This window comes from Stenotrophomonas sp. YJH_SMC_12-1, assembly GCF_059370935.1.
The window spans coordinates 390,760-619,791 of sequence record NZ_JCAFUD010000001.1 but is presented as its reverse complement, the minus strand read 5'-3'; the positions used below and the strand labels follow the sequence as shown (position 1 = coordinate 619,791).

General features: G+C 66.9%; 194 protein-coding genes, 1 tRNA gene, 1 pseudogene and 2 riboswitches (2 of these 198 cut by a window edge). Of the genes and pseudogenes, 102 read left to right on the top strand and 94 right to left on the bottom strand.

Features of this window, described 5'->3' with window-relative positions; translation table 11 throughout:
* Positions 1–1,896: the 3' portion of a TonB-dependent receptor domain-containing protein gene (locus tag AC5P8Y_RS02860; protein WP_033834033.1), read on the top strand. Its footprint begins 1,062 nt before the window's first position; only the last 1,896 of its 2,958 coding nucleotides appear in the window; its start codon lies beyond the left edge, outside the window; it ends in the stop codon at positions 1,894–1,896.
* Between the two features lie 219 nt (positions 1,897–2,115).
* On the opposite strand, the gene AC5P8Y_RS02855 is transcribed toward AC5P8Y_RS02860, so the two are convergent.
* Positions 2,116–2,928: an XOO1806 family protein gene (locus tag AC5P8Y_RS02855; RefSeq protein WP_024956328.1), complete on the bottom strand. Its 813-nt coding sequence runs from the start codon at positions 2,926–2,928 to the stop codon at positions 2,116–2,118.
* 149 nt (positions 2,929–3,077) lie between these two features.
* Complete coding sequence (hslO, locus tag AC5P8Y_RS02850; RefSeq protein WP_005410687.1) at positions 3,078–3,971, bottom strand: Hsp33 family molecular chaperone HslO; 894 nt, start codon at positions 3,969–3,971, stop codon at positions 3,078–3,080.
* Positions 3,972–4,048: 77 nt separating this feature from the next.
* On the opposite strand from hslO, the gene mtgA reads away from it, so the two are divergent.
* Genes mtgA through AC5P8Y_RS02835 form a run of 3 tightly spaced genes read left to right on the top strand, consistent with a single transcriptional unit; the run spans position 4,049 to position 6,255 of the window.
* Complete coding sequence (mtgA, locus tag AC5P8Y_RS02845) at positions 4,049–4,798, top strand: monofunctional biosynthetic peptidoglycan transglycosylase (protein ID WP_005410686.1); 750 nt, start codon at positions 4,049–4,051, stop codon at positions 4,796–4,798.
* Between the two features lie 46 nt (positions 4,799–4,844).
* Positions 4,845–5,864 (top strand): glycosyltransferase family 2 protein, encoded by a 1,020-nt coding sequence (locus tag AC5P8Y_RS02840; protein WP_049404525.1) that lies wholly within the window; start codon positions 4,845–4,847, stop codon positions 5,862–5,864.
* Positions 5,824–6,255: a CBS domain-containing protein gene (locus AC5P8Y_RS02835; RefSeq protein ID WP_033834030.1), complete on the top strand. Its 432-nt coding sequence runs from the start codon at positions 5,824–5,826 to the stop codon at positions 6,253–6,255. The genes AC5P8Y_RS02840 and AC5P8Y_RS02835 overlap by 41 nt, the downstream gene beginning before the upstream one ends.
* A gap of 410 nt (positions 6,256–6,665) precedes the next feature.
* Here the strand turns inward: AC5P8Y_RS02835 and AC5P8Y_RS02830 are convergent, their stop codons facing one another.
* From AC5P8Y_RS02830 to AC5P8Y_RS02815, 4 genes are all read right to left on the bottom strand, one after another.
* Positions 6,666–8,639 (bottom strand): AsmA family protein, encoded by a 1,974-nt coding sequence (locus AC5P8Y_RS02830; RefSeq protein WP_049404527.1) that lies wholly within the window; start codon positions 8,637–8,639, stop codon positions 6,666–6,668.
* 73 nt (positions 8,640–8,712) lie between these two features.
* Positions 8,713–9,351 (bottom strand): PAQR family membrane homeostasis protein TrhA, encoded by a 639-nt coding sequence (trhA, locus tag AC5P8Y_RS02825; RefSeq protein ID WP_010482744.1) that lies wholly within the window; start codon positions 9,349–9,351, stop codon positions 8,713–8,715.
* 204 nt (positions 9,352–9,555) lie between these two features.
* Positions 9,556–11,160, bottom strand: a complete 1,605-nt coding sequence (locus AC5P8Y_RS02820) for a peptide chain release factor 3 (RefSeq protein WP_049404528.1) — start codon at positions 11,158–11,160, stop codon at positions 9,556–9,558.
* 66 nt (positions 11,161–11,226) lie between these two features.
* On the bottom strand, positions 11,227–12,108 hold the full coding sequence (locus AC5P8Y_RS02815) for a M23 family metallopeptidase (RefSeq protein ID WP_033834028.1): 882 nt from the start codon (positions 12,106–12,108) through the stop codon (positions 11,227–11,229).
* A gap of 148 nt (positions 12,109–12,256) precedes the next feature.
* Positions 12,257–12,375, top strand: a riboswitch (SAM riboswitch).
* 77 nt (positions 12,376–12,452) lie between these two features.
* Here AC5P8Y_RS02815 and metX point away from each other — a divergent pair.
* Genes metX through AC5P8Y_RS02800 form a run of 3 tightly spaced genes read left to right on the top strand, consistent with a single transcriptional unit; the run spans position 12,453 to position 15,780 of the window.
* A complete protein-coding gene (metX, locus tag AC5P8Y_RS02810) occupies positions 12,453–13,484 on the top strand; it encodes a homoserine O-succinyltransferase MetX (protein WP_005410679.1) in 1,032 nt (343 codons plus the stop codon).
* Complete coding sequence (locus AC5P8Y_RS02805; protein WP_049404531.1) at positions 13,481–14,716, top strand: O-succinylhomoserine (thiol)-lyase; 1,236 nt, start codon at positions 13,481–13,483, stop codon at positions 14,714–14,716. Before metX ends, AC5P8Y_RS02805 begins: the two co-directional genes overlap by 4 nt.
* Entirely contained in the window at positions 14,713–15,780 is a 1,068-nt protein-coding gene (locus AC5P8Y_RS02800) for a homoserine dehydrogenase family protein (RefSeq protein WP_049404532.1), read from the top strand. Before AC5P8Y_RS02805 ends, AC5P8Y_RS02800 begins: the two co-directional genes overlap by 4 nt.
* A 105-nt stretch (positions 15,781–15,885) precedes the next feature.
* Here AC5P8Y_RS02800 and AC5P8Y_RS02795 read toward each other — a convergent pair whose 3' ends face one another.
* Positions 15,886–16,881 carry an alpha/beta fold hydrolase gene (locus AC5P8Y_RS02795; RefSeq protein ID WP_049404533.1) on the bottom strand — a complete coding sequence of 332 codons (996 nt, stop codon included), beginning with the start codon at positions 16,879–16,881 and terminating at the stop codon, positions 15,886–15,888.
* 217 nt (positions 16,882–17,098) lie between these two features.
* Positions 17,099–18,481 carry an L-serine ammonia-lyase gene (locus AC5P8Y_RS02790; protein WP_005410675.1) on the bottom strand — a complete coding sequence of 461 codons (1,383 nt, stop codon included), beginning with the start codon at positions 18,479–18,481 and terminating at the stop codon, positions 17,099–17,101.
* A 100-nt stretch (positions 18,482–18,581) separates the two neighbouring features.
* On the opposite strand from AC5P8Y_RS02790, the gene AC5P8Y_RS02785 reads away from it, so the two are divergent.
* Positions 18,582–18,812 carry a glutaredoxin family protein gene (locus AC5P8Y_RS02785; RefSeq protein WP_032966073.1) on the top strand — a complete coding sequence of 77 codons (231 nt, stop codon included), beginning with the start codon at positions 18,582–18,584 and terminating at the stop codon, positions 18,810–18,812.
* 71 nt (positions 18,813–18,883) lie between these two features.
* Here the strand turns inward: AC5P8Y_RS02785 and AC5P8Y_RS02780 are convergent, their stop codons facing one another.
* From AC5P8Y_RS02780 to AC5P8Y_RS02770, 3 genes are read right to left on the bottom strand one after another with little or no spacing between them, the layout of a single operon-like run.
* Positions 18,884–19,456 (bottom strand): YceI family protein, encoded by a 573-nt coding sequence (locus tag AC5P8Y_RS02780; RefSeq protein ID WP_005414145.1) that lies wholly within the window; start codon positions 19,454–19,456, stop codon positions 18,884–18,886.
* Between the two features lie 3 nt (positions 19,457–19,459).
* Positions 19,460–20,032 carry a cytochrome b gene (locus AC5P8Y_RS02775; protein ID WP_005410672.1) on the bottom strand — a complete coding sequence of 191 codons (573 nt, stop codon included), beginning with the start codon at positions 20,030–20,032 and terminating at the stop codon, positions 19,460–19,462.
* Between the two features lie 10 nt (positions 20,033–20,042).
* The gene (locus AC5P8Y_RS02770) at positions 20,043–20,675 is read right to left on the bottom strand and encodes a YceI family protein (protein WP_005414146.1); all 633 of its coding nucleotides are present in this window, start codon (positions 20,673–20,675) and stop codon (positions 20,043–20,045) included.
* A gap of 164 nt (positions 20,676–20,839) precedes the next feature.
* On the opposite strand from AC5P8Y_RS02770, the gene AC5P8Y_RS02765 reads away from it, so the two are divergent.
* Together AC5P8Y_RS02765 and AC5P8Y_RS02760 are read left to right on the top strand one after the other, a co-directional pair.
* A complete protein-coding gene (locus AC5P8Y_RS02765; RefSeq protein WP_033835393.1) occupies positions 20,840–24,382 on the top strand; it encodes a sensor histidine kinase in 3,543 nt (1,180 codons plus the stop codon).
* 94 nt (positions 24,383–24,476) lie between these two features.
* Positions 24,477–28,004, top strand: a complete 3,528-nt coding sequence (locus AC5P8Y_RS02760; protein WP_495201835.1) for a hybrid sensor histidine kinase/response regulator — start codon at positions 24,477–24,479, stop codon at positions 28,002–28,004.
* A 543-nt stretch (positions 28,005–28,547) separates the two neighbouring features.
* Here the strand turns inward: AC5P8Y_RS02760 and mdtD are convergent.
* From mdtD to AC5P8Y_RS02735, 5 genes are all read right to left on the bottom strand, one after another.
* Positions 28,548–29,957, bottom strand: a complete 1,410-nt coding sequence (gene mdtD, locus AC5P8Y_RS02755) for a multidrug transporter subunit MdtD (RefSeq protein ID WP_010482759.1) — start codon at positions 29,955–29,957, stop codon at positions 28,548–28,550.
* A 92-nt stretch (positions 29,958–30,049) separates the two neighbouring features.
* A complete protein-coding gene (gene hemE, locus AC5P8Y_RS02750; RefSeq protein WP_012481016.1) occupies positions 30,050–31,132 on the bottom strand; it encodes a uroporphyrinogen decarboxylase in 1,083 nt (360 codons plus the stop codon).
* Positions 31,133–31,158: 26 nt separating this feature from the next.
* Positions 31,159–31,398, bottom strand: a complete 240-nt coding sequence (locus AC5P8Y_RS02745; RefSeq protein WP_005410666.1) for a WGR domain-containing protein — start codon at positions 31,396–31,398, stop codon at positions 31,159–31,161.
* A 101-nt stretch (positions 31,399–31,499) separates the two neighbouring features.
* Positions 31,500–32,612 carry a 3-dehydroquinate synthase gene (gene aroB, locus AC5P8Y_RS02740; RefSeq protein ID WP_049431686.1) on the bottom strand — a complete coding sequence of 371 codons (1,113 nt, stop codon included), beginning with the start codon at positions 32,610–32,612 and terminating at the stop codon, positions 31,500–31,502.
* Positions 32,609–33,151 (bottom strand): shikimate kinase, encoded by a 543-nt coding sequence (locus AC5P8Y_RS02735; RefSeq protein ID WP_049431684.1) that lies wholly within the window; start codon positions 33,149–33,151, stop codon positions 32,609–32,611. Before AC5P8Y_RS02735 ends, aroB begins: the two co-directional genes overlap by 4 nt.
* A gap of 98 nt (positions 33,152–33,249) precedes the next feature.
* On the opposite strand from AC5P8Y_RS02735, the gene AC5P8Y_RS02730 reads away from it, so the two are divergent.
* Positions 33,250–33,453 (top strand): dodecin family protein, encoded by a 204-nt coding sequence (locus AC5P8Y_RS02730; protein WP_005410663.1) that lies wholly within the window; start codon positions 33,250–33,252, stop codon positions 33,451–33,453.
* Between the two features lie 6 nt (positions 33,454–33,459).
* On the opposite strand, the gene AC5P8Y_RS02725 is transcribed toward AC5P8Y_RS02730, so the two are convergent.
* Positions 33,460–34,287, bottom strand: a complete 828-nt coding sequence (locus AC5P8Y_RS02725) for a kinase (RefSeq protein WP_049431680.1) — start codon at positions 34,285–34,287, stop codon at positions 33,460–33,462.
* A 40-nt stretch (positions 34,288–34,327) separates the two neighbouring features.
* Here AC5P8Y_RS02725 and pdxH point away from each other — a divergent pair, with 40 nt between their 5' ends.
* The 4 genes from pdxH (at position 34,328) to AC5P8Y_RS02705 (ending at position 36,361) form a co-directional block, all read left to right on the top strand.
* Positions 34,328–34,927 (top strand): pyridoxamine 5'-phosphate oxidase, encoded by a 600-nt coding sequence (gene pdxH, locus AC5P8Y_RS02720; RefSeq protein WP_033835389.1) that lies wholly within the window; start codon positions 34,328–34,330, stop codon positions 34,925–34,927.
* Positions 34,924–35,385 (top strand): aminoglycoside N-acetyltransferase AAC(6')-Iz, encoded by a 462-nt coding sequence (aac(6')-Iz, locus tag AC5P8Y_RS02715; protein ID WP_071846310.1) that lies wholly within the window; start codon positions 34,924–34,926, stop codon positions 35,383–35,385. The genes pdxH and aac(6')-Iz overlap by 4 nt, the downstream gene beginning before the upstream one ends.
* Complete coding sequence (locus tag AC5P8Y_RS02710) at positions 35,382–35,741, top strand: YqfO family protein (protein ID WP_049431676.1); 360 nt, start codon at positions 35,382–35,384, stop codon at positions 35,739–35,741. Before aac(6')-Iz ends, AC5P8Y_RS02710 begins: the two co-directional genes overlap by 4 nt.
* 158 nt (positions 35,742–35,899) lie before the next feature.
* Positions 35,900–36,361: a DoxX family protein gene (locus tag AC5P8Y_RS02705; RefSeq protein WP_049450979.1), complete on the top strand. Its 462-nt coding sequence runs from the start codon at positions 35,900–35,902 to the stop codon at positions 36,359–36,361.
* A 227-nt stretch (positions 36,362–36,588) separates the two neighbouring features.
* Here AC5P8Y_RS02705 and prpR read toward each other — a convergent pair whose 3' ends face one another.
* Entirely contained in the window at positions 36,589–38,172 is a 1,584-nt protein-coding gene (gene prpR, locus AC5P8Y_RS02700) for a propionate catabolism operon regulatory protein PrpR (protein WP_049431674.1), read from the bottom strand.
* A gap of 154 nt (positions 38,173–38,326) precedes the next feature.
* Between prpR and prpB the strand changes: the two genes are divergently transcribed.
* From prpB to pbpC, 9 genes are all read left to right on the top strand, one after another.
* Positions 38,327–39,220: a methylisocitrate lyase gene (gene prpB / locus AC5P8Y_RS02695; RefSeq protein WP_010482769.1), complete on the top strand. Its 894-nt coding sequence runs from the start codon at positions 38,327–38,329 to the stop codon at positions 39,218–39,220.
* A gap of 36 nt (positions 39,221–39,256) precedes the next feature.
* Entirely contained in the window at positions 39,257–40,414 is a 1,158-nt protein-coding gene (gene prpC / locus AC5P8Y_RS02690; RefSeq protein ID WP_111188339.1) for a bifunctional 2-methylcitrate synthase/citrate synthase, read from the top strand.
* A gap of 97 nt (positions 40,415–40,511) precedes the next feature.
* Entirely contained in the window at positions 40,512–43,130 is a 2,619-nt protein-coding gene (gene acnD, locus AC5P8Y_RS02685; RefSeq protein WP_111188340.1) for a Fe/S-dependent 2-methylisocitrate dehydratase AcnD, read from the top strand.
* 94 nt (positions 43,131–43,224) lie between these two features.
* On the top strand, positions 43,225–43,929 hold the full coding sequence (locus AC5P8Y_RS02680) for a hypothetical protein (RefSeq protein ID WP_033835384.1): 705 nt from the start codon (positions 43,225–43,227) through the stop codon (positions 43,927–43,929).
* The gene (locus tag AC5P8Y_RS02675) at positions 43,929–44,297 is read left to right on the top strand and encodes a type II toxin-antitoxin system ParD family antitoxin (RefSeq protein ID WP_231522733.1); all 369 of its coding nucleotides are present in this window, start codon (positions 43,929–43,931) and stop codon (positions 44,295–44,297) included. Before AC5P8Y_RS02680 ends, AC5P8Y_RS02675 begins: the two co-directional genes overlap by 1 nt.
* A gap of 52 nt (positions 44,298–44,349) precedes the next feature.
* Positions 44,350–45,528 (top strand): 2-methylaconitate cis-trans isomerase PrpF, encoded by a 1,179-nt coding sequence (prpF, locus tag AC5P8Y_RS02670; RefSeq protein WP_049431667.1) that lies wholly within the window; start codon positions 44,350–44,352, stop codon positions 45,526–45,528.
* 150 nt (positions 45,529–45,678) lie between these two features.
* A complete protein-coding gene (locus tag AC5P8Y_RS02665) occupies positions 45,679–47,139 on the top strand; it encodes a bifunctional 2-methylcitrate dehydratase/aconitate hydratase (protein ID WP_049431665.1) in 1,461 nt (486 codons plus the stop codon).
* 163 nt (positions 47,140–47,302) lie between these two features.
* The gene (locus tag AC5P8Y_RS02660) at positions 47,303–52,210 is read left to right on the top strand and encodes an alpha-2-macroglobulin family protein (RefSeq protein WP_049404546.1); all 4,908 of its coding nucleotides are present in this window, start codon (positions 47,303–47,305) and stop codon (positions 52,208–52,210) included.
* Positions 52,211–52,274: 64 nt separating this feature from the next.
* The gene (gene pbpC, locus AC5P8Y_RS02655; RefSeq protein WP_111188341.1) at positions 52,275–54,656 is read left to right on the top strand and encodes a penicillin-binding protein 1C; all 2,382 of its coding nucleotides are present in this window, start codon (positions 52,275–52,277) and stop codon (positions 54,654–54,656) included.
* 72 nt (positions 54,657–54,728) lie between these two features.
* Here pbpC and AC5P8Y_RS02650 read toward each other — a convergent pair whose 3' ends face one another.
* Together AC5P8Y_RS02650 and AC5P8Y_RS02645 are read right to left on the bottom strand one after the other, a co-directional pair.
* Entirely contained in the window at positions 54,729–55,304 is a 576-nt protein-coding gene (locus AC5P8Y_RS02650; protein ID WP_005410647.1) for a ferritin-like domain-containing protein, read from the bottom strand.
* A 29-nt stretch (positions 55,305–55,333) separates the two neighbouring features.
* A complete protein-coding gene (locus tag AC5P8Y_RS02645; protein WP_005410646.1) occupies positions 55,334–55,816 on the bottom strand; it encodes a peroxiredoxin in 483 nt (160 codons plus the stop codon).
* A gap of 260 nt (positions 55,817–56,076) precedes the next feature.
* Here AC5P8Y_RS02645 and AC5P8Y_RS02640 point away from each other — a divergent pair, with 260 nt between their 5' ends.
* Positions 56,077–56,970, top strand: a complete 894-nt coding sequence (locus AC5P8Y_RS02640; protein ID WP_005410645.1) for a DnaJ C-terminal domain-containing protein — start codon at positions 56,077–56,079, stop codon at positions 56,968–56,970.
* An 88-nt stretch (positions 56,971–57,058) separates the two neighbouring features.
* On the opposite strand, the gene pilH is transcribed toward AC5P8Y_RS02640, so the two are convergent.
* Together pilH and AC5P8Y_RS02630 are read right to left on the bottom strand one after the other, a co-directional pair.
* Positions 57,059–57,430, bottom strand: coding sequence for a twitching motility response regulator PilH (gene pilH / locus AC5P8Y_RS02635; protein WP_005410644.1), 372 nt, complete (start codon positions 57,428–57,430; stop codon positions 57,059–57,061).
* A gap of 88 nt (positions 57,431–57,518) precedes the next feature.
* Complete coding sequence (locus AC5P8Y_RS02630; RefSeq protein WP_005410643.1) at positions 57,519–58,514, bottom strand: YhdH/YhfP family quinone oxidoreductase; 996 nt, start codon at positions 58,512–58,514, stop codon at positions 57,519–57,521.
* Between the two features lie 153 nt (positions 58,515–58,667).
* Here AC5P8Y_RS02630 and hflK point away from each other — a divergent pair, with 153 nt between their 5' ends.
* The 5 genes from hflK to AC5P8Y_RS02605 all read left to right on the top strand — a co-directional run bounded on the left by hflK (position 58,668) and on the right by AC5P8Y_RS02605 (position 63,450).
* Positions 58,668–59,801, top strand: a complete 1,134-nt coding sequence (hflK, locus tag AC5P8Y_RS02625; protein WP_005414168.1) for an FtsH protease activity modulator HflK — start codon at positions 58,668–58,670, stop codon at positions 59,799–59,801.
* The gene (gene hflC / locus AC5P8Y_RS02620) at positions 59,798–60,661 is read left to right on the top strand and encodes a protease modulator HflC (RefSeq protein WP_005414169.1); all 864 of its coding nucleotides are present in this window, start codon (positions 59,798–59,800) and stop codon (positions 60,659–60,661) included. The genes hflK and hflC overlap by 4 nt, the downstream gene beginning before the upstream one ends.
* 68 nt (positions 60,662–60,729) lie before the next feature.
* A complete protein-coding gene (locus AC5P8Y_RS02615; protein ID WP_005410640.1) occupies positions 60,730–60,915 on the top strand; it encodes a DUF2065 domain-containing protein in 186 nt (61 codons plus the stop codon).
* Positions 60,916–61,377: 462 nt separating this feature from the next.
* Positions 61,378–62,670 (top strand): adenylosuccinate synthase, encoded by a 1,293-nt coding sequence (locus tag AC5P8Y_RS02610; protein WP_005410639.1) that lies wholly within the window; start codon positions 61,378–61,380, stop codon positions 62,668–62,670.
* 117 nt (positions 62,671–62,787) lie between these two features.
* Entirely contained in the window at positions 62,788–63,450 is a 663-nt protein-coding gene (locus tag AC5P8Y_RS02605; RefSeq protein WP_049430613.1) for a hypothetical protein, read from the top strand.
* Here AC5P8Y_RS02605 and AC5P8Y_RS02600 read toward each other — a convergent pair.
* Positions 63,386–64,042 (bottom strand): M23 family metallopeptidase, encoded by a 657-nt coding sequence (locus tag AC5P8Y_RS02600; RefSeq protein ID WP_111109190.1) that lies wholly within the window; start codon positions 64,040–64,042, stop codon positions 63,386–63,388. The genes AC5P8Y_RS02605 and AC5P8Y_RS02600 overlap by 65 nt on opposite strands.
* A 4-nt stretch (positions 64,043–64,046) precedes the next feature.
* Entirely contained in the window at positions 64,047–65,009 is a 963-nt protein-coding gene (locus tag AC5P8Y_RS02595) for a L,D-transpeptidase family protein (protein ID WP_049430609.1), read from the bottom strand.
* 233 nt (positions 65,010–65,242) lie between these two features.
* Between AC5P8Y_RS02595 and AC5P8Y_RS02590 the strand changes: the two genes are divergently transcribed.
* Positions 65,243–67,369 carry a methyl-accepting chemotaxis protein gene (locus tag AC5P8Y_RS02590; protein ID WP_005410635.1) on the top strand — a complete coding sequence of 709 codons (2,127 nt, stop codon included), beginning with the start codon at positions 65,243–65,245 and terminating at the stop codon, positions 67,367–67,369.
* Positions 67,370–67,458: 89 nt separating this feature from the next.
* Here the strand turns inward: AC5P8Y_RS02590 and AC5P8Y_RS02585 are convergent, their stop codons facing one another.
* A complete protein-coding gene (locus AC5P8Y_RS02585) occupies positions 67,459–67,749 on the bottom strand; it encodes a hypothetical protein (RefSeq protein ID WP_005410634.1) in 291 nt (96 codons plus the stop codon).
* Positions 67,750–67,763: 14 nt separating this feature from the next.
* A complete protein-coding gene (locus AC5P8Y_RS02580; RefSeq protein WP_049430607.1) occupies positions 67,764–68,303 on the bottom strand; it encodes a hypothetical protein in 540 nt (179 codons plus the stop codon).
* A gap of 140 nt (positions 68,304–68,443) precedes the next feature.
* Here AC5P8Y_RS02580 and AC5P8Y_RS02575 point away from each other — a divergent pair.
* A pseudogene (locus AC5P8Y_RS02575) lies at positions 68,444–69,183 on the top strand (alpha/beta fold hydrolase).
* A 9-nt stretch (positions 69,184–69,192) separates the two neighbouring features.
* On the opposite strand, the gene AC5P8Y_RS02570 reads toward AC5P8Y_RS02575, so the two are convergent.
* A complete protein-coding gene (locus AC5P8Y_RS02570; RefSeq protein ID WP_049404556.1) occupies positions 69,193–69,684 on the bottom strand; it encodes a hypothetical protein in 492 nt (163 codons plus the stop codon).
* A gap of 22 nt (positions 69,685–69,706) precedes the next feature.
* Complete coding sequence (locus tag AC5P8Y_RS02565; protein WP_111188343.1) at positions 69,707–71,797, bottom strand: catalase; 2,091 nt, start codon at positions 71,795–71,797, stop codon at positions 69,707–69,709.
* Between the two features lie 114 nt (positions 71,798–71,911).
* On the opposite strand from AC5P8Y_RS02565, the gene AC5P8Y_RS02560 reads away from it, so the two are divergent.
* The 3 genes from AC5P8Y_RS02560 to AC5P8Y_RS02550 all read left to right on the top strand — a co-directional run bounded on the left by AC5P8Y_RS02560 (position 71,912) and on the right by AC5P8Y_RS02550 (position 74,598).
* Entirely contained in the window at positions 71,912–72,634 is a 723-nt protein-coding gene (locus AC5P8Y_RS02560; protein ID WP_005410629.1) for a helix-turn-helix transcriptional regulator, read from the top strand.
* Positions 72,635–72,716: 82 nt separating this feature from the next.
* The gene (locus AC5P8Y_RS02555) at positions 72,717–74,084 is read left to right on the top strand and encodes an amino acid permease (RefSeq protein WP_005410628.1); all 1,368 of its coding nucleotides are present in this window, start codon (positions 72,717–72,719) and stop codon (positions 74,082–74,084) included.
* Positions 74,085–74,187: 103 nt separating this feature from the next.
* The gene (locus AC5P8Y_RS02550; protein ID WP_005410627.1) at positions 74,188–74,598 is read left to right on the top strand and encodes a VOC family protein; all 411 of its coding nucleotides are present in this window, start codon (positions 74,188–74,190) and stop codon (positions 74,596–74,598) included.
* A gap of 93 nt (positions 74,599–74,691) precedes the next feature.
* Here the strand turns inward: AC5P8Y_RS02550 and gcvP are convergent, their stop codons facing one another.
* Positions 74,692–77,559 carry an aminomethyl-transferring glycine dehydrogenase gene (gene gcvP / locus AC5P8Y_RS02545; RefSeq protein WP_111188344.1) on the bottom strand — a complete coding sequence of 956 codons (2,868 nt, stop codon included), beginning with the start codon at positions 77,557–77,559 and terminating at the stop codon, positions 74,692–74,694.
* Between the two features lie 62 nt (positions 77,560–77,621).
* Positions 77,622–77,724: riboswitch (glycine riboswitch) on the bottom strand.
* A 299-nt stretch (positions 77,725–78,023) separates the two neighbouring features.
* On the opposite strand from gcvP, the gene AC5P8Y_RS02540 reads away from it, so the two are divergent.
* The 3 genes from AC5P8Y_RS02540 (at position 78,024) to AC5P8Y_RS02530 (ending at position 80,748) form a co-directional block, all read left to right on the top strand.
* On the top strand, positions 78,024–79,250 hold the full coding sequence (locus tag AC5P8Y_RS02540; RefSeq protein WP_032966071.1) for a multidrug effflux MFS transporter: 1,227 nt from the start codon (positions 78,024–78,026) through the stop codon (positions 79,248–79,250).
* Positions 79,251–79,390: 140 nt separating this feature from the next.
* Positions 79,391–80,287, top strand: a complete 897-nt coding sequence (locus AC5P8Y_RS02535; RefSeq protein ID WP_049459388.1) for a siderophore-interacting protein — start codon at positions 79,391–79,393, stop codon at positions 80,285–80,287.
* Between the two features lie 68 nt (positions 80,288–80,355).
* Positions 80,356–80,748 (top strand): hypothetical protein, encoded by a 393-nt coding sequence (locus AC5P8Y_RS02530; protein WP_005410623.1) that lies wholly within the window; start codon positions 80,356–80,358, stop codon positions 80,746–80,748.
* A gap of 119 nt (positions 80,749–80,867) precedes the next feature.
* Here the strand turns inward: AC5P8Y_RS02530 and AC5P8Y_RS02525 are convergent, their stop codons facing one another.
* The 4 genes from AC5P8Y_RS02525 to AC5P8Y_RS02510 form a co-directional block, all read right to left on the bottom strand.
* The gene (locus tag AC5P8Y_RS02525; RefSeq protein WP_033835369.1) at positions 80,868–82,832 is read right to left on the bottom strand and encodes a M2 family metallopeptidase; all 1,965 of its coding nucleotides are present in this window, start codon (positions 82,830–82,832) and stop codon (positions 80,868–80,870) included.
* 656 nt (positions 82,833–83,488) lie between these two features.
* Positions 83,489–85,138 (bottom strand): phosphoethanolamine transferase, encoded by a 1,650-nt coding sequence (locus tag AC5P8Y_RS02520; protein ID WP_111188437.1) that lies wholly within the window; start codon positions 85,136–85,138, stop codon positions 83,489–83,491.
* Positions 85,135–85,887 carry a phosphatase PAP2 family protein gene (locus tag AC5P8Y_RS02515; RefSeq protein ID WP_012480985.1) on the bottom strand — a complete coding sequence of 251 codons (753 nt, stop codon included), beginning with the start codon at positions 85,885–85,887 and terminating at the stop codon, positions 85,135–85,137. Before AC5P8Y_RS02515 ends, AC5P8Y_RS02520 begins: the two co-directional genes overlap by 4 nt.
* Positions 85,888–85,998: 111 nt before the next feature.
* The gene (locus AC5P8Y_RS02510) at positions 85,999–87,702 is read right to left on the bottom strand and encodes an ArnT family glycosyltransferase (RefSeq protein ID WP_049431415.1); all 1,704 of its coding nucleotides are present in this window, start codon (positions 87,700–87,702) and stop codon (positions 85,999–86,001) included.
* 131 nt (positions 87,703–87,833) lie between these two features.
* Between AC5P8Y_RS02510 and AC5P8Y_RS02505 the strand changes: the two genes are divergently transcribed.
* Together AC5P8Y_RS02505 and AC5P8Y_RS02500 are read left to right on the top strand one after the other, a co-directional pair.
* Entirely contained in the window at positions 87,834–88,547 is a 714-nt protein-coding gene (locus AC5P8Y_RS02505) for a response regulator transcription factor (protein WP_005410617.1), read from the top strand.
* Entirely contained in the window at positions 88,534–89,820 is a 1,287-nt protein-coding gene (locus AC5P8Y_RS02500) for a sensor histidine kinase (RefSeq protein WP_033834363.1), read from the top strand. The genes AC5P8Y_RS02505 and AC5P8Y_RS02500 overlap by 14 nt, the downstream gene beginning before the upstream one ends.
* An 86-nt stretch (positions 89,821–89,906) precedes the next feature.
* Here AC5P8Y_RS02500 and AC5P8Y_RS02495 read toward each other — a convergent pair whose 3' ends face one another.
* Positions 89,907–90,296, bottom strand: coding sequence for a VOC family protein (locus AC5P8Y_RS02495; protein ID WP_049431409.1), 390 nt, complete (start codon positions 90,294–90,296; stop codon positions 89,907–89,909).
* Positions 90,297–90,423: 127 nt separating this feature from the next.
* On the opposite strand from AC5P8Y_RS02495, the gene AC5P8Y_RS02490 reads away from it, so the two are divergent.
* The gene (locus tag AC5P8Y_RS02490) at positions 90,424–91,674 is read left to right on the top strand and encodes a DUF819 family protein (RefSeq protein ID WP_005410614.1); all 1,251 of its coding nucleotides are present in this window, start codon (positions 90,424–90,426) and stop codon (positions 91,672–91,674) included.
* Positions 91,675–92,025: 351 nt separating this feature from the next.
* Here AC5P8Y_RS02490 and AC5P8Y_RS02485 read toward each other — a convergent pair whose 3' ends face one another.
* Positions 92,026–92,250 carry a YbdD/YjiX family protein gene (locus AC5P8Y_RS02485; protein ID WP_005410613.1) on the bottom strand — a complete coding sequence of 75 codons (225 nt, stop codon included), beginning with the start codon at positions 92,248–92,250 and terminating at the stop codon, positions 92,026–92,028.
* Positions 92,250–94,331, bottom strand: a complete 2,082-nt coding sequence (locus AC5P8Y_RS02480) for a carbon starvation CstA family protein (RefSeq protein ID WP_005410612.1) — start codon at positions 94,329–94,331, stop codon at positions 92,250–92,252. Before AC5P8Y_RS02480 ends, AC5P8Y_RS02485 begins: the two co-directional genes overlap by 1 nt.
* Positions 94,332–94,546: 215 nt before the next feature.
* Between AC5P8Y_RS02480 and AC5P8Y_RS02475 the strand changes: the two genes are divergently transcribed.
* The gene (locus tag AC5P8Y_RS02475) at positions 94,547–95,398 is read left to right on the top strand and encodes a pirin family protein (protein WP_111188439.1); all 852 of its coding nucleotides are present in this window, start codon (positions 94,547–94,549) and stop codon (positions 95,396–95,398) included.
* Between the two features lie 128 nt (positions 95,399–95,526).
* Here AC5P8Y_RS02475 and AC5P8Y_RS02470 read toward each other — a convergent pair whose 3' ends face one another.
* The 4 genes from AC5P8Y_RS02470 to AC5P8Y_RS02455 all read right to left on the bottom strand — a co-directional run bounded on the left by AC5P8Y_RS02470 (position 95,527) and on the right by AC5P8Y_RS02455 (position 100,573).
* Positions 95,527–95,985 (bottom strand): hypothetical protein, encoded by a 459-nt coding sequence (locus AC5P8Y_RS02470; RefSeq protein ID WP_005410610.1) that lies wholly within the window; start codon positions 95,983–95,985, stop codon positions 95,527–95,529.
* Positions 95,986–96,180: 195 nt separating this feature from the next.
* On the bottom strand, positions 96,181–96,900 hold the full coding sequence (aqpZ, locus tag AC5P8Y_RS02465) for an aquaporin Z (protein WP_005414195.1): 720 nt from the start codon (positions 96,898–96,900) through the stop codon (positions 96,181–96,183).
* 121 nt (positions 96,901–97,021) lie between these two features.
* The gene (locus tag AC5P8Y_RS02460) at positions 97,022–97,885 is read right to left on the bottom strand and encodes a pirin family protein (RefSeq protein WP_005410608.1); all 864 of its coding nucleotides are present in this window, start codon (positions 97,883–97,885) and stop codon (positions 97,022–97,024) included.
* A gap of 624 nt (positions 97,886–98,509) precedes the next feature.
* Complete coding sequence (locus AC5P8Y_RS02455) at positions 98,510–100,573, bottom strand: 3-hydroxyacyl-CoA dehydrogenase NAD-binding domain-containing protein (RefSeq protein ID WP_033834357.1); 2,064 nt, start codon at positions 100,571–100,573, stop codon at positions 98,510–98,512.
* Positions 100,574–100,808: 235 nt separating this feature from the next.
* Here AC5P8Y_RS02455 and rpoE point away from each other — a divergent pair, with 235 nt between their 5' ends.
* The 9 genes from rpoE (at position 100,809) to recO (ending at position 109,477) form a co-directional block, all read left to right on the top strand.
* Positions 100,809–101,429 carry an RNA polymerase sigma factor RpoE gene (gene rpoE / locus AC5P8Y_RS02450; protein ID WP_005414197.1) on the top strand — a complete coding sequence of 207 codons (621 nt, stop codon included), beginning with the start codon at positions 100,809–100,811 and terminating at the stop codon, positions 101,427–101,429.
* Positions 101,426–102,307 (top strand): sigma-E factor negative regulatory protein, encoded by an 882-nt coding sequence (locus AC5P8Y_RS02445; RefSeq protein WP_049402273.1) that lies wholly within the window; start codon positions 101,426–101,428, stop codon positions 102,305–102,307. The genes rpoE and AC5P8Y_RS02445 overlap by 4 nt, the downstream gene beginning before the upstream one ends.
* 74 nt (positions 102,308–102,381) lie before the next feature.
* Complete coding sequence (locus AC5P8Y_RS02440) at positions 102,382–103,917, top strand: DegQ family serine endoprotease (RefSeq protein ID WP_033834355.1); 1,536 nt, start codon at positions 102,382–102,384, stop codon at positions 103,915–103,917.
* A gap of 180 nt (positions 103,918–104,097) precedes the next feature.
* Entirely contained in the window at positions 104,098–105,891 is a 1,794-nt protein-coding gene (gene lepA, locus AC5P8Y_RS02435) for a translation elongation factor 4 (protein ID WP_005410603.1), read from the top strand.
* Between the two features lie 54 nt (positions 105,892–105,945).
* Positions 105,946–106,740, top strand: a complete 795-nt coding sequence (lepB, locus tag AC5P8Y_RS02430) for a signal peptidase I (RefSeq protein ID WP_005410602.1) — start codon at positions 105,946–105,948, stop codon at positions 106,738–106,740.
* A gap of 52 nt (positions 106,741–106,792) precedes the next feature.
* Positions 106,793–107,176: a DUF4845 domain-containing protein gene (locus AC5P8Y_RS02425; protein WP_005410601.1), complete on the top strand. Its 384-nt coding sequence runs from the start codon at positions 106,793–106,795 to the stop codon at positions 107,174–107,176.
* Positions 107,166–107,846, top strand: a complete 681-nt coding sequence (gene rnc, locus AC5P8Y_RS02420) for a ribonuclease III (protein WP_033834352.1) — start codon at positions 107,166–107,168, stop codon at positions 107,844–107,846. The genes AC5P8Y_RS02425 and rnc overlap by 11 nt, the downstream gene beginning before the upstream one ends.
* Positions 107,843–108,739, top strand: a complete 897-nt coding sequence (gene era / locus AC5P8Y_RS02415; protein ID WP_005410599.1) for a GTPase Era — start codon at positions 107,843–107,845, stop codon at positions 108,737–108,739. Before rnc ends, era begins: the two co-directional genes overlap by 4 nt.
* A gap of 18 nt (positions 108,740–108,757) precedes the next feature.
* Positions 108,758–109,477, top strand: coding sequence for a DNA repair protein RecO (recO, locus tag AC5P8Y_RS02410; protein ID WP_033834350.1), 720 nt, complete (start codon positions 108,758–108,760; stop codon positions 109,475–109,477).
* A gap of 530 nt (positions 109,478–110,007) precedes the next feature.
* Here the strand turns inward: recO and AC5P8Y_RS02405 are convergent.
* Entirely contained in the window at positions 110,008–110,736 is a 729-nt protein-coding gene (locus AC5P8Y_RS02405) for a response regulator (RefSeq protein ID WP_164135212.1), read from the bottom strand.
* Between the two features lie 127 nt (positions 110,737–110,863).
* Between AC5P8Y_RS02405 and rlmD the strand changes: the two genes are divergently transcribed.
* The 9 genes from rlmD (at position 110,864) to AC5P8Y_RS02360 (ending at position 118,195) form a co-directional block, all read left to right on the top strand.
* Positions 110,864–112,198 carry a 23S rRNA (uracil(1939)-C(5))-methyltransferase RlmD gene (gene rlmD, locus AC5P8Y_RS02400; protein ID WP_005414201.1) on the top strand — a complete coding sequence of 445 codons (1,335 nt, stop codon included), beginning with the start codon at positions 110,864–110,866 and terminating at the stop codon, positions 112,196–112,198.
* Between the two features lie 34 nt (positions 112,199–112,232).
* Positions 112,233–112,718, top strand: a complete 486-nt coding sequence (locus AC5P8Y_RS02395; RefSeq protein ID WP_033834349.1) for a CYTH domain-containing protein — start codon at positions 112,233–112,235, stop codon at positions 112,716–112,718.
* Positions 112,719–112,831: 113 nt separating this feature from the next.
* Positions 112,832–113,527 carry a DsbA family oxidoreductase gene (locus AC5P8Y_RS02390; RefSeq protein ID WP_033834348.1) on the top strand — a complete coding sequence of 232 codons (696 nt, stop codon included), beginning with the start codon at positions 112,832–112,834 and terminating at the stop codon, positions 113,525–113,527.
* Positions 113,528–113,687: 160 nt separating this feature from the next.
* Positions 113,688–114,695 (top strand): beta-N-acetylhexosaminidase, encoded by a 1,008-nt coding sequence (gene nagZ / locus AC5P8Y_RS02385; protein ID WP_005414204.1) that lies wholly within the window; start codon positions 113,688–113,690, stop codon positions 114,693–114,695.
* The gene (locus tag AC5P8Y_RS02380) at positions 114,695–115,249 is read left to right on the top strand and encodes a hypoxanthine-guanine phosphoribosyltransferase (RefSeq protein WP_005410592.1); all 555 of its coding nucleotides are present in this window, start codon (positions 114,695–114,697) and stop codon (positions 115,247–115,249) included. Before nagZ ends, AC5P8Y_RS02380 begins: the two co-directional genes overlap by 1 nt.
* Positions 115,250–115,331: 82 nt before the next feature.
* Positions 115,332–116,078 (top strand): S-methyl-5'-thioinosine phosphorylase, encoded by a 747-nt coding sequence (locus AC5P8Y_RS02375; RefSeq protein WP_005410591.1) that lies wholly within the window; start codon positions 115,332–115,334, stop codon positions 116,076–116,078.
* Between the two features lie 88 nt (positions 116,079–116,166).
* The gene (locus AC5P8Y_RS02370) at positions 116,167–116,373 is read left to right on the top strand and encodes a cold-shock protein (RefSeq protein ID WP_005410590.1); all 207 of its coding nucleotides are present in this window, start codon (positions 116,167–116,169) and stop codon (positions 116,371–116,373) included.
* A 103-nt stretch (positions 116,374–116,476) separates the two neighbouring features.
* Entirely contained in the window at positions 116,477–117,745 is a 1,269-nt protein-coding gene (locus AC5P8Y_RS02365) for an FAD-dependent oxidoreductase (RefSeq protein ID WP_049431289.1), read from the top strand.
* 180 nt (positions 117,746–117,925) lie between these two features.
* Complete coding sequence (locus AC5P8Y_RS02360) at positions 117,926–118,195, top strand: hypothetical protein (protein ID WP_024958257.1); 270 nt, start codon at positions 117,926–117,928, stop codon at positions 118,193–118,195.
* A 1-nt stretch (position 118,196) separates the two neighbouring features.
* Here the strand turns inward: AC5P8Y_RS02360 and pdeM are convergent, their stop codons facing one another.
* From pdeM to AC5P8Y_RS02340, 4 genes are read right to left on the bottom strand one after another with little or no spacing between them, the layout of a single operon-like run.
* The gene (gene pdeM / locus AC5P8Y_RS02355; protein ID WP_049402339.1) at positions 118,197–118,838 is read right to left on the bottom strand and encodes a ligase-associated DNA damage response endonuclease PdeM; all 642 of its coding nucleotides are present in this window, start codon (positions 118,836–118,838) and stop codon (positions 118,197–118,199) included.
* Complete coding sequence (locus AC5P8Y_RS02350; RefSeq protein WP_111173271.1) at positions 118,828–121,287, bottom strand: ligase-associated DNA damage response DEXH box helicase; 2,460 nt, start codon at positions 121,285–121,287, stop codon at positions 118,828–118,830. The genes pdeM and AC5P8Y_RS02350 overlap by 11 nt, the downstream gene beginning before the upstream one ends.
* Positions 121,284–122,891 carry an ATP-dependent DNA ligase gene (locus AC5P8Y_RS02345; protein WP_033834341.1) on the bottom strand — a complete coding sequence of 536 codons (1,608 nt, stop codon included), beginning with the start codon at positions 122,889–122,891 and terminating at the stop codon, positions 121,284–121,286. The genes AC5P8Y_RS02350 and AC5P8Y_RS02345 overlap by 4 nt, the downstream gene beginning before the upstream one ends.
* A complete protein-coding gene (locus AC5P8Y_RS02340) occupies positions 122,888–123,886 on the bottom strand; it encodes a ligase-associated DNA damage response exonuclease (protein ID WP_005414211.1) in 999 nt (332 codons plus the stop codon). Before AC5P8Y_RS02340 ends, AC5P8Y_RS02345 begins: the two co-directional genes overlap by 4 nt.
* Before the next feature lie 113 nt (positions 123,887–123,999).
* Here AC5P8Y_RS02340 and AC5P8Y_RS02335 point away from each other — a divergent pair, with 113 nt between their 5' ends.
* Positions 124,000–125,637, top strand: a complete 1,638-nt coding sequence (locus tag AC5P8Y_RS02335) for an acyl-CoA dehydrogenase family protein (RefSeq protein ID WP_033834340.1) — start codon at positions 124,000–124,002, stop codon at positions 125,635–125,637.
* 236 nt (positions 125,638–125,873) lie between these two features.
* Here AC5P8Y_RS02335 and AC5P8Y_RS02330 read toward each other — a convergent pair whose 3' ends face one another.
* The 3 genes from AC5P8Y_RS02330 to AC5P8Y_RS02320 form a co-directional block, all read right to left on the bottom strand.
* Entirely contained in the window at positions 125,874–126,284 is a 411-nt protein-coding gene (locus AC5P8Y_RS02330) for a hypothetical protein (RefSeq protein ID WP_005410582.1), read from the bottom strand.
* 157 nt (positions 126,285–126,441) lie between these two features.
* Positions 126,442–126,783, bottom strand: coding sequence for a hypothetical protein (locus AC5P8Y_RS02325; protein WP_005410581.1), 342 nt, complete (start codon positions 126,781–126,783; stop codon positions 126,442–126,444).
* 124 nt (positions 126,784–126,907) lie between these two features.
* Complete coding sequence (locus AC5P8Y_RS02320; protein WP_033834339.1) at positions 126,908–128,083, bottom strand: thiolase family protein; 1,176 nt, start codon at positions 128,081–128,083, stop codon at positions 126,908–126,910.
* Positions 128,084–128,266: 183 nt separating this feature from the next.
* Between AC5P8Y_RS02320 and AC5P8Y_RS02315 the strand changes: the two genes are divergently transcribed.
* Positions 128,267–131,113: an autotransporter serine protease gene (locus AC5P8Y_RS02315; protein WP_111188690.1), complete on the top strand. Its 2,847-nt coding sequence runs from the start codon at positions 128,267–128,269 to the stop codon at positions 131,111–131,113.
* Between the two features lie 44 nt (positions 131,114–131,157).
* On the opposite strand, the gene AC5P8Y_RS02310 is transcribed toward AC5P8Y_RS02315, so the two are convergent.
* A complete protein-coding gene (locus AC5P8Y_RS02310) occupies positions 131,158–132,255 on the bottom strand; it encodes a Glu/Leu/Phe/Val dehydrogenase dimerization domain-containing protein (RefSeq protein WP_005410578.1) in 1,098 nt (365 codons plus the stop codon).
* A gap of 278 nt (positions 132,256–132,533) precedes the next feature.
* On the opposite strand from AC5P8Y_RS02310, the gene AC5P8Y_RS02305 reads away from it, so the two are divergent.
* A complete protein-coding gene (locus tag AC5P8Y_RS02305) occupies positions 132,534–133,610 on the top strand; it encodes an HDOD domain-containing protein (protein ID WP_005410577.1) in 1,077 nt (358 codons plus the stop codon).
* Between the two features lie 3 nt (positions 133,611–133,613).
* On the opposite strand, the gene AC5P8Y_RS02300 is transcribed toward AC5P8Y_RS02305, so the two are convergent.
* From AC5P8Y_RS02300 to AC5P8Y_RS02290, 3 genes are all read right to left on the bottom strand, one after another.
* Positions 133,614–135,206, bottom strand: coding sequence for a phospholipase D family protein (locus AC5P8Y_RS02300; RefSeq protein WP_495201834.1), 1,593 nt, complete (start codon positions 135,204–135,206; stop codon positions 133,614–133,616).
* A 130-nt stretch (positions 135,207–135,336) separates the two neighbouring features.
* Positions 135,337–136,035, bottom strand: a complete 699-nt coding sequence (locus AC5P8Y_RS02295) for an RNA pseudouridine synthase (protein ID WP_033834386.1) — start codon at positions 136,033–136,035, stop codon at positions 135,337–135,339.
* A 47-nt stretch (positions 136,036–136,082) separates the two neighbouring features.
* Entirely contained in the window at positions 136,083–136,583 is a 501-nt protein-coding gene (locus tag AC5P8Y_RS02290) for a M48 metallopeptidase family protein (protein WP_049431303.1), read from the bottom strand.
* Between the two features lie 62 nt (positions 136,584–136,645).
* On the opposite strand from AC5P8Y_RS02290, the gene AC5P8Y_RS02285 reads away from it, so the two are divergent.
* A complete protein-coding gene (locus tag AC5P8Y_RS02285) occupies positions 136,646–137,203 on the top strand; it encodes a DUF2058 domain-containing protein (protein WP_033834333.1) in 558 nt (185 codons plus the stop codon).
* Between the two features lie 170 nt (positions 137,204–137,373).
* The gene (locus tag AC5P8Y_RS02280) at positions 137,374–137,640 is read left to right on the top strand and encodes a DksA/TraR family C4-type zinc finger protein (RefSeq protein ID WP_005414219.1); all 267 of its coding nucleotides are present in this window, start codon (positions 137,374–137,376) and stop codon (positions 137,638–137,640) included.
* A 510-nt stretch (positions 137,641–138,150) separates the two neighbouring features.
* Here the strand turns inward: AC5P8Y_RS02280 and AC5P8Y_RS02275 are convergent.
* Positions 138,151–138,744, bottom strand: a complete 594-nt coding sequence (locus tag AC5P8Y_RS02275; protein ID WP_080353465.1) for a mechanosensitive ion channel family protein — start codon at positions 138,742–138,744, stop codon at positions 138,151–138,153.
* 36 nt (positions 138,745–138,780) lie between these two features.
* Complete coding sequence (locus AC5P8Y_RS02270) at positions 138,781–138,960, bottom strand: hypothetical protein (protein ID WP_005410570.1); 180 nt, start codon at positions 138,958–138,960, stop codon at positions 138,781–138,783.
* 126 nt (positions 138,961–139,086) lie between these two features.
* Here AC5P8Y_RS02270 and AC5P8Y_RS02265 point away from each other — a divergent pair, with 126 nt between their 5' ends.
* From AC5P8Y_RS02265 to AC5P8Y_RS02255, 3 genes are read left to right on the top strand one after another with little or no spacing between them, the layout of a single operon-like run.
* Complete coding sequence (locus AC5P8Y_RS02265) at positions 139,087–139,665, top strand: RNA polymerase sigma factor (protein WP_033834331.1); 579 nt, start codon at positions 139,087–139,089, stop codon at positions 139,663–139,665.
* Positions 139,662–140,195 carry a hypothetical protein gene (locus AC5P8Y_RS02260; protein ID WP_005410568.1) on the top strand — a complete coding sequence of 178 codons (534 nt, stop codon included), beginning with the start codon at positions 139,662–139,664 and terminating at the stop codon, positions 140,193–140,195. Before AC5P8Y_RS02265 ends, AC5P8Y_RS02260 begins: the two co-directional genes overlap by 4 nt.
* Positions 140,196–140,205: 10 nt before the next feature.
* Positions 140,206–141,087 (top strand): DUF4097 family beta strand repeat-containing protein, encoded by an 882-nt coding sequence (locus AC5P8Y_RS02255; protein ID WP_033834330.1) that lies wholly within the window; start codon positions 140,206–140,208, stop codon positions 141,085–141,087.
* A 49-nt stretch (positions 141,088–141,136) separates the two neighbouring features.
* Here the strand turns inward: AC5P8Y_RS02255 and AC5P8Y_RS02250 are convergent, their stop codons facing one another.
* The 3 genes from AC5P8Y_RS02250 to AC5P8Y_RS02240 all read right to left on the bottom strand — a co-directional run bounded on the left by AC5P8Y_RS02250 (position 141,137) and on the right by AC5P8Y_RS02240 (position 143,215).
* A complete protein-coding gene (locus tag AC5P8Y_RS02250; RefSeq protein ID WP_005410566.1) occupies positions 141,137–141,319 on the bottom strand; it encodes a hypothetical protein in 183 nt (60 codons plus the stop codon).
* 11 nt (positions 141,320–141,330) lie between these two features.
* The gene (locus AC5P8Y_RS02245) at positions 141,331–141,624 is read right to left on the bottom strand and encodes a YkgJ family cysteine cluster protein (protein WP_053462562.1); all 294 of its coding nucleotides are present in this window, start codon (positions 141,622–141,624) and stop codon (positions 141,331–141,333) included.
* Positions 141,625–141,853: 229 nt separating this feature from the next.
* The gene (locus AC5P8Y_RS02240; RefSeq protein WP_164133618.1) at positions 141,854–143,215 is read right to left on the bottom strand and encodes an Hsp70 family protein; all 1,362 of its coding nucleotides are present in this window, start codon (positions 143,213–143,215) and stop codon (positions 141,854–141,856) included.
* Positions 143,216–143,397: 182 nt separating this feature from the next.
* On the opposite strand from AC5P8Y_RS02240, the gene AC5P8Y_RS02235 reads away from it, so the two are divergent.
* The gene (locus tag AC5P8Y_RS02235) at positions 143,398–143,733 is read left to right on the top strand and encodes a zinc ribbon domain-containing protein YjdM (RefSeq protein ID WP_005414225.1); all 336 of its coding nucleotides are present in this window, start codon (positions 143,398–143,400) and stop codon (positions 143,731–143,733) included.
* Positions 143,734–143,739: 6 nt separating this feature from the next.
* On the opposite strand, the gene AC5P8Y_RS02230 is transcribed toward AC5P8Y_RS02235, so the two are convergent.
* On the bottom strand, positions 143,740–144,891 hold the full coding sequence (locus AC5P8Y_RS02230) for a transglutaminase-like domain-containing protein (protein ID WP_033834326.1): 1,152 nt from the start codon (positions 144,889–144,891) through the stop codon (positions 143,740–143,742).
* 240 nt (positions 144,892–145,131) lie between these two features.
* Between AC5P8Y_RS02230 and AC5P8Y_RS02225 the strand changes: the two genes are divergently transcribed.
* The 4 genes from AC5P8Y_RS02225 (at position 145,132) to AC5P8Y_RS02210 (ending at position 147,996) form a co-directional block, all read left to right on the top strand.
* A complete protein-coding gene (locus AC5P8Y_RS02225) occupies positions 145,132–145,734 on the top strand; it encodes an HD domain-containing protein (protein WP_049430886.1) in 603 nt (200 codons plus the stop codon).
* Positions 145,735–145,783: 49 nt separating this feature from the next.
* Positions 145,784–145,957 carry an oxidoreductase-like domain-containing protein gene (locus AC5P8Y_RS02220; RefSeq protein WP_049402330.1) on the top strand — a complete coding sequence of 58 codons (174 nt, stop codon included), beginning with the start codon at positions 145,784–145,786 and terminating at the stop codon, positions 145,955–145,957.
* Entirely contained in the window at positions 145,954–146,571 is a 618-nt protein-coding gene (locus tag AC5P8Y_RS02215) for a DUF998 domain-containing protein (RefSeq protein ID WP_495201833.1), read from the top strand. The genes AC5P8Y_RS02220 and AC5P8Y_RS02215 overlap by 4 nt, the downstream gene beginning before the upstream one ends.
* Positions 146,572–146,649: 78 nt before the next feature.
* Complete coding sequence (locus AC5P8Y_RS02210; RefSeq protein WP_204273457.1) at positions 146,650–147,996, top strand: virulence factor family protein; 1,347 nt, start codon at positions 146,650–146,652, stop codon at positions 147,994–147,996.
* 98 nt (positions 147,997–148,094) lie between these two features.
* On the opposite strand, the gene mprF is transcribed toward AC5P8Y_RS02210, so the two are convergent.
* Complete coding sequence (mprF, locus tag AC5P8Y_RS02205; protein WP_005414230.1) at positions 148,095–150,659, bottom strand: bifunctional lysylphosphatidylglycerol flippase/synthetase MprF; 2,565 nt, start codon at positions 150,657–150,659, stop codon at positions 148,095–148,097.
* A 192-nt stretch (positions 150,660–150,851) separates the two neighbouring features.
* Between mprF and AC5P8Y_RS02200 the strand changes: the two genes are divergently transcribed.
* Entirely contained in the window at positions 150,852–151,199 is a 348-nt protein-coding gene (locus AC5P8Y_RS02200) for a RidA family protein (RefSeq protein WP_005410556.1), read from the top strand.
* 151 nt (positions 151,200–151,350) lie between these two features.
* On the opposite strand, the gene rnfB is transcribed toward AC5P8Y_RS02200, so the two are convergent.
* The 9 genes from rnfB to AC5P8Y_RS02155 all read right to left on the bottom strand — a co-directional run bounded on the left by rnfB (position 151,351) and on the right by AC5P8Y_RS02155 (position 160,488).
* Positions 151,351–151,764, bottom strand: a complete 414-nt coding sequence (rnfB, locus tag AC5P8Y_RS02195) for an Rnf electron transport complex subunit RnfB (protein ID WP_012480943.1) — start codon at positions 151,762–151,764, stop codon at positions 151,351–151,353.
* A 24-nt stretch (positions 151,765–151,788) separates the two neighbouring features.
* Positions 151,789–152,379: an HAD family hydrolase gene (locus AC5P8Y_RS02190; RefSeq protein ID WP_005414141.1), complete on the bottom strand. Its 591-nt coding sequence runs from the start codon at positions 152,377–152,379 to the stop codon at positions 151,789–151,791.
* Between the two features lie 78 nt (positions 152,380–152,457).
* Entirely contained in the window at positions 152,458–154,530 is a 2,073-nt protein-coding gene (gene metG, locus AC5P8Y_RS02185) for a methionine--tRNA ligase (protein ID WP_164135213.1), read from the bottom strand.
* Positions 154,531–154,632: 102 nt separating this feature from the next.
* Positions 154,633–155,076, bottom strand: coding sequence for a DUF2147 domain-containing protein (locus AC5P8Y_RS02180; protein WP_005410552.1), 444 nt, complete (start codon positions 155,074–155,076; stop codon positions 154,633–154,635).
* 410 nt (positions 155,077–155,486) lie between these two features.
* Positions 155,487–155,891, bottom strand: a complete 405-nt coding sequence (gene gloA2, locus AC5P8Y_RS02175) for an SMU1112c/YaeR family gloxylase I-like metalloprotein (RefSeq protein ID WP_049403491.1) — start codon at positions 155,889–155,891, stop codon at positions 155,487–155,489.
* Entirely contained in the window at positions 155,888–156,958 is a 1,071-nt protein-coding gene (locus AC5P8Y_RS02170) for a serine hydrolase domain-containing protein (protein WP_049403490.1), read from the bottom strand. Before AC5P8Y_RS02170 ends, gloA2 begins: the two co-directional genes overlap by 4 nt.
* A gap of 16 nt (positions 156,959–156,974) precedes the next feature.
* Positions 156,975–158,915 (bottom strand): DUF885 domain-containing protein, encoded by a 1,941-nt coding sequence (locus tag AC5P8Y_RS02165; protein WP_049403489.1) that lies wholly within the window; start codon positions 158,913–158,915, stop codon positions 156,975–156,977.
* Between the two features lie 95 nt (positions 158,916–159,010).
* Positions 159,011–159,796 (bottom strand): queuosine precursor transporter, encoded by a 786-nt coding sequence (locus AC5P8Y_RS02160; protein ID WP_012480937.1) that lies wholly within the window; start codon positions 159,794–159,796, stop codon positions 159,011–159,013.
* A complete protein-coding gene (locus AC5P8Y_RS02155) occupies positions 159,793–160,488 on the bottom strand; it encodes a DUF502 domain-containing protein (RefSeq protein WP_005414135.1) in 696 nt (231 codons plus the stop codon). Before AC5P8Y_RS02155 ends, AC5P8Y_RS02160 begins: the two co-directional genes overlap by 4 nt.
* A 76-nt stretch (positions 160,489–160,564) precedes the next feature.
* Between AC5P8Y_RS02155 and AC5P8Y_RS02150 the strand changes: the two genes are divergently transcribed.
* A complete protein-coding gene (locus AC5P8Y_RS02150; protein WP_049403488.1) occupies positions 160,565–161,881 on the top strand; it encodes a hypothetical protein in 1,317 nt (438 codons plus the stop codon).
* 7 nt (positions 161,882–161,888) lie between these two features.
* On the opposite strand, the gene AC5P8Y_RS02145 is transcribed toward AC5P8Y_RS02150, so the two are convergent.
* The 4 genes from AC5P8Y_RS02145 to trxA all read right to left on the bottom strand — a co-directional run bounded on the left by AC5P8Y_RS02145 (position 161,889) and on the right by trxA (position 166,703).
* A complete protein-coding gene (locus AC5P8Y_RS02145; protein ID WP_010482929.1) occupies positions 161,889–162,341 on the bottom strand; it encodes a DUF4442 domain-containing protein in 453 nt (150 codons plus the stop codon).
* Between the two features lie 73 nt (positions 162,342–162,414).
* Positions 162,415–164,040, bottom strand: coding sequence for a CHASE2 domain-containing protein (locus AC5P8Y_RS02140; protein WP_049403487.1), 1,626 nt, complete (start codon positions 164,038–164,040; stop codon positions 162,415–162,417).
* On the bottom strand, positions 164,037–165,692 hold the full coding sequence (locus AC5P8Y_RS02135) for a FecR family protein (RefSeq protein WP_495201832.1): 1,656 nt from the start codon (positions 165,690–165,692) through the stop codon (positions 164,037–164,039). Before AC5P8Y_RS02135 ends, AC5P8Y_RS02140 begins: the two co-directional genes overlap by 4 nt.
* 153 nt (positions 165,693–165,845) lie before the next feature.
* Positions 165,846–166,703 (bottom strand): thioredoxin, encoded by an 858-nt coding sequence (gene trxA, locus AC5P8Y_RS02130; RefSeq protein ID WP_005410542.1) that lies wholly within the window; start codon positions 166,701–166,703, stop codon positions 165,846–165,848.
* Between the two features lie 124 nt (positions 166,704–166,827).
* Between trxA and AC5P8Y_RS02125 the strand changes: the two genes are divergently transcribed.
* The 8 genes from AC5P8Y_RS02125 (at position 166,828) to AC5P8Y_RS02090 (ending at position 173,718) form a co-directional block, all read left to right on the top strand.
* Positions 166,828–167,430 carry a DUF998 domain-containing protein gene (locus AC5P8Y_RS02125; RefSeq protein ID WP_033835326.1) on the top strand — a complete coding sequence of 201 codons (603 nt, stop codon included), beginning with the start codon at positions 166,828–166,830 and terminating at the stop codon, positions 167,428–167,430.
* 105 nt (positions 167,431–167,535) lie between these two features.
* Complete coding sequence (gene leuS / locus AC5P8Y_RS02120; RefSeq protein ID WP_005410540.1) at positions 167,536–170,178, top strand: leucine--tRNA ligase; 2,643 nt, start codon at positions 167,536–167,538, stop codon at positions 170,176–170,178.
* Positions 170,179–170,314: 136 nt separating this feature from the next.
* Positions 170,315–170,899 carry an LPS-assembly lipoprotein LptE gene (locus AC5P8Y_RS02115; protein ID WP_005410539.1) on the top strand — a complete coding sequence of 195 codons (585 nt, stop codon included), beginning with the start codon at positions 170,315–170,317 and terminating at the stop codon, positions 170,897–170,899.
* A gap of 9 nt (positions 170,900–170,908) precedes the next feature.
* Positions 170,909–171,946, top strand: a complete 1,038-nt coding sequence (holA, locus tag AC5P8Y_RS02110) for a DNA polymerase III subunit delta (RefSeq protein WP_033835324.1) — start codon at positions 170,909–170,911, stop codon at positions 171,944–171,946.
* Positions 171,947–172,615 carry a nicotinate-nucleotide adenylyltransferase gene (gene nadD, locus AC5P8Y_RS02105; protein WP_005410537.1) on the top strand — a complete coding sequence of 223 codons (669 nt, stop codon included), beginning with the start codon at positions 171,947–171,949 and terminating at the stop codon, positions 172,613–172,615. It abuts the gene before it with no gap.
* 58 nt (positions 172,616–172,673) lie between these two features.
* Positions 172,674–173,084: a ribosome silencing factor gene (gene rsfS, locus AC5P8Y_RS02100; protein WP_005410536.1), complete on the top strand. Its 411-nt coding sequence runs from the start codon at positions 172,674–172,676 to the stop codon at positions 173,082–173,084.
* A 64-nt stretch (positions 173,085–173,148) separates the two neighbouring features.
* Positions 173,149–173,619 carry a 23S rRNA (pseudouridine(1915)-N(3))-methyltransferase RlmH gene (gene rlmH, locus AC5P8Y_RS02095; RefSeq protein ID WP_049453118.1) on the top strand — a complete coding sequence of 157 codons (471 nt, stop codon included), beginning with the start codon at positions 173,149–173,151 and terminating at the stop codon, positions 173,617–173,619.
* Between the two features lie 22 nt (positions 173,620–173,641).
* Positions 173,642–173,718 (top strand) — tRNA-Asn (locus AC5P8Y_RS02090).
* Positions 173,719–173,791: 73 nt separating this feature from the next.
* On the opposite strand, the gene AC5P8Y_RS02085 is transcribed toward AC5P8Y_RS02090, so the two are convergent.
* The 4 genes from AC5P8Y_RS02085 to AC5P8Y_RS02070 all read right to left on the bottom strand — a co-directional run bounded on the left by AC5P8Y_RS02085 (position 173,792) and on the right by AC5P8Y_RS02070 (position 179,977).
* Positions 173,792–175,213 carry a basic amino acid/polyamine antiporter gene (locus AC5P8Y_RS02085; RefSeq protein ID WP_033835339.1) on the bottom strand — a complete coding sequence of 474 codons (1,422 nt, stop codon included), beginning with the start codon at positions 175,211–175,213 and terminating at the stop codon, positions 173,792–173,794.
* Positions 175,214–175,341: 128 nt separating this feature from the next.
* Entirely contained in the window at positions 175,342–178,179 is a 2,838-nt protein-coding gene (locus AC5P8Y_RS02080; protein ID WP_005410533.1) for a TonB-dependent receptor, read from the bottom strand.
* A gap of 196 nt (positions 178,180–178,375) precedes the next feature.
* Positions 178,376–179,026 carry an energy transducer TonB gene (locus tag AC5P8Y_RS02075; RefSeq protein ID WP_033835323.1) on the bottom strand — a complete coding sequence of 217 codons (651 nt, stop codon included), beginning with the start codon at positions 179,024–179,026 and terminating at the stop codon, positions 178,376–178,378.
* Between the two features lie 213 nt (positions 179,027–179,239).
* On the bottom strand, positions 179,240–179,977 hold the full coding sequence (locus AC5P8Y_RS02070; RefSeq protein WP_005410531.1) for an SIMPL domain-containing protein: 738 nt from the start codon (positions 179,975–179,977) through the stop codon (positions 179,240–179,242).
* Between the two features lie 131 nt (positions 179,978–180,108).
* Between AC5P8Y_RS02070 and AC5P8Y_RS02065 the strand changes: the two genes are divergently transcribed.
* From AC5P8Y_RS02065 to tldD, 4 genes are read left to right on the top strand one after another with little or no spacing between them, the layout of a single operon-like run.
* Positions 180,109–180,717 (top strand): Maf family nucleotide pyrophosphatase, encoded by a 609-nt coding sequence (locus AC5P8Y_RS02065; protein ID WP_032966937.1) that lies wholly within the window; start codon positions 180,109–180,111, stop codon positions 180,715–180,717.
* Positions 180,710–182,197 (top strand): ribonuclease G, encoded by a 1,488-nt coding sequence (gene rng / locus AC5P8Y_RS02060; RefSeq protein WP_005410529.1) that lies wholly within the window; start codon positions 180,710–180,712, stop codon positions 182,195–182,197. The genes AC5P8Y_RS02065 and rng overlap by 8 nt, the downstream gene beginning before the upstream one ends.
* A gap of 30 nt (positions 182,198–182,227) precedes the next feature.
* Positions 182,228–186,082: a YhdP family protein gene (locus AC5P8Y_RS02055; protein WP_033835322.1), complete on the top strand. Its 3,855-nt coding sequence runs from the start codon at positions 182,228–182,230 to the stop codon at positions 186,080–186,082.
* Positions 186,083–186,142: 60 nt separating this feature from the next.
* Positions 186,143–187,588: a metalloprotease TldD gene (gene tldD, locus AC5P8Y_RS02050; protein ID WP_005410527.1), complete on the top strand. Its 1,446-nt coding sequence runs from the start codon at positions 186,143–186,145 to the stop codon at positions 187,586–187,588.
* Positions 187,589–187,629: 41 nt separating this feature from the next.
* Here the strand turns inward: tldD and yjgA are convergent, their stop codons facing one another.
* Positions 187,630–188,217, bottom strand: coding sequence for a ribosome biogenesis factor YjgA (gene yjgA, locus AC5P8Y_RS02045; protein WP_033835321.1), 588 nt, complete (start codon positions 188,215–188,217; stop codon positions 187,630–187,632).
* A gap of 68 nt (positions 188,218–188,285) precedes the next feature.
* Between yjgA and pmbA the strand changes: the two genes are divergently transcribed.
* Together pmbA and AC5P8Y_RS02035 are read left to right on the top strand one after the other, a co-directional pair.
* Positions 188,286–189,653, top strand: coding sequence for a metalloprotease PmbA (pmbA, locus tag AC5P8Y_RS02040; protein WP_033835320.1), 1,368 nt, complete (start codon positions 188,286–188,288; stop codon positions 189,651–189,653).
* Between the two features lie 87 nt (positions 189,654–189,740).
* Positions 189,741–190,115: a DUF4870 domain-containing protein gene (locus tag AC5P8Y_RS02035; RefSeq protein ID WP_005410524.1), complete on the top strand. Its 375-nt coding sequence runs from the start codon at positions 189,741–189,743 to the stop codon at positions 190,113–190,115.
* An 81-nt stretch (positions 190,116–190,196) separates the two neighbouring features.
* Here AC5P8Y_RS02035 and AC5P8Y_RS02030 read toward each other — a convergent pair whose 3' ends face one another.
* The 5 genes from AC5P8Y_RS02030 to AC5P8Y_RS02010 all read right to left on the bottom strand — a co-directional run bounded on the left by AC5P8Y_RS02030 (position 190,197) and on the right by AC5P8Y_RS02010 (position 195,431).
* Positions 190,197–191,075 carry a polyprenyl synthetase family protein gene (locus AC5P8Y_RS02030; RefSeq protein ID WP_033835318.1) on the bottom strand — a complete coding sequence of 293 codons (879 nt, stop codon included), beginning with the start codon at positions 191,073–191,075 and terminating at the stop codon, positions 190,197–190,199.
* Positions 191,065–191,325, bottom strand: a complete 261-nt coding sequence (locus AC5P8Y_RS02025; RefSeq protein WP_005410522.1) for an exodeoxyribonuclease VII small subunit — start codon at positions 191,323–191,325, stop codon at positions 191,065–191,067. The genes AC5P8Y_RS02030 and AC5P8Y_RS02025 overlap by 11 nt, the downstream gene beginning before the upstream one ends.
* Positions 191,326–191,361: 36 nt before the next feature.
* Entirely contained in the window at positions 191,362–192,648 is a 1,287-nt protein-coding gene (gene tilS / locus AC5P8Y_RS02020) for a tRNA lysidine(34) synthetase TilS (RefSeq protein ID WP_181453297.1), read from the bottom strand.
* A gap of 534 nt (positions 192,649–193,182) precedes the next feature.
* On the bottom strand, positions 193,183–193,728 hold the full coding sequence (locus AC5P8Y_RS02015; protein WP_033835317.1) for a WG repeat-containing protein: 546 nt from the start codon (positions 193,726–193,728) through the stop codon (positions 193,183–193,185).
* Positions 193,725–195,431, bottom strand: a complete 1,707-nt coding sequence (locus AC5P8Y_RS02010; RefSeq protein WP_111188173.1) for an alkaline phosphatase — start codon at positions 195,429–195,431, stop codon at positions 193,725–193,727. Before AC5P8Y_RS02010 ends, AC5P8Y_RS02015 begins: the two co-directional genes overlap by 4 nt.
* Before the next feature lie 153 nt (positions 195,432–195,584).
* On the opposite strand from AC5P8Y_RS02010, the gene AC5P8Y_RS02005 reads away from it, so the two are divergent.
* Positions 195,585–196,919 (top strand): dicarboxylate/amino acid:cation symporter, encoded by a 1,335-nt coding sequence (locus tag AC5P8Y_RS02005; RefSeq protein ID WP_005410518.1) that lies wholly within the window; start codon positions 195,585–195,587, stop codon positions 196,917–196,919.
* 327 nt (positions 196,920–197,246) lie between these two features.
* On the opposite strand, the gene AC5P8Y_RS02000 is transcribed toward AC5P8Y_RS02005, so the two are convergent.
* Both AC5P8Y_RS02000 and AC5P8Y_RS01995 read right to left on the bottom strand, forming a co-directional pair.
* Positions 197,247–198,020: a C40 family peptidase gene (locus AC5P8Y_RS02000; protein ID WP_033835315.1), complete on the bottom strand. Its 774-nt coding sequence runs from the start codon at positions 198,018–198,020 to the stop codon at positions 197,247–197,249.
* Positions 198,021–198,151: 131 nt separating this feature from the next.
* Positions 198,152–198,730 (bottom strand): C40 family peptidase, encoded by a 579-nt coding sequence (locus AC5P8Y_RS01995; protein WP_181453284.1) that lies wholly within the window; start codon positions 198,728–198,730, stop codon positions 198,152–198,154.
* 73 nt (positions 198,731–198,803) lie between these two features.
* Here AC5P8Y_RS01995 and AC5P8Y_RS01990 point away from each other — a divergent pair, with 73 nt between their 5' ends.
* The 7 genes from AC5P8Y_RS01990 (at position 198,804) to AC5P8Y_RS01960 (ending at position 205,422) form a co-directional block, all read left to right on the top strand.
* Positions 198,804–199,286, top strand: coding sequence for an FKBP-type peptidyl-prolyl cis-trans isomerase (locus AC5P8Y_RS01990; RefSeq protein WP_012480915.1), 483 nt, complete (start codon positions 198,804–198,806; stop codon positions 199,284–199,286).
* A gap of 99 nt (positions 199,287–199,385) precedes the next feature.
* A complete protein-coding gene (locus AC5P8Y_RS01985; RefSeq protein ID WP_111108556.1) occupies positions 199,386–200,630 on the top strand; it encodes a DUF418 domain-containing protein in 1,245 nt (414 codons plus the stop codon).
* Positions 200,631–200,633: 3 nt separating this feature from the next.
* Positions 200,634–201,884 carry an NAD(P)/FAD-dependent oxidoreductase gene (locus AC5P8Y_RS01980; protein WP_012480913.1) on the top strand — a complete coding sequence of 417 codons (1,251 nt, stop codon included), beginning with the start codon at positions 200,634–200,636 and terminating at the stop codon, positions 201,882–201,884.
* Entirely contained in the window at positions 201,881–203,239 is a 1,359-nt protein-coding gene (gene gorA / locus AC5P8Y_RS01975) for a glutathione-disulfide reductase (RefSeq protein ID WP_076739740.1), read from the top strand. The genes AC5P8Y_RS01980 and gorA overlap by 4 nt, the downstream gene beginning before the upstream one ends.
* A 159-nt stretch (positions 203,240–203,398) precedes the next feature.
* Positions 203,399–204,319, top strand: coding sequence for a DMT family transporter (locus AC5P8Y_RS01970; protein ID WP_111188172.1), 921 nt, complete (start codon positions 203,399–203,401; stop codon positions 204,317–204,319).
* Positions 204,226–204,654 (top strand): MGMT family protein, encoded by a 429-nt coding sequence (locus tag AC5P8Y_RS01965; protein ID WP_395760173.1) that lies wholly within the window; start codon positions 204,226–204,228, stop codon positions 204,652–204,654. The genes AC5P8Y_RS01970 and AC5P8Y_RS01965 overlap by 94 nt, the downstream gene beginning before the upstream one ends.
* A 93-nt stretch (positions 204,655–204,747) precedes the next feature.
* Positions 204,748–205,422 (top strand): rhomboid family intramembrane serine protease, encoded by a 675-nt coding sequence (locus AC5P8Y_RS01960; RefSeq protein WP_111188171.1) that lies wholly within the window; start codon positions 204,748–204,750, stop codon positions 205,420–205,422.
* 50 nt (positions 205,423–205,472) lie between these two features.
* Here AC5P8Y_RS01960 and AC5P8Y_RS01955 read toward each other — a convergent pair whose 3' ends face one another.
* Positions 205,473–207,056, bottom strand: a complete 1,584-nt coding sequence (locus AC5P8Y_RS01955) for a phytoene desaturase family protein (protein WP_111188170.1) — start codon at positions 207,054–207,056, stop codon at positions 205,473–205,475.
* 76 nt (positions 207,057–207,132) lie between these two features.
* A complete protein-coding gene (locus AC5P8Y_RS01950; protein ID WP_049403590.1) occupies positions 207,133–207,627 on the bottom strand; it encodes a VOC family protein in 495 nt (164 codons plus the stop codon).
* Between the two features lie 318 nt (positions 207,628–207,945).
* Here AC5P8Y_RS01950 and AC5P8Y_RS01945 point away from each other — a divergent pair, with 318 nt between their 5' ends.
* A complete protein-coding gene (locus tag AC5P8Y_RS01945; RefSeq protein WP_111188169.1) occupies positions 207,946–210,969 on the top strand; it encodes a TonB-dependent receptor in 3,024 nt (1,007 codons plus the stop codon).
* A 130-nt stretch (positions 210,970–211,099) separates the two neighbouring features.
* Here AC5P8Y_RS01945 and AC5P8Y_RS01940 read toward each other — a convergent pair whose 3' ends face one another.
* The 5 genes from AC5P8Y_RS01940 to AC5P8Y_RS01920 all read right to left on the bottom strand — a co-directional run bounded on the left by AC5P8Y_RS01940 (position 211,100) and on the right by AC5P8Y_RS01920 (position 223,889).
* Positions 211,100–213,109, bottom strand: coding sequence for a M13 family metallopeptidase (locus tag AC5P8Y_RS01940; protein WP_033835305.1), 2,010 nt, complete (start codon positions 213,107–213,109; stop codon positions 211,100–211,102).
* Positions 213,110–213,331: 222 nt separating this feature from the next.
* A complete protein-coding gene (locus AC5P8Y_RS01935; RefSeq protein WP_111188174.1) occupies positions 213,332–215,434 on the bottom strand; it encodes a M13 family metallopeptidase in 2,103 nt (700 codons plus the stop codon).
* 170 nt (positions 215,435–215,604) lie between these two features.
* The gene (locus tag AC5P8Y_RS01930) at positions 215,605–217,632 is read right to left on the bottom strand and encodes an alpha/beta hydrolase family protein (protein WP_164133458.1); all 2,028 of its coding nucleotides are present in this window, start codon (positions 217,630–217,632) and stop codon (positions 215,605–215,607) included.
* A 91-nt stretch (positions 217,633–217,723) separates the two neighbouring features.
* Positions 217,724–220,696, bottom strand: a complete 2,973-nt coding sequence (locus tag AC5P8Y_RS01925; RefSeq protein WP_049451979.1) for a TonB-dependent receptor plug domain-containing protein — start codon at positions 220,694–220,696, stop codon at positions 217,724–217,726.
* Between the two features lie 385 nt (positions 220,697–221,081).
* Positions 221,082–223,889, bottom strand: a complete 2,808-nt coding sequence (locus AC5P8Y_RS01920; RefSeq protein ID WP_288416475.1) for a TonB-dependent receptor plug domain-containing protein — start codon at positions 223,887–223,889, stop codon at positions 221,082–221,084.
* A 214-nt stretch (positions 223,890–224,103) separates the two neighbouring features.
* Here AC5P8Y_RS01920 and apbC point away from each other — a divergent pair, with 214 nt between their 5' ends.
* Together apbC and dcd are read left to right on the top strand one after the other, a co-directional pair.
* A complete protein-coding gene (gene apbC, locus AC5P8Y_RS01915) occupies positions 224,104–224,958 on the top strand; it encodes an iron-sulfur cluster carrier protein ApbC (protein WP_164133457.1) in 855 nt (284 codons plus the stop codon).
* An 82-nt stretch (positions 224,959–225,040) separates the two neighbouring features.
* Complete coding sequence (gene dcd, locus AC5P8Y_RS01910) at positions 225,041–225,613, top strand: dCTP deaminase (protein WP_010483020.1); 573 nt, start codon at positions 225,041–225,043, stop codon at positions 225,611–225,613.
* A 106-nt stretch (positions 225,614–225,719) separates the two neighbouring features.
* On the opposite strand, the gene AC5P8Y_RS01905 is transcribed toward dcd, so the two are convergent.
* From AC5P8Y_RS01905 to AC5P8Y_RS01895, 3 genes are read right to left on the bottom strand one after another with little or no spacing between them, the layout of a single operon-like run.
* Entirely contained in the window at positions 225,720–225,887 is a 168-nt protein-coding gene (locus AC5P8Y_RS01905; RefSeq protein WP_005410498.1) for a LiaI-LiaF-like domain-containing protein, read from the bottom strand.
* A 15-nt stretch (positions 225,888–225,902) separates the two neighbouring features.
* Entirely contained in the window at positions 225,903–226,325 is a 423-nt protein-coding gene (locus AC5P8Y_RS01900; RefSeq protein WP_005410497.1) for an HIT domain-containing protein, read from the bottom strand.
* Complete coding sequence (locus tag AC5P8Y_RS01895) at positions 226,322–226,993, bottom strand: dienelactone hydrolase family protein (protein ID WP_495201839.1); 672 nt, start codon at positions 226,991–226,993, stop codon at positions 226,322–226,324. The genes AC5P8Y_RS01900 and AC5P8Y_RS01895 overlap by 4 nt, the downstream gene beginning before the upstream one ends.
* A 204-nt stretch (positions 226,994–227,197) precedes the next feature.
* Between AC5P8Y_RS01895 and rimO the strand changes: the two genes are divergently transcribed.
* Both rimO and AC5P8Y_RS01885 read left to right on the top strand, forming a co-directional pair.
* Positions 227,198–228,559, top strand: a complete 1,362-nt coding sequence (gene rimO, locus AC5P8Y_RS01890) for a 30S ribosomal protein S12 methylthiotransferase RimO (protein WP_033834538.1) — start codon at positions 227,198–227,200, stop codon at positions 228,557–228,559.
* Positions 228,556–229,032 carry the 5' portion of a DUF3025 domain-containing protein gene (locus AC5P8Y_RS01885; RefSeq protein ID WP_049403598.1) on the top strand. 360 nt of this gene lie beyond the right edge of the window, so only the first 477 of its 837 coding nucleotides appear in the window; the start codon lies at positions 228,556–228,558; its stop codon lies beyond the right edge, outside the window. Before rimO ends, AC5P8Y_RS01885 begins: the two co-directional genes overlap by 4 nt.

The window sequence follows — 229,032 nt, the reverse complement described above, 5'->3', positions numbered from 1 at the left end:
TACCCGTACGGCGCACTGGCCTTCGGTTCGCCGATTTCGGCCAGCAGTGTGTTCAATCCGCTGGGTGCTGACATCGCCAACTGGTGGCGTCGTACTTCGGAAGTGCCGCGCAACACCCGCGCCGAGCTGACCACCTTCCGCTTCAGCGGCGGCCTGGAAGGCAGCTTCGAGTTCTCCGACCGCCTGTTCGACTGGGATGTCGGCTACCTGTACAACAACAACAAGCTGGTCCAGACCAGCACCGGCGACCTCAACCTGACCGCGCTGCGTGCGGCGGTGGGTCCGTCCTTCATCAACAGCAGCGGCGTGGCGCAGTGCGGTACCGTGGCCAACCCGATCGGGCTGAACCAGTGCGTGCCGTACAACCCGTTCCTGCATGCCGGCATCCAGAGCAACGGTGCCAACGGCGCATTGACCGGCAACACCGCCCTGCAGAACCTGCTGTTCCCGTCCGCGCACTCCACCGCCGAGACCACCACCAAGGTCATCACCGCCAACCTGGCCGGCAGCCTGTTCACCCTGCCTGCCGGCGACCTGGGCTTCGCCGTGGGTGTCGAGCACCGCAAGGAAACCGGCAGCTTCAGCCCGGACGCGCTGGTGCAGTCGGGCAACACCTCCGGCCTGGCCAACTTCCCCACCGGTGGTGGCTACAAGGTTGACGAAGTCTATGCCGAGTTCAACGTGCCGATCCTGGCCGACCTGCCGGGCGCCCGCGAGCTGAGCCTCAACGCGGCCACCCGCCATTCGGACTACGACACCTTCGGCACCACGCTGAACAGCAAGTTCGGCTTCAAGTGGAAGCCGATCGACTCGCTGCTCATCCGCGGTACCTGGGCGGAAGGCTTCCGTGCCCCGACCATCGCCGACCTGTACAGCGGCGGTTCGCAGTCGTTCGACTTCTTCACCGATCCGTGCGATTCGGTCTACGGTGCGGCGCGCACCAATCCTGCGGTGCGTGCCCGTTGCGCCGCCGCACTGCCGGCCGGCGTAAATGCAGCCAACTTCCGCCAGCAGCAGCAGGGCTTCACCCCGACCACCGCTGCATCGTCGCAGACCCCGCTGGCCTTCGTCTCCGGCTCCAACGACCAGCTGACCCCGGAAACCTCGACGTCCAAGACCCTGGGCTTCGTCTGGAGCCCGGGTTTCATCCAGAACTTCAACATGTCGCTGGACTGGTGGGAAATCCGCGTCGAGAACACCATCATCTCGGACACGGCCAACCTGATCCTCAACGACTGCTACATCAACGACATCGCGGCACGCTGCTCGGCGTTCACGCGTGACCCGGTGACCGGCATCGTCAACAACCTCAAGCGCACCGGCATCAACGCCGGTTACCGCGAGGTGGAAGGCTTCGACCTGGATGTCAGCTACCGCCTGCCGACCGATCGTTTCGGCAACTTCAGCGCGCAGTGGACCAGCACCTACACCTCGCGTGATGACCTGGTCACCACCAAGAACGCGGTCACCCACCCGAACCCCCGCACCGGCGTGGGCTGGGCTGGCTACGCCTTCCGCGTGCGTTCGAACCTGAACCTGGGTTGGGAAATGGGTGACTTCGGCGCCAGCTGGACCGTCCGTTACTTCTCCGGCATGAAGGAAGCGTGCCTGAGTGCCGTGACGTTCCCGGAAGAGTGCAACCTGCCGAACTACGCTTCGCCGAACAACCAGGGCGTGGCGGTGGGCAGCGCGACCAACCAGCGTGGCGCGACCGTATTCAACGACGTCCAGCTGCGCTGGAACGCACCGTGGAATGCGACCGTGGCCGTGGGTGCCAACAACGTGTTCGGCCGCGTGGGCCCGACCATGTACAGCCAGCCGAGCGCGAACGTCTCCTACTACGGTGGCTTCGACATCGGTCGCTTCCTGTACATGAAGTACACCCAGCGCTTCTGATCGCGGCGTAATATGTATGTGTGACATGGCCACGCCCCGAAAGGGGCGTGGCTTTTTTCATGGGGCAGCCAGGCTTGATGGCGCAGGCCTTTGCGCAGCCGTGCTGGACCAGGCCGCGCACAGGCGCTTGCGCATCGCCGCGTGGTGGCGGCGAGGTGTCATTACGGGGATGGGCGAAGGGAGCGCGCGCGGAAACGTCGCGGTGAGGCAGCAGGGAGCTTACAGGTCCTGCTCGTAGCGCACGTACGGCACGGTGCCGTCGTCGTTGCTTTCGTTGCGTGGCGAGAACGGATTCTTGCCGCGGCTGATCACGTTCTCGGCGCCCACGGTGAGCTGGCCGGACCATGGCGTGCGCCAGGTCAGGCCGATACCCAGGCCTTCCCACTTGCCGGGCTTGCCGGGCACGTCGATGACGCGGCCGATGATGCTGCCGGTGAAATTGCCGTAGCCGGCGCCGATGCTCAGGCTCTTGCTGTCCCAGCGGTCGGCAATGGCCGGCGAGGCGTCGGCCAGCGGTACCAGGCGGGCCTTGGCGTAGGTGCCGGCAATGGACACGAAGCCTTCGCGGCCGATGTTCTTCTGTGCGAACACGGTCAGGTCATTCTGCTCGGCGCGCAGCGAAGGGGTCTTGTTCGGGCCTGCCAGCCATGCCGGCAGGGTTTCACGGCCGGTGCCGGCGGTGATGCCGAGGCGGCTGCTGCCACGGTTCAATGCGGCGGTGCCGGTGAAACGCCGGCTGTTGAGGTCGTCCTCGTCGCCGAGGCTGGCCAGCATGCAGTGGCTGGCCAGACCGCTCATGCTGGTCCCGCTGCTGCTGCAGAGCAGGCCCAGCGAATCGCCGGAGGACAGGCCAAAGGCCGCATCCAGCGAGTTGCGGCCGAAATGCCAACGCGCCCCGGCCGCCTGCTCACCGGTCGGCTCCAGGTACAGCAGAGCCTCGACCTTGCCGCTGCCCTTGTTCCATACCGGCAGCACGGTGCGGGTGTCCTTGCTCTGCGCATGCACGCCCGTGATCGCGCCAAGGGCGATCATCATGGCCAGCGGTAGACGCAGGAAGGTACGCATCGGACCAGTTCAGACAGGGACGGACAACGGAAGTTCCCGTGGGGACGGGAACTTGATCGTAGGGTGTTTATGAATTCTTAACAAGCCTTGATCCTCCCCAGGTACAAGACTGCCGTTCATTGAAGCCGTTCAGGCGCCGGTACAGCCCCCTGGGCGCCGTGGAACAGTATGCCGAACTCCGTCAATGGAAAGTGATACTCACGCCCGCAGAATTCGCAACGGACCTCGACGGCGCCGGTGTCTGCAGCCGCTGCACGGGCCTCCTCCTCACCCAGCGACTGCAGCATCGCCGCCACCCGCTCGCGGGAACAGGAGCAGGCAAAGGACAGCGGCTTTTCGCCCATCAGCGCCGGCTTCTCCTCGTGGAACAGGCGGTGCAGCAGCTGCTCGGCCGGGGTGGCCAGCAGTTCAGCCTTGCCCAGGGTCTCGAACAGGGCGCTGGCGCGCGCCCAGCCGTCCTCGTCGCCCTCGTCGCCCGGCAGCTTCTGCAGCAGCAGGCCGGCGGCACCATTGCGGTCGGCCGCCAGCAGCAGGCGGGTCGGCAGCTGCTCGGACTGGCGGAAGTAGTCCTCGAAGGCCTCGTCCAGTTCCGGCGCGGTCAGTCCGACCAGGCTCTGGTAGCGCTGTGGTTCACGCGGGTCCAGGCCGGGGTTCTCGATGGTGATGGCGAGGATCGCGTCATCGCCCAGGCTGGACAGGTCGCGCGGCGCGTCGCCGCCTTCGCTGAGCTGGGCGATGCCGCGCAGGGTGCCGGCGGCGGTGCATTCGGCGAACAGGGTGCGCAGGGCAGTGCTGCTGCGCAGCTGGATCGACAGGCGTCCATCGATCTTGGTATGGCCGGTGAACAGCGCCGAGGCCACGCAGGCCTCGCCGAGCAGTTCGGCGGCGGTATCCGGGTACTCGGCGTGGGACAGGATTTCCTGCCAGGTGGCCTGCAGGTGCACGTGGACGCCGCGGACGCCGGCGTCGGGGAGCAGGAAGCGGATCAGGGAATCGGAGTTGGCGGTCATCGGCTCACATCGCGCGTAAACGGGGGCAGTTGCCGGATAATGCGCCGACAACCAGATAGAAGAAGGATGCACCAGTAATGGGGGCAGGGGGAGAGCAGCACAAGGTGGAAGCTGTCGTAGAAGGCCCGCGCCGCAGGCGCTGGCGCTGGAAACGGCTGCTGTGGCTGCCGGTGCTGCTGGCTGCTTTCAGCTGCCTGCAGGTCCTGGTGCTGCGGTTCATCGACCCGCCCGTGTCCATGGTGATGCTGTGGCGCTATGGCGAGGCGCTGGGCGAGGCCGATTGGTCCTATCGCCTGCATTACCAGTGGCGCGACCTTGACCAGATGGCGCCGAGCCTGCCGATTTCGCTGGTGGCCGCCGAGGACCAGCGTTTCCCCGACCACAACGGCTTCGACCTGCAGGCCATCGAGAAGGCCCGCGACCACAATGCCAAGGGCGGGCGACTGCGTGGCGCCAGCACGATCAGCCAGCAGGTGGCCAAGAACCTGTTCCTCTGGCAGGGCCGCAGCTGGATCCGCAAGGGGCTGGAGGTCTGGTACACCGTGCTGATCGAAGCGCTGTGGCCAAAGGAGCGCATCCTGGAGATGTACGCCAACATCGCCGAGTTCGGTGATGGCGTGTACGGAGCTCAGGCGGCGGCGCAGAAGTTCTGGGGCAAGGACGCGGCCAGGTTGAGCCCGGCCGATAGCGCGCGGTTGGCGGCGGTGCTGCCGGCACCGCGGCGCTACAACGCCGCAAAGCCAGGGCCGTACGTGCAGCGGCGCGCCGCCTGGATCCAGCGGCAGGCACGGCAGCTGGGCGGGGCCGCGTACCTTTCGGAAGAGTGAGCGCGCGCCGCCTGATCTACGGCCGGCGGCAACGTACAATCCGGGCATGACCCGCGAACGGCTCACTTTCGTCATCGCCGCCTACAACGAGGCCCTGGCACTGCCGTTGCTGCATCCGCGGTTGTGCGCGGTGCTCGACGCGCTGCCCGACATCGACGGCCACATTCTGTACGTGGACGACGGCAGCCATGACGGGACCTGGGAGGTGATCGCCCGCCTGGCCCAATCCGACGCGCGGGTCTCCGCGCTGAAGCTGTCGCGCAATTTCGGCAAGGAAGCCGCACTGACCGCTGGCCTGGACCTGGTGCGCGAAGGGGCGGCGATGATACTGGATGCCGATGGCCAGGACCCGCCGGAGATTGTGCCGCAGTTCGTCGCGCGCTGGCGCGAGGGCCATGACAACGTCTATGGCACGCGCCTGGCGCGCGATGGCGAGGCCTGGATCAAGCGTGCCACGGCGGCGATCTTCTACCGCGTGATGGGGCGCCTTTCGCGTACGCCGATCCCGGCCGATACCGGGGATTTCCGCCTGCTGTCACCACGCGCGCTGAGGGCGCTGCGCGAGATGCGTGAGCGCCATCGTTTCATGAAGGGGCTTTTCAGCTGGGTGGGTTTCAAGCGCGTGGCGGTGCCCTATCACCGCCACGCACGCGTGGCCGGCACCAGCAAGTTCAGCCTGTGGCGGCTGTGGAACTTCGCCCTGGAAGGCATTACCGGGTTCTCGACCGTGCCTCTGCGCGCGGCGACCTACCTGGGGCTGGCAACCGCGGCGGTGGCCTTCGTGTTCGGCATGTGGGTGATCGTCAAGGCCGCGCTGTACGGCGACCGGGTGGCGGGCTGGCCGACGATGATGGCGGTGATCCTGTTCCTGGGCGGGGTGCAGTTGATCGCGCTGGGCCTGATCGGTGAGTACCTGGGGCGCCTGTACGAAGAGTCCAAGCAGCGGCCGTTGTACCTGGTTGACGCGTGGCTAGCATCCGCCGTGGCAGACTCGGCCCTGCAACCCACCCTCGGAGGGCAGGCAGATGACCACGGTACGGCAACTGTTGGACGGCAAGTCTCCTGAAGTACATGCGGTCGCGCCGGATGCGGCGGTGATCGATGCGATCCGGTTGATGGCGGAAAAGGGCATTGGCGCGGTCCTGGTGATGGACGGGCCGCGGTTGGTCGGGATCCTTTCGGAGCGCGATTACGCGCGCAAGATCGTGTTGCGTGATCGTTCTTCGCGCGATACGGCGGTGGCCGAGATCATGACGACGCAGGTGGTGACGGTGTCGCCGGGCGAACAGGTGGAGCATTGCCTGCAGCTGGTGACCGACTACCGCATCCGCCACCTGCCGGTGGTGGAGGGCGTGCAGGTGCTGGGGGTGATTTCCATTGGCGACCTGGTGAAGTCGGTGATCGATGCGCAGCGCAGGGAGCTGGATCAGCTGCAGCAGTACATCGTGGCGGGATGAGTTTTTCGCTGGCGGGCCTGCGGCCCGCCGGCCCGCTTTTCGAAGCTCAAAGCCAAAGCAGCGCCTTCCTGATACGTTGGGAGGCGGAGGGTGCGGCTGGGCAGGACCCTCCGCCTCTGGACACGTTCCCGCGAGCGCGGTGCGTTTCAGTGCCGGTCCCCCGCTCCTGGTAGATGCCAACCTTGGTTGGCATTGGCTTTTGATTCTGCTCTTTCTTTTGACTTTGAACTTCGCTCTCGTTCCGCGCGCGCAGGAAACTGTCCGGAGCCGGAGCAAGGCGGCAGGCAGGACCGTGAGGCGCATGGATGCGCCGACCGAGCCTACAGGGACGTATTTACGGCGTGTCCTGCCTGTCGCCTTGCTCCGGCTCTACGCGCGGGAAGGGAGGCGCCGCGAACAACGCTGTAACCCTACTTCGCATACTGCCCACCGCAGTTGGCATCCTTGCCCGGCCCCGGTTCAATCGTAGCCAGCAATGCCGCCGGCGGCGCGATGCTGCCCAGTGCCAGGGCCACCGCGCCGCGAATACCCAACGCCTTGAAGTCAGGGCGGAACGACGGGTCCTTGAACGTGCCGCTGATATGCAACGGTGACCGCAGTACCAGGATGCTCTTGTCCTTCGGGCGCGGTTTCAGCAGCAGGTCCAGGGTCTCGTCGCGCAGGCTGACCGTGCCTTCGCCGATGAGGATGGTATCGGTGGTGTCCACCGCCAGTGCCTGGCTGGTCATCAGGCCGTCCTGCACACCGAAGTCGGCGAAGGCGCAGCGCAGCGGAATCTGCTTGTCACCGGTCACCAGGAACTTCAGTGATTCGGTGATATCCAGCCCGGCCAGTTCCATCACCAGGTTGCCGACATGGCCACGGCCCATCGCCAGCCCGACCTTGCCGCTGCTGCTGCCGAGCATGGCGGCGATCGAGTTGCCGTGCCCGCTCAGGTCCACTTCGCCGCCGATGCCGCCCTTGGCCTGCTCGGCCAGCTTCGCATCCGGGAAAAGCTGGCCCAGCTGCACGCCGCGTACGCTGGCCCTCAACGCGGTGCGAATCTGCGCCTGGCGTGCATCCATGCGGATCGTGCTGCGGATATCGCCGCCGGCCACGCCGAAGTTCAGCGGGTCCAGCCGCAGCACGCCGTCATCCAGCAGCAGGTGCGCGTCCATGTCGTCCAGTGGCAACGAGGGCGCGTTGATGCGGTGGGCCTTCCAGCGCACGTCGGCATCCATCGCACGCAGTTTGCCCAGATTGTAGGGCGTGTCGGGCAATACCCGGCTGCTGGCGGCGATGCGGGCGGCCTGTGCCTTTTGTTCCGCGTTCGCGGTTTCGCCGCCGCCGGTCTTCGGTGGCGCTCCCACGAAGCCGGCCAGGTCATCGAAGTCCAGGCGCCTGGATTCCAGTGTCGCGGTCAGCCGTGGACGGTCGCGTCCCACCTCGAACTGCAGGTTGCCAGCGAGGTCGCTGTCACCGACCTTGCCGGTGAAGCTGTCGTAGCGCCAGACGTTGTGGTCGCGCTTCAGGCGTCCGTCCAACGCATAGGGCGGTGAGGGCGGGATGGCGATGCCGAGCAGCGGGTAGAGATCGGCCAGATCCTGGCCACTGAGCGCGAACTGCAGGTCGAACACGCGCAGCTGGAAGGGGTTGGTGAGCGTGCCGCGGGCCACTGCGTGGGTGGCACCGGCGCGGCCGTCGAGGTGGATGCGGAACGGGTGGTCGCTGTCGGTCAGTTCCAGCGGTGATTCGGTACCGCCCTGGAGGGTGAACGGGTTGCCCTGCCAGCGGCCCTTGCCCCGCACCAGCAGCGGCGGCGAGGCATCGGCCTGTTTCGGTTGGCCGCTGCGCACGCCCACGCGGATGTCGGTGCGGCCCAGTGCGTCGAGGAACTGCAGCCGGCCGTCGTCGATGCGCAGGCGCTTGAGTTGCGGGCTGGTGCCGCCAGCGCTGTCACCGAGGAAATCCCAGTTGCCCGGCTCGCCCTTGCGCGGGGCGGTTTCCAGCAGCACGTCCGGTCGGGTCAGGCGCACTTCCGGCAGCTGCACGCTGCCGCGCAGCAGGGGCCATACCCGCACGTCGATCTCGACGCGGTCGGCCGTGGCCATGTTCGGCTGCTTCGCCCAGGCGGCATTGGCGAAAGTGATCGCATCGGCACGGATGGTGCTGGTGCGGCCGAGGTCGACATCCAGGTGGCCGATGTGCAGTGCACGACCGGTGCGTGCATGCACCGCGCGCTCGACCGGACCCTTGAACCAGTTCCAGTCCCACAGCGCGATCACCACCAGGATCACTGCCAGCAGGAAGACCAGGACCGTGAGCCAGCGCCGGCCGCGCGGGCCAGGTCTGCGGAGGCGCCAGCGGCAAGCGCGCGTTGCGGCAGGGGAGGCGGCAGCATTCACGCTGCCATGGTTGCCCCTTCATCGTGGACGGGGCGCGAAGCGTCCATGTGCGTGGTGTGCACAACCCGCGCCGTTACAGCACCTGCATGGTCACCGCGACGAAGTGGCAGACGCTGCCGCCGATCACGAACAGGTGCCAGATCGCGTGCGAATAGGGGATCGATTCGCGGTGATAGAAATAGGTGCCCAGCGTGTACGACAGGCCGCCGGCCAGCAGCCAGCCCAGCGTCCAGCCGTCGATCGAGGCCAGCATCGGCTTGATGGCCACGATCACCAGCCAGCCCATGGCGATGTAGATGCCGGTGGAAAGCGCCTTGAAGCGGCCGGTGTAGAACAGCTTGAACACCACCCCGGCCAGGGCCAGGGTCCAGATCGCGGCGAACAGGCCCCAGCCCCACGGGCCACGCAGGCCGATCAGGGTGAACGGGGTATAGGTGCCGGCGATCAATACGTAGATTGCGCAGTGGTCGAACACCTTCAGGCGGCCCTTGGCGACCGGGTGCTGGATGGCGTGGTACAGCGTGGAGGCGGTGTACAGCAGCAGAAGCGCAATGCCGAATACGATCGCGCCGGCCAGCTGCCAGCCATCGCTGTAGATGGCGGCCAGGGTGATCAGTACCGCACCGGCGCCCAGGGCGAGCACGGCACCGAGGCCGTGGGTCAGGGCGCTGGCGATTTCTTCGCGGATCGAAGCAACGGAAGTCGTGGACATGGCGTAGGCATCGTTCGCGGGGAGGGGGACCCGCACCCCCCTATCATCGCCGCGATGGGCGGCGTCTGCACGCCCGTCACCGTATGGTCGATGAATTGCCGGCCTGCGCCGGGTCCATGGTAGATCCACGCCATGCGTGGATGAACGCCCGGCACTGCAGGAGTCAGAGCCCTTTCCTGCGGAAAGGGATCCGACCGCGTGGCATCAGCCCGCCGAAACCGTATGCGCCGCTTCGCGGGTGGCCGAGAAGCGCACGTCCGGCGAGCGTTCCTGCGCCAGCTGAAGGTTGACCCGGGTCGGTGCCAGGTAGACCAGGTGGCCGGCCGCATCCAGTGCCAGGTTCAGTGCGTTCTTCTCGCGGAACTCTTCCAGCTTCTTTTCGTTGCTGCAGTGGACCCAACGCGCAGTAGTCACGCTGACCGGCTCGAAGGTGGCTTCCACGCCGTACTCGTCCTTCAGGCGGTACGCGGCCACGTCGAACTGCAGCACACCGACCGCACCCAGGATCAGGTCGTTGCTGGTCAGCGGGCGGAAGAACTGGGTCGCACCTTCCTCGGACAGCTGGGCCAGGCCCTTCTGCAGCTGCTTGAGCTTGAGCGGATCACGCAGGCGTGCGCGACGGAACAGCTCCGGGGCGAAGTTCGGAATACCGGTGAAGGTGACCGCTTCGCCTTCGGTGAAGGTATCGCCGATGGAAATGGTGCCGTGGTTGTGGATGCCGATCACATCGCCCGGCCACGCTTCGGCGGCGATTTCACGATCGCTGGCCATGAAGGTCAGCGCGTTGGCCAGCTTCATTTCCTTGCCGGTGCGCACGTGGAAGGTCTTCATGCCGGCGCTGAAACGGCCCGAGCAGACGCGCATGAACGCCACGCGGTCACGGTGCTGCGGGTCCATGTTGGCCTGGATCTTGAACACGAAGCCGGTCAGCTTGTTCTCTTCCGGGGCAATCTCGCGGCCGGTGGTGGAGCGTGCCTGCGGCGACGGCGCATGCTCGACGAAGAAGTCCAGCAGCGGCTGCACGCCGAAGTTGTTCACGCCCGAGCCGAAGAACACCGGGGTCTGCTTGCCGGCGCGGTAGGCCTCCAGGTCGAACGGGTGGCTGGCGCCCTGCACCAGTTCCAGTTCGTCGCGCAGGTCGGCCAGCATCTGTGCACCGATCTTCTCGGCCAGGCCGGGGGCATCGATGGACGGGAAGATGGTCGAGTCCTGGCGGGTGAAGTTGCGGCCCGGTTCGTACAGGTGCACTTCGCCGGTGAGCAGATGCACCACGCCCTTCAGGCGCTGGCCCATGCCGATCGGCCAGGTGACCGGGGCGCACTGGATGCCCAGCACGGTTTCCACTTCATCCAGCAGCTCGATCGGGTCCTTGCCCTCGCGGTCGAGCTTGTTGATGAAGGTCATGATCGGGGTATCGCGCAGGCGGCACACTTCCATCAGCTTGATGGTGCGCTCTTCCACGCCCTTGGCCACGTCGATCACCATCAGCGCCGAGTCCACCGCAGTCAGCACGCGGTAGGTGTCCTCGCCGAAGTCGGCGTGGCCGGGGGTGTCGAGCAGGTTGACGATCTTGTCTTCGTACGGGAACTGCATCACCGAAGAGGTGACGGAGATGCCGCGTTCCTTTTCCAATGCCATCCAGTCGGAGGTGGCGTGGCGGGCGGCCTTGCGGCCCTTGACCGAACCGGCCATCTGGATCGCGCCTCCGAACAGCAGCAGCTTTTCGGTCAGCGTGGTCTTGCCGGCGTCAGGATGGGAAATGATGGCGAAGGTGCGGCGACGCGACGCTTCGTTGGCGACTTCGGACATGGCAGTGGCGCCCGCCCGGGGCGCTTTTCAAAGAGATAAGCGCCCGATTATACCGGCCGGGGCCGTTCAGCGCCCGATGCCGCCCTCGGCCTCGCCCTGGCGGGCGAACTGCAGCTGGCCCTGCTCGGCGAAGATGCGTGCCGGCACCGAACGCAGGCCCATGCCGCGGTTGACCTGCACCACGAAGTGCAGGTGCGGTGCGCTGCTGAAGCCGCTGTTGCCGGACAGGCCGATCGGCTGCCCGGCGCCCACCGCCTGGCCGCGACGCACGCGCATGCCGCCGGCCTGCAGGTGGCCGTACAGGGCCATGCTGCCGTCGCTGTGCAGCACGCGGATGAAGTTGGCGCGGGCACCATCACGTTCGCGGTCCTGGCCGTTGCCTCGGAAGCCATCCTGGATCTGCATCACCGTGCCCTCGCGCGCGGCCAGCACCAGTGTGCCCTCCGGCAGTGCGAAGTCGACCGCGTCGCGGTTTTCCTCGTCGTCGTGGCTGAACCGGCCCTGCGGCGCCTGGTCCACGCGCGGGCGTGCATCATCGAAGGGCAGGCGGTAGGCCACATCCTCGGCCTGTGCGGCGGGGTTGCCTGGTACCGACTGCAGGCGCAGGTCCAGCATCGGGCCGTTGACCGGCGCGGGGAGGTGGCCGACGACCAGGCTGCTGTCGCCCTGTATCAGTGACTGCACCGGCAAGCCGTCGACCGGGTGCCCAGGGGCGGCGCGCAGTTCGATCTGCAACGGCCCGGCCAGGGTGTTGTCGATCCGGGCCTGCCACTGTTCGCCGATCGACTGCAGGCGCAGCTGGGCCATCGGAAGGGGGGCCTTCGCCTCCGCGCTGGCGGGGGCAGGCGCCTTCGGCAGCATCCCCCAGCCCTGGCGCCAGTCGCTGGCGCCGGCAGAGGCGCTGGCCAGCAGCGGCAGGAGCAGGCAGGTCAAGGGCAGGCGTGGCATCAGCGGATTCAGGAAAACGGACCGTCCGGACTGTACCCGATCCTGAACGGAGCGACCGCGACGCCTCTCGCATACCTGTTGCGAAAATATTCATCGCTTTATCCGCATGAAGGGATTGACAGCGCCCGGAAGCGCTGGCATCGTGGCCTCACCATCGAGACCGGCAGAGGGACAGGCCCTTTGAAGCCGGGGCAGCCCGCGGATGCGAAAGCGTTCGCGTAGGTGCCAAATCCTGCGGGGACCGTGGCGTCCACCGAAAGATGGTTCGATCCATGCACCGCACGTGCATCTCGAACGCGAGCCCCGCGAAGGCTCGATGGCCGATTCCCCAACCGGATCCCGCCATGAGCTTCGCTGCCAGTACCGCCGTTCGCCCCGAACCCTTTGTCCCCGTCAGCGTGCCGGTCGAAGACCGCGTGCATGCCGAGCGCGGTGAGTTCGCCGCGGTGCTGTCGATGCGTCACGCTGGCCCCAGCCCGGTGCGCCTGCGCTATGAGTGGGTCGGCCCGGCCAATGCGCCGGTGGTGGTGCTGGCCGGCGGCATCTCCGCCCATCGCCATGTGGCGTCCAACGCACAGTTCAGCGAGAAGGGCTGGGCCGAAGACCTGGTCGGCAGTGGTCGCACGCTGGATCCGCAGCAGTTGCGCGTACTGGCGTTCGACTTCATCGGGGCCGACGGTGCGTTGGACGTGCCGATCGATACCGCTGACCAGGCCGATGCGCTGGCACTGCTGCTGGATCATCTGGGTATCCGCACGCTGAAGGCCTTCGTCGGCTACTCGTATGGCGCGCTGGTCGGCCAGCAGTTCGCGATCCGTCATCGAGCCCGGGTGCGCCAGCTGGTGCTGGCCAGCGGCGCGCATCGTCCGCACCCGTATGCCGCGGCCTGGCGCGCACTGCAGCGCCGCGCCGTCGCCCTCGGCCAACTGCAGTGCGGCGAAGACCACGGCCTGGCGCTGGCCCGGCAGTTCGCCATGCTCAGCTACCGCACCCCGGAAGAGTTCGGCGAGCGCTTCGACGCCGCGCCGGAAGTGATCAACGGCCGCGTGCGGGTCGCCGCCGAGGACTATCTGGACGCCGCCGGCGCGCAGTACGTCGCGCGCACGCCGGTGACCGCCTACCTGCGCCTGTCCGAATCGATCGACCTGCACCGCGTGGACCCCGCCGCCATCCTGCCGCCGACCGTGGTGGTCGCGGTGGAGGGTGACCGCCTGGTGCCGCTGGCCGACCTGGTCGGCCTGGTCGAGGGGCTGGGGCCGCGCGGAAGCCTGCGCGTGCTGCGCTCGCCCTATGGCCACGACGCCTTCCTCAAAGAAACCGATCGCATCGACGCGATCCTCGCCACCGCCTTCCGCACCTCTGGAGAGTCCGCATGAGCCTGCACGCCAACGAGCCGTCCTGTAGCCGCACCACTGCCGCCGTCCGTGCCGGCATCGATCGGGACACCGCGCATGGCGCGGTCACGCCGCCGATCGTGCTGTCGTCGAACTTCAGCTTTGAAGGCTTCGGCAACAAGCGCCAGTACGACTACACGCGCAGTGGCAACCCGACCCGCGACCTGTTGGGTGAAGCGCTGGCCGAGCTGGAAGGCGGTGCGGGCGGCGTGATCACCGCCACCGGCATGGGCGCGATCAACCTGGTGCTGAACGCGCTGCTTCAGCCGGGCGATACCCTGGTCGTGCCGCACGACGCGTACGGTGGCAGCTGGCGGCTGTTCAATGCGCTGGCGAAGAAGGGCCATTTCGAGCTGGTCACCGCCGACCTGACCGATCCGCGCGCGCTGTCGCAGTCGCTGGCCACCCAGCCGAAGCTGGTGCTGGTGGAAACGCCGTCCAATCCGCTGCTGCGCATCACCGACCTGCGCTTCGTCATCGATGCCGCGCACAAGGCAGGTGCTCTGGTTGTGGTCGACAACACCTTCCTGTCGCCGGCCCTGCAGCAACCACTGTCGTTCGGTGCGGATCTGGTGCTGCATTCCACCACCAAGTACATCAACGGCCACAGCGACGTGGTGGGTGGTGCGGTCGTCGCGCGCGATCCGGCACTGCATGAGCAGCTGGTGTGGTGGGGCAACGCGCTGGGCCTGACGGGTTCGCCGTTTGATGCCTTCCTGACCCTGCGTGGCCTGCGCACGCTGGATGCGCGCCTGCGCGTGCATCAGGAGAACACCACGTCGATCGTTGCGCTGCTGGACCAGCATCCGGCGGTCGGCCGCGTCTATTATCCGGGTCTGGCCGATCACCCGGGCCACTCCATCGCTGCTCGCCAGCAGAGTGGCTTCGGCGCGATGCTGTCGTTCGAACTGGCGCACTGCGCGGGTGATGATCCGCACGCGGCGGTGCGCGCGCTCGTCGATGGCCTGCGCTGTTTCACCCTGGCCGAATCGCTGGGCGGCGTCGAAAGCCTGATCGCGCATCCCGCCACCATGACCCATGCGGCGATGACCGCCGAAGCGCGTGCCGCGGCCGGCATCAGCGAAGGCCTGCTGCGCCTGTCGGTTGGCATCGAGGCCGAGCGTGACCTGTTGGCCGATCTCGGCGCCGCGCTGCAGCGTGCCGAAGCGGTGATTGATGCGGCTGCGCGCCGCAAACAGGTGGTGGATGCATGAGCGCGCTCGCCGCAGAAATTCCTGCTCTGGGCGTTGGACGCCTGGCGCTGCTGGGCACCGGCACGGTCGGCTCGGCCTTCGTACAGCGTTACCAGGCATTGCGGGCGCGTGGGCTGGAACTGCCCAGCGTGCAGTGGCTGGCCAATTCACGCACTGCGCTGGAGATCGATCGTGACCTGGCCTTGCCGCTGGAACTGGCACGGCGTGCACCGCGCGATGGCCAGAGTTCGCCACCGTGGGCGAGTGCCGAAGGACTAGAGCGTGGCGACGTGGTGGTCGACGCCACCGCCAGCGAAGACGTGGCCGCGCGCCACGTGCAGTGGCTGGCGCGGGGCGTGCATGTGGTGACCGCCAACAAGCTGGGGCGTGGTGCGCAGCTGGCCCGCGCGCAGGCCATTGCGGAAAGCTGTGCCGACAGTGGCGCACGCTATGGCGACAGCGCGACGGTGGGCGCGGGCCTGCCGCTGTTGAGCAGCCTGCGTGCACTGGTGGCCGGTGGCGATCACATCCATGCCATCGAAGGCGTGCTGTCCGGTTCGCTGGCGTGGCTGTTCCATCGTTATGACGGCCAGTCGCCGTTCTCGGCGGCGGTGCGCGAGGCGCTGGCTGCCGGCTACACCGAGCCCGATCCGCGCCTGGACCTTTCCGGTGAAGACGTGCGTCGCAAGCTGCTGATCCTGGCCCGCAGCAGCGGGTTGGCGCTGGATGCGTCGCAGGTAGAGGTGGATTCACTGGTGCCTGAAGCGCTGGCAGCGCTGCCGCTGGAGGATGCGGTGGCGGCGCTCGAGCAGCTGGATGCGCCGTTGCAGGCGCGCTGGCAGCAGGCGCATGACAATGGCCGCGTGCTGCGTTTCGTTGGCCGTGTCGATGGCGAGGGTGCGCAGGTGGGCCTGCGTGAGTTGCCTGCCGATCACCCGTTGGCGCAGGGCGCGGGCACCGACAACCGCGTGGCCATCCACAGCGATCGCTATCACCGCCAGCCGTTGTTGATCCAGGGCCCGGGCGCGGGCGCGGAAGTCACCGCCGCCGCGCTGCTGGATGACGTGTTGCGGATCGTCGGCTGATCGCATTGCTTCTGTAGAGCCGAGCCCATGCTCGGCTGCTACTGGCCAGATCCCTCTTGCTGGATAAGCCGAGCATGGCTCGACTCTACAGGGGAGGGCTGCCGTTCAATGCGCCTTCAATGCCTTCAGCAACGCCGCGTTGAACTGCTTCGGGTCCTGCACCTGTGGCGAATGGCCCAGTTCGGCGAACTCGATCAGCGTCGCGCCGGGAATCGCCGCGGCTGCCGCCTTCCCGAGCACCGGATAGTTGCCCAGCGTCGCCTTCACCGCTGGTGGCGCCAGGTCGCGACCGATCGCGGTGCGGTCCTTCTGGCCAATGAACAGCGTGGTCGGCACCTGAACATTCTTGAGTTCGTAGACCACCGGCTGGTTGAACACCATGTCCGAGGCCAGCGCCTGGCTCCATGCAACGGCCTGCTTGCCCTGGCCTTCGTACATGCCCGACTGCATCCGCGCCCACGGTTCATATGCCGGCTTCCATTTGCCGTCGTAGTACACATCCAGCTGGTAGCGGCGGATGCTGTCATAGCTGATGTTCATCTCGCCGGCGTACCACGCGTCCACGCTGCGCCAGGGAACACCCAGCGCCTTCCAGTCTTCCAGCCCGATCGGGTTGACCAGTGACAGGCTGCGCAGGTCCTGCGGGAACATCAGCGCGTAGCGCACCGCCAGCATGCCGCCCATCGAATGACCGACCAGGTGCACCGGGACATCACCCAGTTGCAGCTGTTGCAGCAGGGCATGGGTGTTGGCGGCCAACTGCGCGAACGAATACTGGTAACGCTCGGGCTTGCTGGATTTGCAGAAGCCCACCTGGTCCGGGGCGATCACCCGATAGCCGGCGGCAACCAGTGGCTTGATCGATTCCTTCCAGGTGGCGGCACAGAAGTTCTTGCCGTGCAGCAGCACCACCACGCCGATGGGTGCCTTCTTCGGCGCGATGTCGAGGTAGGCCATTTCCAGCGGCTGCCGCTGCGATTCCAGCGCGAAGGTCTTCACCGGATAGCCGTAGTCGAAACCCTCCAGCCGCGGCCCGTAAGTGGGCGCGGCCAGCGCAGGCAGTGGAAGGCAGGCAAGCAGGGCGGCAGCGATCACGCGCATGGGGCGGTCCTGGATAGGGGAGCCCCGAGCCTAGCCGGAACGCAGTGACGGTGTCGTCCGACCGGGCAAGGGCGACGAGGTAGAGTCGACTGGGTAGAGTCGACTGTTAGTCGACTACCTTCCCCACAACGAGCGAAAATCCCGCGCTGCGCGCGATAGTCGACCAACGGTCGACTCTACCTGTGGCTCGGCGCCATCGCGCCGGGACCGGTCGGCCTCAACACTCGATGACGTTCACCGCCAGGCCGCCACGGCTGGTTTCCTTGTACTTGTCCTGCATGTCACGGCCGGTATCGCGCATGGTCTTGATCACCTTGTCCAGCGACACCTTGTGCTTGCCGTCGCCACGCATCGCCATGCGTGAGGCGTTGATCGCCTTCACCGCGCCCATCGCATTGCGTTCGATGCAGGGGATCTGCACCAGCCCGCCGATCGGGTCACAGGTCAGGCCGAGGTTGTGTTCCATGCCGATTTCCGCGGCATTCTCGATCTGGCTCGGGTTGCCACCCAGCGCCGCGACCAGGCCACCGGCCGCCATCGAGCAGGCCACGCCCACTTCGCCCTGGCAGCCCACTTCGGCGCCGGAGATCGAGGCGTTTTCCTTGTACAGGATGCCGATCGCTGCCGAGGTCAGCAGGAAGTCGAATACGCGCTGTTCGTTGGCGCCGGGGCAGAAACGGTCGAAGTAATGCAGCACCGCCGGCAGCACGCCGGCAGCGCCGTTGGTCGGCGCCGTCACCACACGACCACCGGCGGCGTTTTCTTCGTTCACCGCCAGCGCATAGAGATTGACCCAGTCCAGCGTGGTCAGCGGATCGCGCATCGCTGCTTCCGGCTTCGACGACAGCTCGCGGTACAGCGCCGGCGCACGACGGCCCACCTTCAGGCCACCCGGCAGCACGCCTTCCTCGCGGATGCCGCGCGCCACGCACGACTGCATCGCACTCCAGATCTCGCGCAGATTGGCGCGGATCTCGTCTTCGCTGCGCCAGCACTTCTCGTTCTCGAACATCAGCTGGGCAATGCTCAGGCCGCTGCGCGCGGTCTGCGCCAGCAGCTCGTCGCCGCTCTTGAACGGGTAGGGCAGCGGGGTCTCGTCGGGCACGATGCGGTCATCGGCCGCATCATCCTGGTTGACCACGAAGCCGCCACCGACCGAGTAGTAATCGCGGGTGGCGATTACTTCATCCTCGGCGTTGTACGCGGTGAAGCGCATGCCGTTGGTGTGGTACGGCAGCTTCTGGCGCTTGTTCATGCCGAGGTCGCGCTTCTCGTCGAAGGCGATCTCGTGCTGGCCCATCAGCTGGATGCGCTTGCTGCTGCGGATACGCTCCAGGGTGGCCGGGATGATGTCCGGGTCGATCAGGTTCGGCCGCTGGCCTTCCAGGCCCAGCAGGATCGCCTTGTCGGTGCCATGGCCGCGGCCGGTCAGCGCCAGCGAGCCATAGACATCGGCGCGGATGCGCGCGACTTCGTTCAGGCGACCCGGGTCGAGCAGCCAGCGATGGATGAATCGCTCGGCGGCCTTCATCGGCCCGACGGTGTGCGAGGAGCTCGGGCCAATGCCGATCTTGAAAACGTCGAACGTGCTGACAGCCATGGTTGCCGTACTGCGGGTACCGGAGGAGACCGCTATTCTAGCGGTTCATGCCGAACTTCCATGGCTGCGGCGCAGCATTTCGGCAGAGGGAGCAAAACCGGTGTTGACCCTGTTCCAGCGCGATGACTGCCACCTGTGCGACATGGCCCTGGCCGAGCTGGCCAAGGCGCGGGCACCGGAGTTCGAATCGGTGTTCCTGGATGACCAGCCTGCGCTGGAAGCGCGCTACGGCGCGCGGGTGCCGGTGCTGCGCGACGAGACCGGTGGTCGTGAGCTGGACTGGCCGTTCGACGCCGCCACGGTCCAGGCCTGGCTGGCCGACGTTCGGTAGTGCCGGCCGTTGGCCGGCAACCCCGCGATGCCCGGTGATGCCGGCCAGCGGCCGGCACTACCAGGCGCGGTTTATTTCGCGTCGAACTTCACGATCGTGCTGATCGCGGTTTCGTCCGGGATGGTCTTGGTGTCGGCCCAGTCGCCGCCGCCGACGCCGAAGTCCAGGCGCTTGACCGTGGCCTTGCCGGTCAGCACCGGCTGGGTGCCCGGCTTCCAGGTGAAGGTGAGGGTGACCGGCTTGCTGACGCCTCGCAGTTCCAGTGTGCCATCGGCGGCGAACTGGTCATTGCCCACCGCGCGGAAGCCCTTGGCGGTGTAGCGTGCGGTGGCGAACTTGCCAACATTGAAGAAGTCGGCGGTCTGCAGGGTCGAGTCACGGTCGCTGTTGCCGCTCTTGGCGCCGGCCAGCGGGATCACCACGTCCAGCGAACCGGCGGCAGGATTGGCCGGGTCGAAGCTGAGCTTGGTGGCAAAGCCCGGGAAGCTGCCGGTAAACACTTCGCCGTCGTACTTGGTGGCGAACACCAGGATCGAGCCGGCGCCGGGCGCCTGTGCGTAGTCGGCGGCGAACACCGGGGTGGTGGCCAGCATGCCGGCCAGGGCGGCGGCCACGGCGGCCGGAGTGGTCAGTTTCAGGTTCATCGGTCAGTCCTTCTGAGGGGAGGCAAGCCAGCCGCGCGGCAACATGCGGGACAAGGTCGCATCGCGCTGGAACAGGTGGTGGTAGAAGGCAGCGCCGGCATGGGCCAGCACCACCGCGATCAAAAGCCAGAAGCCGTACTCGTGGATGGCATGCGATACCGCGACCACCTGCGGATCGGGACCGCTCAGCTTGGGCACGTCGACCAGGCCGAACCAGCGGAACGGGCGCAGGCCGCTGGCCGAGTCGTACAGCCAGCCCGACAGCGGGATGGCGAACATCAGCACGTAGAGCAGCACATGGGTGGCACTGGCGATGCGTTCCTGCCAGCTGGGCACGCCCGGCACCGGCTTGGGGGCACCGGCATACAGGCGCCAGCCGAGGCGGAAGAGCACGAGCGCCAGCACGGTGATGCCGATCGACTTGTGCGCGGTATAGACCCAGAAATACTTGGGGGTCTTGGGCAGTTCGCCCATGGTCAGGCCGACCACGCCCAGGGCGAGGATCAGCAATGCGATCAACCAATGCAGGATCTGGCTGACACTCCCCCAGGCGGCGGGGGTGTTCTTGGCGGTCATGAAGGGTCCTCTAGGGGGCCGTCTTGGGGTCGGAGTGTGGAACGGGAGCGGGAGTTCCCGGGGCGTCGCTGCGGTCGAGGGTGGCTTCAGCCTCGATCCTCAGCTGTACTGCATCACCGATGACGCCCGGCCAGGCGGTGATGCCGAACGCGCGCCGGCTCAGCGTGGTGCTGGCGGAAAAACCGGCGGTGCGTCGGAACGGGGGGAGGGGGTAGCGCTTGACGGCGTTGAGGGTCACGTCCAGCGTGATCTCCTGGCTGACCCCGCGCAGGGTCAGGGTGCCGATCACGCGGGCGCGCTTGGCATCGATCGGTTCGACCCGGCTGGAGACGAAATGTGCCTTCGGGAAACGCTCGCCATCCAGAAGGCTGCGGGCCAGCGTGGCCTGGTTCCATTTGGCGTCACCAAGGTCCAATCGCGACACGGGGACTTCGACGTCCAACGTGGCTTCGCGCCAGTTGTCGGGATCGAACTGCAGCCGGCCCTCACTGCCGGAGACCGTGCCCATCGCCTGCGAGTAGCCCGCGTGGTCGATGCTGAACAGCACACGCGTGTGCACCGGATCGAGGCGATAGGTATCTGCATCCGCCCAGGCGGGAGCGGTGGCGAGCAGCATCGGCAGCAGGGCCAGGCAGGGACGCATCGATGGCGGGCTCCGGAAGGGGGACGCTGTGATCATACGCACAGGCCCCTGCCAAGGATGCGTGCATGGCTGCAACAGTTCGTGGTGGTCCTGCCCCGGCAACAGGCTGTTGCAGCCATGACCCCGGCCCTGTGTGACAATCGGGACAGGACAGGGGGTTCAGGATGACGAGCAGCTGGCGCCTGTGGTGCCTGGGCATCGCGGCAACGGGGCTGCTGCTGTTGGCGTCTGCCACGGCGGCTGCAGCCCTGGACATGGCAGAAACACCACGCCTGCGGCGCTTCGGTGCCGCCGAAGGCATGCCTTCGCGCATGGTGCTGGCGCTGGCCGAGGACCGCCAGGGCCATGTCTGGGCCGCAACCGATGGCGGTCTGGTGCGCTACGACGGCAGCTCGCTGCGGGTCTGGGAACATGACCCGGAACAGCCCGGTTCGTTGCCCGGCAACGAGATCGAGACCCTGCTGGTCGATCCGCTGGACCGTGTGTGGGTGGGCATCAATGGCAAGGGCGTGGCCCGCCTGGATGCCGACCGCGAGCGGTTCAAGACCTTCGATGCGGTCAATGGTCCGTGCCTGGGCCAGTTCTGGACGCTGGCCTACGCCGGGGATGCGTTGTGGATCGGCACCAGCAGCCAGGGTATCTGCCGGTTCGGGGAGGACGGCAGCCTGCGCTTCTTCAAGCACGACCCGGCCCGTGCCGACGGCCTGCCCAGCAACACCATCTACAGCAGCCTGGTCGATGCGCGGGGGCGCCTGTGGATCGGTACCGAGGCCGGCGTCGCACGCTGGAATGGCCGTGACTTCGAGCCCGTGGCACCGCACGCGCTGGGCGCATTGAGCGTGCTGCGGATGAGCCGCGATCCGGATGGCTCGATCTGGGTCGGCAGCCAGAACGATGGCCTGTACCGCATCGATGCGCAGGACCGGGTCAGTCGTCCGCGCTGGAGCGACAGCGCCGGCCTGCGCTCGGCGCTGGTGCTGGCCGATCGCCAGGGCGGCTACTGGGCGGGCACGTCCGATGGCCTGCTGCGTGGCGACGCAAGTGCGCTATGGCGGCTCGACGGCGACCGCGGCAGTGGTTTCCTCACTGCACAGAGCGGTGTGCTCGATCTGCTGCAGGACCATGAAGGCGGATTGTGGGTCGCCCTGCTGACCCAGGGACTGGCCTACCTCCCGCCGGACTGGCGCCGCTTCTCGATCTGGAACCAGCTCGATGGCAAGCCGCTGGACAGCCAGTACCTGCTGGGCGCGGCCAGTGATGGCCAGAACTACTACGTGGGTTCGGCGCACGGCGTGTATCAGCTGGACGCGCACGGCACGTTGCGCCTGCTGGCCAGCGACCGCGAGATCGGCAGCGGTGCGGTGTGGTCGGTACTGCCGCGGTCGGACGGGCGCCTGTGGCTGGGGCGTGCCGGCCGCATCAGCGTGTATGACCCGGCCACCCGCGCGCTGCACGACTGGCACATCGGTGGAGGCGCCGATCTGCGCCAGCGCATCGACCTGATGCGGCAGGCACCCGATGGCACGGTCTGGCTTTCGGTGATGAACCTGGGCCTGCAGCAGCGCAGTGCGGAGGGCCGGGTGCTGCGCAGCTATCCTCTCGACGATTTCCGCAAGGCGGCCGACTCACCCATCGAGCAGATCCGCTTCGATGCCCATGGCAAGGCGTGGGTGATGGGCGACATGGGCATCTGGCGTGAGCAGGCCGGTCGCTTCGAAGCGGTGCCGGGGGTCTCGCGCGGGCTGATCTACGACCTGGTGTGGGTAGATCCGCAGCAGTTGTGGCTGGCCCGCCAGGGCGCGCTGGAGCGCTACCAGTGGGATGGCATGAGCCTGCGCCTGATCCAGCGCATTGATGGAAGCGCCGGTGTGCCGCCGGTCAGCATGGGCGGCCTGGCATTGGCCGACAATGGCCGGGTGTGGGCGACCACGCCGCGCGGCCTGCTGCGCTGGGACCCGAAAGTCCGGCGCCTGCAGTTGTTCAATGAACGCGATGGCCTGTCCGATGCCGAGTTCACCAGCCGGCCGCCAGCGGTGAATGCCGATGGTCGCGTGCTGGCCGTTGCCCAGACCGGCCTGGTTGCATTCGACGTGAATGCCGACGACGTGGTGCTGCCCGGGTCGTCGCTGGTGATTGCCGAGGTGCGCGTGCGCCGCGACGATGCACGCGGCTGGCAGCCGCTGCCGAACACCGGCACCCTGCTGCTGGGACCGGATGATCGCGACCTGCAGATCGATGCACGGTTGTTGTCGTATGCCAATCCCCAGGGCAACCGCTACCGCTTCCGGGTACGCGGGTATGACCAGAACTGGGTGGAGCAGGGCGGCGACGGCCAGCGCACGCTGTCGCGACTGCCGACCGGCAGCTACGTCATCGAAGTGCAGGCGGCCACCGCCAATGGTGCATGGACGCCTTCGCAGCAGCTGCAGGTGAAGGTGCTGCCACCCTGGTGGCGCAGCGGCATGGCGATCTTCGGCTACATCCTGATCGGTTCGCTGCTGCTGCTCGTCCTGGTCTGGTCGATCCGTGCGCGCCTGCGCCGTCGCCAGCAATGGCAACTGACCGTGCACAAGCAGGAGCTGGCCGAACAGGCCTCGCAGGCCAAGAGCCGGTTCCTGGCCACGCTGGGGCATGAAGTGCGCACGCCGATGACCGGCGTGCTTGGCATGAGCGAGTTGCTGCTGGCCACACCGCTGGACCCGGTGCAGCGTAGCTATGCCGGCTCCATCCAGCAGGCCGGCAGCCATCTGCTGCGGTTGGTCAACGATGCGCTGGACCTCGCGCGCATCGAAGCCGGTCGACTGGAGCTGGATCTGCGTCCGTTCGACCTGGCCGGACTGCTCGACCAGGTGCAGGCGCTGATGCAGCCCATGGCGAAACAGCGCAAGCTGGATTTCCAGCGTGGCGACGATCCGCCCGGCCCGATCAGCGTCAGTGGCGACGAGATGCGCGTGCGGCAGATCCTGCTCAACCTGCTGGGCAATGCCATCAAGTTCACCGAGCGCGGTCATGTCGGCCTGGCCGTGCACCTGGAAGAGAACGGCGGCGGTCTCTGCTTCGAAGTGCACGACAGTGGTCCGGGTATCAATGCCGAGCAGCAGGAGCGGCTGTTCCACCGATTCGAACAGGCGGAGGGGCCGCGCACGGCCTCGCGCTATGGTGGAAGCGGGCTGGGCCTGGCGATCTGCCAGGAGCTGGCCGTGGCGATGGGCGGGCGCATCGAAGTGGACAGCCAGCCAGGCAAGGGCGCGCGTTTCCGGGTGCGGTTGCCGCTGCCCTGGACCCGGCAGGCAGCCGCCACGGGCGAAGCGCCGGCACTGCCGATGCTGCCGCCACTGCGCATCCTGCTGGTGGAGGACGATGCCACCGTGGCCGAGGTCATCGCCGGCCTGCTGCGCAGCCGCGGCCATGAGGTGGTGCATGTGCTGCATGGCCTGGGGGCTTTGTCGGAGATCGCTACCGACGGCTTCGATGTCGGCCTGCTCGATCTCGACCTGCCTGCGCTGGACGGCACTGCGATCGCCCGCCAGCTGCGCACCCTGGGCTACGAACTGCCACTGGTGGCGGTGACCGCCCGCTCCGATGCGTATGCCGAATCGCAGGTGCTCGCTGCCGGTTTCGATGGTTTCCTGCGCAAGCCGGTGACCGGCGACATGCTGGTGGCAGCGATCATCCAGGCTCGCGCCAAACGACAGACCACACCTTGAAAACGTCGACGCCGGGCGTGAACGGCGCGACTTTCGGTTTACCATGCCGACGCCCGCGGCGCGGGAATCATCAGGCAGCGTGAGGAGGCAATCGGTGGTGTATCTGCGGGCGGCAATGCTGCTGCTGATCCTCCTGTGCGGCCTGTCACCCGCTGCCGCGCAGCCGGTGCCACCGAGCCCGCGCCAGGTGACGGTATTCGACGGCCTGCCGTCCAATACCGTCAACCGCATGGCCGAAGACCGCTATGGCTACCTGTGGATCGCCACCAACGACGGCCTGGCCCGTTACGACGGGCGCAACTACCGGATCTGGCGTTCTGAGGATGGCCTGCGCGACAACCGCATCTGGACGGTCCTGGTCGATGCGCGCAACCAGCTCTGGATCGGGACCGAGAACGCGGGCCTGGTACGGATGTCGGCCGACCGCCGCCAGCTGCATTTCTACGACCGCAGCAGCCAGCCGTTGATGGGGACCAACACGGTCTGGAGCCTGGCGACCACGCCGGACGGTGCGATCTGGTTCGGGACCCACGAAGGTGGGCTGTACCGGCTGGACAGCCAGGACCGCCTGCAGCGTTTCCTGCCCGAGGCCAACAATCCCCGCAGCCTGCCTGCCGCCTCGGTGCCGTACCTGGCTACGCTGGCCGATGGCAGCCTGTGGGTCGGCACCAAGCATGGCGTGGCGCGCTGGACCGGCACCGACTTCGAGCGGGTCGGCACCGACGTCATTCCCAGCCTGCTGATCAATGGGTTGACCAGCGAACCCGATGGCAGCCTGTGGATCAGCACGATGGCCGGCGCCACGGTGCGTCGCCCCGACGGGCGTTTTGAATCGCCGCCCTGGAAACTGCCGCCGGGCGAGCAGGTGCTCGGCATGATGCTGCGCGATGAACAGGGCGGGCATTGGTTGGATACCCGTACCGGGCTTGGTCGGGCCGTGGATGGGCAGTACCAGACCGTTCCGCTGTACAGCGCCGTTGCGCGCGGGCCGGTGCGGCCGAACTGGACGGGCGCCTACGAGGACCGCGAAGGCGGCATCTGGTTGGCCAGTACCAATGCCGGCCTGTGGCACCTGCTGCCGCGCTGGTGGCAGTTCTCGGTGCTGTCGCGATTGGAGGACGACACCGGTTCGCTGCGCAATGCCTTCGTGCTCGGCACCAGCCCTTCCAGCAATGGCGGCATCTGGACGGTCGGCAGCCACGGCGCGCTGGACCGGTTCGATCCCAGGACCGGCAAGATCGAGCAGCACCGCACCTGGGTCAATGGCATGTACTGGCTGTCCTCGGTACGCGAGGATCGCCGTGGCCAGGTCTGGATCGGCTCGACCGATGCGTTGCTGCGCTATGACCCGAAGCGACGTGAGCTACGTCGCTGGGGCCGTGATGCCGGGGCCGACGCGACCATGGAAGGGGTCATCGAGTCGATGATGACCTGTGACGGCGACAGTCTATGGTTGATGTTGCCTGCAGGCCTGCAGCAGCGTGACCTCGACGGTCGCCTGCGCCGCCAGCTGGAAAACGGCCAGCGCGGCCTGCAGCAGGGCCAGCTCAACCTGGATGTGGAATGCGGGCCGCAGGACCACATCTGGCTGGCCAGTAGCCGTGGCCTGCTGCAGTGGCTGCCGGAAAGCGAGCGCTTCCAGCCGGTGCCGGGCGCGCCGGCGACCGCGATCCATGCGTTGCACGTGGGCCGCGATGGCCAGGTCTGGCTGTCGGAGGATGGCTGCCTGTCGCGCTACCGCTGGAGCCAGGGGCGGCTTGAACGGCAGGCCGTGGTCGGCGCGGAGCAGGGTTACCCGGCGATCTCCGCTTCCGGGCTGGTGGTCGACGCACAGGGGGTGGCCTGGGCCACCAGCGCGCGCGGCCTGGTCCGGGTTGGCGCCGACGGCCAGAGCGTGCGCCTGTACGGCGTCCACGACGGCCTGCCCAGCCAGGAGTTCCGCGAGCACACGTTGACGATGTCCGGCGATGGCCATCTGGTGGCCGGTACCCCGGCCGGCGTGGTGGTGTTCGACCCGGAACAGGTGCGGCCGTCGGTGCGGCGGGCGCCGTTGGTGATCGAACGGGTCGAAGTCCGCCGCAACGAGCAGGTACTCGACCTGACCCACGACACGCCCTTGCAGATTGCCGATGGTGACCGTGACCTGCGCATCGTCGCGCGACTGTTGTCATTCGCCGATTCGGCCTCCAACAGCTACCGCTACCGCCTGGCCGGCTACGACCCCGATTGGGTGGAAGTGGGGCCGGCCGGTGAGCGCCTGTTTTCGCGCCTGCCGCCGGGCAGCTACCGCCTGGAGGTACAGGCGCGCTCGGCCGACCATGTCTGGTCGCGGGTGCAGAGCCTGGAATTCCGTGTACAGCCACCGTGGTGGCGCAGCCTGTCCGGGCTGCTGGTGCTGGCCTCGATCGCGCTTCTGCTGACCAGTTGGTTTGCCTGGTTGTATCGCCGTCGCCTGCAGCGGCGCCATGCCTATCAGCTGGCACTGCATAAACAGGAACTGGCCGAACAGGCCTCGGCGGCCAAGACCCGCTTCCTGGCCAATCTCGGCCACGAAATCCGCACGCCGATGACCGGTGTGCTCGGCATGAGCGAACTGCTGCTGGCCTCGCCGCTGGACCCGCAGCAGCGCGGCTACACGCAGTCGATCCGGCACGCCGGCGAACACCTGCTTCACCTGGTCAACGATGCACTGGACCTGGCACGGATCGAATCCGGACGGCTGGAACTGCAGTCCAAGCCGTTCGCGCTGAGCTGCCTGCTGCAGGACCTGGCCGCGCTGATGGGACCGCTGGCAGCGCAGAAGGGCCTGCGCTTCACCCTCGACAACCAGTTGCCGCCGGGCCTGCAGGCGACCGGCGATGCGATGCGGGTAAGGCAGATCCTGCTCAACCTGCTCTCCAACGCGGTCAAGTTCACCAGCCGCGGAACCATCACCCTGCATGCGCGCAGCGACGGCGAGCTGCGCGCGTTGCATTTCGAAGTGCGCGACACCGGGCCGGGCATCAGCCAGGAACAGCAGCAGCGCCTGTTCCGCCGCTTCGAGCAGGCCGATGGCGCCCGCACCGCGGCGCAGTACGGCGGCAGCGGCCTGGGCCTGGCGATCTGCCGCGAACTGGCGCAGGCGATGCAGGGGCGTATCCAGGTGGAGAGCCAGCTCGGCCGCGGCACGTGTTTTGGCGTGACCCTGCCGTTGCCGCTGGTGGTCGATGCCAATGCAGAGTCCGAGGGCGAAGTGCACCGCGAGGATGCGGCCAACATGCCGCCATTGCGCGTGCTGCTGGTCGAGGATGATGCAACCGTGGCTGATGTGGTGCGCGGGCTGTTGAGTGCGCGCGGCCATGAAGTGGTGCATGCGGGCCATGCGCTGGCGGCACTGCGCGAGATCAGCGCAGGGGATTTCGACGTCGGCCTGCTGGATCTGGACCTGCCGGGCCTGAGCGGCTTCGAGCTGGCCCAGCACCTGCGCAACCAGGGCTACATGCTGCCACTGCTCGCCGTGACGGCACGGACCGATCCGGACCTTCAGCAGCAGGTGGAAGCGGCCGGCATCGGTGGTTTCCTGCGCAAGCCGGTGACCGGTGAACTGCTGGTGGAAGCGATCGCCAGGGCGATGGGCAGGTAGGGTTTATTGCAGGGCTTGCAGCCCTGCACCTGCTGCAAGCCGGAGCAACAGCAACAGCCGAAGCAAAAGCTGGCGTCCTGTGGGATGGCGGGGTGGATCCGGTTGCGGGAGACGCCGTGAACCCATCCATGGGGGCTTGGCCGCGGCATCCATGCCGCGGACACTCCCGCAACCGGACCCACCCCGCCTTCGACAGTTTTCCGCGATCTGTCGGAGCACAGGGTCGGATCCCGTTGCTGCGCAACGGGCTCTGACCCCAATCTGGAATTCGAGATCTGACAGATGTGTCGACCAAGGTCGACACCTACCAACAACCGCGCGTTCCAACAGTCGCTGTTACCCACAGCCGCGTGAACCTGTCAGAGGTGGGGCGGTGTGGGCTTGCAGGACCGTTGGCGCCATGGATGGCGCCATCGAGCCCCCAGGGATGGGTTTACGGCGTGTGCTGCAAGCCCACACCGCCCCGCCAACCCACGGAATGCTCGCTGTTGCTGTTGCTTCGGCTTCTGCGGGTACAGGGCCGCAGGCCCTGCCGAAGCACCCTCACTCCGCAACGTGTTCGACCTGCCGTGGCTCCGGCTTGGTATCGGGCAGCTGCCAGAAGATCATCGTCGAGGTCAGGGTGATCGCGCCCACGCACAGGAACGTGGCATGCAGCGCGGCGGTGGCGCTGTTGCTGTCCAGGTGGTTGCCGAACGCGGCCAGCAGGCTGCCGGCCGCAGCAGCACCAAAGCCGGCGGCGAGCATCATCACCATCGACAGCAGGCTGTTGCCGGAACTGGCGAACTCACGGTCCAGATCGCGCAGGGTCACGGTGTTCATCACGGTGAACTGCAGCGAATTGACCGCGCCGAAGAACGCAAGCTGCAACAGGCGCCAGGCCAGGTGCTGGCCGGGTGTCATCAGGATGAAGCTGGCCATCGCCAGGCCCACCAGCACGGTGTTGACCATCAGCACGCGGCGGTAGCCGTAGCGCTCCACCAGCTTCACCGCCAGTTTCTTTGAGACCATGCCGGCGGCTGCCACCGGCACCATCATCAGGCCGGCGTTCATCGGGCCCAGGCCCAGGCCGACCTGCAGCAGCAACGGGATCAGCATCGGCATGGCGCTGCTGCCGATGCGCGAGAAAAGATTGCCGAGAATGCCGATGCGGTAGCTGGGTACGCGGAACAGCGCCAGCGAGAACAACGGCGCCGTCGAATTGGCAGCGTGCAGCCAGTAACCCACCAGCGCCGCCAGCCCTGCAACGGTCATCAGCATCACCAACGCGTGTGGCGTGCCCAGTCCGGAGATGCCGTCCAGTGCCAGTGACAGCACCACCATCGCGAAGGCCAGCATGATGTAGCCACGCAGGTCGAAACGGGTGCGATGGCTGGCGTAGTGGTCGGGCATGATCTTCATCGCGGCGATGAATCCGATCACGCCGATCGGCAGGTTGATCAGGAACACCCAGTGCCACGAGGCGATCTCCACCAGCCAGCCGCCCAGCGTGGGGCCGATCAGCGGGCCGACCAGGGCCGGGATGGCGATGAAGCTCATCGCGCGCAGGAAATCCTCGCGCGGCACTGATCGCATCACTGCCAGCCGGCCGACCGGCAGCAGCATTGCGCCGCCGATGCCCTGCAGCACGCGCGCACCGACCAGCTGGTGCAGGTGCTGGGCCAGCGCGCAGGCCAGCGAGCCGAGGGTGAACAGAATGATCGCCACCAGGAAGGTGCGACGGGTGCCGTAGCGGTCAGCGATCCAGCCCGAGGCGGGAATGAAGGTGGCCACCGCCAGCGCGTAGCTGAACACCACCGACTGCATCTGCAGCGGGCTTTCGCCCAGGCTGGCCGCCATCGCCGGCAATGCCGTGTTGACGATGGTCGAGTCCAGCATCTGCATGAAGATCGCCAAGGACACCAGCCACAGCAGGGGGCGCTGGCGGTTGTAGGTCGATGGCGATGTGGACATGGGGTGCGGCCGGTGCAGCGTGGGGGATGCCATGATCGCGCACTGTGGGTCACGGCGCGATCAACATCGCGCCGCAACCGTATGCCGAATGCTCAGCGCTGGCTGTGCGCGTGCACCGCGTCGACCAGCACCTGCACGTGGGCCGGGTCCATGTCCGGCGACATGCCGTGGCCGAGGTTGAACACATGGCCCTCGCGCGAACCGCCGTTGCCGGCGGCGTAGGTGTCGAGCACCCGCGCTGCGGCTGCGGCGATCGCATCCGGCGAGGCGTACAGCGTGGTCGGGTCGAGGTTGCCCTGCAGCGCGACGCGGCCACCGGTGCGGCGCATCGCCTCGTCCAGGTCCAGCGTCCAGTCCAGGCCCAGTGCATCGGCGCCGGTCTGCGACAGCGCTTCCAGGTGCAGGCCGGTACCCTTGCCGAACAGGATCAGCGGCGTGCGCTCGCTGCCTTCGCCGCGCTCCAGGCCCTCGGCGATGCGCTGCAGGTAGCGCAGCGAGAACTCGCGGTACATGGCCGGCGACAGCACGCCGCCCCAGGTGTCGAACACCTGCAGCGCCTGCGCACCGGCCGCGCGCTGCGCGCCCAGGTACGCAATCACCGCGTCGGTGGTGACCTCCAGCAGGCGGTGCAGGGCCTGCGGATGGTTCAGCGCCATTGCCTTGATGCGCGCGAAATCCTTGCTGCCGCCGCCTTCCACCATGTAGCAGGCCAGTGTCCAGGGGCTGCCGGAGAAGCCGATCAACGGTACCTGGCCGTCCAGCTCCCGACGGATCAGGCGCACTGCGTCCATCACATAGCCCAGGTCCTGCTCCATGTCCGGTACCGCCAGCCGGGCGATGGCCGCTTCGTCACGCACCGGATGGCGGAACTTCGGGCCTTCGCCTTCAACGAAGTACAGCTCCAGGCCCATCGCATCGGGAATGGTGAGGATGTCCGAGAACAGGATGGCTGCGTCCAACGGGAATCGGCGCAGCGGCTGCAGCGTGACTTCGCAGGCGATCTCCGGGTTCTTGGCCATGGCCAGGAAGCTGCCGGCCTTGGCCCGGGTTGCGCGGTACTCCGGCAGGTAGCGGCCGGCCTGGCGCATCAGCCAGACGGGGGTGCAGTCCACCGGTTCGCGGCGCAGGGCGCGCAGCAGGCGATCGTTGCGGAGAGGGCTGGTCACGATGGGCATTCCTTGGACGAAAGTTGGCAGCGGCGTCAGTCGCCGTGCGAGAGGATCTGGAAGCCGCGATGCAGTTCGGCATCGCGGGCCTTCTCGAAGGCATGACGGGCTTCGTCAGCCTGCAGGAACAGCTCGCGCCGCAGCTGCGAGCGGTTGCCGACGCGGCCGCTCTCGCGCAGCAGCTCCCAGCCGCCGAACAGGTCCGGCTGCAGGCTCAGGCGCAGGAAGCGCGGTGCCTGCGCACCGGCATCGGGATGTTGCAGGTAGACGTGCATGGGCCGATTGTAGCGGGGCCAGGGTGACCCCGGCCGCAACGCGGTCGTGCCGGCGGCTGGCGGGCTTCCTCGTTGCTGACGTTGCCGGCCAGCGGCCGGCACTACCGGGCCGACAGCACCTTCAGCACCGCCGCCTCACCTACGTCCGGCACCACTTCGGCGCGGCCCATGCCGCGCCACAGCACCAGGCGCAGACGGCCGGCCACATTCTTCTTGTCCAGCCGCATGCGGCCGAGCAGGGCCTGCGGGTCCAGCCCGGCCGGGATCGACACCGGCAGGCCGAGCCGTTCCAGCAGCGCCTGCAGGCGTGCGCGATCGGCATCGTCGGCCAGGCCCAGATCGGTGGACAGCTTCGCGGCCAGCACCATGCCCACCGCCACCGCCTCGCCGTGGTTCAGTGCATCGCGGCCCGGGGCCGAGTAGCCCTGCTCGGTCTCGATGGCATGGCCGAAGGTATGGCCGAGGTTGAGCAGGGCGCGCTCGCCCTTCTCGAACGGATCACGCTCGACGATGGCGGCCTTGTGCCGGCAGCTTCGCGCGATGGCTTCGGCCAGTACCGCATCGTCGCCGGCCAGCAGCGCATCGGCATGCTGCTGCAGCCATTCGAAGAACACGGCATCACCCAGCGCGCCGTACTTCACCACTTCGGCCAGGCCGGCACGCAGCTCGCGCGGCGGCAGGGTGGCCAGCACACGGGTATCGGCGATCACCGCGCGCGGCGGATGGAACGCGCCGACCAGGTTCTTGCCGGCCGGGATGTCGACCGCAGTCTTGCCGCCCACCGACGAATCGACCATCGCCAACAGGGTGGTCGGCAGCTGCACGCAGTCCACGCCGCGCATCCAGCAGGCCGCGGCGAAGCCGGCGAGATCACCGACCACGCCGCCGCCGAGGGCGAACACGCAGGCGTCGCGGGTGGCGCCAAGCGCGGCCAGCGCTTCGATCGCACGGCCGAATTCAGCCAGCGTCTTGGAGGCTTCGCCCGCGGCCAGCACATGCTCGCCGACGATCAGGTCGGGGCGTGCGGTCAGAAGGGTCTGCTTCACGGCATCCAGATAGCGCGGGGCCACTTCGCTGTCGCTGAGCAAAAGCACGTGGCGGCCACGCACATGCGAGGCCAGCGCGGTGCCGTCGGCCTGCGCACCGGCGCCGATGGTGATGGAGTAAGGGCGGTCGCCGCCGACGGCGACCTGCAGCAGGGCGGGGGAAGTCATGGGGTCAGGTCCTGGCGCTGCCATTGCGTGGCCAGCTTGACCACCAGGTGGGCGGTTGCGTCGGCAGCGGTGTACGGGTCGGTATCAAGGGTGATGTCGGCCAGTTCGCGGTACAGCGGGTCGCGGTGCGCGGCCAGATCGTGCAGCACCTGCTCACGATCCGGGCGCTGCAGCAGCGGCCTGCCTTTGTCGCGGGCCAGGCGTTCCAGCTGCGCGGTCACGCTGACCCGCAGGTAGACCACGAAGCCGCGCTGGGCGATCAACGCGCGGTTGCCAGGTTCCAGCACCGCGCCGCCACCGGTGGAGACCAGCTGGCCGCGACCTTCCAGCACGCGGGCAAGCGCCTCGCGTTCATGGCTGCGGAAGCCGGCTTCGCCGGAGTGCTCGAAAATGGTCGGGATGCTGGCGCCGGCGGCATCGACGATGGCCTGGTCGACATCGACGAAGTCCAGCGTGAAGCGCTCGGCCAGGCGGCGGCCGATGCAGGTTTTGCCGGCGCCCATCGGGCCGATCAGGATCAGGTTCGGAGCAGGATTCATGCCCTGTGATGCTAACACCTCCGTGCCCTGGCCTTTACGTTCTTCACGTCAGGGTAGGCGTTCCTGCGGGGTCTCCCGCGCCAGCCGGAGTACAGGCCATGACGGTCGCCAAGGTCATCGAAATCACCGCCTCCTCGCCGAAAAGCGTGGAGGACGCCGTGCGCAGCGGTCTGAAGAAGGTCTCCGAGACGGTCAAGGGCATCCAGGGCGCCTGGGTGAACGAGACCAAGGTGGTGACCAATGGCAGCGGCGAAATAACCGAATGGCGGGTCAACCTGCGGGTGACCTTCCTGGTGGAATAGGCGCGCTCAGCGCACGTCCTGCACCTGTCGCTGGCCGTCCAGCACCACCACGTGGTCGGCCAGGGCGGGCAGGGCATGCAGCGCCTGGCGGCTGACCCGCTCGTAGTACTGCACGAAGCGCTCCAGCTGTGGCCGGCTCATGCCGTGCCGGCCCGGCTGCGCGGCCTGCAGGTTCTGCTCCTGCTGCCAGCGCCAGCGCGGTACCACCGAGAAATCCGGCGGCTGCAGGAACCACAGGCGGTCGCAGCGCTGCCACAGCACCGGGTAGTCGCGGGCCAGCGCCTGGTTGCACCAGCGCCGCCAGCGACCATCGGCGTCGGCTTCGCGCTCCAGTGCGTTCAACGGGCTGTCCAGCGCGTCGTCATCCTGCGCGGGGGTGCCCAGGAACCAGCCTTCGAAGACCAGCAGGTCAAGCGGTCGTTGCAGCTGCGGCCAGTGCGCTTCGGGCAGGCGTTCATCGGCCAGCTTGTCGAAGCGAGGCATCGCGAAGGGCTGGCGTGTGGCCACGGCGTCCAGCACTGCATGGGCCAACGGCAGGTCATGGGTGCCCGGCGGGCCTCGGGTGATCAGCAGCGGGTGCACTTGGCGGGCCAGACGCTGCCGCTGTGCGCGGGTCAGGTAGACATCATCGATGGACAGCGTGGCGGCGTTCAGGCCGCGCGACTGGGCGCGCGCCACCACCTGCGCGGCCAGCGTCGATTTGCCGCTCCCCTGCAGGCCGCTGATCGCCAATACTGGAACCGCTGCAGCGTTGCCCAGTGCATCGTCCAGCACCTGTTCGGCCAATGTTTCGGGGAATCCTTTCACCTGGGGCATATACGCAGCAGCGGCCATGCAGCCACAATAGCCCAATCCGTGTGAGAAGAACGCAATCATGAGCGACCTGTACGCCGAAGCCCTGTCCACGTTTGCCGGCCTGTTCGAAGAAGCCAAACAGAGCCGCGAGGTCGAGCCGAACGCGATGACCGTGGCCACTGCCGATACGCACGGCCGTCCCTCGGCACGTACCGTGCTGCTGAAGGCGTTCGACGAGCGTGGTTTCGTGTTCTACACCCACATGGACAGCCACAAGGGCCAGGAACTGCAGGCCAATCCGCAGGCCGCGCTGTTGTTCCTGTGGCGCAGCCTGCGCGAGGCCGGTATCCAGGTGCGCATTGAAGGCCGTGTCGAGCAGGTTGCCGATGCCGAAGCCGATGCCTATTTCGCCAGCCGCCCGCGCATGAGCCAGATCGGCGCGTGGGCCTCGCAGCAGTCGAAGACGCTGGCAACGCGCGAGGAATTCGATGCGCGCGTGGCCGAGGTCGAAGCCCGCTTCGAGGGCAAGGATGTGCCGCGCCCGGAGGGCTGGAGTGGCCTGCGCGTGGTGCCTGACCGCATCGAGTTCTGGTACGGCGCGCAGTTCCGCCTGCACGAACGCTGGTGCTATGAAGCCGGCGCCGAAGGGCGCTGGAGCAAGCGCCTGCTGTACCCGTGATCGCCAGCGCGCCCACGATCCGCCAGGCCACGCCGGCCGATGCGGGCGCGTGGGCGCAGTTGCGTCTCGGCCTGTGGACTGATGCCGATGATCCGCTGGAGGAACTGACGCAGTCGCTGGCAGATGCCGAAGGTGCTGTGTTCTTGGCCTGTGCGGCGGATGGCGAGGCGGTTGGTTTCGCTGAAGTGCGCCTGCGCCATGACTACGTGAACGGCACCGAGTCTTCGCCGGTGGGGTTCCTGGAGGGCTGGTGCGTGCAGCCGCAGTGGCAAGGCCGCGGCGTCGGCCGCGCCCTGCTGACGGCGGTGCAGGCGTGGACGCGCGATGCGGGCTGCCGCGAACTGGCCTCGGACAGTCGCGTGGAAGACGTGCAGGCTCACGCCGCGCATCGGGCCTGCGGCTTCGAAGAGACCGAACGGGTCGTCTATTTCCGCATGCCGCTGGAGCCATCGGCGTGAATCGCGTGGCGCTGTACCGCGTGGTGGTGTTCGTGCCGTCGGCAGCACTGGGCGCTGTGAAGCAGGGCATCCTGGCGGTGGATGCGTTGGCGGCCGGCGACTACGAGCACGGTATGTGGTGGTCGGCGCCGGGGTTCGAACAGTTCCGCCCGCGCGTGGGTGCGTCGCCCGTGCAGGGTGAGGCGGGGCGCACCGAAGTGGTCGACAGCGTACGCCTGGAATTCTGCCTGCCGCGAGATCCGCAGCGGCTGCAGCGCATCTTCGAACAGGGCATCGTGCCGCATCATCCGTGGCAGGTGCCGGTGGTGCAGGTGGAGGAAATCGAGCTTCTGCTGGCCGACGCACGCCTTTTGTAGAGTCGAGCCCTGCTCGGCTGCTGCTCCGACGCATGAGGCAGTCGAGCAGGGCTCGACTCCACAAGAGCAGGCTGTCGCAAATGGACCGGATTGCTTCATCTGCGAGCAGGCCCATAACCGGCACACTCCGATGGATGATCTCGACTTCCGGAGTTGCCATGCCCTCCTGGCGTTGCCTGTTTGCGGTGCCGCCGCCGCGTCACGGCGTGGAAGCGTTCCTGCTGTTGATCGCCCGCATCGTCGCCGGGGTGATGTTCTGCGTGTCCGGCTGGAACAAGGTGTTCACCGATGCGGGCCGCGAACGCATGGTGCATACGCTGGTTGATGCGGGGATCCCGTTCCCGGTGTTCAGTGCGCCGGTGCTCGGCGGCATTGAATGGATTGCGGGCGGCCTGCTGGTGCTGGGCCTGCTCAGCCGGCCTTCGGCCCTGCTGCTGGCGGGGATCTGTGCGGTGGCAGCGCTGACCGATGGCATCGCGCGCATTCCTGCGGGACTGAGCGTGCCGGATTGGTTGAGCTGGTTCTTCTACCTGAGCGAAGTGCCGCTGGGTGTGTTGCTGTTGTGGATTGCCGCAGTGGGGAGTGGACGGTTCGCGATCGAAGCGCGTTGGGCGCGCTGATTGCACTTTATTCCGCGCCCGGCCGACGAGCGTGCTGTAGCGCCTGGACGCTCCAGTAGATCCACGCCATGCGTGGATGGGATGATTGGGAAAAGCGGTGCGAACCAAGGTTCGCACCCACCGGGAATCGCTTCGCACCGCCGAGGGCATCGGTTTGCCCCCAAACAGACATCGGCATCGGTTCGCCCCGGCCAGAGATCGGTGTGCACCAGCCAGATGGCAGGACGTTACAATCCCTCCGCGCGCAGCCAGCGCCATAGCGTGGTGCGTGAGACGCCCAGCGCCTGTGCCATGCCCTCGCGGTCATTGCGGTGTTCCTGCAACAGCGTTTCCAACTGCGCACGCGGCGGCCGCTTGCCATTGCTTTCCACTGGTAGCGCAGCGGCGCCCTCATTCACCAGCTCGGGTGCCAGCTGCAGCAGTCGCGCGGCATCAATCAGCCCCTCACCAGGTTGCCAATGGATGCGCAGCCGATCCACCAGATTGCGCAATTCGCGCACATTTCCGGGCCACTCTGCGGTGGTCAGCACCGCCAGTGCCTCCGCATCCAGTGGCGCGTCGATACCACGCAGCTGGCGGAAGAAATGCTGCGCCAGCAGCGCGATGTCACCGCGCCGGGCACGCAGTGCGGGCAGGGCGATGCGCAGCGCGGCCAGGCGGTAATACAGGTCGCGGCGGAAGCTGCCGGCCGCCACGCGCTGCTCGAGCGACTGCAGGGTCGCGGCCACCACGCGAAGGTCGACCGGGGTCGGCTCGGTGGCACCGACACGCAGTACCTCGCGTTCTTCCAGCACCCGCAGCAGGCGGGTCTGCAGTGGCAGCGGAAGTTCGCCGATTTCATCCAGGAACAGGGTGCCGCCGTCAGCGGCCTCGACCAGGCCGACGCGGCCGCCACGGCGTGCGCCGGTGAAGGCGCCATCGCTGTAGCCGAACAGCTCCGCTTCCAGCAGCGATTCGCTGATCGCGCCACAGTTCAGTGCCACGAAGCGGCCACGGCGTCCGCTGGCGGCGTGCAGCTGGCGCGCCACCAGTTCCTTGCCGGTGCCGGTTTCGCCGGTGACCAGTACGGTGCTGTCATGCGGGGCGTACAGCGTGATCTGTGCGCGCACCTGTGCCATGGCCTCGCTGTCGCCGAGCAGGTCGTGGGCATCGCTGCGCGGTGCGGCACGGCGGCGCGGCGCGGGCCGGCTGCCGCCGGAGCGGGCCAGGGTCTGGGTCAGTTCCAACGCGTGCTCGAACGCTTGCCGTACCGAATCTGCCGAGTACAGCAGCACGCCGGGCAGTCCGGCCTGTTCGGCGTGGTCGATGGCCATGCCGGTGCCGACGATCACCTCGATGCCGTTGGCGCGCAGGTCGGCGATGCAGTCGCGGGCATCCTCGCGGGTGACGAAGCGGCGATGCTCGATGTCCAGGCCGAAGCTCTGCTGGAAGTTGCTGAACACCGGCACGTCGCTGGCGTGGGTGACCAGGCCGATACGGCCGGCGATCCGACGTGCGCGCGCCAAGGCTTCCATCAGGTCGAAGCCGTTGGCCTGGATCGGCACCAGCGGCAGCTCCAGCCGGCTGCGCAGCCAGGCCGCGTTGGAGCCGCCGGCGATGACCACGTCGCAGTGCTCGCGGCGCAGGCGCTGGCCGATCACGTCCACCGCTTCCTCGAAGCCGAGGTTGATCTGCTCGACACGCGCGCGGCGATCGAACTCGGGAATGACGTCGCCGAGAAGACCGGTCAGCCGCGAGACGCTGACGGTCCAGATCACCGGCCGACTGGGGTCGGCATCGGCGTGGCGCAGGGGCGAGCGGGGCAGGTACATGACGGCGCGCGTTGGACGGGATGTTTCATGATACATCTGTTTCAATGTTTCATATGTTTCACTGTTGCGTCGACGTCATTCCCGTGAAATCAACGGCTTGCAGCTTGGCATGGTGCTTGCGGTCTCTTTCCCGTACTCCAACCTGGATTGCCGCATGACAGCTTCCACTCCTTTCTCCGCCGGTGCCCGCTTCCGTGAGGCGCTGGCTGCCGAATCGCCGCTGCAGGTGATCGGCGCGATCAACGCCAACCACGCCCTGCTGGCCAAGCGCGCCGGCTTCCGCGCCATTTACCTGTCCGGCGGCGGTGTTGCCGCGGGCTCGCTGGGCCTGCCGGACCTGGGCATCAACACCCTGGAAGACGTGCTGGTGGACGTGCGCCGAATCACCGATGTCTGCGACCTGCCGTTGATGGTCGACATCGACACCGGCTTCGGCCCGAGCGCGTTCAACATCGCGCGCACCGTGAAGTCGCTGATCAAGGCCGGCGCGGCCGCCTGCCACATCGAAGACCAGGTCGGCGCCAAGCGCTGCGGTCACCGCCCGGGCAAGGAAATCGTCTCGCAGGGTGAAATGGTCGACCGCGTGAAGGCGGCTGCCGATGCCAAGACCGATCCGGACTTCTTCCTGATCGCGCGTACCGATGCCATCCAGGTGGACGGCGTGGACAAGGCCATCGAGCGCGCCATCGCCTGTGTCGAGGCCGGTGCCGACGGCATCTTCGCCGAGGCGGCCTACGACCTGGACACCTATCGCCGCTTCGTCGACGCGGTGAAGGTGCCGGTGCTGGCCAACATCACCGAATTCGGCGCCACCCCGCTGTTCAGCCGCGATGAACTGGCTTCTGCCGGCGTTGCGATCCAGCTGTTCCCGCTGTCGGCCTTCCGCGCCGCCAACAAGGCCGCCGAGAACGTCTACCAGGCGGTGCGCCGCGATGGCCACCAGCGCAATGTGGTGGAGACCATGCAGACCCGCGAAGAACTCTACGACCGCATCGGCTACCACGCCTTCGAGCAGCAGCTCGATGCACTGTTCGCCGCCAAGAAATAAGCAGTACCCTGCACCATCAAGTTTTCGGAGGGAAACATGAACGATACGACCGCAACCCCGACCTTCAAGCCGAAGAAGTCCGTCGCCCTGTCCGGCACCGCTGCGGGCAACACCGCGCTGTGCAGCGTGGGCCGTAGTGGCAACGACCTGCACTACCGTGGCTACGACATCCTGGACCTGGCCAACACCAGCGAGTTCGAGGAAATTGCCTACCTGCTGGTGCACGGCAAGCTGCCGACCCGCGCCGAGCTGGTTTCGTACAAGGCCAAACTGAAGTCGCTGCGTGGCATTCCTGCTGCGGTGAAGGCGGCGCTGGAAGAGCTTCCGCCGTCGGCACACCCGATGGACGTGATGCGTACCGGCGTGTCCGTGCTCGGCTGCGTGGCGCCGGAGAAGGACGACCACAACCATCCGGGCGCGCGTGACATCGCCGACAAGCTGATGGCCTGCCTCGGTTCGATGCTGCTGTACTGGTACCACTGGAGCCACAACGGCCGCGCCATCGATGTGGAAACCGACGATGACTCGATCGGTGGCCACTTCCTGCACCTGCTGCACGGCGAGAAGCCGCAGGAATCGTGGGTGAAGGCGATGCACACCTCGCTGATCCTGTACGCGGAGCATGAGTTCAATGCCTCGACGTTCACCTGCCGCGTCATCGCCGGCACCGGCAGCGACATGTACAGCGCGATCTGCGGTGGCATCGGCGCGCTGCGCGGTCCGAAGCACGGCGGCGCCAACGAAGTGGCGTTCGAAGTGCAGAAGCGCTACGACAGTCCCGATGAGGCCGAGGAAGACATCAAGGCCCGCGTCGAGCGCAAGGAAGTGGTGATCGGTTTCGGCCACCCGGTCTACACCGTCTCTGATCCGCGCAACAAGGTGATCAAGGACGTGGCCCGCGAGCTGTCCGAAGAGCAGTCGAGCATGAAGATGTACAACATCGCCGAGCGCCTGGAATCGGTGATGTGGGACATCAAGAAGATGTTCCCGAACCTGGACTGGTTCAGCGCCGTCAGCTACCACATGATGGGCGTGCCGACCGCGATGTTCACCCCGCTGTTCGTGATCGCGCGCACCGCCGGCTGGAGCGCGCACATCATCGAGCAGCGCATCGACGGCAAGATCATCCGCCCGAGCGCCAACTACATCGGTCCAGAAGACCGCGACTTCGTCGCCATCGACAAGCGCGTCTGATCCACCTGCCGTACCCATCCGGCCGGCCGCGTGCCGGCCGGGTGCTTTCGCCGCCGCACCGCCGGCACCCGGCCCGCCCCAAGTACTCCGCCAGCCCATGAATACCGATTACCGCAAGAACCTCCCCGGCAGCGCGCTGGATTATTTCGACGCGCGTGCCGCTGTCGATGCGATCCAGCCCGGCGCCTACGCCACCCTGCCGTACACCTCGCGCGTGCTGGCCGAGAACCTGGTGCGTCGCTGCGATCCGGCCACGCTCGGCGATTCGCTGAAGCAGCTGATCGAGCGCCGTCGCGACCTCGATTTCCCGTGGTTCCCGGCGCGCGTGGTCTGCCACGACATCCTCGGCCAGACCGCGCTGGTGGACCTGGCCGGCCTGCGTGATGCGATCGCCGACAAGGGTGGCGACCCGGCCAAGGTCAACCCGGTTGTGCCGGTGCAGCTGATCGTCGATCACTCGCTGGCGGTGGAGTGCGGTGGTTTCGATCCGCAGGCGTTCGAAAAGAACCGCGCGATCGAAGATCGTCGCAATGAAGACCGTTTCCACTTCATCGACTGGACCAAGCAGGCATTCCAGAACGTGGATGTGATTCCGCCGGGCAACGGCATCATGCACCAGATCAACCTGGAGAAGATGTCTCCGGTGATCTACGTGCAGGACGGCGTGGCCTTCCCGGATACCTGCGTGGGCACCGACAGCCACACCCCGCACGTGGATGCGCTGGGCGTGATCGCCATTGGTGTGGGTGGTCTGGAAGCGGAGAACGTGATGCTGGGCCGCGCGTCGTGGATGCGCCTGCCCGACACCGTCGGTGTCGAACTGACTGGCCGCCCGCAGCCGGGCATCACCGCCACCGACGTGGTGCTGGCGCTGACCGAGTTCCTGCGCAGGGAACGCGTGGTCGGCGCGTGGCTTGAATTCTTCGGCGAGGGTGCCGCGGCACTGACCATCGGCGACCGTGCCACCATCTCCAACATGTGCCCCGAATACGGGGCCACCGCCGCGATGTTCTACATCGACGCGCAGACCACCGATTACCTGCGCCTGACCGGGCGCGAGGAGTCGCAGGTAGCGCTGGTGGAAAACTACGCACGTACCACCGGTCTGTGGGCCGACGATCTGGCGACCGCGCAGTACGAGCGCGTGCTGCACTTCGACCTGTCCAGCGTGGTGCGCAACATGGCTGGCCCGTCCAACCCGCACAAGCGCGTGGCCACTGCCGATCTGGCCGAGCGCGGCATCGCCGACGAGGCCAAGCTGGAAGCGGGCAAGGCCGAGCAGGCGCAGGGCCTGATGCCCGATGGCGCGGTGATCATCGCGGCCATCACCAGCTGCACCAACACCTCCAATCCGCGCAACGTGATCGCCGCCGCACTGCTGGCGCGCAACGCCAACGCACGTGGCCTGCAGCGCAAGCCGTGGGTGAAGTCGTCGCTGGCGCCGGGTTCCAAGGCCGTCCAGCTGTACCTGGAAGAATCCGGCCTGCTGCCGGACCTGGAGCAGCTCGGCTTCGGCATCGTCGCCTTCGCGTGCACTACCTGCAATGGCATGAGTGGTGCGCTGGATCCGAAGATCCAGCAGGAAATCATCGACCGTGACCTGTATTCCACGGCCGTGCTGTCGGGTAACCGCAACTTCGATGGCCGCATCCATCCGTACGCCAAGCAGGCCTTCCTGGCGTCGCCACCGCTGGTGATCGCCTATGCCATCGCCGGCACTGTGCGCTTTGACATCGAGAAGGACGTGCTGGGCGTGGACGCCGACGGCAACGAGGTGCGCCTGAAGGACATCTGGCCGAGCGACGCCGAGATCGACGCGGTGGTGAAGGCCTCGGTGAAGCCCGAGCAGTTCCGCAAGGTCTACAACCCGATGTTCAACGTGCGCGTGGAGCACGGCGCCGCGGTCAGCCCGCTGTACGACTGGCGCCCGCAGAGCACCTACATCCGTCGTCCTCCGTACTGGGAGGGCGCACTGGCCGGCGAGCGCACGCTGGCAGGCATGCGCGCGCTGGCGGTGCTGCCGGACAACATCACCACCGACCACCTGTCGCCGTCCAACGCGATTCTGGCGTCCAGTGCCGCCGGCGAATACCTCGCGAAGATGGGCCTGCCGGAAGAGGACTTCAATTCCTACGCCACCCATCGCGGCGACCACCTGACCGCGCAGCGCGCCACCTTCGCCAATCCGAAGCTGTTCAACGAAATGGTGCGCAATGACGACGGCAGCGTGAAGCAGGGTTCGCTGGCGCGCGTGGAGCCGGAAGGCAAGGTGATGCGCATGTGGGAGGCGATCGAGACCTACATGGAGCGCAAGCAGCCGCTGATCATCATCGCCGGCGCCGACTACGGCCAGGGCAGCTCGCGTGACTGGGCCGCAAAGGGCGTGCGCCTGGCTGGCGTCGAGGCGATCGTGGCCGAGGGCTTCGAACGCATCCACCGTACCAACCTGATCGGCATGGGCGTGCTGCCGCTGGAGTTCAAGCCGGGCACCACCCGCCTGACCCTGGGGATCGACGGTACCGAGACCTTTGACGTGATCGGCGAGCGTACCCCGCGTGCCGAACTGACCCTGGTCATCCACCGCCGCGACGGCCAGGACGTGATCGTGCCGGTCACCTGCCGCCTGGACAGCGACGAGGAAGTGGCGATCTACGAGGCCGGCGGCGTGCTGCAGCGCTTCGCCCAGGACTTCCTGGAAGGCGCCAAGGTGGCGTAAGGCAGCAGATAGCTGACTTGTATCGAGTTGCCGCCATGCTGGCTTCGGCCCGCATGGCGGTGGTCACGGAGGAGAGGGGTGTTGCCCCATCTGCATGGGAACGGCGTTCTACAACATCGCAGGCACGGTCAACACCGCCTTCATCCTGCTGAGCCTATTGGGTGTGGGCGCGCAGTTGCGCCTGGTGCGCAACCGTCGGGAGCGTGCGGACGCGACTGACAGCGCCACTGCAGTATTGTCGCTGAATCAATTCACGGTCAGCTTCCTGGCGTACCTGTCTTTCTTCGTCTATGGCTACAGCGTCACGCCGTTCAATCACTTCATTGTCTGGCCACGCTTGCTCGCGTCGGTGCTGGTCATGGCCATCCTGGTGGAGATCTGGCGCGACCGACGGAATCGCTCCGCGACGACCAGCGTGTTGGCAGCCGCGCTGCTGCTGATCTGCGCGCTGACCGGCTTGGCCTGGGGTGATCGTCACGCGGACGAGGGCAGGGTGGTGGCCAGTGCGATGATCGTGGCCATCACTGCCTTGCTGGCGCAGGGCTACACGCATCAGATCCTGTTGATCCTTCGCAATGGCCATACCGGTGCAGTGTCGCTGCGGATGAGCCAGTGGATCCTGCTCATGGACCTGTCCACGATCGTATTTGCCTTCGCCATGGGCCTACGGATGGGATGGCCGTTGCTGCTGCTGGCAGTGGTGAGTGGCAGTACCAAGCTGGTCATCCTGTACCTGTTCCGATGGCAGCAGGGAACGTCCGCGCGGGCGCGGCGAAGTCATACTGGAGCGCCTGCGTGATGGCGAAGGCCTCTTTAAGCAACGGCTGGCGCTTTCTGCCCTTGTCGTTGCCTTTGGTGCCTCGCAGACTGTCGCGTGACAGTTCCGCAGTGGAGGTCTATATGGTCAATGTCAACGTGGTGCTGACTGATGAGCTCAAACAGTTCGTGGACCAGGAAGTTCGTGAAGGCGACTACGCCAGCGCTTCCGAGTACGTTCGCGACCTTATCCGTCAGCGTCGGCGAAGCAAGGCTGAAGACCTGCTTCGCCAGTTGATCGCTGAAGGTCTTGCTTCGGGGCCTCCGGCCCCCTGCCTCTGGGGCACTTCCAGAAACTGCTCGAGCGCGCATCGAATCGAAGATGAAGCCAGTACATATGGCCCACCTTAGGGCGGTGCACGGCTCCCAGAGAATTGTTTCACTGCACACAGGAACCCGATCCATGACCTTCCTCCCGCAACTCCGTATTCCCGCCACCTACATGCGTGGTGGCACCAGCAAGGGCGTGTTCTTCCGCCTGCAGGATCTGCCGGAAGCCGCGCAGGTGCCAGGTGCCGCACGCGATGCGCTGCTGATGCGCGTGATCGGCTCGCCAGATCCGTATGGCAAGCAGACCGATGGCATGGGCGGTGCAACGTCCAGCACCAGCAAATGCGTGATCATCTCCACCGCTTCGGTGCCGGACCACGATGTGGACTACCTGTACGGCCAGGTCTCGATCGATACCGCCTTCGTCGACTGGAGCGGCAACTGCGGCAACCTCAGCACTGCGGTCGGCCCGTTCGCGATTGCCAACGGCCTGATCGATCCCGCCCGCGTGCCGCGCGATGGCCTGTGCACCGTACGCATCTGGCAGGCCAACATCGGCAAGACCATCATCGCGCACGTGCCGATGCGCGATGGCGAAGTACAGGAGACCGGCGATTTCGAGCTGGATGGCGTGACCTTCCCGGCGGCCGAGATCCAGCTGGAATTCATCGATCCGTCCGACGACGGTGATGCGGGCGCGATGTTCCCGACCGGCAATCTGGTCGATACATTGGACGTGCCCGGCGTGGGCAGCTTCGAGGTGACCATGATCACCGCCGGCATCCCGACCATCTTCCTCAACGCCGCCGACCTCGGCTACACCGGGACCGAGCTGCAGCCGGCAATCAACGAAGACAAGGCGGCACTACAGAAGTTCGAGACCATTCGTGCCTACGGCGCGCTGCGCATGGGCCTGATCAACACGCTGGAAGACGCGGCAACCCGCCAGCACACACCGAAGGTCGCCTTCGTGGCACCGGCACAGGACTACGTGTCGTCCAGCGGCAAGGCCATTCCGGCCTCGGCGATCGACCTGCATGCGCGTGCGCTGTCGATGGGCAAGCTGCATCACGCGATGATGGGGACCGCCGCCGTGGCGATCGGTACCGCAGCGGCGATTCCGGGCACGCTGGTCAATCGCGCGGCCGGTGGCGGCGAACGCGAAGCAGTAACCTTCGGCCATCCCTCCGGCACGCTGCGCGTGGGCGCGCTGGCCGGCCTCGTTGACGGCCAGTGGACGGTGACCAAGGCCATCATGAGCCGCAGCGCCCGCGTATTGATGGAAGGCAAGGTGCGGGTACCGGCCGAGTAACCAGCCGAACGGCGCCGGCATCACATGCTCTGGTGGATGCCAACCTTGGTTGGCATTGCATTGGCACCGCCCGGGTACGGTCCAGCGCCAGCCTAGGTTGGCGATTACCGGGAGGCGCGGCCTGACCTGCTTCTGAAGAGGAGATCGACGATGTCCGACAACCACACCCCATCCAACGAGCGTGCAGCGTGGGATGCACTGCTGGTGGATATCGTCGATTACGTGCGCGATGCCCGCATCGACTCTCCGCTGGCCTTCCAGACCGCGCACCACTGCCTGCTCGATACGCTGGGCTGTGGCCTGGAAGCGCTGTCCTTCCCGGCCTGCAGCAAGCTGCTCGGGCCGCTGGTGCCAGGCATCAGCGTGGTCAACGGCGCGCGCGTACCGGGCACGCACTACGTGCTGGATCCGGTGCAGGCCGCCTTCAACATCGGCGCAATGGTGCGCTGGCTGGATTTCAACGACACCTGGCTCGCCGCCGAATGGGGGCACCCGTCGGACAACCTGGGCGGCATCCTCGCCGTCTGCGATTGGCTGGGCCGCAACGCGCAGGCCCTGCGCCGACCGCCGCCGACCGTGCACGACGTGTTGCTGGCGATGATCAAGGCGCACGAGATCCAGGGCGTGCTGGCCCTGCAGAACTCCTTCAACCAGGTCGGGCTGGACCATGTGGTGCTGGTCAAGGTCGCCACCACGGCGGTGGTCTCGCAGCTGCTCGGGCTGGACCGCGAGCGCATGCTCAATGCGCTGTCGCTGGCCTGGGTCGATGGCCAAGCGCTGCGCACCTACCGGCACGCACCCAACACCGGCTCGCGCAAGAGCTGGGCGGCCGGCGATGCGACCAGCCGTGGCGTGCGCCTGGCCTTGATGGCAGCCAGCGGTGAGATGGGCTATGCCAGCGTGCTGAGCGCGCCAACCTGGGGCTTCGAGGCCGTGTCCATGCGCGGTCAGGCACTGACGCTGGGGCGACCGTTAGGCAGCTATGTGATGGAGAACGTGCTGTTCAAGATCAGCTACCCGGCCGAGTTCCACGGCCAGACCGCAGTGGAGGCCGCGGTCATGCTGCACCAGCAGTTGCTTGCGATGGGGCGGCGGGTCGAGGACATTGCGCACATCGCGATCCGGACCCAGGAAGCCTGCATCCGCATCATCGACAAGCAGGGCCCACTGCATAACCCGGCCGACCGCGACCACTGCGTGCAGTACATGGTCGCCATCGCATTGCTGCATGGGCGGCTGGTGGCAGAGGACTACGAGGACGATGTGGCGGCGGATCCGCGCATCGATGCACTGCGCGCGAAGATGGGCTGTCATGAGGATCCGCAGCTCAGCGCCGATTACCTGGACCCGGACAAGCGCAGCATCGCCAACGGCCTGAGTGTGCGCTTCAGCGACGGTACTGAGCTGCCCGAGGTACTGGTGGAATACCCGCTGGGCCACGCGCGCCGACGTGAGGAGGGCATTCCGTTGCTGATGGACAAGTTCCGCCGGCACCTGGCCCACCGCTTCCCGACCACCCAGCAGCAGCGCATCCTGGCCGCATCGCTGGACCCTGTGGCGCTGGCGGCGATGCCGGTGACCGACTACGTGGACCTGTACCTGCCGGGCTAGAGCGATCGGTAGTGCCGGCCGCTGGCCGGCAATTCCATCCAATCTGCCATGCCGGTTGCCGGCCAGCGGCCGGCACTACCCGCACTTGGGGCAATTGCCGAATTCGCGTCAACACTTTGACGTGGCCTGCCTATAATGGCCGCCTCGATCAAGGAGTGACGACATGAGCGGTCCGGCACGGCGGAAGCGGTGGGGATGGGCGGCGGCGGTACTGGCAGGAGGCCTGTTGCTGGGCCTGGCTGGCTGCCGCAATGACAGCGGGCAGCTGCCCAAGGCCAGCGGTGAAGCCATCACCACCAAGGCCGAGCAGGTGAAGGAATTCACCCTGCTGCGTGCCTACCCGGACCAGAAGAATGACGGCCTGTCGCTGGCGCTGGAGTTCTCGCGCCCGCTGGTCGGCACCCAGGATTTCGACAAGCTGGTGCGCTTCGAAGAGAAGGTCGGCACCGACGACAGCAGCTGGACGCTGTCCGATGACGGCCTGACCCTGCGCTACCCGTTCGTCGAGGCCGGCAAGGAGTTCAGCCTGGTGGTCTCGCCGGACCTGCTGGCCGCCGATGGCAGCCGCCTGGGCAAGGAGCTGAAACAGAAGGTGTTCAGCGGCGAGCTGAAACCGGTGGTCGGCTTCGCCTCGCAGGGCAGCGTGCTGCCGGCCAAGGACAGTCGTGGCCTGCCGGTGGTCTCGGTGAACGTGCCGGAGGTCGACGTCGAGTTCCTGCGCGTGCGCGAGAAGGACCTGCCGACCTTCTTCAGCCAGTACCAGCGCGGTGGCCGCCGCGGCAGCTGGGAGCTGAGCAGCGACTACGAGCGCAGCCCGATCAACAAGCTGGCAGAGCCGGTCTACGTCAACCGCTTCATCCTGGGCGGCAAGAAGAACGAGCGGGTGCTGACCTACCTGCCGACCCAGGACATCAAGGAACTGCAGGAGCCGGGCCTGTACTTCGCCCTGCTCAAGCGCACCGGTGACTACGAAGGCGAGTTCGATACCGCGTTCTTCTCGGTCAGCGACATCGGCCTGCATACCCGCGCCTACAAGGACAAGCTGTTCGTCCATACCGCCGGCCTGAAGGACGGCGCGCCGCTGAAGGGCATCGACCTGCGCGTGCTCGATGCCAAGGGCGAGGTGGTGCTGAAGGGCAGCACCGACGGCAATGGCAATGCGCTGCTGAACTACACCCTGGATGCCACCCACGTGCTGGTCGCCAGCACCGGCAAGGACACCAGCTTCCTGCCGTTCAACCAGCCGGCGCTGGACCTGAGCGAATTCGCCGTGGCCGGCCGTGACAATGCCTGGTTCGACGTCTACGCCTGGTCCGGCCGCGACCTGTACCGCCCGGGCGAGACCGTGCGCCTGTCCGCCCTGCTGCGCGACAACGACGGCAAGCCGGTCAAGGCGCAACCGGTATTCCTGCGGCTGAAGCAGCCCGACGGCAAGACCTTCCGCGAGACCCGCCTGCAGCCGGGCGACCAGGGCTACATCAACTTCGAGCAGGTCATTCCCGCCGAGGCGCCGACCGGGCGCTGGCAGGTCGAGTTCCGCACCGACCCGGCCAGCAAGGAAGCGATCCAGGGCATGACCCTGCGCATCGAGGAATTCCTGCCGGAACGCATGAAGCTGGACTTGGACAGCGCGCAGAAGACGCTGAAGCCGGGTGAGGACCTGCGCCTGCAGGCCAATGGTGCCTATCTGTACGGGGCACCGGCCAATGGCAACCGCTTCACGGCACGTATGGCGGTGGCCGCCGAGCAGAAGCCGGTGGAGGGCCTGCCGGGCTATTTCTTCGGTGACCCGACCCTGCAGCTGCCGCGCGAGGCCAAGGACGTGATCGATACCACGCTGCCGGGCAACGGCCAGCTGCGTGAGGACGTCGCGTTGCCGGAAGAGGCAGCCAAGGCCAAGGCGCCGATTGCCGTGGTGCTGTCCGGCAGCCTGTATGAAACCGGTGGCCGCACGGTCACCCGTACCCTGAAGCGGGTGATGTGGCCGGCCAACGCCCTGGTCGGTGTACGCCCGCTGTTCAACCCGGAGGACGGTGCCGATTCCAACGGCAACGCGCGCTTCGAATTGATGCGCGTGGATGCTGCTGGTACGCCGCAGCCGGCCAAGGGCCTGAAGATCACTCTGGTGCGCGAGCTGCGCGACTACCACTGGACCTTCAACGACAACCGCTGGGACTACGATTTCACCCGCCGTTTCGAGAACAAGGAAACCCGCACCGTCGATGCCGGCAGCAGTGCGGTCGCCTTCGATTTCCCGGTGGAGTGGGGCGAGTACCGGGTGGACGTGTTCGACCCGTCCACCGGCCTGACCAGCCGTTACCCGTTCCGCGCCGGCTGGAGCTGGGGTGACGACAACCGCGGCCTGGACGCGCGCCCGGACAAGATCAAGCTGGGCCTGGACAAGACCGGCTACAAGGCAGGCGACACGCTTGAGGTGACGGTGACCCCGCCGCACGCCGGCAAGGGCATCCTGATGGTCGAGACCGACCGCATGCTGTACGTGCAGGACATCGACGCCAAGCCGGGTTCGACCTTCAAGATTCCGGTCACCGCCGACTGGGAGCGCCACGACGTCTACATCACCGCGCTGGTGTTCCGCGGCGGCAGTGCGCCGAGCAAGATCACCCCGGCCCGTGCGGTGGGCGTGGTGCACGTACCGATGGACCGCAAGGGGCGCACCGTGGCCGTCGGCCTGGCAGCGCCCAAGCAGATGCGACCGGAACAGGACCTGCCGGTGACGGTCAGCGCACCGCAGCTGGCCGGCAAAATGGCGCACGTCACGGTCTCGGCGGTGGACGTGGGCATCCTCAACATCACCCGCTTCCCGGTGCCCGATGCCGGTGCGCACTTCTTCGCCCAGCGTCGCCTCGGCATCGATGCCTACGACATCTACAGCCGGGTGATCGAGAGCTTTGACGGCGGTGCCGGCAAGCTGAAGTTCGGTGGCGACATGGCGCTGCAGGCGTTGCCGCAGGCCAAGCGCCCGACTGCGCGCGTGCAGACCGTGGACCTGTTCTCTGGCCCGGTGCAGCTCGATGCCAAGGGCATCGCCCGCATCCGCCTGAAGGTGCCGGACTTCAACGGTACCCTGCGGGTGTCGGCACTGGTCTACAGCGATGACCAGTACGGCAAGCGCGACGTGGAAACCGTTGTGCGCGCGCCGATCCTGGCTGAAGCCAGCATGCCGCGCGTGCTCGCTCCGGGCGACCGCAGCACCGTGACCCTGGATGTGCAGAACTTCACCGGCAAGCCGGGCCAGTTCAACGTGAAGGTGGAAAGCGAGGGCCCGCTGAACCTGGGCGAAGGCAGCCGCAGCGTGCAGTTGAATGCCGACGCCAAGACCACGTTGAGCTTCCCGCTTTCGGCACGCGAGGGCCACAGCGTGGCCAAGGTGCGGGTGCGGGTGGACGGCAACGGCTTCAAGGCCGATCGCCGTTACGACCTGCCGGTGCGTGCGGCGTGGCCGCAGGTGCTGCGTTCGCAGGTGCGCACGCTTGATCCGTTGGCCGCGGTCAGCCTCGACAACAGCCTGACCGATGGCCTGATGGCCGAGTCGGTGAATGCGCGCCTGCTGGTCAGCCCACTGCCACCGATCCCGTTCGCCAGTGCGCTGCAGGGTGCATTGAACTACCCGTATGGCTGTGCCGAGCAGACCACCAGCAAGGGCTACGCCGCGCTGATCCTGGACCAGGCAACATCGTCGATGCTCGGTGCCGACGGGCTGGATGCCAAGACCCGCCGCGAGCGCATGGAAGGTGCGTTTGGCCGCCTGGCGTCGATGCAGGTGGCCAATGGCAACTTCTCGATGTGGGGTGACGACGGCTACGTTAACCCGTGGCTGACCCCGTACATCACCGAGTTCCTGCTCGATGCCAAGGACGCCGGCTTCGCCGTGCCCGACAACGTGCTGCAGAAGGCACTCAACCGCCTCAGCGAGGATCTGCTGTCCGGTGGCAACCAGTTCTATGGCCAGGACGACCGCGAGAAGCTGAAGTTCGCCAACCAGGCGTACTCGGGCTACGTGCTGGCCCGGGTCAACCGTGCGCCGCTGGGTACCCTGCGCACGCTGTACGACAACGAGCGCAGCAAGGCGGTCGGCGGCCTGTCGCTGGTCCACCTGGGCGTGGCGCTGTCGTTGCAGGGCGATGCCAAGCGCGGCCAGGCCGCGCTGGCGGCGGCCTTCGCCAAGTCCAGCAGCGAACGCCCGTCGTACTTCGGCGACTACGGCAGTGCGATCCGTGATGACGCGCTGATGATCGCGCTGACCCACGAAAACAAGCTGGCCAAGCCGGCCTGGGATGCACGTGCGGTTGACCTCGGCCGTGGCCTGGATGCGCGCCGCAATGCCGGCTGGATGTGGCTGAGCACGCAGGAACAGGTAGCGATTGCCCGCCTTGGCAAGGCGCTTGCTGCCAACCAGAAGGCGCTGGTAGCCGGTGAACTGGTGATCGGTGGCAACACCGAAGCCATCGGCGAACGCAAGCTGTTCGGCCGCAACTTCAGTGCAAATGAACTCGCCAGCGGCGTGCGCTTCACCCCGCAGGGCCAGCCGCCGATGTTCGCCAGCATCGACGTGGCCGGTATCCCGCGCAGCGCGCCGGCACCGGATAACAGCGTGCTGGGCGTCGAGCGCAGCTACTACGGCACCGATGGCAAGCCGTGGTCGCCGCGGCCGCTGAAGGAAGGCGAAGCCCTGATCGTGCGCGTCACCGTCACCGCTGACACCACGATGCCCGATGCACTGCTGACCGACCTGCTGCCGGCCGGCCTGGAGATCGAGAACTTCAACCTGGGCGATGCCAAGCAGTGGGCCGACGTGGTGGTCGATGGCATCACCATCAGCGACCGGGGTGAAGCCGCCGATACCAAGCACGAGGAATTCCGCGACGACCGCTACGTGGCCGCGCTGAAGCTCTCGCGTGGCAGCAAGGCCAACGTGTTCTACCTGGTGCGCGCGGTGACCCCGGGTACCTACTCGGTGCCGCCGCCGCTGGTGGAGGACATGTACCGGCCGCAGCTGCGCGGCGTCGGCCGCAGCAACCCGACCACGATCACGGTGGTACAGCCGTGACCGCGCGGACGGGCCGCGACGGTGCGGCCCGTCCAGCTGGCAAGCTCCAATGCGGCACGCTGCAATGAAGAACACGATGACGACCCGGCTGGCGACCCTGCGCCGCCGGCTGCAGCCACTGTGGCCGTGGCTGCGCTGGGGTATGGCCGCCACGCTGGCACTGCTGCTGGTGCTGGATTTCGTCTTCCCGCCGCCGCTGCCGAAGCAACGCGATACCAGCACTCTGGTGGTGGCTGCCGATGGCACGCCGCTGCGTGCGTTCGCCGACGCCGAGGGCGTGTGGCGTTATCCGGCATCGACCGACAGCGTCTCGCCGCTGTACCTGCAGGCGCTGCTGACCTACGAAGACCGCTGGTTCTGGCGCCATCCGGGCATCAACCCGCTGGCGATCCTGCGTGCCAGTGGCCAGCTGCTGCGCGGTGGTCGCATCGTGTCCGGTGGCTCGACCCTGACCATGCAGGTCGCACGCATCCTCGATCCGCATACGCGCACGCCCTGGGGCAAGCTCAAGCAGATGCTGCGTGCGGTGCAGCTGGAAGTGCACCTGAGCAAGCAGCAGATCCTGGCCCTGTACCTGGAGCGCGCACCCTACGGCGGCACCATCGAGGGCGTGGAAGCGGCCAGCTGGGCCTACCTGGGCAAGCCGGCGGCGCAGCTGTCGCATGCCGAGGCCGCGTTGCTGGCGGTGCTGCCGCAGGCGCCGAGCCGGCTGCGCCCGGACCGCCATCCGGAAGCGGCGCAGAAGGCGCGCGACAAGGTGCTGTCACGCATGGCCGAGCTGGGCGCGTGGACAGCGGAAGAAGTGGAAGATGCGCGCATCGAGAACGTGGTCGCACGCTCGCTGCGGCCGCCGCTGCATGCCGCGTTGCTGGCACAGCGCCTGCACTCGGCGCATCCGGGCCAGGCACGCATCCAGAGCAGTATCGACATCGGCCTGCAGCGCACCCTGGAAGAACGCGTGGCCAGCTACTTCTCCACGCTGCCCGAGCGCACTTCGGCGGCCCTGCTGGTGGTCGACAACCAGACCCTGCAGGCGCGTGCCTATGTCGGCACGCTGGCGTTCGGTGACCGCCAGCGGCTCGGCCACGTGGACATGGTGCAGGCTTGGCGCTCGCCGGGTTCCACGCTCAAGCCGTTCCTGTATGCAATGGCGCTGGACGATGGCCTGATCCATTCGGAAAGCCTGCTGGTCGATGCGCCGCAGAGTTTCGGCAGCTACCGCCCCGGCAACTTCGACATGGCCTTCAATGGACCGATCGGCGCCTCCAGCGCGCTGCGGCTGTCACTCAACGTACCCTCGGTGGATCTGCTGCAGCGGGTCGGTCCGGCGCGCTTCGCCGCACGCCTGTCGCACTCCGGCATCCAGCTGCGCTTCCCGCCGGGCAGCACGCCCAACCTGTCGCTGATCCTGGGCGGCACCGGTGCGCGGCTGGAAGATCTGGTCGGTGCGTTCGCAGCGCTCAACCGCAACGGCATCGCCGGGCGCGTGCGCTACACCGATGACGAACCGATGATCGAGCGGCGCCTGGCCTCGCCGGGCGCCAGCTGGATCGTGCGCGAGATGCTGGAATCGAATCCGCGGCCGGGGTATAGCGTCGGGACGTTCGATGTCGGTGGCCGCCCGCGCGTGGCGTGGAAGACCGGCACCAGTTACGGGTACCGCGATGCGTGGGCGATCGGCAGCACCCGCCACTACACCGTGGGCGTGTGGGTGGGCCGGCCGGACGGCACACCGCTACCGGGCCAGTACGGCGCGGTGACCGCGCTGCCGCTGATGTTCGAGGTGGTGGACAGCCTGCCGCGCCAGCGCGGTGACTCGGCCGCTGCGCCGATGCCGGCCAGCGTCAGCCAGGAAGACATCTGCTGGCCGACCGGTGAGCGTGCCGAAGGCATGCCTGCTGCGCTCTGCCAGCGGCTGATGCCAGCCTATCTGCTGGAAGGGGCAGCACCACCAACCTTCCCCGAACGCGAGGCACGGCGCTGGCAACCGGGTCGGCAGCGCTACCTTGCCGATGCGCGTACCGGTCTGCGCGTGTCAGCCGATTGTCGCTTGCCGCACGAAGAAGTCGCGCGCGAGATCGCGCGCTGGCCAGCGTTGCTGTCGCCGTGGCTGTCCAAGGCCACGCGCGAAGCCTCGCAGCTGCCGGCGCTGTCGCCGGACTGCCGTGATGATGGCCGCGAGGCCAGCGTTGCGCTGCACATCGATGGGCTCAACGATGGCGCCACGCTGGCGCGCGCGCCGAATTCGGAACATGGCGTACGCCTGCAGCTGCGCGCGCTGGGCAGCGAGCAGGCGGTGGACTGGTTGCTCGATGGACGCTGGATCGCACAGACGCGCGGTGCGCAGCTGATGCAGCGCGAGTTCGCCGAGCCGGGCGCGCACACCTTGACCGCGCTGGCGGCCGATGGCGCTTGGACACAGGTAAGGTTCAACGTCCTGCGGTAGGTGCCAACCTTGGTTGGCACGTGATGAGTGCGCCCACCAGGGTGGGCATCTACCAAGGCGTATGCGGGGCCGCTATTCCCCGATCCACCCATCCAGCAGGTCGGCGAACTCGTCGGCGTGCTCTTCTTCCTGCGCCAGGATCTCTTCAAGGATGCGCTTGGTGGTGGTATCGCGGTCACCGATGAAGTTGATCATCTCGCGATAGCTGTCGATGGCGATGCGCTCGGCCACCAGGTTCTCGCGCACCATGTCGCGCAGGTCGCTGCCTTCCTTGTATTCGGCGTGCGAACGCGCGGTCAGCGTATCCGGGTTGAGATCCGGCTCGCCGCCCAGCTGGACGATGCGCTCGGCCAGCTTGCCGGCATGCGCCTGTTCCTGCTGTGCATGTTCCAGGAACTCGGCCTTGACCGCGTCGGCCAGCATGCCCTTGGCCATGAAGTAGTGCCGGTAGTAGCGCAGAACGCAGACGTACTCGGTGGCCAGTGCGTCGTTGAGCAGCTTGATCACCACCTCGCGGTCAGCGCTGTAGCTGTCTGTGATCGCGCCGTCTTCGAGGTTGCGGCGGGCGCGCTCGCGCAGGGTTGCGCGATCGCTGATGCCAGGAACGTTTGCGGCGGGCTTGCTGGCTTTGGCTGGCTTGCTGGACATGGCTGGCCGTTTCCTTCTGCGGTGGGGAATCAGGTGGGGAGATGCTCCAGCACGTACTCGGCCGAAGACACTTCGAACTGGCCGGGCTGTTCAACCCAGGCCTCTCGAACTACGCCGTCGTCGACGTACAGGGCAAAACGACGCGAGCGGATTCCCATGCCCGACGCGCTCGCATCAAGCTCCAGACCCAGGGCGCGGGTCAGCTCGGCATTGCCGTCGGACAGCATCAGAAGGCCGTCGGGCACGCTCTGGTCGGCGGCCCAGGCCTTCATCACGAACGGGTCGTTGACGGCCATGCAGTAGACGTCGATGCCGCGCTGGCGGAAGGCCTCGAACTTTTCGACGTAGCCGGGAAGGTGACGTGCCGAGCACGTCGGGGTGAACGCGCCGGGCACGGCGAACAGCACCACCTTGCGCGCATCGAACAACGAATGCGTATCAAGCGTTTCAATGCCCTCGCGGATGCGCTTGAGGGTCACTTCCGGAATGCGGTCGCCGACATGGATGGTCATGGGAACTCCTTGCTGGGGCAGGCTAGTGGGCCGGATGGGACAGGGGCGTCAAGACATTGGAAACCCGGTGTGCAGGCCCCATCTTCCGGCGTTGTGGCAGGGGCTTCCAGCCACAGCGTGGCGCACGGGGATGGCAGCCGCATTGCGCAGGATCAGTCGGCCTCACCGGGGCCGCACGAGGGGCGGCGTAGCCTCGCAGGCGCGTAGAATGAACCCGGGGCGGCGCCACCGGCGCGGCCGAAGCGAATCGAGGTAGCTGGATGGAATTCAAGGATTACTACGCCACCCTGGGGGTGGAACCGAGCGCGGGCGAGGCGGAGATCAAGACCGCCTACCGCCGGCTGGCACGCAAGTACCACCCGGACGTCAGCAAGGAGGCTGGGGCCGAAGACAAGTTCAAGGCGGTCAACGAGGCCTACGAGGCGCTGCGTGATCCGGAAAAGCGCGCGGCCTACGACCAGCTGCGCGCGCAGGGCTATCGCCCGGGCGAGGAGTTCAACGTGCCGCCGAACTACGGCGGCGCCGGTGGTTTCAATTTCGAGGAAGTGTTCGGTGGCGGCGGCCCCAACGGCGGCTTCAGCGACTTCTTCGAAAGCCTGTTCGCGCGCCAGCGCGGTGGAGCGGGCGCGGGGGCCGGTCCGGGCTTCAGCAGCCAGGGCCATGCGCCCAACCGCGATACCCGCGCCAAGCTGTCGGTGCCACTGGAAGCGGCCTACAGCGGCGACAGCCTGCGCATCACCGTCAACGGCAAGCAGCTGGACGTGCGCGTGCCCAAGGGCATCCGCCCGGGCCAGGTGATCCGCCTGGCAGGGCAGGGCAACCATGGCGGCAACCTGCTGCTGGAAGTGGAATACGCCGCCCACCCGCAGTTCGAGGTCGATGGCCGCAACATCCTCTATACGCTGCCGCTCACGCCGTGGCAGGCCGCGCTGGGCACCAGCATCAGCGTGCCGACCCTGGGCGGCGCGGTGGAACTGAAGATTCCGGCCGATTCCGATGCCGGCCGCAAGCTGCGCCTGCGCGGGCGTGGCCTGCCGGGCAACCCGGATGGCGACCAGATCGTCGAGATCGAGATCGTGGCCCCGGCTGCGACCGACGAGGCGCAGAAGAAGGCGTACCGCAATCTGGCCAAGGCGTTCGGCGAGACCATTTGAAGGTACTGCCGGCCGCTGGCCGGCAACTTCATTGCCCTGGACGGTGATGCGTGGTTGCCGGCCAGCGGCCGGCACTACCGCGCGCGTCTCAGCCCTGGCCCGCGAACACGCGCTCCAGCACCTCGGACAGCTCGTCCTCCGAGAACGGCTTGGTGATGTAGGCCTTGGCGCCCTGGCGCATGCCCCACATGCGGTCGGTGTCCTGGTCCTTGGTGGTCACCAGGATCACCGGGATATGCCGGGTCGCCTCGTCGCGGGCGAGGGTACGGGTGGCCTGGAAGCCGTTGAGGTTGGGCATCACCACGTCCATCAGGACCAGGTCGGGCAGCTCGGCCTTGGCGGTTTCGACCCCGGCGGCGCCATCGGTGGCGGTCAGGATCTGGTGCCCGAGCTTCTCGACGATGCGCTGTATCCCCAACAGCTGCGACGGTGAGTCGTCGACGATCAGAATGCGTGCCATGTTGTTCCCCATGTAATGCCCGCAGTGTAGTGCGGGCCCATTACCGGCGGGAGGGCCGCGTCTGCCGTCCGTCGCCTGCCTGCGACGTTCAGTCGATCCGCACCACGGTGCGACCCAGCGAACCGCCCGCCAGCATCCGTTCGAACACGGCAGGAAGGCCATCGAGGCCGACTTCGGCGGTGCAGATGCGGTCCAGGTGCTGCGGCTTCCAGTCACTCCCCAGCCGCGACCACACTTCCTCACGCAGTCCGCGTGGCGCATTGGCCGAGGACACGCCCAGCAGCGAGACACCGCGCAGGATGAACGGCATCACCGTCATGTCCAGCGTCGGACTGGCTGCCAGGCCGGCACTGACCACGCTGCCGTAGGGCACTGTCTGCGCCAGCAGGCTGGCCAGCATGTCGCCTCCGGCATTATCGAGGCCACCCCCGAAGCGGGCCGACTGCAGCGCGCCGGTGTCGGCCAGCGCGTCGCGCGGCAGTACCTCGGTGGCGCCGATGCTGCGCAGGAATCCTGCCTGGTCCGGCTTGCCACTGACCGCGTGCACGCTGTAGCCGGCACGGCTGAAGATGGACAGCGCCAGCGCACCGACACCGCCGCTGGCACCGGTGACCGCCAGCGGGCCGAGTTCCGGGGTCTGGCGGTTGTCCTGCATGCGCAGCAGGGCCAGCGCCGCAGTGAAGCCGGCGGTGCCCAGCACCATCGCCTCGCGTGGGGTCAGCCCGGCCGGCTGGGCGATCACCGCGCGCGATTCCAGCCGCACGTACTGGCTGTAGCCGCCGTCGCGTGTCTCGCTGAGGCCGCAGCCGGTGGCCAGCACCGCGTCGCCTTCACGCCAGTCCGGGTCGGTGCTGGCGACCACGGTGCCGGCCACATCGATGCCGCCCACCAGCGGGAAGCGGCGCAGGATCTTCCCCTTTCCAGTACCGGCCAGCGCGTCCTTGTAGTTGACCGAGGACCAGTGGGCGCGGATCAGCACCTGGCCGGGGTTGAGGTCGTCGACCCCGAGCCGGACCAGGCCGCTGCGGTAGCCGGCGTCGTCGTTTTCGATGCGGAAGGCGGTGAACGGGGTGGTGGGGGCCATCGGCGTTGCCTGACTTCGAGGAAAACGCCACCTTACCCCGTTGCCCCCCTTTCGATCCTGCCGATCCGCCCCATCTTGTATGATCGGTGATGGTTTCACGGCTGGCGGTGCGGGAAGGGCCCGCGCCGCAGCCCAAATCTTGATGGAGCGTGCATGGCCTGGAATACACCCGGCGGCAACAAGGGCGGACAAGGCCCCGAGGACAATCGACGCGGGCCGTTCGGGTCACGCGGCGGTGGCAATGGTGGTGGCTGGGGCGGTTTGCCCGGGCCGCTGAAGGACCTGTTCGACGGCGGCATCGTGCGTTGGGTGGTGGCAGCCGTGGTGCTGCTGGTGCTGTTCTCCAGCTTCCAGCTGATCGGCGAACAGCAGCGTGGCGTGGTGCTGCGCTTCGGCCAGTTCTCGCGCATCCTGCAGCCCGGCCCGAACTTCAAGCTGCCGTGGCCGATCGAATCGGTCACCAAGGTCAACGCCACCGAGATCAAGACCTTCTCGATCCAGGTGCCGGTGCTGACCCGCGACGAGAACATCGTCAACGTCTCGCTGAACGTCCAGTACCGCATCGACGACCCGCAGCAGTACCTGTTCGGCACCGTCGATGCCAACCAGGTGCTGGAGCAGTCGGCGCAGAGCGCCGTACGCGAGGAAGTCGGCCGCGCCGATCTCAACGCCGTGCTGAACAACCGTGGCCCGCTGGCCGTGGCCGCCGAGGAGCGCCTGCAGGCGCTGCTGAAGGCGTTCAAGACCGGCCTGACCGTGACCGGCCTGACCCTGCAGGATGCCCGTCCGCCGGAAGAAGTGAAGCCGGCCTTCGACGAGGTCAACGGTGCCCAGCAGGTCAAGGAACGCCTGATCAACGAAGCCCAGGCCTACGCCGCGAAGGTCGTGCCGGAAGCCCGGGGCCAGGCCTCGCGCGCCCGTACCACCGCCGAAGGCTACAAGCAGGCCGTGGTGTCCAAGGCCGAGGGTGACGCGCAGCGCTTCAGCCTGTTGCAGGCCCAGTACAAGGACGCCCCGGAAGTGACCCGCAAGCGCCTGTGGCTGGAGACCGTGCAGCAGGTACTGAGCGAGAACCGCAAGGTGATCGGTGGCGATGGCCGCCAGCTGATCTACGTGCCGATGACCGGCGATACCCGTCCGAGCACGTCGGCTCCGGCCGCAGTGGCCAACCCGGACGTGGTGATGCCGTCGCTGCCGGGTGCAGCGACGGAAGCTTCCCGTGATCCGGGCCGGCCGGTGGGCCGCCCGACCGGGCGACCGAGCGGCCGTGAGGAGGGCAGCCGATGAAGAGTCCTATCTGGATCGCCGTGATCGTGGCGGTGGTGCTGGGCCTGCTCGGCTCGGTGTACGTGGTCCGTGAGGACCAGACCGCCATGGTGCTGAACCTGGGCAAGGTGGTGCGTTCGGACATCAAGCCGGGCCTGCACTTCAAGGTGCCGGTGGTGGAAACGGTGAAGGTCTTCGACCGCCGCTTCCAGGTGCTCGACACCGCGCCGGCGCGCTACTTCACCGCCGAGCAGAAGGACGTCAGCGTCGACTTCTTCGCCATCGGCTACATTTCCAACGTGGGTGACTACTTCCGTGCCACCGGCGGCGATCCGCGCATCGCCAACGCCCGCCTGGCACCCATCATCACCGACTCGCTGCGCAACCAGATCAACTCGCGCACCCTGCAGCAGCTGGTCTCCGGCGACCGCAGCGAGCTGATCGCCGAGCAGCTGAAGGGGATCAACGAGGCGGTGGCCGGCCTGGGCATGCAGATGATCGACCTGCGCATCAAGCAGGTGGACCTGCCGACCGACAGCCAGGTGATCAACGATGTGTACGAGCGCATGCGTGCCCAGCGCAAGCAGGAAGCCGCAAAGCTGCGCGCGGAGGGCGAGGAGCAGTCGCTGACCATCCGCGCCCAGGCCGACCGTGACAGCACCGTGCTGATCGCCGAGGCCGAGCGTGATGCCCAGCGCCTGCGCGGTGAAGGCGATGCCGAGGCGGCCCGCATCTACGGCAAGGCCGGCTCGGCCGATCCGTCGTTCTATGCGTTCTACCGCAGCCTGGAGGCCTACCGTGGCTCCATGACCGACGGCAACGGCGTGATCGTGCTGGACAAGAACGACCCGTTCCTGCAGTACCTGAAGAACGACCGCTGAGGTCGCAGGGCAGTACCCCACGGGGCCCGGCCATATGCCGGGCCCCGTGCTTTTTCCGGAGTCCCCCCATGAAAGATCTGTTTGCCGCTGTCTGCCTGGTCGCGGTGCTGGAAGGCCTGTTCCTGTTCGTCGCCCCGTTCGCCTGGAAGCGCATGGCCGAGCGCCTGCTGGACCTGCCCAGCCCGGCCCTGCGCAGCTTCGGTGGGCTGGTGCTGCTGGCAGGCCTGAGCCTGCTGTGGTGGGCCCGCCACTAGCAGGGTAGTGCCGGCCGCTGGCCGGCAACCCGGGATTGCCGGCCAGCGGCCGGCACTACCGCCTGCGTTCACATGCGTGGCCCGGCTCTGGTGGATGCCAACCTTGGTTGGCATTGCCGGCCAGCGGCCGGCACTACCGGGCGGGGCAGCTGACCGACCTGCTCCTGCGTGGCCAGGCTCTGGTGGATGCCAACCTTGGTTGGCATTGCCGGCCAGTGGCCGGCACGACCGGGCGGGGCGGCTGACCGGCCGGTAAAGCCACCCGTCGGAAAGGTGGCACCCGACCCCGGAAACCCGGATAATGCACAAAAGCCGGACGGGCCTCCCCGTTCGGCTTTTTCCGTGTCTGGGCCTTCCATCGCCGGCCGCTCCCCGTTTGGAGCCGCCTTGCAGGTGCTGGCCAGCCCGCCACGGTTTACCCGTCCGCGGCCCCGATGGCCGCAACAAATCGAGGAGCCCGTCATGGGTCAGTCTGTCGTAGTGTTGGGTGCCCAGTGGGGCGATGAAGGCAAGGGCAAGATCGTCGATCTGCTCACTGAGGAAATCGGCGCTGTCGTGCGCTTCCAGGGCGGCCACAACGCCGGCCACACCCTGGTCATCAACGGCAAGAAGACCGTCCTGCACCTGATCCCGTCGGGCATCCTGCGTGACGACGCGCTGTGCCTGATCGGCAACGGCGTGGTGATCTCGCCGGCCGCGCTGCAGAAGGAAATCGCCGAGCTGGAAGCCTCCGGCGTGGAAGTGCGGTCGCGCCTGAAGATCTCCCCGGCCGCGCCGCTGATCATGCCGTACCACATCGCCCTGGACCAGGCGCGCGAGCGCGCTGCCGGTGGCAAGGCGATCGGCACCACCGGCCGTGGCATCGGCCCGGCCTACGAAGACAAGGTGGCGCGTCGCGGCATCCGCATCGCCGACCTGCATTACCCGAAGCAGCTGGAAGAACTGCTGCGCACCGCGCTGGATTACCACAACTTCGTGCTGACCAAGTATCTGAACACCGATGCGGTCGACTTCCAGAAGACCTTCGACGAAGCGCTGGCCTTCGGCGAATACGTGCAGCCGATGAAGTCCGACGTGGCCGGCATCCTGCACGACCTGCGCAAGCAGGGTAAGCGCGTGCTGTTCGAAGGCGCGCAGGGCGCGCTGCTGGACATCGACCACGGCACCTACCCGTACGTCACCAGCTCCAACACCACCGTCGGTGGCGCGCTGGCCGGTTCCGGCGTCGGCGCCGATTCGATCGACTACGTGCTGGGCATCGCCAAGGCTTACGCCACCCGCGTCGGCGGTGGCCCGTTCCCGACCGAGCTGGACGACGAAGTCGGCCAGGGCATCCGTGACCGCGGCGCCGAGTATGGTGCGTCGACCGGCCGTCCGCGTCGTTGTGGCTGGATGGACATCGTCGCGCTGAAGCGTGCCGTGGCCATCAACGGCATCAGCGGCCTGTGCATCACCAAGCTGGACGTGCTGGACGGCATGGAAAAGCTGAAGGTCTGCATCGCCTACGAATACAACGGCAAGCGCACCGAGTACGCGCCGCTGGACGCGCAGGGCTGGGAAGAGTGCACGCCGGTGTACCTGGAGTTCCCGGGCTGGAGCGAGAACACCCACGGCATCACCAACTGGGACGACCTGCCGCCGGCTGCGCGCGCCTACCTGCGTTCGCTGGAAGAGCTGGCCGGCTGCCCGATCAGCATCGTCTCCACCGGCCCGGACCGCGACCACACCATGGTCCTTCAGGATCCGTTTGCCTGAGGTAACGCCGGGCGCTGCCCGGCGTAGGTGACAGGAAAAGCCCCGCGCAAGCGGGGCTTTTTCGTTACTGTGTCAGCGGGGTCGGCGAGGAAGCAAAGCGATGACCAGGATGTCAGCGTGAAGGGCGAGACGGTCGTGCGGATCACTCTGTGGATGTTGTGGAGCCTGTGGGGCATCGCCTGCCTGGTACTGGTGCTGGGCGCGGCCGCCAATACCCTGGCTTCGCGCACGCAGACGGTGCCGTTGGTGCTGAGCCCTGGCGCAACCGCCCAGATCACCGTCTACCGCCTCATCGATGATCAACTGCGGCTGCGCCTGCGCTATGCCGCGGACGGTACGGAGGCTGACCCCGAGGTGCTGCTGCGCATCGAAACTCCGACCGATCATGGAGACTTCCGCGCAGGGGAGCGTTCGGGAGTGGCCGGGCAGGGCATCAATCGTGCGCTGGCTTCGGTTGAGTCCAGCGGCCTCATGGCGTCCTACTTCGGCTATGGCCGTGGCGACGCATTGCCACGCGGCCGCTCATGGGTGCGGGTAACCGTGCTGGAGGTGGACCCGGCGCTGGCCGATCGCGCGGCCACCGTCGAGCTGCAGCCGCCACTGGATCTGTTGAAGCTGACTGACCTGGATTATGTCTGGTTGTGGCCGTTCTTCTTCTGGAAAGTGGCGGCACTGCTCCTGTTGATTCCAGGAGCTGCCTTGGCGGTGTTCACGTTCACTTTGCGGCGCTGGCAGCACCGGGCTTCGAAGCAGGCGGATTCAGCAGTGGATACGGATTGATCGATTCGCCCTTCCACCACTGCTTCTCCGGCCCCAGCACGTGCACTTCAAAGTGCAGATGCGGAGCCTCGGCACTGGCGTTGCCGGTGCTGCCGACATAGCCGAGGACGTCTCCGCGCTTGATCACCTGCTTCTCCGCCAGGCCATCGGCGTAGCGCTGCAGATGCGCGTAGTAGTAGCACCAGCGGCCACTGGGCTCGAACTGGTAGATCGTCAGGCCACCGCGCTCGCTGTTGAACAGTTTTTCCACCGTGCCATCGGCCACTGCCAGCACCGGCGTACCGGCGGTGGCCATGATGTCGATGGCATCGTGCACGCGGCCTTCGCTGCGCGCATCGGTGAACGTGTCGCGCAGCTGGGAGGCCAGGACGCCCTGTACCGGCAGCAGCAGACCAGCTGGCGCGTCGGTGGCGTTGGACGGCGGCGCGGCCGTGGGAGCCGGGCCGTCCACGCGCGGCGTTGCAGCCGCAGCCACCGCAGGTTGCACTGCGGGCTGGGCAACCGCCACCGGCTCACCTGCATCGCGGTGCAGCCACCAGCCTGCACTCAGCCCCAGCAGAACGCCCACTACGATCAGCTGCGAAAGACGCATCGGCTCACTCCTGCATCACCACGGGGACGGAGGTATCCACCGCATCGGCCACGCGCAGCGCATCCCAGTTGGTCATGCGCACGCAGCCATGTGACTCGGTCTTGCCGACATGGCCGGGCTCGGGCGTGCCATGCAGGCCGTAGTGTGGCTTCGACAGATCGATCCAGACCCGGCCGACTGGATTGTTCGGGCCCGGCGGCAGTGTCGCCTTCTTTTCGCCCTTGCGCGCATCCCAGAACAGCTTGGGGTTGTAGTGAAACGGCGGGTCGCGATACACGCCCAGGATCTTCCATTCGCCGATCGGCAGCGGATCGTGCTGGCTGCCGGAGGAAACCGGCACCTGAGCGATCACCTTGCCCTGCGCATCCAGCAACTGCAGGCTGGAATCGGACTTGTCGACGACCACCTTGGCCGCCTTCGGTAGCGGCGATGGTGCGATATTGGGCACCTGGATGCGGTTGCCCGCCTTGCTCAGATCCACGCCCGGATTGAGCAGCTTCAACAGCTCAGGGGATGCGTGGAAGCGTTCGCCCAGCGACTCTTCGACGTTGTTGAAGCCCAGCGATTTCAGTTTGGCCTGTGCGGCGGGGCCCTTCGGCACCGCCTGGAACGGCCCGGCGACATCCTCGCTGGTCAGCGTGTAGCTGGCCAGGGGGGTGACCGTATCAGCCTGCAGGGCCTGCCAGGTCGCGTCGTCCAGTTCACCGGTGACGGTCAGGCCGTGCGCCGCCTGGAAACCCGACACCGCGCGCCGCTGGTTGCTGCCCACTTCACCGTCGATCTGGCCGGGCGAGAAATTCGCACGGTCCAGCAGCACCTGGGCATGCAGGGCGGAACGTGCTGCGATGTCCTGTCCGGCCTTCTCGGCGATGGGGGCGGGCAGTCCAGGGGGCGGTGCCTGCGCGAACGCCGGCGATGCCAGTAGCGAGAGAGCGAGCAGGGTGGATCGGTACACGGGTAATGGCATTGGGAACTCCAGCAGATGACGCCACCACCTTGCCTGCAGGCCGCGCCGAGCCACCGTGAAAGAGATCTGACGTCTGCATGAGCAGTCGGGTCGTTGCGCGACCGTCCCCGCGCGGGTGCCGCCGGCCAAGGGCTCACCAAGGTGAATGGTGCCCCACGCCATTGGCGGTTGGCGATCAAGATTGCCTGGCGGGCCGCCGATAACGCCACATCCCCCCCGTTTTGGATGTACCGATGAACTACTTGAGGAATGTCAGGGTTGCCTGGCGTCTTGGGCTGGGCTTTGGCCTGTTGCTGCTGTTGGTTGCGGCCGTGGTGGCCACCGGCGCCACCGCCAGTGTCGTGCAGAAGCGCGCGATGCAGCAGGTGGTCGATGTCAGCGTGGCCAAGGTGCGCCTGCTCTCGCAGATGCTCGATGCCAACAACCAGATGATGGTCGTTCGCCGCGAGATGCTGATCCGCCAGGGCGATGACCGTGGCCATGATGAGCAGCGCATCGCCGATCTGGTCAAGCGCTATGAGGCCAGTTGGACGGCCTACCAGGCGCTGCCCAGCGACGCCGAGGGCAAGGCCATTGCCGAGACCATCGCCGCCAAGCGTGCCATCGCGCGTCCGCTCAACAAGCAGACCAGCGAACTGATGGAGCAGGGCGACTACCCGGGCGCCGTGGCGCTGACCCTGGGCCCGGTGCAGGAAGCCGCCAACGGCTGGAACAAGGCGCTGTCCGATGGCGTGGACTTCGAAGAGAAGGAAAGCCGTGAGGCGGCCGCCGAGGCGATCCGCTTGGGCGAGCGCAGCCTGCTGCAGTTGCTGGTGCTGGGCGGCGTTGCACTGCTGGTCGGCATCGCCGCCTCGGTGATGATCGGCCGCAGCCTGACCGGCCCGCTGGCCCGCGCGGTGAACCTGGCCGAGCGCCTGTCCAGGGGCCAGCTGGATCAGGAGTTCCGCCTCGGCGGCCGTGACGAACTGACCCAGTTGGGCGAGGCGATGGCCAGCGTGCGCCAGAGTGTGCAGGCGGCGATCGGCGCGCAGCTGCAGATGGCCGAACAGCACGAGGCGGGTGCGATCCGTTACCGCATGGACGCCAGCGCCTTCCCCGGTGATTTCGGCCGCATGGTGCAGGCCACCAACAGCCTGGTCGAATCGCACGTGCAGGTGGAACTGCTGATGGCCGAAGTGATGCAGCGCTACGCCATCGGTGACCTCAGCCGCGACCTGCCGGACTACCCGGGCGAGAAGGGTACGCTGACCCGCACCCTGGCCGCAGTGAAGCAGAGCCTGATGGCGATCAACGCGCAGATCGATGCACTGGCCCGGGCCGCGCGCGCCGGTGATTTCAGCATGCGTGGCGATGCCGCTGCGTTCCAGTTCCAGTTCAAGGCGATGGTCGAGCATCTCAACGGCATGATGGCCAGTTCGCAGGCCAGCATTGCTGATGTCTCCGATGTGCTGCGTGCGATCTCGCACGGCGACCTGACTGCACGCATGGACGGCGAGTACGACGGTGTGTTCGCCCGCATGCGTGACGACGCCAACACCACCACCGCGCAGCTGACCGGCATCGTGCGTGGCATCCAGGTGGCCGCCGACAGCATCAACAACGCGGCGCAGGAACTGGCTGCCGGCAACAACGACCTGTCGCGCCGCACCGAGCAGCAGGCCGCCAACCTGGAAGAAGCCGCCGCATCGATGGAGGAACTGACCTCGACTGTGCGCCAGAATGCCGAGCTCGCTCGTCAGGCCGACAGTGAAGCGCACGCCGCCGGTGCCGCCGTACGCGAGACCGAGCAGGCGATGGCGCAGATGGCGTCGGTGATGGGTGAGATCGATCAGTCCTCGGCACGCATCTCGGAAATCTCCACCGTGATCGACGGCATCGCGTTCCAGACCAACATCCTGGCGCTGAATGCTGCGGTTGAAGCCGCGCGTGCAGGTGAGCAGGGCCGTGGTTTTGCCGTGGTCGCCAGCGAGGTACGCACGCTCGCACAGCGTGCCGGTGTCGCCGCCAAGGAGATCAAGGAGCTGATCGAAGACGCTGCTGCCAAGGTGAAGAGCGGCCTGGCGGTGACCGTTGAATCGGAAGCCGCGATCGCCCGCGTGGCCCAGGCCAGCTCGCGCACCACGCAGCTGATGAGCGACATCGCAGCGGCCAGCAAGGAACAGGCCGCCGGTATCGAGCAGGTCAACCAGGTGGTGGTGCAGATGGACCAGGTGACCCAGCAGAACGCTGCGCTGGTGGAAGAAGCCACTGCCGCCAGCCGCGCGCTGGAGGAACAGGCGCATGCGCTGACCACGTCGGTGGCGGTGTTCAAGGTGGAGCAGGGCGCGCGCATGCCCATCGTGCCTGCGCAGGCGGCGTAAGCAACCTGCGACTGGATGTTGGATGACGCCCTGCATGCGATGCCCCGCATGCAGGGCACCGCATGCACGCAACCGGTCGGTGCCGCTGGCTAGCGGCCGCGCGCGGCGCGTTCGATCAGCCAGCCGGCTGCGTACAGCAACAGCAGTGTTGGCGGAACCAGTACTGCATACGCGGTCGACCAGGGTTTGCCGTACAGCAGGCTGCCTGCGCCGATGGCATCGAGTGCAGCAGACTGCAGGGTGATGGGGAGCGACATCAGGATATAGGCCCCCTTCGGGTCCGCATCCGACTGCGCGCCGTGAACCAGCCATGCGGTCAACAGCAGGTAGACCACGCAAAGCGCAAGACCGGTCCAGCTCAGTAATCGCCGCATCTTCATCCGCACGCCTCCGTTCAACGGACGTCGAAGTGAGCCTGCAGAGGCAGGCTCACATTCCGCAGCAGATCCCTGACCACCACCTGCGCAGTCCACGTACCTTTCGGATCACTGGCCTCGGCCACGAACTTCAGGTCCAGGTTGGTCATGTACAACAGGGTTGGCGGGCCGGGCAGGGCAGCGGTGAAACAGGGAACATCGCGTTCGTCGATGCTGGTACTGCCGTCCGGGCGCAGCATGCGCAGATCGCAGTGCACCTTGGGCACGCGGTTCTCATCCAGTTGCGGGTTGGACAGGAATGTCAGCAGGAACAATTCACCGCCCGGGTGGACTTCGTCGGCCTGGGTAAAACCGGGAGTGGACTCTGGTGGGGTTTCCCACTTGGCCCGCCAGTCGGCATCGGAGGTGACCAGCAGCGATGCCGCAAAGCCACCGCTGGATTTCATGGCATCGGTCTCCGGCATCGCCTTGCCTGCCCCGTTTATCCAGCCATCGTTGGCGGAACTGTTCAGTGGCAGCATCATGACCATCATGGCCAGCGCGTAGGTCCATCGCATCAGAGGCTCTCCTTGGCAGCCGCGTCCCGCGGCAGAGCGGGCAGTATCGCTCAACCTTGACTGGCAAAGCAGCAGGAGAGCCGGAGCGAAAGTTCCGCTGCCTGCCGATGTGGGCGATGCTTGCCAGCAAAGGAGGTGACATGAGAATCGGGAGCGAGGAAAAGCCGGGCTGTGATTCAGCATCACCCACGCCGCAGCACGTGCTGATGCTGCCCGGGCTGGATGGCTCCGGCAGACTGTCGATCCCGTTTCTGTCAGCACTCCAGGCTCATGGGCTGACGACGCAGGCGATTACGCTGCCTGCGCAGGGAGGGCAGGATCACGCCACGCTGCCCAACGGCTGTGGTCGCAGCTGCCCGGCCATCCCTTCATCCTGCTTGCCGAGTCCTTCTCGGGCCCGTTGGCGGTTGAACTGGCCACGCGACAGCCCGCCGGGCTGCGCGGACTGGTGCTTGCCGCGACCTTTGCGCGTCGGCCGTTGCCATTGCCGGCAGCCAGCGCAGCCCTGCTGACGCCGGCCTGGCCTTTGCCTCCCGTGGCGTTGCTGGCGCGCCTGCTGCTGGGGCGGTGGCGCACCCGCGACCACGTATCGATGCTGCGCGATGCGCTGGCCCGGATTCCGGCGGCCACATTGCGGCGACGCGCCGCAGCGACCCTGCGCGTCGACGTACGCGCATTGCTGCCGGCAATCGACGTGCCGACGCTGTGCCTGCACGCGTGCCATGACCGCCTGCTGTGGCCGCCCAGCGTGGCAGAACTTCAGGCCTTTTTGCCGGATGCCCGGCATGTTTCGCTGGAAGGGCCGCATCTGCTGCTGCAGGCACGCGCTGACGCATCCGCGGCCGAAGTTGCAGCGTGGATGAGGACGCTGTCGCCCTGATCGAAGGACTCAGCCGCGCGCGCGGGTACGCGCGGCCTTCTTCGCCGCCACCTTGCGCACGGTCTTCTTCGCCGCACGTGTCTTCGCCGCCTTCTTCGCTGCAGCACTGCGCGAGGCGGCTGTACCGGCCTTCTTGGCCGCTGTCTTCTTTGCGGTTTTCTTTGTGGCTGTCTTGCGAGCCGGTGCCTTCTTTGCCGCCGCTTTCCTGGCTGTCGTCTTCTTCGCAGGGGCCTTCTTCGCCGCCGTCGTCTTGGTCGTGGCCTTCTTTGTGCCCGACTTTCTGGCAGGCGCCTTCTTGGCAGCCTTCTTGGTGGTCGCCTTCTTCGTACCCTTGCGCGCGCTGCCGCTACGCTTGCCACCACCATCCTGCTTGTTCACGGTCGCCCAGGCAATGCGCTCGGCCGTGCCTTCGCTGGCACCGCGCTCGCGCTCGCTTTCCTCGATGTGCTCGGCCTGGCGCTTCTGTTTATCGGAGTATGCGGATTTGTCACCACGGGGCATGACAGTTCTCCTGTTGCTGTAGTCAGGCCAGCAGGCGCAGCTTGGGTTCGCGCGCCCACTGGCGGGTGGCGGCCGCCGCCAGGAATGCCTTGGCGTCTTCCGCTTCGACGATGCCGGCGTCGTTGCCGACCCTTGCCGCCTTCAGCAGCGTCTGGCCGCCCGCATCGCTGGCGATGGCCTTCAGGTGCGCCCACGCCTGGCTGACGAATTCGATGGCTGCACTCTCTTTCGACAAGGCCTTCGCCGCTTCCGGGCTGAGCACCACGGCTACTGCATCGAACACGGCCGACGGGGTGCCCGCCAGTTGCCCATCCGCCGCCTGCAGCGCGCCATCGCTGAGCGTGGCGCCACCCACTCTGGGGGCGACCAGCTTCACATCCGCACCTGCTTTCCTGGCTGCCTTGCTCAGGCTGGCAATGATCCGGGCATCAGAACCCTCATCGAACAGGATGCCGATGCAGCGCCCTTGCAGGGTGGGTTTGTTGCGACCGATCACCCGTACTTCGGGGGCGGGGGGCATGTCCCGCACTGGAGTAGCGGTCGGCGCCGGGTCGGGCAGTGCAGGCAACGCCAGACCATCGGCCACGCGCTGCGCCAGTGAGTCATCGATGTTGCGCAGGTGACTGACGGTGCGTACCCGCACCTTCAGCGTTTCCACCTTGGACAACTCGAACACCAGCGCCGATGCCAGGTGCGCCTGCTCCGGCTTTTCGAGGCTGCGGAAAAACATGCGGGCCTGGCTGTAGTGGTCGGCGAAACTCTCCGCGCGGGTGCGACCCTTGCGGCCATCGTCGGCGCTGGCATGGCTGCGGAATCCGGCAGGCGTCTCGCGCGGGGTGTCCTCCTGCAGCGAACTGGGATCGTAGGCCACCCGGCCCTTGGGAACCTGCATCTGCATGTGGCCGTCGCGCTGATGATTGGCAAACGGGCACTTGGGCGCATTCACCGGGATCTGGTGGAAGTTCGGGCCGCCCAGGCGCAGCAGCTGGGTGTCCAGGTAGGAGAACAGGCGCCCCTGCAGCAGCGGGTCGTTGCTGAAGTCGATGCCCGGTGGCACGTTGGCCGGGCAGAAAGCCACCTGCTCGGTCTCGGCGAAGAAGTTGTCCGGCCAGCGGTCCAGCACCATGCGCCCGATGACCTGCAACGGCACCAGCGATTCGGGAATGATCTTGGTCGGGTCCAGATGATCGAACGGGAATGCGTCGGCGTCTTCTTCGGTGAACAACTGCACCGCCAGTTCCCATTCCGGGAAGTCGCCGCGCTGGATGGCCTCGAACAGGTCACGGCGATGGAAGTCATTGTCGGCCGACTGCAGCTTCAGCGCTTCGTCCCAGACCGTGGACTGGATACCCAGCTTGGGCCGCCAGTGGAACTTGACGAACGTTGACTCGCCGGCCTCGTTCAGCAGGCGGAAGCTGTGCACACCGAAGCCTTCGATCATCCGCAGCGAACGCGGTATGGCGCGGTCGCTCATCGCCCACATGATCATGTGCATCGATTCGGGCATCAGCGAAATGAAGTCCCAGAACGTGTCATGGGCCGACGCGGCCTGCGGGAAGGCACGGTCCGGTTCCATCTTCACCGCGTGCACCAGGTCCGGGAATTTCATGGCGTCCTGGATGAAGAACACCGGCATGTTGTTGCCGACCAGGTCCCAGTTGCCCTCCCTGGTATAGAACTTCACCGCGAAGCCGCGCACGTCGCGCGGGGTGTCCACTGAACCTGCGCCACCGGCCACGGTCGAGAAGCGGGTGAACACGGGTGTCTTCATGCCAACCTCGGTCAGGATGCGCGCGCGGGTATGCGCCTTCAGTGATCGGGTCAACTCGAAGTAGCCATGCGCAGCGCTGCCGCGGGCGTGCACGATGCGCTCGGGAATGCGCTCATGGTCGAAGTGGGTGATCTTCTCGCGCAGGATGAAGTCCTCCAGCAGCGTAGGCCCCCGAGGTCCCTGCCGCAGGGAGTTCTGGTTGTCTGCCACCGGGATGCCCTGATCGGTGGTCATCGCCGGATGACTGCCCCCGGCCTGCTGGTGCAGTTCATCGCCGCTGCCGCGGTGGTGGTTCTCGGCGTGGGTGGTTGCGCGCTTGCCGGTCGGCTTGCTGGCGGCCATTGACGTTGGCTCCGGATGCTCAAAGAGAACCACGACACTGGAACCGGGCCCGTTAAACCGAGGTCCGGCAAAGGTGAACGTACAGGCAAAAGCAGGCTCGGGTATGCTTGCTCCATGCGAGTCGAGCCCGCCGACATCGAAGCCCTGTTCGACGCCATCCCGGATGTGCTGTTCTTCATCAAGGACCTTCAGGGGCGTTACACCCACGTCAACCAGACCATGCTGCGGCGGCTGGGCCTGCGCGCCCGCAAGGACGTGATCGGACGTACCGCGGCGGAGATCTACCCGACCGGGCTGAGCGCCGACTACGTGGACCAGGACGCCCGCGTGCTGGCCGGTGAGGTGATCGAGAACCTGATGGAGCTGCACCTGTTCGCCAACCGCGAACCGGGCTGGTGCCTGACCTGCAAGCGTCCGCTGGTGGTCGATGGGGCCATCGAGGGCCTGATCGGCATTTCCCGCGACCTTGGCCAGAAGGACAGTCTGGGTACCCAGTACGAGCAGCTGCGGCTGGCGCTGGCCCACCTCAACGCGCACTACGCCGAGAACGTGCGCATGCAGACCCTGCTGGACATCACCGGCTTTTCGCTGTCCAAGCTGGAGCGCAGCTTCCGCAAGGTGTTCCAGATGACCCCGCAGCAGGTGCTGACCCGGCTGCGGATCCAGATGGCCATGCACCTGCTGCACGGTGACGAGAGCATCGCCAGCATCGGCCAGGCCTGCGGTTTCAGCGACCAGAGCGCCTTTACCCGCAAGTTCAAGGCTGAAACCGGTTTCTCGCCGCGTGCCTACCGCGCCCGTATTGGTGGCAGTGTCGGAGAGCCGGCACTGGCCTGAGCCGCCTGCTGCGCTGTGCCTATCCCCGCGGGCATGGGACAGGGTAAGGTGTCGCCCCTGTAGCCCGCCGCCAGCCCTGCCGATGCCCAACTCGATTCCGACCGCTTCACCGTCCCGCCTCGGACATTCGCTCAAGCCCCGCCAGCTGATCATGATGGGCCTGGGCAGCGCCATCGGCGCCGGCCTGTTCCTCGGCTCGGGCGTGGGTGTGCAGGCGGCCGGTCCGGCGGTCCTGGTGTCGTATCTGGTCGCCGGCGCGCTGGTGATCATCGTGATGAACGCTCTGGGCGAAATGGCGGCGGCCAAACCGACCAGCGGCGCGTTCTCGGTCTATGCCGCCGATGCCATGGGCGCCACCGCCGGTGCCACCGTCGGCTGGTTGTGGTGGGTGCAGCTTGTGATCGTGATCGCCGCCGAGGCGGTGGGAGCGGCCGGTCTGCTGGCCACCGTCTGGCCAGCAGTACCTGTACCGATGGCGGCGCTGGCCTTCATGCTGTTCTTCACCGCGATCAACCTGCTCGGGGTGAAGAACTTCGGCGAGTTCGAATTCTGGTTCGCCATCCTCAAGGTGGCGGCGATCCTGGCCTTCATCGCCATCGGCGTGGCGCTGCTGATGGGCTGGCTGCCGCAGGTGACCTCGCCGGGCCTGAGCAACTTCACCGAGCATGGTGGCTTCGCGCCGAAGGGCCTGGCCGGTATTGGCGCTGCACTGCTGGTTGTCGTTTTTGCCTTCGGTGGCACCGAGATCGTGGCCGTTGCGGCGGCGGAGACCGAAGATCCGGAACGCAGCATCGCCCGTGCCATCCGCACCGTGGCGTGGCGCATCCTGGTGTTCTATATCGGCTCGCTGAGCGTGATCATCGCCGTCGTACCGTGGACCAGCGAAGCGTTGAAGTCGCCGTTCGCCGCCGTGCTGGACATTGCCCGTATTCCGGGCGCCGGCACCGCCATCACCCTGATCGCGGTGATCGCGCTGCTGTCGGCACTTAATGCCAACCTCTACGGCGCCTCGCGCATGATGTATTCACTGGCGCAGCGCCGCGAAGCCCCGGCCGTGCTGGGCTGGACCGATCCGCGCCAGGTGCCGGTGATTGCCGTGCTGGCCAGCGTGCTGTTCGGTTTCGCCGCCACGGTGATGGAGCTGCTGTTCCCGGACCGGGTGCTGCCGGTGCTGCTGAACATCGTCGGTTCCACCTGCCTGCTGGTGTGGACGCTGTCGCTGGTGTCGCAGCTGGTGCTGCGCCGCCGCGCGGATCGCCTGGGTACCCGGCTGCCGTTCCGCATGGCCGGCTTCCCGTGGCTGACCTGCTGCGCGCTGGCGATCCTGGCACTGATCTTCGGCCTGCTGCTGAGCGAGTCGCACACCCGCCTGCAGTTCCTGTCGATGGTGGCGCTGACCGCCACCATCGCCGCCGGCAGCGCCATCGCGCGGCGCATGCGCGAGGCGTGACTGAAGCTGCCGGCCAGCGGCCGGCACTACCACGGAGGCTGCACATCCGCCGTGCCATCCTGATCGTGTGGGCCGTCATCGGCCCGTCGACCGGGAGTACCGCATGCTGCGCAGTCGCCCCTTCCTGATGTTTACCGGCCAGGCCGAGGCCGCCCTGGCCCTGTACGCCGAGGCCTTCGCCGATTTCCGCCTGCTGGCAATGCAGCGCCATCCGGACGGCGCCGGTGCCGGCGTGCCCGGGCAGGTCCGACAGGCCATCTTCCTGCTCGGTGGCACCCACTACCTGTGCTTTGACAGCCTGGACGTGCACGATTTCACCTTCAGCCCGTCGATCTCGCTGTTCGTCGAGTGCTCCGGCGCCGAGCAGTTCGAGCGCGCCGCGCGCGTGCTGGGCGAGGGCGGCCACTGGCTGATGCCGGTGGGCGACTATGACTTCAGCAACCGCTACGGCTGGGTGCAGGATCGCTTCGGCGTGTCGTGGCAGTTGAGCCTGGGGCAGATGCCGGACCCGTGATCGGGATTACCGTGGGTGTGGACCCTGGTCCACCCGCCCTCATGAAAACGGCCCGCTTGCGCGGGCCGTTCTCTTTACCGATGCCGCGAGGAATCAAGCCTCGACTTCATCATCCTTGTAGGCATCGACCGGGATGCAGGCGCACATCACGTTCTTGTCGCCGTACACGTTGTCGACGCGCGCCACCGGCGGCCAGTACTTGCTCTGCTTCAGGCTGGCCAGCGGGAAGGCAGCCAGTTCGCGCGGGTAGGCGTGGGTCCACTCGCTGGCGGTCACCGCGGTGGCGGTGTGCGGCGCGTTCTTCAGCGGGTTGTCCTCGCGGTCCAGGCGGCCGTCTTCGATCGCGGTGATCTCCTCGCGGATCTGGATCATCGCGTCGATGAAGCGGTCCAGCTCGTGCAGCGATTCGCTCTCGGTCGGTTCGACCATCAGCGTGCCGGCCACCGGGAAGCTCAGGGTCGGGGCGTGGAAGCCGAAGTCGATCAGGCGCTTGGCGACGTCCTCGGCGCCGATGCCGCTGGTCTTCTCCAGCGGGCGTACGTCGAGGATGCACTCGTGTGCCACCAGGCCGTTGCGGCCGGTGTACAGGGTCTTGAAGTGCGGGGCCAGGCGCTTGGCGATGTAGTTGGCGTTGAGCTGCGCGACCTGGGTGGCCTTGCGCAGGCCTTCGCGGCCCATCATCGCGATGTACATCCAGCTGATCGGCAGGATCGAGGCGCTGCCGAAGCTGGCGGCGCTGACCATGCCGACCGGGCCGTTGTCACCCAGCTTGCCCGGCAGGAACGGGGCCAGGTGTTCCTTGACCGCGCACGGGCCGACGCCCGGGCCGCCGCCGCCGTGCGGGATGCAGAAGGTCTTGTGCAGGTTCAGGTGCGAAACGTCCGAACCCCACTTGCCGGGCTTGGCCACGCCGACCAGGGCGTTCATGTTGGCGCCGTCGGTGTACACCTGGCCGCCGTGCTGGTGGATGATCTCGCAGATCTCGACCACCTCTTCCTCGAACACGCCGTGCGTGGACGGGTAGGTCATCATGATCGCGGCCAGGCGGTCGCTGTACTTCTCGGCGTTGAGGCGGATGTCTTCCACATCGACGTTGCCGTTGGCATCGGTCTTGGTGACCACCACCTTCATGCCGCACATCTGCGCCGAGGCCGGGTTGGTGCCGTGCGCCGAATCCGGGATCAGGCAGATGTCGCGGTGGCCTTCGCCGCGCGAGCGGTGGTATGCCCGGATCGCCAGCAGGCCGGCGTACTCGCCCTGTGCGCCGGAGTTCGGCTGCAGGCTGACCGCGTCGTAGCCGGTGCATTCGACCAGCATCGCTTCCAGCGAGTCGATCAGTTCCTTGTAGCCCAGTGCCTGGTCGGCCGGCACCAGCGGATGGATCTGCGAGAACTCCGGCCAGGTCACCGGGATCATCTCGGCGGTGGCGTTGAGCTTCATCGTGCACGAGCCCAGCGGGATCATCGTGCGGTCCATCGCCAGGTCCTTGTCGGCCAGCGAACGCAGGTAGCGCAGCAGTTCGTGCTCGCTGTGGTGGGTGTTGAACACCGGATGGGTCAGGAACGCGGACTGGCGCAGCAGGCCGGCCGGCAGCGCATCGGCGGTGCTGGCATCCAGCGCCTCGACGTCGGCCTGCGCGCCGAACACGGCGGCCAGCGCGACCACGTCGGCACGGGTGGCGGTCTCGTCCAGGCTGATGCCGACCGAGTCGCTGTCGATCGCGCGCAGGTTGTAACCGGCGGCACGGGCGCTGGCGTGGATCTCATCGGCATGCACGCCGGTGACATGCAGGGTGTCGAAGAAGTCGCCACCGACCTGCACGCCGGCATTGCGCAGCGCTGCGGCCAGGATCGAGGCCAGTCGATGGGTGCGGCGGGCAATGCGGGTCAGGCCTTCCGGGCCGTGGTAAACGGCGTACATCGAGGCCATCACCGCCAGCAGCACCTGCGCGGTACAGATGTTGGAGGTGGCCTTCTCGCGGCGGATGTGCTGTTCGCGGGTCTGCAGGGTCAGGCGGTAGGCCGGGTTGCCCTGGGCATCGATCGAAACGCCGATCAGGCGGCCCGGCATCGAGCGCTTGTAGGCGTCACGGCAGGCCATGAAGGCGGCGTGCGGGCCACCGAAGCCGAACGGCACGCCGAAACGCTGGCTGTTGCCGACAACGATGTCCGCGCCCCATTCGCCCGGGGCAGCCAGCAGGGTCAGGGCCAGCAGGTCGGTGGCCACGGCCACCAGGCCGCCGCGTGCGTGCACGGCATCGACCAGCGCCTTGTAGTCGCCGACCTGGCCAAAGGTGTCCGGATACTGCAGCAGCAGGCCGAAGGCTTCTGCTTCCAGCGCTTCGGCCGGGGCGCCGACGCGCAGCACGATGCCCATGGGCTCGGCGCGGGTACGCAGCAGTTCCAGGGTCTGCGGGTGCACGGCGTCGTGCACGAAGAAGGTGTCCGACTTCGACTTGGCCGAACGCTTGGCCAGGGTCATCGCTTCGGCGGCGGCGGTGGCTTCGTCCAGCAGCGAGGCGTTGGCGATTTCCATGCCGGTCAGGTCGGCGCACAGGGTCTGGAAGTTGATCAGCGCTTCCATGCGGCCCTGCGAGATTTCCGCCTGGTACGGGGTGTAGGCGGTGTACCACGCCGGGTTTTCCAGGATGTTGCGCAGGATCACGTTCGGCGTGTGGGTACCGTAGTAACCCTGGCCGATGAAGCTGCGCAGCACGGTGTTCTTGTCGGCGATCGCACGGATCTTCGCCAGTGCCTGCACTTCGGTCATCGACTCCGGCAGTGCCAGCGGTGCCGGCGACTTGATCTTGGCCGGCACGATGGCGTCGGTCATCGCATCCAGCGACGCGTGGCCGACGACGTCGAGCATCTGCGCGATCTCGGCGTCGTTGGGGCCGATGTGGCGCTCGACGAACGCGTTGTGGTGCTCGAGCTCACGCAGGGAAGGGGTGTTCTGGGACATGGCGAAGGATCCGTCAGGAAAGGGCACACGCACGGGCACAAGCCGCCGGTCGGCGGTCTGCGGGGCGCCCCTCTGTCCTTTTGCCTGAGAGTTTAAAAGCGCGGCGGACCGCAGCTTCGTGCCCCTTCGGCGCCGGATCGAACCGGTCTCTCCAGAGTTGTGTTACGGGTGGTATCGGGCCTGAGCGATTACGGGCGTTGCGCCTTCGGCAGCGGTGTTCCGCTTCTCCCACCGTGTTGCCCGCCGATTATAGCCCGTTGCGGGCGCGGCGGCCGCCTTCGGTCCTGGAGGCCGCGCCTGAATGGCCGATGGCCCGTCCGTGCGTTTTGTGCACTGCTGCATGGCATCAGGTGCAATCCCCACCTATGATGGGCGGATACCCGAATTCATCTGGCGCCGTCCCTGCTGCAGGGGACCGGCGCCCGCCGTGCGTGCCGCGCATGGCCCTGCCGGACGCCTTTCCCATGACCGCCGCTGTTGCTCCCTCCACCCGCCGCATGGCCCTGCTGCTCGCCGGCCTGGCCATGTTCGGTCCGTTCTCGATCGACACCATCTTCCCGGCGTTCCCGCAGCTGGCCCAGCGCCTGGCGGTGGACGAGGTGGCGGTGCAGCAGACCATCAGCGTGTATCTGCTGTTCTACGGCCTGATGAGCCTTGCGCACGGCCCGCTGTCCGATGCCTGGGGCCGCAAGCGGGTGATCCTCGGTGGCCTGGTGGTGTTCGTCGGCGCTTCGGTCGGCTGCGCGCTGTCCACCGACCTGACCACGCTGCTGGCGTTCCGTGCGCTGCAGGGCCTGTCAGCAGGCGTCGGCATGATCGTCGGCCGCGCGGTGATCCGCGACCTGTACCACGGACACGACGCGCAGCGTCTGATGAGCCAGGTATCGATGCTGTTCGGCATCGCTCCGGCCATCGCACCGATCATTGGCGGCTGGATCCTGCTCAGTGGCGCCGGCTGGCCACTGATTTTCTGGTTCCTGGTGGTGTTTGCGCTGCTCCTGCTGGCGGCCACTGCACGCTACCTGCCGGAAACCCATCCGGTGGAGGCACGGGTGCCGTTGTCGCCGCGCGTGCTGCTGCGTGATTACGTGCGCATCGGTTTCAACCCGCGGTTTCTGCGCCTGGCGCTGGCCGGCAGCATCGGTTTCGGCGGCATTTTCCTGTACATCTCCTCGGCGCCGGTGTTCGTGATGCAGCACCTGCATCTGGGCGAGGGTGGTTTTGCCTGGCTGTTCATCCCCACCATCGGCGGCATGACCACCGGCTCGTTCCTGTCCGGGCGCATGGCCGGGCACACCACGCCCACCCGCCAGGTGTCCATTGGTTTCGGCCTGTGTGCGCTGTCGGTGCTGCTGAATGTCGGCTACGTGGCGCTGTCGCCACAGTTCGTGCTGCCATGGGCGGTACTGCCGATCTTCCTGGGCGGCATGGGCATGGCATTGATCTTCCCGATCCTGGCGCTGGCGGTGCTGGACATGTACCCGCACCAGCGCGGCCTGGCCTCGTCGCTGCAGGCCTTCGTGCAGCTGATGATCAGCACGGTGGTGGCCGGCGTGGTGTCGCCGCTGCTCAGTGCCAGCCCGCTGCACCTGGCGCTGGGGCAGGCCGCGTTCTTCGCCGCCGGCTTCGTGTTCTGGTACTGGGAACACCAGCGTGAACGCGCGGCACAGGCGGCCTGCACGGGCCATTGAGCAGCGCGCAGGGGTAGGGCCGGCCGCTTTGCCCGCAACGCTTGCGAAGAGGAACGACCGGACTAGGCTGGGCACTCCAGCCAGCCGGTGCGTGGATGCACGACAGCCAGCCAATCCGATGTCGTTGCATGAGGTTCCCCATGGCTGCGCAGCAGACCTACCGCCTGTTCGAGGTGGCGCTGAAGGAGCGCCGCGTTCTTTCCCCTTCCCTTGACCGCATGGTGTTCACCGGTGCCGACGTGGCGCGGATGAAGACCGAAGGCCCTGACCAGCGCATCAAGGTGTTCTTCCCCTTGCCCGGCCAGGAGGTGCCGCAGGTCCCCAGCGGTGAAGACTGGTACCCACGCTACCGGGCCCTGCCGGACGACAAGCGCCCGCCGATGCGTACCTACACCATCCGCCAGTTGCGCGCCGAGCAGGGCGAGGTCGACGTCGATTTCGTCATCCATGGCGAAACCGGCCCCGCCTCGCGCTGGGCCATGCACGCCCGCCCAGGCGACCGTGTAGTGCTGCTGGCCCCGGACGCCGACTGTGCCGAGAGCAGCGAGGGCTGGGAGTGGAAGCCACCGGCCGGTGTCGGCCAGGTGCTGCTGGTGGCCGATGAAACCGCGTTGCCTGCGGTGGCCGGCATCCTCGAGGAACTGGCGGCCATGGTCGACCCACCGCGCACGCTGGCGCTGCTGGAGGTGGCGCAGGCCGGTGATGCGGTGCACCTGAAGGCGCCCTCCAGCGCCGAGCTGGTCTGGCTGCCGCGCGGGCAGGCCGCCTACGGACAGCGGTTGCTGCAGGCGGTCCAGGCGCGGTTGGCAGCGACCTCGGGCGTGACTGCCGGCGATGCGCTGGAGGAGATCGACGTCGATACGCAGATCCTCTGGGAGCAGGCCGATACCCGGGTGGCCGGGCCGCTGTACGCCTGGGTGGCGGGCGAGGCGGGGGCCGTGATGGCGATCCGTCGCCATCTGGTGCGCGATTGCGGGCTGGACCGCCGCGCGATCACCTTCATGGGCTACTGGCGGCACGGCAAAGTGCTGGACTGAGGGGTGTGAAGCGGTGCTGCGGGCGGGGTGCGCTATCCTTGCGCCCCCCTTCGCAGCGGTACCGCACCATGTCCACCAGCTCCAAGACCCGCCGCGACCAGCGCCGTCGCCAGGAAAAGCAGGCCGCCAACAAGGCCGCCGCGCAGGCCTCGCCGGTGGAGCCGCATGCGGAACTGCGCGATGCACAGCGCACCCTGCTGGCCGGTGTCGTGCGCCGCGACGGCGAATGGGTGCTGGGCATGGATGGCCGCATTGCCGGCCACAGCGAAAGCGCCGCACAGGTGCTGGCGCTGATCATGCAGGCCGGTGAGCTGCACGAACGCAACGGCACGCCGGTGCGCCTGATGTACTCCGATGCACTGCGCGATGCCGCACAGGCCGAAGCCAGGGAGAAGGGCCAGACCTTCGAGGAATTCAAGGCCGAGCTGGCCGCAGCGATGGCCGCGAAGAAGAACAGCTGACTGCTGTTTCGGTAGAGCCGGCCGCTGGCCGGCTGCCCGTTGGGTCTTCATCGCGTAGTTGCCGGCCAGCGGCCGGCACTACCGGAAAGGGACGGATCCTCGCGGACCCGCCCCTTTTTTCATTTTGCCGCCGGGGCCGCGTTGGCCTGCCAGCCGCACATCTGGCCTTCGTTCTGCTGCTTCAGCCACTCGTTGACCGGGGTGAAGTACTCGATCATCGGGCCGGCATCGAGCTTGTCGGTACCGGTCAGCTCCTTCAGCGTGGCCTGCCACGGCTGGCTGGCACCCTTGCTCAGCATCGCCCAGTACTTCTGGCCGGCTTCCTTGTTGCCGTAGAAGGTGCACTCATGCAGCGGGCCCTTGTAGCCGGCCGCATCGCACAGGCCCTTGTAGAACTGGAACTGCAGGATGCGCGCCAGGAAGTAGCGGGTGTACGGGGTGTTGCCCGGCACGTGGTACTTCGCGCCCGGATCGAAGAACTCTTCGCCACGGGTGCTGGCCGGCGCCACGCCCTGGTACTTGGCCTTCAGGTCCCACCACGCCTTGTTGTAGTTGTCGGCAGTGATCGAGCCATCGAACACGCCCCAGCGCCAGCGGTCGATCATCAGCCCGAACGGCAGGAACGACACGCCTGACAGCGCCATGCGCATCTGGTTGTTGATGACCGCCTCGCGGCTTTCGGTCGGCGCATCGACCAGGCCGATCGAGCTGAGGTACTTGGGCGTCATCGCCAGCACGATGGTGTCGCCGATCGCTTCGTGGAAGCCATCGTTGGCACCGCCCTGGAACAGCGGTGGCAGCGGGTTGTAGGCCAGGTCGTAATAGATGTGGCCCAGCTCGTGGTAGATGGTGGTGAAGTTCTCTTCGTTCGGCTTGATGCACATCTTGGTGCGCACGTCGCCTTCCATGTTCATGTCCCAGGCACTGGCGTGGCAGACCACGTCGCGGTCGTCAGGCTTGATGAACTGGGTCTTTTCCCAGTAGGACTGCGGCAGCGACGGCATGCCCAGCGACACGTAGAAGTCCTGCGCGCGCTCGGTCATCTGCTTGGCGGTACGCAGTTCGGCCTCGCGCTGCGCCTTGTACTGCGCGGCCACGTTGGCATCCTTGCCGGCCTTGGCCAGCGCCGCGCTCAGGTTGGTCTGGTACTGCTTTTCCAGCGCCGCGGTGATGTCCAGGCTGCCGGCGCCCGGGTACGGTTCCAGCTGGTCCCACAGGTTCGACCAGTCCTGCTGCCACATGTTGCCCAGCAGGTGCGCGGCGATCAGGCCATTGCCCACTTCGGCCTTGTCCTTGCCATAGGTCTTGTCCAGCTTGCCGCGCGCGTAGCAGTGCAGCTGCTCGTACATCGGCTTGACCTGTTCCCACAGGCGGTCGGTTTCCGGGCCGATCTGCTCCGGCGGCATGTCGTAGCCGCTGCGCCACATCTGGCCGGCATCGGTGAAGCCCATGCCCTTGGCGCCTTCGTTCACCAGGCCGACGAACTTCTGGTAGTCGCCGCGCATGCTCTTGGTGGTGCTGTGCCAGCCCTGCCAGGCGTCAAGCTGCTTGTCGTAGTCGCGGCTGCGCGCCAGTACCTGTTCCAGCTCGCCCAGCTGGCGGCAGGAGTTCGGATCGTTGGCGTCGGTGCAGTACTTGCCAGCGCCGTAGCTGCCTTCCATGCGGGTGGCGATCTGGGTCAGCTCGGCCAGCTTGGCCGGATCGCGCGGCGCCGGCATCGAGGACATCAGTTTCAGCAGGTGGATCGCACGCTTGCTGTCCTCGCTCATCGGCTTGCCGTCGAACTTGGCGGCCTGCTCGATCCAGCTGTTGAGCTGGGTCAGCGAGCGCTCGTTGGCCTTGGCCGCGATGCGTTCGGAATCACTGTTGATGTAGGTGGAAGACAGCCACTGCGCCGAGGTCATCTCCGGGTAGGCGGCCTTGAATTCGGCATTGATGCGGGCCACGAACTGGTCGGCGGTTTCGCCGGCCGGGGCGCTGCTGCTGGCGGTATCGGTGCCTGGGGCAGCTTCCTTTTTGCAGGCGGCCAGGGCCAGCGTGGCGGCGGCGATTGCCGAGGCCAGCAGGAGATGACGGTGTTTCACGGGCGGTCCTTGGGTGGTGAACGACGGCCGAAGGCTAGTGGGCCGTCGCTGCCACCGCAAGTGGCGGAAGTCGGCCGGGCGGCGCCCGGCACCCGCAGAGGCCTTCAAGCAACGGCAAAGGCCGAAGCAACAGCAACAGCGGACTGTCCGTGGTTTGGCGGGGCGGTGTTGGAGTGCGGGGACGCCGCAAGTACGTCCTTGTAGGCTTGGCAGCCGCATCCATGCGGCTGACACCCCGCACTCCGACACCGCCCCACCTCCGACAGATTCCATGTGCTGTCGGTAGGTGTCGACCTTGGTCGACACATCTGTCAGATATCGAATGAGTCATCCACGCATGGCGTGGATCTACTGTGTCGACCAAGGTCGACACCCACCAGGGCAATGCGTCGTTCCAACAGATCGCGGAAATCTGTCGAAGGCGGGGTGGGTCCGGTTGCGGGGGCGTGAGCCGCATGGATGCGGCGACCGAGCTTACATGGACGTACTTGCAGCGTCCCCCGCAACCGGACCCACCCCGCCAATCCACGGAATGCCAGCTTTTGCTTTTGCTTTTGCTGTTGCTGTTGCTGTTGCTGTTGCTGTTGCTGTCGAGGCTGCCGGCCAGCGGCCGGCACTACCGCGGGTGCAGGGCTGCAAGCCCTGCCGAACAACCCTCAACCTTCGCAGTTGGCGAACAGGTCGCGATCGCGCTCATACAGCGAGGTCTTCACCTGCATCAGGCCCAGCACCGACGGGAACAGGTTGTCGTGGTCGGTATACGCCGCCGAACGCTTGCGCACGCACTGCAGGTCCAACCCACGGCTGCTGGCAAAGCCCGGCGAGAACCATATCGTCATCGGTACGCGGGTCTGCTCGGCCGGAGCGATCGCATACGGCACGCCATGCAGGAACAGGCCCTTCTCGCCCAGCGATTCACCATGGTCGGACAGGTAGATCATCGCCGTGTCGTAATCCTGCATGCCCTGCAGGGTGCCGATGGTCTTGCTCAGGAAATGATCGGTGTACAACACCGCGTTGTCATAGCTGTTGGTGATCTCTTCGCGAGAGCAACGGCCGATGTCACGGGTGTCGCAGGTTGGCTTGAAGCGCGCGAAGGCTGCCGGGTAACGCTCGAAGTAGGCCGGACCGTGGTTGCCCAGCTGGTGCAGCACCACCACGCGGTCACCGGGCTTGGCACGCACCTGGGTGGCCAGGTCCTGCAGCAGGATCTCGTCCATGCAGCGGCCATCGGCGCACAGCCCCGGCGTGGTCGCATCGGACAGCGACTGGAACTCCAGCCCTTCGCAGACGCCCTTGCAGCCGGACTGGTTGTCACGCCACAACGGTGCGATGCCGGCGCGGTTCAGCACGTGCAGCAGCGACTGGTGTGCACGGATCTTCTTTTCATCGTAGTCGTGACGTCCCCACGGCGAGAACAGGCACGGCAGCGACACTTCGGTGCTGGTGCCGCAGGAGTGCATGTCGGGGAAGTTGATCACCGGTGCCTGGGCCAACTCCGGGGTGGTGTTGCGGCCACCGTTGAGCCCCCAGTTCTGCGCGCGCACGGTTTCGCCCATGACGATCACCAGCAGGCGCGGCTTGCTGGCCGGGGCGCGTGGCGTGGCCTTGGCGTCGGTGCCGATCGGCAGCTTCGGCGCGCGCTGCACCGGGTTGTCGCCACGCAGCGCGCGCGGCATACCGAGCAGCACGTTGGCCGGGGTGGCGAGATAGCGTACTTCGCGCTGGTTGCGCATCAGCGCCGAGATATCCTGGAACGAGATCAGCGCACCGCCAACTGCGGTCGCCGCCGCCACGACCAGGAAGCCGAGTCGCCACAGCAGGCTGCGGCCCCAACTGCGTCGGCGCAGCTGCACGCGCCACAGCACCACCATCGGCAGCACGGCCAGCAGCAGCACCGGCCACAGCAGCGATACGGTCATCAGCTCGCGGCTCTCCTTGGGGTCGGTCGCCAGCACGTTGCGCAGCATGTCCGCATCCAGATAGATGTGGTAGCGGCTCATGTAGTGCGCAGCGAACGCCGTCACCAGCAGCAACAGGCTGATTACCACTTTGGCATTCCAGCGCCAGACCAGGATGCCCAGCAGCACGCCGTGTGCACCCAGCAGCAACAGCAGCAGCGAAAGCGCGTAACGCAGGCTGCCTGGATGGCTGGCCATCGCGCTGTGCCAGAACAGGCCGTTGCCGGCCACCGCGAAGAACAGGCTGGTCAGCGCGATCAGTGCTTCCGTGGAGAGCTGCGGCCGCCAGTTGCGAAGACCCGCAAGGGCGGGGAGGCGGGCGGGGCGTTGGACCGATGCACTCATGCGTTTGCCTCCTGGCGGTGGGGACGGTCCAGCTGACGGTGGATCAGAACATACAGGCCCAACGAAAGCAGCCAACATATCAACGCGGTGGCAATGTCATGCGAAAGGAAATGGGCGCCCCGCAACTGCTGGCTGATCCCGAACACCAGGCCGGTGCCGAGGCCGATCCAGAGCCCGGTCCAGCGCCAGGACGGCCGCCACAGCAACGCGAAGAAGTACAGGCAGAGCCACGCATAGCCTGCGCTGGCGTGGCCTGCCGGGAAGCAGGCCTGTGCCGGCATGCCTTCCGGGCGCAGGGTGAACAGACCGATGAAAGGCTGGTGGCCACCGTAGCGCAGCAGGTCCCACGGGCATTCCATCGGCACCAGCGACTTCAGCAGGGAGATCACGCCGGTGCCCAGTGCCATGGCAATTACGACATAAAGCAGCGCCCATTGCAGGGTGCGATCGCGACCCTTACGCCAGTGGTGGAAGCACAGCAGGATCACGACCAGCGCCGCCGCCGTGCTCAACCATTTGCCCGCCTTGTGCACGACGCTGCGGGTGATCCAGGCGTCCTGCAGCGCCCAGTGGCTGCCTTCAAGACGGAACAGGTGATCGGCCACCCATTGATCGCCGCCGAAGCCCATCAGCAGCGTAAACAACGGCAGACCGATTGCGACAGGCAGCCAGAGGTGAGTTACGGCAAATCGAGACGCCAGTGGTGATGTCGCAAGCGGCGCTACCGAATCAAGGGGACGGACGGGCATGCTGGGAAGGGGCGGTTCGGGAATCCGCAGTCATGCTCGTCACCTGGATGTCGGAGAAGGGTCGGATGCTCGTTCGTGCCGGGTTAATGTTCGTCCGGCACGTGTCAACGTTCAGTCTTCTTCGGCGGTCGATCCTGTCCGCTCGGCGTGGCACTCCGGGTTCCATGCGGTACCGGGAAGCAGTTGCCAACGATTCCTGTTGGCAACACCGATGTCGATCACTTTGGCCGGGTCCACGCAGGGGCTCATCGCATCGTCCAGCACCAGCAGCCAGCGCTTGTCCGGCGCCTCAGCGAGCCAAGGGCCGGCGTCATGCCATTGCTCTGCCCAGGGCCGCTTGAAGCCGAATTCGCGTACCGGGCGGTCGGCCTGCAGGAGGTTCTGCTCGCGCCAGGCCACCAGCGCCAGTTCGGCATCCGGTCCGATCCGCGCGCCGACCCGGCGCATCAGCGCTGACGCCGATGCATAGGGATCCAGCGCAGGGATCAGTACCAGGCCGTAGAGCATCCACAGCATGCCGTGGGTCAGCAGCACCAGCGTCGCCGCGCGGCGCACCCGCAACCACACGATCAGCGTGGCCAGCGCGATGGCGAAGGTCAGCAGGCCATCGCCCAGCACCGGCAGCAGGGTATCGGGCATGGCGCGGCGTTCCAGCTGGGCCACCGCCCAAGCGTGTTCGGTCAGCAGCATCACGCCCAGCGTGCCAGTGGCCAGCATCAGCACCACGCTGTAGCCGAACAGGTAGCGGCGAACGCACAGGCGGCGCAGCAGGCCGGGCAGCAGCGGGGCTACGGCCAGCGCCATCGCCGGCAACATCGGCAGCAGGTACACCTCGCGCTTGCCCGGGCTGGCGCTGAAGAACACCAGTACCAGCACGGCCCAGCCCAGCAGCAGCCACTGGCGGCGGTCGCCACGGCGGATACGGCGCCACCAGGGCTTGAACAGCATCGGCAGCAGCAGGCTGCCCGGCAGCCACAGGGTAAGGATCACCTGCAGGTAATACCAGGCGGGCTGCCGGTGGTGCCACGCATTGGCATAACGGGTGCCGGTCTGCTTGAACAGCAGCTCGTGCGCATAAGCCTGCAGTTCGGCACTGGGCGTGTGCAGCAGGGCCCAGCCCAGCGGCGCCAGCCACACCCCGACACCCAGCAGGAAGGCCGGGATCAGCCAGAGCAGGGTTGCCGGATGCGGACCCTCCACCGTGCGTCCGCGGCGGCGCTGGTACAGCCACCAGCCGAACCAGGGCAGCACCATTAGCAGCGGCAGGAAACCCACGCCCTTGGTCACCGTGCCGACGCCTGCGGCGAAGCCGGCCAGCCACAGGGCAGGCAGGTTGCGGCGTTCACACAGATGACGCATCAGGCCCCAGAGGGCCACGGTGGTCATGCCCACCAGCACCATGTCGATCTGCGCGCGCTTGGCCATCAGCCCGAACTGCAGGGTGCAGAACAGCGCAGCGACGGCGTAGATGGAATGTCGTGGCGACCATAGCCGCCGCGCCAGGTCCGACACCAGCCACAGGCTGAGCAGGGCGCCCAGCAACGACGGCAGCAGGAAGGACCACTGCCAGCTGCCGACGATCTCGTAGGCGGCGGCCTGCAGCCACATGAAGACGGGTGGCTTCTCCGCATACAGTTCCACGCCGCGGTGCGGCAGCAGCCATTGCCCGCTCTCGACCATGGTCCGGGCCGCCAGCACGAAGCGCGGCTCGTCCGGCGGCTGCGGCTGCCGAAGGCCGATCCCCGCTGCCAGCGCAGCAATGATCAGCAGCCACAACAGGGGCAGGCGCCAACGGCGGGGCAGGGCTACGGGCACGGCAGGCTCCGGGAGCAAAACGGCCATTCTGAGGTGGCGGGGGTGGGAAAAGCGTCAGAGCGGCGCCGGGGCGACCGCATTCCGACATGTGCGGCGCTACCATGGTACGAACTTCCGTGGATGTTTCGTGCATGCGTCTGTTGGTGATCGAGGACAACCGCCAGCTGGTGGCCAACCTGTTCGACTATTTCGAGTCGCGCGGGCATGTGCTCGACGTGGCGCCGGATGGCATCACCGGACTGCACCTGGCCGGGAGCCATCCGTATGACGCCGTCATCCTGGACTGGATGCTGCCGCGCATGGAGGGCCCGGAGGTGCTGCGCCGGCTGCGCGCCGAGCATGCATCGGAAGTGCCGGTGATCATGCTGACCGCGCGTGACGAGCTGCCGGACAAGATTGCCGGCTTCCGCGCCGGCGCCGACGACTACCTGACCAAGCCGTTCGCACTCCCGGAGCTGGAGGTGCGGCTGGAAGCGCTGCTGCTGCGTGCGCAGGGACGCAACCCGCGCAAGCGCCTGCAGGTGGGCGATCTGGTCCTGGATCTGGCCACCCTGGAAGCCCAGCGCGGCACCCAGGTGCTGCACCTGTACCCGGCCTGCCGCAAGCTGCTGGAAGTGCTCATGCGCGCCAGCCCCGGCGCGGTGACCCGCCAGCAGCTGGAATTCGCTCTGTGGGGCGACGAACCGCCGGATGGCGACCTGCTGCGTTCGCATGTCTACGAGCTGCGCCGCAGTGTGGACGGACCGTTCGCCGAGAAACTGATCCATACCCTGCCGCGGGTGGGTTACCGCTTGGCCGTGACCACGCCCAGCGATGCCGGCAAGGATGATGATGAAGGCGAGTAAGCCGGGGCCGTTGTACCGGCGCGTGGTGTGGTGGTTGCTGGGCTATCTGGCGCTGCTGTCGATCGCGGTGTTCAGCGTCGGCAACTACGTGCATGAACATGCAGAGCACGCTGCCTGGCGCGCGCTGCTCAATTCCGAACTGGACAGCATCGTCGAGCACACCGAGCACGAGCCGCACTATCGCTGGCAGGACTCTGACACGCTCAGCCTGTTCCGCTTCGATGAAGGCAACATGCCGGAAAGCGTGCGCATGCTGCACCCGGGGCTGCATGACGGGGTGCCGATCAAGGGGCGGCAGACTGCGGTGATGGTGCGTGACACCGGCTCGATGGGGCGGGTGGCGCTGGCGCTGGACATTTCCGACTTCCATGACCTGGAACAGTTCGCCACGCGCTGGGTGATGCTGGCCGGGGTGATCATGATCTTCGTCACCGTGCTGATGGCGTCGTTCGGCATGGAACGCATGGTGCGCCCGTTGAGCCTGCTGGCGCAGCACATCGCCGCGCTGCGGCCGGGGGTCCAGGGCCAGCGCATCGAGGTCGACCCGCGCGGCAGTTCCGAGCTGCACACCATTGCCGATGCACTGAACGACTATCTGGACCGCAACGAGCAGTTTGTGGAACGCGAGCGGGTGTTCATCAGCACCGCCAGCCACGAGCTGCGCACGCCGATTGCGGTGATGACCGGTGCCGCAGAGCTGGCACTGGAACAGCCGGGCCTGCCCGAGCGCGCGCGCCAGCAGATGCAACGCGTGCTGCGCACCGCGCAGAGCGTGGAGCAGCTGATCGAACTGCTGCTGGTGCTGGCGCGTGACCCGGCGCGCCTGGCCGCACGCGCCGAGCGCATCGCCCTGGACCAGCTGCTGCCGGAAATCGTCGACGACCATCGTCACCTGCTCGGTGACAAGGACCTGAGCATCGGCATCCAGGCGGCCCCGGTGGATATTGTCGCGCCGCTGGCCGTCGTGCAGGCCGCGATCGGCAACCTGCTGCGCAATGCCATCGAGAACAGTGGGCGTGGCCACATTGAGTTGCGCCTGAGCTCGTCGGCGGTGCTGACCCTGCAGGATCCGGGACATGGCATGAGCCCGGAGGAGATTGCGGCGATCCACGCGCGGATGGCCCGTGGCGAGCGCGCCGACCGTGGCGGCGGCATCGGCCTGGACCTGATCGCCCGGCTCTGCGAGCACCTTGGCTGGACCCTGCAGCTGCAGCCCTGCGAGCCGCGTGGCACGCGCGCCACGCTCGATTTCAGCGCTTCACGTCCGGCCTGAACCGGCCGTCCTGGTAGATGCCAACCTTGGCTGGCATGCTGCCCGTCGACCAAGGTCGACGCCTGCCCACGCAATGTCCGTTCGCATTACCGGCCGTTCGGCCGCGCCACATGCTGGTCGATCAGGATCACATTGCCGTCGGGATCGGCCAACTGCAGGTAGCCGGTGCCCCGGCCATGAGGGTCGGTACGCACCGCCAGTTCAATGCCCTTCGCATCCAGTTCCGCCTGCAGTTCACGTACATCCTGGAAGTGGGGCAGTTCCTGCTTGTGCTGGTCCCAGCCCGGGTTGAAGGTGAGCAGGTTGCCCTCGAACATGCCCTGGAACAGGCCGATGACAACGCCGTTGTTGCGCATCACCAGCCAGTTCTGCGCCGGCTCGCCACCGGTCACCGAGAAGCCCAGTGCTTCGTAGAAGCTGCGGGAGGCCGGCAGGTCCCTGACCGAGAGGCTGACGGAGAAGGCGCCGAGCTGCATGGGAGTGGCTCCGGGAGAGGGCAGCCGGCAGTGCAGCATGACCCGGCGTGAAGACAATGTTAATCTCGGGGTGCGCCGCTTCATGCGGCGCTTTTTTTTCCCGCTCTTTCGATCGACAGAGGATCCCATGCCGACCGAACCCGCTACTGCCCTGATCAGCAACGACATCGTTGGCCTGGGCCTGATTGCCGCCACCCTGGCCCTGATCTTCTGGGCTGCAAGTGGCCCGACCCCGTTGTTGAAGAAGATCTTCGCCTGGGTGCCGGCGCTGCTGCTGTGCTACTTCGTCCCCGCCATCTACAACACCGCCGGTGTCATCGACGGCCACAACACCTCGCTGTACAACCCGGTCGCGCGTGACGTGCTGCTGCCGGCCGCGCTGGTCCTGCTGACCTTGTCGATCGACCTCAAGGGTATTGCCAAGCTCGGCCCGAAACTGCTGATCGTGTTCTGCGCCGGTACCGCCGGCATCATGCTCGGCGCCATCGTCTCGTTCCAGCTGATGAAGCTGATCCACCCCGAAACCGTGGCCGGTGATACCTGGGCCGGCATGGCGGCGCTGGCCGGCAGCTGGATCGGCGGCGGCGCCAACATGGTGGCCATGCGCGAAGTGTTCGGCACCGATGCCACCACCTTCGGCCAGTTCGCGGTGGTCGACGTGGCCTGCGCCAGCCTGTGGATGGCCATCCTGCTGTTCCTGGCCAACCGCGCGCAGCAGATCGATACCCGCAACGGTGCCGATACCCGTGCCATCGATGAGATGAAGGCGCGCATCAGTGCCTACGAGGCGCAGAACGCCCGCATTCCCAGCATGACCGACCTGATGGTGATCGTCGGCGTGGCACTGGGCGGCGTCGGCCTGGCCCATGCCATCGCCGCGCCGCTGGCGGGCTGGTTCAAGGCCAATGTCAGCTGGGCCAGCCAGTTCAGCCTGGACAGCCAGTTCGTGTGGGTGATCCTGCTGTCGACAGCGATGGGCCTGGGCCTGAGCTTCACCCGTGCGCGCCGGCTGGAAGCTGCGGGCGCTTCGCGGCTGGGCACGGTGTTCCTGTACTTCCTGATCGCCTGCATCGGCATGCAGATGAACCTGCTGTCGCTGCTGGACCGGCCGTGGCTGTTCCTGCTCGGCGCGATCTGGATGGCCACGCATGTGCTGGTGCTGTGGGTGGTGGCCAAGCTGCTGCGCGCGCCGCTGTTTTTCTTCGCGATCGGTTCGCAGGGCAACATCGGCGCAGCCGCTTCGGCCCCCGTGGTGGCCGCGGCGTTCCATCCGACGCTGGCTCCGGTGGGCGTGCTGCTGGGCACGGTGGGCTACGCCACCGGCACCGGGCTGGCCTATGTCACTGGCCTGATCCTGAAGTGGATGGCCAACGGTTGAGTCCGGGCCGCCCCGGCGTCATGCCTGCGTAGATCCACGCCATGCGCGGATGCATTTCATGGGCCTCCATGAACATGGAAGGGGTCAGATCCGTTTCCCGGAGGAAACGGATCTGACCCCTGATGCATCTCGCCGTCACCGGAAATCTGTCGAAGGTGGGGTGGTGTCGGATGGCGGGGTGTCCGCGGCATGGATGCCGCGGCCAAGCCCCCAGGGATGGGTTTACGGCGTCCCCGCCATCCGACACCACCTCGCCAAGCACACAGAAACCCAGAGCCGACGCCTCAGCTGTTGCCGTTGCTCCGGCCTCTGCGGGCGCCGGGCTGCAAGCCCGGCACCCACCCTGGAACCTCAACAGCAGCGACCACCGTTGCGTCCGCCGTAGCGCGCTTCCTGGCGCTCGCGGAAGAACGTCTTGTAATCCATCGGCTCCTGGTCCGGATGCTTTTCCAGCATGTGCCGGACGTAGTTGTCGTAATCAGGAATGCCACAGCACAGTCGGGCGGTCTGCACCAGGCGCCGCCAGATGCGGCGGTGTGCCTGGTACTGGCCGGCGGGAACCAGTTGCGTGCTCATCACAGATCCACCATTTCATGCGGCTTCAGCGCCACGTACGGGGTCTCGCGGTCGCTGCGCTGAGGATTGCGGCGGGCCGCCAGGATGGTCTTGATCGAATACACCAGCACTGCGCCCACCACCAGCAGGAACAGCGCGGTCAGGCCGGTGTTGACGTAGGCGTTGACCACGATCTGCTTCATCTGCGCCACCGATTTGGCCGGTGCCGTGATGGTGTCGCTGGCGAGGGCGGCCTGGAACTTGTGTGCCTGGGCCAGGAAGCCCTGCGCCGGATTGCTGTCGAAGATCTTGATGAAGCCGGCGTAGGTGGTGCAGATCAGCAGCCAGATGGCCGGCACGGCCGTCACCCACGCATAGCGGTCACGCTTCATCTTGAACAGCACCACCGTGCCCAGCATCAGCGCGATACCCGCCAGCATCTGGTTGGAGATGCCGAACAGCGGCCACAGCGTCTGGATGCCACCGAACGGATCGACCACGCCGGTGTAGAGCAGGTAGCCCCACAGCGCCACGCAGCCGGCGGTACCGATGATGTTGGCGGTCCACGATTCGGTCTTCTTCAGGGCCGGCACGAAGTTGCCCAGCAGGTCCTGCAGCATGAAGCGACCGGCACGGGTGCCAGCGTCGACTGCCGTGAGGATGAACAACGCTTCGAACAGGATCGCGAAGTGGTACCAGAACGCCATCATCGCGTCGCTGCCACTGGGAATCGCTTCGTGCAGGATCTGCGCGATGCCCACCGCCAGTGTCGGTGCGCCACCTGCGCGATGCAGGATGGTCGGTTCACCAATGGCCGCCGCGGTCGCGGTCAGCTGCTCGGGCGTGATGGTGAAGCCCCAGGTGTTGGTGATGTAGTGCGCCGCCGAGGCCGCATCGGCACCGATCACCGCCGCCGGGCTGTTCATCGCGAAGTAGATGCCCGGATCGATGATCGAGGCCGCCACCAGCGCCATCACCGCCACGAACGATTCCATCAGCATGCCGCCGTAGCCGATGTAGCGCATGTGCGCTTCATTGGCCAGCAGCTTCGGCGTGGTGCCGGAGGAAATCAACGCGTGGAAGCCGGAGACCGCACCGCAGGCGATGGTGATGAACAGGAACGGGAACATGCCGCCCTTCCATACGGGGCCATCACCACTGGCAGCGAACTGGGTCAGCGCCGGCATCTTCAGTTCCGGCATCACAATCAGGATGCCGACGGCCAGTGCGATGATGGTGCCGATCTTGAGGAAGGTCGACAGGTAATCGCGGGGGGCCAGCAGCAGCCACACCGGCAGCACCGAGGCGACGAAGCCGTAACCGATCAGCATCCAGGTGATCTGGGTGCCGGTGAAGGTGAAGGCCGGGCCCCAGACCGGATCGGCGGCGACCTTGCCGCCGTACCAGATCGCGGCCAGCAGCAGGATCAGGCCGACCACCGAAATCTCGCCGATCCTGCCGGGGCGGATGTAGCGCATGTACACGCCCATCAGGATTGCGATGGGCATCGTCGCGATCACCGTGAACATGCCCCACGGGCTTTCGGCCAGCGCCTTGACCACCACCATCGCCAGCACCGCCAGGATGATGATCATGATCAGGAACGCACCGAACAGCGCGATGGTGCCGGGCACCTGGCCCATCTCTTCCCGCACAAGATCGCCCAGGGAGCGGCCGTTGCGGCGGCTGGACAGGAACAAGACCATGAAGTCCTGCACCGCGCCGGCCAGCACCACGCCCACCACCAGCCACAGCAGGCCGGGCAGGTAGCCCATCTGTGCGGCCAGCACCGGTCCCACCAGCGGGCCGGCACCGGCAATGGCGGCGAAATGGTGACCGAACAGCACGTGCTTGTTGGTCGGCACGTAGTCCAGGCCATCGTTGTTGATCACCGCCGGGGTGGCCCGGGTCGGATCCAGCTGCATCACCTTGTTGGCGATGAACAGGCTGTAGAAGCGGTAGGCCACCAGGTACAGCGAAACGGCGGCGACGACGATCCACAGGGCATTGATGTGTTCGCCGCGGCGCAGGGCCACGGTGCCCAGACAGAAGGCGCCGAGCAGGGCGAGTACCGCCCAGCCTATTTTGGAAAACCCTTTCATGAGGTGCTCTCTCCCGGAAAGACAGTCAAAGAGTCCCGCGTGCCCTCGGCAGGGTCAATTGGCACAGGACGAATCGGCGGTAGTACTTTGGTCGTACGCTTGTTGTGCTGACATGCAGCGAACATCAGGGATGGAACAATCGGTTGCGGCGCCGTCCATTGGCGTGCGGCCATGTGGCGTCCATCTTCAGTGGCATCCATCCAACAGGAGTCGCCATGAGCTTTCCCGAACCGGTCCGCGTACTGCGGACCATCCGTGGCATGCCCACCTCCGACGGTGCCGGCGTGCGCCTGACCCGCGTCATCGGCGGCCCGACGCTGCCTGACCTGGACCCGTTCCTGCTGCTCGATGAATTCGGCACCGACCGTGCCGAGGACTACATCGCCGGCTTCCCGGAGCATCCGCATCGCGGTTTCGAGACCGTCACCTACATGCTCGACGGGCGCATGCGGCATCGCGACAACCACGGCAACGAGGGCCTGCTTACCCCGGGCAGCGTGCAGTGGATGACCGCAGGCCGTGGCCTGGTGCATTCGGAAATGCCCGAGCAGGAAAGCGGTCAGATGCGCGGCTTCCAGCTGTGGGTGAACCTGCCGGCGAAAGAGAAGATGACCGAGCCGAAGTACCAGGAGTTCGCGCCCGAGCGCATTCCCGTGGTGCGGCCGGACGCCGGCGTGGAAGTGAAGGTGATCGCCGGCAACGTGGATGGCACGCAGGGCCCGATCGTGCAGCCGGCCACCGATCCGCTGTACCTGGACATCACGCTGGCCCCGGATCGCGCCTGGACCTATGCCTTGCCGGAAGGGCACAACGCCTTCGCGTATGTGTTCGAAGGTGCGGTGACGGTGGGTGAGCTGGACGCGGCGCGCGACGTCACCCGCCAGGAACTGGCGGTGCTGGGCGGTGGCGAGCAGCTGCATCTGTCGGCCGGCAGCGAGGGTGCGCGGCTGATCCTGGTGGCTGGTCGTCCGTTGCGAGAACCGGTGATGCGCCATGGCCCGTTCGTGATGAACACGCGGCAGGAACTGATGCAGGCCTTCGTCGATTTCCAGGAAGGCAAGTTCTGAGGCGGTGCCGGCCGTTGGCCGGCAACTGCCTGCGGTCACGGCGGATCGAGGTGCCGGCCAGCGGCCGGCACTACCGTCAGGTCGGCTCGCATTGCGGGGATGCTGCAAGGCAGTCATCCCCGCCATCGTCAGTTCCCGGCAGCCACGGCCGACGGGGTCAGGCTCATCCCCTGCGCCAGCTGTTGCAGCGAACCCAGTTCCTGCGCGCTGTCCGGATACAGCGAAATCTGCGCGTAACGCCCTTTGTCGAGCTTGACCACGCTGATGCGGCGCTCGGCATAACCGGGCGGCTGCTGGCCTCCCAGATCGGGCTGGTACCAGTACAGTGATTCACCGCCGAAGCTGCCCTTTTCGTGGCGCAGCGAGCGGTTCAATGGAAGGTTGGGATCGCGTGCACTGAGCATCAGGCTCAGTACCTCGCGGCCATCGCTGGTGCTGGCGCGGCAGACCAGGAAATCGGCCTGTGCCTGCTGTTGCCACTGCAGGCCGCTGTTGGCCGGCAATGAAGGACATTCGGTGGGAGCCTGCGCGGCGGCCTGGGCCGCAGCGAACAGCAGGCTCGACAACACTACAGGCGCGAACTTCATGCATCCCCCAAGGTGGTGTGTCGTGGCTCCGTCGGATGGACCGGCGGCCTTGGCATCCCATCCCCGGATGCCCCGCCGGCCGGCATGTGCACGGACGGTCAACTCAACCTTAACGGAACGTGAGCGATCGCACAAATTGCGGTTACAAGCGTAACCATTGCGGCCGAAGGTCAGCCGCAATGGTCCGCACAGGCCTCAGCGGTCGTTGCCGAGCCACTTGTAGATGATGCCGCCGATCGCACCGCCCAGCAGCGGGGCGACCCAGAACAGCCACAGCTGGCTGACCGCCCCGCTGCCGGCGAAGAAGGCCACGGCGGTGGAGCGGGCCGGATTCACCGAGGTGTTGGTGACCGGGATGCTGATCAGATGGATCAGGGTCAGCGACAGGCCGATCGCCAGCGGCGCGAAGCCAGCCGGTGCCTTGCCGTGGGTGGCGCCCATGATCACGATCAGGAACACGGCGGTCAGCACCACTTCGCACAGGAAGGCCGCCGCCACGCTGTAACCGCCGGGCGACAGCGCACCATAGCCATTGCTGGCGAACGCACCGGCCTGGCTGCCGTCGATGGCGAAGCCGCTGGCCCCCGAGGCGATCTGCAGCAGGATGAAGCCGGCCAGCAGGCCACCAGCCACCTGGGCGATGATGTACGGCACCAGGTCCTTGGTCGGGAAGCGGCCACCGGCCCACAGGCCGACGCTGACCGCCGGATTGAAGTGCGCGCCGGAGATATGGCCGAACGCATAGGCGCCGGTCACCACGGTCAGGCCGAAGGCGAGCGCCACGCCGAGGAACCCGATGCCCAGCGGATTGCTGTCACCGCCGAACTTGGCGGCCAGCACCGCACTGCCGCAGCCACCCAGAACCAGCCAGAACGTGCCGAGGAATTCGGCGGACAAGCGTTTACCCATGCTCATGTGTTGCACTCCTTTGACGGTCGAAAGTGTGATTTATGTCACATTTCAATGATCAGCGGGTGACTGTAGCGTCAACGCCGGGGGCAGGCATACACCTTCGGATGTGTGCAACACGCGATGTTCAGTACTGCGGCAGCGGGATGAATTCCTTGTCGTCGCCTGGAATGGTCCCGAAGCGGCCGGCCTCCCAATCGTGCTTGGCCTGCTCGATGCGTTCCTTCGAGCTGGACACGAAGTTCCACCACAGGTGACGCGGGCCATCCAGCGGCTCGCCACCGAACAGCATCGCCTTCACCGGCGTCTTCGCGCGCAGGCGGCCGCGTGCGCCGGCCTCGGGAATCACCAGATGCTGTGCAGGGATGTCCACGCCATCCAGCTGTGCGTCGCCTTCGAGGATGTACAGCGCGCGCTCGCGGTGGCCGTCGTCGATATCGATCTCCGCATCCGGGTCGAGATCGATTGCCACGTTGAGGGTGTCGGCGAACACCTTCACCGGCGATTCCTCGCCATAGGCGCGGCCGGCGATGACGCGCAGCCAGGCACCGTTGCGGCGCTGCTCGGGCAACGTAGCCGCGGCGTGGTGGTAGAACGCCGGTTCGATTTCCTCGTGCGATTTCGGCAGCGCCACCCAGGTCTGCATGCCGTGGATCGGGTTGTCGTGATCGCGGTCCGGTTGCGGCGTACGTTCGGAATGGGCGATGCCGCGGCCAGCGGTCATCCAGTTGACGTCTCCGGGGCGGATCACCTGGTCCGAACCGAGTGTGTCGCGATGGCCGATGGCGCCCGACCACAGATAGGTGACGGTGGCCAGGCCGATATGCGGATGCGGGCGCACGTCGATGGCCGTGCCGGGATGCATGAGCGCCGGGCCCATCTGGTCGACGAACACGAACGAGCCGATGCTGCGCGCCTGCAGGGTGGGGACGGCGCGACGGACTTCGAGTCCGCCGATGTCGTGCACGCGCGGGGCGATGATGGTGGTCATGCGGGCGTTCTCGCTGGCAGGGATCAGGTGATCAGCATCGCATGCGGCTGTGACGGGCACATGCCCCGTATGGGTAACAGGGTGTTCCAGCCAACGGCGCAGCCCCTCGTGGCTGTGGGGTTGGTCGCGTAAAGCAAAAGCCGCGCTTGGCCGGGCGGGGTGGGTTCGCGGGGGACGCCGTGAATCCGTCCGTGGAGGCTTGGCCGCGGCATCCATGCCGCGGACACCCCCGCGAATCCACCCCGCCCGACCTCTGACAGTTTCCGTGTGCGTCCAGCCACGGAGAAGAAAAAAGAAAATCAAAGTCAAAATCAAACGCTGGTTGCTTCGCTCCTGGTGGCGGCCCAGGTAGCCACCCACCCGTTCGTAGTGATCCACACCGGAATCGAGATTCACCGACCGTCACCGGGAAACTGTCAGGGGTGGGGCGGTGTGGGCAGGCAGGACCGTTGGCGCCATGGATGGCGCCATCGAGCCCCCATGGATGGGTTTACGGCGTGTCCTGCCTGCCCACACCGCCCCGCCCAACAAACAGAAAAGCCAGAACCGGCTGTTGCTCTGGCTCTGGCTCTGGCTTCGGCGGTTGCCTCTGCGGGCGCCGGGCCGCAGGCCCGGCCGATGAACTCAAATCACCGGTTCGCGCAGGGCGGGGTTGTCCCAGCCCGGGCGCGGGGCAAAGCGGTCGCCGTGACGCTGCTGCAGTGCCTTCAGCCGCTCGACGATCGCATCGGCACCGACCGCACGGATGTGCTGGATCGGACCACCGCGGAACGGGGCAAAGCCGGTACCGAAGATCACGCCGGCATCCAGCAGGTCCGCATCGGCCACAACGCCTTCGTGCAGGCACGCCACCGCCTCGTTCAACAGCGGCAGGATCAGGCGGTCCTCCAGATCGGCCGGGGCCTGGTAATCGCTGGCCACGTCCGGCTTCTTCGGCTTGCCGTTTTCCCAGGTGTAGATGCCCTGGCCGTCCTTCTTGCCGCGCTTGTCCGGCTCCACCGTCTGCAAGGCCGCTGGAATCTGCAGGCCCAGGAACGGCGCCAGTTCGCGGCCGACGCCGGCGGCCACGTCCAGGCCGACGGTGTCGATCAGTTCGATCGGGCCCATCGGCATGCCGAACTTCACAGCGGCCCTGTCGATCACCGGGCCCGGAATGCCTTCGGCATACGCGGTGGCGGCTTCCAACATGTACGGGAACAGCACGCGGTTGACCAGGAAGCCCGGGCTGCCGGCCACCGGTACCGGGAACTTGCCCAGCGCCTTGCAGAACGCGGCCAGGCGGCGCTCGGTCTCCGGCGCCATGCCGTCGTGGTGGATGATCTCCACCAGTGGCATCTGCGCCACCGGGTTGAAGTAGTGCAGGCCAGCGAACTGCGCCGGGCGCTGGATGTGGTCGCGCAGTTCCACCAGCGGAATCGACGAGGTGTTGGTGGTCAGCAGCGCGTCCAGCTTCATCTTCGGTTCCAGCGTCTGGTACAGCGCACGCTTGGCTTCCGGGTTCTCGATGATCGCTTCGATCACCAGGTCGGCCTCGGCCACGCCGTTGCCTTCCAGGTCGGCACGCAGGCGCGCGGCCACGGCGGGGCGCTTGCTCTCGTCGCGCACCTTCTTGGCGAACAGCGCCTGCGCGCGCTCCATGGCGGGGTCGATGAAGCGCTGCTCGCGGTCCTGGAGAGTCACTTCAAAGCCCTTGTAGGCGGCCCAGGCGGCGATGTCACCGCCCATCACGCCGGCGCCGACCACGTGCACGTGGCGGATGCCGGAATCACCACCACCGAGGCCCTTCAGGCGTTCGGTGAGGAAGAAAATGCGGATCAGGTTGCGCGCGGTCGGGGTGCTGGCCAGCTTCACCACGGCGCGGCGTTCTGCATCCAGGCGTGCCTGGATCGGCTTGCCGCCACTGCGCTGCCAGGTGCTGATCAGCGCGTAGGGCGCCGGATACTGGTCCTTCTTGGCCTTGCGCGCGACCTGCTTGACCATCTGCGGTGCCAGCAGCGTGCGTGCCAGCCAGGTGTTGGTGGCCCAGGCCGTTGCGCGCTGCTTGAACGGGCGCGTGGTGCCGGACAGCGCCAGCGCCACGGCGGTGTCGAGCACCACGGCCGGTGCCACCACCTTGTCGACCAGCCCGATGCCACGCGCGGCCGAGGCCGACAGCGTACGGCCGGTCAGCATCATGTCCATTGCCGCGGGCGCGCCGACCAGCTGCGGCAGGCGCGCGCTGCCGCCCCAGCCCGGGAAGATGCCCAGCTGGGTTTCCGGCAGGCCGATTCGGGTGCTGCTGTCATTGGAGGCCACGCGATAGCGGCAGGCCAGCGCCAGCTCGGTGCCGCCGCCCAGGCAATGGCCGTGGATGGCCGCCACGGTGGGGCAGGGCAGCTCGGCCAGCTTCTGGTAGGTAGCCTGGCCGCGGCGGATGGCATCGTTGACGGTGCCGCGACGGTCGAACTCCTGGAACTCCTTCAGGTCCGCCCCGGCAATGAAGCCGGCTTTCTTCAGCGACTGGATCACCACGCCCTTGGGCGGGTCCAGTGCAATGCGCTCAAGCAGGTCACCCAGCTCCAGCAGCACATCCTGCGACATGGCATTGACGCTGCTGTCCTGGCGATCCAGGGAGAGGACCACCACGCCGTCGTCGCGGATCTCGGGGTGCCAGTGGCTGAAGCGGAGACCATCGAAGCCTGAGAGCATGGACGTTCCATCCGGTTGTGTATGGAGAAGCGGCTATGATCCAGAGGTTGTTTCCCCCGCGTCAAATCCCAATAGCAGGGGAGTGGCGACCCCGGATCCATGGCCGTGGACCGGAACGCTAACGGAACGGTGGTTAAAAGCTGGTGCGGCGCCGGGTGATCGGCGACTGAACTTTTCCCGGGATTGGCAGTCTCATTGCCCGACGTCGGTTGGGCTGACAGGAGTGCGGCCCCTCATGGCCGAGGTTGATACACCACAGGAGCTGGATCTGGAACTGGTCCGGCGCGTGCAGCACGGCGAGAGCGCCGCGTTCGATGTCCTGGTGCGCAAGTACCAGCATCGCGTGGTGGCCCTTGTCGGCCGCTACATCGCCGACTGGAGCGAATGTCAGGACGTCGCCCAGGACACTTTCATCCGCGCCTATCGCGCGATCGGAAGTTTCCGTGGCGACGCCCAGTTCTCAACCTGGTTGCATCGAATCGCCGTGAATACCGCCAAAAACTACCTGGCTTCACACAATCGACGGCCACCGACCGATGACATCGACATCGGCGATGCCGAACAGTTCGACAGTGGTACGCGCCTGCGCGACACCGACACGCCCGAACGCGAGTTGATGCGCCAGGAGCTGGAACAGACGGTGATGAAGGCCGTCAACGCGCTGCCGGAAGAGCTCCGGTCGGCGATCACCCTGCGCGAGGTGGAAGGCCTGAGCTACGAGGAAATCGCGCAGAAAATGGGGTGCCCGATCGGCACCGTGCGTTCACGGATCTTCCGGGCGCGCGAGGCGATCGACACCGAACTCCGGCCGCTGTTGGACATCGGCAGCGCCACCCGTGAGAAGAGCCGCGTATGACCAGTAATCCGTTCAACGAATCGCAGAACCATCAATCGCCCGCCGGGCAGCGCCTGGACCAGCGCCATCGCGAGCAGCTGTCGGCCCTGGTCGATGGCGAGCTGGGCGCCGATGAAGCGCGCTTCCTGCTGCGGCGGATGGAGCATGACCCCGAACTGGCCGGCTGCCAGGAGCGCTGGCAGCTGCTGGGCGACGTGATGCGTGGGCAGGCGTCGGCACTGGCCCCGGCGGGGTTCAGTTCCGCCGTGGCTGCTGCCATCGCCGCCGAGCCTGCGCCGCAGGCCGAGCCGCGCCGTCAGGTGCGTCGCAGTGGCTGGCGGGCCTGGGGCGGTGGTGCCGCACTGGCCGCTTCAGTGGCAGCGGTGGCGCTGTTCATGGGCGGTGAGAAGCTGAAGGAAGCCACCCCGGGCGAGCCGTTGGCACCTCAGGTGATCGCCAGCCAGGCGGAGCTGCCGACCGTGCCGACCGATCCTGCCCCGGTTACCGAAGCCTCTGCAGACACGGCCGCGATGGCTGTGGCGGCGGCTCCCGCCCTGGCGATGGCCACTGCCGGTCGCCGCCAGGACACCCGCCGCGCCAGTGCCACCCGCAGCCAGCAGGCCGCGCGTGCCGCCCAGCGTGAGGACGTGCCGCAACGCGCGGTGGCTGCTGCGCAGGCGCCGCTGACCCCGACCATACCGGCCAATGGCAGCCGCAACATGCCGTTTGGCGAGGTCGGTGGGCTGCAGGCGCGACCGTGGCCGCGTTCCAGCCTGGCGCCTGCCGCCGGCGGCGCGCTCAATGCCAGCTTCCCGGCCCATACCGGTGGCGCCGCCTTCTACCCGTTCGAGCCGCGCCTGCAGGACGACCTGCCGGTGCCGCCGCGCCCGCGCGACTGAGCCGGGCGCTTTCACGCCCCGCCTTCAGCGGGGCCCGTATTCCTCTTTCCATCCGATCCGGAGGTTGCCGTCCGATGACTCCCCGACTCCGCACGCAGGCCATGGGCCTGTTGGCCCTGACCCTGCCGCTGGTGGCCTGCGCGCAGGCACCGGCTCCGGCCGCCCCGACCCAGGCTGCTCCAGCCACCGCGCCAAGGGCACCGGCACAGCCGCTGGTTACCGGCCTGCCCGATTTCACCAACCTTGTTGAACAGGTCGGGCCGGGTGTGGTCAACGTCGACACCACCATTGTCCGCACCAACCGCCAGGCTTCGCGGGGCCCGATGGGCGGTGACGACGACATGCCGGAGTTCTTCCGTCGCTTCTTCGGCCCGGACTTCCCGATGCCGGGGCAGGGCCCGGGCGGCCCGGACGGTGGCCCCAGCATCAAGGGCCGCGGCATGGGCTCGGGCTTCATCATTTCGCCCGATGGCTATGTGCTGACCAACTACCACGTGGTGGCCGATGCCAGCGACGTGAAGGTCAAGCTGGGCGACAGCCGTGAGTTCAATGCCAAGGTGGTGGGCAGCGACCAGCAGTACGACGTGGCGCTGCTGAAGATCGATGGCAAGAACCTGCCGACCGTGCGCGTGGGTGATTCCAATACGCTGAAGCCCGGCCAGTGGGTTGTCGCGATCGGCTCGCCGTTCGGTCTCGACCATTCGGTCACCGCCGGTATCGTCAGTGCACTGGGGCGTAGCACGGGTGGCGCCGACCAGCGCTACGTGCCGTTCATCCAGACCGACGTGGCGATCAACCAGGGCAACTCCGGCGGTCCGTTGCTGAACACCCGCGGCGAAGTGGTCGGCATCAACTCGCAGATCTTCTCCGCCTCCGGCGGCTACATGGGCATCAGCTTCGCGATCCCGATCGACCTGGCGATGAGCGCGGTCGAGCAGATCAAGAAGAGTGGCAAGGTCACCCGTGGCCAGCTGGGTGCGGTGGTCGAGCCGATCGATGCGCTGAAGGCGCAGGGCCTGGGCCTGCCCGACAGCCGTGGCGCGCTGGTCAACCAGATCGTCGCCGGCAGTGCCGCAGAGAAGGCCGGTGTGCAGATCGGCGACGTAGTGCGTTCGGTCAACGGCAGCCCGGTCAACAGCTGGTCCGACCTGCCGCCGCTGATCGGTGCGATGGCACCGGGCAGCCGGGTCACGCTGGGGGTGATCCGCGACGGCAAGCCGCGCGACCTCAGCGCCACGCTCACGGCGCTGAGCGAAGACGGTCAGGGCAATGCCCGTGCGGCGTCTGCCGCCAGGCCCGATGCGGCACCGCAGACCGGCGCCAATGCCCTGCTGGGCCTGGACGTGAGCGACCTGACCGCACCGCAGCGCAAGCAGTTCGGCCTGGATGGCAACGAAGGCGTGCGCATCACCGGAGTCAAGGGCCAGGCGGCGCGTGATGCCGGCCTGTCCCCGGGCATGGTGATCCTGCAGGTCGGCCGCACCCCGGTCGGCAGCGTGGAGAGCCTGAACCGGGCGCTGTCCAGCTACAAGAAGGACGACGTGGTGATGCTGCTGGTGCGCACCGGCAACGGCAACAGCGCCTTCGTGGCGGTCAAGGCCGGCCAGTAAGGCCTGCCGGGGCCGCTTCGGCGGCCCCTGTGTCTCCCCTGAAGCCCCGCCCTGGCGGGGCTTCGGCCTTTCCGGGCGGGGCCCGAGCAGTCCGCTTTCGCGGTGGGGCGCCGGGCATGCGATAATCGACCGTTACCCTGACGACGCCGCGCGCCGCCGCCACCTATGTCTTCTGATTCGATGCGGAACATCCGCAACTTCTCCATCATCGCCCATGTCGACCACGGCAAGTCCACGCTGGCCGACCGCATCATCCAGCTCTGTGGTGGCCTGCAGGCCCGCGAGATGGAAGCGCAGGTGCTCGACTCCAACCCGATCGAGCGCGAGCGCGGCATCACGATCAAGGCGCAGTCGGTGTCGTTGCCGTACCTGGCCAAGGACGGGCAGACCTACCATCTGAACTTCATCGACACCCCCGGCCACGTCGACTTCTCCTATGAAGTCAGCCGCTCGCTGGCCGCCTGCGAAGGCGCGCTGCTGGTGGTCGATGCGGCCCAGGGCGTGGAAGCGCAGTCGGTGGCCAACTGCTACACCGCGGTGGAGCAGGGCCTGGAAGTGGTGCCGGTGATCAACAAGATCGACCTGCCGACCGCCGACATCGAGCGCGCCAAGGCCGAGATCGAGGCCGTGATCGGCATCGACGCCTCCGATGCCGTGCCGGTCAGTGCCAAGACCGGCCTGAACGTGCAGGACGTGCTGGAAGCGATCGTGCATCGCATCCCGCCGCCGACACCGCGCGACACCGAGAAGCTGCAGGCGCTGATCATCGACTCCTGGTTCGACAACTACCTGGGCGTGGTCTCGCTGGTACGCGTGATGCAGGGCGAGATCAAGGCCGGTGACAAGCTGCAGGTGATGTCCACCGGCCGCAACCACCAGGTCGACAACGTCGGCGTGTTCACGCCGAAGCGGAAAGTGCTGCCAGCGCTGCGTGCCGGTGAAGTGGGCTGGGTCACCGCCAGCATCAAGGACGTGCACGGTGCGCCGGTCGGCGACACCCTGACCCTGGCCGGCGACCCGGCTCCGAAGCCGCTGCCGGGCTTCCAGGAAATGCAGCCGCGCGTGTTCGCCGGTCTGTTCCCGGTCGATGCCGAAGATTACCCGGACCTGCGCGAAGCGCTGGACAAGCTGCGCCTGAACGATGCCGCGCTGCGTTTCGAGCCGGAAAGCTCCGAGGCGATGGGCTTCGGCTTCCGCTGCGGCTTCCTGGGCATGCTGCACATGGAAATCGTGCAGGAACGCCTGGAGCGCGAGTACAACCTGGACCTGATCAGCACCGCGCCGACGGTGGTATATGAAGTCCTGAAGACCGATGGCTCGATCATCAACATGGACAACCCGGCCAAGCTGCCGCCGGTGAACCAGGTCGAGGAGATCCGCGAGCCGATCATCCGTGCCAACGTGCTCACTCCCGAGGAGTACATCGGCAACATCATCAAGCTGTGCGAAGAAAAGCGCGGCAGCCAGATCGGCATCAACTACCTGGGCAGCCAGGTGCAGATCAGCTATGAGCTGCCGATGGCCGAGGTGGTGCTGGACTTCTTCGACAAGCTGAAGTCGGTCAGCCGTGGCTACGCCTCGCTGGACTACCACTTCGTGCGCTTCGACGCCGGCCCGTTCGTGCGCGTGGACGTGCTGATCAACGGCGACAAGGTCGACGCACTGTCGCTGATCGTGCACCGCAGCCATGCCGACCGTCGTGGCCGCGAGCTGTGCGAGAAGATGAAGGACCTGATTCCGCGCCAGATGTTCGACGTCGCCATCCAGGCTGCGGTCGGCTCGCAGATCATCGCCCGTACCACGGTCAAGGCCATGCGCAAGAACGTGCTGGCCAAGTGCTATGGTGGCGACGTTTCGCGCAAGAAGAAGCTTCTGGAAAAGCAGAAGGAAGGCAAGAAGCGCATGAAGCAGGTCGGCCGCGTGGAGATCCCGCAGGAAGCGTTCTTGGCCGTGCTGCAGATGGACAACAAGTAATCCCGCACCGGCCCTGCGGGGCCGGTCGTCCGGTGACGTTGCAAAGGACCCTGAATGAAACTGTTTGAGATCCTCCTGGTCGTGCTGACCCTGGCCTCGGGCCTGATCCTGCTTGCGGACAAGCTGTACCTCGCCAAGCGTCGCGCCCAGCGCGCCGGCCTGCTCGATTCCGAGCCGGTGCTGGTGGATTACTCGCGTGCGTTCTTCCCGGTGCTGGCGATCGTGCTGATCGTGCGCAGCTTCATTGCCGAACCGTACAAGATCCCGTCCAGCTCGATGATGCCGAACCTGCTGATCGGCGATTTCATCCTGGTCAACAAGTTCTCCTACGGCCTGCGCCTGCCGATCAGCAACACCAGGATCGTGCCGTTCGGCGAGCCCTCGCGTGGCGACGTGGTGGTATTCCACTTCCCCGGCCACAGCGACAACGACCCGGCCAAGGGCGAGAACTTCATCAAGCGCGTGATCGGCGTGCCGGGTGACACCGTGGTCTTCGAAGGCGACGGCGTGATCCTCAATGGCGAGCCGCTGAAGTACGACAACAAGGGCATCTACGCCGGCCACAAGGGCCAGGGCGAAGGCGCCAACCTGCTGGTCGAGCACCTGCCGGGGCGCACCCACACCGTGCTGGAGACCGACTACCCGCGCGGCCAGGGCCAGTGGACGGTGCCGGCCGGCAAGTACCTGGTGATGGGCGACAACCGCGACAACAGCGACGACGGCCGTTTCTGGGGCCTGCTGCCGGAAGAGAACCTGCGCGGCAAGGCCTTCCTGATCTGGCTGAACTGCCAGGGTTGGTTCTGCAAGGATGGCTTCGAGCCGTCGCGGATCGGCTCGAGCATCAACTGATCGGGCATCAACTGAGTACCTTCACATCCAACGCGTATCTGGGGAGAACGCAATGAAGACGATGAACACGCAGCGCGGCATGACCCTGACCTCGTTCCTGACGGTCCTGATCGTGGTCGGTTTCTTCCTCTACATCGGCATGAAGCTGTTCCCGATGTACCAGGAGTACTACGCCGTGCGCTCGGCGATGAAGAGCCTGGCCAACGAGCCGGGCGTGGGCAGCATGGAGCCGTCGCGGATCCAGGACCTGTTCTTCAAGCGCCTGTACATCAACTACTCGGACAATGTGAAGCCGGCCAACGTGAAGTTCGACCGTCGCGACAATGGCTGGACCCTCAAGGTCAACTACGAAGTGCGTCGCCAGCTGATCGGCAACCTCGATGTGGTTGGCAAATTCGATTCTTCCCAGGACCTGACACGAAGCGGTGCCCAGTAAATTCATCCAACGTGGCGACCTGATCGGTCATGCCTTCAGCGACCCGGCCCTGCTCAAGCAGGCGCTGACGCATCGCAGTGCCGGTGCGCCGCACAACGAGCGCCTGGAGTTCCTCGGCGACAGCATCGTCAACATGATGGCGGCCGAGGCGTTGTACCGACGCTGGCCCAAGGCTGACGAAGGGGCGATGACCCGTGCCCGTGCCGAACTGGTGCGCGAAGGCGCGTTGGCGGCGATCGCGCGCACCCTGCAGTTGGGCGAGCGGCTGACCCTGGGCCCGGGCGAAATGAAGTCCGGCGGTCATCGCCGCGACTCGATCCTGGCCGACGCAGTGGAAGCCGTGGTGGCTGCGATCTACCTGGATGCCGGCTTCGAGGCCTGCCGGGCGGTGGTACTGCCCTGGTTCAGCGCTTCGATCGAGGCGCTGCCGGCCTCCGGCCGTCCCGAGAAGGACCCCAAGACCCGCCTGCAGGAATGGCTGCAGGCCCGACAGAAGGCGTTGCCGCAGTATGAACTGGTGTCAGAATCCGGTGACGACCATGCCAAGCACTTCCGGGTACGCTGCAACGTAGCCGACCCGGCCGCCAGCACCGAGGGCGAAGGCGCCTCGCGGCGGCTTGCCGAACAACAGGCGGCTGCGGCCGTCCTAGAACAACTGGATTCCAAGTGAGCGAACAAACTCCTCATCATTGCGGCAGCGTGGCCGTCATCGGCCGCCCGAACGTGGGCAAGTCGACCCTGACCAATGCCCTGGTCGGTGCGAAGGTCAGCATCGTTTCCAACCGTCCGCAGACCACGCGCCATCGCCTGCTGGGCATCGCCACCTACCCGGAAGGCCAGCTGGTGCTGGTTGATACCCCCGGCCTGCACAAGGTGCAGAAGCGGGCGATGAACCGGGTGATGAACCGTGCCGCGCGCGGCTCGCTGGAGGGCGTCGATGCCGGCCTGCTGGTGATCGAGGCCGGTCGCTGGGATGAAGAAGACAGCCTGGCCTTCAATGTGCTGCGCGATGCCGGCATTCCGGTGGTGCTGGTGGTCAACAAGATCGATCGCCTGAAGGAAAAGGGCGCGCTGCTGCCGTTCCTGCAGCAGGTGACCGAAGGCCGTGATTTCGCTGCCGTGCATCCGATCTCGGCGCAGAAGCGCAATGGCCTGGAAGCGTTGGTGCGCGACGTGCTGAAGCTGCTTCCGGAAGCGCCGCCGATGTTCGGCGAGGACGAGATCACCGACCGCAGCCAGCGTTTCCTGGCCGGCGAGCTGGTACGCGAACAGTTGATGCGCCAGCTCGGCGAAGAGCTGCCGTACGCCACCACCGTTGAGATCGAGCGCTTCACCGAGGACGGCAACCTGCTGCGCATCGGCGCGGTGATCTGGGTCGAGCGCGAAGGCCAGAAGGCCATCGTGATCGGCAAGGGCGGCGCCCGCCTCAAGGAGATCGGCGCCAAGTCCCGCCTGCAGATGGAGCGTCTGTTCGGGGCCAAGGTGTTCCTTGAGACCTGGGTGCGCGTGCGTGAAGGCTGGTCCGATGACGAGGCCGCGCTGAAGGCCTTCGGTTACGAGTAAGCCGTTGCGGTCGCTTCGATGATGATCGAGGACGACACCGGCTTCGTGCTGCATGCGCGGGCCTACCGCGAGACCAGCCTGCTGGTCGAGGTGTTGAGCGCGCAGCATGGCCGCGTCGGCCTGCTCGCGCGTGGTGTGTCAACCGCCAAGGGCCAGGTGCTGCGCGCTGCCCTGCAGCCATTGCAGTGGATCCGCTTCAGCGCCCAGCAGCGCGGTGAACTGGCCCAGTTGCGCGGCGCTGAAGCGCTGGATGCGGCCCCGCGTCTGGTCGGCCAGGCGATGCTGGCCGGCTTCTATCTGAGTGAATTGACCCTGCGCCTGGCACCTCGCCAGGATCCGTTGCCTGAGTTGTATCTGGCCTATGGCGAAGCGCGCGCGCGGCTGGCGGTCGGTGCCGGCCTGGCCTGGACGCTACGTCGGTTTGAACGCGAGCTGCTGTCCGCGCTGGGCCTGGGTTTCGAACTGGACAGTGCCAGCGACGGCCAGCCGATCGACCCGGCCGCGCGCTACGAGCTGGACCCACAGGAAGGCGCGCAGCGCCTGCTGAGCGAGCGCGGTGGGGAGCGCCGGGCGGCGGCCACTGGCTCGGCGCTGCTGGCGTTGGCGGCCGACGAAGAGCCCGCTGCCGCCGACCTGGCCAGCCTGCGCCTGCCGATGCGGCGGGTGCTGGCCCATCACCTCGGGCCACGCGGCCTGAAGTCCTGGGAAATGCTCGAGCAGCTCGCGCCCCGCAGGTAGGGGGTGTTCGGCAGGGCTTGCAGCCCTGCACCTGCCGAATCAACGGCAACGTCAACGTCAAAAGCAAAAGCTGGTTATCCGTGGGTAGGCGGGGTGGGTCCGGTTGCGGGAGACGCCGTAAACCCGTCCTTGGGGGCTTGGCCGCGGCATCCATGCCGCGGACACTCCCGCAACCGGACCCACCCCGCCTTCGACAGATTCTTGCGAGCTGTTGGACATGCCGACGGGGTCAGATCCGTTTTCCGAAGGAAAACGGATCTGACCCCAGTTTGAATTTCGATATCTGACAGAGATTCATCCACGCATGGCGTGGATCTACTGGCCACCGGTCAACTGTCGAAGGCGGGGCACTATGGGTTTGCGGGGTGTGAGCGCCATGGATGGCGCGACCAAGGCTACATGGACGTACTTGCGCCGTCCCCGCATACCCACAGTGCCCCGCCATTCCACGGGATGCCCGCTGTTGCCGTTGCTTCGGCTGTTGCTCTGGCTTGAAGCAGGTGCAGGGCTGCAAGCCCTGCCGAACACCCTCAATGCAGCAGGGCCGCCACCGCCGCGCGGAACCCGTCCTGGGCCTGCCCGGACTCCGGCGCATGATGCAGCTGCCGCACCGCCCGTCCCAGCCGTGCCGCGCCGACAAACCCACAGCTCGCCTGCAACCGGTGCAGCTGGCTGCGCAGCTGGTGCTCGTCGTGCTGGTCCACGGCCTGCTCGACCGCGTCGCGTACGCCCGGCAACTCGGCCAGGAACAGCTCGCGCAGCGCGATCAAGTGGTTGCGCTGGCCATTGAGCGCGGCCAGTGCCGCGGTCTCGTCCCAGTCCTGTACCTGCAGCTCGACCGCTGCCGGAGCCGGGGCAACGGAGATCCCCGCCGGGCTGTTCACCAGTGCCCGGCGCACGGCCTTCAGCAACTGGTCGCGGCCCAACGGCTTGACCAGCGTGTCGCTGAAGCCAGCTTCGCGCAGGCGGGCATGGATGGAGGTGTCGCCATCGGCGGTATGCGCCAATGCCGGGGTATCGGGGTGTGAACGGCGCAGTTCACGCAGCAGCTGCGCGCCATTGCCGTCCGGCAGGTTGACGTCGATCAGCCACAGGTCATGCGCGCCGGGCTCGGCGCTGGCCAGCGCGCTGGCCAATGAATCTGCCGTGTCCACGTCCGCCGGTAACGTTTCCAACGCCGCTTTGAAAAAACCGCGGCTGATGATGTCGTCCTCGACAAGCAGGAAGCGGGGCCGGCTGGCCCGCGGGGTCATCTGCATCAGGGCTGCCTCCATGTCAGCTGCTGCAATCATCAAGCACGGCGGCGGCGGGCGCAAGCGGGTCCGGACCCTGCCAGTCAGGATCTGCGACAATGTGCCCCCATTTTTGCCCGCAGCCTGTTGCCACGTGGCCCGATCCCGCTCCCGCATCGACCGTACCCCGTTCCAGACCGAGATCCTCGACCTCAGCCATGATGGTCGCGGCGTCGCCCGCCGTGAAGGCGAGGGCGGCAAGGTCACCTTCGTCAGCGGCGCCCTGCCGGGCGAGGTGGTCATGGCCGAACAGACCGCCCGCAGCCGCCATTTCGACGAGGCACGCACGGTGGAAGTGCTGCAGGCCTCGCCCCAGCGCGTGACCCCGAAGTGCCCGCATTTCGGTACCTGCGCCGGCTGCGTGCTGCAGCACCTGGACGAAGACCAGCAGATCGTCGCCAAGCAGCGCGTGCTGATGGACAACCTGGAGCGGATCGGCCATGTGAAGCCGGGCAAGGTGCTGGCGCCGCTGGTCGGCGAGAGCTGGGGTTATCGCCGCAAGGGCCGCTTCTCGGTGCGCCGGGTCGAGAAGAAGGACAAGACCCTGGTCGGTTTCCGTGAACAGGACCCGCGTTTCGTCGCCGACCTCAGCCAGTGCCTGACCGTGATCCCGGAGATCGGTACCAAGGTCGAGGCCTTGTCGACCTTCATCGAATCGCTCGATGGCAAGCGCGACATCCCGCAGATCGAGTTCATCGCCGGCGATCAGGCGGTGGTGCTGACCGTACGTCACCTGCAGCCGCTCAGCGATGCCGACCGCGCCGCCTGGGCCGCCTTTGGCCAGCAGCATGGTTTCGTGATCTACCTGCAGTCCGGCGGCGTGGACACCGTGCAGCCGCTGGACGGGCAGGGCGTGCCGCTGTCGTTCCGGTTGGCGCCTTGGGACGTGGAACTGGCGTTCCGCCCGCTGGACTTCATCCAGGTCAACGCCAAGCTCAACGAAAAGATGATCGCCCACGCCCTGGACCTGCTTGAGCCGGGCGAGGACGAACGCGTGCTTGACCTGTTCTGCGGCCTGGGCAACTTCACCCTGCCGCTGGCCCGCCGCGTGCGCGAAGTGGTGGGTGTGGAAGGCGATGCCGGCCTGGTCGCGCGTGCCCGTGAGAATGCCGTGCGCAACGGGCTGGCCAACGCCCAGTTCTTCAGCGCCGACCTGACCCAGGACCAGCGCAGCACGCCGTGGATGCGCCAGGGCTTCGACAAGCTGCTGCTGGACCCGCCGCGCTCGGGCGCCATCGAAGTGCTGCAGCAGCTGCCGCTGAAGCAGTTCAAGCGCATCGTCTACGTCAGCTGCCACCCGGGCTCGCTGGCGCGCGATGCCGGCTATCTGGTCAACGAACAGGGCTTCACCCTGGTCAGCGCCGGTGCGATGGACATGTTCCCGCACACCGCGCACGTGGAAAGCATCGCGGTGTTCGAGAAGCGCTGAGCGGCTGTCATCACCCATGGCGCATAATCGCGCCATGGGCATTGAAATCGAACGCAAATTCCTGGTCATCAACGATGGCTGGCGATCCGCTGCGCACCGGGTGACCCCGATGGCGCAGGGCTACATCAACGACATGGGCGCGCTGGATCGCGGTACCCAGAACGCCTCGGTGCGCGTGCGTATCGAGGGCGACCATGCTGCGCTGAACCTGAAGTCGCGCACCATCGGCCACACCCGGCAGGAATTCGATTACCCGATTCCGGTGGAGGACGCGCGCGCGCTGCTGGCGCTGTGCGTGGGTGGCCTGATCGACAAGCGCCGCCATCTGGTCGAGCACGCCGGCCTGACCTGGGAAGTGGACGAGTTCCTCGGCGACAACGCCGGCCTGGTGGTGGCCGAGGTGGAACTGGACAGCGCCGACCAGGCCATCGAACTGCCGGACTGGGCCGGCGCGGAAGTCACCGACGACGCCCGCTACTACAACGTCGCACTCGCCAGTCGTCCCTATTCACAGTGGTGAAACCCTGAAAAGGGGACGGAGGGGATTAAGTCGCTTTCCGCACAGGCGGGGTAAAGACGACTTAATCCCCTCCGTCCCCTTTTTTCGGTGGGGGCGGGCCCCATGTCGGGGGGATGAGAATCGACATCTACTCCGACGTGGTCTGTCCCTGGTGCTGGATCGGCAAGCATCGTTTCCAGCAGGGCGTGCAGTTGCTGGGCGCCGATGCGCCTGAACTCGATATCCACTGGCAGCCGTTCCAGCTGGACCCGGACGCGGACGCAACCCCGGTGCCGCTGCGTGAGGCCTATGTGCGCAAGTTCGGTGGCGTCGAGCGCACCGAGCAGATCCTCGGCCAGACCCAGACCACGGCGCGTGCGGAAGGCCTGCCGATGGACTTCAGCCGGGGCCAGGTGCGGGTGACCACGCTGCCGGCGCACCGGGTGCTGTGGCTGGCCGGCCAGCACGGCGTGCAGGACGCGGTCGGGGAGGCGCTGTTCCGGGCCCACTTCGAGCTTGGCCAGAACCTGGCGGACAGCGCGGTGCTGATCAAGGCCGGTGTGGCGGGCGGCCTGGACGGCGGCGAAATCGCGCAGATGCTGGCCTCCGACCGCGGCCTGGCCGAGGTCGAAGCCAAGCTGGCGGAGGCGCATGCGCTGGGCATCTCCTCGGTGCCGACCTTCGTCATCGATGGAAAGTGGGCCATTTCCGGGGCGCAGCCCCCCGAGGCCTTCGCCAACGCCCTGCGCCAGATTGCCGCCGAACAGGGCGCCCCGGCCACCCCGGCTGGCGACGACGAGGCCTGCGGCCCGGACGGCTGCAAGGTCTGAGCAGATCGGGGTCAGGGCCCCTGCGGGGATCCGGCCCCGGGGTCAGAGCCCCGCAGGGGCTCTGACCGCACACTCCCCTTTTTCTGACCACTGCGCCTGTCGGCCGGTTCTGCGACAATGCGGCACTGCGCCATGCGGGCGCGCGTTGTGGAGATCGACCATGCTGCTGATCGGCGTTGCCGGCACCGAACTGACCGCCCAGGAACGTGACTGGCTGCAGCACGATGCCGTGGCCGGGGTGGTGCTGTTCAAGCGCAACTTCGCCTCCCGCCAGCAGGTGACCGATCTGAGCGCGGCGATCCGCGCCGCCGCGCCGCGCCCGCAGCTGATCTGCGTTGACCAGGAAGGTGGCCGCGTACAGCGTTTCCGCGAGGGTTACAGCGATCTGCCGCCACTGCAGGACATTGGTGCCCTGTATGCCACCGACCCGCAGCAGGCCTTGGCATTGGCCGAACGGCACGCTTGGCTGATGGCCAGCGAAGTACGCGCCAGCGGCCTGGACCTGAGCTTCGCGCCGGTGGTCGACCTTGGCCGTGGCAACCGTGCCATTGGCAACCGCGCCTTCAGTGAAGACCCGCAGGTGGTGGCCGCGTTCACCGCCGCCTACGTGCGTGGCATGCACTCGGTCGGCATGGCCGCCACGCTCAAGCATTTCCCCGGCCACGGCACCGTGCTGGAAGACACCCACGTCGATACTGCGATCGATCCGCGCGCGCTGGACGAGCTGCGTGCGCAGGACCTGGTGCCGTTCCAGGCCGGCATCGCCGCCGGTGCCGATGCGGTGATGATGGCGCACGTGATCTACCCGCAGATTGCGCCTGAACCGGCAGGTTACTCGCCGCGCTGGATCCAGGACATCCTGCGCGGCGAGCTCGGCTTCCGTGGCGTGGTGTTCTCCGACGACATCGGCATGGCCGCCTCGCACAGCGCCGGCGGCGTGCCGGCGCGCGTGCACGCCCATCTGGACGCCGGCTGCGACGTGGTGCTGGTCTGCCACCCGGAGCTGGTCGATGAAGCCCTGCACGCGGTGCAGGGGCGCTCCCTCAATACCGCTGCGCTGCTGGGCCTGATCGGCCGCGGCGCGCTTGGCTGGGATGGCCTGCTGGCCGATGCCCGCCATGGCGACACCCAAACCCGTCTGCTTGAAACCCTTGGAAGAACCGTCTGATGCCCAACCTCACCATTTCCCAGGCCCTGGCCCAGGCTGACCTGCTGGTCGACCGCCCCACCATCGACAAGGCCATTGCTGGTATCGCCGACGCCATCGCGCGCGACTACAAGGGCGAGGTGCCGCTGTTCCTGTCCATCATGCACGGTGCGCTGCCGTTCGCCGGCCAGCTGGCGCTGGAACTGGGCGCGCGCGGCCAGGACGTGCAGTTTGATTACCTGCACGCCACCCGTTACCGCGGTGAAACCACCGGCGGCGACCTGGTCTGGAAGCACAAGCCGGCCACCTCGCTGTTCGGCCGCCGCGTGCTGCTGGTCGACGACATCCTTGACGAGGGCTACACCCTGCAGGGCGTGCGCACCTGGTGCCTGGAACAGGGCGCAACCGACGTGCGCATCGCCGCGATGACCGTGAAGAAGCACGACCGCGCGCTGCCGGACGTGACCGCCGACTACGCCGGCATCGAACTGCCGGACCGCTACGTGTTCGGCTTCGGCATGGACGTCAACGAAACCCTGCGCTGCGTGCCGGCCATCTACGCGATGAAGGAATAACGGCGCAGCCGCCCGCGGCGCGTCTTCTTCTGCCGCCGGCATCCTCGGGTGCCGGCGTTCGTCTTTTCATGGAGTGCTTCGAATGCAACAGATCGCCCTGGCCGTGATCGGCGGTACCGGTGTCTACAACCTGGCCAAGCTTGACGACGTGCAGACCCACGAGGTCGACACCCGCTTCGGCCGCCCGTCGGGCCCGGTGCGCGTCGGTACGCTGCTCGGCCATCGCGTGGCGTTCCTGGCGCGCCATGGTGAAGGCCACTCGCTGCCGCCGCACAAGATCAACTACCGCGCCAACCTGGCCGCGCTGCAGCAGCTGGGCGCGCAGCGCGTGTTGGCGTTGAACACGGTCGGTGGCATCACCGAGAACTTCGGCCCGCGCGTGCTGGCCTGCCCGGACCAGATCATCGACTACACCTGGGGCCGCATCAGCACCATCTGCGAAGAAGAGGGCACCGATGTGGTCCACGTCGATTTCGGCCACCCGTACACGCCGATGCTGCGCAGCAAGATCCTGGCGGCGGCCAAAGTGACCGGCGTCACGGTCCATGACGGTGGCTGCTACGGCGCAACGCAGGGCCCGCGCCTGGAAACCATCGCTGAAATCGCCCGCATGCGCCGCGACGGCTGCGACCTGGTGGGCATGACCGGCATGCCGGAAGCCGCGCTGGCACGCGAACTGGGGCTGGATTACGCCTGCCTGGCGATCATCGCCAACTGGGCTGCCGGCTGTGGTGATGGCGAGGAGATTACGATGGCCGAAGTGCTGGCCAACGTACAGGCGGCCAGCAACGGACTTCCGGAACTGGTGGGCGAATTGGCGCGGGGGTGATTGTCTTCCCCGAGCAAGCTTTGCATACTCAGCTTGTGCGCGGGTTCAGCGTACACCACCCATTCATTGCATAAGGTCTCGCATCACCATGCCGAACGGTACCGTCAAGTGGTTCAACGACGCCAAGGGATTTGGCTTCATCTCGCCGGAGGATGGCAGCGCCGACGTGTTCGCGCACTTCTCCGCCATCAACTCCAAGGGCTTCCGCAGCCTGCAGGAAGGCCAGCGTGTCACCTATGACGTGACCCAGGGCCCGAAGGGTGCCCAGGCTTCGAACATCACGCCGGCCGAGTGATCCACTCGACAGTGCGTTGAAAACCCCGCTTCGGCGGGGTTTTTTTTTGCGCGGCGTGCCCGCGGCCGGTTCGCGATCCACCCGCCTCGGGCACAATGTGGCCATGACGGAACGACTGCGTATCGCCGTGATCGGCTACGGCACCGCTGGACAGGCAGTGTCCATCCTCCTCACCCGTGACGGCCACGAAGTGGAGATATTCGAACGCGTGCCGACGCCGGGACCGGTGGGTGCCGGTTTCCTGCTGCAGCCCAGCGGCCTGCAGGTGCTGTGGCAGATGGGCCTGCTGGATGCGGTGCGCGCGCATGCCGCGCCGGTGCACCGCCTGTATGGCGACACGCCATGCGAGCGCGCGGTGATGGACATGCGCTACGACGGTCTGGATGCGCGCCTGCATGGCCTGGGCATGCAGCGTGGGGCGTTGTTCTCGCTGTTGGACCAGGCGCGCGCGGGGGCAGGCAATCTGCATGCGGGCGTCACCATCGCCGCCGTGGATGCCGAGCAGGGCCGCCTGCGCGACAGCGAAGGGCGCCTGCATGGCCCGTTCGACCTAGTGGTGGCCGCCGATGGCGCGGCCTCTACGCTGCGCAGCACCATTGCCGGCGGTGCCGGGCTGGACCGCGTGTATCCGTGGGGAGCGCTGTGGTGCCTGTTGCCGGCCGAAGACTGGCCGCATGTGCAGGAGCTGCGGCAGCGCTACGTGGCCGCGCGCAAGATGATCGGCCTGTTGCCGGTCGGCACGCGCCCCGGCGATGACACGCCGCGCCTGAGTTTCTTCTGGAGCCTGCCACGCACCGACTTCGAGCGCTGGCAGGCCGATGGCATGACGCCCTGGCTGGACGAGCTGCATGCGCTGTGGCCGCAGGCCAGTGCGCGCTTCGCCCACCTGCGCGATGCCGGCCAGCTGGCGCGCGCGGTCTATCGCGATGCAGTGATGACGCGCTGGCACCAGGGCCGCATGGTGCTGGCAGGTGATGCGGCGCACGCGATGAGCCCGCAGCTGGGGCAGGGGGTGAACATGGCGCTGCTCGATGCGCTGGCGCTGCGCGATGCGGTGCGCACGCATGGCGGTGGTGCCGCTGCATTGCAGGCCTACCAGGCGCAACGCAGGGCCCACGTGGCGGTCTACCAGCGCTGGAGTCGCTGGCTGACGCCGCTGTTCCAGTCCGATCGCGATGCCTGGGCGAAGACGCGCGACGTGCTGCTGGGCCCGATGGGGCGCCTGCCCGGAGGCCGTGGCCACATGCTGCGCGTGCTCAGTGGCACGCAGCAGGGATGGTTCGGTTCGCTTACGCTGGATCCGGCCTTCATCGACGCATTGGCGACGACGATGGAGATACCTCGCAGCAACGCGATCACGGACAGCGTGTGAAGCGTGCCGTCACGTGAATTAACGGTTGCCTCACCGCGGATGTGCGAGAAGTAGGTTGCACGCGACTGCGCGTCGCCCGTTTTCCTTTCCGTGATCAACATCGCGCGTGGCCCGGGCAGCGCGGCTGTTGCGGCCTGTTGCGGCCCGGACGTGCCGCTTGATGTTGAAGAGGAGGACGCCATGTTGTTCGCGGTCGAAGAGCTGGAATCGGAAATCTGCAAGCTGCGTGGACTGCTGCAGATGCTGCACGAGGACCAGCCCGACGTACTGGAGGATGTATTCGAGTTCCATGTCGGCAGCCTGGTCAGCCATGCGTCGCCGGAACACCACGCACGCATCCGGACCTGCGCGCAGGAGATGCTGGCGGCAATCCAGGCCTTGCCGCGGCGGCGTGAGAATGACACCCCTGATTTCCAGTTGATGCCGCAGCTGGGCATTGGCCCGGCCTGAGTCAGGCGACCGGCAGTTCCACCAGGCCGCTTTCCACGCAGGCGATCATCTGTTCGCCGCGGGCGGGGGCAGGCACGATGCCTGCAGTGAATGCGGAGAAGGCCGGCAGGACCGTCATCCGGTCACGCAGCCAGAACGCGGGGAAACGCCGTCGCAGTGGCTTCAAGGCGACCTGCGGGTGCAGATGCCCGGCAATCACATGCAGCGCCGCATCGGGCATCGGCTCATGCCGAAGCAGGAACGGCCGCAGTCGTACTTCATCGTGGATCTGGACCTGCAACTGCGCATGCGGCAGCTGGCGGTCGTGATTACCGCGCAGGACATGCACGTCCAGCGAAGCATTGCGTTCACGCCATCCCAGCCATTGCTGGTACCACCCAGCGCGATGCGCCGGCCCATGCAGGATGTCGCCCAGGATCCACAGCTCGCGACAGGCATGCAGGTCCAGAAGCCGCTGCAAGCGTTGCAGGTCTTCGCCGGTGCCGCCGCTGGGCAACGCGATGCCGGCGCGACGGAACACATCGGCCTTGCCCAGGTGGAGGTCTGCGATCAGCAGTGCCTGCCGCGCGGGCCAGTACAGCGCACGCGCGCCCACCAGGACCACGGACTCACCAGCAAGCAGCAGCGGCAATTCATCGGTCATGGCGGCGCTCCAGTTGCTGGGCCGCGCGCTGCACGCGCATACGCCAGTCTTCATTGCTGAACTGACCGCGCAGGCGTTCGGCCCACAATGGAAAGCCCAGCGGCGTGAGTGATGACGGTCGCTGCAGCGACAGCTGCTGCGTGCCGATCCGCTCCAGTACCTGCTGCACCCCCGGCAGGTCGAGGCTGTCGTACAGCACTTCATGTTCCGCCAGCGCCAGCAGCAGGTGTTCCGGATCGTGCTCGCGCAGCACGTCGTACAGCAGGCCTGCGGACGCCTGCAGCTGGCGCAGTGACCGTGGCATGCCACCGGGCAGGCTGGGCACCAGCAGGCCTGCTACGCGTGCGATGCCCCGGAACTGACGTCGCGCCAGCTCGCCCAGGTTCACTGCCTCGCGCAGATCGGCCAGCAAGCGGTCATTGCCGAACAATGCACGCCATTGTGCCTCATCCAGATCGATCGGCTGCGCCGGCGCCAGTACCAGGCCATGATCGTTCACCGCATAGCCAATGCTGTTGCGTTGCTGGCGGGTGCAGCGCAGCGCCAACAGCGCGGCCAGTGCCTCGTGTACGTGGCGGCCGGCAAAGGGGTAGACGAACATGAACTGGCCTTCGCGGCGCCGCACCTCTTCCACCAGCAGGTGCTCTGGGCCGGGAAGCGCCGACAGCTGCTGCTGCAGTGCCAGCAACGGTGACAACCAGCGGGATTCGGCACTGTCGTCGGCGCCGGACAGCACCCACTCCAGCTCACGGCCGAGTGGCATCGACAGCGGCAACTGGCCTCCCTGCCAGCGCGGCACCACACCATCGCCGCGCCCTCGTGCCAGCCGCACGAAAGCGGTCATGTCGCGCAGCTGCACCAGTTCCAGCAGGCGCCCGGCGAACTGGAAACGGTCGCCGCGACGCAGGCGGCTGGCGAACTGCTCCTCCACTGCACCAAGCCCGCCACCGCGCAGGAACTGCACGCGCACGCTGCCATCGCTGCTGATGGTGCCGATCGACAGGCGATGCCGCAGCGCCTGGCGGCGATCGTGCATGCGGTAGCTGCCATCGGCATCGCACACGACCTTGTGGAAATCGGGATACTGCGCCAGCGCCTGCCCACCCTGCACGATGAAGTCCAGCACGGCCCGCCATTGTTCATCGCCCAGCGTGGCGAAGGCATGGGTGCGACGCACCTGCGCCAGCAGCGCATCACTGTCAAAGCCGCCAGCGAGGGCGCGGCTGACCGCATGCTGTGCCAGCACGTCCAGTGACAACGTCGGCGGTCGACGCGCTTCGACCACGCCTTCGTGCAGTGCGCGGCGCACCGCTGCATATTCGGCCAGTTCCAGTGCGTGGCTGGGTATGCAGACGATGGCCCCCCCGGCGCCGGGACGATGGCGTGCGCGCCCGGCGCGCTGGCGCAGCCGCGCCACGCCCTTGGGGCTGCCCAGCTGCAGTACCTGTTCAACCTCCGGGAAATCCACGCCGAGGTCGAGGCTGGAGGTCGCCACCACGCAGCGCAACGCGCCTGCGCGCAGGCCGTCTTCCACCTGCTGGCGCAGTGCTGGATCCAGCGAGCCATGATGCAGTGCCAGCGTGTCCGCGTCTTCCGGCCATACCGCCGCCAGCGCCTGGTGCCACAGCTCGGCCTGCGCGCGGGTGTTGGTGAACAGCAGGCTGCTGCGTACGGCCATCAGCGCGTCCAGCACGCGCGGCAGCTGCGCCAGGCCGAGATGCCCCGCCCAAGGGAAACGTTCACCGGGTTCCGGCAGCAGGCTGCGCACGCTGATCGCGCGCGGACGAACGCCCTGTACGATCGGTGCATCCTGTTGGCCAGGCAGCAGCACGTCGCGGGCCTGCGGCAGGTTGCCCAGCGTGGCCGACAGTCCCCAGAGCTGCAGGGAAGGAGCGGCGTCGCGCAGCACCGCCAGGTTCAGCTGCAGCAGGACGCCGCGCTTGTTGCCCAGCAGTTCATGCCATTCGTCCACCACCACGCAGCGCAGCTGGCGCATGCGTGGCAGTGTGTCGGGATAGCTCAGCAGCAGTGCCAGCGATTCCGGCGTGGTCACCAGTACGTCGACGCGGCCTTCGCGGGCCTGCCGGCGCTCGCGGTTGCTGGCATCGCCGCTGCGCAGGCCGACCCGCCAGCCCAAGCCCAGCCCGTCGACCACTGCCTGCAGCGCACGTGCGGTATCACTGGCCAATGCCCGCAGCGGCGTCACCCACAGCACCTGCAGCGGCCGCACCGCGCTGGCCCGGCGCGGTGCCGACGGTGGATCGAGCATCGCCTGCAGCAGCGGGCCGCCGAACATGGCCAGCGTCTTGCCGCTGCCGGTGGGGGTGTGCAGCAGCCCGGAGTCGCCCGCCAGATAGTGCCGCCACATCGCGCGCTGGAACGGCAGTGAGCGCCAGCCGCGCGCAGCGAACCAGTCTTCCAGCCTACGCAACGCCTCGCGGCGGTTCATCGCGCCAGCGCCTGCAGCGTGGCCAGCTGGTCGGCTTCCGTGGCGGGCTTGTCGTGGCGCCAGCGCAGGATGCGGGGAAAGCGCACGGCGATGCCGGATTTGTGCCGGCTGCTGCGGTTGACTGCCTCGAAGCCCAGTTCAAACACCTGTTCGGCACGCACGCTGCGCACCGGGCCAAACCGTTCACGGGTGTTGGCGCGGATCCAGCGATCGAGGGCCAGGATTTCCTTGTCATCCAGGCCCGAATAGGCCTTGGCCACCGGCACCAGCGTATCGCCGTCCCAGACGCCGAAGGTGTAATCGGTGTACAGCGTGCTGCGCCGTCCATGGCCGGCCTGCGCATACAGCAGCACGGCATCGATGGTCAGGGGGGCGACCTTCCATTTCCACCAGTCGCCGCGCCGTCGCCCTGACTGGTAGGCGGACGTCCGGCGTTTCAGCATCAACCCTTCCACGCCCCGCTCACGGGCGGCCTCCCGCAACGTGGCCGCCTGCAGCCAGTCTCCAGCGGGTACGTCGGGCGACAGCTGGATGCGTGTATCGCCGAGGGCACCGATGACCTCGGCCAACTGTGCACGCCGTTGCTGCAGTGGCAGCCCGCGCAGATCCTCGCCATCGCGTTCAAGCAGGTCGTAGGCAAGCACGCGCACCGGGGTGTTGCGCAAGGTCGCTGCACCGGGCTTGCGACGCTGGATGCGGGTCTGCAGCGCGGTGAAGGCGCGTGGCAGGTCGTCGCTCTCGTCCCAGGCCAGCAGTTCTCCGTCCAGCACGCAGCCGTCGGGCAGCGCCATCGCGGCCTGTTCAATTTCCGGGAAGCGGCCATCCAGCCGTTCTTCGCCACGTGACCACAGCGCCACTTCACCGCGTCGGCGCAGCAGCTGCAGACGGATTCCATCCCACTTCCACTCCAGCAGCCAGTCTTCGACCGGACCCAGCCGTTCGCCCGGTTCGCCCTCCAGCGGTGAGGCCAGAAAGAACGGGTACGGCTGCTGCCGGTCCAGTGGCAGTTCATCCGGCGACAGCAGCTGCCCCAGCAACGCGGGAGAGGGCACCCACTCGCCGAGCATGCGCTGGGCGATGCGCGCGATGTCCAGGCCGGACCATTCTGCCAGCGCCTGCTGCACCAGCCGTTGCGAGACACCCACGCGCAGCGCACCGGTGAGCAGCTTGTTGAACACCAGGCGCTCGCCGCTGCACAGCTGCTGCCAGCCGGCGACGACCGCCGCACGGCGCACCACTTCGGGCTGGTTGGCCACCGCCAGCAGATGCTGTTCGATCCAGTCCGACAACGGCCGGTCGGCGGCGGGATGCAAGGGGTCATCCAGCAGCAGTGTCAGTGTTTCGGCCAGATCGCCGACCTGAGCGTAGCTGTCTTCCACCAGCCAGGCGGGCAGTCCGGATTCCTCGGCAATCCAGCTGCGCAGCTCACCACTGGCGGCGATCCTGCGGCGTGCGCCGCCGACCTTGCCGCCGCTGAGCAGGTACAGCGCCCACGCCGCATCGTGCGCCGCTGCGTGGCGGAAGTAGTCGACCAGTGCGGCGCGCTTGTCCTGCGTCGCAGTACTGCGGTCCAGGCGCTGGTAGAGCGCGGCGAACGCCTTCATTCCTCGCTCCCGAAGTCGGTGCGAAAGGCTTCAGCCGCCACGCCGCGCTCGCGCAGGAACGGAATCAATGCATCGGTATTGCCATGGGTGGCGATGACCCGCTGCGCGCCGGTCTGTTCGATGGTCTGCAGCAGCGCGGGCCAATCAGCGTGATCGGAAATGACGAAGCCCCGGTCGACGTTGCGGCGCCGCCGGTTGCCGCGCAGCTGCATCCACCCCGAGGCGAACCCCAGTTGATGCGGTCCGAAGCGGCGCATCCACGGCGTGCCTGCGGCCGAGGGTGGGGCCAGGATCAACTGGCCGGCGGCATCGGGTTGACGCCCCTGTTCGGCGACGGTGAGCGTCTCCAGCATCGGGATGTTGGCCTGCCGGTAGACCGACACGCCATTGGCGATGGCGCCGTGCAGCCACGCGGGGCGGTCGTCCAGTGGCAACAACTCGGCCAGCACCCGCTGCGCCTTGCCGAGTGCATAGCACAGCAGGATCGCCGCTTCGCCACGTTGTTCGCATTCGCGGCGCCACGCCACGATCTCTGCGGCGACCGCCGGGGTGTCCGGCCAGCGATAGATCGGCAGCGCGAACGTCGCTTCGGTAATGAACGTATCGCAGGGCACCACTTCGAAGGGCGTGCAGGTCGGGTCGGGTTGGCGCTTGTAGTCGCCGGACGCCACCCATACCCGTTCACCATCGTCGATGCGCACCTGCGACGAACCGAGCACATGACCGGCCGGATGCAGTGATACCTGCACCCGGCCCAAGCGGAACGGCACCCCCTCGGCGTGCGCCTGCACGCCAACATCGCCCAGCCGCCAGCGCAGGATCGGCAGGCTTCCTTCGCTGCAGTGGTATTCGCCCATGCCCGGGCGCGCGTGGTCGCCGTGGCCATGGGTGATGACCGCGCGCGGCACCGGGCGCCAGGGATCGATGTGGAAATCTCCCGCGGCGCAGTACAGCCCCTCCGGACGCAGCACCACCAGATCGTCATTGCCTTCCATGCGGCCACTGTGGCCTGCGCTTCGTGCAGGCGGTGAGAACCGGCCTGAACACGGGCTTGGCGGGGCATGCGGCACAATCGGGCCGCATACCTCTTGCCGCCAGGATGGACCGGATGAGTGGACCCAGCTTCAGCAGCAACGCGCCGTTTGAAACCCATGTGGTGCTGAACCAGCCGCCACCGTTCGCGGGCCGCCAGCTGTGGACCGACGATGTGGCGTTGGCGGAGGCGGTGCATCGCGAGGGTGCCGGTGCCTTAGCGCCACGCCTGGCCGTGTACGGGGCCTTGGCCGGCGACGAGTTGTACCGGCTCGGCTTCGATGCCAACCGTGATCGCCCGCGGCTGCGTACGCACGATGCGCAGGGCCACCGTATTGATACGGTCGAGTTCCACCCTGCGTACCACCAGCTGATGTCCGCAGCGAAGCAGCATGGCGTGGCAGGTTTGTCCTGGCACGAGCCGCAGCCCGGCGCACACGTCGCGCGTGCGGCGCTGAGCTACCTGCACCACCAGGCCGAAGCCGGCACCAGTTGCCCCTTGACCATGACCCATGCGGCGGTGGCAGTGCTGCAGTCGCAGCCGCACCTGGCCGAATGGGCGCGCAAGGCCGCCGCGCCGGTCTATGACCCGCGCGACGTGCCGGTGGCGGACAAGACCGGCATCACGCTGGGCATGGGCATGACCGAGAAGCAGGGCGGCTCGGATGTACGTGCGAACAGCACGCGCGCCGAGCCGATCGATGGCGAACGTTACCGCCTGGTCGGCCACAAGTGGTTCTTTTCCGCGCCGATGTGCGATGGCTTCCTGGTGCTGGCGCAGGCACCGGGCGGGCTGACCTGCCTGCTGATGCCGCGCCGGCTGGCCGACGGCGACCGCAATGCATTCAGGCTGATGCGGCTGAAGGACAAGCTGGGTGACTGGTCCAATGCGTCCAGCGAAGTCGAGTTCTGTGGCGCGCAGGCGTGGCGCGTGGGCGAAGAAGGGCGTGGCGTGGCGACCATCATCGGCATGGTGATGATGACCCGTCTGGACTGCATGCTGGGTGCGGCGGCGGAGATGCGCATGGCGCTGGCGCAGGCGCTGCATCATGCACGCCATCGGCGCACCTTCGGCAAGCTGCTGGTGGAGCACTCGCTGATGACCAACGTGCTGGCTGATCTGGCGCTGGAGTCGGAAGCGGCCACGGTGTTGGCGATGCGCATCGCACGCGCGGTGGATCGTGCCGGTGTGGATGCCAATGAAGCGGCGATGGCGCGGTTGGGGACGGCGCTGGGCAAGTACTGGCTGTGCAAGCGTGCGCCGGCCTTCGTCAATGAAGCGCAGGAATGCCTGGGCGGTGCCGGCTACGTGGAGGAGTCGATGCTGCCCCGCCTGTACCGGCAGGCACCGTTGAATTCGATCTGGGAGGGCAGCGGCAACATCCAGTGCCTGGATGTGCTGCGTGCGCTGGCGCGTGAACCGGAGGCGATGGCGGCGTTGCGCGGTGAGCTGGCGTCGGTGGCCGACCGTGATGCGCGCTATGCAGCGGCATTGCAGCGTTGGGCAGCGGCGCCGCCACCGGAGGAAGCGCAGGCGCGGCTGTTCTGCGAGCGCACTGCGCTGCTGCTGCAGGCGGCGCTGCTGCTGCGTGCGCGCAGTCCGATGGCGGAGGCGTTCGTGCGTAGCCGGCTGGAAGCGGAGCATGGGCTGGCGTTCGGGACGCTGCCGGCGGGGCTGGAGCTGACGGCGATGCTGGCGCGCGCGCTGCCGTAGGGGCGGCCCACGCCGGCTCTCGACACCTACGCTGACAGATTTTCATCAGATAAGGCTCGGGCGCGCCATCCATGGCGCTTACGCCCCTGCGCAACCTACCCGCGCGTCCTTGGACACTTTCCGTGGGCGCACACCACGGAATCAACAGAAGAAGCAGGGAGCGAAAAGCAGAAAAGCCGCGGCAGTGCCGCGGCTTTTCCTGTGGAACCGAGCCGGTGCTCGGCTGCCGGTAAGGCTTAGTGCTTGGCTTCTTCCTTGGCGGCGTTGGCCTTGGCGTCATTAGCGACATCGCGGGCCTTGTCGGCGACCTTCTGCGCGGCGTCGGCGGTGGCGTCGCTGGCGTGCGCGGCGGCGTCGGTTGCGGCGTCCTTGGCCTTGTCGGCGGCGTTGGCAGTGGCGTCTGCGGCCTTGTCCAGCGCCTGCTGGGTATCGGCGGCGGCCTGCTCGGAAGCGGCTGCGGTCTTGTCGGCGGCTTCGCGGGTGGCGGCAGCAGCCTTGTCGACGGCGTCGCGGGCGGCAGCGCCGGCGCTGTCGGCCGCCTGCTGCGCGTCCTGCTTGGCCTGTTCGGCTTCCGGGCCCTTGCAGGCGGCCAGGGCCAGCAGCAGGGAGGCGGCCAGCAGGGTGGTGGTGATCGGACGAATCTTCATGGCGGTCTCCGGCACTGCAATGGATGGGGACGCCAGCCTATTCATGCCGTTGTGAAGACCGGGTCGCGATGCAGGGGCTTGATCGCCGGCATCCACGCAAAGAAAAAGCCGCTGGCGAACCAGCGGCTTTTCCAGAACGGCGTGAAGAAAGAAGTTATTACTTCTTGGCTTCTTCAGCAGCGTCCTTGGCCTTCTCAGCGGTGCCTTCAGCAGCCTTGGCAGCGTCAGCAGCAGCGCCGGCAGCAGCGTCGGTGGCAGCACCGGCGGTCTGGGCAGCGGCGTCGGTGGCGGCGTCAGCAGCGGTGGCGGCGGTGTCAGCGGCCTGCTGGGCAGCGTCGGCGGTCTGGGCGCCAGCAGCGGCGGCCTGGTCGGCAGCAGCCTGGGCTTCGGTGGCGGCTTCGTTGGCCGAAGCAGCGGCGTCCTGGGCAGCTTCCTGCTTCGAGCAGGCGGCCAGGGCCAGAGCCAGGGACATCGCGACCAGCAGCTTGTTGATGCTCATTGTGTAAATCCTCGTCGTTAGAATTAGGCAACGCGCATGCTGCGCGCCGACAACATGATGACAAGCCAAGATTGGGTGTCAAGCGATCCCGCATTCATTTTTGCGAAATCATCGTTAAATCTTTTTAAATCAATTCGATGGCGATTGCCGTTGCTTCGCCGCCGCCGATGCAGAGGGTGGCAATGCCGCGCTTGCCACCACGCGTGCGCAGAGCGTTGACCAGGGTCACCACAAGACGTGCGCCGGAGGCACCGATGGGGTGACCCAGTGCGCAGGCGCCGCCATTCACGTTGAGCTTGTCGTGAGGGATGCCCAGTTCGCGCATCGGGGCCATCGCCACCACAGCAAAGGCTTCGTTGATTTCGAACAGATCGACCTGGTCCAGCGACCAGCCGGTCTTGCCCAGCAGCTTGTGCAGCGCGCCGATCGGGGCGGTGGTGAACCACTCCGGTTCCTGCGAGTGGGTGGCGTGGCCGACGATGCGGGCCAGCGGGGTGATGCCACGTGCGGCCGCGTCTTCCTCGGTCAGCAGGACCACCGCGGCGGCGCCGTCGGAGATGCTGGAGGAACTGGCGGCGGTCACGCTGCCGTCCTTCTTGAAGGCCGGGCGCAGGGTCGGGATCTTGGCGATGTCCGAGCGCCCCGGCTGCTCGTCGGTGGCGACCTCGACGTCACCCTTGCGGGTGGCTACCTTCACCGCGACGATTTCATCGGCAAACGCACCATTGGCCTGGGCAGCCTGCGCGCGCTTGACCGACTCGATCGCATAGGCGTCCTGCTCTTCGCGGCTGAACTGGTACTTGTCCACCGCGCACTCGGCGAATTCGCCCATGGCCTTGCCGTCGTAGGCGTTGACCAGGCCATCGTGGGCCATGTGGTCGACCGCCTGGAAGTTGCCGAAACGGTTGCCGGTACGGGAGTTCGGCAGCATGTGCGGGGCGTTGGACATCGATTCCATGCCGCCGGCGACCACGATGCTGGCCGAGCCGGCCTTGATCAGGTCATGGCCGAGCATGATGGTCTTCATGCCCGAGCCGCACACCTTGTTCAGCGTGGTGGCACCGGCCGACAGCGGAATGCCGGCGGCGATCGCGGCCTGGCGGGCGGGCGCCTGGCCGAGGTTGGCCGGCAGCACGCAGCCCATCAGGACTTCGGAAACGTCGCTGGCCGGGACACCCGATTGTTCCAGCGCGGCGGCGATGGCTGCCGCGCCGAGGGTCGGGGTCGGTACGCCGTTGAACTGGCCGAGGAAGGAGCCGATGGCGGTGCGCTTGGCGGCCGCGATGACGATGTTGGACATGGCAATCTCGTTGATGCGTAAGCAATGTTCGGAAAGGAGACCGGAGGCCGTTGGATGCGCCCCGGTTTCCCGGCAGACTGCGTGGGGGTCGGCCCAAGTATAGAGGGTCGGGGAGGGCTGCCGCTGTGCGGCGCCGAACGCCTGCCGGGATGAAGGCAGGCCAACGTTCACGGGAAGGAATCGATGGAGCGAACGATGATGGTGAGGTCTGTGCTGGCAACCGCGCTGGCGATGGCGCTGACGGCCTGTGGTGGAGGCGGCGGAGGCGGCAGCAACGTGCGCGTCGACCCACCCCCGACCACGCCGCCCCCTCCAACCACGCCTCCGCCGACGACACCACCGCCGGCCAAGCCGCAGGAGCCGGCCTTTGATGCGCATCTTTCAGTCACCAACGCGCGTGCCGCACAGGCCGCCGGCCTGACCGGGCAGGGCGTGCGCATCGGCATCGTCGATTCGGGCGTGCAGCGCAACGCGGTGGCCTTGAATGGTCGCGTGCTGGCCAACTTCAATTACATCGATCCCGCCAGGAACAACCTGGCGGTTGATGACGTGGTCGGGCATGGCACCGCCGTGGCCAGCCTCGCCGCCGGCGCAGCAGTGGGGACCTGGCCGGGCGGTATCGCGCCAGGCGCCCAGATCGTCTCGGCAAGAATCATTTCCGACAAGCCGCCGACCGATGACGGCAGTGGCCAGGGCAATGCCTTCAGTGGGCCGCTGGGCGTGGCCCAGGTCCACCAGGACCTGATCAGCTACAACGTGAAGGTGATGAACAACTCGTGGGGCGGCCTGTACTGGACCGACCTGCCGACCACCGCGCAGGTAGCCGCCGAATACCGGCCGTTCGTGATCAACCACGGTGGCCTGGTGGTGTTCGCCGCCGGCAATGACGGCCGCAGCGAGCCGAGCAGCCTGGCCGCGCTGCCCAGCCAGAAGGGCGTGGCAGGCACGCTTCCGGCGGCCGATCTGGAGCGCGGCTGGCTGGTGGCCACGGCGGTGGACCCGTTTACGCCTGGCGCGCTGGCCAGCTATTCGAATGCCTGCGGCCAGGCGGCCCGCTACTGCCTGGCAGCGCCGGGCAGCGCGGTCTACCCGGATGCCAACGGTGGCAGCTACTACTGGAACTACGGCACCTCGTTCGCCGCGCCGCTGGTCTCCGGTGCGGCGGCGCTGGTCTGGCAGCGCTTCCCCTACTTCAGCAACGATCTGGTGAGGCAGACCCTGCTGGGCACTGCCAAGGACATCGGTGCGCCCGGCGTGGATCCGGTGTTCGGCTATGGCCTGCTCGACATCGGTCGCGCGATCAACGGTCCCGGCCGCTTCGACTGGGGCGATGTGGTTGCCAACGTTGATGCCGGCTCGACCAACTCGATGTGGAGCAACGACATCACCGGCAGCGGTGGCCTGGTCAAGCAGGGCGGAGGCAAGCTGGTACTGGCCGGCAACAACAGCTATTCCGGCGCCACCCGCATCGAGCGCGGCATCCTGACGCTGCAGAACGGTGGCGTGATCCGTTCCAATGTGACGATCCTCGCCCAGCCCGACCCGGACTCCACCGGTCTGCAGTTCAACGGTGGCACGCCGCGGGTGATCGGCAATGTGGTCAACGGCGGCAGCGTGTTCCTCACCACCGGCAACACCACCGGCACCATCGAGGGCAACTACACCCAGCAGCCCGGCGCGCAGCTGATGATCGCGCTCGGTGCCAACGCACTTCAGGTCATCGGCAACGCAACGATCAATGGCGGTGTGCGTGTGCACGGCTTCGTCTCCGGCTATGTGCCGCAGAGCGGAACGCGCCAGGACCTCATCCACGCCGCGGGTGGCCTGAACGGCACCTTCAGTAGCCAAGCCACTTCCACCGGTCTGCAGGGGCTGACCCTGGTGGCACCCACGTATGGCTACGACAGCAACAACGCCTGGTTGAACGTGAACCAGGTCAGCGTCACCGCCGCAGCCAGTGGCCTGAGCGCCTCCGCACAGGCCGCAGCGCAGCGCCTGGAAGGCGCATTCGCAGTGCTCGACGGCAACACCGGCCTGCAGGGATCGCCCTTCGGTGCGGCAGCCGGTGCGCTGCAGTGGGCCGGAGGCGGCCAGCAGGGCCTGGCCGACAGCCTGCAGAGCCTGTCCGGCCAGGCGCATGCCCGCGCCGAGGCCGCCACCTTCGACAGCATCGACATGTCGCGGCGTGCGATTGCCGAGCGCTTCGATCGTGTACAGGCCACCCCGCGCCTGCGCGGGAGCTGGCAGAGCGCGCTGGGTGAGGCGGGGCAGGGCAGCTTCGCCGGCAACGCCGCCGACAGCCGGGGCTGGATGGCCGGCCAGGATCTGCCGCTGGGCGGCAACGGCCTGATGGGCGTCGCCTTCGGTGAGACCCGCAGCAATGGAGGCAGCAGCTTCGACGGTGATCGCGGGCGCGACCGCCAGGCGCAGGCACAGTTGTACGCTGGCTGGAGCCTGGGGCGCGGCTATGCGCTGGCCCAGTTCGGCAGTGGCCAGTTCACCCGCGCGCTGGATCGCCAGCTGCTGCTGGGTGCGGGTGCCTACGGTGTCTCGGCGCGTTACGGCGGGCGTTTCAGCAGCGCCAGCGTGGAAGGCGGATATCGCCTGGGCCGCGCAGGCGCTTCGGTGACGCCCTACCTCGGTGCCAGCACCACGCGTGTCGATACCGATGCGTTCAATGAACTGGGCGGTTTCGGCTTCGGCCTGCGGGGTGATGCCACCCGCGCGCAGCGCAGCCAGATGCTGGCCGGCATCCGCGGCGAGCGGGGCTGGGGGCGTTGGAACCTGCGCGGACACGCCGAGTGGCAGCAGAGGCTGGACGGCGGTGACGCCGATTGGCAGGCCAGTTTTGTCGGCGTGGATGCCTGGGCGCCGCTGGCAGGCTGGGATGCGCCGCGCGGCAGTGCGCTGATCGGCGTGGCGCTGGAATCGTGGTGGGGCCGCAATGGCCGCTTGAGCCTGGGCTTCGACCAGCGTATCGGTGGCGAGGGCGCGCGGCAGGCTGCGTTGCGCTACAGCACCGGGTTCTAGCAATCGGTCGCGCCGGGAAGGCTCCCGGCGCGACGTCTGCAGCCTCAGCCGCCGCGCAGGTTGCCCAGGCGCGGAGTGCTGCGGCCCAGCGGCATCTTCAGCTTGCCGATCGACAGGATGCGGCTTTCCGCGATGCGATCGGCGGCCCGCTGCGGCGCGATGTTCTCGCGCTGCGACAGTTCGAAGATGCGGGTGAGGTTGTGGTAGATGCTGCGGATCAGGCGCATCGCGCGTTCGCGGTTGTAGCCGTCGATCTCCAGCGACACGTTCATCACACCGCCGGCGTTGACGGCGTAGTCCGGGGCGTAGAGGATCCCGCGCGCATGCAGTTCGTCGCCGATCTCCAGGCTCGACAGCTGGTTGTTGGCCGTGCCGCAGATGATCTTGGCCTTGATCCGCGGCAGCGTGTCGGCGTTGATCGCGCCTTCCAGCGCACACGGTGCGAACACATCGGCGTTCACTTCGTGGATCTCGTCCGGCTTGACCGCCTCGGCGCCGAAATCGCTGACTGCACGATCAACCAGGGCACTGTCCAGGTCGGTGACATACAGTTTGGCACCGCGGTCACGCAGCAGTTTCACCAGTTCCATGCCGATGTGGCCCAGGCCCTGCACCGCGATGCTGGTCTTGCCTACTTCCTCATGGCCGAACTTGAAGCGCATCGACGCCATCAGTGCCTGCAGTGCGCCGTAGGCCGTGAAAGGCGCCGGATCGCCGGAGCCACCATGGACCTGGTGCACGCCGGTCACGAACTGGCTCTCCAGGTAGATGTTCTCCATGTCGTTGACGTCGGTGCCAACGTCCTCGGCGGTGATGTAGCGGCCGCCCAGCGAATCGACGTAGCGGCCGAAGGCGCGGAACAGTACCTCGGTCTTGTCCGTCTTCGGGTCGCCGATGATCACCGCCTTGCCGCCGCCCACGTTGAGCCCGGCCAGCGCATTCTTGTAGGTCATCGTCCGGCTCAGCCGCAGCACATCGGCCAGCGCCTCGTCGGTGCTGGCGTAAGGGCGCATGCGCACGCCGCCCAGGGCCGGGCCCAGGGTGGTGTTGTGGATGGCGATGATCGCCTTCAGGCCGGCATCGTGGTTGTGGCAGAACACCACTTGTTCGTGGCCGGTGGTGGCGAGGGTTTCGAATAGCATGGCGTCTCCGATGGCGCGAACAGCGGCGAACTGCAGCGAACGGCCAGTGAACGGTAGGGTCCCAAAACAAAAAAAGCGACGTCGTCAGTGCAGGGGGACGGGTCGCGCGGCGCCATTCTAGTCCATTCCCCCGGTCGCTGCCGTCGACATCGGCGCCCTTCCGGTTAAAGAAGATGAAAGTGCGGCCGATGCTGCGACGACGGCGGGTGGCCGGATTCGCGTGAAGAGGCAGGGCGGTCAGTGACGGCAAGGGCACCACAACGACAGGGCAGGCGGCGATGACGCCGGCCTGGTGGCGATCGCTGCGCGGCTGGCTGGCGCGCTCGACCGGGGCGGCTCCGTTGCGCCTGGCGGCCGTATCGCGACAGGCGGTCGCTGCTGCCGCAGCCAGCCTTCAGGGCGAGGCCCTGCAGGCCGGTGAGATCGCCGCCCACCTGCAGCGCGGCCTGCATGCACTTGCCCTGTACCCACGGCTGGCCGGCGAGCCTGCCCCCGTGCAGGATCCGGCACTGGGCGAAGCGGTGGCGCGCGCGCTGCAGGACCGTGACTGGGCCGCCCGGCACCTGCCACGGCGCCCGCAACTGCTGCCGCAGCTGATCCAGACCGTCAACGACGATGCCGCCTCGGCACGGGTGATGGCGGCGATCATCGGCCAGGACCCGGTGCTGACCGGAAATCTGCTGCGCATCGCCAACAGCCCGGCCTACAAGGTGCATGAGCGGCCGGTGGAAAGCCTGCAGCGTGCGGTGACCCTGGTCGGTACCGAGGGCGTGCGCCAGATCATCAGCGCAGTGCTGGTGCAGCCGGTGATGCAGGTGCAGTGCGGCATGTTTCCGCAGTTCAGCACGATCATCTGGGAGCACGCACTGCTGGCTTCGCGTGCGGCCGCCGATCATGCGCGCACGGTCACCTTCGGTGATGCCTTCGCTGCGCAGTGGCTGGGCCTGGTGCAGGGGCTGGGGTCAGCGCTGGTGATGCGCCAGCTGCTGCAGGAAGCGCAGGCACGCGACGAAACCGTGGAGCCGGCGCTGGCCCTGCAACTGCTCCAGCAATGGTCGTTGCCGCTGGCACAACGCGTGGCTGCAGCCTGGGAGCTGCCCGAGCCCGTGCACCAGGCACTGGCGCCGGAGGCCGATGGCCCACTCGCCGACAGCCTGCGTCTGGCCAGCGCTGCGGCGGCAGCCAGCCTGCTGTGCCGGCATGGACATGCCAGCCAGAGTCGCATGCTGGCCCTGCTCGAACAGTTGCCTTCAGCGCCGCCGCATGCCCTGCGTTGGATCTGGCGGCGCCTGCATGGACGCAGCGTGGAAACACGTGATGAGGCCGGACAGGAAGAGGCGGGTCCAACGCCCTGAGCGCTACAGCTGCGATTCGACCGGCAGCCAGCTGATCACCCGCGACAACCAGCGTTTGCGCGCCGTTGTCCCCGGCTCCGCCTCCACCCAGTGCGGTGGCGGTTCGCGCTCCAGCCAGCGCAACCGGCGACGGTCATCCAGCGCCAGCCACCAGCTGTGCCTAGGATCAGCCAGGCGCAGGTACTCGTCCCGCAGCTGTGCGCCCAGCACCGGATCGTCGAACAGCACGCCCATCTCGGTGTTCAGATAGGCCGAGCGCGGGTCGAGGTTGAACGAACCGACAAAACCGCGGCGGTCATCGACCAGGAACGCCTTGGTATGCAGGCTGGCGCCGCTGCTGCCGAACACGCCGGCATCGCCGGACTGCCCTTGTGCCTTCAGTTCGTAAAGGTGGACGCCGGCTTCGAGCAACGGCACGCGGTAGCCCATGTAGCCACCATGTACGGCGGCGACGTCATTGGCGGCCAGTGAGTTGGTGACCACGCCGACCTGCACGCCCCGCCCGGACATGGCCGAAAAGCCATCCAGGCCCTCGTTGCCGGGAACGAAGTAGGGCGAGATCAACAGGGCCTTGTGCCTGGCGGCCTGCAGCTCGCTGATCAGGGTCGACACCAGCCAGGCAGCGCGATCGTCCTTGCGGTGCTTCATCGGCGGGTCGGACACGATGCGCACTGCACGGCTCCAGCGCAGCGGCTCGGGGCTCGGGCGTTGCCGCTTGCGCGATTCGGCCACGCGCGCCAGGTACGGCCGGGCCACGTCCCGCTGCGCCTCGTGGTCCGATTCGCGCACCAGCAGGCGCAGTTGTGCGTCGGTATGGAAGGCAAGCGCGGATACCGGAATGGCGGTTTCGCTGTTCCAGTAGTCGTCGAAGATGCGGTTGGCCTGCTCCACGGCGGGGCCGGCGACCAGCAGGTCCAGATCCTGGAAGTTCACATCGGTGCGCGCGCTGAAATACTCCTCGCCGATGTTGCGGCCACCGACGATCGCGACGCGGCCATCGGCGATCCAGCTCTTGTTGTGCATGCGGTGGTTCACGCTGAAGAAGCGCTGCACCATCTCCACCATGCGCAGGATGCCGGTCCGGTTGCGGAACGGGTTGTACAGGCGGATCTCGATGTTCGGATGCGCATCGAGCGCCATCATCAGCGCGTCCTTGTCCTTGGCATTCATGTCATCAAGCAGGATGCGCACGCGCACGCCGCGCTCGGCGGCGTCATACAGCGCCTTGGCCATCAGGTGGCCGATCAGGTCGTCGTGCCAGATGTAGTACTGCAGGTCCAGGCTGCGGCCTGCGTGCGTGGTGATCATCGCGCGTGCGGCGAAGGCATCCATGCCATCACTGAGGAAGGCCACGCCGGACTGGCCGGGATGGGCCTCCTGCAATGGCACGATCTGCTGGTCGATGCGGGTCTGCGCCGACTGCAGTGGCAGCACATGCGAAGGCGTGCCCCGTGCCTGCGGCGTGAGGTGGTCGGCCAGCAGCAGGCCGGACAGCACCAGCAGCACCAGCGCAGCGAGAATGATTGCAGCGATGCGCAGCAGGCGTCGCCACAGCGGCTTGGGCAGGCTCATGCCCCGATGGTAGAGCCACGCCATGCGTGAAGGAATGCCTGCAGGATCGACAGGGGGTCAGAGCCCTTGCCTTCGGCACGGGATCCCGCCCCGAGGGGGCGTCACCGATGGGGTCGGATCCCATTCCACAGGAAAGGGCTCTGACCCGCACACCTCAGAACCGCTCGTGGCTGCCCAGGTAGCGCCATTGCCCCGGCGGCAGCGGCCCCAGCGCCACGCGTCCGATACGCAGGCGGCGCACCCCGGTCACCTGCAGCCCGGCGGCTGTCACCGCTGCACGCAGGCCCTTGGCGGTAAGCCCCTTGCCGGCAAAGCGCAGGCGTTGTTCGCTCTGCCAGCTGACCTTGCCGCCGCCGGCCTCCTGCTGCAGACGCGCCATCAGCCATGGCCCACGCTCCGGGCCGCCTTCGGCCACTTCGATCAGGTATTCCTGCTCGGTGCGGCCCAGATTGCGCTGCAGATGGGCCAGCGTGGCCGGATCCTGGCTGACCACCACCAGGCCGCTGTCGCTGGCCGGAAGCGAGGCGGCCAGCTGCAGGCCATGGAAGTGACGCTGCAGAGGACGGATGTCGCTGGCATCGAGTTCGCTGTGGCTGTCACTGCTGACCAGCGCACACAGGGTCTCAGCGGCAACGCCGGCCGGCTTGTTCAACAGCATGCTGACCCGCTCGGCCTTTTCATCGCTGGCCTGCGCGGCTACGACGATCACCGCGCTGTCATCGACCGGGCGCTGCGGCTGCTCCACCACGTCGCCGTTGACCGTGACCCAGCCGCCTTCGATGTAGCGCCGCGCTTCGCCGCGCGGGATGCCGAGCAGGGCGGACAGGCGTTTGTCGAGACGGATCGGTTCCATGGCGGCAAGGTCGGGCAGGGGGCGCGCAGTGTAGCTGCTGCGGCCGGTCAACGCTGGCCGCGGTTGGCCAGCTCGGTCAGGTACAGGCGGGTATCGAACTCCAGCTGCAGGTACTCCGGCTCCATGTGCTGGCACAGCTGGTAGAAAGCCTTGTTGTGGTCGGATTCCTTCAGGTGGGCCAGCTCATGTACCACGATCATGCGCAGGAACGCTGCTGGTGCCTGGCGGAACACGGTGGCGATGCGGATCTCGCGGCTGGCCTTGAGGCGGCCGCCGTGCACGCGGGAAATGGCGGTATGAGTGCCCAGCGCGTGCTTGATCACTTCCAGCGTGTTGTCGTAGCAGACCTTGTTGAGCGGCACCGACTTGCGCAGGTAGCGGTCCTTCAGCTCCTGGGTGTAGTCGTACAGCTGGCGGTCGCTGCGTACCTCGTGCGGGTCGGGATAGCGCTGCTGCAGCCAGGGGCCGAGCTTGCCTTGCGCCAGCAGTTCGCTGACCTGGGCGACCAAGGGTTCGGGATAGCCGGTGAGGTACTTCAGGACTGCCATGCAGGGGCGGCGGGGCGTCGGTAGAATGGGGCATCCAAGATTACACGCGGTACGCACCGACCATGGCAAAGCCCAACGCGCTGCAGGAACAATTGCTCAAGGCCGGCCTGGCCAAGAAGTCGCAGGCCAGCGCCGCCGCGCGCGAGCAGGCCAAGGCCCGGCAGGGCAAGGCCGAATCGACCTCGGCCGACGTCCAGCGCGAGGCTGAACGGGCCCGCGCCGAGAAGGTCGAGCGCGACCGCGCGCTGGCCGCCGAGCGCAATGCGCAGGCCAGGCAGGCTGAACAGAAGGCGCAGGCGAAGCAGATCATCGCGGCCCATGCCGTGCCCCACAAGGGCGATGACGAGTACCGCTTCAGCGATGGCACGGCGATCCGCACCCTGCTGATCGACCCCAAGCTGCGCAAGGCGCTGTCGGTCGGCGTGCTGGTCATCGTTGCCCACGGCGACGGTTACGCGCTGCTGCCACGTGCTGCTGCCGAGAAGGTGCGTGAGCGCGCCCCGGAAGCGATCATCGTCGACCACGGCCAGCCGGGCTCGACCGCGGAGATCTCCACCGGCAACGCCGAGGACGACGCCTACTACGCGCAGTTCCAGGTGCCCGACGACCTGGTCTGGTAAGCAAAAAGGGGACGGAGGGGATTAAGTCGCGATCGACCTGATTGAAGCCCTCCACGTTCTGCTCAGATTGCTGAAGATCAGCCGGGCATGGCTCTGCTCAACACAGGTCTGCTCCTTTGTGCGCGGGTGTATCGTCCCCATATCAGGCGACACACCTGCGGAGGATGGCCATGGCCACCGGTTGGGCGGGAGACGGCGCGGTCCAGGACCAGATCGACGCCACCGTCGACGATGCGATTGCCCGCGCGCGGCGCCAGCTGCGGCAGGGCCCTGGTCTGGAACACTGTGAGGAATGCGACGCACCGATTCCGTTGGCGCGGCGCCAGGCCGTGCCTGGGGTACGGCTGTGCGTGGCGTGCCAGCAGGCGCATGACGACGAAGAGCAGGCGCATGCCGGGTACAACCGGCGTGGCAGCAAGGACAGCCAGCTGAGGTAAGGGGTGTTTTATTGCAGGGCTGCGCCCTGCACCTGCAGAAGCAACGTCAACATCAAAGGCTGGCATTCCGTGGGTTGGCAGGGCGGTGTCGGAGTGCGGGGACGCCGTGAACCCGTCCATGGGGCCTTGGCCGCGGCATCCATGCCGCGGACACCCCGCACTCCGACACCGCCCCGCCTCTGACAGATTTCCGCGATCTGTTGGAACCCGCTGCTGATGCCGACCGTTGGTCGGCACGGGGTCGGATTCAATTTTGACTATCGATATCTGACAGATGAGCCGACCAACGGTCGGCACCCACCAACAGCGCGCGGAATCTGTCAGAGGTGGGGCGGTGTGGGTGGGCAGGACCGTTGGCGCCATGGATGGCGCCATCGAGCCCCCATGGACGGGTTTACGGCGTGTCCTGACCACCCACACCGCCCCGCCATCCCACGGAATGCCGCTCTTGATCTTGCTTCGGCTTCGGCCTCTGCAGGTGCAGGGCGCAGCCCTGCAAAGGCCCCCCCCTCAGCCGTCGCCCTGGATGCCGCCGGGGGCCTGCGCCGGGTCGCGCCAGCGCCGCACCGTGCGCTGGAAGAACAGGTTGTTCGGCAGCTGCAGCACCGTGCCCTCGTGGCCGTCGCCGGTCTCCTGCAGCGTGGTGTAGATCAGGTTCACGTCGATCACCCGGCCCTTCAGGCCCGGTTTCTCGCCGTTCTCCAGCACCTCGATGTAGTCATGCAGGCGGAACGGGCGCGTGGTGAAGATCAGCAGCGTGCAGAAGATGTTGGAGAGCACGCTCCAGGCCGCGAAGAAGGCCACCGCACCCACCGCCGCGAAGCCGGTGAACGCGGTCCACAGTACCGACGGCGATGCGCCGAGCAGGCTGAGGATGTACAGCACTGCGCTGAAATAGACCACGAAACTGGTGATCCGGCGCGCGCCCATCACCATTTCCGGTGGCAGCGTGTAGTGCTCGGCGAAGCGGCGGATCAAGCGCCGTGCCAGCACCCGCAGCAGCCACGCGGCCAGCAGGGTGAGCAGGATCTTCACGGCGATACCCGCGTCGTGGAGCCAAGGGTAGGTCCAGGTCGGCAGGTGATCCTTCAGGGACAACATCATGGGGGCGACGACGGGTGGCAATAACGGCCCTCGATGTTACCCGGCGCGTGCGGGGGATTCGACCGCCGGGGTCCAGGCCAGGCAGACCAGCTCCTGGCGGTGCTGCTGCAGGCAGGCGCGGCCGTTGTCGGGGCGCAGCTGCAGTGACAGGCCCAGCGCCTGCAGCAGGACGCAGGCAGCGATCACCAGCAGGGCGGCGCAGGAAGGGCTGGACATGGCAGGACTCCCGGACGGCAGATTCGCGAAGGACCTTCCATGGATGCAGCAGCCGTCGAAAAGGTTGCATGGCATCGGCCGTCGATCGGCTCTAAACCTTTTCCCGGGTCGCCGCATCCAAGCGATATGCTCGACACCACCATGCCCGCGCCGCCCGCCGCCAACGACGCCGTCGACGAACCCGCTCTGGTACGGGCGGCGGCCGCCGGGGACACCGCTGCCTACGAACTGCTGTACCGGCGTCACGCGCCGCGTGTATTCGCTGTCCTGTGGCGGTTGTGTGGCGGCCAGCAGGCACGTGCCGAGGATGCGCTGCAGGAGGCCTTCCTGCAGGCCTGGAAAGCCCTGCCAGGGTTCCGTTTCGAGAGCAGCCTGTCCACCTGGCTGCATCGGCTGGGGGTCAACGCCGCACTGATGGAACTGCGTGGTCGCGCCGCAGGGCAGGATCACGACAGTCTGGAGGATGTCGATGGCGGCCTGCTGGAACTGGCGGTGCATGACCGTTGCGCGGGTACCGAGCGTGACCTGGAGCGCGCATTGTCGACACTGCCACCACGGGCGCGTGCGGTACTGGTGCTGCACGATATCGAAGGCTGGAAACACCAGGAAATCGCCGAGCAGCTGCAGATGGCTGTCGGCAGTTCCAAGGCACAGCTGCATCGTGCGCGCGGCCTGTTGCGCGCACGGCTGGGAGACATGACATGAGTACACACGAACACGATTCCGATCACGACCTGCTGGCCCGGCTGCGCGCGCTGCCGAACGAGCGCGATGTACCCGCCGATGGCTGGGCACGCCTGTCCGCCCGGCTGCCGCCGCGTGAATCGCAGGCAGCGCCCGCGCCAACGGACAACGTGGTGGTCCTGCCGGTGCGTTCGCGGCGCCGCTGGTGGTTGCCGGCCGGCGCTGCCCTGGCTGCCAGCTTGGCACTGTATGCGGTGGCGCCGTGGCGGCATGCGCAGCCGGATACGCCGGCGCCATCCGCCCTGCAGCTGCAGGCCGCGGCGATGACCGAGCAGTATCAGCAGGCCGTCGCTTCGCTGCCCGATGGACGGGCGCCGGAATGGCAGCCGGCCCTGCACGAACTGGATGAAAGCGCGGCGCAGATCCGTGCCGCCCTGGCGCAGGACCCGCGTGCGCCGCACCTGCTTGGCCAGCTCAAGCGCACCTATGCGCTGCGGCTGGAACTGACCCGGCAGGCGGCCTATGCCGCCGAGTCCGGCTTGACGACCTGAGGAGACCCCCATGACCCGAACCCTGATTTCCTGCTGTGTCGCGCTGCTGCTGACCCCTGCCGTGGCACTGGCCGACATCCGCATCGACGAGCGCCACACCTTGGCTGCGGGCGGTCGCATCGAGCTGAGCAACGTGGCCGGCAAGGTGACCGTGCGTGGCTGGGACCGCAATGACGTGCAGCTCACCGGCACGCTCAGCGACGGCCTGCAGTTGCGCCAGGAAAAAAGCGCCAACCGTGTGCGCTGGGAGATCGAATATCCGCGCCGCAGCAACAGCGGTGGTGCAACGCTGGTGTTGAACGTGCCGCGATCGGTGGAGCTGCTGCTGAGCACGGTCAGCGCCAGCCAGGACATCAGTGGTATCGACGTGCGACGGCTGCAGGCCGACACGGTCAGCGGCAGCCTGAGCGCGGCTGGCCGCAGTGGCGACAGCAAGCTCAACACGGTCAGTGGCAGTGTCAGCGCACGCCTGCAGACACCGAAGCTGGATGTGAACACCGTCAGTGGCCGCATCGAGGCCGGCGGTGGCGTGTCCGGTGATATCGGTGCGCAGACGGTGTCCGGACGGGTCCAGGTCGACGCCGGGCGCGTGCAGCGACTGGCGGTGGAAACCGTTTCGGGCAGCATCGATCTGGCAGCAGCCGGGTTGGCGCCCGGCGGCCGCATCAATGTCGAATCGGTCAGTGCCTCGGTCACGCTGAGCCTGCCACGCACGGTGTCGGCACAGCTGTCGGTGAACAGCTTCAGCGGCTCGATCAACAGCGACGCCGGTCAGGTGGAGCGGCCGCGCTACGGGCCGGGCAGCCATCTCGATACGCGTCTGGGGGGCGGCGATGGAGACATCCGCATCCAGTCGCATTCGGGCAGTGTGCGGGTACGCCTGGATCGCTGAGCACGGTCCGGCAGGCCGCGGCGGCAGCGCCGCCGCGGTCGGTACTGGGTCAGCTGGCTTTCTTCAGCGCCCAGGTGGTGCCGAGGACTTCGATCTTGCCACCGGCCTTGCGGAACGCTGCCAGGTCCGAAGCGATCGAATCGCTGCTGACCACGGTGCTGGCGGCCGCGCCCTTGCGTTCGCTGCGGATGCTGTTGCTGGCCTTCGCGGGGGTCTTTGCCTTGCGGGGCATGGTTGCTCCTGTCAGGTGGAAGGGGAGGAAAGCGCCCAGGCATCGGCCTGGCGCAGGTAGTCCTGCCGCTCGCGGCGGCAGTCATCGCCGCCCATCGAAAACTGGCGGCAGATCGCCGGGCGCTGCGAATAGATCGTGCAGCGCAGGTGATAGGGATCGATCGCCGCGCACCAGCCTTCCTCGTTGCGCGCCATCACGGCACGGCCGTGGGTGTCGCGTGACAGGAACTGGCCAGGCACGTGGTCGCCGGGCTGCAGCAGCACGGGCAGCCGGCAACAGACCGCGTCACAACGGCGGCAGTCGATGGGTGCAGGTGCTGCGTCAGGTTGTAAGGCCACAGGGGCCTGGCGGGTGCCCAAAGCGGGTCTCGATGGCGGCTCAGGTGCTGCGCGGACCATGAACGAGCCAGGAAGGCATGGCCGCTAGGCCCGCAGGGCGGGCCAGGCTGCACCGTGGACACACACCGGCGTGGCCGGTGGAAGGTGCAGCGGGGTTCTAGCCGACCAAGAGTAACTTAGACCGCGTAACGTTTTGTTAATCCTGGCAGGCTGCCGCCAACGCCAGGCCCTGGACCACGCCCAGCGAGGGCTCGCCGTGGACCATGCGGGCCCCCGGGAAGGCCTCGGCCACGGCCTGGCGCAGGTAGCCGGCACGGGACATGCCGCCGGTCAGGAACACCGCATCCGGGTCGCCCCCGATGTCGCTGCGGACCTGGGCCAGCAGTTCCCGGATCTGCTCCAGGTAGCCGTGGGCGGCGGCGGCCAGGCCATCGGCGCTGCTGTCGGCATGCAGGTCGCGGGCGATGTAGTCCAGCGTGCTGCGGTGCTCGCTGGCGGCGCTGAGGGCGATCTTGGCGCGTTCGACATCGCGGTACAGGCGGGCGGTATTGCCGGTGTCCTGCAGGGCCTGCAGGCGCCCGCCCCACGGCTCGTCGACGTGATCGTATTTGTGCTGGCGGAAGTCGCGCTGGCGCGTCATGTCCTGCACGGTGGCTGCTTCCACATAGTGGTGGGCGGGCACGCGGGTGATGCCGCGGCCGAACAGCGGCATGTAGCTGGACAGGCTCAGCGCCAGATCAATGTCGGTACCCCCGCGGGCGATACCCCACGCGCGGTGGATACGCGGGGCGTCGTCGCCGCCGACTTCGGCATGCGCGATATCGGTGGTACCGCCGCCGATGTCGACGATCACCGCCTGGTGCCGCTCGCGGCTTTCGGCGTGGTAGTGCATGGCCGCCGCGGCGGGTTCTTCGAGGAAATCGATCTGGTCGAAGCCGGCCTGGGTGGCGGCCTCGCGCAGGATATCCAGTGCCTGGTCATTGCCGGCCGCGCCGATCGAGCTGCGGAACTGCACCGGGCGGCCGAGCAGAGCGGCACGCAGCGGCTGGCCAAGCTGGGCGCTGGCGGTCAGGCGGATGTGTTCGAGGATGTGCGCGGCGATGCCGGTGATGGTCTGCTTCGCGCGTGGGTGCAGGTTGTAGCCCAGCATCGACTTCGGGCTCTGCACCAGGTTGCCTTCGTGTTCCTCGAAATAGGCTTCCAGCGCGTCGTCGCCGTAGACCGCGTTCTGCAGCAGGTCGCTGGCGCTGCGTTCCTTGCCGGCGCGGGCCTCCATCCATTCACGGCGCAGGGCGCGCAGGGCTTCACGGCGCAGCGCCTGCGGGGTGCGTTCCTGGCCGGCGGCACGGGCTGCACGCGCGGCGCTATCGATCATCTGCTGCAGCTGGTGTTCCTGGCCGTCGTCGAGCTGGAAGTCGTCCGGGTCGGGCACCACGCCGGGGAAGTACACGCTGGTGCGGAACTGTTCGGCGTCACCGAAACGGATCGGCAGCAGTTTCCCCTCATGCACGATGGCGGCGGCGGAATTGCTGGTACCGAAGTCGATGCCGAGGCACATGGGGAGTTCCGGGGGCGGTCAGGGGCCGCGCACTCTGCTGCAGTTCGCCGCCGACTGCAAGTTCCAGCGTCGCGGCTGCTCCAGCCGTGGTCATGGCGGCGGCCGGGCACCTGCCAGGGAGCCGGGGCCCCGGACCGGGCGGTTACAATGGCGGCTGTTGATTCACTTTGAGGTACTTGCCGATGTCGTCTGTTCCCGCCTGCCCGCAGTGCACCCTGGAAAACACCTATGCCGATGGCGCGCTGTGGATCTGCGCCGATTGCGGTTTCGAATGGACCGCCGAGGAAAGTGCCGGTTCGACCCTGGTCGTGCGTGACAGCAACGGCAATACCCTGCAGGCCGGCGACACCGTCACCGTGATCAAGGACCTGAAGGTGAAGGGGTCTTCGATCCCGCTGAAGCAGGGCACCGTGATCCGCAACATTCGCCTGGTCGAAGATGATGCCGAGCACATCGAAGGCAACTCGGACAAGATCAAGGGCCTGGTCCTGAAGACCTGCTTCCTCAAGAAGGCCTGATCGGTCTCAGCGCCTGGCCTGCTGCTGCGCGCGCCAGCGGGCCAGGCTGTCGAGCTTGGCCTGGTAGCGTGCCTGCTCCGGTGCACCACCCAGAAGCTGCGCGCGGGTCAGTTCACGGTCGGCGCGTTCAAGCTGCCCGGACAGGAAATACACGCGCGCCAGCCCGAAGTGGAACTGGTGCGCGGTGTCATACAGGCGTACGGCCTGCCGGTAATAGCGGATGGCTTCGGCCAGCTTTCCGGCCTGCTCGGCCTGCGTGCCCAGCATGTACTGCGCGAACGGGTCCTCACGCTGCACCGACTTCAAGCGTCGCTCCAGAGCCTTGGCCTGCGCATCCAGCCCAAGCTGCCGATACAGCGCGCTGGCATTGGTCAGCGCCGCATCCTGGCGGCCGTCCAGGCGCAGGGCGCGGTCCAGTGCCTCCCGCGCCGCACCGGTGTTGCCCTCACGGTTGTCGAGCACACCCAGGTTGTTCCAGACCGAGGGGAACGCGCGATCCTGCACGACCGAGGCATCGAAGAACGCGCGGGCGCCGACGAGGTCTCCTTCGGCCATGCGTTCGGCACCTCGATTGTTGTAGAAATGCGCCAGTGCACGCGCGCGGCTGACCGGCTGCGGGCCGCGGCGGTCGTAGAGTACGTTGCGATCGAGGTCGACCGTGGCGTAACGCCCCGCGATCTCCACGCCCGCGTTGACGTGGCCCACACTGTAGACCACGCCGGCGTCCTGGTCCTGGTACCAGGACACGACCTGGCCGACTTCCTGGACGCGGGCCTGGATGCCAGCCTCGCGCGCCAGTGCCACGAACATCAGCGTGAAGGCGAGGCAGTTGGCGCGGCGCTGCTGCCAGACTTCGTCCACGGTATAGGTCGCGTTCGCGTCGTACTGCAGGTCCAGCCCCTGGCGGCCGAAGATCATTTCCACCAGTGCCTGCAGCCGCTGCTCGCGCGATGAACTGCGGTCGATCACCTGCGCCTGCAGCATCGCGCGCATTGCGGGAGGAATCGCGAAGACCTGTTCCGGTGAGGGGACCTCCACCGGGGGGACGCTTCCGATGGGCGGGAGTGCATCGGTGCGCGGGTGGTCCTGTGCGCAGAGCGGCGCGGCCATCAAAGCGGCCAGGACCACGACGAAGATGCGGGCGGCAGGGCGGTACATGACAGTTCCCGGCAGCGGCGGGCGCTCCCGCCTGCAGCGAGTGTAGACCCGGCGGCGCCGCGCTGCAGTGACCGTTGGTCGGCGCGTGGCCGGTACGGCGTTTCATCCACAACCGATGTGGACCAGCGCTCGACAAAGCTGTGGACAACCGCGTCCAGGCCTCACCGGGCAAGCGTTGTGAGTATGTGGTGAAAAAACCATCAGCTTGCCGCGGGGCTGCGCAGGCGGGATGATCCGGGTATGGATTTCTCTCCGCTGACGCTGGCTCCTGCGCAGTGGCAGGCGCTGCAGGACAGCTACGCAACGCCGCCCCGCGCCTACCACCACTTCGGACACGTACGCGCGGTGCTGCAGCACTGCCAGGACGTGGCTGACGGCCCGGGCTGGCAGAGGCCCGCCGAGGTGTACCTGGCCGTGCTCTACCACGACGCGATCTATGTGGCGGGCCGCAAAGACAACGAAGGGCGTTCGGCGGCGCTGGCCCTGCAGGCAATCGCACGGGCCCCGGAACTGGCCGGCGTCGACGCCGCGCGGGTCGAGCAGTTGATCCTGCTGACAGCCCGCCATGGCGATCTGGGCCCGGACGACGTTGATGCCGAGGCCGCGCTGTTCCTGGACTGCGACATGGCGATCCTGGCCGCGCCCGAGCCGGTGTTCGCCGCCTACGATCGTGGCGTGGCCGAAGAGTACAAAGGGGTCGTGCCGGGCTTCCTGTACCGCGCCGGGCGTCGCCGTTTCCTGCAGGGGCTGCTGCGGGCGCCGCGCATCTTCCTCAGTGACTTCTTCCACCAGCGCCTGGATGCGGCGGCTCGGGAAAACCTGCGTCGACAGCTGGCCCGCTGAGCTGGACCGGTACACTTGGGCCTGCTCTCACCGATTGTCGCTTCCCACTGTGTCCGTCCCTGATCCCGACCCCCGCCCGCTGCCCCCCGAAGAGCCCGGTCCCAACGAGTGCTGTGGCAGCGGCTGTCCGTTGTGCGTGCTGGATCTGTATGCCGATGAGCTGCAGCGCTATCGCAAGGCGCTGGCCGAATGGAAGGCACGGCATCCGGAGGCAACGCCATGAGCCGTGCGCGTCCGGCGGCGGTGCTGGCACTGGTGGCGCTGCTGCTGTTCGTGGGTACCGCGCTGTGGACCCAGGTCGCGCGCAGTGATCTGGACTGGGTGCGGGCAACCTTGAGCCTGTACCTGCACGGGCCGTGGGGCCTGGCATTGCGCGCTGCCTACTGCCTGCTGGCGCTGGCCATTGCGGCGCTTGGCATTGCGCTGTATCGCGGCAGCATCGGGCCGCGCCGCAGTGCGGCGGCGCCGCTGTTGTTCACTGTCTCTGCACTGGGGCTGGCGACGGTCGCCATCGGTGACAGCTGGCTGCCTGAAGCGACCCCGCTGCTGGCATCGTTCATCCATGGACTGGCAGCCAACACCGCGTTCCTGTGTGCCAGCGTCGGCATGCTGCTGCAGGCCTGGTATCTGCGCCGCGAACCGGGTTGGCAGTCTGCCGCGGGCCTGCTCTGGGGCTGGGCATGGCTGGCCTTCGTGCTGCTGTGGCTGCATGTGCTGTGGCGTGGTGGACCACCGCGTGGGCTGGGACAGAAAGTGGTGATCGCGGTGATCGTTGGCTGGCTGCTGTATCTGGCGATGGCCCTGTACCGGCGCAGCCGTCGGGCCGCAGCCCACTGAATCCCCAACGGCCTGCGCCGGTACGTGCCGTGCACGCGGCGGCGGCGTATCGTGTGCGCATTCCATCGGGGATGCGACATGAAGCGTGCAGGGCTGGGCAGGGCAATGGGTGTGGTTCTGGCGTTGGCAGCGCTGCCGGCAATGGCGGCGGCCAACGTGCAGCAGTTCAGCCACGGGCGGTTCGAGCAGATTCCGGTGCACATGCCGGCTGGCACGCCGCAGCGTGTGGTGATCTGGTTCCATGAATCCACCGCCGGTGGTGATACCAGCCGCCTTCCGATCGAGGCCCTGCGTGCCGATGGCGCGATGGTCGCTGCCGTGGACATCGCGCATCTGCGCAGCGTGCTCAAGCGCGAGGGGAATCCGACCTGTTCGTTCGGTTCCGGCGACGTCGAGAACTTCTCGCGCTGGTTGCAGGCCTCCCTGCACCTGCCTGGCTACCACCTGCCGCTGGTCGGTGGTGATGGTGAAGGCGCCGAGATGGCCTACACGCTGGCCGCACAGGCCGATACCCAGGTATTCGCCGGCCTGCTGACCACCGGCTTCTGCCCGGATCACAGCCACGAGCGCATGGTCTGCGGCGATGGTGTGAAGCACAACAAGCTGCAGCCTGCCGAGTTGAATTCCCCGTGGCTGAGCGCCGCCGGCGACCATGGCTGCAAGGTTGGCGAGGCCAGCCGCTTCCTGCAGCAGGTGGCGATGGCACGCGAGTTCAAGCGCACCGCGCGCGGCGATGCTTCACCCGGCCTGGTGGCGGCGGCGCGGGTGATCGGCGCGCAGGCCGGCGTCAGCCTGGCACCGCCACCAGCCGCGCTGAAGGGCCTGCCGATAGTGGAAGTACCCGCTGCCGGTAATGGCGACACGCTGGCCGTGTTCGTTTCCGGCGATGGCGGCTGGGCCGGCCTGGACAAGGACGTGGCATCGTCGCTCAACGAGCATGGCGTGGCCGTGGTCGGCATCGACTCACTGCGCTACTTCTGGAGCGAACGCACGCCGAAGGGATTTGCCACTGACCTGCAGAAGATCATCGATCACTACCGCCAGCAGTGGCATCGCGACAAGGTGATGCTGATCGGTTTCTCGCAGGGTGCCGACGTGCTGCCGGCCACCATCAACCAGCTCGATGCCGATACCCGCGCAGCGCTGGATCGTATCGTGCTGTTGTCGGTAGGCAGGAAGGCCGACTTTGAATTCCACGTCAGCAACTGGCTGGGTGGTGGCGGCGATGGTCTGCCGATCGCGCCGGAAGTGGCGAAGCTGCCGGCGGCCAAGACCCTCTGCGTGTATGGCGACAAGGATGACGACGCGCTGTGCCCCGGCCTGCCGGCCAACGACGGCGTGCAGAAGGTGAAGCTTCCGGGCGACCATCACTTCAATGGTGATTACGACCGATTGGCCGAAGTGATCCTCAAGGGCGGGGCGTAGCGCCGGGCCACGCCCGAACGCTGTCGCCGCCGTGTCGACCAAGGTCGACACCTACCGGGTGGTTTGCAGCGCCGGGCCATGCCCGGCGGCTCAGGGCTTCAGTTACGCCGCGGGTCCAGAGAGATCAGGCGCGTGGCATCCAGCAACGCGGCCGGCAGATGCATGCCGCCGGGTGCTGCCAGATAGCGCGGTCGCCACTGCGGGTCGAACTTCGACTTGAAGCGGCGCAGGCCACTGAAGCCATAGAAGCGTTCGCCATGCCGCGCGAGCAGGCCGGCCAGTCGGTTCCAGCGACCAGCAAGGCGATGCTGGGCCAGCCCGGACAGCGGCGCCATGCCCAGCGAGAAGCGCGCATAGCCCTGAGCGCGGCCCCACAGGAACAGCTCGATGAACAGGAAGTCCATCGTGCCCTTCGGTGCCTCGTTGACATGGCGCATGAGGTCCACCGACAGCTCGGCACCGGCCGGTGCCTGCCACAGGTTGGCGAATGCCACGATCTGGCCCTCGGCTTCGACCAGTGCCACCGGGAAGCGCGCCAGGTAATCCGGATCGTAGCTGCCCAGCGAGAAACCCTTCTCGTCGCCGGCCTTGTCTTCCAGCCACGCGTTGGAGATCGCGTGCAGGCGGGGAAGCAGGCTGGGAATCTCTTCCACCGGTGCCACGCGGAACGAAAGGCCCCCGCGCTTGCCACGGTTCCAGGCCTGGCGCAGATCGGCGCGTTCGCGGCCTTCCAGGCCGAAGTCGTGCAAGGGCACGATCGCTTCCTCGCCCAGCTTGACCAGGCCCAGGCCCAGGTCGAGATAGGTCTGCCAGTAGGTCTCGCCCACCTGGTAGAACACCGGGCGCAGGCCGAGCCGGTCAGCTTCCTCGCGGAAGCGCCATATCAGCGCGCGCGCCACATCAGGCGGGCCGACCGGATCGCCCATCGCGATCAGCGAACCGCCGTAGCGCTGCATCATCACGAAGCCCTGTTTCGCATCATCGCGCAGCACTGCCTTGTCGGCGGTCAGTACCAGGCAGGCCTGGGTATCGGTGGCACCGGCCAGTACCGGCGCCAATGATTGCAGCGTGGCCTCGTCGGCGGCTGGCAGCGGGCTGCGCGTACTGTGCAGCAGCCGCGCCAGGCCGAACATCACCAGCGCGATCGCCACCACCAGCAGCGCACGCAGCGCACGCGGTGCGTTGCCGGATATCGCAAACTGCCACCACAGTTCGTTCTGGTACTCGACATGGCTGTAGGTGAAGAACAACAGCCAGGTGACCGCCACCAGTACCAGGCCGAGGTTGCGCAGCCATGGCCACGACCATGCTTCATCGAGCAGTGCGCCCTGGCGGTAGAACTCGCGGCGTGCGGCCCACAGCGCCATCGCCACCAGCAGGGCGGAGACCGCGATCAACGGTTGGCCACCGCGCAGCCACAGTGGCAACGGGGTGATCACGCACACGGCCATCGCCAGCATCCATGCGGCATGGCTGCGCCGGGCCAGGCCTTGGCCGATCAGCAGCAGGGCGACGCCGCTGAGACTCCCGATCAGATGGGACGTTTCCAGGATCGGCAGTGATGCGTTGACCAGGTGACGGCGCGGCGTGGGCAACGTGCCGTCGATGACCAGCGCAGCACCGATGCTGAACACCGCCAGCGCGATGATCTGCGGCAACCATGGGCGCAGCGCGTTCCAGCCGGCACGGGTTGCCCCGGCACTGGCCTGCAGCGGCTGGCGCAGCGCGGGTGCAAGCGCGAGCAGGGTGGCCAGCAGCAGGGGCAGCACGTAGTAGGTGACGCGGTAGATCAACGCCGCGGCCAGCACTGCAGCCGGTGCCACCTGTGGCAGCAGCTTCAGCAGGCTCCATTCGAACACGCCGAGGCCGGCGGGCACGGTCGAAACCAGGCCGGCCAGCACCGCGACCAGGTACAGGCCGACGAAGCCGGGCAGGCCGGTCGGCGTCGAGTCCGGAAGCAGCACATAGAACGCGGCACTGGCCAGCACCAGCTCGATCACGCTGAGCACGGTCACCCCGATCATCGTGCGCCGGTCGGGCAGCCACAGCGCATGGCCGAACACGCTGAACTGGCGTCCATCGCGGCCGACCAGCAGCAGGGTGGCCGCATAGGCCAGCAGCGCGACGATGCCGACCACGCGGACCGCATCCGGGTCCAGCGGCAGGGCAAGCGCCGCTGCCGCCGGTTCCATGCACAGCGCCACGCTGATCAGCAGCCACGCACCGAACACGAAGCCGAGCGTGCTCATCAGCACGACCTGGCCGATCTGCGCCAGGTCGAGGCCGGCGGTACGGTAGCCGCGCAGGCGCACCGCACCGCCGGTGAGCGCGGCAAAGCCCACGGTCTGGCCCAGCGTGTGTGCCAGGAACGCGGTGATGCCGATGCGCGCCGGATGCACGCGGATGCCGCTGCGGCGCAGGCCGATGGCATCAAAGCCGATCAGGCAGGCATAGCTGGCCAGGCCCAGCACGACAGTAAGCGCGATCTGCGTGCCACTGAGCTGGTGGAAGGCATGGCGGATGGCGCGGTAGCCGTTCTCATCGAACTCGTTGGCCAGGCCGTGCAGCGCCAGCGCAAGGATCAGCAGCGGGATGACGATGGTGAGGACCCGCTTCCATGCCGGGGTGGAGGGAGCGGTGGCGGGGTCGGTGGTTTCGGTCATCGGCGCAAGGGTGCGTCAGGGAGGGCGAGGGCGGTGTCAATGCAGCCGTGGCGCATCGTGCGCCTGTCGCTGGCATTTGACCAGCGTCGCTGTCGGAAGCCGGTAGTGACCGTGTGTGGAAGGCTGCCCTGCACCCATCGTTGACCGGTTTGGAGGACAATGCAGGCCTGATCACCCGCAGGAGCCACGCCCATGATGGAGCGTTACGACGTCGGACCGCGCATGTCCGAAATGACCGTGTACAACAAGGTCGCCTACCTTTCCGGCCAGATTCCGGAAGACACCAGCCAGGACATCACCGGGCAGACCCGGCAGGTGCTGGCCGAGATCGACAAGCTGCTGGCGCTGGTGGCCAGTGATCGCCAGCACGTGCTGCGCGCCGAAGTGTTCCTGGCCGACATGGCCGATTTCGACGGCATGAACAAGGCATGGGATGAGTGGGTGGTGGAAGGTGCGACCCCGGCGCGCGCCACGGTCGAGGCCAAGCTGGCCCACGCCGACTGGAAGGTCGAGATCGTGGTGACGGCGGCAGTGCCGTAACGGCAAGGTCACCTCCCAGCAGTGGAGGGGGGGTAGAGTCGACTGTTGGTCGACTGTCGCGCGCAGCGCGGGGTTTTGCGCCGCCGGAACGAAGAGCAGTCGACTAACAGTCGACTCTACCCCGCCGCTCCACCGCCGGTTGGTCTGGTGGCTAGGCCGGCACCAGCTCGATGCAGTCGACCGGGCACGGCGGGATGCACAGCTCGCAGCCGGTGCACAGATCGGCGATCACCGTGTGCATGTACTTGGCGCCGCCGACGATGGCGTCCACCGGGCAGGCCTGGATGCACTTGGTGCAGCCGATGCAGTCGGCTTCCACGATCAACGCCACCTGCGGCGCCTTGTGCTCGCCGCGCGAACGATCAAAAGGAATCGCCGGTACGCGCAGAACCTGGGCCAGCGCGCGTGCACCGGCATCGCCACCGGGGGGGCAGCGGTCGACGCCTGCCTCGCCGCGCGCCATCGCCTGCGCGTACGGTCGGCAGCCGTCGTAGCCGCATTGCCCGCATTGGGTCTGCGGCAGCAGGCGGTCGAGGCGTTCGGTCAGGGGCGGGATCAGGCTCATGCGTGGCGAAGGCTGCGCGTCGGGTTACTTCAGGGGTTTGCCGCGGAACCAGCGCTCGTGGGCCAGCGCCAGCATCGGCTTGTCTTCGGAACTGTCACCGTAGGCATGGATGCGCACGTAACGCGACAGATCGAACTGGCGACGGATGTGCTCGACCTTGCGCGGGCCACAGTCGCCACCGGCGTAACGGCCGGTCAGGCGTCCGTCCTGACATTCCAGCCGGTTGCAGATCAACTGCAGGCCCAGCTGCTCGCACCACGGCCGCAGGTACAGGTCCAGCGAGCCGGACACGATCACCACGGTGTGCTGCTGTTCCTTGTGCCAGCGGATCTGCTCCAGCATTTCCGGGCGCACCACGTCGGGCAGGAACTCACGCGAGAAGCCGGCGGCCAGGGTGGCGATGTCGTCACTGTGGCGGTCGCTGAAGGTCAGGCGGGTGACGCGCGCGCGGATGCGTTCGGCCGAGATCAGCTTCAGCTTGTACGCGAGCAGCCACGGGCCGACCTTCCACCACGCCTGCGCCAGCTGTTCGGCGGTGGCCACGCGGCGCAGGAAACGGCCATAGGTATCGCAGGTGGTCACGGTGTGGTCGAAGTCGAACAGCGCCAGTTCCATTCCGTTGCCTCCCATCGCGTTGCCTCCGCTGGCCAATGCTGCCGGCGGGCGCGGCCGAGGCCACGCCCGCTGCGGGCATCAGCGGACCGGCATGCCCGGCTGCGCGCCGCTGTCGGCGTCCAGCAACGCCAGCGCACCGCCGTCGAAACCGGCCGACAGGATCATGCCTTCGCTCAGGCCGAAGCGCATCTTGCGCGGGGCCAGGTTGGCGATGAACACCACGCTGCGGCCGACCAGCTTCTCCGGCTCGCCGTAGCTGCCACGGATACCGGAGAAGATCTGGCGCTTGCCCAGTTCACCTGCATCCAGCTCGAAGCGCAGCAGCTTGTCCGATCCTTCCACGAACTCGCAGACCAGCACCTTGCCGATGCGCAGGTCGAGCTTGGCGAAATCGTCGATGCCGATGTAGGCCGGCGCGTCGGCGCTCTTTGCTTCGTCCTTGGCCGGGGCCGGGGCCGGGGCGGCCGGCTTGGCGGCGGGGGCAGCGGCAGCCGCCGGCTGCAGGGTGTCCTTGGAGGCGTCGATCATGGCGTCAATCTTCTTCGGGTCGATACGGGTGAACAGCGGGGTGTAGTCGGTGATGCGGTGGCCCAGCAGCGGCTGTGCCAGTTCGGTCCAGTCGTTCACCGGCGCGGCCAGGAAGGCTTCGGCCTGCGCGGCGGTGGCCGGCAGCACCGGCTTCAGGGCGGTGACCAGTACGCGGAACAGGTTCAGGCCCTGGCTGCACACGGCCTGCAGCTGCGCGTCGGCGCCTTCCTGCTTGGCGATGACCCACGGCTTGACGTCGTCGATGTAGCGGTTGGCTTCGTCGGCCAGGGCCATGGTCAGGCGGATCGCCGCGGCCGGGTCGTTGCGCTCGTAGGCTTCACGGATCGGCGCCAGGCCGTCGACGAAGCGCTGGTACTGCGCCGCATCGGGCAGCTGCGCGGCCAGCTGGCCGTCGAAACGCTTGCTGATGAAGCCGGCGCAGCGGCTGGCCAGGTTGACGAACTTGCCGACCAGGTCGGCGTTGACGCGGGCGATGAAGTCACCCAGGTTCAGGTCGAGATCGTCGACGCCACCGCCGGACTTGGCGGCGTAGTAGTAGCGCAGCGCTTCCGGTTCCAGGCCGGCATCGAGGAAGGTACGCGCCATCACGAAGGTGCCGCGCGACTTGCTCATCTTGGCGCCGTCCACGGTCAGGTAGCCGTTGACGTGCAGGCGGGTCGGCGCGCGGTGACCAGTGCCGTGCAGCACCGCCGGCCAGAACAGGCCGTGGAAGTTGACGATGTCCTTGCCGATGAAGTGGTGCAGCTCGGTGCTGGTACCGGCGCGCAGGTGCGCTTCGAAGTCCTCGCCGATCCTGCCGCACAGGGTCTGGAAGCTGGACAGGTAGCCGATCGGCGCGTCCAGCCAGACATAGAAGTACTTGCCCGGCTGGCCGGGAATCTGGAAGCCGAAGTACGGCGCATCGCGCGAGATGTCCCACGCGCGCAGGCCACCTTCGGCATTGAGCCACTCACCCAGCTTGGCCTTCACGCCCGGCAGGGCGACGTCGCCGGCCAGCCATTCGCGCAGGAACGCGTCGAAGTGGCCCACCTCGAAGAAGAAGTGCTCCGAATCGCGCATTTCCGGCGTGGCACCGGAGATGACCGAACGCGGTTCCTTCAGGTCGGTCGGCGCATAGGTAGCGCCGCACACTTCGCAGTTGTCGCCGTACTGGTCGGGGCTGCCGCAGTTCGGGCAGATGCCCTTGACGTAGCGGTCGGGCAGGAACATGCCCTTGGCCGGGTCGTAGAACTGCGCCACCGAACGGCGGCTGATGTGGCCGGCCGCTTCCAGCTTCAGGTAGAACTGCTCGGTCAGCGCCTTGTTGGCTGCCGAATTGGTCGAGTCGTAGTGGTCGAAGGCCACGCCGAAGGCGGCGAAGTCACGTTCGTGGCTGGCCTGGATGTTGGCGATGAAGGTTTCCGGGGTGACCCCGGCCTTTTCCGCGGCCAGCATGATCGGCGTGCCATGGGTATCGTCGGCGCAGACAAACCAGGCCTTGCCGCCACTCATTCGCCGCGCACGCACCCAGATGTCGGCCTGGATGTAGCCGACCAGGTGGCCCAGGTGCAGCGGGCCGTTGGCGTAGGGCAGGGCGGTGGTGACGAGCGCGGTACGGGTCATGGTCGCGGGGTGAAGCCGAGGGGAACCGCAGAGTATCGCATGCCCGCAACGAGGTGACCCGGCCGAGGCCGGGTCACGGGGATGAAGCGGGGGCCGGGGCGCTTATTCGCGCTGCCAGGTCTGCGCGCGGCAGATGAAGGCGATGCAGCCGGACACGTCCAGCCGGGTGCCGCCGGGCTGCAGTTCCATCTTCGACTTGTAGGTCTTGCCGTTGGCCGGGTCGAGGATGGTGCCACCGGACCACTTGTTGGCGCCGTCGGCCTTCAGGTTCCAGAGGATGGTCATGCCCTTCACCGGCTTGTTCCTGTTGGCGCCTTCACAGCCGTCACAGACCGGGTTGGGGCCCTTGTCTGAGTGCAGGATGTCGACCACCTTGCCGGTCAGGGTGCCGTTGGCGGCCTGGGTGATCTCGACGATCGACTTCACCTTGCCGGTCTTGTCGTCGATGGTCTTCCAGCGGCCGGCGGCGCCATCGGCGGCCTGCGCCGAGAGCGCGGCCAGGCACAGCGGCAGTGCCAGCAACAGGGTCTTGAAGGTCTTGCGCATGGTCCCCTCCCAGGGTTCATTCCGGCACGATGCCGGTACGGGTCGACTGTATACCCATTCGGCGGGGTATGGGGAAGAGGGGCGTTGCAGGGCTGCGCCCTGCACCTGCGGTAGTGCCGGCCGCTGGCCGGCAACCTCAAAAGCAAAGGCAGCTATCCGTGGGATGGCGGGGCGGTGTGGGTGGGCAGGACACGCCGTAAACCCATCCATGGGGGCTCGATGGCGCCATCCATGGAGCCAACGGTCCTGCCCACCCACACCGCCCCACCTCTGACAGATTTCTGCGGCTGTGGGTAGGTGTCGACCTTGGTCGACACGGTAGATCCATGCCATGCGTGAATGAGGTTTTGGTTGCGGCGATGGGGTCAGATCCCTTTTCCGTCGGAAAAGGGATCTGACCCCCGGGGACGTCAACCGACTTCGCACAACTCCAGCGGCAGGTCGTCGGGGTCGGCGAAGAAGGTGAAGCGTCGGCCGGTGTATTCGTCCACGCGGATCGGTTCGCAGGCGACACCATGCGCGGCCAGGCGCTGGATGAAGGGTTCCAGTGCAGCCACCCGGAACGCGAGGTGGCGCAGACCCTGGGCCTCCGGGCGGCTGGGACGGGGCGGCGGCGAGGGGAAGGAGAACAGTTCCAGCTGGCCGCCGTCGGGCAGGGCCAGATCGAGCTTCCAGGAATCGCGTGCGGCGCGGTGGTTCTCGGCCAGCACGCGCAGGCCGAGGATGCGCACGTAGAAGTCCTTCGAGCGGGCGTAGTCGCTGCAGATCAGTGCGGCGTGGTGGATGCCCAGCAGGGCGTCGGAACCGGGGGTCATTGCAGGGTGTCCAGCCAGCGCTGGGCGATCTTCTGCGCCAGCGGATAGGGTTCGGGGTCGTTGCGGTTGGTCAGCACGATCACGGTCAGGTGCTTCTCCGGGTGGCGCACGATCACGTTGCGGAAGCCGATGCTCTCGCCGCTGTGCCATTGCACCGGGCCGTTCAGGCGCCAGCCGAAGCCGTAGTGCGGCACATCCGGTTCGGGCGTCGGTGTGGCGGGGCTGAACATCGCCCGGCGCGAAGCCTTCGACAGCAGGCGGTCGTCGTACAGCGCCGCATCCCAGCGGGCCAGGTCGTCCAGCGAGGAGTAGATCCCGCCGTCTCCCAGTACAGCGCTGGTAGTGCTCTGGTCGGTGCGCTGCCAGCGGCCATCGATCCTGCTGTAGCCATAGGCGCGTGTGGCGACCGTGTCCACGCCGTCCTGGTGGGCCACGGTATGCGCCATGCCCAGCGGGCGGAAGATGCGTTGTTGCAGGAAGGCGGCGAAATCCTGGCCGGATGCGCGGCCCCCGATCAGTGCCAGCAGTGCATAGCCGCTGTTGCTGTAGCGGTACTGCGTGCCCGGCGCGAAGTTCAGCCGGTCCTGGCGCGACAGCAGGGCCAGCACATCGGCATCGTGTACCTGCCGCGTGTCTGCCGGGTCCATCAGGTCTTCGTAGTCGAGCAGGCCGCTGGTATGCGAGAGCAGGTGGCGGAGGGTGATGCCCGCTGCAGCCGGTGGCAGCTCGGGCAGCCACTGCCGGGCCGGCTGGTCCAGCCCGAGCCGGCCGTCTTCCACCAGCAGCAGCACCGCCGCGGCGGTGAACTGCTTGCTGACCGAGGCCAGCCGGAAGTTGCTGGCGGCTGTGACCGGGGTGCCGTCTTCGACCACCGCAAGGCCGTAGCCACGGCGGAACACCGGCTGCCCGTCATGCAGCACCAGCACTGCGGCGCCGGGCACCTGGCCATCGTAGGCCTGCATCAGGCCGTCGATACCGGCATCCGGTGGGGTCAGCACCGGTGCGGCGGCGCCCGCCAGAGGCAGCAGGCCCAGCACGGCGGCGAACAGGGCGACGGCAGGGCGCATGGTGGCTCCGGAAGCGTCAGGGCGAAAGTGTGGGCGCAGCGCTGGCCGGCTGTGCCATCCAGCGCTCCATCTTGCGGTCCAGCACGTCCAGAGGCATCGAGCCGTCTTTCAGCAGTTCTGCATGGAAGCGGCGCAGATCGAAGGCTGCGCCCTGGCGTGCCTTGGCCTTGTCGCGCAGGGCAACGATGGTCGTCATGCCGGCGACGTTCGACAGTGCCTGGCCGGGCTGGGCCATGATCCGCTCGACTTCGGCGTTGGCGTCATCGCTGCTCATGTCCACCGTCTTCTGCAGGTAGGCCACGGCCTGCTGCTTGCTCCAGCCCTGTGCATTGACGCCGGTGTCGGCGACCACGCGCGCGGCGCGCAGCAGGCGCGAGTACAGGTAGCCGATGCGGTCGTAGGGATCGGTGTAGGCGCCGAGATCTTCGCCCAGCGTTTCGGCGTACAGGCCCCAGCCTTCGACGAAGGCGAGATCGCCACCGAGGCGGCGGAAGCGTGGCAGCTTGGCCAGCTCCTGCTGCAGGCCCAGTTGCACGTGATGGCCGGGAATCGCTTCATGCAGGTACTGCACCGGCACGCTCCAGCGCTTGCGGCTGGGCAGGTCGCGGGTGTTGATGTACAGCACGCCGGGCTGCCCGGGCGGCGACGGCTGGTAGGCGGCAGCGGCGGCGGTCAGCGCCCGTTCCGGTTCCACTGCGCGTACTTCCAGCGCGGACTTCGGCAGCGTATCGAGCACCTGCGGCAGGCGCGCGTTGACCTGCTGCTGCACCTGGCGGTAGCGGCTGATCAGTGCATTGGCATCGCTGTACTGGAACTGGCGATCGTTGCGCATGCTGCGCAGCAGCTTTGCCGGCGTGCCACGCAGCTTGGCGTCCTTCATCACCGTGGCGATCTGTGCCTGCAGTTCCTGCACGCGTTGCTCGCCCAGCGCGTGCAGCTGCGCGGCGGTCTGGTCGCTGGCGGTGGTCTGCACGATCAGGTTGGCGTACCAGGCCTGGCCGTCGGGCAGCGCGCCCATGCCGCTGCTGGCGCGCGTGGCCGGCAGGTACTCGGTGGCGATGAAGCCGCGCAGGGCGCGGTAGGCGGGCATGATGCGCAGTTCGATCATGCGCTTGTACTCGGCACTGATGCGCGCCTTGTCTTCGGCCGCAATCGTGTTCGGCATGGTGCGGATCGGCGACCAGAAGATGCTCTCTTCAGCGGTCGGCTTGATCACTGCATCCAGCTGCGGCAGCACCTTCTCCATCAGGTCGCGCGGCTGCACCACGCCGGCCTTCATGCCCTGGCGCATGTTGTCGATGGCCTGGTCGAACAGTTCGGGAATGCCGAGCGAGCGGCGCGACCAGGTGTCATAGTCCTGCACGGTGTTGAACGGCTGCGCGCCCGCGCCGGAGCCGAGGATCGCCATGATGCTGCCGATGTTGTAGTACTGGCTGATCGGCATCATCCAGCTCGGGTAGCGCTCGGCAGCCAGCGAGGCGCGCGCGTCACGTACGAAGATCTCGTAACTGAGCAGGTCCTGGCCCTGCAGGCCATCGCTGCCGAGTTTTTCGACCTTGCCCAGCCACTGCGTGGTGAAGTCGTGCGACTGCTGGCGCCAGGCGGCGGACAGGATGTTGGGTAGCTGGTCGTTGTAGCGCGGTTCGCCCTGGAACGTGGCCTGCAGCGGGTTCAACCGCATCGAGGCATCCCAGTACTCGTCGTACAGCCGTTCCAGCTGCACCTGCTTGGGCACGGCACGGGCCGGTGCGACCGGACGCGGCGCAGCGCGGCGCGCCGAACTGCCACGGGCCGGTGCGGTGGCACGGGCGGGCCTGGCCTTGGGCTTGGCGGCCTGGCGGGTCTGCGCAGCGGCAGGGCGGCTGGCCTTCTTCTTCGCTGCTTCGGCCGACGGCACGGCACTGAACAGGAACAACGCGGCAATGGCAGCGGCCAGGACGCGGGGGGAATACGGCATCAAGAAGCTTCCGTGGAACACAGATCGTGGAGCTTGCACGATCCGCGCGCGTACGGCCAGCGTGAAGACGCAGTCAGCTTGGCGGCGCTGGGGCTTCAGTCAGCCGCAGCGGCGGCGCGCAGTGCCGCCGCGCGATCGGCGCCCAGATAGCGGGTGATGGCACGCCGCATCAGGTACAGCAACGGAATCAGGGCGACCGCAAAGCCCATCTTGTACACGTAGTTGACGCTGGCGACCGCAAGGAACAGCGAGGTCGGCCAGTGTTGCGGGCCCAGCACGAAGGCGATCCAGATCACCACGAAGCTGTCCACCACCTGCGAGATCGCGGTCGATCCGGTCGCACGCAGCCACACGTGGCGTTCGCCGGTGGCCTGGCGGATGCGGTGGAACACCGCCACGTCGATCAGCTGGCCGAGCAGGAAGGCCACCAGCGAACCGGCAATGGTCCACATGCCCTGGCCGAACACGGCTGCGAACGCGGCCTGGTAGTCGGGCACACCGTGGCCATCCATCGACGTGACCCACCAGCTGGCCGGCGCCAGCGAAATGGCCGCGAAGGCGAACAGGAAGCCGTAGCCGATCAGCACCACCGCCAGCCACGAGATGAAGCGCACGCCGCGCTTGCCGAAAAACTCGTTGATGGTGTCGGTCATGATGAACACCACCGGCCACAGCAGGGTACCGGCGGTGAAGCTGAGCGAGCCGGTCTGGCCGAACAGGTTCCAGTTCAGCGGGGCGATGCCCAGGGTGTCTTCCAGCGCGAAGATCTTCACCCCGATCAGCTCGGCCAGCACCGCATTGCCGCAGAAGAACGCGGCCAGCACGATGAACAGCAGGACCGCGCGGTCCTGCAGCGGGCGCTCGATCGGCGCCGGGGTCATTCGGTGCGTTCGCCGGTGCGTTCGCCGGCGCGGGTGAACGGCACGCTGGACGGTGCGACGGCGCCGCCGGAAATGATGAAGCTCATGGCCTGGTCGACGGTCCAGTCAGTCGGGGTCAGCAGTTCCACTGGCACGATTTCCAGGTAGCCCGAGGTCGGGTTCGGCGTGGTCGGTACATACACCGCGGCCAGCTCACGGTCGGTGCCGTGTTCCTTGATCACGCGGGTGACCAGTCCGACCGATTTCATGTCGCGGTGCGGGAAGTCGATCAGCACCACGCGCTGGGTGCTGCCCGGTTCGGTCTGCAGCATGTCCAGCAGCTTCTTTGCGCTGTCGTAGATGATGCTGGCCAGCGGAATGCGCTTGATGACCGCGCCCACCCAGCGCAGCAGGCGCTGGCCGAGCACGCGGCGGCTGGCCACGCCCACCGCCAGGATCACCAGCAGGGTGGCCAGCAGGGCGATGGTGTCCTGGATCCATTCGGCGCGGACCCAGCCGAGGTAGTGCGGGAAGCTTGTCGCGATCTGCTCGGACAGCGGTACCACCAGCGGGCTGGAAATGCCCGACAGCAATACGAACACGAACTTGACCACGACCCAGGTCAGCCAGATCGGCAGCAGGGTCAGCAGGCCGGTCAGGAACAGGCGCTGCAGGGAGGGGCGGGGGACCAAGGCGGGGGCTTCGAGCGACATGTGCGCATTGTAGCGGTCACTGCCGGTCGATTACGCTGGTGGATCGACTGCGGCAACGAGCCATGGAAGGGAAGCTGTGTTGAAGATTCTGCGCGGACTGGGCTGGACCCTGGCGGGCCTGCTGCTGTTGACCATCGTGGTGTGGTGCGCCTCACGCATGTGGCCGGTGCCGGAATCGCGGTTGCAGGCGCAGAAACGGCTGGAAGCGCGGCTGCCGGCGAGCGGGCGCAACGGTTATGCCCTGTTGTGGACGCTGCCGTTCGACGATCTGGATGCCCGCCAGCGCGAGCAGGCGTTGGCCGAGGACGTGCGCCGTTGGGAGGCCGACCTGCGGGGCAGCAGCGGCGGCCAGACACACCTGGTGGCCAACCATGCCGAGCTGCGCTCGCGGCCCGGTGCCAGTTGCGGGCCGGCCGCCCGCGGCTGCCTCGCCCAGGTCCGCGCGGACCCGCAACGCTTCGTGGAGGCCCATGCCGGGCACCAGCAGTTGCACGCGCGGCTGGATCAGCTCGCCGAAGCAGACTACTTCGTATCGCCGTTCCAGCCGAAGGGCGAGGGCATCCTGGTGCCGATGCCGACCTACGGGCTGGTGGTCGATGCCACCAGCGCACGCGCGCTGGCGTTCGTACAGGGTGACATCGACGGTGCCCTGCGCGGCAGCTGCCGGGGAGTGCAGCTGGGCCGGCGGCTGGTGCCCGGTGGCAGCTATCTGGTCGAAAGCATCATCGGCGCCAGCCTGGTGCAGGCCAACGCGCAGCTGCTGGCCGACATGCTGGTCGAACTGCCTGCCGATCGCCCGCTGCCGGCCGAATGCGAACAGGCCATGCAGCCGATGCGGGCCGACGAGCAGAGCCTGTGCCGTGCGATGCAGGGCGAGTATGCGATGAACCGGGTGGCGATCGAGACCTCGGCGCGGGAATTCGGCGGCGCGCTGGTACTGGACCGCAGCAGCACCCTGGCCCGTGCGGCCGGCAATCTCGGTTGGGCCTGTGGCGCGACGGCGACCGCTGCGCTGGAGGCGGACCGTCCGTTGCCGGTGCCGGCGCCGCCGCAGCGTGACTTTGGTTGCCTGTCGAACGTCATGGGTTGCCTGTTGACCGACATTGCGGGTCCGGTCTATCCGGCCTATTCGTCGCGCACCCAGGACGCCGCGGCGATGCTGCGCCTACTGGGTGCACAGCGCTGGCTGCGGCAGCAGCCGGGGGATCCGGTGGATGCCCTGCAGCGGTTGCCGGCGCAGTTCGCCTCGCCGGTGCGGGTGCCGCGCTTGTCGGCGGATGGCCGCCATCTACAGGTGCCGCGGCGCTCTCCAGCGCGCAGCGCTGATGAGAACCCGTGGCTGTCGGTACCGCTGCAGGCGGAGCCAGCTTCGACTGCATTGGCGCGCGATTGAGGCGCGCTCAGCGTGCGTGTGGCTTCAACCGCAGGTACACCTGCTTGCGGACCTGTGCGACCACCTCGCCGCTTTCATCGATCACGTCGTTGCTGAACCAGCGCAGCACCTTCTCGCCACTGGCCGCTTCGGCGCGCAGTTCGTCCAGCAGCGCGTCGTCGATGCGGAACGACGTCCGCACGATGCCACGGCCCGGCTTGAGGAAGTCGATGGCGCCGGCGCGGTCCCACACGTAGTAGTCGCGGCCGAGGATGTGCAGCAGGCCGAGCATCCAGAACGGATCGGTCATCGCGAACAGGCTGCCGCCGAAGTGGGTGCCGACGTAGTTGCGGTTCCATGGCCGCAGGCGCAGCTCGACATCAATCTGCCGGTAGTCGGGGGTGATGCGGGTGACGTGGATGCCGGTGAACAGGAAGGGCGGCCAGAGGTTGATGCCGAAGCGGAACAGACGGGCGTTCATGCGGATCCGGGGGCGCTGGGCGAGGTGTCCAGTCTAACCATTCGCATGCGTATGTTGCACCCGGTGGCACCGGTCACGCGCCGCCGTCGATCACATACCCGTCGCGTCCATTCGCTTTGGCCCGGTACAGCGCGGTGTCGGCCCCTTCGACGAAATGATGCGGTTGCAGCTCGCCTTCCGGTACCCGGGTAAACACGCCGATGGTGAGCGTCACCCGATCGTCGCTGCCGTCACCGTGTACCGGCAATGCACGTACGCAGTCGATCAGGTCCTGGATGACAAGCCGCGCGCCCTCGGCCGGGGTATCGGGCAATACCAGCGCGAATTCATCGCCACCGTAACGCGCGGCCATGTCGCGCGGACGCCGCGCATGCGCGCCGATCAACCGGGCGACGTCCCGCAGCACGCGGTCGCCGACCTGGTGGCCATGGCGGTCGTTGTGGCGCTTGAAGTGGTCGACGTCGATCAGCGCCAGGCTCAGTGGCTTGCCGTTGCGTCGTGCGGCGTCGCATTCCTGCTGCAGCGCCTGTTCGAAACGCAGGCGATTGCCAAGGCCGGTCAGTGCGTCGCGGTTGGCCTGCCGGTGCCAGGCCGAAATCCGCCAGATCGCCCAGGCCAGCAGGACCAGCAGGACGCCCAGCAGGGCGGTGGCTGGCGCCCACCAGAGGTTGCTGGTGCGCAACAGCAACCAGCTCAGCAGAGGAGCAAGCGGCAGCGAACACAGCGCCGCCAGCCACGGCAGGCGCAGGCCGAGCAGGATCACGCACAGCGCCACCAGCACCGCGCTGATGGTGTGCTGCCAGAAGCGGGGCAGCACCTCGATCTGCTTGTGCTGCAGCAGCATCGAGGCGATGTTGGCCTGGTACTCGCTGCCGCTCATCCAGAACTCGCGGGTGGTCGGGGTCAGCAGGCGCGGTGCGATGCCGCTGGCGGTCATGCCGACGATGATGCGGCGGCCATGCAGCATCGCCATGTCCACGTGGCCATCGAGTACGTCTGCGTAGGAAACCTGCGGCAACTGCTCGGGAGGTCCGGCATAGCGCACCCGCACGTAGTCGTTGCGCCGCCATTGATAAGGCGAGCCCACCTCGGGATCAGGGTCGGGCAGTCCGCGCACCGCGCCCGCGGGCAGGCCGGTCAGGGCCAGCCCGAGCGCCGGCCAATGCGCCTTGCCGATGCCCGCATGCAGGTAGATGCCGCGGGCGACGCCGTCGCTGTCCACCTCAACGTCGGTGTGGCCGATGGCGGCGGCACTGGCCGCGATCTGCGGAACCGGCAGCATTTCCTCGGCCATGCGATCACCGGCTGCCGGTGCGGCCAGCACCGGCAGCACCACCCGGCCATTGCGACGGATGGCCGCGGCCAGCGCCTCATCCTGGCGGCTGTCGCGGCGGTCCGGCTCGGACAGCATCAGATCCAGCGCGACCCGTTCGGCACCGGCATCGGTCAGGCGATCCAGCAACCGGGCGTGGACCGAGCGCGGCCACGGCCATTGGCCGATGCGTTGCAGGCTGCCTTCGTCGATGGCCACGATCAGCACGCTCGGGTCGGGTCGATAGTCCCAGTTGCCGACCATCGCGTCGTAGGTGGCCTCGTCCTGCCGCCACAGCCATTGGCCCTGGCTGGCGACGAGGGTCAGTATCCCGGCCAGCATGGCCAGCAGGATCCGCTTCGACCACGGCAGCGGCGAACGCCTCACAACAGCAGCCACAGCAGCAGGGCACCGCCGCCGGTGCCATAGCAGAGGCGACACGGCAGGGCGATCTTCTGGGCAGGCGAGAACTCGCCGGCATGGCCGTCATCGTCGATGTACTGCACGCGCACATGCAGGGTGCCGCGCCACGGACGCTTGAAGCTGACCTGCGGTTCGGCCATGGTTTCGTCGACCAGGGGTGCCTTGAAGTCGCCGCGGCGGTCGACCTGCACGCGATAGCGCTGGCCTTCGCTGCCGGCCTGCCAACGCAGGGTCAGTTCACCGTGCGCGGCCTCGGGCGGTTGCAGGGCAGGATCCACCGGCTCGTTGCTCAGCTGCAGTGGCAGGGCCTGGCCATAGCGCCCCTGGTGCCCATCGGCACTGCGGGAGGCGATCCGCCAGAAGTAGTGACCCGGCGGCAATGGCTGCGTCAGGCGCAGGTCGGTGCCGGTGCTGGTCTGTTCCTGCAGTGGCTGTACGAAGGTGGAATCAGCCGCGATCTGCAGCACGCTGCTGCGCGCACCGGGGGCCTGGCTCCAGCGGAACCGCGGGCGGTCGCTGTTGATTGTCTGTCCATGCAGCGGGGCCAGGGTCAGCGGCGGTGGGGGCTGGTCGCTGAGTTCGAAGTCGGCACTGGCGTCGATGCCTTCCACACCCTGCGCATCGACCGCGCGCAGCAGGATGCGCAGCTGGCCCGGCGGCAGATCGCCGATGGCCAGGCGGGTATCGGGGGTGGTGGCAGCGAACAGCAGGATCTCCGGCGTGGCTGCCTCTACCACTTCAACGCGGTAATGCGCGGCGCCGGTGACCGGAGTCCATGCCAGCAGCGTCGGCAACGGGGCCAGGCGCAGTTCATCGTTGCGCAGCTGCGGCGCCGGCAGCAGCGCGGAGACCGCATCCGGCGCGGCGTCGGCGCTGGCGCTGCGGGTGGCCTGTCCGGGCTGGACCATGCGCTGGCCATGGGCGTTGCCGACCTGCACCTTGCCCTGCAGGACCTCGGTGGCCGCGGCATCACGACCGTCGCCGGCACTGACCCGGAAGACGGTGCCGCGCACGCTGCTGGTGGCGGTGGGCGCATCGATGATGTAACGCGATGCCGGGCCGCGCGCTGGCGTCACCCGATTGCTGGCGCGGCCCTGCTGCAGGCGCAGGCGGGTGTCGACCATGCCGGTGTGGCCGTAGCGGCTGAGCTGGTCCAGGCGCAGGCGCGAGTACTCACGCAGCTGCAGGCGCGACGCATCGGCAAATTCCAGCGTGACGCTGGATTCGCCCTCGGTCTGTACGGTGTCTCCGATATGCAGTTGCTCGCCGGCCTGGATGGCGCGGCTGGCGCTGCCGTCTCCACTGGACAGTTCGACCTTGCCGCGGACCGAGAGCACCCGCGCCGGTGCCGGTTCGATGCGCAGCCAGCTGATGGGGAAACGCAGCAGCTGGCCGGGCGGCAGCCGGTAGGGGTTGTCGATTCGGTTGTGCTGCTGGAGCTGTTGCCAGCGCACCGAGGGTTTCAGATACACGCCACCCAGATCCCACAGGGTGTCGCCGGGGCGGACCCGGTAGTTCCAGTCCTGCGCGGCGGCGATGGCCGGCAGCAGAAGCAGGGCACAGAGCAGGGCGCCCTGGAAGCGCATGGCAAACAACAGCGAGCGGACGAAGGTCACAGTTTTGCAATCCCGGCAATGCCGGGGTGCAGCTGCAAGACCCCATGGCCCCGACCTCATCCCCCCGAACGGATCGTGGCGGCCCTACGGCCGCCATCGTGCGCATTATTGCCCGCGTCCAGTGCAGGGATTCTGAACGAACCCGGCTTCCGTTCAGAACAGCAGGGAGGCCATCCTGCGGCGGTACTGGCCGACCAGGTCCTCGTCGGAGATCACATTGAAGGCATCGATCAGCGCTTTGCGCGGCAGGCCTTCCTCGAAACTCCGGTCGATCCGCAGCATTTCCAGGAACTGCGCCAGCGCGGCTTCGTCATGGCCGCCGAGCAGCAGCTGCACGCCGCGCAGGTGGCGGGCCTTGAGGTCATTGCCGTTGGCGGCGATGCGCGCGTCCAGCACCTCGGCGGCCGGGGCGTCCTTCAGGGCGGCGGCAAAGGACAGCCGGGCGCGGGCGCGCACGGCGCGGTCGTCGGTGGCCAGGTTGGCGGGCAGGCCGTCGATCAGCGTACCGGCTTCGTCCACGCCGCCGATCTGCAGCAGGGCCAGGGCCAGGTCGAGCTTCAGCTCGTCCTTGTCCGGCTCGGCGGCGATCTGCGCACGCAGTACGTCCACCTGTGCCTGCGGATCCAACGGCGCTTCGTCCTCGGCGGCAGTGTCGCCGACGTCGGCCGGCACGATGCCGTGCTGGGCCAGGAACTCACGCAGCTGGCCTTCCGGGATGGCGCCGGGGAAACCGTCCACCAGCTGGCCGCCCTTGACCAGGAACACGGTGGGCACCGAGCGGATCTGGAAGGCGGCGGCAATCTGCTGTTCCTTGTCGACATCGACCTTGGCCAGCTCGAAGGCACCGTTGTATTCGGCGGCCAGTTTTTCCAGCATCGGGCCCAGGGTCTTGCAGGGGCCGCACCACGTGGCCCAGAAGTCGACCAGCACCGGCGTCTGCAGCGACTTCTGCAGGACTTCGGCCTCGAAGGTCGCAGTGGTGGCGTCGAATACGTAGGTCGTCTCGGTCATGGGGGAGGCATCGATTGGCATCTGGAGACCGATTCTATGGTGACGATCGATGCCAGTCTCAACCCGGACTGCGGCAAATGCCCGACAATGCGTCGTTCCCGCCGCCGTTGCTCCTGGAGCCTGCATGACCTCCCCGTCTTCCCTGTTGTGTCTGTCCGGCCCCGCCGCCGCACTGCTGTTCGTGCTGGCGGTGCTGGGCTTCGGCACCGGCCTGGAAGGTTATGCACAGGCGCGGCACCCGGTGGCCCTGCTGGGCGCACACGGCGTGCCGCACGCGTTGGCCTTCAATCTGCTGGGCTTCGTACTGCCGGGCCTGCTGGCGGTGGTCGTGGCCGAGTGCCTGCGCCGACAGCTGCCGGCCAGTGCTGGCTGGGCGCCGCGGGTGGGCAGCCAGATGCTGTTGCTGGGCGGACTGGCCTTCACCGCGATGGGCTTGATGCCGCTGGATGTGGACGATCTGCACGGGCCGGCCAGCCAGCTGCACGCCAGTGCCTGGATGATCTGGGTGCTGGGCTTCGTCGCCGGCACCCTGTTGCTGGGCATCTCGCAGCTGCGCCAGACGCACGGCCGCGCCCTGGGCGGGGTGGCGCTCGCCTGTGGCGTGCTGGCGGCGCTGGCTGCCTTTGCGCTGCAGGGCGTGCTGCCGGCGCCGCTGGCACAACGGCTTGCATTCGCCTGCTGGGCGGTCTGGCTGGCGCTGGCCCTGCCTCTGTCGCGACCGCGCTGAGATCGGCTCCGGGCGCTGGCGACGCCGGCGGTCGGCGGGCAGGATTGGAGACGTTTGCCGCACTGCGGTACGCTGTACCGCTTTGCCGCCGCATCCGCGTGTTCCATGACCAGCGCTGAAACCAACGCCTACGACCCGCAGCAGGTTGAATCCGCCGCCCAGAAGTACTGGGACGCCACCCGTGCCTTCGAAGTCGACGAGACTTCGGACAAGCCGAAGTACTACTGCCTGTCGATGCTTCCGTACCCGTCCGGTGCGCTGCACATGGGCCACGTGCGCAATTACACCATCGGCGACGTGATCAGCCGCTACAAGCGCATGACCGGCCACAACGTGCTGCAGCCGATGGGCTGGGACGCGTTCGGTCTGCCTGCGGAGAACGCGGCAATCAAGAACAAGACCGCACCGGCGGCCTGGACCTACAAGAACATCGAGCACATGCGTGGCCAGTTCAAGGCCATGGGCTATGCGGTGGACTGGTCGCGCGAATTCGCCACCTGCCGCCCGGACTACTATGTCCACGAACAGCGCATGTTCACGCGCCTGATGCGCAAGGGCCTGGCCTACCGCCGCAATGCGGTGGTGAACTGGGATCCGGTCGACCAGACCGTGCTGGCCAACGAGCAGGTCATCGATGGCCGTGGTTGGCGTTCCGGTGCGCTGGTCGAGAAGCGCGAGATCCCGCAGTGGTTCCTGCGCATCACCGATTACGCCCAGGAACTGCTGGACGGCCTGGATGAACTGGACGGCTGGCCGGATTCGGTCAAGACCATGCAGCGCAACTGGATCGGCCGCTCCGAAGGCCTGGAAATCCAGTTCGACGTGCGTGATGTCGACGGCAGTGCGCTGGATCCGCTGCGCGTGTTCACCACCCGTCCGGATACCGTGATGGGCGTGACCTTCGTGTCGATCGCCGCCGAACATCCGCTGGCCCTGCATGCGGCGAAGAACAACCCGGAATTGGCTGCGCTGCTGTCGGAAATGAAGCAGGGTGGCGTGTCCGAGGCCGAGCTGGAAACCCAGGAAAAGCGCGGCATGGACACCGGCCTGCGTGCCATCCATCCGGTCACCGGCGAAAAGGTGCCGGTGTGGGTCGCCAACTTCGTGCTGATGGGCTACGGCACCGGTGCGGTGATGGCTGTTCCGGGCCACGACCAGCGCGACAATGAAGTGGCAAACAAGTACGGCCTGCCGATCAAGCAGGTGATCGCGCTGAAGGATCCGCGCAACGACGACGAGCGCACCTGGGACGGTGCCCGCTGGCAGGACTGGTACAGCGACAAGAACCGTGCCTTCGAACTGGTCAACTCGGCCGAATTCGATGGGCTGGATTTCCAGGGCGCCTTCGAAGCCCTGGCCGAACGCTTCGAGCGCAAGGCCCAGGGCCAGCGCCGCGTCAACTATCGCCTGCGCGACTGGGGCGTGAGCCGCCAGCGCTACTGGGGTTGCCCGATTCCGGTGATCTACTGCGACAAGTGCGGTGCGGTGCCGGTGCCGGAAGAGCAGCTGCCGGTGGTGCTGCCGGAGGACGTGGCGTTCTCGGGGACTGGTTCGCCGATCAAGACCGATCCGGAATGGCGCAAGACCACCTGCCCGGAATGCGGCGGCGCGGCCGAGCGCGAGACCGACACCTTCGACACCTTCATGGAGTCGAGCTGGTACTACGCCCGCTACACCTCGCCGGGTGCCCGTGATGCGGTCGACAAGCGCGGCAATTACTGGTTGCCGGTCGACCAGTACATCGGCGGCATCGAGCACGCGATCCTGCACCTGATGTATTTCCGCTTCTACCACAAGCTGCTGCGCGACGCGCGGATGGTGGACAGCAACGAACCGGCACGCAACCTGCTGTGCCAGGGCATGGTGATCGCCGAGACCTACTACCGCCCGAACCCGGACGGCTCGAAGGACTGGATCAATCCGGCCGATGTGGAAGTGCAGCGCGACGAGCGCGGCCGCATCACTGGCGCCACGCTGATCGCCGACGGCCAGCCGGTGGTGGTCGGTGGCACTGAAAAGATGTCCAAGTCGAAGAACAACGGCGTGGACCCGCAGGCGATGGTCGACAAGTACGGTGCCGACACCGTGCGCCTGTTCTCGATGTTCGCCGCCCCGCCGGAACAGTCGCTGGAGTGGAACGAAGCCGGCGTGGACGGCATGGCGCGCTTCCTGCGCCGCCTGTGGGCCCAGGTGCAGAAGCACGCCGCCGACGGTGCCGCCCCGGCGCTGGACGTGGCCGCGCTGGACGCCAACCAGAAGGCACTGCGCCGCAAGACCCACGAGACCATCGGCAAGGTCGGTGACGACTATGGCCGTCGCCACAGCTTCAATACCGCCATCGCGGCGGTGATGGAACTGATGAACGCGCTGGCCAAGTTCGAGGACGGCAGCGAGCAGGGCCGTGCGGTGCGCCAGGAAGCGCTGCAGGCCATCGTACTGCTGCTGAACCCGATCACCCCGCATGCCAGCCACGCCCTGTGGCAGGTGCTGGGCCATGGCGAGACGCTGCTGGAAGACCAGCCGTTCCCGCAGGCCGACGCCGGTGCGCTGGTGCGCGACGCGCTGACCCTGGCCGTGCAGGTCAACGGCAAGCTGCGTGGCACCATCGAGGTGGCCGCCGATGCTGCACGCGAGCAGGTCGAAGCACTGGCTCTGGCCGAGCCGAATGCGGCCAAGTTCATGGAAGGCCTGACCGTGCGCAAGATCATCATCGTGCCGGGCAAGATCGTGAACATCGTCGCTGCCTGATGCATCCTGGGCCGGTCACCCACGCGGTGGCCGGTACCTTCCCGGTGCGGGGCCATGCACTTGATGGCCCTGCATTCACGCGGCTTCGGGCAGGCTGTGTGTTGCCGTGATCGCCCGGCTCCGCCAGACTGTCTCCATGACCCGAATCCTGCTTGCCCTCGTTCTTGTCCTCGGCCTTGCCGGCTGCGGTTTCCATCTGCGCAACAAGCTGATGCTGCCGACCGACACGGCGCCGGTGAAGGTGGTCTCCACCGCGCCTTACAGCGAACTGGTCAAGCTGCTCAATCGCAGCCTGCTGGCATCCGGAGCCAAGCTGGCCGACGAGGACAGCAAGGGGCCCAGTACCCAGCTCCAGGTGCTCTCCGAACGCTGGGGCGACCTGCCGATCGCCATCGACTCGCAGGGCCGTGCGCAGGAGTACAGCCTGCGCTATGCGGTGATCTTCATCTTCCGTCGCGAGGATGGCAGCGAGCTGGTGCCGCAGCAGGTGATCGAACTGTCGCGCGACTACGTGTCGCCGCCGACCGACGCCACCGGTACCACCACCGAACGCGAAATCCTGGCCGATGAGCTGCGACGGGAAATGTCCGCGTCGATCATCCGCCGCATCGACAGCGTGGTGCGCGCCGAGATCGAGAAGGGCGGCAGCCTGACGGCGCCGAAGGCCAAGCCGATCGAAGGGGCGGAGCCGGCCGAGCCGGTTCCCGCAGCCAAGCACTGAGTCGCGACGATGGAACTGCGTCCGGAGCAGCTGGCCAGCCAGGGCGCTGACACCCCGCTGGCGCCGGTCTACCTGATTGCCGGCCCGGAAACCCTGCGCGTGCTTGAGGCGGCCGACGCCATCCGTGCACGCGCACGCGCCGCCGGCATTGCCGAGCGGGAAGTGTTCGACGCCGATGGGCGTGATTTCGACTGGAACCAGCTCGACGCCAGCTTCAACGCGCCCAGCCTGTTCAGTGCCCGCCGCCTGGTCGAGGTGCGCCTGCCCAGCGGCAAGCCGGGCAAGGACGGGGCCGAGGTGATCAGCCAGTTCTGCGCCAACCCGGCGCCGGACGTGGTGCTGATGATTACCGCCAACGAATGGAGCAAGGCCCACCAGGGCAAGTGGGCCGAGTCAGTCAATCGCATCGGCGTGCTGTCGGTGGCGTGGGCGATCAAGCCGCACGAACTGCCGGACTGGATCGAGCGCCGCCTGCGTGGCAAGGGCCTGCGTGCCGATCCGGCCGCCGTGCAGCGCCTGGCCGAGCGGGTCGAGGGCAACCTGCTGGCCGCTGCGCAGGAAATCGACAAGCTGGCGTTGCTGGCCGACGGCCAGCCGCTGGACGTGGAACGGATGGAATCGCTGGTGGCCGACGCCGCCCGCTATGACGTTTTCCGGCTGCTGGAAGCCACGTTCTCCGGCCAGCCGCCGGCGGTGCTGCGCATGCTGGCGGGCCTGCGTGGCGAAGGCGAGGCGGTGGCCGCACTGATGCCAATGGTGATCCGCGAGCTGTTGGCTGGTGCCGGCCTGGCCCGGGTACAGGCGCGTGGCGGCAATCTGGCCGCCGAAATGAAATCGCGCGGCATCTGGGAATCGCGGCAGGCGCCCTACAAGCGTGCTCTGCAGCGGCACCCCGAGGGCAAGCGCTGGGAGCGTTTCGTGGCCGAGGCCGGACTGGTCGACCGCATCGCCAAGGGGCGCGCCGACGGTGATGCCTGGCTGGCGCTGGAGCGCCTGCTGGTGGCCGTGGCCGAACCGCGTGCCGTGCGCCTGCTGGCGCGGGCCTGAGTGATGAGCCTGCGGATCTATTACGGGGGCACCTTCGATCCGGTGCACCTCGGGCACCTCGCCATCGCGCGTGCTGCCCGTGACGAACTGCAGGTCGCTGTACGCATGCTGCCGGCGGCTGATCCGCCGCATCGCGCGGTGCCGGGCGCAACCGCTGACCAGCGCTTCACCATGCTCTCGCTGGCCATCGGCGATGAGCCTGGCCTGCTGCTGGACCATCGTGAACTGGACCGCGCCATACGCTTTCCCGGCCGCCCGTCCTACACCGTCGACACCCTGCGCGAACTGCGCGGCGAGCTGGGCCCCAGCCGGCCATTGGCCTGGCTGGTCGGGGCCGACAGCCTGCTGGGCCTGACCCGCTGGCATGAATGGGAGGCACTGTTCGGGCTGGCCCATTTCGTGGTGGCCGAGCGCCCGGGCAGCCCCCTTCAGGCCTCGGTGGATGGCGAACTTGGCCGCGCCCTGGAAGGCCGCTGGGCCGACAACGAGCAGGCCCTGTTCGCCAGTCCGGCCGGGCGCATCCTGCGCCTGCATCATCCGCTGCGCGAGGAATCGGCCAGTGCCGTGCGTGCGCAGATCGCCGCCGGCGGCCCCTGGCGGGCGTTGCTGCCGCCGGCCGTGGCCGACTATGTGGCCGCCCATGGCCTGTACCGCTCCCCTACGCCGTGAATGCCGCCGCCCCGGCTTGCCCGTATAATCGCCCCCACGTTTATCGAGTCGATCCACTTTGAGCAACCAGACCCAGCCCCAGACCATCAAGGTCGATCTGCCCAGCCCGCCGCCGTCCGTGCCGGAACTGCTGGCCAGCGTCCGCCAAGCCACCGAAGACCTGAAGGCCAAGGACCTGGTCGAGATCGATGTGCGCGGCCGGTCCAGCGTTGCCGACTACATGATCGTCGTTTCGGGCACCTCGACCCGCCACGTCAAGTCGATCGCCGATGAAGTCGTGCGCTTTGCCAAGAATCTCGACGTGATGCCGCTGGGTGTTGAAGGCGAGCGCGAAGCCGAGTGGGTACTGGTCGACCTGGGCGACGTGATCGTGCATGTGATGCTGCCGCGCGTGCGTGAGTTCTATGCCCTGGAGCGCCTGTGGACCGTTGGCGACCAGCCGCCGTCCAGCGACGACGAAGTGGCCTGAGCCGCACGTTGATGCATCCCTTCGACGGCGCCGATGGCGCCGTCGACGTTTTGGAGGACCGTTGATGAAAGCCCGCCTGATTGCTACCGGCGAACGCGCACCCGGCTGGGTGGCGCAGGGCTTCGCCGAGTACCAGAAGCGGCTGTCGCACTGGCTGCCGTTCGATCTGGTGGAAATCGAGCCCGGCCTGCGCGGCAAGGGCCGCGATGCGCGCCGCGCCACCGAAGACGAAGGCAGGCGCGTGATCGCCGCACTGCCGAAGAATGCCTATGTGGTGGCGCTGGATGTGCCGGGCCGCCAGCTCAGTTCCGAACAGCTGGCGCAGCGGCTGGAGCATTGGCGTGGGCAGGGCAGGGACCTTGCCTTCCTGATCGGTGGCCCGGAAGGGCATTCGCCGGAAGTTTCCGCGCTGGCCGACGAAAAGTGGTCGATTGGACCATTGACGCTGCCGCACATGCTGGTGCGCCTGGTGGTGGCCGAGCAGTTGTACCGGGCCGCCGCAATGATTGCGAATCACCCCTACCATCGCGCGTGAAGAGTGGTTATACTAGTCGTCTGCCCGAATAGCTCAGCCGGTTAGAGCACTTGACTGTTAATCAGGGGGTCGTTGGTTCGAGTCCAACTTCGGGCGCCACCTTGAAGAGACCTGCATCGCAAGATGCAGGTCTTTTTTTTGCGTTGTTGTAGAGCCGAGCCCTCGCTCGACTCTACAGTGCCAGCTCACCTCTGGAGAACGCCACCAGCGTAGCGATGGCCACCACCAGAATGGCGCCGAACAACACCCATTCCCAACGCGTGAATACCTGCTCACCGCGTTGCAGCCGGGTCAGTGCGAACACCACCACGCCGGGCACATACAGCAGCACCGACAGCAGCAGGTTGTCGAGGCCTCCTGCATACACCAGCCACAACGCGTAGGCACTGGCCAGCAGCGCCACCGCGAAATCACGCCAGCGCACGCCCGGTTCACCCGCATAGGCGTCCCCGCGCCACGCCAGCTGCACGCCGAACGCGGTGGACAGGAAGTAGGGTACCAGGCTCATCGAGGCCGCCAGCAGCACCAGGCCCGTGTAGCTGCCGGAGTTGACCAGCACCAGCAGCAGGAACAGCTGGATCAAGCCATTGCTCAGCCACAGCGCGTTGGCGGGCACGCCGCGCGCATTCTCGCGTCCCAGGAAGGCCGGCATGGTGCCGTCGCCTGCAGCGGCGTACAGCACTTCGGCACACAGCAGCACCCAGGCCAGCAGCGCGCCGAGTACCGAAATGATCGAGCCGACGATGATCACCGTCGCGCCCCACTCGCCAACGATGGCGCGCAGCACGTAAGCCATCGACGGATTGGGCAACCCCGCCAGTTCGGCCTGCGACAGCACGCCCATCGACAGCAGGCTGACCAGTACCAGCAGCAGCCAGACGCCGAGGAAGCCGATCACCGTGGCGCGGCCGACATCGGCGCGACGGGCCGCGCGCCGCGAGTAGATGCTGGCGCCTTCGATGCCGATGAATACCCACACGGTCACCAGCATCATGCCGCGCAGCTGCTGGCCGAGGTCGCCGAGTGCGGGCGTGCCCAGGAAATCGGCGCGGAACACATCCATGCGGAAGGCACCGGCGGCCAGGATCAGGAACAACGTGATAGGCAGCAGCTTGGCCACCGTTACCAGGCCGTTGACGATGGCGGCGGTGCGCAGGCCGCGCAGCACCAGCAGGTGCACGGTCCAGAGAAGTAGCGACGAAGCGGCCACGGCGGCCGGGGTATTGCCTTCACCGAAGACCGGCACGAAGTGGCCGAGGCCACTGAAGATCAGCACGAAGAAGCTGGCGTTGCCGAGCACCGAGGCAACCCAGTAGCCCCACGCGGCGGAGAAGCCGATGTAGTTGCCGAAGCCTTCGCGCGCGTATGCGTAGATGCCGGTATCGAGATCCGGCCGGCGGTTGGCCAGGGCCTGGAACACGAAGGCCAGCATCAGCATGCCGGCGCCGCTGACCGCCCAGCCGAGCAGCGCCGCCGCCGGACCGGCGCTGCGCGCTACGTTCTGCGGCAATGAAAAGATGCCGGCACCGACCATCGAGCCGACCACCAGTGCGGTCAACGCGGGCAGCCCGAGGCGTTGTGATGTCGCGGCCATGATGTCCCCTGCGGCGCTGATGCCGCTGACCCACGGTAGCGGTGGGCCCGTGAACATGCCTGCAAGGCGCACAACGACGAAGGCCCGGGCAGGTGCCCGGGCCTTCGACGGTGGTGCGTTGAGCGGTATTACTTGAAGGTGTACTTGGCGCCGACAGTGAAGTAACGACCGATGGCGCCGCTGAAGTGCATCGGGTTGTAGTTCACGCCGCCATAGGTCAGCGGATCAAGCGGAGCGATGCGATCGAACACGTTTTCGACCGAAGCGCTCAGCTCGAACTCGTCGGTAACAGCCCAACGGCCGGACAGATCGAAGGTGGTGAACGAGGAGATCTTCTTCACCGGCGTGCCGTCGAAGTAGAAGAACTGGTACTTGCCGCCACGCTTGTCGGTGTTGTCCATGCTGGAGATGTAATTGGCAACGCCGCTCACGCTCCAAGGACCCTGTTTCCAAGTGGTACCGAAGTTGATGCGATCCTTCGGCGTACCGATGCAGTTGGTCACGTCGCAGTTGCCGTGCGTGCCCAGGAAGTCATCGGTGCTGCCACCGCTGGTGCGCTCGAATTTCAGCAGGTGGCTCCACTGCAGATCCATCTCCAGCTGGCCCGGGCCGATGTCGAAGGTCTGGCGGATGTCGGTGTCGATGCCGCGAACGCGCGAGGAGCTGGCGTTGATGTAGGCGGTATTGACGGCCAGGATGCTGCCGGTGCCTGCGACGCCGTTGAGCAGGTTGTTGTCGCGCAGGACATTGCCGGCACGGATCGCGTCATCGGTATCGCCCTGGGCGATCTCGTTGGTGCGCTTGATTTCCCAGGCATCGACGGTCAGCGAGGTGGAGCTGGTGGGCTGCAATACGATGCCCACCGAGTAGCTCTTAGACTCTTCCGGCTTCAGGTCCTTGTTCGGACGGGTGATGATCGCAACCGACTGCGAGCCGCAGTCGTCCGGCGAAGCACCCGGGGCCGGATTTTCACCGTCCGGGCAACGGATCGGATCCGAGGCCGTGGAGAAGGCGGCCAGGCCACCGTCTCCGTTCTCGGCCGGGTTCGGTGCACGGAAGCCTTCGGCGTAGCTGGCGCGCAAGGCGATCCAGTCGGCCGGCGTCCACTTCACGCCCAGCTTCGGCGTGGCCTTGCCTTCACCGCTTTCATACTTGTCGTAGCGCAGTGCAGCGGACAGTTCCAACTGCTCCAGCACCGGTGCCGACAGTTCGACGTAACCGGCGTAGACGTTCTGCGTGCCGTCATAGGCGGAGTAGCCCAGGCCGATGATGTCACCCGTGTCGGTGTAGGTCTGCGGGGTCAGGCTGTTGCTGGTCTTGCGCCATTCGGTACCGATCGCCAGGCCCAGCGGCCCCCCCTTCAGATCCATCAGGCTGCGCGACACGGTGAAGTCGAACATGTCCAGGCTGGACTTGGCGCGTGCGCTGATCTTCGGCGAGATGTAGTCGTACAGTGCCTTGGAGTTCAGGTTGGCATTGTCACCGATGCGCCACACGCCACCGGCACAGTTCGCGTCGCCCAGCGCGCACTTCACGGCGCTGTAGCGCAGGAAGCCGGTGCGCTCGTTGACCAGGTCGGTGCCCGAATGCAGGTAGGCGGTGTCATAACTCCAGTCGCCCCAGTTGCCCTTGACGCCGACCAGGAAGCGGTTGAACTCGTTGGTGTTGTCGGTCACGCGCGGGCCGACATCCCAGGCGCTGTAGCGCAGGCGCAACGGGCCGTTGCCCAGGCCGGCAGGCCGGTCAGGATGATTCGGGCCGAGCACCACGGCACCGTCGCCGCTGTTGGCGTTGACCGGGCCACCCGGGTAGCCCCAGCCGCCGGAAACACCGGACGGCGTGTTGCTGAAGGTGGTTTCCTTCTTCGAGTAGCCGATCTCGGTGTAGATCTCGCCGCCCTCGCCGAAGGCGAAGCTGGCACGTCCGAACACGTTGACGTACTTCTCTTCCGGCGAAATGTCGCGGTACAGCTGCGCCGGATCCCACAGGCAGCCCTGCGCGGCCACCGAAGCATCGGTCTGGCCACCAATGGTGGTCAGGCCCTGGCAGCCCGGCAGCGGTACCAGCGTCGCCGGATTGGTCTCGGTGACATTGCGGTCGTCATACACCGAACCGTTCGGTCCGACACCGCCACGGGTCCTGCCGCTGAGGAAGGCGCCGCCCAGGAACTGTGCATTGTTGCCGTAGCCCCACTGGCGGGTGTCGCCGGTGCCGATCCACTTGCGGTTCTTGCGGTCGCTGATCTTGATCGCGTCGCTCTTGCCGACGTCCAGGCTGAAGAAGGCGTTCCAGCCGTCGGTGGCCATGTCGCCGGTACCGGCGGTCAGGGTCGCCTTGCGGGTATCGCCGTCGCCGTCGCCGGAGACGCCATAGGAGCCACGCAGGATGGCGCCCTGGAAATCACTGCGCAGGATGATGTTGACCACGCCGGCGATGGCATCGGAGCCATAGATCGCCGAGGCGCCGTCCTTCAGCACTTCCACGCGTTCAACGGCGTCGAGGGGGATGGTGCTCAGGTCGGTGAAGACCTTCTGTCCATCATCGGCCAGGCCATAGGTCGCCATGCGGCGGCCGTTCAACAGGACCAGGGTCGAGCCCGCGCCCAGGCCGCGCAGGGAGATGCCGGCGCCACCGCCGGCGAAGCCGTTGCCGAATGATTTGGGAATCGAGCCGGCGCCGTTGGCGGTGATGGTCTGCAGGTATTCGGCGACCGTGGTCTTGCCGGTGCGGTCGATTTCCTGGCGGGTCACCACCTGCACCGGGGACGGTGTTTCGGTGTTGGTGCGCGGAATGTTCGAACCGGTAACCGTGATGCGGTCCAGGTTGGTGGCCTTCTCCTGCGCGAAGGCGGAGGTGGAAGCCACGGCGCCAACCAGCAGCAATGTGCCGCCGGTAAGGATGTGGGTGATGGACGATGCCAGGGTGCAGCGGCGGCGGCTGGCGGGCCGTTGGATCAGGTGTTTCACAGCTTCTCTCCTAACTGGAAAACCGTAGCGTTGAGGGCTGTCTCCGGAGTGTCCGGGACGGGCCAATCTAGGTTTCCGACGGGTGACGAAGTCGTGAAATTTTGCTTAATCCGTAACGTTTGAACTGGAACTTTGCCGAGTTTGGCAGTTCGGTCCCGAAGGCCGGTCCGACAGGCGGTCGGACCGGCCCGGGTCGTCAGTCCGGCAACGAGAACTGCACCGGCACCAAACCGATGGCCGGTACCGCTACACCATCACGCTGGGCCGGTTCAAAGCGCCAGCGCTTGAGCACCTGTTGGCGTGCAGCCTGGTCCAGGTGGCGGGAGCCACTGCTGCGCTCGATGCTGACCGCGACCGGCTGGCCGCCGCTGTCGACCTCCACCCGCAGCAGCACCGTGCCCTGCTCATGGTTGCGCAGTGCGGCGACCGGATAGGCCGGTGGCGGGGCGCTGCGGTATTGCAGCTGGGCGCCGGCCAGCGGTGCATGGGTGTCGATGCTCGACGCGAGTTGCGGCGGGGCCGGTTCGGCGGCCGGCAGCATGATGCCCTGCGTTTCCTCCACGGTCGCGGTTGGGGCCGGCAGTGGCGGTGTCGCCGGCTGTGCCTGCGGTTTCGGCACGACCCGGGCGACTTCCTTCGGTTCCTGCAGCACCGGTGGGGGCGGCGTTGGCGGGATCTTCTCGATCAGCCTGACCGTGGTCTTGTCACGCGGGACCTGCACGGCCTGGTAGGTCGCCGGGATCAGGAGCAGCAGGAACGCGAGCAGGTGCAGGGCGATGGCCGCGCTCCAGGCGGCAACGCGGGCGGGGTCGAAGTGCGGGGATGCAACGGGATACGTACGAACCATGGTCCACCTCCATGCCAGTGACGAAGTCCTCAACGCACCAGGGCCCGTGGCGGGGTTGCCGCACGCGGCTGGCAGCCAATCATTAACGCCAGGCCCCGGCCACTGCCTAGAGGCAGGGGCAGGATCGTTGGGCTGGCCTTCAGCCAGCCGCCCCGGTCCATGAAAAAGGCGGGCCCCTGCGGGACCCGCCTCTGTCTACCGGAACGGATGGGATCAGCGACCCAGCTCGAACACCACGTCCAGATTGACCGACACAGTGGATTCGCCCGGGGCGACCGGCGTGGCCTTGTCCATCGCCGCGCCGGCGGCCATGGTCCGCATCATCGGCATCGGGCGGTAACCACCGCCGGCATTCTCGGAGATGCTGACGATGCGGCGCACCTGAAGGCCGAGCGACTTGGCATAGGTCTGGGCGCGGGCCTGGGCCTTCTTCAGCGCGGCCAGGCGCGCTTCGTCATAGACCGGTTCCGGCTGGTCGATCTCGAAGCTGGGGCCGTTGATCTGGTTGGCGCCCTGAGCGGCCAGCGCGTCCAGCACCTTGCCGAGCTTGGCGATGTCACGGACCTTCAGGCTGACCGTGTTGCTGGCCTGGTAGCCGGTGATCTTCGGCGCTTCGTTGTCGGCATAGCGGTACTGCGGATTGAGGCTGACGCCGCTGGTCTGCACGTCGCGCTCGGCGATGCCGGCGGCCTTGATCGCGGCCAGTACCTTGTCCATCTGCTGGGCGTTCTGGCGCATGGCGCTGTTGCCATCGGCGGCCTGGGTGACCACACCGGCCGACAGGGTTGCCACGTCCGGTACGCGGGTGGCTTCGGCATTGGCCGAGATGTTCAGCAGCGTGCCTTCGGCCGCGGCGGCGATCGACGGCGACGACGGGGCGGCATGGGCAGTCATCGAGGTTCCAAGGGCGAGGGACAGGGCAAGCAGCAGCGGGGTGGCGGTCAGGCGCATGGAGAACTCCTTGTTGTGCCGTTGAGGGTGGTGTCGTAGCGATGAACGCGCTGTGAGTCCGTTCGGGGTTCAACGCGTTCCGGGACGGGTTGCCGACGATTCAGGTGGCGGCCTCAGGTTATGCTGTGCCGATGCTCTATCTTGCTTCCCGCTCCCCCCGACGCAACCAGTTGCTGGCCCGACTCGGACGCCCCTTCCAGGCCCTGGACCTGGAGGTCGTCGAGCAGCGCGCGCCCGCTGAAAGCGCCGAACAGTATGTGTGCCGGGTCGCCGCCGACAAGGCGCGCGCCGGCCTGGCCCGGGTGCTGGCCGATGATCCGCAGGCGCGGGTGCTCGGCTCGGACACCGAGGTGGTGCTGGACGGTGAAGTGTTCGGCAAGCCGGCCGACGCCGCCGGCGCCCGCGCGATGCTGGCGCGCCTGGCCGGGCGCACCCACCAGGTGATGACTGCGGTGGTGGTGGTCGGCGCCGACGGGCTGGACAGCGAACTGGTCATTTCCGAAGTGACCTTCGCCCCGATCGCCGCCGCCGACATCGCCGCCTATGTCGCCACCGGCGAGCCGTTGGACAAGGCCGGGGCCTACGCCATCCAGGGCGGGGCCGAGCGCTGGATCGAACATCTTTCCGGCAGCTACTCCGGCGTCATGGGGCTGCCATTGCTGCATACCGATCGTCTGCTGGCGCGCTGTGGCGTGCCGGCCCCCACTGCCGATGCCGCCAGGGAGGCTGCCGATGTCTGAGGAAATCCTGGTCAATGTGACCCCGCGCGAGACCCGGGTCGCGGTGATCGAGAACGGCATGCTGCAGGAACTGCACATCGAGCGCGGTTGGCGCCGGGGTGTGGTCGGCAACATCTACAAGGGCAAGGTGCAGCGGGTCATGCCCGGCATGCAGGCCGCGTTCGTCGAGGTAGGCCTGGAGCGCGCCGCGTTCCTGCACGCCAACGACGTGGTGCGCCCGGCCCCGGTGGCCAGTGCAGACACCGAGAACACGACCCTGCCGCCGCCGGCCAGCGTGCCCATCGTCGAGCTGCTGCGTGACGGCCAGGACATCGTGGTGCAGGTGGTGAAGGACCCGATCGGCACCAAGGGCGCACGCCTGACCACCCAGATCAGCATTCCGTCGCGCTACATGGTGCTGCTGCCGCAATCCAAGGTGGTGGGGGTGTCCGCGCGCATCGAGGATGAAGCCGAGCGCGCCCGCCTGAAGGCCCTGGTGACCGAGCTGTCTGCGCAGCATGGCGGCTACGGCTACATCGTGCGTACCAATGCCGAGGGCCAGCCGGCCGAGGCCATCGCCGAGGACATCGCTTACCTGTCGCGGGTCTGGAACGTGGTCGAGCGCCGCGGCCGCGAAGCGGCCTCGTGCAGCAACATCTATGAAGACCTGAGCCTGCCGCTGCGTTCGGTGCGCGACCTGATCCGCAAGGACGTGGACAAGGTGAAGGTGGACTCGAAGGAAACCTTCGCGCAGCTGCAGGCGTTCGTCGCCAAGTACATGCCGGTGCTGGCCGAGAAGCTGGAACTGTATTCAGGCGATCGCCCGATCTTCGACATGTTCGGGGTGGAGGACGAGATCGGCCGTGCGCTGGACAAGCAGGTGCCGCTGAAATCCGGTGGTTACCTGGTGATCGACCAGACCGAGGCGATGACCACCATCGACGTCAATACCGGTTCGTTCCTCGGCCAGCGCAACCTGGAAGAGACGGTGTTCCGCACCAACCTGGAAGCGGCACAGGCGGTGGCCCGCCAGCTGCGCCTGCGCAACCTGGGCGGCATCATCATCATCGACTTCATCGACATGGACGATGCCGAGCATCGCCGCCAGGTGCTGCGCACCCTGGAAAAGGCGCTGGCCCGCGACCATGCCAAGACCACGGTGTACGACTTCTCGCCGCTGGGGCTGGTGGAGATGACGCGCAAGCGCACGGTGGAAAGCCTGGAACGCCAGCTGTCGGAAACGTGCCCGCAGTGCAGTGGCCGTGGCAGCATCAAGACCACCGAAACGGTGACCTACGAGATCTTCCGCGAGATCACCCGTGCCGTGCGCCAGTTCGATGCCGCACGCCTGCTGGTGATCGCCTCGACCAAGGTGGTCGCGCGCATCACCGACGAGGAATCCTCGGCGGTGGCCGAGCTGGAGGAATTCCTCGGCAAGAGCATCCGCTTCCAGGCGGACGAGCAGTACCTGCAGGAGCAATTCGATGTCGTTCTGCTGTGATCCTCGCCGGCCGCAGGCCGGCGGTGGCCGATGAGCGCGCCGCCGCGCCTGCGACTGCGAAGGATCCGCCGTCATTTCATTGCCGCCTGCGCGGTAGGCCTGGTCGGGCTGGCACTGCTGGTGGGTACCCTCAGCCAGCTGCTGCCGCTGGCCGAGCGTCACCCCGACAGGATTGCCGCCTGGCTGAGTGAGCGTGCCGGCCAGCCGGTGCATTTCGACCAGCTGCAGACGGCCTGGACCCGGCGTGGTCCGCTGCTGCAGCTGAAGGGCCTGCGCATCGGCGCCGGTCAGGGCCTGGCCATCGGCGAGGCCGAAGTGCTGGTGTCGATGTACAGCGGGATGCTGCCTGGTCGCTCGCTGACCGAGCTGCGCCTGCGTGGCCTGGCACTGGACCTGCAGCAGGGCAAGGACGGCCGCTGGTCGGTGCGTGGCCTGCCGAAGTCAGACACGGGCGGTGACCCGCTGGACGCGCTGCGCCGGCTGGGCGAGCTGCAGGTGATCGATGGCCGCTTGGGTGTGCATGCACCGGGACTGGGTATCGATACCACCCTGCCGCGTATCGATCTGCGCCTGCGCGTCAATGGCGACCGCCTGCGTGTGGGCGTGCGTGCCTGGGCGCAGACCGATGCCCTGCCGCTGACCGCAGTGCTGGACGTGGACCGCGCGCGCGGCAACGGGCAGGCCTGGCTGGGTGCCGATCCTGTTGATTTCCATGCCTGGTCGCCGTTGCTGGCAGCTGGTGGCGTGCGCCTGCGCGAAGGCAAGGGTGAGCTGAACCTGTGGCTGACCCTGCGCGACTTCGCGCCGGTGGCGCTGACCACCGATTCGGACCTGCGTGACGTGCGCGTCGACGGTGCACCGATGCCCGACGTGGCAACGCCGCGGTTGCAGCTGCAGCGCTTGCAGGCGCGCCTGCGCTGGCAGCGCCAGGCCGATGGTTGGGCGCTGCAGGTACCGCGCCTTCGTTTGAAGACCGAAGACGGCGAACAACAGCTCGATGGCCTGCAGTTGCAGGTTGGCAGGCAGCTGCGGGTGAGTTCCGGCGAAGTACAGGCCGGTACGGCGCTGCGTGCGCTGGCGCTGAGTGATCGCCTCGAGCCAGGCCTGCGCCATTGGTTGTTCCTGTCCAAACCGCAGCTGGATGTGCGAGAGCTGCAACTGGCCGGCGAACGTGATGGCCCGTTGCGGGCACAGGGCGAGCTGCAGTCGCTGGGCTTTGCCAGCGTTGGCAATTCTCCGGGTCTGCGCGGCCTGGGGGGACATTTCGAGGGCGACGCCGATGGCTTCAGCCTGCAGCTGCAACCGCAACGGCAGCTGCAGTTCGATTGGCCCACCGGCTTCGGCGTGCGGCACGACCTGCACCTGGCTGGACAGATCGTGGGCTGGCGTGACGAGGGCGGTGGCTGGCGTATCGGCACTGCGGCGATGCGCGTGGAAGGCACCGACTACGCGGCCGATGTGCGCGGTGGTGTCTGGTTCCAGGGCGACGGCACGCGGCCCTGGCTGCAGTTGGCGGCCAAGCTGGACGATGTGCCGATGACGGCGGCCAAGCGCTTCTGGATCCACTCCAAGATGAGCAAGGGCGCCACCGACTGGCTGGACATGGCGCTGGCCGGCGGCCAGGTGCGCAATGGCATCGGCCTGGTCAGCGGTGACCTGGACGATTGGCCGTTCGACAACAACGATGGCCGTTTCGAGGCCACCGGCCATATCACCAACGGCGACATCCGCTTCCAGCACGACTGGCCGCTGATGCGCCAGGTCGACGCCGATATCGCCTTCATCGGCCCCGGCTTCGACATGCATGGGCGCGGGGACCTGGCCGGTGTAGCGGTGCAGAAGTTCGAGGCGGGCATCCAGGACTTCGGGCAGCAGCCGCTGTACGTGCGTGCCGATGCGCAGAGCGAGGCCGGCAGACTGCTGGCAATGCTGCGGCAGAGCCCATTGCACAAGGACTATGGCGACACCCTGGACAACCTCACGGCTGCGGGCCCGGCGCATGTGACCTTCGACCTGCTGCAGCCGCTGCACCACGATGAAGGCGGCGGTCACCTGCAGGGCACGGTCGACCTCAATGGTGTGAAACTGGTGGACAAGCGCTTCCAGCTGGCCTTCGACAACATGCATGGGCAGGCGCGCTACAGCAATGGTGGCTTCGGTGCCGAGGAACTGGCGGTGCGCCACCTCGGCCAGGACGGCCGCCTGAGCCTGCGTGCCGGCGGCTACGTGCACGACAGCAGGCTGGCGTTCGAGTCGCAGCTGACGGCCAACCTCGACGCCGGTGTGCTGATTGACCGCGCCCCGGAAATGGCGTGGCTCAAGCCCTATATCGCGGGTAACTCGCCCTGGACCATCGCGGTCAACCTGCCCAAAGTCGCACCGGGAGCGCCCGCACCGCCCAGCGAACTGCGCCTGAGTTCGGATCTGGTGGGAACCCGCCTGGACTTGCCGGCACCGCTGGACAAGCCGGCCACCGAGCCGCTGGCGACCACGGTGGCCGCGCAGCTGCCGATGGGCGCTGGTCGCATCGATGTGGCCTTTGGCCAGCGTCTGGCCCTGGCCGCGCGCAGCCACAACAACCGCACCGGTGTGCAGGTCACCCTGGGCAGCGACCATGCCGATCGCGAGCCGCCGCCCAGCGGACTGTCCGTCAATGGCCGCAGCCCGACTCTGGATGCGCTGGAGTGGATCAGTCTGGCCCGTGGTGGCAACGACGATGACGGCATGCCGCTGCGTGCAGTGGACGTGCAGGTCGGCAAGCTGATGCTGATCGGCGGCGTCTTCGAGCAGACCCGGTTGCAGCTGCAGCCGGGACCGCAGGCGCTGGACGTGCGCCTGGATGGACCTTCGCTGGCCGGTCGCCTGACCGTACCCAACGCCGAAGGAGGCACCATCAGTGGCCGACTCGACCGTGTGCACTGGCAGTCGCTGCCGCCGGCGCCGGGCGCGGCCGCGCCAGCCCGGGTGCAGGCCGGCGCCAACGACATGGACCCGGCCAAGCTGCCGCCGTTCGCGCTGGACATCGCCGACCTGAAGTTCGGCAAGGTGGTGCTGGGCCAGGCGGTGCTGCGTACGCGGCCGCTGGCCAATGGCCTGAACGTGGACGAGCTGCGCTTCCGCGCGCCCGACCAGGAAATCGACATCAGCGGTCGCTGGCTGGGTCGCACCGGTGGTGCCCGCACCGAGCTGACCGCGCAGGTGCGCAGCGAGGACCTGGGCGGCCTGATGCAGAACCTCGACTACGGCGGCCAGCTGCGTGGCGGCTCTGGCCAGGCGCAGCTGCAGGCCTCCTGGAGCGGGGGGCCGTCGGACTTCCAGCTGGCCAATCTGCAGGGCAGCCTTGATCTGCACGCGCGTAATGGCCAGCTGCTGGAGCTGGAGCCGGGCGCTGGCCGTGTGCTGGGCCTGCTCAGCGTGACCCAGCTGCCGCGGCGCCTGATGTTCGACTTCCGCGACTTCTTCTCCAAGGGCTTCGCGTTCAACCAGGTCGACGGCAGCGTGCAGTTCGGGCAGGGCATGGCCCGCACCGACAAGGTACTGATCGAGGGCCCGGCGGCGAACATCACCATCCGCGGCCAGGCCGACCTGCGCAACCAGCGGTTCGACCAGACCATCGATGTCAACCCGCGCGCCGGCAACCTGCTGACGGTGGTCGGCGCGGTGGCCGGTGGCCCGGTGGGCGCGGCGCTCGGCGCGGCCACCAATGCGGTACTGTCCAAACCGCTCGGCGAGATCGGCGCCCGCACCTACAAGGTGACCGGTCCATGGAAGGAGCCGAAGGTGGAAGTGATCGAACGCAGCCGCGACAAGACCCCGCCAGCGCCCGCGCCGCGCCCGGCCCCGGCCGTTCCGCCGCCCGTTACCGACCTGCCACGCTCACGCTGAGCGTGGACCTCCTGTTCACGGGGCTTGCCTGAGCGCCCCAGCACCTCCAGATCGAGAACCATGACTGATATCGCCCTGACGCTTGCCCAAGATCGCCTGCTGCGCCCCGGCGGGCTGGATACCGATGGCCTGGAGCGCACCTTCGGCCAGCTGCTCGGCCCCGGTGTGGACTTCGGCGACCTCTATTTCCAGCACGCCCGCCGCGAGAGCTGGAGCGTGGAAGACGGCATCGTCAAGGACGGTGCCCATTCCATCGAGCAAGGCGTGGGCGTACGGGCGATGTCCGGCGAGAAGACCGGATTCGCCTACTCCGACGACATCCATGCCGACGCGCTGCTGGCCGCGGCGCAGTCGGCGCGTGCGATTTCGCGCGAGGGTGGCGCGCAGTCCGGGCGCTCGCTGCTGCGCGGCAATTCACGCGCGCTGTATCCGGCGCTGGATCCCATCGATGGCGTCGGCAACGAGGCAAAGGTCGAGGTGCTGAAGCGTCTGGACGGCTACCTGCGTGCCGCCGACCCGCGCGTGAAGCAGGTGATGGTGAGCCTGTCCGGCGGCGTGGACACGGTGCTCATCGCGCGCAGCGACGGCGTGCTGGGCGCTGACGTGCGCCCGCTGGTGCGCCTGAACGTGCAGGTGATCGTCGAACACAACGGCCGCCGCGAGTCCGGCTATGCCGGTGGCGGTGGCCGCTATGGCTACGGGGAACTGTTCGCTGATGGCCGCCCGGAAGCGTTTGCGCGCGAGGCCCTGCGCCAGGCGCTGGTGAACCTGGACGCCGTGCCGGCGCCGGCCGGCGTGATGCCGGTGGTACTGGGACCTGGCTGGCCCGGCGTGCTGCTGCATGAAGCGGTCGGCCACGGCCTGGAAGGCGACTTCAACCGCAAGGGCACCAGCGTGTACGCCGGCCGCATCGGCGAACGCGTGGCGGCACCGGGCGTGACCATCGTCGACGATGGAACCCTGGACGGGCGTCGCGGTTCGCTCAACATCGACGACGAAGGCCACCCGAGCCAGTGCACCACGCTGATCGAGGACGGCATCCTGGTCGGCTACATGCAGGACAGTCTCAATGCACGCCTGATGGGCATGGCACCGACCGGCAACGGGCGTCGCGAATCGTTCGCGCACCTGACCATGCCGCGCATGACCAATACCTACATGCGCGCCGGCCAGCACGACCCGCAGGAAATGATCCGCTCGGTGAAGAAGGGCCTGTATGCAGTGAACTTCGGCGGCGGCCAGGTCGACATCACCAGCGGCAAGTACGTGTTCTCGGCCACCGAGGCCTACCTGATCGAGGATGGCCGCATCACCGCGCCGGTGAAGGGCGCGACCCTGATCGGCAACGGTCCGGAAACCATGCAGAAGGTGCGCATGGTCGGCAACGACCTGGCCCTGGACGAGGGCGTGGGCATCTGTGGCAAGGACGGGCAGAGCGTGCCGGTGGGTGTCGGCCAGCCGTCGCTGTTGATCGAGGGCATCACCGTCGGCGGTACCCAGGCCTGAGCCGGGCGATGGCCAGCGCCACCGCCCGCTCCGGCGCGGACTCAGGCCTCGTCGGCCTCGTCGGCTTCGACGTGGCCAGCGTCTTCGGCGCTGGCCTTCAGGCCGAGCGCCGCCGGCAGCATCAGTGCGCGCAGCACCTGGTAGATCTCGCGATAGGCACGCGGCGGCTTGTTCTTCGCCTTCTCGGCCTGCGCATTGCGCACCAGCGTGCGCAGCTGCTGGCGGTCGGCCTGCGGATAATCGTCCAGCAGGGCGGCCAGCGCCTTGTCACCTTCGGCCAGCAGGCGCTCGCGCCAGTCTTCCACGCGGTGCATCATCGCCACTTCGCGGCGGCCGGTTTCGCTGTTGGCATCCAGCGCATCGCGGATCGCATCCAGCGTGGCTTCTTCTTCGCGGCGCATGTGCTTGGCCAGGAACGCCAGCTGGCGCTTGTGGGCGATGTGCGCGGTGATGCGCTTGCACTCGGCGATGTGCGGCAGCAGGTCTTCCGGGATCGGCAGGCGCGCCAGCTGGGCCGGTGTCAGCGACACCAGTTTTTCGCCCAGGGCCAGGACGTCGAGCGCGTCGCGCCGGTTCTGGCTGCGGCTCTTGTCGTGGAATTCACCGGTTTCTTCGTCGCGTCCGCGCATCGTCCATACCTGATTTCAAAAAAAGTCGCCCGGCGTGATGCCGGGCCCAACCCGTACAGGATAAAGCATTGAACGTGATCGCCCCTGAAGCCGCCGTCGGCGACGACAGCCCGGCCCGGCTGGAACGGCTGGCCGACCTCTCCCAGCAGCTGCTCGACCGCGCCCGCGCGCTGGGCGCCAGCCAGGCTGAAGTCAGCTGCAGCGAAGACCGCGGGCTGGAGGTGAATGTCCGCCTCGGCGAGGTCGAAACCGTGCAGTCCACCCGCGACCGCGGCATCGCCGTCACTGTGTATTTCGGCCAACGCAAGGGCAGCGCCAGCACCGGCGACCTGAACGAGGCCAGCCTGGCGGCCACGGTCGAGCAGGCCTGCGCCATCGCCCGGCATACCGAAGATGACGCGGCCGCCGGCCTGGCCGAGGCGGCCCTGATGGCCACCCACTTCCCGGACCTGGACGGCTGGCACCCGTGGGCGCTGCAGGCCGACGAGGCGGTGGACCTGGCCCTGGCTTGCGAAGCCGCAGGCCGTGAGGCCGATGCGCAGATCCGCAATTCCGACGGCGCCTCGGTGTCGAGCATGCAGAGCCTGTCGGTCTATGCCAATTCGCATGGTTTCATCGGCCGTGAGCGCGGCACCCACCATTCGGTCGGTTGTGCGCTGATCGCCGGGCAGGGCGATGGCATGCAGCGTGACGGCTGGTACACCAGTGCGCTGGCTCGCGAGGACCTGGAGGACGTCGACCTGGTCGGACGTCGTGCCGCCGAACGTACTGTCGCCCGCCTGCAGCCACGATCGCTGGCCACCGGCAGCATGCCGGTGCTGTTCGCCCCGGAAGTGGCGCGCAGCCTGGTCGGGCACCTGCTGTCGGCGGTGTCCGGCGGTGCTCTGTATCGCCAGGCCAGCTTCCTGCTGGACAGCGTTGGCCAGCGCCTGTTCCCGGAATGGATGCAGATCGAGGAGCTGCCGCACCTGAGTCGTGGCCTGCGCTCGGCCGCCTTCGATGGCGACGGCGTGGCCACGCGCGCCTCGGCTCTGGTCCGGGACGGCGTGCTGCAGCGCTATGTGCTGGGCAGCTACTCGGCACGCAAGCTGGGCCTGCAGACCACTGCCAATGCCGGTGGCGTGCACAACCTGCAGTTGGCCGCCAATGCAGGCCCGCTGCACGCCATCGCCCGGCAGATGGGCGATGGCCTGCTGGTGACCGAGCTGATGGGGCAGGGCGTGAACGGCGTGACCGGCGACTATTCGCGTGGCGCGGGTGGCTTCCGGGTCGAGAACGGCGAGATCCAGTACCCGGTGGACGGCATCACCATCGCCGGCAACCTGCGCGAGATGTTCAGCAGCATCGAGGCGGTCGGCAGCGACGTCGATCCCCGTTCGCACATCCGGACCGGTTCGATCCTGTTGGGGCGGATGACCATCGCAGGTAATGATTGATGCCGTCGATGGCGTAAGCTATGCCCGCCTGACGCAATCAGCTGGGTGCTGGTTGGTCAAGACCACCCAATGAAAAGGAGTTTTGTCGTGAGTGAATTCGATAACGTCCCGCCGCCGCCACCGGCCACCGCCGACGTTCCGGCCGACCAGCGCACCATGGCCCTGGCCGCGCACCTGCTGGGCATCTTCACCGGCTTCATCGGCGCGCTGATCATCTGGCTGATCAACAAGGACGATGCTGGCAAGGCCTTCGTGACCGACCAGGCCAAGGAAGCCCTGAACTTCCAGATCACCGTGACCATCGCCATGGTCATCAGCATGATCCTCACCATCGTGATCATCGGCGTGTTCCTGGCCCCGATCGTCGGCATCATCAGCCTGGTGTTCAGCATCATCGCTGCGGTCAAGGCCAACAACGGCGAAGCCTACCGCTACCCGTTCGCGCTGCGCCTGATCAAGTAAGATCGTCCGCACGCGGAACTGAAAACGCCCGGCACTGCCGGGCGTTTTCGTGTGCGGGGAATGCCGGGCCGCGTGCAGCGATCAGTGATCGCGTTCCACCGCCAGCGTCGCCAGCGCGCGCAGCGCGTCGGCTTCCTCGCCATACCCGGCCAGGATCGACTGCATGCGCGCTGCGAGCTCGTGCAGCTGGGCCTTTGCGCCGTCCATGCCAAGCAGGGCGGGGAAGGTGCTCTTGTCCTGCGCCTGGTCCTTGCCGGCAGTCTTGCCCAGCTGTTCGGAACTGGCTTCGACATCGAGGATGTCATCGCGGACCTGGAAGGCCAGGCCGAGTGCATCGGCGAAACTGTCGAGCTGGGCCAGCTGCGGTTCGTGGGCCTGGCCGCACAGCGCGCCCATGCGCACTGCCGCGCGGATCAGCGCGCCGGTCTTCAGCGCGTGCATGCGGGTCAGCGCCGCCAGCGTCTGCTGCTGGCCGGTGGCATCGATGTCCAGCGCCTGGCCGCCACACATGCCGGACGCGCCGGAGGCGTGGGCCAGGGTCTGCAGACAGGCGACGCGCAGGGTAGCCGGCAGCGGCGCATCGGCCAGCAGGCCGAAGGCGCGGGTCTGCAGGGCGTCGCCAGCAAGGATCGCGGTGGCTTCGTCGAAGGCGACGTGGGTGGTGGGCTTGCCGCGACGCAGGGCGTCGTCATCCATCGCCGGAAGGTCGTCATGCACCAGCGAATAGGCATGGATCAGCTCGACGGACATGGCCGCCGCATCCAGGCTTTCCGGCTGCGCACCGAACAGGTGACCACTGGCGTAGACCAGCAGGGGCCGCATGCGCTTGCCACCACCAAGCACCGAATAGCGCATGGCCTGATGCAGGCGCTGCGGTGCCTCGGCAGGCGAGGGCAGGGCGGCATCGAGCTGGCTTTCGATACGGTCGCGCCAGCGCGCGAACAGAACCTCAGCCGTCATGGCTGGGCGGGTCGAAGGGCTCGGAGGCTTCCGGCTGCGCCGGATCACTGAGCAGGCGCACGCGCAGTTCGGCCTGCTCCAGCGCCTGCTGGCACTGGCGGTACAGGCCGACACCACGCTCGTAAGCACTGAGCGAAGCTTCCAGGCTCAGCTCGCCGGTTTCCATCTGCTCCACCAGCTGCTCCAGCGATTCGAGCGATTGCTCGAACTGGGCGACGGGGGAGGCGTTTTCGGGGGACTTCTTGGCCATGCGGCAAGTGTGGACGGGCCGCGCGCGGGGGTCAATTCACCAGCCGCCCGGGCGCCACTGCAACTGCGCGTCATGCGCCTGCAACCAGGCCTGCAGCGGTGCGGCGATGACCACGTCGGCGGCGGCCAGCAACTGCGGGCCATCAAAGATCAGCGGCAGCTGCGCGCGTCGCCAGGGGGCGAGGTGCTCGCGTTGCAGGCAGTCCTTCAGCGCGTGCGAATGCTGGCGACCCGGCAGCAGGATGCGCTCGCCGCCCACGCGTGCACGGACCTGCAGTGGCTGTTCGAAAGCGCCGGCGCCCAGCAGGCTCAGCTGGCCGCCGTCGGGCAATGGCAGCGGTGCACGGCCATCCCACACGGCCTGCCAGTCGAGGGGCAGCGAGGGCAACCGGGCCGGCAGCAGATAGGCGTGGTCGCGCCATTGCTGGATCACGTGCTGCTGCCAGCGCACACGCGCCTGGCGGTCGGTGTCGGCCGGCAATAGCTCCTCCAGCGCCTGCTGCAACACCGAGGTCGGCAACGGTGCCGCATCATGGCCCAGCACCCACGCGCGCAGCACGCGTGCTGCGCGGCGCGGCGACATCTGGCGCAGCAGTTCCAGTGACAGCACGCGCGGTGCCACTTCCAGATGCGCGATCAGCTCGGCGTCTTCCTCGTCCAGCAGTTCGCGGGTCTGCCGGCAATGCGTCGCGCTGCCCGCCAATGCTGCAGCCGCATGCGGCCAGCGCTGGCGCAGCAACGGCAACACCTGCAGGCGCAGGAAGTTGCGATCGGCGTGGTCTTCCGCGTTGCTGGGGTCTTCGATCCAGCGCAGCGCGTGCTGGCGCGCGTAGTCGAGCAGTGCACTGCGTGGTACCGCCAGCAGCGGGCGCCACAAGGGATGTTCGCCAAGGCGGCTGTGCGTGGACATCGCCGCCAGGCCATCGACGCCAGAAGCGCGCAGGGCGCGCAACAGGAAGGTCTCGGCCTGGTCGTCCTGGTGCTGCGCCAGTGCCAGCGTTTCGCCTTCGCGCAGCTCAGCCGCGAACGCGGCACGTCGTGCCTGTCGCGCAGCACCTTCGGTGCCCAGGCCTGTGCCGTTCTCGACCTGCACGTGGTGCACGGCCAGCTCAATGCCCCAGGCGTCGCATTGCTGCTGGCAGTGCAGCACCCAGTCATCCGCATCGGGCTGCAGGCCGTGATGCACGTGCACCGCGCGCAGGGCGGTGCCGGAAGTCTGCGCGCAGCGCCACAGCCAGTGCAGCAGCACGGTGGAGTCGACGCCACCGCTGTAGCCCACCAGCAGCGGCGCATCCAGCGGAACGAGGGCAGGGAAGGCAGTCACGGTGGCAAGTATAGGGTTGCTCGGCAGGGCTGCGCCCTGCACCCGCTACGATCCAGAGGAACAGCAACAGCAACAGCAGAAGCTGGTTTCCTGAGGGTAGGCGGGGTGGGTCCGGTTGCGGGAGACGCCGTAAACCCGTCCTTGGGGGCTTGGCCGCGGCATCCATGCCGCGGACACTCCCGCAACCGGACCCACCCCGCCTTCGACAGTTTCCTGCGAACTGTCGGGTTGCTCATGGGGTCAGATCCGTTTTCCTGCGGAAAACGGATCTGACCCCGGATTCAATTCGATATCTGACAGATACGATCCACGCAAAGCGTGGATGGTCCAACCGTCACCGGAAAACTGTCGGGGGTGGGGCGGTGTGGGTGGGCAGGACCGTTGGCGCCATGGATGGCGCCATCGAGCCCCCAGGGATGGGTTTACGGCGTGTCCTGCCCACCCACACCGCCCCACCCAACTCACAGAAAACCAGAGCCGCTTTTGATCTTGCTTTGGCGTCTGCAGGTGCAGGGCGCAGCCCTGCCGAAAACCCTACTTCACCCGACGACCCGAACGGTCGATGCGGAACCACTCTCCGCCTTCCATCGGCGTGTGGCCATCGGCATCCGGCGTACCACGACGGCAACCATTGCAGACCTCGGCCACGCCGTCCTGGAACGGCCATGCGAAATCGAAGGTGCCGGGCACCACCTGGCGGAACGTCAGGTCGAAGTAGCCCACGCGGTTGCCGACGCGGGCGCGCAGCAGGCCTTCCTGCGGCGTTTCCGGGCCATTGTCCCAGGTCAGCACCGGCAGGCTGCGGCCCTTGCGGTCGACGTAGTGGAAACCCTGGTCGGCGTACACCACTGCCAGGCCGTGGTCGTCGTAATTCAGGGCCTTCAGCGTGTCGGCACTGATCTTCGGCCGGTGATCAATCACCTCGCAGTTGGGCAGCGGCCACAACCCGTGTTCGTCGGTCAGCAGCTTGCATGCCGGTGCCTGTGCCGCTGCAGTGGCGCTGACCAGCACGCCAAGAAGGGCCAGCGACCGCGCGAAGCGGCCGCTGGCAGCGTCAGGGCGGGCCTGCCGTGCGATCACTTGGCCTCGGCCTTGCGCTCGAACGCGGTCGGTGCCGGCAGCTGCACCGGCACGCCCTTGTCATCGCAGGTGCCGGCCTGGCACAGGCGCTCGCGCAGGGCCGGGGTGGCCTGCACGATCATGTGATAGATCGCGTTCTGTTCCAGCGTGCCGCGGATCGCCTTGCTGCCCGGGCCGCGTGCCCAGATGCCGACGTCCTCGCCACCGTGCGATTCGGACTTCATCGGCACCAGCGCTTCCTGCATGTAGTCCGGATGCTCGGTGTCGACCTCGCGCAGGTTCGGGCGGCCGTTGGCCGGTTCGAAGCTGCTCGGGTTGTGCGGGTAACGCTTCGGGCCAGCCGGCTGCTGGTTGCTGCTGCCGGTGTGGCCCGGGCCGTTGGCGTAGCTCAGCGTGGTGTACGGCTGGCCGGTGCCGTCCAGCGCGTAGTCCAGCTTGCCGGCGCCATCTTCGCCGCCCTTGTCCTTGACCTTGCCCAGGATCGGGTTGCCGCGCGCCGGGTAGCCGACGAAGTTCAGCGTGTGCGAGTGGTCGGCGGTGACGATGATCAGGGTGTCGTCGGCGGAGGTCAGCTCGTTGGCCACGCGCACTGCGTCGGACAGGGCCACGGTCTCGGTCAGTGCGCGGTAGGCGTTGCCGCTGTGGTTGGCGTGGTCGATGCGCGCGCCTTCGATCATCAGCACGTAGCCTTCCTGGTGCTTGGCCAGATTCTTGATCGCTGCAGCCGTCAGTTCGGCCAGGCTCGGCTCACCGCCCGGATCCTGCGGGCGCTCGTACTCGTAGCGCATGTGGTCCGGCTCGAACAGGCCAAGGATGGCCGGTGCGTTGGCGGCGGCGGCCAGCTGCTTGCTGTTCCACACGTAGGCACCCTGCGGGTGTGCCTGCTGCCATTCCTGCACCAAGCTGCGGCCATCCAGGCGCTGGCCGACCTTGTCGTCGTATTCCGGATCGCGCTCTTCCACGGTGGTGAATTCACCGCGGCCGCCACCGAGGGCGACCAGAGGGCCGCGACCATAGCGTGAGGTCGACAGCAGCTGCTGGGCGATGTCCTTGCAGCCGGCCGCCTTGGCCGCTTCGGTCAGGTCGGTGTCGTTTTCCCAGTTGCGCTCGGGCGAGTGCGCGTAGGTGGCGGCCGGGGTGGCATGGGTCAGGCGCGCGGTGGACACCACGCCGGTAGCCAGGCCGGCGCTGTCGGCCAGCTGCAGCCAGGTCAGCAGGCCCTTGGACAGGCTGTCGGCACAGTCGGTCCGGCTGCCGGCGCTGACGCCGATCGCACCCATGTGGGTCTTCACGCCGGTGGTGATGGCGGTCATGGTGCCGGCCGAATCGGGCGTCTGCGAATCGGTGTTGTAGGTCTTGCTGAATGCCGTGGCCGGGAAGCGCTCCCAGGACAACAGGTTCTCTTCACCGGAGCCACCCTTCTGCTGGCCCTCGTAGATGCGCGAGGCGGCCACGGTGGTCAGGCTCATGCCGTCGCCGAGGAACAGGATGACGTTCTTGGCCTTGCCGGACATCGCACCGTTGGCGGCGGCCTGGGCGGCGCCACTGCGGTACCACCACTGCGGGGTCTCGCCGGCCGGGTGGGCGACGGGGTCGACGGCGACCTTGAGGCCGGCCGGGGCAGTGGCGGGGATGGTGCTGGCGCAGGCGCCCAGCAGCAGGGTGGTGGCGCAGGCGGCCAACAGGGAGACGGAACGGCGCATGGACGCTGGGATCTCACAAACTGTAACGGGACGTTCATTATGCCCGCCCTCGCAAGGCACGCCGATGACACACTGATTTGCCGGTCGGGCGGTCGTTCCCCAGCCGTTGATGGGCTATCGTGCCAGCATCCCTTCCTTCCCTCTGGATTGCCTATGAAGCTGGTCTCTGCCTGGCTGCGGATTCCATTCTGGCAGCGCGTGGTCGGTGGCTTCGTGCTCGGCGCGCTGGCCGGCTGGGCGCTCGGCCCGGCCGCGGAAACGTGGTTCGGCCCGCTTGGCGAGCTGTACGTCACCCTGATCAAGATGATCGCGGTGCCGCTGGTGTTCTTCGCGGTGATCAATGCGATCTCGTCGCTGCACGGCCAGAAGTCGGTTGCCGCGCTCAGTGGCCGCACCTTCCTGTGGTTCGTGATCACCGCTGCGTTGGCGGTGTGCGTCGGCCTGGGTGTGGGCACCGTGCTGCAGCCCGGCGCCGGTGGCCTGCAACTGACGATGGCCAGCAATTACGTGCCGCGCGAAGTGCCCAGCGTGGTGCAGGTGCTGCTGGACGTGGTACCGGCCAATGTCTTCTATGCGCTGTCCGGTATCGGCACCAAGGTCAACGCGGCCGGCGAAACCGTGCTGGCCGCCGGCCGTGGCTCGATCCTGCCGGTGATCTTCTTCGCCGGCCTGGTCGGCTTCGCCATCGTCAAGCTCGGCGAGAAGGTGACCGAGGCGCGCAAGCTGGTCGGCCAGATGAGCGACATCATGATCCAGGTGACCCGCTTCGTGCTGGAAGTCACCCCGATCGGTACCTTTGGCCTGATCGCCGGCCTGGTCGGCAGCTACGGGTTCGAGAAGCTGCTGCCGCTGGGGCATTTCGTGCTGGCCCTGTACGTGGCCTGCGCCCTGCACATCGTGGTGGTGTACAGCGCACTGCTGTTGGCGCACGGACTGAACCCGCTGAAGTTCTTCCGTGGTGCGGCGCCGGGCATGCAGGTTGCGTTCGTCAGCTCTTCCAGCTTCGCGGCGATGCCGGTGGCACTGCGTTCGATCACCCACAACCTGGGCGTGAACAAGGACTACGGTTCGTTTGCGGTGCCGCTGGGCGCCAGCATCAAGATGGACGGCTGCGGTGCCATCTACCCGGCGCTGTGCGCGGTGTTCATCGCGCAGTACAGCGGTGTGCCGCTGACCCCTGAACAGTACGTGGTGGTGCTGATCGCTTCGGTGCTGGGCAGCTTCGGTACGGCCGGTGTTCCGGGTACCGCGGTGATCATGGCTACGGTGGTGCTGAGCGCGGCCAACCTGCCGTTGGAGACGATCGGCTACCTGTATGCCATCGACCGCATCCTCGACATGATGCGCACGATGACGAACGTGACCGGCCAGATGCTGGTGCCGGTGATCGTGGCCAAGGAAACCGGGCTGCTCGACCAGGCGGTGTATGACAATCCGTCCAGCAATGTGGGTGTGGACGACCCCGATCCGACGCCGCCACGCGGCTGAGGTTGCGTGGAGATAAAAGGCCCGCCCTGAACGGCGGGCTTTTTGTTTGGGAGCTGGCTGGCGCGGTGGCGGTCATGCCGTGCCTGGTAGATCCACGCCATGCGTGGATGGAGGCGGTGCCGACCAACGGTCGGCCCCCACCAAAGGTCAGTACCCACCAGAAGAGGTCGGTACCCACCAGAGGTCGGTAGATCCACGCCATGCGTGGATGAAGGCGGTGCCGACCAAGATCGGCAGTTACCCACCATTGCGCGGGCCTAACAAAAAAGCCGCTGCAGGGCAGCGGCTTTCTCGTGTCAGGCGGCGTGGTAGCGCCAACCGGCCAGATCAGAGATCGACCCGGCGGGCCTGCATGAACTTGTTGCCCCAGTAGCCGCTGAGCAGGGTGTCCACGCGCACGTCCTTGCCCGAGCTCGGTGCGTGCAGGAAGCGGCCATCACCCACATAGATGCCGACGTGATCGACGCGGCCCTTGCGGCCGAAGAACACCAGGTCACCGGCGGCCAGCGCGGTGCGGTCGTTGATCAGTTCGGCGTTGTCGTCGTGTGCCATTTCGCGCGAGACGCGCGGCAGCTCAATGCCCAGGGCCGAGCGGAACACGTAGCCGACCAGACCACTGCAGTCGAAGCCGCTGTCCGGGTTGCTGCCGCCCCAACGGTATGGGGTGCCCAGCAGGGTCATCGCGCGACGCAGCAGCGACTGCACCTTGCCATTGTCGGCCGCGGTGCCGACAACGCTGCCATTGGCAGCGCTGCTGGTGTCGTAGTTGGCGAGGAGGCGGCTGAGGTCACCGGCCACCACGGCCGAGCGGTCCATCAGCGGAATGGTGTCGTTGGCGGCCAGGTGAGGCAGCAGGGCGGCCAGGGTAGCGCTGGCGGCGGCGTCGACGCGGCTGCGTTGGGGGGCGGCAGCCTCGGCCTTGGCGGCCGGTCGGGCGATGCTCTCGGCCACCGGGGCCGGGCTCACATCGGAACGGTTCGGAGCAGTCTGCGACCAGGCCGGAAGGCTGGTCAGACACAGTGCCAGGCCAAGCAACAGCGGGCGGGCACTACGTGAAGATACGGAAGTCTGGCCTTCGCTTTTCAGGTCGTCAGTCGTCACGCGTCGGTCACAGGAAAAAAACGATGGGGCATCATGCCCTGTAAAAGCGCGAATAAGTTAAAAATTCCGTTAGTAATTCGTTAGTTGCATGGTGATGTTCGTCACAGTTTTGAACATATTGCCTGTTCATTTTAGCGAAGGACGCGTTTCGCCCCTGTGTAGTGGTCCTTCCAGTAGGGACCGCTGAGCGAGTCGAGGCGCACGGTGCCGCCGGTGCTCGGCGCATGCACGAAACGCCCTTCACCGACATAAATGCCGACATGGGTGACGCTGCCGCGGCTGCCGAAGAACACCAGGTCGCCGGTGGCCAGGCGCTGCGGATCGATCTTCGGACCCTGTACCGCCGCCAGGTCGCGCGAGGTGCGCGGCAGCCGCAGGTCCAGCATCTCGCGATAGACATAGGCCACCAGGCCGCTGCAGTCGAAGCCGGAATCCGGGGTGTTGCCGCCATAGCGGTAGGGGGTGCCGACCAGGCTGATGGCACGCATCAGCACCGAGTTGGCCGCCTCGGGGTTGTCCGGCACGGTCTTCGGCCAGTTCGCGGTCGGCGGAGGCGGAGCGGGGCGGGTGGCCTTGCCGCCGCCGCAGGCGGTCATCAGCACGGGCAGGGCCAGCAGCAGGGCCGGGGCGAGGAGCCGGCGCAGGCCGGACGAAACTGGCGTGATGTGCATGTTCTCCGGATAATGCGCCACCTTGGGATTGGCCGTCATGATGGCGGCGTCCCCGCCGGGCGACAACCCGCCCCAACCCGCCTGCCTCCGGCAGATCCAGACAGAGTTGCGCATGAAGATCGAAAAAGACCGCGTTGTCCGCTTCCACTACACCGTTTCCGAAGTCGGCCAGGAGCCGATCGAATCGTCCAAGGACCGCGGCGAGCCGCTGGCGATCCTGATCGGCCACGGCAACATCATCCCGGGCCTGGAAAACGCCATGATGGACAAGGAAGCCGGCGCGACCTTCAGCGTTGACGTCAACGCAGCCGATGCCTACGGCGAGCGCCGCGAGGGCCTGTCCCAGCGCGTGCCGAAGAAGCATTTCGGCAACACCAAGCTGGCTCCGGGCCAGCAGGTCGTGCTGCAGACCAACTTCGGCCCGCGTGCGGTGACCGTGCAGAAGGTCGGCATGAGCGTCGTCGACGTCGACCTGAACCATCCGATGGCTGGCAAGGACCTGCACTTCGACGTGGAAATCGTCGATGTGCGCGAAGCCGGCAAGGAAGAGATCGACCACGGTCACGTCCACGGCGACGGCGGTCACCACCACTGATCGCAGCGCGATCATGATGGCAGCAACGGCCCGCTTCGGCGGGCCATTGCGTTTCTGGAACACGGCGCGGCCATCCATGGCACGCGGGCCGGCGGCATAATGGCGGACCTGCCCGACGGACGCCCCGTGAACGCCGCTTCTCCTTCCCTGCAACCGGTGGCTTCCGGCGAACGCATCGCCGTGCTGGACGTGCTGCGCGGTGCTGCGCTGCTGGGCATCCTGCTGATGAACATCGAGGCCTTCAGCGGACCGCTGGACCTGGCCTTCACCGGCATCGACGTGCATTGGCAGGGTATCGACTACTGGGCCGATGCCTTTGTCTACGTATTCGTGCAGGGGAAGTTCTTCACCCTGTTCTCGTTGCTGTTCGGCGCCGGCTTCGCGGTGATGGCGCAGCGCGCCGAGGCGGCCGGGCGTGACTTCACCCCGTTCTACCTGCGCCGCAGCGCTGGCCTGCTGCTGATCGGCCTGTGCCACGCGCTGCTGGTCTGGTCCGGCGACATCCTGGTGATGTACGCGTTGGTCTCGTTGCCGTTGCTGGCCTGCCGCGAGGCGCCGCGCAGCTGGCTGCCGTGGATGGGCGTAACGGTCTATCTCGGCGGTGTGGCGATGATGCTGCTGGTCGGCGCGATGGTGTCGATGGCTTCGGCGGAGGACGTGCGGAAGATGCTCACCGACGCGCAGCAGAGCATCGATCTGCAGCGCCTGGTGTACGGGCAGGGCAGCTGGATGCAGGCCAATGCGCAGCGGCTGAGCGAGTTCGGCACGTCGATGGGGGCGATGCTGATCACCGGCCCGGAAGTGCTGGGCATGTTCCTGATCGGCAGCTGGTTTGCCGGCAGCGGCGCGCTGGCCACGCCGGATCGCTTCCCGCGGCTGTATGCGGTGTTGCGTTGGGGGGCGCTGCCCTTCGGCCTGCTGGTCACGCTGCTGGGTGTTGCCTGGAAGCCGTATCTGGCGCCGGGCGCTTACGATCTGCCGGTTACGGCGGCGATGGCGCTGGTGACGATCGGCGGCCTGCTGATGTGCCTGGGTTACCTGGCCTGGATCGTACACTGGCGCGCGCGGCTGGGCTGGCTGGCGCCGGTCGGGCGCATGGCGTTGACCCATTACCTCGGCCAGTCGCTGCTGTGCACCTGGCTGTTCTACCACTACGGCCTGGGCGCGTTCGAAACGATGCCACGCAGCGTGCAGTTGATGTTCGCGCTGCTGCTGTTCACCGCGCAGGTGGGCATCTCGCACGTATGGCTGCGCCGCTTCCGCTTTGGGCCGATGGAATGGCTGTGGCGCGCGATGACCTACCGGCAGTGGCCGCCGATGCGGCGCGGGGCCGGCCAGGGCTGATCGATGCAGGGCGCGCGCGAGGATGTGATCGTGGTCGGCGCCGGTGCCATTGGACTGGCTGCCGCACTCGCGCTGCGTGCACAGGGCCGGCAGGTACGCGTGATCGACCGTGGGCGTGTCGGCGGCGCGACCTCGCATGGCAACTGCGGCACCATCACCCCCAGCCACGCGCCACCGCTGGCAGCGCCCGGCGTGCCGTTGCGCGCGCTGCGCTGGATGCTCGATCCGCGTGCGCCGCTGTACGTGCGTACACGCCTGGACCCAGCATTGTGGCGCTGGCTGCTGCAGTTCGGGGCGCGCTGCAACGCACGCGACTGGCTGCACGCCACGCGGGCACGCGGCGCATTGTTGAATGATTCACGGCTGCGCCTGGCGCAGTGGGTGCAGACGCATGCGCTGGACTGCGAGTTCGAGGCGCGCGGTCTGGACTATGTGTTCGGTGACGCCCGCAATTTCGATCACCACGCTGCCGAGTGTGAGGCGCTGAACGCACAGGGCATTGCCTCGGCGCGCATCGATGGCACCGACTACGCGCGCGACAATCCGGCGTTCCATGATCGCCTTGCCGGTGCGATCCACTTCCCCGGCGATGCCCAGCTGCGTCCGGACCGCTACACCGCCGAACTGGCGCGCGTGCTGCGCGCACAGGGCGTGGTGATCGAAGAACAGTCGGACGTGGAGGTTTTCAGCGCCGACGCGCAGGGTGTGCGCGTGCGTGCCGGTGAACGCATGCTGCAGGCGCGCGAGCTGGTGCTGGCGACCGGGCCGTGGTCACCGCGCTGGGCGCGGCAACTGGATCTGCGCGTGCCGATCCAACCCGGCAAGGGCTACTCGCTGACCTGGTCACGACCGGCGCAGGTGCCGCAGCGTCCAGTCGTGCTGAAGGACCATTCCGTGTTCGTGATCGCCTGGCGCGAAGCGCTGCGGCTGGGCGGCACCATGGAATTCGCCGGTGCCGATCCGCAGCTGCGCACGACCCGCCTGCAGGCCTTGCAGCAGGCCGCCGACCACTACCTGCGCGCGCCACGTGGTGCGCGGCTGCAGGAGCAGTGGTGCGGGTGGCGCCCCATGAGCGTGGACGACGTGCCGTTGATCGGCCGCGCGCCCGCGCATCCTCACGTCTGGCTTGCAGCGGGGCATGGCATGCTCGGCATCAGCATGAGCGCCGGCACCGGCCAGCTGATCGCCGATCTCGTCTGCGGCCGCACGCCGGCGATCGATCCTGCCCCTTACCGACCCGAGCGATTCCGATGAGCACTGCACCCTATGATTACGACCTGATCGTCCTTGGCGGTGGTTCCGCCGGCCTGGCTGGCGCGATCCGCGCCGCGCAGCACGGCAAGCGCGTGGCGCTGCTGGAGCCTGGTGAACTGGGCGGGACCTGCGTCAACGTCGGCTGCGTGCCGAAGAAGGCCATGTGGCTGGCGGCCGACCTGCACGAGCGCATCGGCCTGGCCAGTGCGATGGGTTTCGATGTCAAGGCACGCCCGGCATTGTCGTGGAAGGAGCTGGTGATCCATCGCCAGGCCTACATCAGCAACATCCACACCAGCTACCACAAGCGCCTGGACGAAACCGGCGTGGTGCGCATTCCGGCGCGCGGTCATCTGCTCGATGCGCATACCGTGGCCTGCAGCGATGGCGTGCGTTACAGCGCTGAACACATCCTGATCGCCACCGGCGCGCACCCGCTGCGGCCTGACATCCCCGGTGCCGAACTGGGCCTGGTCTCCGATGATTTCTTCGATCTGCGCGCGGCACCGGCCGAGGTGGCGATCATCGGTGGCGGTTACATCGCGGTGGAGCTGGCCGGCCTGCTGCAGGCACTGGGCAGCAAGGTGAGCCTGCTGGTGCGTGGCCAGCGGCTGCTGGATCGCTTCGATTACGAGCTGACCGATCAGCTGGCCGAGAACCTGAAGCAGCAGGGCGTGCGCATCCATTTCGGCTATCGCCTGCGCGAACTGCAGCGCGATGGCGAACGCGTACGTGCATTCGGCCATGATGGCCCGCTCGACAGCGTGTTCGACGCGGTGTTCTTTGCCACCGGCCGCCGTGGCAACAGCCGCGATCTGGGCCTGGAAGCGCTCGGCATCGGTATCGGCGAACACCAGCAGGTGCAGGTGGACGAATGGCAGACCACGTGTGTGCCGAGCGTGCACGCGGTGGGCGACATCGCTGGCAAGGTCGGCCTGACCCCGGTGGCGGTGGCCGCTTCGCGGCGGCTGATGGACCGCCTGTTCGGTGGCCGCCCGCAGTCGAAGATGGATTACGAGAACGTGGCCAGCGTGGTGTTCTCGCATCCACCGCTGGGCGCGGTGGGCATGAGCGAAGAAGAGGCGCGCGCGCGGTTCGATCAGGTGAGCGTCTACCACAGCCGTTTCCGTCCGATGCTGCAGGCGCTGGCCAATGGCACCCAGCGCAGCCTGTTCAAGATGGTCTGTGCCGGTCCGGAAGAACGGGTGGTGGGCATCCACCTGCTGGGCGAAGCGGCCGACGAGATCCTGCAGGGCTTTGCGGTGGCGGTGAAGATGGGCGCGACCAAGGCCCAGTTCGACGACACCGTGGCGATCCACCCGACCTCGGCCGAGGAAGTGGTGCTGATGCGCTGAGCTGGACGGTTTTAGAGCCGATCCTATGCTCGGCTGCGTTCTGTGCAGACAGGGGCAGCCGAGCGCAGGCTCGGCTCTCCAGGTCACCAGGCGCACCCATGCGACAATGGACGCCCTTGCGCCTTCCCTGGCCGCCCCGTGCGGCCCGCCGTCGTCCTGATGTCCAGCCCCGCTTCCCGTATCGCCACCGCTTCCCCACGCATCGCGCTGGGAGGCATCGGCCTGGCCGCGATCGGCGCCATCGCCGCCTCCGGCAAGGCCATCATCGTCAAGCTCGGCCTGCGTCACGGCGTGGATGCCACCACGCTGCTCGCCCTGCGCATGCTGATGGCGCTACCGCTGTTCGTACTGATGGCACTGTGGTCCGCGCGCCGGGCCGAGCCGCTGTCCTGGGCCGACCGTGCCCGCGTGTTGTGGCTGGGCTTCACCGGCTACTACCTGTCCAGTCTGCTCGACTTCCAGGGCCTGCAGTACATCAGCGTGACCCTTGAGCGCCTGATTCTTTACTTGAACCCGACCCTGGTGCTGCTGATCAACGTGCTGCTGGCGCGCCAGCGGCCCGGTCGGTGGCAGATCGGCGCGCTGGTGCTGAGCTATCTGGGCGTGCTGCTCGCCTTCGGCCACGATCTGCAGCGCGAGGGCGGGCAGATCATCGTCGGCAGCCTGCTGGTACTGGGCAGTGCGCTCAGCTACGCGCTGTACCTGTTCGGCAGTGGGCAGGTGGTCGCACGCATCGGCGCGGTGCGGTTGACCGCCTATGCCAGCTGCGTGGCCAGCGTGCTGGTGCTGCTGCATTTCGCGGTGACCCATCCGCTGCCGTTGCTGTGGCAGGCACCGGCGCCAGTGCAATGGCTGTCGCTGGTCAATGCCACCGTGTGCACGGTGCTGCCGGTGCTGGCGATCATGCTGGCGGTGCAGCGCGTGGGTTCGTCGCTGGCCGCGCAGGTCGGTATGCTGGGCCCTGTTTCCACCATCGTGATGAGCCTATGGCTGCTCGACGAACCGATGGGGCCGGCGCAGATCGCCGGCACCGTGCTGGTACTGATCGGCGTACTGCTGGTGACCCGCCTGCGGCGCTGACACCGGAGCAGGCGCGTGCGCGCATCCTGGCGGTGATCCGCGCGATCCCCGTAGGGCAGGTGATGGGTTATGGGCAGGTAGCGATGCGCGCGGGCCTGCCCGGGCGTGCGCGGCTGACCGCGCGCATCCTGGGCCAGAACGACGACCCGGACCTGCCTTGGCACCGCGTGCTGCGCTCGGATGGGCGAATTGCCATGGAAGAAGGGTCGGCCGGATGGCGCGAGCAGTCACAGCGGTTGCGCGCGGAGGGCGTGGTGGTGGAGAACGGCCGGGTGCGGATGCCGGCGGCTGATCCGGCAGCGGCACTGGATGCCGCTGTGTGGGGCCCGGTCTGAGCACCGCTGGCGACTGAACAGGCCGGACCTGAGGGCCGCCAACAAGACACGGTGCTGCGGCTATGATGGAGGCCGTTCCATGCCGGTACTCCCATGTTCCCGCGACTGCCAACCGTCACCAAGGCCCTGCTGATCGCCAATGCGATCCTGTTCCTGCTGCAGCAGCAGTTCCTGCTCGGCATGCAGACCTTCGAGCCGTTCATGCTGCAACCGCTGCAGCAGGGCTTCGATGCGTTCTCGCCGGGCGGCAACTTCCAGCCGTGGCAGCTGCTGACCTATGGCTTCCTGCATGGCAGCTTCGGCCACCTGTTCTTCAACATGCTGGCGGTCTTCATGTTCGGCGCGCCGCTGGAGCAGACCTGGGGCGAGAAGCGCTTCCTGCTGTATTACCTGGTGTGCGTGGCTGGTGCAGGCGTCTGCCAGCTGCTGGTGGGCACGCTGCTGGAAAACCCGGCGACGGTGCTGGGCGCCTCCGGTGGCGTGTTTGGCCTGCTGCTGGCCTACGGCATGCTGTTCCCCAACCAGCGGGTGATGCTGCTGTTCCCGCCGATCCCGATGAAGGCGCGGACCTTCGTGATCCTGTTCGGCGTGGGCGAACTGGTGCTGGGAATGACCGGCTGGCAGCCGGGCGTGGCCCATTTCGCGCACCTGGGCGGCATGCTGTTCGGCTGGTTGCTGATCCGTTACTGGCGCGGGCAGCCGCCGTTCAACAAGCGCCGCCCGCCCGGCCCACCGAAGCGCCCGAACCATCTGCGCAGCGTCAAATGATCCGAAGGATCATTTGACGCCGTAGGTGCCGACCGTTGGTCGGCACACCGCTACAGGTCCCGCAGCACCACCTGCGCCGCATTGTGCCCCGGTGCACCGGTGACACCACCGCCGGGATGGGTACCCGACCCGCACAGATACAGGCCGGGAAGGGCGCCGCGATAGCCGGCCTGGCCGACCATCGGCCGCGCCGAGAACAACTGGTTGGCGCTCAGTGCGCCGTGGAAGATGTCGCCGCCGACCAGGCCGAAGGTGCGTTCCAGATCGAGCGGGGACAGCACCTGACGACCGAGCACGCTGTCAGCGAAGCCGGGCGCATAGCGTTCAACGGTAGCGATCATCAGGTCGGCTACCGTCTCGCGGTGGTCATCCCAGTGACGCCCATCAGGAAGTACCGGCGCCACGTGCTGGCAGAACAGGCTGGCCACATGCTGCCCGGGCGGTGCCAGTGAATCGTCCAGCGTACTGGGTATCAGCATTTCCACGATCGGTTTGCGCGACCAACCGTCGCGGCGCGCATCCAGCCAGGCGCGATCCATGTAGTCCAGGCTGGGTGCCATGATGATGCCGGCACTGAGGTGATCGCCCGGACCGGGCAGGGCGCGGAACTCCGGTAGCCGCGACAGCGCCACGTTCATCCGGAAGGTGCCGGAACCGCAGCGCCAGTTCGTCATGCGTTCGCGTGTGGCAGCCGGTACCTGCGCCGGCTCCAGCAGCTGTTCGTACAGCAGCTTCGGATTGACGTTGGCGACCACCGCGCGTGCACACAGGGTTTCGCCGTTGGCCAGTTCCACCCCCACGGCGCGGCCCTGTTCGGTCAGTACCCGTCGCACGCCGGCATCCACGCGCAGTTCCGCGCCGGCCTCGCGCGCGGCGCTGGCGATGGCCAGGCTGATCGCGCCCATGCCACCCATCGCATGGCCCCATGCACCCTTCACGCCATTGCACTGGCCGAACACGTGATGCAGCAACACGTAGGCGCTGCCCGGTGTGTATGGACTGGCATAGTTGCCGACGATGCCATCGAAGCCGAACAGCGCCTTGATCGGCTCGCTCTCGAACCAGCGGTCCAGGTATTCCGCCGCCGACAGCGTGAACAGGTCCAGCAGCTCCTGCCGCAGCGGTGCATCCAGCGCCGCCAGTTCGCGGCCGAGCTTCCCCATCTGCCAAAGTGCGGGCAGGCCGCGCCAGCCGCCGGCGACGCCGATGTCCGGTGGCGCGCGGAGAGCCCACGCGCGCAGTACATCGGCGAAGATCTCCAGGCGTGCTTCGTACGCTGGCAGGCGCTGTGCATCCCGCTCGGAGAATCCAGCGACTTCGGCCTGGGTGCGGCCAGGTGCCGACAACAGGTAGCGGTCGTCGGGCAATGGCAGGAAATTGTTGGCCGGGCGCGTGACAATGCGCAGCCCATGCGCATGCAGTTGCAGGTCTTCGATCACCTTCGGTTGCAACAGCGACACCGTGTACGACGCCACCGAGTTGCGGAAGCCGGGATGGAACTCCTCGGTGACCGCCGCTCCGCCGAGCACGCCGCGCCGTTCAAGGACCAGCACGTTCTTTCCGGCCTTCGCCAGATAGGCCGCACAGACCAGGCCGTTGTGGCCACCCCCGATGATGATTGCATCCCAGGACATCAGCACCTCAAAAAAAGGGGACGGAGGGGATTAAGTCGCAATTCGCACAGGGTCGGCAGCGGTGGGCAGAAACGACTTAATCCCCTCCGTCCCCTTTTTCTATTGCCGCTTCGATGGTGGCGATGTCGATCTTCTTCATCGGCATCATCGCGTTGAAGGCGCGCTTGGCCAATGCCTTGTCCTTGCTGGTCACTGCTTCGATCAACATGCGCGGGCTGATCTGCCAGGAGATGCCCCAGCGATCCTTGCACCAGCCGCATTGGCTTTCCTGGCCACCGTTGCCGACGATCGCATTCCACAGGCGGTCGGTCTCGGCCTGGTCCTCGGTCTGGATCTGGAAGGAGAACGCTTCGCTGTGCTTGAACGCGCTGCCGCCGTTGAGGCCGACGCAGGGAATGCCGCAGACGGTGAATTCGACGGTCAGCACGTTGCCTTCCTTGCCGTCGGGGTAGTCGCCAGGTGCGTGATGCACGGCGGTGACCGCGCTGTCGGGCAGGAGGCTGGCATAGAAGGTGGCGGCCTCGAGCGCGCCGTTGTCGTACCAGACACAGATGGTGTTCTTGTGTGCCATGTCGGGGCTCCGCGATGGACGAAGCCGCAGCGATAGCACGCCGGGTGTTAAGCCGGGATGGGTATCACGGTGACCGGAGACTGGGGGGGCGGTAACGGGTGGAGCGGGCTGCAAGCGGCTGATTAATAAACAAAACTTGAACAAAGTTCATGTTTGTATCAAAACTTTTCCTTCAATTTCAATTGGTTATTTTTGTTCAGCCGCCATTGCAAATTAAGAATTGATGAAATTAATATTTGGTTCAGCTACATGGGGCTGTCGCTTCCGTGCAGCAATTCTGCAACTGCAGCCTGATCTTCACCGAATCAAGGAAACTCCATGACCAGCAGCAAGCACGTCGCAAGGTTGAAGCGTACCGCCTTGGCGGTCGTCCTGACTTCTTTCATCGGCGCCGCAGCCGCGCAGAGCACGACCGGTTCGTTGTACGGCAGTGCGCCTGCCGGCACGACCATCGTCGTGCAGAGCGATACGGGCCTGAAACGCTCGGCGACCGTCGACAGCAATGGCCGCTACAACCTCGGCTCGTTGCCGGTGGGCAAGTACACCATCATCCAGCAGCGTGACGGCCAGACCGTCGATCAGCGCGAGAATGTTCTGCTGAAGGTCGGCGTTGGCACCGAGGTGTCGTTTGCCGGTGGCAGCAGTGCCGCCACCACGCTGGAGGCCGTGAACGTCGTCGCGGCGAATGTGCCGAAGATCGATGTCACCAATACGGTGTCCAAGTCGGTCATTACGTCCGAGCAACTGGATGTGTTGCCACTGGGGCGTAGCGCCGAAGCCATCGCATTGCTCGCGCCAGGTGTTGTCGCAGGCAGTGGCGCGTTCAGCAATGGCTCGCGTTCGGTGCTGTCTTTCGGTGGTTCCAGTGTTACTGAGAATGCCTACTATCTGAATGGCTTCCTGGCCAACAATCCGCTCAGCAACCTGGGTGGTATCAGCCTGCCCTATGGGTCGATCGACCAGCAGGAAACGTTCATGGGCGGCTACGGAGCCGGATACGGGCGCTCCACCGGTGGTGTGATCAACCAGCTCGGCAAGCGCGGCACCAATGAATGGCATTTCGGCGTGCAGGCCACCTGGGCCCCGGACTCGCTGTCGGCGTCTGCGGCCACTGTCATCTATCCCAATCGCCAGCTGCCAGATGGATACAGCTACACCGATGACTCGTTGCCTGGTTCGCTCTATCGCTACCGCAAGGACGATGTCGCCACGCGTACCACCTACAGTGGCTATGCCAGTGGCCCGCTGATCGAGGATCGTCTGTTCATTCACCTGGCTGCGGAAAAGGACCGCACCGAAGGTGTGTCCACGAACAGCTCTGCAGCAACGCAGCAGGTGCGCAACCACTACACCATTGATGCGCCGAAGTTCTATGGAAAGATCGACTGGAACATCAACGATAGCAACACGCTGGAATACACCCGCGTGCAGAACACCGATCGCAACGGTGGCTACTACCGATCGTTCGACTACGAGGACCTGGCCGAAGGTGATCGCACCGGCACGTTCCCGAATACCACGAAGCTCAAGGACGACTTTGACATCTTCAAGTACACCGGCTACCTGAACGATGACCTGACCCTGAGTGCGGTATGGGGTCGCAGCAAGGAGAGCAATCTGGAGTCGAATCCGCTGGATACGGCCAACCCCTATCTCAGCGGCCCGGGCAATCAGGATCCGTCCATTACCGGTGGCCGCCCCATCCGCAACGACCAGTCGGCGCTCTATACCAAGTCGTCAGATGCGGGCAGCAAGACCCGAGGCCTGCGTGTAGACCTGCAGTACCGCATCGGCAACCACGAGCTGACCGGTGGTATCGATAACATGTACTTCCAGGGGCATAACGAAGGTCAGGCGATGACCGGGCCGGGGTATGCCTGGATCTATGGTCGTGTTGATCCGGCCTCGTCGCCGAATCCGGGCTTTGATATCACCCCGCCGGGCGGCAATGGCTACTTCGTGCAGAAGTACATCTTCTCCACGACCACCAGCATGTCGGTCAAGCAGAAGGCCTACTATCTGGAGGACCGCTGGCAGGTCACGCCGAACTGGTTGGTGACCCTCGGCATCCGCAATGACAAGTTCACCAACTACAACAGTGCGGCCAAGCCTTACGTCGACAGCGGTGACCAGTGGGCGCCGCGTCTGGGCGCGAGCTGGGATGTGTTTGGCGATTCGTCGCTGAAGGTGTTCGCCAACCTGGGCCGCTACTACCTGGCGTTGCCCAACAGCGTTGCCATTCGTGGTGCTTCCGCCTCGACGTTCACCCGCGAGTACTTCACCTATAGCGGAATTGATGCCAACGGCAACCCGACCGGGTTGACCGCTCTGGGCCCGGGCCCGGTGTCAGCCAACAATGAATATGGCCAGACCCCTGATCCGTTGTCGATTGCGCCGACCGACCTGAAGTCGCAGTACCAGGACGAGCTGATCCTTGGCTTCGAGAAGACGCTGGGCGAGCGCTGGAGCTCCGGTGCCAAGTTCACCTATCGTCGCCTGCAGACGGCCATCGACGATACCTGTGACTCCGATCGCATCCACGACAAGCTTGCCGCGATGGGCGTCGACGACAGCAATCTCGATGTCCCGGGCTGTGTGATCTTCAATCCGGGCAAGACCAACACCTTCATGATCCGACACGCGGATGGCTCGGGTTACACGCCGGTGCAGATGAGCTCCGCCGACTGGGGTTACGGCAACAAGAAGGCCAAGCGTGACTACATCGCCGTCGATCTGTTCATCGAGCACCCGCTGAGCGACAAGTGGTACGGACGTCTGGATTACACCTGGTCGCGCAGCTTCGGCAATACCGAAGGCCAGGTGAAGTCGGATATCGGCCAGGATGACGTCTCCAAGACCCAGGACTGGGATGCCGCGGCACTGATGGAATACGCCGGTGGCTATCTGGCGAACGACCGCCGTCACCAGCTGAAGGGCTATGGCGCCTATATGTTCAACGACGAGTGGTCGGCGTCGGCCACCCTGCGGATCATGTCGGGGGCGCCGAAGAGCTGCCTGGGCTACTACGGCACCGATGAGAGTGATCCGCTGGGCTACGACGCGGCCTATCACTATTGCGGTGGCAAGCCGTCGCGTCCGGGTGACGCCGGCCGGCAGCCCTGGACGACCCGCCTGGACCTGGGCGTGATGTATCGCCCTTCGTTTGCCGATCACAAGCTGGCTTTCAGCCTGGATGTTTTCAATGTGCTGAACCAGCGTCGCGCGGTGCAGTCTGACGCGGTCTATGAAGATGGCCCCTACACGGTGTCCAACACCTACGGCATGGGTACCTACTTCAGCGCACCTCGTTCGGTTCGTGTCAGTGCGTCCTACGACTTCTGATCGCAGCACCTGATCGATCTCTCCAGAAAACGACCTGGACCCCGGCCATGCCGGGGTCCCTTTTTGGGGTCGCCAAGCGAAAAAAGGGCGCCCGAAGGCGCCCTCTGCATTACCAGTTGCAGCAGTTAGCTCAGCGCCAGACCTTGATCTGCTCGGCTTCGCTGCGCTGCATCGGCTGGCCGGCCTTGCAGCTGAAGGTGGCACCGAACGCCGGCAGGTTGGCCAGCGTGCCGTTGCTGCGCCACAGGCCCGGTGCACGGATGTCGGCGGTCAGGCGACGCACGGCCTCGTTCGGCGACAGCTGCTGCGCCCACAACGCCGACCATGCGCGGAAGAAGCTCTGTTGCTGTGCCGGCTTGGCCTTCGGCTCCTGCGCGGTGTACGCGGCCCACGCCAGTTCCAGGCCGGCGATGTCGGCCAGGTTCTCTTCCTGGGTGAGCGTGCCGTTGACCTTGGCACCCTTCACGCCCGGGAAATCGTAGGCGCCGTACTGCGCGGCGACGCGGTTGCCGAGCAGGGTCCAGGCGGTCTTGTCGGCCGGCGTCCACCAGCTGCGCAGTTCGCCCTTGGCATCGACCAGTGCGCCCTTGGCATCGATCGCACGGGTCAGCTCGTGGCCGACCAGGCCACCGAAGCTGCCGAACTTGTCGGCAGCGTCGGCCTTGGCGTTGAACACCGGCCCCTGCAGGATCGCAGCGGTGACGATCAGGCGGTTCTGCGCCAGGTCATAGGCCAGCGACGGCTGCTGCGGCAGCACGTCCCAGCGGCGGTCGGCGTTGCCCTTGCCGATGCGCTTCATTTCCTCACGGTGGCGCCAGGTCGACGCGATCAGCATGTTGCCGCCAAACGAACCACGGCCCATCGGCTGCACGCTGTAGTCGAGATCACGCAGCGGGGTACCGATCTCGATCTTCAGCGCGGCCAGCTTGGCCTGCGCTTCGGTCTTGGCTTCGGCACTCATCCAGCTGCTGTTCTTGACCGCTTCGATCTGCACTTCGCGCACCTTGTCGACGATCCATGCGGCCTGGCGACGGTCTTCGGCCGACAGGTAACGGGCGGCGTATTCGCGACCGAGCATCGGGCCGGCGGCCACGTTGATCGCCTCCAGCACGTCTTCCCAGCGCTGCGGCGGCAGGGTTTCGCCACGCAGCACGCGGCCGCGGAATTCGAATTCGGCGTCGCGGTAGGCCTTGGACAGGTAGGGCGCCATCGAGTCGCCCACGCGCCAGCGCAGGTAGGCCTTCCACTGGTCCGGCTTGAGCTTGGTGACCATGCCATCGAGCTGCTTGAACAGGCCCGGGTCGGCCAGCGAGACCAGATCGTCGTCCACGCCCTGGGCCTTCAGGAAGGCATCCAGCTGCAGGTTGCGGTAGCGGCTGTTGAGCTCCTTGGTGGAGATCGGCGCGTAGTTGTTGAACGGGTTGTTGATGCCAGCCAGCGACTGCGCGTTGCGCGCCAGTTCGGTTTCCAGTGCGATCACCGATTGCGACTCGGCATCCAGCTTGGCGGCCGGAGTGCCGGTCAGTGCCAGGATCTGCTTGACGTAATTGCGGTAGCGGCCCATCAGCGCCACGGTGTCGGCGTCGGTGCGGGTATAGAACGCCGGGTCCGGCAGGCCCATGCCGCCCTGCATGAAGTAACCGATGTGGCGGTCCAGCGCCTTCAGGTCCACGTCCGGGCCGAAGTTGAAGGCCACCGGGATGCCGACCTGGTGCAGCGCGGCGATCGAGGCCGGCACATCCTTGGCCTTCTTGATGGCGTTGATGCGGGTCAGCAGCGGGGCGATCGGATTGGATCCGTCGGCTTCCACGGCGGCTTCGTCCAGGCCGCTGGCCCAGAAGTCGCCCAGAAGTTTCTGCACGTTGCCCTGCGGCGCCTTCATCGCTGCGTCGAGCAGTTCACGCTGCTGCTGGCGGCTGCGGTCGACCAGCTGGCCCAGTGCGGTGGTGGCACCGGTCTGCGGCACCGGGTTGGCCTTCAGCCAGCCTGCGTTGGTGGCGTCATAGAAGTCGCTGCACTGGGCACTGACAGCCGGGGCGCGGGCGGCCTTCTTCTTGGCGGCGGCGAACGCATCGTGGGTCGGGACCAAGGTCGCCAGGCTGATGCCCAGGGCGATGGCAAGCGGACGGAAATTGGGCATGTGGAACGAATCCGTGATGGATTGAGGGCGCGCGCACTATAGCAAGCCGGGCATCGACGCGGCATGCACGCATCACGCTGCTTTCGCCGGCCAGGGGCGGCCGCTACCGGGGAGCGCCGAGATCAGTGGATCCACGCCATGCGTGGATGAAAAGCACCCCGGAAAAACAAAGGCCCGGGAATTCCCGGGCCTCTGCAGGTGTGCCGCGGCGTCAGCTGTGGCTTACCAGATCACCACCTGCTGGTCGCCGCTGCGGGCCATCGGCGAACCGGCCTTGCACTGGAACGCGGCCGCGAAGGTCGGCAGGTTCGACGGCGCACCCATGGCGCGGAACTGCGCCGGGGCGTGCGGGTCGGTCGCCAGGCGGACCTTGGCGTTCTCCGGGGTGTACTTCGTGCGCCACACGGTGGCCCAGTTGAAGAAGAAGCGCTGGTCGCGGGTGAAGCCGTCCACCTTCGGGTCTTCCTTGCCGGCGCTGGCCTTCTGCAGGGCATCGTAAGCAGTGGCCAGGCCGCCCAGGTCGGCGATGTTCTCGCCCAGGGTCAGGTGGCCGTTCACCGCCTGGCCGTCGACCTTGTACTGGTCGAACTGCTTGACCAGCTTGCCGGTCAGGCCTTCGAAGTTCTTCTTGTCAGCGGCGGTCCACCAGTCTTCCATGTTGCCGGTCGGCCCGAAACGTGCGCCCTGGTCGTCGTAACCGTGGGTCATTTCGTGGCCGATCACCGCGCCGATGCCGCCGTAGTTCAGCGCGTCGTCGGCCTTCGGATCGAAGAACGGCGGCTGCAGGATGGCGGCCGGGAACACGATCTCGTTCTGCAGCGGGTTGTAGTAGGCGTTGACCGTCTGCGGGGTCATGCCCCACTCGGTCTTGTCCACCGGCTTGCCGATCTTGGACAGGTTGAACTTGTAGTTGAACTCGTTGGCCGCGCGCACGTTGCCCAGGAAGCTGTCGCGCTGGGTCTGCAGGCCCGACCAGTCACGCCACTTGTCCGGGTAGCCGATCTTCGGGGTGAAGGTTTCCCACTTGGCGATGGCCTTGGCCTTGGTTTCATCGCTCATCCAGCTCAGGCCCTGGATGCGTTCCTTCAGCGAGGCGGCCAGGTTCTTCACCAGTTCTTCCATCTTCGCCTTGGCTTCCGGCGAGAAGGCCACCTTCACGTACAGCTGGCCGAAGGCTTCACCGGCGTCGTTCTCGATGGTGCCCAGAACGCGCTTCCAGCGCGGCTTCTGTTCCTTCTGCCCGTTGAGGGTCTTGCCGTAGAACTCGTAGTTCTCCTGCACGAAGGCATCGGCCAGGTAAGGCGAGGCGCTGTCCACGGTGTGGAAGCGCAGGTAGGCACGCCACACCGACGGATCGGTGTCGCCCAGCGCCTTGCTCACTTCCTCATGGAAGGCCGGCATGGCCAGCGAGAACTTCTCCGGTGCGGCCACGCCCTGCGACTTGAAGAACTCGGTCCAGCTGAAGTTCGGGGTCAGCTTGTCCGCGTCGGCCACGGTGACCGGGTTGTAGTACAGCTCGACGTTGCGCGACAGTTCGACGCGCGACTTGGAAGCCTTGGCCAGGCGGGTCTCGAACTTGACCACGTCCTCGGCCTGCTTGGCAGCGTCGGCAGCGGCGACGCCGGACAGCTCCAGCACCTTGGCGACGTGCGCCTGGTAGGCCTTCAGCTTGTCGGCGTTCTTGGCATCGGTGTAGTAGGTGCTGTCCGGCAGGCCCAGGCCGCCCTGGCTGGCGTAGGCCATGTTGACGGCCGAGTTCTTGAAGTCGGCTTCGGCGCCGAAGCCGAACAGGACGTTGTCGCCCTTGGCGGCGCTGGTGCGCAGGTAGTTGGCGATGGCCGCCTTGTCCTGCAGGCCATCGATCGCGGTCAGGTCGGCCTTCAGCGGTTCGATGCCCTGGGCGTTGATCTTGGCCTCGTCCATGCCGGTGGCCCACAGGTCGCCGACGATCTTCTCGATGTGATTCGGGGTCTTCACCTGTGCCACCTGCTCGGCCAGCTGGTGCTGCACGGCCACCGAGCGCTCGTCGAGGATGGTGAAGGCGCCCCAGCTGGTGCGGTCGCCCGGGATCTCATTGGCGGCCAGCCACTTGCTGTTGACGTAGTCGCCGAAGGCGCCGCAGGCGTCCTTGGTGGTATCGAGGTCGCTGGGCTGGAAGGCGTTGTAGGCCGGCAGCTTGCTCTCGTCCAGGGTGTAATTGGTGGCTTCGGCGGTAGCCGGCGTGGAGGCGGTGGCGTCCTTGGCCGGGGTTTCGTTCTTGCCGCAGCCAACCAGCGCGGCCGAAACGGCCAGGGTCAGCAGCACGATCTTGGGAGTACGGGTCACTTTGATGGCCTCCAGGCCGAGTGAGTCAGGGAAGGGCCGCAGGGACGGCCGTGGGCCGAACGATACGCCGCCGGCCTGCCCTGCAAGGGTGTCGAAGGTCATGGCCGGGCGCAAGGGCCAGAACGAGCAAGGGCGCCCGGTGGGGCGCCCTTGCTTGGGTAACGCATCGATTACAGGCCGTCGCCGCCGCAGCCCTTGCCGAGATAGTCGTCGATCAGGTGCAGCTGGTCGGCCATGATCTTCCGAGTCCAGGCCGGACCGTGCGCATAGTCGGCGATGGCATGGAACTCGACCGGCTGCCCCGAGCTCTTGGCCTTGTTCACGAACCACTCCGATTGCTCGATGGGCACGGTACGGTCGCGGTCACCGTGGTAGACCATCAACGGAATCTTCATCTCGCCCGCCTTGTCCAGCGGGTTAAGGCCTGCAACGGTCGGCGCCTGCGCCTGGCGGAAGAACGGATTGGTGTAGAAGCGCGACCAGATTTTCTTGATGTCCGAGACGCCGGCGCCGGCAATCGCGCACTTGTACAGGCCGTTCGGGCGAACCGAGGCGGCAAACGCCGAGTATCCACCATAGGAGAAGCCGAACATGGCGATGTGACCAGGCCGGGCGATCTTCTGGTCGACCATCCACTGCGCGCCATCATCCTTGTCGTCCTGCATCTTCTGGCCCCATTCGGCGTCACCCGCCATCCACAGCTTGCGGCCCCAGTCAGCCGAGCCGCGGAACTGCGGGCGCAGTACGGCCATGCAGCGCGACGCCATCAGCGGCACCCACATCGAGCCATCGAAGTCGATCCCATCGCGGGCCCAGGGACCGCCATGCGGGTGCACGACCGCCTTCCAGGGGCCGGCGCCACACAGTTCGGTGTTGGGCGTGGTCAGGAATGCCGGGATGTCCAGCCCGTCGCGGGCCTTGTAATAGACCAGCTTCGTATCGCCCAGGGCCGCAGGCTGGATGTCCGGATAGGTCTTGGCCAGCAGGGTCAGCTTGCCGTTGCGCAGCAGGTGGTACTCGGGTGGGTTGGACGGGCCCGACGTGACCACCAGCACGGTGGACAGGTCGGGGGTGTAGTCCACCACCTGGTAGCTGCGGCCAGTGTCGTAATTGGTGGTGAAGCGCTGGCCATTGGCGGTGTCGACCATTTCCAGCGGTTGCTGCTGGATACCCAAGGCCTGGCGAAGGCCCTGGTCCAGCGCCTTCATTTGCGGCGACGTCCACTGCTGGTCGTCACCGCGCGGGCCCGCATAGCGGATGCCGAGGATCTCGCCGAACGGGATCGCGCCGTTGCGATAGCGGTTGATCGACATCGAGCTGGCGTTGAACAGCTTGTGTTCGTACAGCACTTCCTTCTGCTTGCGGGCGGCGATGTCGTACTCGTACACGATCGCCTTGTCACGGCCGACGTTGCTCAGCACGAAGGCGATGTTCGGGTCATCGGCAAAGCCGATCACCTGGTTGACGTCGCGGTTCTTCACATAGGAGCGGAAGTGCTCTTCCCACGCACCGCTGCCAGTGTTGCGGAACTCGGTAGCGACATAGGCGCCGGTTCCGTCCACGTCCTGGCGCAGGCGTGCACGCAGCTCGCTGTCCAGGTCGGTGACATAGCCGGCCACACGTTCCTCGGTCTTCTGCACGCGCTGCGAGGTGAAGCTGCGCAGGTCGACCTTGTAGACATCGCCGGAACTGCCGCCACTGCCGTTGATCACCAGAATGTGGTCCGGATCATTGGGAAGCGTGTCCAGCACCGTCGGGTTGGACAGCGCCTGCTCGAGTTCCTCGCTGCGGCTGCTGGCACGCGGCGGCGTAATGGGCTCTTTCCACTGCTTGCCCTCGATGTCGGTGATGAAGAACTTGCTGACGAAGGTCTTGGTCACGCGGTCGGTGCGCAGGTCGAAGGGCTGCCACAACACCACCGCCAGCTGCCCGTTCTTGATGAACGAGACGCTCTGGAACTTCATCCGGTTGGCGCCGATCACCGTCGGCGGCTTGTCCAGCGCATCGGTACGCCAGACCACGATCACGCGCTCTTCGCCATCGGCGCGCAGGCCGGCGATGTGCTGGCCGTCCGGTGAGAGCGACAGGCTGGAGATGGCAGGGAAGGCCGCCAGTTGTTCGACGGTTGGGGCGACAGGTTTGGCATGTAGCCAGGGGGAGATGCCGGCCAGGGCCGCCAGCAGCAGGGTTCGCTTCATTGCTTGCCTCGATCTCGGGACGATCCCGGCGCAAGGCCGGGGCCGGAAACGAAACCGCCGCCCCGAAGGGCGGCGGTGGGTGACAACAGGATCAGAACGAGCGGGTGATGTTCACGAAGTACGTGCGGCCGAAGTAATCGAAGCCGCTGTACAGGGGCGCGTTGCCAACCGTGCTCAGCACGCCCTGCGAAATGGTCGGCGGCTTCTTGTTGGCAAGGTTGCGCACGCCGCCGGTGACCGACCACTTGTCCGCTTCATACTGCAGCGAGGCTGCCTGGATGAAGTAGTTCGGGGTGTACATTTTGTACTGGCTGGTGGCCGGATCGAACAGGCCCGGGTTGCGCTCCTCGTAGTAGGCGTAGCTGTCCATGTTGTCGATCCAGTCCAGACCGTAACGGACGCGCCAGTTCTTCCACTTGTAGTTCAGGTCCAGGGTGGCGGTGTTTTCCGGCGAGCCGATCATGCCGGCCGAGTCGACCTTCGGATCGTCCGAGAACAGCTGGCTGGTCTGCTCGAAGTAGTGCGTGCCCTGCAGCGTGGCACGGAACTCGCCCGGGCCGATGTCACGCACATAGCGCAGGGTGAAGTCCAGGCCGCGCACCTTGTTGGTAGAGACGTTGATGAAGCCGTTGGTGACCGTCAGCTGGTTGGTCTGCGGGTTGCGCTGGATCAGGCGGCACAGGCCGTTGCCCGCAGTGAAGTCTGCGGTGGAGCTGCCGTAGCAGTTGCGCAGGATGGCGGCGCCGCCTGCGTCCTGCACACCGTTCTCGACCTTGATGTCGAAGTAGTCCAGGGCCAGCGACAGATCGCCGAAGGCTGGGCCGAACTCCGGCTGCAGCACCACGCCGAAGGTCTTGGCGGTGGAGGTTTCAGCCTTCAGGTTGTTTTCCGCGCCGCCCTGGGTGTAGACGGTGATGCCTTGCAGCTGGGTGAACTCCGGATCCAGGCCCAGCGACGCGCAGTTCTGGTAGCGCATCGATTCCGGGCGGGCCTCAATGTAGTTGTCGCAGGGGTCGGACGACTGCGGCAGGAAGCCGGTGGTGGCGCCCAGGAACTGCTCGAACAGGGCTGGTGCGCGGTACGAGGTGCCGTAGGATGCACGGAACGACAGCCACTTCACCGGGGTCCACAGGGTGCCAATCTTGTAGGTCTCGTCGGAACCATAGGACTTGTAGTCGGTATAGCGGCCGGACAGGTTGACCGACAGCTCCTCAGCGCCGGTAACACCGGACAGCAGCGGCAGTTCCAATTCGCCGTAGGCTTCGAACACCGAGTCGCTGCCGCGGGTCGGCGAGGAAGCGGTCAGGTTGTACAGGTCCTGGTCAATGGAGTACTGCGACGGGCTGTCGTCGATGCGGGCCTTGCGGTACTCCACACCGAACGCGCCGCCGGCCGAGCCATACGGCATGTCGAACAGCGGGCCATTGACGTTGAAGTTGACCGTGGTTTCCTTGTACAGCGTGTTGCCGGTGACCGGGACGAACACCCAGTCCTTCCAGTCCTGCGGCAGGCGGCCGCCGATGGTGTTGTTGTTCACCGGGGGGGCGGCGACGCAGCCGTTGGAGGCGTCACGGCAGACGAAGCCACCGGCCCCGTTTGAGACCACGTCCAGGCTCTGCGCCAGGCGGCTGGTCAGGAAGCTCTGGAAGGTGTAGTCCGCATCGCTGCGCGAATGCATGATGTTGAAGTCGTAATTCCATTCCGAGCTCAGGTGGCCACGCAGGCCGGCGTTAAAGCGCAGGAAGTCGACCTTCTGCTTGCTCTGGTCGTTGCCGAAACCAATGAAGGCACGTACGCCCATCGGCACGCCATTGGTCTGGTCGGTGGCCGGGCCCGCAACGCTGTCGCGGAGGTTGGCCGGGATAAGCGGATTACCCACTGCATAGTCCAGGGTCAGCTGGCGATAGCCGGTCTGGGTCGACTTGCGGTGGTTGCCGAGGAACTCGTAGTACAGCTCAGCGTCGCCCAGTGCGTTCAGGTCGAAGCCGCCCTGGAAGTAGGCGGTGTGGGTCTTGACCGGCGAGATCAGCGACTGGTTGAGCATCTGCGGGTCGAAGGTGTCGCGGTTCAGCGCACCCACGCCTTCGTAGCCAACCAGGCCGGTGGTGACCGACGAATTCGGGCGCCAGCGGTTGAAGCGGGTGCCGCTGCCCCCCGGCGCGGCGACGCCGGTACGGGTGTTGGTGCCAAGCGTGTTGATGGTCACGCCGCCGCCGTCGAGGGTGTAGCACTTGGACTTGCCGGTCAGCGGATCGATGAAGTCGCCGCTGCCCCAGTAGTCGCCGGCATCGATGTCGCGATACTTGTCGGTGGCGCAGCGGGTCCAGTCGCGGTCGCCAAGGTTAAGTGCGTTGCGCACTGTGTACTCGTACGAACCGGAGAAGTGCGAACGCTCGCCGGTGGTGCCGAAGGTCAGCGCATAGCGACGTTCGTCGCCGCCGCCGCCGTCGGTCGCATTGTGCTGGCCTTCGAAGGTGACGCCGTCGACCTTCTTCTTGGTGATGATGTTGATCACGCCCGCGACCGCGTCGGAGCCGTAGATCGAGGAGGCGCCGTCCTTCAGGATTTCGACGCGGTCGACGATCGAGTTCGGCAGCACGTTCAGGTCCGTCGAGCCGACCGAGCCGCGCGAACCGGCCGGCGAGACGCGGCGGCCGTTGAGCAGGATCAGGGTGCGGGTCGGGCCGAGGCCGCGCAGGCCGAGGGTGTTGGCGCCGGGGCCGCCGTCGGTGACGTAGCCACCGTAGGCGTTGTTGATCTGCGATGCACCTGCGGTCACCGCGGTGCTCTGCAGTGCGGCGGTGGTCGAGTTGAAGCCGGCCAGCGTGGTTTCCTCACGGGTCACGACCTGGACCGGGGACACCGAGTTGAACACGTCGCGGCTGATGCGCGAGCCGGTGACGGTCACCGTGTCCAGGTTGGTTGCCTTCGACTTGGCCGCTTCCTCAGCGGTCTGCGTCGCGGCGCCATCTTGGGCGATCGCCGGCGCCGCTGCGGCGAGAAGCACGGCGGTAGCGAGGGCAAAGCTCAGCGGATGCCGGCCGAGCGACTTGCGATTGATCATCTGAAATCCCCTTGAATCCAATGATTGCGTCGTACACCGGGGACTTGCCTTGCGGGCGTCTCCGTGTGCCCCGTGCCCGGTCCCGGCAGTACCCTGCCGCCTCCCGGCGTTACCGGCTTCACCTGCCGGTAACTCGAGATTAACACGACATTAACTGATGCTGTCAAACGTTCATAAGGGAGTCATCAAGCTGTGGTCAGGAGCCTCTTCGCTCTCCGTGTACTTCGATCTAAATTGATACAACCTATTGATTTTTATTGTTTTGTTCGAGTGTCGCTGAACATGTCTGGATGCTGAATGATTCCTGCCGGCCCGACGCAGCCCAAAAAAAAGGCCCCGCCGAAGCGGGGCCTGGTCCAGACACGAAGTCCGGGAAACGACGGGATCAGAAGTTGTACTTGACCTGGGCCGAGATCTGGCGGCCGTAGACGCTGTAGAAGCCGTCATTGAACGGGGTCGATTCGTTGCCCGGGTAGTTGTAGCGCTGGCCTTCCGGCAGCTTGTTGAACACGTTGTTGACCATCAGCGACAGGACCAGATCGTCCTGTGCCTGATAGTTCATGCTCAGGTTGTACGTGGTGTACGAACCCCACTTACCGGCCTTGGCACCGGAAGAGTGGACATAGCCGTAGCTGCGGCCGGTGTAGGCCAGGTAGTTCGGGGTGCTGCCGACGTAGTTGGCGTACACGGTGGTGGTGAACTTGGCGATGTTCCAGGCCACCGACAGATCGCCACGGACCTTGGCGAAGTTGTCGTAGTACCACATGTTGTACGGATCGCTCAGCAGGTCGAGCTTGGCGGCGCCCGGCATCGGCTGCACTTCACGCTTCAGCATGTTCGTGTAGTTGCCGGAGAACATCAGCGAGCCGAAGCGGCCGATATCCTGCTGGTACTTGGCCGCCACCGTCACCGCTTCCAGGTTCTGGCTGGCGACGTTGAGCTTCGGCGTGTACACCCGGGTCAGGTTGCCGCCGGCATCGCGCGAAACCCAGTCGGTGACGTTCTGGCAGCTGGCCGAGGTGTTGTTCGGCAGCCCGTTGTGGCACTGGTACTCGGCCAGCAGCAGCTGGTCGGTGCTGAGGGTCTTGACCTCGTTCTTGATCTTCCAGTTGTAGTAATCGGCCGACAGCGAGAAGTTGCTCACCGGGGCCCACACCACGCCTGCGCTCCACACGTCGGCGGTGATCGGCTTCAGGTCCGGATTGCCGGACTTTTCGCTGTACACCGAGGTGTTCTTGTAGAACGAGCAGGCCTCGTCACGCAGGCCGTAGCCCAGCTGGCTGCAGCGGTAGTAGTCGTTCTGGCCGGACGAGTACGAGCCGCTCATGCCCTGGAAGGCATCGGACAGGGTCGGTGCACGGAAGGCGGTGCCGTACTTGCCGCGCAGCAGCAGGCTCTCGATCGGACGGAATTCCAGACCGATGCTGTAAGTGGCCTTGTCGACGGTCTTGTCGGCGATCTTGAACGCGTCATAACGGCCCGAGGCGCTGACGGTCAGCTTCTCCAGCAGCGGCATGCGCAGTTCGCTGGTGACCGCGTAGTTGCTGCGGTGGCCGGCGCCCGCGACGGCGGTGGTGCCCCACACGTTGCCGTCGACGAAGGCCTGGTCCGGCGAGTAGTCCCAACCTTCGCTGCCACCTTCCAGCACTACGGCCAGGCCGGCGTCACCGCCCGGCAGGCTGAACAGCGAGCCATTGGTCACCTGCACGCGACCAAGGTTCTGCCAGGTCTTGCTGCGGTGGGTGCCGTAGCCGGTGAAGCTGGCGAACTGGTCCGGGGTGATCGGCGAGTAGAAGGCAGCGTAGTTCGGGTTGTAGATGCCGAACGTGGCGGTCGGGTCCTTCGGGTCGGTGTAGGTGCCCAGGCGCGGGCCCAGCACGGTCCGGCCGAAGAAGTCCTCGATCTTGTCCTTCCAGCGCACGAAGCGGTTCTGGTCCAGGCGGTACTCGCCACGGGTGAAGCTGGCGCTGTAATCCCAGTCGCCGACCATGCCCTTGCCGCCCAGGGTGACCTGGTAGGCGCGGCTCTCATCGGAGTTCAGGATGTTGTTGTAGTCGCCCGCGCCGATCTCCTCCGGCGCGAAGGCGCGCTGCAGGTTCACGACCTTGCCTGCGCCCTGGTCGTAGAAGCCACCCATGACCGACTTCGTGCCCCACCACAGGGCGCTGGAGCCGGAGGTGAACTCGGTCTTTTCCTTGCTGTACAGCACGTCGGCGAACAGCTGGAAGTTGTCGTTCACGTCGAAGGTCATCGACGAGTAGAACTGGCCGCTGTTCTTGCCGTTCTTCAGGGTCTTGTAGCCGGCGCTGTACACCGAGCCGCAGGACTCGCCCGACGCGCGCTTGCCGACGACGGTGGTGCCGTCGTACAGGCCTGCCACGTTGGCGCAGCGGCTCGGGTCCATCATCAGCAGCTTGTTGTCTGCATTGGTGATGACGGCGAAGTCGTTCGACGGCACCTGCGCGGTGTAGCCGACCGGGTTGTTCTGCTTGGTGATGTCACGCTGGTAGCCCCAGATCGGGCTGCCGTTCTCGATCTGCACGTTGACCAGCGCGTGGAAGCGGTCGTCGAACGCGTTGAAGCCCTTGGCTGCGCTGAAGCGGATATTGCTGCCGCCGCCTTCGGTGTAGGTGCCGCCACGGACGGTCATCGTACCGCCGTCCATGCGCTCCTTCAGGATGATGTTGACCACACCGGCGATCGCGTCCGAGCCGTACAGCGAGGACTGGCCACCGGGCAGCACTTCGATGCGCTCGACGATGTCGATCGGAATGCCGCTGATGTTGTTGAAGGTGTCGCTACCGTTGTACAGCGCCGGATACGAGAGCATCGGGCGGCCGTTGATCAGGTACTTGGTGTAACCCGGGTTCAGGCCGAACATGCCGGCTGCTTCAGCGCCCTGGGTGAACGAACCCGAGGTCTGGCCACCCTGCAGGCCGCCGGTGGTCAGCGAGGACTGCTGCAGAACTTCAGCAACGCTGCTGAAGCCGCGGGTCTGGATGTCTTCGGCGGTGATGGACATCACCGGGGTCTGGGTTTCAACCTGGGTCTGCGGGATCAGCGAACCGGTGACGGTGATCTTGTCCAGGTTGGTCGCCTTGTCCTGGGCCATTGCCGGGGCGGCGGCCATCAGAGCGGAAATCAGGGCGACGGCGAGCGTGTTGCGACGTGCGGTGTTGCTTACGTATTTCATGTAGTTCCAATAAAGAGCAAAAAACAAAAATCGGCACTGCGCATGCGCCATCGTGCGCGCTGGAAACCAGCTCCGCAGCCCAAAACAGTGCTTCAGGAACGTAACATGAACTTAACAATCTGTGCACGAATCTGTAGCAATCCTGAATTTCAGTCAGGCTACGTCCAGCTTGTATGATGTTGGGTTATTCCCCCTGATACAGCTGGTGCCCGTTGTGAACAGTTCCCCCCGCCGCCCCCATGCCAGCCAGGTCCAGAAGGGACTGACGCCACATGCCCGCATCCGCAATGTCATCGCGGTCGGCTCCGGCAAGGGCGGCGTGGGCAAGTCGACCACCGCGGTCAATCTGGCCGTCGCGCTGCAACAGCTGGGCGCACGTGTTGGCGTGCTGGACGCGGACATCTACGGCCCCAGCGTGCCCGCCATGCTGGGCTTGTCCGGGCGGCCGGAAAGCCCCGACAACAAGAGCATCGAACCGCTTCGCGCGTTCGGCGTGGACACCATGTCGATCGGCTACCTGATCGAAGAGGACACGCCGATGATCTGGCGCGGTCCGATGGCCACCTCGGCAATGACCCAGCTGTTCAACGACACGCTGTGGGATGACCTGGATTTTCTGCTGATCGACCTGCCGCCGGGCACCGGCGACATCCAGCTGACCCTGACCCAGAAGATTCCGCTGGCCGGTGCAGTGATCGTCACCACGCCGCAGGACATCGCCACGTTGGATGCGAAGAAGGCGCTGAAGATGTTCGAGAAGGTCGAGGTGCCGGTACTGGGCATCGTCGAGAACATGGCGGTGCATACCTGCAGCAACTGCGGGCATGTCGAGCATCTGTTCGGCGAGGGCGGTGGCGAGCGCATGGCCGCGCAGTACGGCGTGCCGTTGCTCGGTTCGCTGCCGCTGCAGATCGGCATCCGCGAGCAGGGCGATGCCGGTACCCCGATCACCGTGGCCCAGCCGGATTCGGTCTCGGCCCAGGCCTACCGCCATGCCGCGCAGCGCCTGATCGAGGAAGTGGGCAAGCGCCCGCGGGCGTCGATCCCGATCCTGTCGTCGCTGCTGTAGCACCTCGGCGGGGGGAGGGGCGCCGGCGACGCCCGGCCCCCTGCTAGAATCCTCGCGCCCCCTCGTACCCCCAGGACAAAGCATGAGCATCAAGAGTGACCGTTGGATCCGCCGCATGTCCGAGCAGCACGGCATGATCGAGCCGTTCGAGGCAGGGCAGGTCAAGCAGGCCAACGGCGAGCGCATCGTCAGCTACGGCACCTCCAGCTACGGCTACGACGTGCGCTGCTCGCGCGAGTTCAAGGTGTTCACCAACATCAACTCGACCATCGTCGATCCCAAGCATTTCGACCCGGGCAGCTTCGTGGATATCGTCGGCGATGAATGCATCATCCCGCCGAACAGCTTCGCGTTGGCGCGCACCGTGGAGTACTTCCGCATCCCCCGCGACACCCTGGTGGTGTGCCTGGGCAAGAGCACCTACGCGCGCTGCGGCATCATCGTCAACGTGACGCCGCTTGAGCCGGAATGGGAAGGCCACGTCACCCTGGAGTTCAGCAACACCACGCCGCTGCCGGCGCGCATCTACGCCAACGAAGGCGTTGCACAGATGCTGTTCTTCCAGGCCGCGGCCGATGACATCTGCGAGACGTCGTACCGCGATCGTGGCGGCAAGTACCAGGGCCAGACCGGTGTGACCCTGCCGCGGACCTGAAGATTGCAGGCGGTTTGTGGAGCCGAGCCATGCTCGGCTTCAAGGCGGGGCAGCCGAGCATGGCTCGGCTCTGCATGAACGAAGGCGGCGCAATGCGCCGCCTTCGTTATTTTCCGCGCCCGAACAGCATCGCGATCCCGACACCCACCAGCGCCACCGGCCACCAGGTCAGCAGCAGCTTGGACAGGTTCAGGTGCGTCCAGCCGAGGTTGCTGGCGAGCATGAACAGGCCGATCAGGATCAGCAGGATGGCGGCAACGAGGTTGAATCGCATCGGGTCGGCGAAGGCTCAGGTGTGGGCCGGATATCCTAGCCGTTCCTTCCAGTAGGCGACATGCTGGTCCAGTGCGGCCGCTTCGTAGCGGTGCGCAGGACCGCTGCCCCAGACCGGGCCCGGCCAGGCCGGATCACCGTCATGGCGGCCGATCACGTGGAAGTGCAGCTGGCGCACGATGTTGCCCAACGCGCCGATGTTGATCTTCTCCACCCCGTCGGCGCCCTTCAGGGCCTTGCAGGCGCGATTGAGCTCGGTGCGCAGCTTGTCCTGCTGCTCGCCGTCCAGCTCGATCCACTCGGTGACCCCGGCCAGGCGCGGTACCAGTACCAGCCACGGGAATCGTTCGTCGTTCATCAGCCGCACTTGCGACAACGGTCCTTCGGCCACCAGCACGCTATCGGTGGCCAGGCGTGAATCGAGTTCGAATTCGCTCATCCAAGATGCTCCGAGAAGAAGTCCAGGGTGCGTTGCAGCGCCAGGGCGGCGCTGTCTGGATCATACGCATGTCCGACCTCCCGGTTGAAGGCGTGGTCGGCCGGATAGACGAAGGTGGCCATCTCCGGCAGCTTTTCGCGGTGGGCCTGGACGGCCTCCGGCGGGATGCTCCTGTCCTGGGCGCCGAAGTGGAAGATCACCGGCGCCTTCGGCGTCTCATCGAGGAACTGGACGTTGCGCGCACCGTAGTAGCTGACAGAAGGCAGGCCCAGGCGCACTGCGGACAGCATCGCCACCGTACCGCCCCAGCAGTAGCCGACGGTGCCGACCTTGCCGTAGGGGGCCAGCCGGGTGGCTGCCGCGCGGACCACTTCCAGCGCCCGTTCCATGCCCAGCGCGGCTACCCGTTCCAGCCCCTGCTTCACGCCGTCGGCGTCGTAGGGCAGGGCATCCGGATCGGCCTCGGGTCCATCGACCAGGTCGAAGAACGACGGTGCCAGCACCGCATAGCCCTCGGCGGCGAAGCGCTCAGCCACGCTGCGGATGTGCGGGTTGGCGCCGAAGATTTCCTGCACCACCACCAGCCCGCCGCGCGCGGTGCCCTCGGGGAGTGCCTGCCAGGCCCGTACCGCGCCGTGGTGCGTATCCAGGGTGATCCACTCGGCCATCGTCATCTACTCTCGTTGCAGGGACAGGACTGCATTGTCGGTGCTGCGCCGGTTAGCGCGGTGTCAGCGGCTGTGCGCGATCGGGCGGCTGGCCGTTCAGAGCGAGGTCGCCAACCCCGGTATACTGGCGCCCTTTCAGGCCCCGGCCCCCAGGAACCCCTGCCATGCCGGCAGGGGCCCAGGCCCCCAGAGTCCCGCGATTCCATGTCCCAGCTGAACCCCAAAGTCGGCTTCGTCAGCCTTGGCTGCCCGAAGGCCCTTGTCGATTCCGAGCGCATCCTTACCCAGCTCCGCTCGGAAGGCTACGACATCGTCCCGTCCTACGATTCGGCCGACGTGGTGGTGGTCAACACCTGCGGCTTCATCGATTCGGCGGTGACCGAGTCGCTGGACGCGATTGGCGAGGCGATGAACCAGAACGGCAAGGTCATCGTCACCGGCTGCCTGGGCAAGCGCCCGGAGCAGATCCGCGAGGCGTACCCGAACGTGCTGGCGGTGTCCGGTCCGCAGGACTACCAGAGCGTGATGGAGGCGGTGCACGAAGCGCTGCCGCCCAAGCACGATCCGTTCGTGGACCTGGTGCCCGACTACGGCATCAAGTTGACCCCCCGCCACTACGCCTACTTGAAGATTTCCGAAGGCTGCAACCACAAGTGCAGCTTCTGCATCATTCCGTCCATGCGCGGCAAGCTGGTCTCGCGCCCGGTCGATGAGGTGCTGCGTGAGGCCGAGCGCTTGGTGCGTGGCGGTGTGCGCGAGCTGCTGGTGGTGTCGCAGGACACCTCGGCCTACGGCGTGGACGTGAAGTACGCCGAGAAGATGTGGCGCAACAAGGCCTACCAGACCCGACTGAAGGCATTGTGCGAAGGCCTGTCCGAACTCGATGCATGGGTGCGCATGCATTACGTCTACCCGTACCCGCACGTGGACGAGGTAGTGCCGCTGATGGCCGAGAACCGCATCCTGCCGTACCTGGACATTCCGTTCCAGCACGCCAGCCCACGCATCCTGCGCCTGATGAAGCGCCCCGGCGCGGTCGAGAAGACCCTGGAGCGCGTGCAGAACTGGCGCCGGATTGCCCCGGACATCACCGTGCGTTCGACCTTCATTGTCGGCTTCCCGGGCGAAACCGAGGCCGAGTTCGAAGAACTGCTGTCGTTCCTGGACGAAGCGCAGCTGGACCGTGTCGGCGCGTTCGCCTATTCGCCGGTCGAGGGGGCCACCGCCAACGACCTGCCCGATGCCGTGCCGGAAGAAGTGAAGCAGGAACGCCTGGCACGTTTCATGGAGAAGCAGGCGCAGATTTCCGCCGCGCGCCTGGAAGCCAAGATCGGCACCGTGCAGCAGTGCCTGGTCGATGCCATCGAAGGTGACATCGCGGTGGCCCGTTCCAGGGCCGATGCGCCTGAGATCGACGGTCTGGTGCACATCCAGAACGCCGATCAGGTGCCGCTGCGCGTGGGCGAATTCGTCGACGTGGAAATCACCGAGAGCGACGAGCACGACCTGTATGGTGACGCGCTGGCGACCGCTACCCGCCCGGCATTCGACCTGAAGATGCTGTGACCGCAGCGACGACCGCCGCCGGTGACGGCAGCGGCGCCCGCCGCTTCATGCCGCCGCCGCGTGCGGCGGTCGATCCACGGGTGTTCGCGCACCCGCTGTTTGCCGGCTTGCAGGACTTCCGTGATCTGCTGGACGGTGCGGCATGGCCGTCCATCGCTGCACTTGATGCGCGGCTCGCGCTGCCCGGCAAGCGCTTGGTCGAACAGGACGCCGCGCTGCTGGCCGACGGCCTGCATTACGAAGCGCGCATCGCGCAGGGGCATATCGCCACCCGTGCCGGCAACTGGCACGACCTGTTCAACGCGCTGGTATGGGCCTCCCATCCGCAGCTGAAGCGTGCATTGAACGCGCAGCAATGCCGGCATATCGATGCCATGCCGCCCGGCCAGCGCAATCGCGCACAGGCGGCGCTGACCCAGTTCGATGAAACCGGCGTCATCGTGCGCGCGCGCGATGAGGCGGTGCTGCGCGCG

Bases quoted from the DNA above. Each gene is read 5' to 3' on its own strand.
- AC5P8Y_RS02210 (WP_204273457.1), top strand. From the start codon at position 146,650: ATGAAGCGTGCAGGGCTGGGCAGGGCAATGGGTGTGGTTCTGGCGTTG.
- AC5P8Y_RS02180 (WP_005410552.1), bottom strand. From the start codon at position 155,076: ATGCGCAAGACCTTCAAGACCCTGTTGCTGGCACTGCCGCTGTGCCTG.
- AC5P8Y_RS01925 (WP_049451979.1), bottom strand. From the start codon at position 220,696: ATGATCAATCGCAAGTCGCTCGGCCGGCATCCGCTGAGCTTTGCCCTC.
- AC5P8Y_RS02375 (WP_005410591.1), top strand. From the start codon at position 115,332: ATGCAACAGATCGCCCTGGCCGTGATCGGCGGTACCGGTGTCTACAAC.
- AC5P8Y_RS02190 (WP_005414141.1), bottom strand. From the start codon at position 152,379: ATGGAACTGGCGCTGTTCGACTTCGACCACACCGTGACCACCTGCGAT.
- AC5P8Y_RS02265 (WP_033834331.1), top strand. From the start codon at position 139,087: ATGCTCGACACCACCATGCCCGCGCCGCCCGCCGCCAACGACGCCGTC.
- AC5P8Y_RS02835 (WP_033834030.1), top strand. From the start codon at position 5,824: ATGACCACGGTACGGCAACTGTTGGACGGCAAGTCTCCTGAAGTACAT.
- AC5P8Y_RS02640 (WP_005410645.1), top strand. From the start codon at position 56,077: ATGGAATTCAAGGATTACTACGCCACCCTGGGGGTGGAACCGAGCGCG.
- AC5P8Y_RS02380 (WP_005410592.1), top strand. From the start codon at position 114,695: ATGCCCAACCTCACCATTTCCCAGGCCCTGGCCCAGGCTGACCTGCTG.
- AC5P8Y_RS02520 (WP_111188437.1), bottom strand. From the start codon at position 85,138: ATGAGTGCATCGGTCCAACGCCCCGCCCGCCTCCCCGCCCTTGCGGGT.
- AC5P8Y_RS02250 (WP_005410566.1), bottom strand. From the start codon at position 141,319: ATGCCCCGCAAGGCAAAGACCCCCGCGAAGGCCAGCAACAGCATCCGC.
- hemE (WP_012481016.1), bottom strand. From the start codon at position 31,132: ATGCCCATCGTGACCAGCCCTCTCCGCAACGATCGCCTGCTGCGCGCC.
- AC5P8Y_RS02615 (WP_005410640.1), top strand. From the start codon at position 60,730: ATGAAAGATCTGTTTGCCGCTGTCTGCCTGGTCGCGGTGCTGGAAGGC.
- hslO (WP_005410687.1), bottom strand. From the start codon at position 3,971: ATGACCGCCAACTCCGATTCCCTGATCCGCTTCCTGCTCCCCGACGCC.
- rimO (WP_033834538.1), top strand. From the start codon at position 227,198: ATGTCCCAGCTGAACCCCAAAGTCGGCTTCGTCAGCCTTGGCTGCCCG.
- AC5P8Y_RS01930 (WP_164133458.1), bottom strand. From the start codon at position 217,632: ATGAAGCGAACCCTGCTGCTGGCGGCCCTGGCCGGCATCTCCCCCTGG.
- acnD (WP_111188340.1), top strand. From the start codon at position 40,512: ATGAATACCGATTACCGCAAGAACCTCCCCGGCAGCGCGCTGGATTAT.
- AC5P8Y_RS02425 (WP_005410601.1), top strand. From the start codon at position 106,793: ATGAAGACGATGAACACGCAGCGCGGCATGACCCTGACCTCGTTCCTG.
- AC5P8Y_RS02240 (WP_164133618.1), bottom strand. From the start codon at position 143,215: ATGTGCCTCGGCATCGACTTCGGTACCAGCAATTCCGCCGCCGCCATC.
- AC5P8Y_RS02540 (WP_032966071.1), top strand. From the start codon at position 78,024: ATGACCGCCGCTGTTGCTCCCTCCACCCGCCGCATGGCCCTGCTGCTC.
- AC5P8Y_RS02330 (WP_005410582.1), bottom strand. From the start codon at position 126,284: ATGAAGATTCGTCCGATCACCACCACCCTGCTGGCCGCCTCCCTGCTG.
- pdxH (WP_033835389.1), top strand. From the start codon at position 34,328: ATGAGCGACCTGTACGCCGAAGCCCTGTCCACGTTTGCCGGCCTGTTC.
- aqpZ (WP_005414195.1), bottom strand. From the start codon at position 96,900: ATGAGCATGGGTAAACGCTTGTCCGCCGAATTCCTCGGCACGTTCTGG.
- AC5P8Y_RS02555 (WP_005410628.1), top strand. From the start codon at position 72,717: ATGCCCAACTCGATTCCGACCGCTTCACCGTCCCGCCTCGGACATTCG.
- trxA (WP_005410542.1), bottom strand. From the start codon at position 166,703: ATGACCGAGACGACCTACGTATTCGACGCCACCACTGCGACCTTCGAG.
- hflC (WP_005414169.1), top strand. From the start codon at position 59,798: ATGAAGAGTCCTATCTGGATCGCCGTGATCGTGGCGGTGGTGCTGGGC.
- gloA2 (WP_049403491.1), bottom strand. From the start codon at position 155,891: ATGACCCCCGGTTCCGACGCCCTGCTGGGCATCCACCACGCCGCACTG.
- AC5P8Y_RS02475 (WP_111188439.1), top strand. From the start codon at position 94,547: ATGAGCTTTCCCGAACCGGTCCGCGTACTGCGGACCATCCGTGGCATG.
- AC5P8Y_RS02065 (WP_032966937.1), top strand. From the start codon at position 180,109: ATGCTCTATCTTGCTTCCCGCTCCCCCCGACGCAACCAGTTGCTGGCC.
- AC5P8Y_RS02595 (WP_049430609.1), bottom strand. From the start codon at position 65,009: ATGCCATTACCCGTGTACCGATCCACCCTGCTCGCTCTCTCGCTACTG.
- AC5P8Y_RS02600 (WP_111109190.1), bottom strand. From the start codon at position 64,042: ATGCGTCTTTCGCAGCTGATCGTAGTGGGCGTTCTGCTGGGGCTGAGT.
- AC5P8Y_RS01965 (WP_395760173.1), top strand. From the start codon at position 204,226: ATGGCTGCTCGACGAACCGATGGGGCCGGCGCAGATCGCCGGCACCGT.
- prpR (WP_049431674.1), bottom strand. From the start codon at position 38,172: ATGTACCTGCCCCGCTCGCCCCTGCGCCACGCCGATGCCGACCCCAGT.
- AC5P8Y_RS02790 (WP_005410675.1), bottom strand. From the start codon at position 18,481: ATGGCTGTCAGCACGTTCGACGTTTTCAAGATCGGCATTGGCCCGAGC.
- AC5P8Y_RS02570 (WP_049404556.1), bottom strand. From the start codon at position 69,684: ATGCCCCGTGGTGACAAATCCGCATACTCCGATAAACAGAAGCGCCAG.
- rng (WP_005410529.1), top strand. From the start codon at position 180,710: ATGTCTGAGGAAATCCTGGTCAATGTGACCCCGCGCGAGACCCGGGTC.
- AC5P8Y_RS02630 (WP_005410643.1), bottom strand. From the start codon at position 58,514: ATGGCCCCCACCACCCCGTTCACCGCCTTCCGCATCGAAAACGACGAC.
- AC5P8Y_RS02480 (WP_005410612.1), bottom strand. From the start codon at position 94,331: ATGAAAGGGTTTTCCAAAATAGGCTGGGCGGTACTCGCCCTGCTCGGC.
- AC5P8Y_RS02165 (WP_049403489.1), bottom strand. From the start codon at position 158,915: ATGCCGTATTCCCCCCGCGTCCTGGCCGCTGCCATTGCCGCGTTGTTC.
- AC5P8Y_RS02295 (WP_033834386.1), bottom strand. From the start codon at position 136,035: ATGGAACCGATCCGTCTCGACAAACGCCTGTCCGCCCTGCTCGGCATC.
- AC5P8Y_RS02580 (WP_049430607.1), bottom strand. From the start codon at position 68,303: ATGCGATGGACCTACGCGCTGGCCATGATGGTCATGATGCTGCCACTG.
- rlmH (WP_049453118.1), top strand. From the start codon at position 173,149: ATGAAAGCCCGCCTGATTGCTACCGGCGAACGCGCACCCGGCTGGGTG.
- AC5P8Y_RS02285 (WP_033834333.1), top strand. From the start codon at position 136,646: ATGGCAAAGCCCAACGCGCTGCAGGAACAATTGCTCAAGGCCGGCCTG.
- AC5P8Y_RS02855 (WP_024956328.1), bottom strand. From the start codon at position 2,928: ATGATCGCCCTTGGCGCGATCACGGGCGTGCATGCGCAGAGCAAGGAC.
- AC5P8Y_RS02070 (WP_005410531.1), bottom strand. From the start codon at position 179,977: ATGCGCCTGACCGCCACCCCGCTGCTGCTTGCCCTGTCCCTCGCCCTT.
- pdeM (WP_049402339.1), bottom strand. From the start codon at position 118,838: ATGACCGATGAATTGCCGCTGCTGCTTGCTGGTGAGTCCGTGGTCCTG.
- prpF (WP_049431667.1), top strand. From the start codon at position 44,350: ATGACCTTCCTCCCGCAACTCCGTATTCCCGCCACCTACATGCGTGGT.
- AC5P8Y_RS02585 (WP_005410634.1), bottom strand. From the start codon at position 67,749: ATGAAGATGCGGCGATTACTGAGCTGGACCGGTCTTGCGCTTTGCGTG.
- AC5P8Y_RS02770 (WP_005414146.1), bottom strand. From the start codon at position 20,675: ATGCGTCCCTGCCTGGCCCTGCTGCCGATGCTGCTCGCCACCGCTCCC.
- AC5P8Y_RS02340 (WP_005414211.1), bottom strand. From the start codon at position 123,886: ATGGAAGGCAATGACGATCTGGTGGTGCTGCGTCCGGAGGGGCTGTAC.
- AC5P8Y_RS01920 (WP_288416475.1), bottom strand. From the start codon at position 223,889: ATGAAATACGTAAGCAACACCGCACGTCGCAACACGCTCGCCGTCGCC.
- gorA (WP_076739740.1), top strand. From the start codon at position 201,881: ATGAGCACTGCACCCTATGATTACGACCTGATCGTCCTTGGCGGTGGT.
- lepB (WP_005410602.1), top strand. From the start codon at position 105,946: ATGAAACTGTTTGAGATCCTCCTGGTCGTGCTGACCCTGGCCTCGGGC.
- AC5P8Y_RS02390 (WP_033834348.1), top strand. From the start codon at position 112,832: ATGAGAATCGACATCTACTCCGACGTGGTCTGTCCCTGGTGCTGGATC.
- AC5P8Y_RS02530 (WP_005410623.1), top strand. From the start codon at position 80,356: ATGTCCACCAGCTCCAAGACCCGCCGCGACCAGCGCCGTCGCCAGGAA.
- yjgA (WP_033835321.1), bottom strand. From the start codon at position 188,217: ATGCGCGGACGCGACGAAGAAACCGGTGAATTCCACGACAAGAGCCGC.
- AC5P8Y_RS02290 (WP_049431303.1), bottom strand. From the start codon at position 136,583: ATGGCAGTCCTGAAGTACCTCACCGGCTATCCCGAACCCTTGGTCGCC.
- AC5P8Y_RS02350 (WP_111173271.1), bottom strand. From the start codon at position 121,287: ATGAACCGCCGCGAGGCGTTGCGTAGGCTGGAAGACTGGTTCGCTGCG.
- AC5P8Y_RS02730 (WP_005410663.1), top strand. From the start codon at position 33,250: ATGACGGTCGCCAAGGTCATCGAAATCACCGCCTCCTCGCCGAAAAGC.
- AC5P8Y_RS02705 (WP_049450979.1), top strand. From the start codon at position 35,900: ATGCCCTCCTGGCGTTGCCTGTTTGCGGTGCCGCCGCCGCGTCACGGC.
- AC5P8Y_RS02145 (WP_010482929.1), bottom strand. From the start codon at position 162,341: ATGAACGCCCGTCTGTTCCGCTTCGGCATCAACCTCTGGCCGCCCTTC.
- AC5P8Y_RS02325 (WP_005410581.1), bottom strand. From the start codon at position 126,783: ATGAGCATCAACAAGCTGCTGGTCGCGATGTCCCTGGCTCTGGCCCTG.
- AC5P8Y_RS02235 (WP_005414225.1), top strand. From the start codon at position 143,398: ATGTCGTCTGTTCCCGCCTGCCCGCAGTGCACCCTGGAAAACACCTAT.
- AC5P8Y_RS02795 (WP_049404533.1), bottom strand. From the start codon at position 16,881: ATGCGCGTGATCGCTGCCGCCCTGCTTGCCTGCCTTCCACTGCCTGCG.
- mdtD (WP_010482759.1), bottom strand. From the start codon at position 29,957: ATGTCCACATCGCCATCGACCTACAACCGCCAGCGCCCCCTGCTGTGG.
- AC5P8Y_RS02260 (WP_005410568.1), top strand. From the start codon at position 139,662: ATGAGTACACACGAACACGATTCCGATCACGACCTGCTGGCCCGGCTG.
- AC5P8Y_RS02320 (WP_033834339.1), bottom strand. From the start codon at position 128,083: ATGTCCAACATCGTCATCGCGGCCGCCAAGCGCACCGCCATCGGCTCC.
- AC5P8Y_RS02255 (WP_033834330.1), top strand. From the start codon at position 140,206: ATGACCCGAACCCTGATTTCCTGCTGTGTCGCGCTGCTGCTGACCCCT.
- AC5P8Y_RS01955 (WP_111188170.1), bottom strand. From the start codon at position 207,056: ATGTCCTGGGATGCAATCATCATCGGGGGTGGCCACAACGGCCTGGTC.
- AC5P8Y_RS02005 (WP_005410518.1), top strand. From the start codon at position 195,585: ATGAAGCTGGTCTCTGCCTGGCTGCGGATTCCATTCTGGCAGCGCGTG.
- AC5P8Y_RS02455 (WP_033834357.1), bottom strand. From the start codon at position 100,573: ATGCTCTCAGGCTTCGATGGTCTCCGCTTCAGCCACTGGCACCCCGAG.
- AC5P8Y_RS02280 (WP_005414219.1), top strand. From the start codon at position 137,374: ATGGCCACCGGTTGGGCGGGAGACGGCGCGGTCCAGGACCAGATCGAC.
- AC5P8Y_RS02125 (WP_033835326.1), top strand. From the start codon at position 166,828: ATGACCTCCCCGTCTTCCCTGTTGTGTCTGTCCGGCCCCGCCGCCGCA.
- holA (WP_033835324.1), top strand. From the start codon at position 170,909: ATGGAACTGCGTCCGGAGCAGCTGGCCAGCCAGGGCGCTGACACCCCG.
- rpoE (WP_005414197.1), top strand. From the start codon at position 100,809: ATGGCCGAGGTTGATACACCACAGGAGCTGGATCTGGAACTGGTCCGG.
- prpB (WP_010482769.1), top strand. From the start codon at position 38,327: ATGACAGCTTCCACTCCTTTCTCCGCCGGTGCCCGCTTCCGTGAGGCG.
- AC5P8Y_RS01895 (WP_495201839.1), bottom strand. From the start codon at position 226,993: ATGGCCGAGTGGATCACCCTGGATACGCACCACGGCGCGGTACGGGCC.
- AC5P8Y_RS02365 (WP_049431289.1), top strand. From the start codon at position 116,477: ATGACGGAACGACTGCGTATCGCCGTGATCGGCTACGGCACCGCTGGA.
- AC5P8Y_RS02515 (WP_012480985.1), bottom strand. From the start codon at position 85,887: ATGCCCGTCCGTCCCCTTGATTCGGTAGCGCCGCTTGCGACATCACCA.
- AC5P8Y_RS02270 (WP_005410570.1), bottom strand. From the start codon at position 138,960: ATGTCCAGCCCTTCCTGCGCCGCCCTGCTGGTGATCGCTGCCTGCGTC.
- leuS (WP_005410540.1), top strand. From the start codon at position 167,536: ATGACCAGCGCTGAAACCAACGCCTACGACCCGCAGCAGGTTGAATCC.
- AC5P8Y_RS02765 (WP_033835393.1), top strand. From the start codon at position 20,840: ATGACGAGCAGCTGGCGCCTGTGGTGCCTGGGCATCGCGGCAACGGGG.
- aroB (WP_049431686.1), bottom strand. From the start codon at position 32,612: ATGACTTCCCCCGCCCTGCTGCAGGTCGCCGTCGGCGGCGACCGCCCT.
- rnfB (WP_012480943.1), bottom strand. From the start codon at position 151,764: ATGAGCCTGATCCCGCCCCTGACCGAACGCCTCGACCGCCTGCTGCCG.
- AC5P8Y_RS02665 (WP_049431665.1), top strand. From the start codon at position 45,679: ATGTCCGACAACCACACCCCATCCAACGAGCGTGCAGCGTGGGATGCA.
- AC5P8Y_RS02170 (WP_049403490.1), bottom strand. From the start codon at position 156,958: ATGCGCCCTGCCGTCGCCCTGTTCGCCGCCGTGCTGGGCCTGCTGCCT.
- AC5P8Y_RS02160 (WP_012480937.1), bottom strand. From the start codon at position 159,796: ATGACCCCGGCGCCGATCGAGCGCCCGCTGCAGGACCGCGCGGTCCTG.
- AC5P8Y_RS01945 (WP_111188169.1), top strand. From the start codon at position 207,946: ATGACCAGCAGCAAGCACGTCGCAAGGTTGAAGCGTACCGCCTTGGCG.
- AC5P8Y_RS02085 (WP_033835339.1), bottom strand. From the start codon at position 175,213: ATGGCCGCGACATCACAACGCCTCGGGCTGCCCGCGTTGACCGCACTG.
- AC5P8Y_RS02680 (WP_033835384.1), top strand. From the start codon at position 43,225: ATGGGAACGGCGTTCTACAACATCGCAGGCACGGTCAACACCGCCTTC.
- AC5P8Y_RS02675 (WP_231522733.1), top strand. From the start codon at position 43,929: ATGGCGAAGGCCTCTTTAAGCAACGGCTGGCGCTTTCTGCCCTTGTCG.
- AC5P8Y_RS02485 (WP_005410613.1), bottom strand. From the start codon at position 92,250: ATGAGCACGCAACTGGTTCCCGCCGGCCAGTACCAGGCACACCGCCGC.
- AC5P8Y_RS01950 (WP_049403590.1), bottom strand. From the start codon at position 207,627: ATGGCACACAAGAACACCATCTGTGTCTGGTACGACAACGGCGCGCTC.
- AC5P8Y_RS02370 (WP_005410590.1), top strand. From the start codon at position 116,167: ATGCCGAACGGTACCGTCAAGTGGTTCAACGACGCCAAGGGATTTGGC.
- AC5P8Y_RS02560 (WP_005410629.1), top strand. From the start codon at position 71,912: ATGCGAGTCGAGCCCGCCGACATCGAAGCCCTGTTCGACGCCATCCCG.
- AC5P8Y_RS02345 (WP_033834341.1), bottom strand. From the start codon at position 122,891: ATGAAGGCGTTCGCCGCGCTCTACCAGCGCCTGGACCGCAGTACTGCG.
- lepA (WP_005410603.1), top strand. From the start codon at position 104,098: ATGCGGAACATCCGCAACTTCTCCATCATCGCCCATGTCGACCACGGC.
- AC5P8Y_RS02230 (WP_033834326.1), bottom strand. From the start codon at position 144,891: ATGTACCGCCCTGCCGCCCGCATCTTCGTCGTGGTCCTGGCCGCTTTG.
- AC5P8Y_RS02815 (WP_033834028.1), bottom strand. From the start codon at position 12,108: ATGCCACGCCTGCCCTTGACCTGCCTGCTCCTGCCGCTGCTGGCCAGC.
- AC5P8Y_RS02115 (WP_005410539.1), top strand. From the start codon at position 170,315: ATGACCCGAATCCTGCTTGCCCTCGTTCTTGTCCTCGGCCTTGCCGGC.
- AC5P8Y_RS02025 (WP_005410522.1), bottom strand. From the start codon at position 191,325: ATGGCCAAGAAGTCCCCCGAAAACGCCTCCCCCGTCGCCCAGTTCGAG.
- AC5P8Y_RS02030 (WP_033835318.1), bottom strand. From the start codon at position 191,075: ATGACGGCTGAGGTTCTGTTCGCGCGCTGGCGCGACCGTATCGAAAGC.
- AC5P8Y_RS02725 (WP_049431680.1), bottom strand. From the start codon at position 34,287: ATGGCCGCTGCTGCGTATATGCCCCAGGTGAAAGGATTCCCCGAAACA.
- AC5P8Y_RS02305 (WP_005410577.1), top strand. From the start codon at position 132,534: ATGACGCCGGCCTGGTGGCGATCGCTGCGCGGCTGGCTGGCGCGCTCG.
- AC5P8Y_RS02610 (WP_005410639.1), top strand. From the start codon at position 61,378: ATGGGTCAGTCTGTCGTAGTGTTGGGTGCCCAGTGGGGCGATGAAGGC.
- AC5P8Y_RS02500 (WP_033834363.1), top strand. From the start codon at position 88,534: ATGAAGGCGAGTAAGCCGGGGCCGTTGTACCGGCGCGTGGTGTGGTGG.
- AC5P8Y_RS02275 (WP_080353465.1), bottom strand. From the start codon at position 138,744: ATGATGTTGTCCCTGAAGGATCACCTGCCGACCTGGACCTACCCTTGG.
- AC5P8Y_RS02775 (WP_005410672.1), bottom strand. From the start codon at position 20,032: ATGACCGCCAAGAACACCCCCGCCGCCTGGGGGAGTGTCAGCCAGATC.
- mprF (WP_005414230.1), bottom strand. From the start codon at position 150,659: ATGACCGAAACCACCGACCCCGCCACCGCTCCCTCCACCCCGGCATGG.
- pilH (WP_005410644.1), bottom strand. From the start codon at position 57,430: ATGGCACGCATTCTGATCGTCGACGACTCACCGTCGCAGCTGTTGGGG.
- AC5P8Y_RS01970 (WP_111188172.1), top strand. From the start codon at position 203,399: ATGTCCAGCCCCGCTTCCCGTATCGCCACCGCTTCCCCACGCATCGCG.
- AC5P8Y_RS02590 (WP_005410635.1), top strand. From the start codon at position 65,243: ATGAACTACTTGAGGAATGTCAGGGTTGCCTGGCGTCTTGGGCTGGGC.
- AC5P8Y_RS01990 (WP_012480915.1), top strand. From the start codon at position 198,804: ATGAAGATCGAAAAAGACCGCGTTGTCCGCTTCCACTACACCGTTTCC.
- prpC (WP_111188339.1), top strand. From the start codon at position 39,257: ATGAACGATACGACCGCAACCCCGACCTTCAAGCCGAAGAAGTCCGTC.
- AC5P8Y_RS02395 (WP_033834349.1), top strand. From the start codon at position 112,233: ATGGGCATTGAAATCGAACGCAAATTCCTGGTCATCAACGATGGCTGG.
- AC5P8Y_RS02215 (WP_495201833.1), top strand. From the start codon at position 145,954: ATGAGCCGTGCGCGTCCGGCGGCGGTGCTGGCACTGGTGGCGCTGCTG.
- AC5P8Y_RS02780 (WP_005414145.1), bottom strand. From the start codon at position 19,456: ATGAACCTGAAACTGACCACTCCGGCCGCCGTGGCCGCCGCCCTGGCC.
- AC5P8Y_RS01900 (WP_005410497.1), bottom strand. From the start codon at position 226,325: ATGAGCGAATTCGAACTCGATTCACGCCTGGCCACCGATAGCGTGCTG.
- AC5P8Y_RS01960 (WP_111188171.1), top strand. From the start codon at position 204,748: ATGTTCCCGCGACTGCCAACCGTCACCAAGGCCCTGCTGATCGCCAAT.
- AC5P8Y_RS02735 (WP_049431684.1), bottom strand. From the start codon at position 33,151: ATGAATCCTGCTCCGAACCTGATCCTGATCGGCCCGATGGGCGCCGGC.
- AC5P8Y_RS02440 (WP_033834355.1), top strand. From the start codon at position 102,382: ATGACTCCCCGACTCCGCACGCAGGCCATGGGCCTGTTGGCCCTGACC.
- AC5P8Y_RS02075 (WP_033835323.1), bottom strand. From the start codon at position 179,026: ATGGTTCGTACGTATCCCGTTGCATCCCCGCACTTCGACCCCGCCCGC.
- AC5P8Y_RS02805 (WP_049404531.1), top strand. From the start codon at position 13,481: ATGAGCCTGCACGCCAACGAGCCGTCCTGTAGCCGCACCACTGCCGCC.
- AC5P8Y_RS02745 (WP_005410666.1), bottom strand. From the start codon at position 31,398: ATGCACGTCTACCTGCAACATCCCGATGCCGGTGCGCAGGCACCGCGC.
- AC5P8Y_RS02505 (WP_005410617.1), top strand. From the start codon at position 87,834: ATGCGTCTGTTGGTGATCGAGGACAACCGCCAGCTGGTGGCCAACCTG.
- recO (WP_033834350.1), top strand. From the start codon at position 108,758: ATGATGATCGAGGACGACACCGGCTTCGTGCTGCATGCGCGGGCCTAC.
- AC5P8Y_RS02650 (WP_005410647.1), bottom strand. From the start codon at position 55,304: ATGTCCAGCAAGCCAGCCAAAGCCAGCAAGCCCGCCGCAAACGTTCCT.
- AC5P8Y_RS02565 (WP_111188343.1), bottom strand. From the start codon at position 71,797: ATGGCCGCCAGCAAGCCGACCGGCAAGCGCGCAACCACCCACGCCGAG.
- AC5P8Y_RS02840 (WP_049404525.1), top strand. From the start codon at position 4,845: ATGACCCGCGAACGGCTCACTTTCGTCATCGCCGCCTACAACGAGGCC.
- AC5P8Y_RS02310 (WP_005410578.1), bottom strand. From the start codon at position 132,255: ATGCTATTCGAAACCCTCGCCACCACCGGCCACGAACAAGTGGTGTTC.
- AC5P8Y_RS02820 (WP_049404528.1), bottom strand. From the start codon at position 11,160: ATGTCCGAAGTCGCCAACGAAGCGTCGCGTCGCCGCACCTTCGCCATC.
- metX (WP_005410679.1), top strand. From the start codon at position 12,453: ATGAGCTTCGCTGCCAGTACCGCCGTTCGCCCCGAACCCTTTGTCCCC.
- AC5P8Y_RS02660 (WP_049404546.1), top strand. From the start codon at position 47,303: ATGAGCGGTCCGGCACGGCGGAAGCGGTGGGGATGGGCGGCGGCGGTA.
- trhA (WP_010482744.1), bottom strand. From the start codon at position 9,351: ATGTCCACGACTTCCGTTGCTTCGATCCGCGAAGAAATCGCCAGCGCC.
- AC5P8Y_RS02490 (WP_005410614.1), top strand. From the start codon at position 90,424: ATGCCGACCGAACCCGCTACTGCCCTGATCAGCAACGACATCGTTGGC.
- hflK (WP_005414168.1), top strand. From the start codon at position 58,668: ATGGCCTGGAATACACCCGGCGGCAACAAGGGCGGACAAGGCCCCGAG.
- AC5P8Y_RS02460 (WP_005410608.1), bottom strand. From the start codon at position 97,885: ATGACCACCATCATCGCCCCGCGCGTGCACGACATCGGCGGACTCGAA.
- AC5P8Y_RS02010 (WP_111188173.1), bottom strand. From the start codon at position 195,431: ATGCGCCGTTCCGTCTCCCTGTTGGCCGCCTGCGCCACCACCCTGCTG.
- AC5P8Y_RS01985 (WP_111108556.1), top strand. From the start codon at position 199,386: ATGGCGGACCTGCCCGACGGACGCCCCGTGAACGCCGCTTCTCCTTCC.
- AC5P8Y_RS02550 (WP_005410627.1), top strand. From the start codon at position 74,188: ATGCTGCGCAGTCGCCCCTTCCTGATGTTTACCGGCCAGGCCGAGGCC.
- AC5P8Y_RS02445 (WP_049402273.1), top strand. From the start codon at position 101,426: ATGACCAGTAATCCGTTCAACGAATCGCAGAACCATCAATCGCCCGCC.
- AC5P8Y_RS02200 (WP_005410556.1), top strand. From the start codon at position 150,852: ATGATGGAGCGTTACGACGTCGGACCGCGCATGTCCGAAATGACCGTG.
- AC5P8Y_RS01980 (WP_012480913.1), top strand. From the start codon at position 200,634: ATGCAGGGCGCGCGCGAGGATGTGATCGTGGTCGGCGCCGGTGCCATT.
- AC5P8Y_RS02645 (WP_005410646.1), bottom strand. From the start codon at position 55,816: ATGACCATCCATGTCGGCGACCGCATTCCGGAAGTGACCCTCAAGCGC.
- AC5P8Y_RS01940 (WP_033835305.1), bottom strand. From the start codon at position 213,109: ATGCCCAATTTCCGTCCGCTTGCCATCGCCCTGGGCATCAGCCTGGCG.
- tldD (WP_005410527.1), top strand. From the start codon at position 186,143: ATGACTGATATCGCCCTGACGCTTGCCCAAGATCGCCTGCTGCGCCCC.
- AC5P8Y_RS02470 (WP_005410610.1), bottom strand. From the start codon at position 95,985: ATGAAGTTCGCGCCTGTAGTGTTGTCGAGCCTGCTGTTCGCTGCGGCC.
- AC5P8Y_RS01995 (WP_181453284.1), bottom strand. From the start codon at position 198,730: ATGACGGCCAATCCCAAGGTGGCGCATTATCCGGAGAACATGCACATC.
- AC5P8Y_RS02405 (WP_164135212.1), bottom strand. From the start codon at position 110,736: ATGCAGATGACCCCGCGGGCCAGCCGGCCCCGCTTCCTGCTTGTCGAG.
- AC5P8Y_RS02495 (WP_049431409.1), bottom strand. From the start codon at position 90,296: ATGCAGCTCGGCGCCTTCTCCGTCAGCCTCTCGGTCAGGGACCTGCCG.
- AC5P8Y_RS02360 (WP_024958257.1), top strand. From the start codon at position 117,926: ATGTTGTTCGCGGTCGAAGAGCTGGAATCGGAAATCTGCAAGCTGCGT.
- AC5P8Y_RS02335 (WP_033834340.1), top strand. From the start codon at position 124,000: ATGAGTGGACCCAGCTTCAGCAGCAACGCGCCGTTTGAAACCCATGTG.
- AC5P8Y_RS01905 (WP_005410498.1), bottom strand. From the start codon at position 225,887: ATGCGATTCAACCTCGTTGCCGCCATCCTGCTGATCCTGATCGGCCTG.
- metG (WP_164135213.1), bottom strand. From the start codon at position 154,530: ATGACCCGTACCGCGCTCGTCACCACCGCCCTGCCCTACGCCAACGGC.
- AC5P8Y_RS02535 (WP_049459388.1), top strand. From the start codon at position 79,391: ATGGCTGCGCAGCAGACCTACCGCCTGTTCGAGGTGGCGCTGAAGGAG.
- AC5P8Y_RS02800 (WP_049404532.1), top strand. From the start codon at position 14,713: ATGAGCGCGCTCGCCGCAGAAATTCCTGCTCTGGGCGTTGGACGCCTG.
- AC5P8Y_RS02155 (WP_005414135.1), bottom strand. From the start codon at position 160,488: ATGTCGCTCGAAGCCCCCGCCTTGGTCCCCCGCCCCTCCCTGCAGCGC.
- AC5P8Y_RS02225 (WP_049430886.1), top strand. From the start codon at position 145,132: ATGGATTTCTCTCCGCTGACGCTGGCTCCTGCGCAGTGGCAGGCGCTG.
- dcd (WP_010483020.1), top strand. From the start codon at position 225,041: ATGAGCATCAAGAGTGACCGTTGGATCCGCCGCATGTCCGAGCAGCAC.
- nagZ (WP_005414204.1), top strand. From the start codon at position 113,688: ATGCTGCTGATCGGCGTTGCCGGCACCGAACTGACCGCCCAGGAACGT.
- gcvP (WP_111188344.1), bottom strand. From the start codon at position 77,559: ATGTCCCAGAACACCCCTTCCCTGCGTGAGCTCGAGCACCACAACGCG.
- mtgA (WP_005410686.1), top strand. From the start codon at position 4,049: ATGGGGGCAGGGGGAGAGCAGCACAAGGTGGAAGCTGTCGTAGAAGGC.
- pbpC (WP_111188341.1), top strand. From the start codon at position 52,275: ATGAAGAACACGATGACGACCCGGCTGGCGACCCTGCGCCGCCGGCTG.
- AC5P8Y_RS02300 (WP_495201834.1), bottom strand. From the start codon at position 135,206: ATGGCGTGGCTCTACCATCGGGGCATGAGCCTGCCCAAGCCGCTGTGG.
- AC5P8Y_RS02315 (WP_111188690.1), top strand. From the start codon at position 128,267: ATGGAGCGAACGATGATGGTGAGGTCTGTGCTGGCAACCGCGCTGGCG.
- AC5P8Y_RS02055 (WP_033835322.1), top strand. From the start codon at position 182,228: ATGAGCGCGCCGCCGCGCCTGCGACTGCGAAGGATCCGCCGTCATTTC.